We start from the raw sequence: 230,686 nt of genomic DNA on the forward strand, positions 1-230,686 counted from the left end.
GTAATCACCAGATGTGGGTCGCACACTCGCTATTGCTGGAGCCGGAGCAAAAGATACATCACTCAGGTGGTTTGGGCGCTATGGGCTTCTCATTGCCAACTGCGATAGGAATTCAAGCGACAACGGGTGACTATACGGTCTCTATATCCGGTGATGGCGGTGTTCAACTTAACATCCAAGAGTTGGATATCTTAAATAGGGAGAAGATCCCTGTACTCGTGCTGGTGTTCAACAATAGATCGCTCGGTATGGTTAAAAACTTCCAAGATATGTATTTCGAGGGGCGAAACCAACCAACGTACTGGGATGAGTTCTCGTGTTCATTTTCTAAAATTGGTCAAGCCTATGGCGTTGAATCTGAACTGGTTGAGACAGAAAGTCAGTTTAGAGAAGCGGTTATGAGTTATGTGAGCGACCCTAGACCATTACTGCTAGAAGTGTCTCTCAGTGGCGTAACTGCTTGCAAACCACGTTTAGCCTTCGGTAAACCCATTGATGAGCAGTACCCAAATGACAGCGACTAAAAGAGTTGATCACGTCGATTTAGAGCTGATTGCGAGTAAACTGTCTTCGATACTTCCCCTATTCAAGAAAAAGAAGCTATTCATCACGGGTGGAACTGGCTTCTTTGGTAAATGGCTATTAGAGGCGATCAACCACCTCAACACTAACTATGAGTTAGAACTAGAGGCAAAGGTACTCACTCGTAACCCAGATCGTTTCGCTCGTGAGTATCCTCATCTTGCTCAAGCTAAAGGTGTGAGTTTTGTTTCTGGCGATGTTAGAAACATTCCTGCGCTAACAGCGACTTTTGATTACATTATCCATGCAGCGACGGATGTCCCAAGTAAATCAGTTTCACAAGCTGATATAAAAGATGCACGAAGCATCATACTGGACGGTATGACTGAAGTCGTGAATTTTGCCAAAGCAGTGAATTGTCAGCGTTTACTGTTTACTAGCTCTGGTGCTGCTTATGGGCGTCTTCCTCCGTCGGTATCAGAAGGTATCACAGAGTCCTTCTCTGAAGGTGAGTTTATCGCTGAATCAGACGTTTATGGTCTTTCCAAAAACAAAGCAGAGCAATACCTCAAAGAGCATGCAAGCTGTGATGTCGTCATCGCTAGGTGTTTCGCTTTTTCGGGGCCTTACCTCCCGTTGGATGGCAGTTTTGCTTTTGGCAACTTCATCGCTGACCGTCTTAATCGAAATCCCATTACTATTCAAGGTAATGGGAAAACTGTTCGCTCTTATTTGTATGCAGCAGATTTGGTTATTTGGCTACTAACAATGCTCGTAAAAGGAAAGGATCGGTCCATTTACAATGTGGGTAGTGATGTACCAGTAACCATTCGAGAGCTTGCCGAAAGTATTGCCGAAACGAGAGCAGATGTGTCAGTCCTCGCCCCAGAAAGTTTGGGTTTCAATACTTACTTCCCTTCAATTGAAAAAGCTCAGAAAGAGTTGGGTCTGGGTATATATACAACTTTAAATGAAGCGATAATAAAGACATTAAACTTTGAGAAATAATATGGCCCCGCTAGTTAGTATTTGCATTCCAACTTATAACTCAGCTCAATTCATTGAAGAAACACTCGAGACTCTCCTCAATCAAACGTACGACAATTATGAAATTATCATTGGTGACAATGCTTCTAACGACAACACCGTTGATATTTTAAGTAAGGTTGCAGCACAGGAAAGTCGGGTTCGTTACTATTCCAATGAGAGTAATCTAGGCTATGCTGGCAATTGCAACAAGCTCATCCAGCAGGCTAAGGGTAAGTATATCGGCATCTATCATGCCGATGATCTGTACGATAATGACATTATTCGTCAGCAGGTTACGCTTCTTACAGAAAGAGACGACTTAGTTGGTGTTTTCACACAGAATAGCTTTATTGATGAGAAATCCCAGCCGATAAAGCGTCCACCTCCTTACGGAAAAAAGCCTGATCTAGTCTCCACTTACCAGCAAAATGACTTTGTAACGGCGTTGCTTGAAACAAACATTAATCCCTTCTTTTGCCCAAGTTCAATGATTCGAACCTCTGCTTATCAAAGTGCTAATGGCTACGATGAGAACATGAAGTTTATCGAAGATCAGGACATGTGGATTCGACTGATGAATTTTGGGTCATTAGCAGTGATTAATAGATCGTTAGTTCGTTACAGGATCCATCCAGCTCAAGGGAGCTATGTGTATGTTGACCCCAAGCGTGCAAAACTCAGCCCGATGATAGAGCACCTGCAAGCCTGGCTGAAATCAAACAACACAGCGACTGACTATGATGCTTTTTACCGTCCTAAGATCAATCGATTGATTGCCGTTGACCACATTCGTGTTGCATTCCATATGGCTAAGTCTGGAGCACCATATTTAGACTTTGTAGAGAGGCTTCGAGAGTCTAAAAAGAGCAAGAGCATTGGGTTTGGGAATCCACACCTAAGTAAGTTCGCATTATTACAAACCCTACCGTCAAGGTTAACTTATTGGTTGTTAAGGAAAAAATTTAAGTGAAAATAGTATATGTAGACTATCAATATCATTACGGTAAGCCAGAACTTGGCAATAATGACATTGGACTTAATGGATTTATTCATTCTTTTGAGACGCTTGGCCATCAAGTGGTTCCTTTTTTCTATGATGAGTTAACAGACAACGTAGAACGTCTAAACAGTGATATCATTACTTTTTGTCGAGAGCAGCAACCAGATTTGGTCTTTTTTCTCCTTTCTCATGATCTCTTCAAAGTAGAAACTATTCAGAAGTTAACAAATGAGTTCACTACTATTAACTTCTTTGGTGATGATCACTGGAGATTTGAAGCATTTACCAAAAAGTTGGCTCCATCATTTACTTACTGTGTAACTACCGACCATCTAGCTTTGGATAAGTACCATGCCATAGGTGTCAAGAACGTTATTCTAAGCCAATGGGCCGCTTTGGAGCCTCAGGAGAATAATGAACTTGTAGATGGTAGTGGCTATAAATACGACGTTACTTTTGTTGGTGGAAAGAATCCGTATCGAAACTGGTTTATTAAGTATCTTGAAAAGAAAGGCGTAAAAGTTGATTGTTTCGGTGTTGGGTGGCCAAACGGGCCAGTTAGTCTAGAGGAAATGCAGTCTATATTCTCATCTTCGAAGATTAACTTAAATATATCTAATAGCATCTCATATGATATTAGGTTTCTAATGGCTGATCCTATTGGGTTTGCAAGGCAGTTAAGAAGTACTAAATCTGCTAGTCAAATAAAAGCCAGAAACTATGAGATTCCAGCATTTAATGGATTTCAGCTAACAGACTACGTTCCTTTTATCGAAGAAAGCTACCATATTGGGCACGATTTGATTTGTTACAGCAATATTGAAGAGGCGATCGATATGGTTGTTTACTATCTTAAAAATGATGATTTGAGAGAGCAGATAAAGAGCAGAGCAGTCGAAAATGCACGTAACAATCACTTCTATATCCACCGCATAGAAAAGATACTCTCCTCTTTGAATTTATAATAAATATAGATTCAGTGGTTGAATGATACCAAGATAACCAGCAAGGCTTGTTTGAACCTTGCTGGAATATTAGTTTCTCTAAGATGAAAATATGAATAGCCGTAACGAATTCTATATAGTCGTCGGCGGGCGGATACTGACTACGTTAGTTTCACTGCTCTCTGTAAGACTACTGACGAGTCAACTTGATGCCAGTCAGGTGGGGCTTTACTACATAATTCAAACAGTGATTATGCTGGTGAGTTTTGCTCTGCTTAATGCTATTAGTGAGTATTATAATCGAAACATCCATAACTCGTACGAGAGTGGTGCCTTTTTCTCATCATCAATCAAGTTAATGTTGCTGCGGTTTTCTCTAGTAGGAGTATCGATTTTTCCTATTGTTGCTGTCTATTACTTTTTTGACTACTCAGAGCAAATCCAACTAACTCAGTTTCTTGGCATCGTTGTATTATCGCTGATAGCGGGATCTTCTCTCGTTTTCTTGGAAGCGCTAAACATAGTTGAGGACAGGGTATATTACACGGTTGTAGGGCTTATCCAATTACTAGTAGGTGTGCTATTAGCTTTGACCTTGACCCACTTCATAGAAGGTGTTGCTCTGTGGTGGCTTGTTGGAATTGCCTCATCACAACTACTGTTTTTTCCTTTTGTGATGCATCGAATAGCAAAACATAGCCGACAGAAGCCCTTATCCAGCGAGTACGTGTGCTTTCTTTCATCTTCACAGAGAAAGAAGGTACTCAGTTTTGCGATTCCCGTTTCAATAGTCCTGTTTTTGCAATGGGGACAAATTAGTTCCTATCGCTTAATTCTTGGGGAAAACTACACGTTGGATATACTCGGTTTTGTTGCTGTTGGTGTTGCCGTAGCGAGCGCTGTGTTCACCGCTGTTGAAGCAATATCTCGTCAATACTTGGGACCTAGGTTTTACAGAGAGATCAGCAAGTCTGAGCGAGAAGACAGAGCTCTGATTTGGAATGATTATGCTAAGATTGTGATTCCAATCTATGTCGTGACGCTATTTTTTACGGTGTTTCTATCGAAAGAAATTTTAGTCATTTTAGTAGATTCTAAGTTTCAGTTAGCATGGAGTTTTGTAATGGTCGGTGCTTTCATTGAGTTTTTTAGAGCATCGTCTTATGTAGTCTATACTGTGACAAGTTCTGAACTTCAGTCTAAGAAAGCTGTTTTGCCATATCTCAGCGGTTTTTTGGTGATGGCGGCGCTTTTAAGTATATCCGATTTAAATCAAGAGCCTCTTTTTTCTATGCTTATTATAGCCTTTTCTTATGCTATTACTTTTCTAGTGCTTTATGTTGAAATGAAAAAGATGTTGCCGATAGTATTTCCATGGAAGGAAGTTATATTACCATCGGTGATTAGCTTGTTGTTCTCATTGTCACTATTTTTTGATGTGGAATTTTCTTTGGTTTTCTCCTTGGTAAAAACAGCTGCGTTTGGTCTGCTATATATTTCGATTGTGTTTTTCCTCATAAAGAAAGTATCTAAAGAAAATAGACTTTTGGGGCTTTATCGTGCTTGATGATTCTTCTATATTATTTAGTGTTGTTATACCAGCTTATAACTCAGAAAATACAATAGAGAGAGCGTTGGACAGTGTTCTCTACCAAGTCCCTATTGGAGTTAAGATTGAAATTATAGTCGTCGATGATTGCAGTCACGATAATACACTCACTCTTGTACGCAATGTTCAGTTGAAACTAGAGTCCGCACCTGAACTCACTCTTACGTTACTGAAGAATGAAAAAAATATGGGAGCGTCATATTCTAGGAACAAAGGTTTATCAATCGCTAAAGGTGATTATATTCTATTTCTAGATTCGGATGATTATTTCGCCCATAACAAGATCTCTAGGATTAGCGATATTGTCACATCGCAAGATGTCGACTTTCTTTTTCATTCTTGGGAAGTCGAACACCACAAAGGAACGACAGAGAACTCGGGTGGATTAGTTAGAGTTAGTCAAGCGTTCATCTATTTTAACCTAGTTAAAAATCATATATGCACTCCTTGTGTGGTTGTTTCTCGGCAGAACGTAAAGCTCTTTGATGAAAGGCTGCACAGAATGGAGGACTTAGAGCTGTGGACAAGAATCATGTTAGATTCGAAACGTGTGTATAGACTCTTTGAGCCGCTAACCGTTCTGGGCCATGAACTGAACCAAGGAGAAGGTCTTTCATCAAATAACGCAGCTATGCGCTCTTCCGAGCTTAAAATGTTTACGTTGTTGGCAAGAAAACTGAACAGGTTCGCTCTACTTTGGCCCGTTTATGCGACTATCCATCTGTTAAAACGAGTCAGGGATGCTGCTCGAAGATAGCACTAAATTCTTCATTTGCGAGTGATCCTATAGATGGGCAATAAAAAGCTCAACTCCATTTATTAGACGTACCTAAATTATTTATATGAATAGAATATACATAGCGCTTGTCAGTCATGGTCACAGCCAGTTTGTGATGAATAACAAAGAGTTATTGAGGATTGCTGAGCATGAAAATGTTACCCTTGTTGTTAGAGATAATATCTCAGAACAAGTTTTAAAAGACTTTTGTACTCAAAATCGCATCGACTATGTCTGCTCCGAAACTCCTCTCGGTTTTGGCGAAAATAACAACAAGGTCGCGGAATATTGTAGAACTATTGGTATGGAAAGCAGTGATTGGTTTATCACGATGAACCCAGACGTCATTATGAATACGACCAACTTTAGTCAGCTAGCCAGTTTTCTTGCCAGTGCAAATGGCGACTTCTATACCATTAATTTGTTCAAAGATGCAGAATACACCATCTCTGAGGACTCCGCTCGGTACTATCCAAATTGGGGAAACTTAGTGAATATGCTTCTTCGCAAGCCTGTGACTCAAAGCTACCCAAAGGATGAACTGAAAGACGGAAGTTTAATTGAATGGGCTTCGGGTGCATTCCTAATATTTAGGGCTCGACTGTTTGAACAGTTAGACGGCTTTGATAGAAGCTATTTTATGTATTACGAGGACGTTGATATCTGCTATCGAGCAGAGCATAAAGTCGGAACAAAGCTTGGGTTTATTGCCTCAGTTAAGGCGGTACATGAAGGGGCATATAAAAATCGTAACCCAATGTCCAAGCACTTTTGGTGGTATCTAAGAAGTCTATTTAGATTTTTGTTGAGGAAGTAAGTGTGAAGATTCTATTAACAGGCGCTACTGGCTTTGTCGGCGGCCATCTCTTGCGTTCGATACAAGACGAACATGAAGTGACATGCTTAGTTAGAGGGGCTACTAAGCTTAACCTTGACGGTGTGCACCACATTTACTCAGACTTTGAAACGAGCTCCATTCAGGAGCTCGACCTTTCTTCTTTCGACCAGATCATACACTGTGCAGCCCGCGCTCACGTGATGAACGATGAGGTAGCCAATCCTCTTGAAGAATATCGAAAAACCAATACCGATTTAACCCTGGCACTCGCCCAGAGAGCGGCAGAGCAAGGAGTAAAGCGCTTTGTATTTATTAGCTCGATAAAGGTCAATGGTGAAAGCACTCGTGACGTAGCTTTTGGAGCGGATGATCTTCCTAATCCGAGTGACGATTACGGCGTATCGAAAGCCGAGGCTGAACAGAAGCTAATGTCACTAGCGAACTCATCGAACTTGGAAGTTGTTGTCGTTCGTCCTCCGCTCGTTTACGGACCAGGCGTCAAAGCCAATTTTGTATCGCTCTATAAGTTGGCGGGTAAAGGGTTTCCTCTGCCGCTTGGTTGCATGGATAGCAATCGCCGGAGTTTGGTGTCGATTTATAATCTTGTCGATTTCATCATCACGTGTATCGAGACTCCAAATGCGGCGAATCAGGTATTTCTGGTGTCAGATGGAGAGGATGTGTCGACGCGGCGTTTGGTTGAGATCTTGGCTCGAGCGCAAGGTAAGTCGCCATGGATGGTACCAATACCGCTTATTGCGTTTGAATTGTTGGGTAAGCTCACCGGTAAGGCAGCTGTTATAGAGAGATTGACGGGCTCTTTACAGGTAGATATTCAAAAAAACCAGCACATGTTAAACTGGTTGCCTCCTTATACAATGGAACAAAGCTTGCAGCTTATGCTAGATGAGCTTAAGTCTAACTAGATGAGAATGTTATGTTGCGGTTTTTAGATTTTGTGCTCGCTGCTGTAGGGCTTATTGTTACTTTTCCCATTTTAATTGTCGTCACTATCGTCGGCTATTTTGATACGGGTTCTCCTATATTCGTTCAGGAGCGTGTAGGACGAAACAAAAAACCATTTAAGTTAGTAAAGTTTCGCACTATGTCTGTGGACACTGAGTCTGTTGCGAGTCATTTAGCAAGTAGAGCTTCTATCACTAAAATGGGTGCCTTCCTGCGTAAAACAAAGATTGATGAGTTGCCGCAGCTTATCAATGTTGTGAAAGGTGAAATGAGCTTAGTAGGCCCGCGTCCGAACCTTTTTAATCAGCAAGAGCTTATTGAAGAAAGAGACAAGCTGGGTATTTATGAGGTGTTGCCTGGTATTACCGGTCTCGCTCAAGTCAGCAATATCGATATGTCGACCCCGGAACTGCTCGCGAAGACGGATAGACAAATGCTGGATTCGTTAAATGTCACACTCTATTTTCGTTACATTATTGCGACCGCTACAGGCAAAGGGGCGGGTGATCGAGTATCCAAATCGTAATGTGTTCGTCTTTTGCGTCTAGGAGTTAACTGGTGCTTTCTCTAAACCCTATATGGGCAATGCCAAGACCAGCCAAAAGAGTGGTCAGCATTGTTGTTGATGTCATTTTCATCTTTGTCTCTTTTTGGACGGCTTTTTACTCTCGTATGGGCTCAATCCAAGACTATTGGTTTGATTCTGAATATTGGTATGTTCTAGCGTCGGTCACTGTTGTTACGCTAATTGCGTTTGTTAATACAGGACTATATCGCGCTATCCTGCGCTATTTGAGCCTTCAAGCTGTCGTCACTATTGCCTTTGGTGCTGCTATTTCTGCACTCTCTATCGTGCTGTTCTCCTACTATTTCCAGATCTTTTTGCCTCGCTCTGTTCCTGTCATTTATGCGACTTTCCTGGTCTGTTTGTGTGGTGGTGCTAGGCTACTCGTGCGCTTTTTGCTCTCGGATTTTTTGGTAACAGGACGAGTTCCCGTTCTGATTTACGGAGCAGGTAAAGCGGGTAGGCAGTTGTACAACGTAGTGTCTCAGAGTGATGAGTATCGCGTTGCTGCGTTCATTGATGATAATCGAAAAATGCACAAAACCACCATTCAGGGTGTGACGGTCTTTCGACGCAAGTACCTGCCGCGTTTGATAGATAAGCACAATGTAGAGAAAGTCTTGCTGGCGATGCCATCGGCATCACGTAGCGAGCGTAAATCGGTTATCGAGCTTCTTTCTGACTATCCTGTCGAAGTCATGACGATTCCAAACCTGAGCGATATCGTTAATGGTGAACTTCAGATTGATCAACTGAAAGAGGTGGCGATTGAGGACTTACTTGGTCGTGACCAGGTGGCACCTAATCAGGCTTTGTTAGAGAAAAATATCAAAGGCAAAGCGGTTATGGTCACCGGTGCTGGTGGTTCGATTGGCTCAGAGTTATGTCGTCAGATCATCAAGCATCAACCGACGGTTTTGATACTGTTTGAAGCCTCTGAGTACTCATTGTATCGAATTGACCGCGAACTTCGTCAACTGACACAAACTGTCAACTTAGTGCCTATCATGGGCAACGTGCAAAGCCAACATCGACTTGAACAAACGATGTCGGCGTACAAAGTCGACACTGTGTACCATGCCGCTGCTTATAAACACGTGCCGATGGTTGAGTTTAATGTCGCCGAGGGTGTTCAAAACAATGTTCTGGGAACCTATCGAGCAGCGTGCGCGGCTATTGAGGCTGGGGTTTCTTCGTTCGTTCTTATCTCTACCGATAAAGCGGTTCGTCCTACCAACGTAATGGGGACAACTAAGCGTTTGGCTGAGCTTGGTTTGCAGGCTTTAGCTAAAGGATATCAAACGGAACATAACACGCTTTTCTCGATGGTCCGCTTTGGAAATGTGCTTGGCTCTTCTGGCTCAGTGATTCCTTTGTTCAAGGCTCAGATTGCTAAGGGCGGCCCTGTTACGGTTACCCACAAAGACATTATTCGCTATTTCATGACCATCCCTGAGGCCGCGCAGTTGGTGATTCAAGCCGGAGCTATGGGAAAGGGCGGTGATGTGTTTGTGTTGGATATGGGGGAGCCTGTACGCATTGCAGAGCTGGCTAAAAACCTCATCCATCTATCGGGTCTAGAGGTGAAAGACACCCATAACCCAGATGGTGATATTGAAATTTTATACACTGGCTTAAGACCTGGTGAGAAGTTATTTGAAGAGCTTCTTATTGGAGATTCCGTTTCGAAGACGTCTCACGATCGCATTATGACTGCGAGCGAAGTGTCGATGGAGCAAGATGAATACAATCAGTTACTTGACGATTTGTTGAGTGCGGCACAAGATTATGATCAACCTAAGTTGCGACAGCTGATGCTAGATGCTCCAACGGGATTCGTACCGACAGACGGCATTGGTGATCTGGTATGGGCACAAGCCAACGAAAATAAATCACAAACAAATTAAAAGACAGAACAATGAAAATAGCGGTTGCTGGAACAGGCTATGTAGGCCTATCAAATGCGATGTTACTGGCTCAGAACCATGAGGTAGTGGCGGTTGATATTAACGCTGAGAAAGTTGAGATGCTATGCAATGGGCAATCGCCGATTGTTGATGCTGAGATTGAGGCATTCCTTAAGCGTGACGATCTGAACTTCACTGCGACGTTGGATAAAGAGCTGGCGTACTCTGGTGCAGATTATGTGATTGTGGCGACGCCAACAGACTATGATCCGCAAACCAACTACTTCAATACTGGCTCTGTAGAGGCGGTAATTAAAGATGTCTTGGCAGTTAACAAAGACGCGGTGATCGTCATTAAATCGACGATTCCTGTAGGCTATACGTCTCGCGTTCGTGAAGAGCTAGGTACAGAAAATGTCTTCTTCTCACCAGAGTTTCTGCGTGAAGGCAGTGCGCTTTACGATAACCTAAACCCTTCTCGCATTATTATTGGCGAGCGCAGTGAGCGGGCTAAGGTGTTTGCAGAAATGCTAGTGGAAGGTGCGCAGAAAGAAGAGATTGATGTGCTGTTCACTGACTCGACAGAGGCAGAGGCGGTGAAGCTGTTCTCAAACACTTATCTAGCGATGCGTGTGGCTTACTTTAACGAGTTGGACTCTTATGCTGAAGCCTTGGGTCTGGATACGCGCCAAATCATCGAAGGTGTCGCGCTTGACCCACGAATTGGTGGTCACTACTGTAACCCTTCGTTTGGCTACGGCGGCTACTGCTTACCGAAAGACACCAAGCAGCTTTTGGCGAACTACCAGGAAGTACCAAACAATATTATTGGCGCTATCGTGGATGCGAACCGCACTCGTAAAGACTTTATTGCTGAGTCGATCCTAAAGCGCGAGCCGAAAGTCGTCGGTGTTTATCGTCTTATCATGAAGTCTGGCTCTGATAACTTCCGAGCCTCGAGCATTCAGGGCATCATGAAGCGCCTTAAAGCGAAAGGCATCGAAGTGATTGTGTATGAGCCTGTATTGAAAGAAGAGCACTTCTTCCACTCGCGCGTGATTCGCGATGTGGATGCGTTTAAACAGGAGGCGGATTTGATTATCTCGAACCGCATGTTGCCTGAACTAGAAGACGTAGCTGAGAAGGTCTACACGCGAGACCTGTTTGGTAACGATTAATCTCGGCTGGCTTAATAGCAGAAACAGTTAATAAAAAACGGGAGCCCAATGGCTCCCGTTTTTTTTATGAATTTCAACAAGTTGTTGCTCGATGCGAGACTGAGGTTAGCTACTCTTCGACCTCATCAGACTCTTCATCGAAACTCACATCCAGAGGCTCTTGAGATAAGATGATGCCCGTATTGTCGGCATACACATAGTCTTCTGGCAGGAAGGTCACGCCACCAAAGTTAACCGGCACATCCACTTCACCAACATCAGACTGAGCGGCGCCAACAGGAATAGAGGCGAGCGCTTGGATACCTAAATTCATGTCTTCGAGCTCGTCTACTTCACGTACGCAGCCGTAAACCACAATGCCTTCCCATTCGTTGTCTTCCGCAAGCTGGGCTATCTCAGCGTCAATTAGCGCTTTTCGTAGCGAACCACCACCGTCAATCAACAAAACGCGACCCACGCCATCTTGCTCTAGCATCTCTCGAATGACCCCGTTGTCTTCAAAACATTTTACCGAGGTAATTTGACCTGCAAACGAGGCTCTGCCGCCAAAGTTACTAAACATTGGTTCAACAACGTCTACTTGATCTAAGTAGATATCACATAGGGCTGAAGTACTGTATTCCATGGCGACTCTTCTATGCAGTTTACAAAAAGTATAAATCGAGTATATCGGGTGAATAGGTCAATGCAATGACAAGGCTCAATTAAGTGATCAGAGTTTGAGCTATAACCACTCCAGAAAACAGGATATTAGTGACCAGTGAGCATTTCACTACGATAGGCATCATAGGGGCGATTTGCGCTGGCTGCGTCGTTTGCCATACGGCTTTGCCGTGCTTGAGAACGACCACGAGACTGAGCACAAATGGCAGGCTAATCCAAAGCGGTGATTGCTGAACCGACAGGTAAATAGCAAAAGCCGCAACCGCGGCCATGAGCAGAATAAAGTGATACAGCTTCGCTTTGTGCTCACCTAATCGGACGGCGACGGTGCGTTTGCCACAAGCGCTGTCATTTTCTATATCACGCATGTTGTTGACGTTGAGTACCGCAACCGCAAGCAGTCCGCAGCCAATTGCGGGTAAGAACAATAGGGTATCGAGGTGTCCAGTGTGCAGGAAGTAGGTACCAGAGACGCCTAGTAAGCCAAAGAAGATAAAGACGGAGATATCGCCAAGACCAACGTAGCCATAGGGTTTGTTACCCACTGTGTATGCAATAGCAGCAACGATAGCTAGGACACCCAGCCCAATAAAGGCGAGGATGTTCTGTAGTGATTCAAGGGCATGCAATACCAAAAACAGACCAGAGGCTATTGTCAGTACCACATTTAAAATAATCGCTTTTTTCATGTCTTGCTGCGTGACTTCACCGGACTGAATCGCGCGCATTGGACCGAGACGGTTTTCGTTGTCCGTGCCTTTTACCGCATCCCCATAATCGTTAGCGAGGTTGGACAAGATTTGCAGCAAGGTAGCCGTGAGTAGGGCGAGGACTGCAACACTCCATGACATCTCTCCTTTGGAGAAGGCGAGGGCGCTACCTGTCACAATCGATACCAGCGCAAGTGGAAGCGTTTTAGGTCTGGCGGCGTCTAACCAGATTCGAAAAGATGAGTTCATGTGCGATTTTTAATTTAACAGTTTGTTTTAGTATACGGGAAAAGCAGAACAGGCTAAACACGCATGAATTATAAGGTCGTAGTATGAGATTAGTATGATATTGGGAAAGGCGTGAAGTGCGCTGAAAATCTGATCTTTGAAACTCGTTAGCATGTCGTTGTTGGCAGAGGTAAAAACAGAGATCAGAAAATGACGACGACAAAGAAGCCTTGTATGTACATCACGACCTCAAAAGGGCGTGGTGTGATTTATATTGGGGTCACCGCAAATCTATCGGAGCGCATGTGGAAACATAAACATGGTGTGACTGAGGGTATGGTGAAAAAGTATCAGGTGAATCAACTGGTTCACTATGAGTGGTTCGAAACGATGGAGGAGGCGATGTTTAGAGAACAGCAAATCCGAGATTGGAACCATGCATGGAAGAATGAGCTAGTGACGAGTAATAATCCTTATTGGAAGGATTTGAGTCATGAGTTGTGGTGATGAACCTACAATTCAGGTCATTTCATTAGCCGTGCGCCTGCGCAGACACAAGGCTAGTGGGGCTACGACCATTTTGGGCATGCCGAACCAATAACTTTCGTCATTCCTGCGCTGGCAGGAATCTACTTGAGGCTTGGTGCGAGCTTTGAGAAGACCCCTGCCTGCGCAGGGGTGACGATAGTTTCAGGTTAGGGATAGTTTTGAGAGTGATGTACCCACCACTCTGGTCATTCCACTGGCCGTGAGCCTACGCAGGCAGGAATCTGTTTGAGGTTTGGTGCGCGCTTTGAGTAGTCCCCTGCCTGCACTGGGGTGACAACAGCTATAGGGTTGCGATGTTCTTAAAGTTCGATGATATAAAATCACTCGACTAAAGAATAAAGCGACTCAAATCCTCATCTTCCACAAACTCACCAAGCTTAGACTTCACATAGCCAGAGTCGATTACCAGCTTAGAACCAGGCTTGTCTGTTGCTTCAAATGAAATTTCATCCATTAGGCGTTCCATTACGGTATGTAGACGTCGCGCTCCGATGTTCTCGGTGGTTTCGTTAACTGTCCATGCTGCATCCGCGATCTGTTGGATGCCGTCGGTTGTGAACTCTACGTCCACTTCTTCGGTCTTCATTAGGGCAATGTACTGCTCTGTTAGTGACGCTTTTGGCTCAGTTAGGATGCGTTTGAAGTCATCGCTGCTTAGCGCTTCTAGTTCAACGCGGATCGGTAGACGACCTTGAAGCTCAGGAATCAGATCCGATGGTTTAGCCACTTGGAATGCACCCGAGGTAATGAACAGGATATGGTCCGTTTTCACCATGCCGTGTTTGGTAGAAACTGTGCTGCCCTCGATCAGAGGGAGTAGGTCACGTTGTACACCTTCACGAGACACATCAGGGCCAGACGCTTCGCCGCGCTTACAGATTTTGTCGATCTCATCGATAAACACGATGCCGTTGTTTTCAACGTTGTAGATTGCTTGTTCTTTTAGCTCTTCTTGGTTAACGAGCTTCGCCGCTTCTTCTTCCGTCAGCGCTTTGAATGCTTCTTTAATCTTTAGTTTGCGTTTCTTCTTAGTGTCGCCACCAAGGTTTTGGAACATGCTTTGCAGCTGATTGGTCATCTCTTCCATACCAGGAGGAGACATGATTTCCACACCCATTTGCGGAGCTGCAGTTTCGATGTCGATCTCTTTGTCGTCTAGCTTGCCTTCACGCAGTTTCTTACGGAAGATCTGGCGCGTATTCGATGAACTCTCTTCGGGTTGCTCATTTTGACCCCAAGCGTCACGCGCTGGTGGCAATAGGGCATCAAGGATGCGCTCTTCTGCTTGCTCTTCTGCACGGAATTTTACTTTTTCCATTGCTTGCTGGTGGGTCATCTTGATCGCTACATCGGTGAGATCGCGGATGATAGTCTCGACTTCTTTACCCACGTAACCCACTTCAGTGAATTTAGTCGCTTCTACCTTGATAAACGGTGCATTGGCAAGTTTAGCTAGGCGGCGCGCAATCTCGGTTTTACCCACACCTGTTGGACCGATCATGAGGATGTTTTTTGGTGATACTTCGACACGCAAGCTCTCTTCAAGCTGCATACGACGCCAGCGGTTACGCAGGGCGATAGCAACAGAGCGCTTTGCTTTGTCTTGGCCAATGATGTGGCGGTTTAACTCATGAACAATCTCGCGAGGAGTCATTTCAGACATAATCAATTCCTTACAAAACTTCTGACTTTAAAGCTCGTCAGTTTGAAATTCGACTCATGACCTAGTTAGTTTCAGTGTCATGCTTAAAAGCACGTCATTCCTGTGGAGACAGGAATCTACTCAAAGGCTTGGTGCTTGCTAACAATAGATCCCCGCTTATGCAGGGATGACGTACTTCGTCAGCAGCCTGAGAAATTCTATTTCTAGTCGACGTTACTTGTTGTCTGTTGCGTCGCTATCGAGTTCTTCAATCGTGTGGTGATGGTTAGTGAAGACACAAATATCACCAGCAATCTTTAGGGCTTTTTCTGCGATTTCACGTGCGTCGAGCTCTGTGTTTTCTAGTAGTGCTGTCGCAGCGGCTTGTGCAAAGTTACCACCAGAGCCAATTGCAATTAGGTCATTTTCTGGCTGCACGACATCGCCGTTACCTGTGATGATAAGCGAAGCGGTTTCATCAGCAACTGCCAATAGTGCTTCTAGCTTACGAAGTGCACGGTCGCTGCGCCAGTCTTTAGCAAGCTCAACCGCGGCTTTGGTCAGGTGACCTTGGTGCATTTGCAGTTTGCTTTCAAAGCGCTCAAATAGAGTAAACGCGTCAGCGGTACCGCCAGCGAAGCCTGCTAATACTTGGTTGTTGTAGAGTCTACGAACCTTACGGGCATTCCCTTTCATTACGGTGTTGCCAAGGGATACTTGTCCATCACCAGCGATCACGACTTTGTTATTACGGCGTACAGATACAATAGTAGTCACGACGTTTGCCTCTTATTGGTTTTAATTCGGTTATGGAATGGATATGTGGACGCATGGAATGGAATTCAAGGGGAAGGGCTTATGACCGACTTAAACGAAACCAGCCCCTGCAAAACAGGGGCTGGTTATAGGTAATGACTTGTCTAACGGCAAAAAGGCTTATTGCGCTTCTTTCCAGATAGCACAAGGCTCGATCTTCGCACGTTGCAGCTTGTGCTTATCACGCTCGGCATCACGCTTTAGTTTGTATGGTCCAAGTACCACCCTAAACCAACTGCTGCCTTCTTTTTTGCGGATCTGGCTAGAGATGCCCTGGAAGGCGATATCGAGCTTACGTGCCTCGGCTTGAGCCAAGGTTTTGTAAGCGCCACACTGCATGATGTATGGGATCTTAGAGACCACTTGCTCTTTCGCTTGAACTTCAACCTCGCGCTTTGGCAGCGTTTCTACGTAGTCCCACTTCTCTTCGGGAGGCGGTGGAATTGGCTTAGCGGGTTTTGGTTTCGGCTTAGCTGGCTTTGTGACAGTAGGTTGTGGCTTTGGCGGCTCTGGGTCATTACTGAGCGTGTAAAGCCCGTAGCCAAACGCGCCGGCTAAGATAATTGCCAGCAGACCACTGCGCCACGGTTTTTTACCGGAAGTCTTCTTTTTTGCAGGTCGGCGGCTGGTGCCTTTGCCCCGTCTTACATAGTCTCGGTTTGCCACTTAGATAGGTTCTGATTGAAATAACTTACTGACCTCATGGTAAATTCCACAAGGTCAAGTTGCAAGTCAGTATCGTGCCAACTACAGGATTCTTGGAGGAGCCGCACTGTCGCGGATCACAAGTTCTGTATCGAGAAGACGAGAGCCTGCTCTGACATCGGCACCTTTTAGCACTTCGAGCATCATGTACATGGCTTGTCGTCCAATCTCATAGCGAGGCTGTGAGACAGTCGTCAACGGTGGATCGCAGTACTGTGCAAATTGGATATCATCGAAGCCGACGACAGAGAGATCTTGAGGAACACGCAGCCCTAATTTCTTCGCCTCTTGCATGGCACCAATCGCCATCACATCATTGTGACAGAATATTGCGGTTGGTGGCTCAGGCAGTGCTAAAAGGGTGCGAACAAGTCTAGCGCCAGCTTCAAAGGTGAAATCACCCTTCACGGTGTACGCGGGATTCATTGGCAGACCAGCACGGCGCAGGGCTTGCTGGTAGCCTTGCTGTCTAAACCGGCATAAGAATGCTGAGTCTGGACCAGCAATCTGAGCGATTCGCTTATGCCCAAGGTTTGATAGGTAGTTCACCGCTTCAAACGCTGAGGTCAGGTTATCAATGTGAACGGTTGGCAGCTCAAGCTCAGGCGCAAATTCACACGCCATGACGATTGGTGGCAGGTTCTTTTGCTCTGGTTTACTGATGTCGAAAGGAAGATCCGTTCCTAACAGCAACATACCATCAGCTTGTTTGGTGAATACAAGGTTCACAAACGAGGTTTCACGTTTTTTCGACTGACCGCTATCCCCCAGTAATACGAGGTAGCCATGCTCCATAGCGGCATCTTCAATACCACGAATGATCTCGGAGAAATATGGGTCACAGATGTCAGGTACAATCGTCACAATGGTTTTAGATTCATTTCTGCGAAGATTGCGTGCGAGTGAATTTGGAGAATAGCCAGCTTCTAAAACCGCATCTTCCACTCGCTTACGAGTAGATGATGAGACTTTTTCTGGGTTCATCAGAGCTCTTGATACCGTAGCCGTAGAGACGCCTGCAAGCTGGGCAACATCCTTCATTGTCGCCATAAACGTTTGTCCTCTTTTAAATGTCTAGACCTATCGAATAACTATTATTATTTAGTGCTATGTTTCGCGATGGGTTATTGCTGTGTTAAATGTTTAATTTATCTAATAAATAGATTTTCAAAATCCGTTTTTATAATCATGAACTATTACTAAATATTATTCATTTCTCGAATGAAAGTTACGGTCTGATTAACAGATTTTGCAATACAATTGTGAAGCATATCACAACTCGTAGTGGTTATCGTTTTGTTATTAATCAAATTTTACCGATTAACTTAAATCTTGTGGCTCGATATCTAATGACCAACGTACCTTTTTCGCCAGCGGTAATTGCGCGATAACCGGTTTGGCTGCAGTGATGATTTTTTGCATCTGTGGTCTTGAGGGAACTTGAAGCATGAGTTGCCAGCGCGCTTTTCCTGCGCGTTTTGCTATCGGTGCTGGGGTTGGACCTAGCACCATGCAAGCGCTATCAAACAGTGGATGAGCTTCTAATGAGTAACGAACCTGACGTAAGAAGGTCTCGACGTCATTGCTGTTATTGGCCTCGGCGCGAACTAGGGTTAGGAAGCTAAATGGAGGCAACTGTGCCAGTTTACGCTCTTCAATCACGGTCTCGGCAAAATGGCGATAATCTTTATGAAGTAGGCTTTGCAGCAGTGGGTGCTCTGGGTGGTGAGTTTGCAGCAGCACTTCACCCGGCTTGCTCGCGCGTCCCGCACGCCCAGCAACTTGAATAAACAGCTGCGCTAAACGCTCTGACGCGCGAAAATCGCTGCTATAGAGTGAGCCATCGACATCGAGTAGAGCGACCAATGTGACGTTAGGGAAGTGGTGTCCTTTGGCTAGCATCTGGGTACCAATCAAGATCTGGTACTCATTGTTCTTGATGGCATTGAGCGCCGCTTCTAGGCTGCCTTTGCGTCTGGTGCTGTCTCGGTCAATACGAATGGTATTGTATTCAGGAAACAGGCTTTCAAGCTGAGCTTCAAGCTGCTCTGTCCCGACGCCCACGGTAACCAATTGATGCGAGCCGCAACCCTCACACTGATGAACAATAGGGCGCTGTGAACCACAATGGTGGCAGCGGATCTCGTTACTCGACTGATGATAGGTGTAATAGGCATCACAGCGGTGACACTCTGCTGTCCAGCCACATTCGTGGCACATCAGGGCTGGGCTAAATCCACGGCGGTTGAGGAATAACATCACCTGGTTGCCCGCTTCTAAATGGCGGCGCAGCTCAGCAATCAGTGGCGCTGATAGTCCGGCTTCTAGAAACTGACCTTTGACGTCAATGACTTTATTGGTCGTCGGCACCGCAAGTCCTGCTCGTTGGCTCAGAATTAAATGATGATACTTGCCTGCCAGCGCATTTTGCAGCGTTTCGATAGATGGCGTGGCAGAGCCAAGAATAATCGGGATCTGCTCTTTGTTAGCACGCATTACCGCGACGTCACGGGCATGGTAACGCAGGCTGTCTTGCTGCTTGTATGAGGTGTCGTGCTCCTCGTCGACAATAATAATGCCGAGGTCGGCAAATGGCGTAAGTAGCGCCGAGCGCGTACCGATAACAATACCCGCCACTTTGTCGCGTGCACTTAACCACGCGTTGAGTCGCTCCGTATCATTAAGACCAGAGTGGACAACCTCAATGGGCACATTAAAACGTTTACGAAAGCGATTGATGGTTTGCGGAGTAAGGCCAATCTCCGGCACCAACACCAAAGCTTGCTGTCCGCGCTCCAGTATGGGCTTAATCATCTGCAGGTAGACTTCAGTCTTGCCTGAACCCGTGACGCCTTCAAGCAGGTAGCAGCCAAACTCAGTCTGACTGTTAACCGACGCTATCGCCACGGCTTGTTCGGCATTCAAGCGAAGATCGACAGGATCGTTGCAGATCGCCTCTGGCCAATGAGTGGGTTGCGTCTGTCTCTCTATCGACGTGATCCAGCCTTTTTCCGTCAGTGTCTTAAGGACGCTAGTGCTGACGTCACTGTCGATAAACAGCTGATGCGAACACGGACCAGATTCCAACATATGCATGACTTTGGCTTGCTTCACCGCTCGCCCAAAGCCAGACATTAATTGAGTCTTGCCAGCTTCTGTGATCTGCCACTCCACGGTTGCGGCAAATTCAGCTGGCTTGCCTTTTCTAAGAGCTGCGGGTAGGGCGTTACTCAAGGTGTCGCCGAGTGGATGCTGGTAATAAAGGCTGCACCATGAGATAAGGTCAAAAAGAGGTTTAGACCAAACCGGCGCGGTATCTAATGCTGCTTTTATCGGCTTGAGTTTGTCTATTGGAAACTCAGACTCATGGCTAAACTGCATCACAATACCGACGAGCGTTTTTGGTCCAAATGGAACAGATACGCGCCCGCCAACCACAGGAAAAAGGTGGGCAGGGACGAGGTAGTCAAACTGTTTATCAAGTGGGACTGGAAGAGCCACTCGAGCGACATTTGGGCGCATAGTTAGGTCGATATTGATAAAGAAGACGTCTATTCTAACGGTATGGGTCGCCTTGTATAGACTGGATAATCAATTTATCGGCTAAGGCTCACCGAAGGTGGCGAAAAAAGTCGCAATTTTAGTTGATTCCCTTGGCACTATTCATTACTATACTGCGCCTTGATGGCATGGCTTCTTGCTTTCATATTGAAAAGCAAAGCGATGGTATCATCTATTTATTAACTACGTGTGGTGTCCGGCTTAGAATCGGATGGCGACACGGCCTAAATTATTGAGGTTTCCCATGAAAGCTGGTATCCACCCAGAATACAAAGCTGTAACAGCAACTTGCTCTTGCGGCAACACATTCGAATTCAACTCTACTCTAGGTAAAGATTCTATCCACCTAGACGTATGTGACAAGTGCCACCCATTCTACACTGGTAAGCAACGTATCGTTGATACTGGCGGCCGTGTTGATCGCTTCAACAAGCGTTTCGGTGCTCTATCTAGCAAGAAGTAATTATTACTTTTGCAGATTAAAAAAGGACGCTTCGGCGTCCTTTTTGCTTTTTAGCTGTTTGTTTACCTGTCAACATCCGCTTGCATAACGTGCTACCTATCTCTACTTTTTTCTTCGCTTCGTCCCTTCCATCCATTCAAAAGCCTAATAAACTCGCGTAGTATTAGTCCGTCAGAGTAATGAACATCAGAGATACCTCCTCTCCGTTCAAATGTACCCACTCTGTGTGTGTAACCCTTTAGAAGCAACGCGAATAAAAATAAACGGGCTTATACTCATAACAACATCACTTAAGTAACTAATCAGTCTTATAAAAGCAGGATAGCTAACCATGTCCGATGACCATCAAATTGACGAATTTCGCCAGCAAGCGCTTGATTACCATGCCAACCCTGTACCTGGAAAAATCGAAGTAGCATTAACTAAACCCGCCAACTCAGCAGCTGATCTCGCACTGGCCTACAGCCCTGGTGTTGCAGAACCTGTGCGTGAAATCGCGCAAAATGCCGAGAATGTTTATAAATACACTGCGAAAGGCAATATGGTCGCAGTGATCTCTAACGGTACCGCAATCCTAGGTCTCGGTAACCTAGGTCCAATGGCTTCTAAGCCAGTTATGGAAGGTAAAGCCTTACTGTTTAAACGCTTCGCGGGCCTAGATTCCATTGATATTGAAGTAAAACACCGCACTATCGATGAGTTCGTAGATACGGTTGCGAACATCTCAGACACCTTTGGTGGTATTAACCTAGAAGATATTAAGGCACCAGACTGTTTTGAGATTGAACGACGCCTTATCGAGCGTTGTGATGTGCCGGTATTCCACGATGACCAGCACGGTACGGCGATTGTTACTGCTGCAGGCATGCTCAACGCTATCGAGCTTCAGGGCAAAGATCTGAAAGAAACCACTATTGTCTGTCTAGGTGCAGGCGCGGCGGCGATCGCGTGTATGGAGCTGTTGATCAAATGTGGCGCGATGCGTGAGAAGATCTACATGCTGGATCGCAAAGGTGTGATCCACACTCGTCGTGACGATCTTAACGAATACAAAGAGCTGTTTGCCAACAACACTGATAAGCGCACGCTAGAAGATGTGATCGAAGGCGCGGACCTATTCTTAGGTGTATCGGGTCCTGATTTGTTGCCACCAGAAGCACTTAAGCTGATGGCGGACAAGCCAATCGTATTTGCGTGTTCAAACCCAGATCCAGAAATCAAACCTGAGCTTGCTCATCAGGTTCGTGATGACCTAATTATGGGTACAGGTCGTTCAGACTACCCGAACCAGGTAAACAACGTGCTGTGTTTCCCGTTTATCTTCCGTGGCGCTCTTGATGTGCGTGCAAGTGAGATTAATGATGAGATGAAACTGGCAGCGGTAGAAGCGATTCGTGAGCTAGCGAAAGAACCTGTACCACAAGACGTACTTAATGCCGCGGGTGTTGAGGCGTTGACCTTTGGTAAGGACTACATCATTCCAAAACCAATGGATCCACGTTTGCTTCCTCGTGTGGCTAAAGCGGTAGCGAAAGCCGCGGTTGAATCTGGTGTGGCTCGTATTGAGTTGCCTGATAGCTATATGGCTTAAGGTTGTTAGTTTAGAGGTGTTGGTGCAAGCCAAGTGCTCTAAAACGAAAAAAGAGGGTCGTGATGACCCTCTTTTTTTATGATTTGATTTACTTACTCTTCATCAAACGCTTCAAACTCAATCCCCATCGCCGTCATCAGCTCTTTCGCTTCTGTTGGGATATCATCAGGACGGTCTTTTCTTAAATCTTCGTCGGTTGGAAGCGGCTGGCCAGTGTAGGCGTGCAGGAAAGCTTCGCACAAGAGTTCACTGTTGGTTGCATGGCGTAGGTTATTGATTTGGCGACGAGTACGCTCATCGGTCAATACCTTTAGCACCTTCAGCGGGATAGACACTGTGATTTTTTTTACCTGCTCGCTTTTCTTACCGTGCTCCGCATATGGGCTAATGTATTCACCATTCCAATCTGCCATTACACACCTTCGCTCTGTTAATCATAAATAGTAGTAATAAGAATGCTGCAATTTTAGCGGGATTTACTGCCATAAGCAAAGACATATAGACGTCTAGAAGTGTTGACGTCTCACATTTTGGAAAGTAAAGTGGGGCAACGAATGTGGACATTTATTTTAATGCAATGTTAATTCTTTAACGTTTGTGGCGTTTGCCGGTTCCCATATTACCGGTAAAAGTAGACACTGTGGTTACACCAACTAGCCATGCGATCTGAGAAAGGAAGTTTCTATGAGCAATCGGAAGCCAGCGACAATAGCCGTACGTACTGGTATCGAATCGGATACCCAGCATCACGCTGTGGTGCCACCTATTTATCTCTCTACTAACTATGGTTTCCCTGCGTTTGGGGAAGTGCCGACTTACGATTACACCCGCTCAGGAAACCCAAACCGAGGTTTGTTAGAAACTGCTTTGTATGAGCTGGAGTCTGGTAAAGGCGCGGTAGTGACGAACTGTGGTACTTCTGCACTCAATCTTTGGGTTTCTGCTTTCTTAGGTCCAGAAGACACAATTATTGCTCCCCATGACTGTTATGGTGGCACGTACCGCTTGTTCAACACGCGTGCGCAAAAAGGTGACTTCAAGGTTAATTTTGTCGACCAAAGTGACGAGCAAGCCTTCGATGCTGCGCTTGAGCAAAAACCAAAACTTATCTTGCTTGAAACGCCGTCTAACCCACTTGTGCGTGTTGTCGATATTGCCGCCGTGTGTGAAAAAGCGAAAAAGGTCGGTGCGCTTGTAGCAGTAGACAATACCTTTTTGACACCTGTGTACCAAAAGCCTCTCGAGCTTGGCGCAGACTTTGTGATTCACTCAACGACCAAGTATATCAACGGTCACTCTGACGTGATTGGTGGCGTGGTGATCACCAAAACGGAAGAGCATGCAGAAGAGCTCGCATGGTGGGGCAACTGCATCGGTGCGACGGGTACGCCTTTTGATAGCTACATGACTTTGCGCGGTATTCGTACCCTTGGCGCACGTATGCGCGTCCATGAAGAAAGCTCGCAACAGATCCTAGATTTTCTTAAGCCGCAACCATTGGTAAAAGTGATTTATCACCCAAGCCTGCCTGAGCACCCTGGTCATGAGATTGCTAAGAAGCAGCAGTCTGGCTTTGGCTCTATGTTGAGCTTTGAGTTCGCGGGTAGCTTTGAGCAGCTTAAGTACTTTGTTGGTGAGCTAGAGCTATTCTCGCTCGCAGAGTCTCTTGGCGGCGTCGAAAGTCTGATTTGTCACCCAGCGTCTATGACGCACCGTGCGATGGGCGAAGAAGCACTAGCCGAAGCGGGCGTTTCTCAGCAGCTCCTTCGCCTCTCTGTTGGTCTAGAGGACGCGCAAGATCTGATTGATGACCTTGCCCAAGCGTTTGAGAAAGCATCTGCATTTAAAGGATAAGCCGGCATGAGTCAAAGCAGTACCCTGAATAACAAACAAGGTAAGCAGTTGCACAAATTTGGCGGCAGCAGCTTAGCGGACCCTGAATGTTATCGCCGTGTGGTCTCTATCTTAAAGGACTACTCTAATGAAGAAGACCTTATCGTGGTCTCGGCGGCGGGTAAAACCACTAACCGTCTAATCGAATTTCTAGATGCGCTCAATAAAGATGGGCGCATTGCGCACGAGCACCTACAGGCGCTTCGTCAGTTTCAGACTGAGCTGGTGGAGTCACTACTAACAGGTGAAGAAGCCGAAGGTCTTGTGTCTCAGTTACACGATGAGTTTAGCACGCTTGGTGAGCTTAGCTATCCGCTCACAGACGCTGAGCGCGCATCGGTACTAGGACATGGCGAGGTGTGGTCTTCACGTCTACTGGCAGCACTGCTTAGACAGAGCGATTTGCCTGCAGTGGCACAAGACGCAAGAGCCTTCCTTCGCGCTGAGTTCGGCACTCAGCCAGAGGTAGACCGCGCTAAATCGTACCCGCTGATCAAAGAAGTATTGGCGCAACATGCGCATCACCGTGTCGTGATCACTGGCTTTATGGCGCAAAGTGAATGCGGCGAAACCGTGCTGCTGGGTCGTAATGGCTCTGACTATTCTGCTACTGTCATTGGCGCATTGGCGGAAGTGTCATGCGTGACGATTTGGAGTGACGTGGCAGGTGTGTACAGCGCGGATCCACGCGTGGTGAGCGATGCATGTCTATTGCCTTTGCTGCGTTTAGATGAAGCCAGCGAATTGGCACGTCTTGCAGCACCTGTATTGCACAGTCGTACGCTTCAGCCTGTTGCTCAAAGCGCGATGGACTTGAATCTACGCTGTAGCTATCAGCCTGAGTCCGGGTCAACACGCATTGAGCGTGTGCTTGCATCGGGGCGCGGCGCAAAAATTATCACGTCACTCGATGAAGTACTGCTTATTGAACTGGCATTTGGTGCGGGTCACGATTTTGAACGTGCACAGACTGAAGTGCTTAATAGTCTTAAGCGCGCACAGTTGGCACCGTTAGCGTTTGAAGCGCAGGCGGACCAATCTAGAATTCGCCTTGCTTATACCGCGGAAATTGCCTCTGGCGCGCTTACTGAGCTGCAAGACCTAGCGATTGAAGCGGAAATTAAGCTAAAAGAAGGCTATTCCATGCTGGCTGCGGTAGGGGCGGGCGTGACTAAAAATGCCAATCACTGTTTTGGCTTCTATCAGCAACTTAAACATGCGCCAGTTGAGTTCATCTCCGAAGCTGAGTCGCAATTGAGTCTTGCAGCTGTGCTACGTAAGTCAGACATTCAACCTCTCGTGAAGTCGGTCCATACTCAGCTATTCCAAGCGCAAAAGCGTGTTGCGGTGGCGCTGTGCGGTAAGGGCAATATTGGCTCAAGCTGGTTATCTCTATTTAAAGAGCAGAAAAGCGAGCTCGAGAAACGCCGTGGTATGAGTTTCAACTTAGTCGCAGTTATCGATAGCCAGACTTATTGGTTTGATGAAGATGGCATCGACGAGCAGCAGGTGCTCGCGCGCTATGAAGATGAAGCGATTGAATACCAAGGTGACATCTGGCTACAGCGCCTAGCGGCACTTCAAGGCTACGACGAAGGCGTGGTGTTAGACGTAACAGCGAGTGCGGCACTGGCGGAAAGATACGTCAGCATCGCAGAGCATGGTCTCCACCTTATCTCAGCAAACAAGGTTGCGGGCTCTGCTCCAAGTAATGACTATCACGCCGTGCAAGATGCGTTTTCGAAAACCGGTCGTCACTGGCTCTACAATGCCACTGTGGGCGCGGGGTTACCAATAAACCATACCGTTCGTGACCTTCGTGAAAGTGGTGATGATATCGTTGCGCTTTCAGGGATATTCTCAGGCACCTTGTCGTGGTTGTTCCAGCAGTTTGACGGCTCTGTACCATTTGCTGAGCTTGTCGACCTAGCGTGGCAGCAGGGCTTAACCGAGCCGGACCCTCGCTCAGATCTTGATGGCTCTGATGTGATGCGTAAGCTCGTTATCTTAGCTCGTGAATCGGGGCTCGATATCGAGCCTGACGCCGTCGAAGTGGAATCTTTGGTTCCTGAAGAGCTTGCTGAGCTATCGCTAGAGGGCTTCTTTGAGAAAGCCACACTGCTTAGTGAGATCTTGCAAGAGCGTTTAGAGAAGGCTCAACGTGAAGACAAAGTGCTGCGATACGTTGCTCGTTTAGATCGACAAGGTAAGGCTCGTGTAGGGATTGAAGCGCTATCGAAAGAGCATGCGCTGGCAAACCTTTTACCTTGCGACAATATCTTTGCGATTGAGAGTAAGTGGTACAAAGATAATCCGTTGGTTATTCGTGGTCCTGGTGCTGGGCGTGAAGTGACGGCTGGAGCGATTCAGTCGGATTTGAATTTGATGTCGAGCTTTTTTTGATTGATAGCTTTTAAGAGCAAAAGCAAAAGCAAAAGCAAAAGCAAAAGCAAAAGCAAAAGCAAAAGCAAGATTAAGAGCTATACCCCCTCTAGCTCCCCCTATATTAGGGGGAGAATGACGGGCTCGCTCCTATCGTCGCGTAGCCTATAGCGAGATCATAGGCGATGCGCAGCTAGCCGTTGTTCCTCCCCTTACAAGCGGGCGCGTAGCCGGGAGGCTAGGAGGGGTAAAGCGCCAGCGCTGCGAAACTTCCAGCGCTTATCTATCTAAACTATTCCCTCGACAAACCACTCTCACCTCCATCTTCAATTTCCCTAACTCTCCACATGAAAAAAATTCATAATCCCTCTATTGACTTTAAAACCCATTCATTTCATTCTGTAGACATATAGACGTCTAAACGTCAAAAATTAAAAAATCATCATTTAAAGACAGACAGGTTTTAATCTGAGATTGGATGGGATAACCAATCTTGGTGATTAGGGAGAGGACCATGGGATACACACACGCAGGCCACATTGATGCTTTGAACCAGAATATTGCTGAGCTATCGGACAATATTAATGTTTCATTCGAGTTCTTTCCGCCGAGCACGCCGACAATGGAAGAGACGCTGTGGAAATCGGTTCATCGCCTAAAAACACTTAAGCCTAAGTTTGTCTCAGTGACTTACGGTGCTAACTCTGGTGAGCGCGACCGTACGCACTCTATCATCAAAGAAATTAAATCAGAGACAGGCCTTGTGGCAGCGCCGCACCTAACGTGTATCGATGCGTCACGTGATGAGCTTATCGATATCGCTGAAGACTACTGGGCGAATGGTATTAAGAACATCGTTGCTCTGCGTGGTGATATTCCTGAAGGCGGCGGTCAGCCAGACATGTATGCGTCTGACCTAGTTGAGCTACTAAAATCTCGCCACGACTTTGATATTTCCGTCGCTGCGTTTCCTGAGGTTCACCCAGAAGCGAAGAGTGCTCAGGCGGATCTTCTTAACCTAAAGCGTAAAGTGGATGCGGGTGCGAACCGTGCGATCACTCAGTTCTTCTTTGATGTAGAGAGCTACCTACGCTTTCGTGACCGCTGTGTGGCGGCTGGTATCGATGTAGAGATTGTTCCAGGTATTCTGCCTGTGACCAACTTTAAACAAGCGTCACGCTTTGCAGCGATGAACAAGGTGAAAGTACCAGGTTGGATGCAAAAACAGTTTGAAGGTCTCGATGACGACCTAATGACTCGCCAATTGGTGGGCGCGAGCCAAGCGATCGACATGGTTCGTGTACTGAGCCGTGAAGGTGTGAAGGATTTCCACTTCTACACCCTAAACCGCGCAGAAATGACTTACGCACTGTGCCACACACTCGGCGTTCGCCCTGAAGCATAACCGAGAGTTTTAGTCCCAAACAAAAAACGCCAGTCTTTGTAGACTGGCGTTTTGCTATGCGTTGAATCAGTAGTTGATTACGCGAGTGCTTCTAGCTCAGCAAGTGCTTCTTCTGCCCAGTCTAACCATGCTTGACGTGCAAGTAGGTTGCGACGAAGAGTCAGGCGCTCAAGGCGTGCGTGCTTCTCTAGCGTGCTTGGAGTTGCGTAGTAGGCTGCTTCAATCTCACGGTAGTGTGCAACCAGCTTTTTAGACTCTTCGATAAGCTCTTCGAGTTGGATGCGGAACGCTGCTGAAGGCTGAACTGCACAAGCAGCTAGCTTCGCTGAGAACTCATCACGAACGGTTGGGTGTACGGTTGGTTGCTCAAACCACTCGCCAAGCGCCCCACGGCCAGCGTCAGTGATTGAGTAAACCTTACGGTCTGGTTTGCCTTCTTGAGGCTCAAGTTTACAGGTAACGAGGGCTTTATCAGCCATCTTGTTTAGCTCACGGTAAACCTGCTGGTGGCTTGCCTTCCAGAAGTAACCGATGCTAGCAGAAAATTCCTTAGTAATGTCGTAGCCAGTCGCGTCACGAGTGCTTAGGACAGTAAGGATAACGTGTGGTAGTGACATGTCTTAAATCCAAATGGTCAAAATCTTAGTAATAGTTATATTGTTCTTATAAGTGCGTTTGCGGTTAAACGTGTGAGCACCGAGCAAGCGCCCTGGAATCTGCCGTGATTCCGGGAAACTCGCGCGAAGTGCATTTGTCTTCGCAAAGAGCTATGTGTCTCGCATAAAAAGAACAGCGCACCGCACAAATGTGGGCACTAATAACCGTGTTTAAAGCCTTTGTCACCTAGACAGCCACATGAACATGTGACCCGCGCTGCTGACGTCGTGTTTTTTTATTTATCGAACAGCGGAATGTAATTATATCTGAATTATATAAGCAAAAAGTGGAATAGAATGCGATACCACTTCAAAAAACTAACAAAACTCTCAGTAAGTATGCCAGTAAAAAGAAAAGGCCGCAATGTGCGACCTTTTGTCTCTTTTGTAAAATAATATATCGTTTAGCCAGTATTTCGCATACCAGCCGCGATGCCAGCGATGGTCACCATCAGTGCTTCTTCTAGCTCTGATTCGGTTTCTTCGCTTTGACGAGTACGATATAGCAGCTCTGCTTGCAGCATGTTGAGAGGCTCAACATAGATGTTACGCAGGCGAATAGACTCTTGGCCCCATGGGTCGCTTTGCATCAGGTGGTTGTGGTTTTCTACGTTCAGTACCGCAACGATGTCTTTCTGCAATTGACTACGCAGCTTGTCACCAAGAGGCAACAATTCTGGGTCCGCCAGACGCTTGTCGTAGTAGCGAGAGATTTCCATATTACACTTGGTGTAAACCATCTCTAGCATGCCTAGACGTGTTGAGAAGAACGGCCATTCGCGACACATCTCTTCAAGCAGTGCTTGGTGGCCCTTGTCGATAGAGTATTGAATCGCTTCACCGGCACCAAGCCATGCAGGCAGTACTAGGCGGTTTTGGCTCCATGAGAAGATCCAAGGAATTGCACGAAGACTCTCTACACCGCCATTCGGGTTACGTTTCGCAGGGCGAGAGCCAAGAGGCAGTTTGCCCAGCTCCAACTCAGGCGTTGCTTGGCGGAAGTAAGGAACAAAGTCCGGCTCGCCGCGAACCACTTTACGATACGCATCGCAAGACACTTCAGAAAGCACTTCCATTAGGTCGCGCCAGTCTTGCTTCGGCTCTGGTGGCGGCATTAGGTTCGCCTCCAGAATTGCACTTGCGTATAGGTTGAAGCTGTTGACCGCAATTTCAGGTAGACCCAGTTTAAAGCGGATCATCTCGCCTTGCTCAGTCACACGTAGGCCGCCTTTTAGGCTCTTAGGTGGCTGAGAGAGCAGGGCTGCGTGTGCTGGCGCACCACCACGACCAATCGTACCGCCACGGCCGTGGAATAGGGTGATGTCGATACCCGCTTCTTCACCAACTTCAACCAGTTTTTCCATCGCGCTGTACTGTGCCCAGCCTGCCGCCATTACGCCGGCGTCTTTTGCTGAGTCAGAGTAGCCGATCATGACCATTTGATGGTTTTGGATGTAGCCACGATACCAGTCGATATCGAACAACTGCTTCATGACCGCTTCAGAGTTGTTCAGGTCATCAAGAGTTTCAAACAGTGGGCAAACGTCCATGCGGAACTTACAGCCACACTCTTGAAGAATAAGGTGAACGGCTAGTACGTCAGAAGCCGTGCGTGCCATAGAGATAACATAAGCACCGAACGCTTCACGCGATTGTGATGCAATCACTCGGCACGTATCGAGAACTTCTTGAACTGGCTCTGAAGGTTCCCAGTCTCGTGGTAGCAGTGGGCGCTTCGAGCTCAGTTCATTGATTAGGAATGAAACCTTGTCTTGCTCGCTCCACTGGTCGTAGTCACCCAGACCAAGGTGGCGCGTTAGCTCAGAAATCACATCTGAGTGACGGGTGCTTTCTTGACGGATATCGAGACGTACTAGGTGAACACCGAACGCCTTCACGCGGCGAAGAGTGTCAAGTAGTGAACCGTCGGCGATGATCGCCATACCACTTTCACGAAGTGACTTGTAGCAAGCCATGAGCGGCTCCCAAAGCTGGGAGATGTCTTCAAGGATTGGCTTGTTCGGTACATCTTGTTGATTGATCTGTGCTTCTAGCACTTCCAAGGTATCAATCAATAGCTTACGAACGGGTTTCAAAATGGCGCGGTACGGTTCGTGTTCGTCACCGGCAAGGTCGCGAACTTGATCGTTACACTTAACCATAGAAAGCTCAGTGATAAGCTCTTGGAAATCTTTTAGATAAAGCTCAGCCGCTTTCCAACGTGACAGTAACATCACTTCACGCGTGATTTTATGCGTCACAAACGGGTTACCGTCGCGGTCACCACCCATCCAAGATGAGAAGTGTACTGGGCGCGCATCGATTGGCAGCCCTTCGTCTAGGTAGCCTTTTAGGCGCTCGTCAAACTCACGCAAGAACTCAGGAACCGCATCCCAGAGTGAGTTCTCAACCACGGCAAAGCCCCATTTCGCTTCATCAAGTGGCGTTGGGCGCTGCTGACGGATCACATCTGAGTGCCAGCTTTGTGAGATCAGCTGCTCTAGACGACGTTCGGTTTTCTTGCGTTCTTTATCAGACAGCTCGTTAAGCTCTAGCTTAGAAAGACACTCGTTAATTTTGACCAGCTTGTTGATCATGGTACGGCGAGTGATTTCTGTTGGGTGAGCGGTCAGTACAAGCTCGATGTTGAGGTCGCGCACGGCTTGAACGGTGTCAAACTTGCTCACATCTTGCTGGCTAAGCTTAGAAAATAGGGTGTAGATTGGGTCTGGTTCACACACATCGGCTTCGCAGCTGCGCGAGATCGTATGGTATTGATCGGCGATGTTGGTGAGGTTTAGGAACTGGTTAAATGCACGAGCGACTGGGGTCAGTTGCTCATTTGGCAGGTTTTTAATCTCTTCAATGAGAATGTCACGATCGGCTTCATTGCCTGCGCGAACCACGGATTTAGAAAGTTTACGGATCTTCTCCACTTTCTCTAGGATCTCGTCTCCATGCGCTTCCCTGATGGTGTTACCCAACAGGTGCCCTAGCATCCTAACATTGCTCTTCAATGGGGCATATTTTTCGTTCATAGTCGTCCTGCCTTGTAATTTAACTACATCCGTTATTCCTTATCAGCCTCACAATCTAGCGAAAAATGTTAGTGCGAGTCAAATAAAGTAAACCAAGTTTGCATTTATCGTGCTGGCACGAAAAACGCACACTTGGTCGAGTTAAAAGGTTGAATTGTTGAAAATTTATTACAGAATATCGATCACTCGAAGCAATATTGGCGCATTGCCTTGGCTAAGATATCTATGGTCGGGTCAATAAAATCAAAGCTTAAGAACTCATCTGGCTGGTGAGCTTGGTCTATTGAGCCAGGGCCGAGCACCAAGGTTGGGCACAGCTGCTGCAAAAATGGTGCTTCAGTACAATAGTTAACCGTTTCTGATGGGGTTTCACACAATGTTTCCATTCCGCCAACAAATGGGTGTTTATGATCGCACTCATAGCCAGGAATTGGCTCGTGAAGCGCGGTAATGGTTAAGCGCCCGGGCCATTTCGCTTCCACTTCTTTGAGTGCATCACGCAGTAGGTTATCTAAACCATCTAAGCTTATGCCCGGCAGCGGTCTCACATCGTAATGCAGCTCACAGCAGCCACAAATACGGTTTGCACTGTCGCCGCCATGAATATGACCAAGGTTAAGGGTAGGGCTAGGGATAGCGAAACCAGGGTGGTGATACTCTTTCACAAGCTTGTCGCGCAGTTTCATCATTGCGTACAACACTTCATGCATGATTTCGATGGCGTTAACGCCCAATGCCGGGTCTGAAGAGTGACCAGATTTACCTGTTACTCGTATCGCATTGGCCACATGACCTTTATGGCCACGAATAGGCACTAGGCTGGTGGGTTCGCCGATAATGCAGTAATCCGGCTTGAACGGCGCATTGTCGGTAAAGTGTCTTGCGCCCAGCATAGTGGTTTCTTCGTCACAGGTTGCCAATACATAAAGTGGTTTGGTTTGTTTGCTCCAGTCGATTTTCTTAACGGCTTCGTAGATAAACGCGAAGAAGCCTTTCATATCTGCAGTGCCCAAGCCGTAGAAGCGGTTGTTAGCTTCGGTCAGATCATGCGGGTTGAAACTCCAGCGACCTTCATCAAAGGGCACGGTATCACTGTGACCTGCCAATAGTAGACCGCCTTCGCCTTGTCCCTTCTTGGCAATCATGTTGAATTTGTTGGGTTCAACCTTGATAACCTCAACCTCAAAACCTAGGTCTTTCATCCATGTCGCCAGCTTTTCGATCACTTTCTCGTTGCCATGATCCCAGCTTGGGTCCGTGGAGCTAATCGAAGGTGTGCTGATCAGGCCTTTGTAGACCTCTAAAAAACTAGGTAATTGCATATTATCTTCGCTTCTACTGTTGACAGATTAATCTTAAGACTGTAAAACACATATTAAATCATTATTAATGAATAAAAAATCAATTAATGGCATTTTTTCTATATTTATAATCATTAATTGCAAGTTTCACTAACAACATTAAATCGACTTACTTACGGAATCAGAGTCATGCTAAAAACCACTATTATTGGCGCATCAGGATACACAGGAGCGGAACTGGCTCTCATGGTGACCAAACACCCAGAGCTCACGCTATCAGGTTTGTATGTGTCCGCCAATAGTGTCGATGCAGGCAAACCGATTTCTCAGTTGCACGGTAAGTTGGCAGGCTTAGTTGAAATGCCCGTGCAGCCGCTGGTCGATGTGCAAAAAGCAGCAAGCGAGTGTGACATTGTATTTTTGGCAACCGCCCACGAGGTGAGCCATGATTTGGCGCCGGTGTTTTTAGCACAAGGTTGCCAAGTGTTTGACCTATCAGGCGCTTATCGCGTGAAAGCCGATGACTTTTATACCACCTTCTACGGCTTTGAGCATCAGCACGAAAACTGGTTGGACAAGGCGGTGTATGGTCTTGCCGAGTGGAACGCAAAAGAGATTGAAAGCGCGCAGCTCGTGGCAGTACCAGGTTGTTACCCAACCGCTTCACAGTTGGCAATCAAACCGCTGCTAGAAGCAGGTCTTGTTGATAGCACTATGTGGCCAGTTATCAACGCAACCAGTGGTGTCTCTGGCGCAGGACGTAAAGCGTCGATGACCAACAGCTTTTGCGAGGTCAGCCTTCAGCCTTATGGGATTTTTAATCACAGACACCAACCAGAGATTGCAACGCATTTAGGTTGTGATGTGATTTTTACTCCGCACCTAGGCAATTTTAAGCGCGGTATCTTGGCGACCATCACCATGAAACTTAACGATGGTGTGACTGCTGAGCAGGTTGCATCAGCATTTGCGACCGCCTACGAAGGCAAACCGGGCGTACGCGTCAAAGGGGAAACTATCCCAAGAATTCAAGATGTTGAGAACACCCCGTTCTGCGATATCGGTTATAAGGTTCAAGGCCAACACATCATCGTGGTGTCGGCGATTGATAACCTGCTAAAAGGTGCATCGAGTCAAGCGATGCAGTGTTTGAACATCAAAAATCAGTTTGCACAGCTAACCGCGTTGGTTTAGTCGAGGAGAGCAGCATGAGTCAGCAAAATACACCATTAGTGATCAAGTTAGGCGGCGCGGCACTGTCGTGCTCAGATACGCTTGGACAACTATTTAAGGCTATCTCTGATTACAGCCAGCAAGCGCAGCGAAGCATCGTGATTGTTCACGGTGGCGGCTACCTCGTAGATGACTTAATGAAGAAGCTCGATATTCCTACTGTTAAGAAGCAAGGTTTGCGCGTGACACCTTATGATCAAATCCCTTTGATTGCGGGCGCGCTAGCGGGCACAGCAAACAAACTACTACAAGGCGATGCGATAAAAGCGGGTCTGAATGCGGTTGGTTTGAGCCTTGCTGACGGTGGTCTTTGTGAAGTGACTGAGCTAGACCCTGAACTTGGCGCCGTAGGCGATGCTAAGCCAGGCAGCCCAGCGGTATTACAAGCGATTTTAGCGGCAGGTGCATTGCCAATCATTAGCTCAATCGGACTTGATAGCCAAGGTCAGCTGATGAACGTTAATGCCGACCAAGCGGCCGTAGCAGTGGCTGGTGCATTGGATGCCGAATTAGTATTGCTATCTGATGTGAGCGGCGTGCTGGATGGCAAAGGTCATCTGCTACCAAGCCTGACTAAGCAAGAAGCGGATGCGCTGATTGAAGGCAAAGTGATTACCGATGGCATGATTGTTAAGGTACAAGCCGCACTGGAAGCGGCCAATGACCTAGGTCGCCCAATTGAAGTGGCGACATGGCGATACCCAGAAAAATTAGTCGAATTGTTTGCAGGTAAGAGTATCGGCACACAGTTCGTTCCAAACTGAATTATCAGAAAGTAAACCAAATTTACGATTAACGAATTTAAAGTGAAGTAACCCCGAGAAGCTGACCGCCAAAATCAGGCTCGGACAAGGAGAGAGACATGAGTAAACCATCTGTAAAAAAAGTTGTTGTTGCCTACTCTGGCGGTCTAGATACGTCAGTGATCATCCCATGGCTAAAAGAGAACTACGACTGTGAAGTTGTCGCATTCGTTGCGGATGTAGGCCAGGGTGAAGAAGAGCTTGTAGGTATCGAAGAAAAAGCGAAGGCATCAGGCGCTTCTGAGTGCTACATCGCTGACCTGAAAGAAGAAATGGTCGCTGACTACATCTTCCCAACGCTAAAAACGGGCGCGTACTACGAAGGTAAATATCTTCTAGGTACATCAATGGCGCGTCCGATTATTGCTAAGGCTCAAGTAGAAGTAGCGCGTAAAGTGGGTGCTGATGCACTGTGTCACGGCTGTACAGGTAAAGGTAATGACCAAGTACGTTTTGAGGGTGCATTTGCAGCTCTTGCCCCAGACCTAACAGTAATTGCACCATGGCGTGAGTGGGATCTAGTGAGCCGTGAAGAGTGTCTAGATTACCTAGCTGAGCGCAACATCCCTTGTACCGCTTCACTCACTAAGATCTATTCACGTGATGCAAACGCGTGGCACATCTCAACAGAAGGTGGCGTTCTGGAAGATACATGGAATGCGCCAAACGATGATTGCTGGGCATGGACAGTGGATCCTGAGCAAGCACCAGATCAAGCAGAATACGTGACGCTAGAAGTAGCAAAAGGCGAAGTAGTTGCCGTTGACGGTGAGAAAATGACGCCATACAACGCTCTGGTTTACCTAAACGAGAAAGGCGTGAAGCACGGCGTTGGTCGTATCGACATTGTTGAAAACCGTCTTGTTGGTATGAAGTCTCGTGGCTGCTACGAAACTCCAGGGGGCACGATCATGATGGAAGCACTGCGTGCGGTTGAGCAGCTCGTGCTGGACAAGACATCGTTTGAGTTCCGTGAAGAGCTAGGCGTGAAAGCATCGCATCTTGTTTATGACGGTCGTTGGTTCACACCACTTTGTAAGTCTATCTTGGCAGCGTCGGAAGAGCTGGCACAAGATGTGAACGGCGAAGTTGTGGTTAAGCTATACAAAGGTCAGGCAATTGTGACTCAGAAACGCAGCGTCAACAGCCTGTATTCAGAAGAGTTTGCAACGTTCGGTGAAGATGAGGTGTACGACCAAAGTCACGCTGAAGGCTTCATCCGCCTTTACTCGCTATCAAGCCGTATCAGAGCATTAAACGAAGCAAAGAAAAAATAATTTCGCTCCATTATACTGATTGAAATCTAGAAACCCATTTGATATCAAATGGGTTTCTTTTTATCTGGACGATAAAAATGGACGACAATACCCTGAAATCGCATTAATTTGAATATTTATGTGAAATAAATGAATTTTTACTTTATTTTTAATTCGGTTTGTCGTACCTTGAACCCTATCAACAAAGACACTGAGTTGCATTCAATTCACTCAGCGAGAATAGCGGTTTATTCTTACAATAAGTAACCACAGAAGCAGCGACGCAGACTGAGCAGTTAGGAGAGACACGATGGCATTATGGGGCGGAAGATTTACCCAAGCAGCAGATACGAGATTCAAAGACTTTAATGATTCATTGCGCTTTGACTACCGACTTGCTGAGCAAGACATTGTTGGCTCAATTGCTTGGTCAAAGGCGTTGGTTTCGGTGGGTGTTCTTACTGAAGATGAACAGCAGAAGCTAGAGCTAGCACTGAATGAGCTTAAACTCGAAGTGATGGAGAATCCAAAGCAGATCCTAAGATCGGATGCGGAAGATATCCATAGCTGGGTTGAGCAACAGCTGATTGGCAAAGTGGGCGACCTAGGTAAGAAGCTGCACACCGGCCGTTCTCGTAACGACCAAGTGGCGACCGACCTGAAACTTTGGTGTCGTCAGCAAGGTCAGCAACTTTTGCTTGGTCTCGACAGACTGCAATCGCAGATGGTTGAGGTTGCAAGAGCACACCAAGATACCGTTCTTCCTGGTTATACCCACCTTCAGCGTGCTCAGCCTGTGACGTTTGCTCACTGGTGCTTAGCGTACGTTGAGATGTTTGAGCGTGATTACTCGCGCTTGGATGATGCCATTAAGCGTTTAGATACCTGCCCACTGGGTTCAGGTGCGCTAGCGGGTACGGCTTACCCAATGGATCGTGAGCAGCTTGCTCATAACCTAGGCTTCAGAAGAGCGACTCGCAACAGCTTGGACTCGGTATCTGACCGTGACCATGTGATGGAGCTGATGTCTATCGCCTCTATATCTATGCTGCACCTATCGCGTCTGGCTGAAGATATGATCTTCTACAACTCAGGTGAGTCGAACTTTATTGAGCTTGCGGATACTGTGACGTCTGGCTCTTCTCTGATGCCTCAGAAAAAGAACCCAGATGCCCTAGAGCTTATCCGTGGTAAAACCGGTCGTGTCTACGGCTCGCTAGCTGGCATGATGATGACAGTGAAAGCACTGCCTCTTGCCTACAACAAAGATATGCAAGAAGACAAAGAAGGGCTATTTGATGCACTCGACACTTGGAGTGACTGCATGGAAATGGCCGCACTGTGTTTCGATGGTATCAAGGTAAACGGTGAGCGTACGCTCGAAGCGGCGAAGCAAGGTTATGCAAACTCTACCGAGCTTGCGGATTACCTAGTTGCTAAAGGTATTCCATTCCGTGAAGCGCACCATATCGTAGGTGTTGCAGTAGTCAGTGCGATTGCTAAAGGCTGTGCACTCGAAGAGCTCTCTATTGAAGAACTGAAAGAGTTCTCACCAGTGATTGAGAACGATGTTTACGACATCCTGACCATTGAAAGCTGCCTAGAGAAACGTAATGCCCTTGGTGGTGTAGCGCCGCAGCAAGTTGCTTACGCGGTAGACCAAGCAGAGAAACGTCTCACAGCGCGTGATAACTCAGCGGTGAAAGTTCGCTCTGCTCGCCTGACGGACATTGATGCGCTAGAGAGCATGGTGGCTTACTGGGCGAACCTGGGTGAAAACCTACCTCGTAGCCGCAACGAACTGGTGCGTGACATTGGCTCGTTCGCCGTCGCAGAGCATCATGGTGAGGTTACCGGTTGTGCGTCGCTCTACGTGTATGACTCAGGGCTTGCAGAGATCCGCTCTTTAGGTGTTGAAGCGGGCTGGCAAGGTCAAGGGCAGGGCACAGCGATTGTTCAGCACTTGGTAGAGAAAGCACGTAAGATGGCGATTAAGAAAGTGTTCGTTCTGACCCGTACGCCAGAGTTCTTTATGAAGCACGACTTCATCCCAACATCGAAGACGCTGCTGCCAGAGAAAGTTCTGAAAGACTGTGACCAATGTCCACGACAGCATGCTTGTGACGAGGTAGCGTTGGAAGTGAACTTGGTAGAGCAAATTATTGCCAAGATGAACGTTGCGTAACCTGTTGAAAAATAGGCGAGTAACGAAAAGATCGGAAAAATTTTAAAAAAAGATCATTTTTCTGGGAACAAACAAGAAAAGGCACGGTCTATTAAAGTACCACTGCTTTTTCTTAGAAGAATCTAAGAAGGCCCCGAGTCAAGGTTGACTACGGGGCTTTTTTCTTTTTAGTGCTTTTCAAATCTCTTCCCCTTTCAATCTAAACTTCTCACTGTCGATGAATCTAAACATTTGCTTTTACCAGTAGCGGAGAAAAACTGCGGTTCGCCAAGCATGTCACAATGTTCGCGTGTTGCTTGCGCTTGGTATCCGATAGAATAGGCCTTCCTGTTTCAGCCCTATCGTTCGGATAGCCTAAAAAAGAGCAATAACATTATGATTGAACGCCTTCATACTAAAGAGCGCATGAGCCGCATCGTTAAGCACAATGGCACTATCTACCTTTGTGGTCAGGTGTGTGCAGATGCCACTAAAGACATTACTGAACAGACGCAAACCATGCTCGATAAGGTCGAGGCTCTGCTACTTGAAGCGGGCAGCGACAAAGAGCACATGCTGTCTGCGACCATCTACCTTAAAGACATGCAAGATTTCCAAGCAATGAACGCGGTATGGGACGCATGGGTACCCGCAGGCCATGCGCCAGCACGTGCTTGTGTGACTGGAGATATGGCTCGTGAAGCCTTGCTGGTGGAGATCTCTGTGATTGCTGCTGAGATTGCTAGCTAGCCATTAGCTTTCAGAAAAACAAAAAATGCGAGCCCATTTGGCTCGCATTTTTTTATGGGTAGGAAGATTAACCTAGGTAAGCTTCTAGCTCTTCGCTGCCACCAATGTGCTTACCACCGATAAATACCTGAGGCACGGTCGTACGGCCGCTTACTGCTCGTAGAGTCACAGTAGTCGCGTCTTTACCCAGTACGATTTCTTCATACTGAAGGTTGTGGTCAATCAGGTTTTGCTTCGCTTTCATGCAGAATGGGCAACCTGGCTTAGAGAATACCGTGATGGATTCTTGAGTCTTATAGCTTGGCGCGATGTAGTTCAGCATCGTATCTGCATCTGATACCTTGAACGGGTCGCCTGGCTCGTTTGGCTCGATGAACATCTTCTCTACCACGCCGTTTTTCACCAGCATGCTGTAGCGCCATGAGCGTTTGCCAAAGCCAAGGTCGTTTTTCTCAACCAGCATACCCATGCCATCGGTGAAGTCTCCGTTACCATCAGGAATGAAGGTGATGTTTTCTGCTTCTTGATCTGATTTCCACGCATTCATAACGAAGGTGTCGTTTACTGATACACATAGGATTTCATCCACGCCGTGATCTTTGAACACAGGAAATAGCTCGTTGTAGCGCGGCAAGTGGCTTGATGAACATGTCGGCGTGAAAGCACCTGGTAAGCTGAACACAATTACGGTCTTGTCTTTGAACAGCTCATCTGTTGTTACGTTGACCCACGCATCACCCTGACGAGTTGGGAATGTCACTTGAGGTACTGCTTGGCCTTCTTTAGATGCAAACATACTTATGTCCTTCTGGATAATTAAATTCTTGTGAGTCTAGCGTTGCTAACAGAGAGTAGCGTCTATCGCTTTGTTTCGTTGGGACCATTATCAAAAAAATGGTTTGATAGTTCTAATCGTTTATTGTTATGGTATCGATAGTCAATTTCTATCGGAGTAAGCGATGAACATTCGTGATTTTGAATACCTAGTGGCACTGGCTGAGCACAAGCACTTTCGTAAAGCCGCAGAGGCATGCTTTGTGAGTCAGCCAACACTGAGTGGTCAGATCCGTAAACTGGAAGATGAGATAGGTACCTCTTTGTTGGAGCGTAGCAGTCGTCGCGTGTTGTTTACCGATGCAGGCTTGCAATTGGTTGAGCAAGCAAAGCGTGTGCTTAAAGAAGTCAAAACGTTTCGCGAGATGGCAGCAGGTCAAAGTGGCGAGATGATGGGCCCTATGCATATCGGGTTTATTCCGACGGTAGGACCTTACCTTTTGCCGCGTATCGTGCCTCAGCTGAAAGAGTCGTTTCCTGATCTTGAGCTGTTCCTGCATGAGGCTCAAACGCATCAATTGGTTAGACAGTTGGAAGAAGGAAAACTCGATTGTTTAGTGCTGGCGTCAGTTCCAGAAACTGCACCATTCAAAGAGATTGAAGTCTTTAATGAGCCGATGAGCATTGCGGTGCCATGCGACCATGCTTGGGCAAAACGCGATGAGATAGAGATGGATGAGCTAAAAGGGCAAACCGTGCTATCACTGGGTGATGGACATTGCTTGCGAGACCAAGCGCTAGGTTTTTGTTTTGCGGCAGGTGCGAGAGATGACGAGCGATTTAAGGCAACCAGCTTAGAGACGTTGCGTAATATGGTTGCTGCAGGGGCGGGGATTACCTTACTGCCTGAGCTATCTCTTCCGAAAGAGAAAGAAAAAGATGGTGTGTGCTATGTGACTGCCGTCAATCCTACGCCGTCTCGCAGTATTGTGCTGGCGTACCGACCTGGTTCACCGCTTCGTGCGCGTTTTGAGAAGTTAGCAGAGTCGATTAGTAGTTATCTTGGCGAGTAGCGCTGAAATTTAGATATTAAAAAAGGGGCTTAGCGCCCCTTTTTACTTGTTAAGTCCAATCTAGAACAGACTCTCACCACCAGACTCATCATTCGAGTACAAGGTATCCGTGAGACTCTCCTGCACGTACTCTTTTGGCTCGGTGCCAATCTTGAAGTATTCAAACATGGTCGAACCATCGGTCTTGTTAGTGAGAAGGCCAGAATCACGGTCGATACGCACGCGAGTGATGTCATTCGGCACTTGTCTTGCGACCACTTCATGACCCTCGAGCGCCATACCCATAAAGTCCACCCATGCAGGCTGAGCGGTCTTCGCCCCAGCTTCGGCACCAGTGATCTGATCTTTACCTAAGTTAGGATTCGCAGTTGTACGTCCAAGCTTTCTCTGGTGGTCATCAAAACCAACCCAAGCCGTCGCTACAATACCCGGACCATAGCCGTTGTACCACGCATCTTTAGAATCGTTTGTGGTACCCGTTTTACCGCCCACATCACGACGCTTAAGTTTTTGAGCACGCCAGCCAGTACCATTCCAACCCGTGCCTTCACGCCAGTTACCGCCGCCCCAAACGTTGCTATAGAGCATTTCACGCGTCAGGAACGCCGTTTGCTCTGAGATAACCTTCGGCGCATAGCGCGGTTCGTTGGTTTCAGTCAGGTCTTCTTCGTTAAACTGAGCGATATCCAGTGGTTCGATTTCAGACGCATTAGTGGCTTCTTCAATGCTTGGTGCTGCCTCATCGGTAGCCGCCTTAGCGAACTCAGGAGCTTGCATATCTGGACAGTTTTGATGACAAACGACTTTTGGATTGGCTTCAAATTCAACCTTACCAAATGGGTCTTCTACTTTGCTGATGTAGAATGGCTCTACGTAGTAGCCACCGTTAGCAAACACAGAGAAACCCTGTGCCATTTGAACCGGTGTCAAGCTACCAGCACCCAGTGCAATGGTCTCAGAGCGAGGAAGCTTAGATTTATCGAAACCGAATCGAGTCAGATAATCACGAGTCTCATCAAGGCCGACTTCACGCAGTACACGAACCGCCATGACGTTCTTAGACTGTGCTAGACCGATACGAAGACGCGTTGGGCCTGTGTACGTCGGTGGCGAGTTTTTCGGGCGCCAAGCAGTGCCAGCACTCTTATCCCACTTGTTGATTGGTGCATCGTTAACTAGGCTCGCCAGCGTCATGCCTTTATCTAGTGCAGCTGCATAGATAAACGGCTTGATACTAGAACCGACCTGTCTAACAGATTGCGTTGCACGGTTAAACTTACTGTGTACGAAGTTAAAACCGCCCACGAGCGATAGCACCGCACCATTCTCGGGATTAATGGCAACGAAGGCCGTGTTTGCATTTGGTACCTGGCTTAAACGCCACGTGATGGCGATCGGCTCAGCAACTTGATCGTCTTCAGTCTGCGCCTCTTTTTCTTCTGGAGACACATCTGGCGTGATATCAAGATCAGCGGCACGCACCCAAACCTGTTCACCAACCGCAACCACGTCGCTCGGTGCTTTCGGTGCTGCACCTTGGCGATCATCGGTTCGGAACTTACGCGCCCAGTTCATGTTCTCCCAGCTGATGGTCTGCTCACCATAGCTTTTCACATAAACCGTCGCGGATTGGTCTGCAACGCCAGTCACAACCGCTGGGCGAAGCTCGCCATAGGTAGGCTCACGTCTCAGGTGCTTAGCAATCTCTTCGTTGGTCATGGCTGTTTGACCAGCCTTCCACAGTACTTTTTCAGCGCCGCGGTAACCGTGTCGCTCGTCGTAGTCTAGAAGGTTTTTAATCGCAGCGACATGACCCGCTTTTTGCAGCTTAGAGTCAATGGTGGTGGTGATACGCATGCCAGATTCGTAAGCTTCTTCACCATAGCGACTCACCATCCAAGCGCGCGCAATCTCTGCGACATAAGGAGCACTAAGTTCAATCTCTGCGCCATGGTATTGAGAAATAATTGGCTCAGCACGCGCCTCATCAAACTCAGCCTGCGTGATGTATTTTTCAGACAGCATACGTGATAGCACCACGTTACGGCGCTGAGTAGCACGCTCAATAGAGTAGATAGGGTTCATCGTTGATGGTGCTTTAGGAAGACCGGCAAGTACCGCAATCTCACTGAGTGTGAGCTGATCAAGGTTGCGACCGAAGTAAGCCTGTGCTGCTGCGCCAAAACCGTATGAGCGGTAGCCCAAGAAGATCTTGTTAACGTACAGCTCCATGATCTCTTGCTTTGTTAGCAACTGCTCAATGTGAACGGCGATGAAGATCTCTTTCACTTTACGCATGATCTTCTTCTCATTAGATAAGAAGAAGTTACGAGCTAGCTGCTGCGTGATGGTACTCGCACCCTGTGAGGCACTACCTGACGCGATAACGGCGACCGCAGCACGGGTAATACCGATAGGGTCGAAACCAAAGTGGTCGTAGTAGCGGCTGTCTTCCGTCGCAATGAGGGCGTCGATTAGATCTTGTGGGATCTCGTCGTAAGATATTGGGATTCTGCGCTTTTCGCCAAATTGTGCGATCAGCTTCCCATCTTGGCTAAACACCTGCATTGGTGTCTGGAGTTGGACATCTTTTAAGGTCGCGACGTCAGGCAATTCTGGTTTTACGTAGTAGTAAAACCCAAAAATTGTTCCGACTCCAAAGAGTATGCAAATCAATGCAAAAACCAACAGTCTCTTTATGAACTTCACCGAGATTTCCCTGATTAATTAAGGTTACGAGTAGGTAATTACTTGTAGGCTAGGACAAAAATATACCTATAGGGTTAATTAACGCTTATTTGAGCGTCAATCTCAACCTTTTCGCGTTGTTTATGTATTTGTTGAGGTTATTTTTCATGGCAAGAAAATGGATTACGGGGATTGATATAGGTCACCACAGCGCCAAGGCTGTTGTCTTGGTTCGCGATGGGGTGAGCCTCACCCTAGTAAACCATCTGGAGCTCAACGGATGTGGTGCTATTTTCTCCGATCCTCACACCCTTAAACATCAGGATAGTGTTAAGAAACTTAAAATTCTCCGAAAGATTGCCCCGTTAATGCGCAGTAACGCCGCGATAGTTGTGCCTGAAAGTGCCGTGATCAGTAAGGTGGTGAGCATAGAGGCAAGGCTTGAGGGGCAAGAGCAGGTTTTTGCTATCGAACAGGCGATGAATCATCAAACGCCGTTTCCTGCTGATGATATCGCTCTGGATTTTGTCCAACAAGCACCAGAGCAAGGTGCGAGCAGCGAAGCCTATCGAGTTCATGTGACTAAGCAATCAATGGTATCCAATTGGAGTCAAACCATCGCTAAGCTGGGGTTTAAACCCAAGCTGATGGATACCACTAATGGCGCCATACGTGGTGCTCAGAGTTGGCTGGTCGCTCAAGCGTCATCCCTATCGAATTTTGCCGTCTTAGAGCTTGGTCATCAGCATGTTACTTTGCTTCCTCCCACAGGCGTATCGCCTGACCTTGCTAAGTCTTGGTCGATAGATACACAAGATACCTTGCTATCTAACCCATCCGCGCGTTTTAAATCCAATTCTGAAGTGATGTTTGAATCAGTAGCAAGCCGAGTCGTCTCTCAGCTTCAGCTTTATCGGTCTGTTGCAGGCATAGACTCGATATCAGGCGTTCTGCTCATGGGTGGGCATGCGATGGAAGAGGGGTTAGCTAGTGTTGTCGCTAAACACTTATCGTGCGAGGTAAAGGTTGCTGATTATTCGACCTTGAGTTGCCACAAGAGTAAGCGCAGTGAGCGGTTGCCTGCGAGTTTTTCGGCAGCATTTGGCGTTGCGATTAACGGCCTTGACTGGTTAGCGAGTCATTAACATGGCGCTGATCAACCTACTGCCGTGGCGAGAAGAGCAGCGCAACCAACGTCGCCAGGGACTCATGCTGATGCTCATCACAGCAACATTCGTTGGCTATGTTAGTGCTTACTTCGCCATGGTTAAGACGGAAGGAGAGGTGAGCGCTCAGCGAGATCGAGTCGATTATCTGCAAACGGCAATCCAAGGCTATCGAGATGAGATCAAAGCGCTCTCGACTGCTACCAAGGAGCTCGAGACACTGGAAGCAAGACTGGATTATGTAGAGAAGCTTCAACGTCAGCGGCATCAAACCATTGCCGTCATGAACCTGCTCCCCACCTTGATTCCTGAGCAAGTTTATGTCGATAAGGTTCGCATGGAAGGGGTGAGTTTTAAGCTCAGCGGGATCGGTGAGAGTACGGCTGTACTCGCGCAAATGCTTGACCGGTTTGAGCAATCGAAGGTGATCAATAGTGTTGAGATGCACTCTATTGTTCACAACCGCGAACGATTTGGAAACAAGTTCCAATCCTTTCAGCTCTCTTTTCACCTTGATAGTGAGGCACTTTTGCTATCGGTTTCGAAAGAGCGGGTATCGAAAGAGCAACAACGGCTAGATGGTGAGCATTAATGTCATTGGATTTCGATTTAGACGACATTATCGATTGGTCATTAGGTCCGCAGCTACTCTTGGCCGCGTTCATCTTGCTGGTATCCACAATGTTGAGTACGTGGTTTTTGGTCAAGCCTAGCTATGAAGATTTGAATTATTACAAGCAACAAGAGAGCCAGCTAAAGCAAGAACTAGAGGTGGTCGCACGCAGAGCGGCAATGTTACCGATTGCAGCTAAGCAGATTGAGGATTTAACCATTCACTACGAGCGATTAATGAAGCAGCTACCTGCTCAGCAAGAGCTGGCAAGCGTGCTAGCTGCGATGAATGAGCAAGGCTTGAATAACCATTTGACCTTCACACGCATCAACTGGGGTAAGCGAAAACCTCAGCAATTTTTACTCAAGTTACCTATCGATATCGAACTGACTGGGAGTTATGACGATATCGGTCGATACACACAAGCCATTGCCGAGCTTCCAAGAATAGTATTGATTGAGAACGCCGAGTGGCAGCGAGTGAGCCTTGAGAGCAGTACTTTGCACTTTCGTGTGAATGCGTCGACTTATCAATACGTTCAGGAGCGCTTGGAATGAGAAACCCTAGGTGGACATTATGGTTTATCACGACGCTACTCGGTGGTTGCAATGCCCATCAAGACTCATTGGAGAGTTTTATTGTCATAACGGAAGCGAAAACCGAGCAACAGCACGTCTCAGAGCGCTTACTAAAACCCGCTGAACTCGTTGAATTCAAGAGTTTTCACTCTCGCTCGCCATTTGATTTACCCAAAACGGCGCTTGTTCAAACGCCAGACCGAAATAAAAGTTGCTGGCAACCTAGATCAAGAACTAAGCAAGGTTTGGAGCGGTTTCGACTCGATGAATTGCAAGTAAAAGGTGTGATGAGCAAAGGTGGAAAGATGAGTGGTCTGGTGATGTTGCCTAATCGTCGAGTGGTTCAAGTTGAGGTCGGGCAGTATCTAGGCGAGAACAACGGCAAGATTGCAAAGATCACCGATAGCGGGCTGATCATCGGCGAAACCTTATCCGATGGGTTAGGTTGTTGGTATCAGCGTCAGATTAAGTTGGCGATGAAGTAGTGGAGAAGGCAGTGCAGTATCACGTTAATTTTGGGGCTCGATATCTAGTCATTGCTCTGGCGTTAGTTTTGTTTGGCTTGGTCTCCAGTATGGTAAATGCCAACAATCTAGAGCGTGTATCCTTTGAGGTGGATGACAAGCGTCAGGGCGTCATTGTTATTGAGTTATCTGATAACGCTATTGCGGTGGATGTCGCTGGGGCTGAGTATGGTCTCGATATCATGCTCCAACAAACCTCGGTGGGCGCTGAGCAGCTATCGATCTATGATGTAACCGATTTTGCCACATTGGTGAACACGATAGAGGTATTCGATGAAGCGCCACACGCTCGCCTTCAAGTTTCCTCAACCCAAGCTGTCGACTATCAAACGATGGTAAGAGGGAATCAACTTCGAGTGACCGTTATTCCACTCACTCAAGAAAAAGCCGATGAGAAAGCGCTCGGAACCATCAACAAAGGGCAACTAACCTCGATTAACTTTCAAGATATGCCTGTGCGCAACGTGCTTCAGCTTCTTGCCGATTACAACGATTTCAATCTAGTCGTATCCGATACGGTGCAAGGCAATCTTACATTGCGATTAGATAGCGTGCCGTGGACAGACGTTCTGGACATTATCTTACGAGTGAAGGGGCTTGATAAGCGAGTGAAAGGGGACGTAGTGCTAGTCGCTCCCAAGGCTGAGTTAGACAGGCAGGAGAAGCAAGCGCTTGAAAAGAATCGACTGACCGAGCAAATAGGGCAGCTCGAGTCGCAGATCGTCAAGATTCACTATGCTAATGCGTCGGATGTCGCTGCCATGATCGGTGGCGAAGGGGCGGTGAGTATGCTCTCTGAAAGAGGCTCTGTCGCGATTGATGAACGGACCAACTCCCTGCTGTTACGTGAGTTACCGAGCAACATTAGCGTGATTAAATCGATCATTGCAGAGCTCGATGTACCGGTTAAGCAGGTACAGATTGAAGCGCGTGTTGTGACGATCAAAGAAGGTAATGTTGAAGAGCTTGGTATTCGTTGGGGTGTCAGTTCGACCAATGGCAATACGACAATTGGTGGCTCTATTGAGAGTAACCTGGCCGCTGCGGGTATTGGTGACGGGAGTCTTGAAATCGATGATATTCTGAACGTAAACCTGCCAGCCATTTCCGACAATGCATCGAGTATCGCCTTTCAAGTGGCGAGTTTGGGTTCAAACACCTTGTTAGACTTAGAACTCTCGGCACTGCAAAACGAGTCAAAAGCAGAGATCATTTCCAGTCCGAGGCTTATCACCACCAATAAGAAATCCGCCTACATTGAGCAAGGGACTGAGATCCCATACCTCAAATCCACTTCAAGTGGCGCAACTGCGGTAGAGTTTAAAAAGGCGGTGCTCTCGCTTACCGTCACCCCACAAATTACGCCGGACAATCGACTCATTTTAGATTTGGACGTTACCCAAGACCGTGTTGGTGAAGTGCTGAAAACCCTCGAAGGAGAAACGGTCGCAATCGATACTCAACGGATTGGCACCCAAGTATTAGTCAACAATGGCGAAACGGTGGTTTTGGGAGGAATTTATCAACATTCCTTTTCAAATAAGATAGATAAAGTGCCGCTTCTCGGTGATATTCCGGGTTTAGGTGCATTATTTAGACGAACCTACGAAAATATCGGCAAGAATGAGTTATTAATCTTTGTCACGCCACAGATCATTACCCCTACACCCTTCGTGGCTGAGCTTGGTAACTCATTGTAATTTAGCCAGTAATTGAAAATGACTAAAAATAAAGTTGCATTCAAGTCACCTTACCTTGATAATTTCGGGTCTTATCACGACTTATCTGTGAGGAATCGGTGCCACAAGCCCTTTTTTCCGAGGCTCCTTATCGGTCTTTTCTTGTGGCGATGTCATTGAATTAACGTTGTAAATTAATGCTGAACATGGCTGAGAAACGTAATATTTTTCTTGTTGGCCCTATGGGTGCCGGCAAAAGTACAATCGGTAGACACCTAGCTCAACAACTTCATATGGAGTTTGTTGATTCTGATACCGTAATTGAAGAGCGCACAGGCGCAGACATCGCATGGGTGTTTGACGTTGAAGGCGAGGAAGGTTTCCGTAAGCGCGAAGAAACCGTTATTAATGATCTAACCGAGCAGCAAGGTATTGTACTTGCTACTGGTGGTGGTTCTGTAAAGAGCAAAGACAACCGTAACCGTCTGTCTGCTCGCGGTATCGTTGTTTATCTAGAGACTACTATCGAAAAACAACTAGCTCGCACAAACCGCGACAAAAAACGTCCATTACTTCAAACGGATAACCCACGCGAAGTACTAGAGAACCTAGCGGACGAGCGCAATGATCTATACAAAGAAGTGGCGGACTATGTTGTTCGTACTGACGATCAAAGTGCAAAAGTGGTAGCCAACCAAATCGTAAAAATGCTAGAAGAAGGTTAATCAAACCTTTTTTATTAGGAGAGCAAACCATGGAACGGATTACGGTCGATCTTGGTGAGCGCAGCTACCCAATTTCAATTGGTGCCGGGTTATTCAAAGACTCGGCTCAATTTGCCCAAATTCCAGACGGAAAATCGGTGGTGGTGATTACCAACACCACAGTTTCCCCTCTATATGCTCAAACCATTCTTGAACAGCTTGATAGCAAAGGGTGTAAGACCTCACTGCTAGAATTGCCGGATGGTGAGCAATACAAATCGTTAGACACTTTCAATACCGTGATGACCCATTTGCTTTCCGGCAACTATGGTCGTGACGTGGTGGTCGTTGCTCTTGGTGGCGGCGTGATTGGTGACCTAGTCGGCTTCTCTGCCGCTTGTTATCAGCGCGGTGTTGATTTTGTTCAGATCCCAACGACTCTGTTGTCTCAAGTCGACTCGTCTGTTGGCGGCAAGACTGCAGTTAACCATGAGCTGGGCAAGAACATGATTGGCGCCTTCTATCAGCCTCAATCTGTCATTATCGATATCGAGTGTTTGAAAACCCTTCCAGAGCGAGAGTTCGCTGCTGGCATTGCAGAGGTTATCAAGTACGGCATCATCTACGATCCGTCTTTCTTTGAGTGGCTTGAAGAGAATCTCGACAAGCTGTATGAACTCGATCAGCAAGCACTGACCTACGCGATTGCACGTTGCTGTCAGATCAAAGCTGAGGTGGTCGCGCAAGACGAGAAAGAGTCGGGTATTCGTGCGTTATTGAATCTAGGTCATACATTTGGTCATGCGATTGAAGCAGAACTAGGGTATGGTAAATGGTTACATGGAGAAGCGGTCTCTTCAGGTACGGCAATGGCGGCGCATACTGCACAACTGCTTGGTGACATTACACCAGAGCAGGTGACGCGTATCATTAGTCTGCTTGAGCGTGCTAAGTTGCCGGTGCACACACCAGAATCAATGAGCTTCGATGATTTTATGAAGCACATGATGCGCGATAAGAAGGTGCTTTCGGGCAAGCTTCGTTTGGTGTTGCCAACGTCTATCGGTACCGCTCAGGTCGTCTCTGACGTACCAAGTGACTTGATCAAGCAAGCAATCGATTTGTGTCGACAGTAATGTCGTCTCATTAAGCCTTAGTTAGGCTGATGACGCTTATATGAGAAGAGGCTCCATTGTGGAGCCTTTTTTAGTTTGGATGGTGTAAATAGGAAACGAATGAGTTTGTCCTACGAATTGCGAGTGCTTGAACTCGACTCGCAGACACAATTACTTGAGCGAATGCAGCTGTTAACTCAGTTTGCATCGAACTTTGTTGTCGTCAAAGGAGAAGCCGGAGCCGGTAAAACGTGGTTGGCACATCGCTTTTTAGAAGCGTGGTCGCACGACAAAAACCAATCGCTGGTCACCTGTCTTGCGAATCAAGAAGACGAGGTGAATCGCGGCAACATCTTAAGGCAGTTGTTTCCTCAATCGATGTACAGCACAACAGATTCTCTCAACGACAGTGTCGAGCGTATTTTAGAGGGCGAGTCCTGTAACATCGTGATTGTGGTAGACAATGCCCATCACGCCTCGCAAGCACTGCTAGCTGAACTGTGGTTGTTGTTCACCGCGGCCCAGCACACCCCGAAGCAAAATATTAGTATTGTACTGTTTACCGCTAGTGACTCCGTGTCGAGCAAGCTTTCCCGGCTAAGCCATGGTATGGAAGCGAAGCCCGTTGAGCTGGATGTGGATGAGCTGTCGGACGCGGAAGCAGAGCAGTTTTTTGACAGTTTAGTGCTTCGCTATCTTGATGAAAGCGTTGAAAAAAGAACCAAAAGCGCGTTTACTAATACCAGACCACTTCCCGGAGAGATTTTGGCGCTAGGAGAGCACAAGGTGGAAAAGAAAGTGATTATTCGTTCTTTAGTCGGTTCGCCGGCTAAGATTGCAGCCACAATTGCAGTGATTCTCTTACTGCTGTTTTTGGGCTACCGTTGGCTCCTGCAGTCACCAAAACCAAGTGTTGAGCCGCTAGAGTCAGCATCGAGCGAACAAACGGTCATTCCGACCTTAGATCAGCCACAAGATGCGGCGACGCTCGAGCAAGCAGAAAAGGCCAATCGAGAGATGCCTGATGATCTAACAGCAACGGATGACTCATTGGCACTGCCTCCGACAGTAACGTCAGAAACCGCGAGTGTGGGCGAAGCGGAATCGGGTGAGCGTGTTGTCATTACCTCCGATGTCGTAGATGCTCTGCTTGAGGATAAAACGGATATTGCTGCCGAGAAAGCCACGGAAATACAGCAAGCGGTGGATAGTGCCAGCTCTAGCGCTCAGCAAGCGACTCGCTCACCACAAACGCCACCAGAAGAGACTGTGGTCGAGATAGAAGAGACCGAAGCGCTGCAAACGCCAATTACTTTCTCTTTTGCGAGAGACCAGCTCAATGCACTGCCATCGAATAGTTACACGCTGCAAATTGCGGCAATGACCGAGATGGAAGACGTGCAGCTGTTCCTAAACCAGCACACCTTCGATAAACCAATTCGTGTCTACCCGACGCTGCGCGGTGAGGAAAAGTGGTATATCGTTACCTATGATAACTTCCCAAGCATTCAATCGGCTCGAGATGCGGCAGATAACCTCCCTAGCGAGATTAAGTCGCTGGGTCCTTGGCCAAAAGCGATGAGCCAAGTGAAACGAGAAATCGAACGCTGGGCTGAATAAGCTTTCGACCTGGTCGCCTGTGAGCGAGTTAACGGCGACTCAGTCAACATTTACACCAAGCGCTGTTGACCTTTCTACCAGAAAGGTCAACATAACAATTTGAATTATGATATATTCCCCAGCCTTAATTTTTGGGGTGGCAGTAAATAGAGCAAGTAATGAAGAAGCAACGTGCCTTTCTTAAGTGGGCTGGTGGAAAATATGGCTTGGTTGAAGACATTGAAAAGCATCTGCCAGACGCTAGAAAGTTGGTAGAACCCTTCGTTGGTGCAGGCTCTGTTTTTCTGAATACGGATTATGAGCAATACCTGCTCGCCGATATTAACCCCGATCTTATCAATCTTTACAACCTGCTCAAGACGCAGCCAGAGCAATACATTGCCGAGGCAAAACGTCTGTTCACTCCAGAGCATAATCGTAAAGAAGTCTATCTCGATATTCGCGCTCAGTTCAATCAAACCGACGATGTTATGTTTCGCTCGGTGGCATTCCTGTACATGAATCGCTTTGGGTTTAACGGCTTGTGCCGTTACAACAAAAAGGGTGGCTTTAACGTACCGTTTGGTTCTTACAAAAAGCCATATTTCCCAGAAAATGAGATGGAGTTTTTTGCGGAGAAAGCGAAGAAAGCGACCTTTGTGTGCGAGGGTTACCATGAGACCTTTAAACGCGCTCGTAAAGGCAGCGTGATTTACTGCGATCCACCGTACGCACCGCTCTCTAATACGGCCAATTTTACCTCTTACGCAGGCAATGGTTTTACCTTAGATGACCAAGCTGCGCTGGCAGATGTGGCGGAGCACGCGGCATTTGACCGTGGCATTCCAGTGCTTATTTCCAATCACGACACGACATTAACGCGTCGCTTGTATCATGGTGCTCAACTCAATGTGGTCAAAGTGAAACGTACCATTAGTCGTAATGGTGCAGGGCGCAATAAAGTCGATGAATTATTGGCGTTATTTGAGCCGCGAGATCAATAACTCCTCGTTAGGGGCTAGGATTTAATCAACCGCTTCGGTAGAATTGCGCACGCTTGCAATCCATTTCACTGAGGTTAGGTATGAAAGATTTTCTTATTGCTCCATCCATTCTCTCTGCAGACTTTGCTCGTCTGGGTGAGGATGTCGAAAAAGTACTCGCTGCGGGTGCTGACGTCGTTCACTTCGATGTGATGGATAATCACTATGTGCCTAACCTAACGTTCGGCGCGCCAATCTGTAAAGCGCTGCGCGATTACGGCATCACGGCACCTATTGACGTTCACCTGATGGTGAAACCTGTCGACAACATCGTACCCGATTTCGCGAAAGCGGGTGCAAGCATGATCACTTTCCACGTCGAAGCCTCTGAACACATCGACCGTACTCTTCAGCTCATTAAAGAGCACGGCTGTCAGGCGGGCGTGGTACTCAACCCTGCAACACCGCTTTCTTGCCTAGATTACATCATGGATAAGGTTGACCTGATTCTACTGATGTCGGTAAACCCAGGCTTTGGTGGTCAATCGTTCATCCCATCAACGTTAGATAAGCTGCGCGAAGTTCGTAAGCGTATCGATGCATCAGGTCGTAACATTCGTCTAGAGATTGATGGCGGCGTTAAGGTGGATAACATCCGCGAAATCGCTGAAGCGGGCGCAGACATGTTTGTTGCGGGTAGCGCTATCTTCAATCGTCCTGATTACAAAGAGGTCATTGACGAGATGCGCGCTGAACTTGCTAAAGTAGAAAGCAAGTAACGGGCAGTCATGATGAGCACAATTAAACTCGTTGTATTCGATCTCGATGGTACGCTTCTCGACAGCGTGCCTGACCTTGCCCTAGCGGCTGACCAAGCGGTTCAAGAGCTTGGTTACCCTGCGGTAACAGAAGAGCAAGTTCGTGACTATGTTGGCAATGGCGCTGACATCTTGATTGGTCGTTCGCTGAGCCAAAGCATCGAGGTTGACTCGAGCTTGTCTCCAGAGCTACTCGCGAAAGCACGTGTTTTGTTCGATGACTTTTATAAAGCGAGTGGTCACAAACTTAGCCACCTTTACCCAGCAGTGCATCAAACGCTGGATACCTTGGTTGCCAACGGTATCACTGTCGCTCTACTGACGAATAAGCCATCGAAGTTTGTTCCAGAACTACTAGAGCAGCACAAGCTGGATAAATACTTTAAGCATGTGTTGGGTGGCGACGCGTTTGAGAAGCGTAAACCCGATCCTATTGCTCTGCATTGGTTAATGGAGCAAGAACAAGTCTCTGCCGATCAAGTACTGATGGTTGGCGATTCAAAGAATGACATCCTTGCGGCGCGCAACGCGGGTTGTCACGCGTTTGGTTTGACCTATGGTTACAATCACGGTGAGCCAATTGCCAGTGCTAAGCCTGATTTTGTCGCTGACATTGTGTCGGATGTGCTAAAAGCGGTCGGTATCGACGCTTAACTTCCTCAAAATGCCGCGAAGCCAGTGTCTTTCTATCACCTAGCTATTAAAACACTGGCAAAATACTCGCCAATGAGTACACTGCTAAAACCGCGTTAAAATAACGCGGTTTTTCATTCTCCTAAATTATCTCGTCAAGAAGTCAAAGGAATCATAATCATGAGCAAACCCATTGTATTAAGTGGTGTTCAGCCGTCAGGTGAACTAAGTATTGGTAACTACTTGGGTGCTCTACGTCAATGGCAACAAATGCAAGACGACTATGACTGCCAGTACTGCGTTGTTGACCTTCATGCCATCACGGTTCGCCAAGATCCGAAAGCGCTGCATGAAGCAACTCTAGACGCACTAGCAATCTGTCTTGCGGTTGGTGTTGATCCAAAGAAGAGCACGCTATTTGTTCAGTCACACGTACCAGAGCATGCTCAACTTGGTTGGCTTCTTAACTGCTACACCCAAATGGGTGAACTGAATCGTATGACTCAGTTTAAAGACAAATCTCAGCGTTATGCGAACGATGTGAACGTCGGTCTATACGACTACCCAGTGCTGATGGCTGCGGATATCCTGCTGTACGGTGCGCATCAAGTGCCAGTAGGTAGTGATCAGAAGCAGCACCTAGAGCTAGCGCGTGACATCGCGACTCGTTTTAACAACATCTACAGCCCTGAATCGCCAATCTTTGAAGTGCCAGAGCCTTACATTCCAACTGTGAATGCACGCGTAATGAGCCTGCAAGATGCGACTAAGAAGATGTCTAAGTCGGACGATAACCGTAAAAACGTTATCACGTTGCTAGAAGAGCCAAAGTCGATTGTTAAGAAGATCAACAAGGCGCAAACGGATACAGAGACGCCACCACGCATTGCCCACGATTGGGACAACAAAGCGGGTATCTCTAACCTAATGGGTCTGTACTCTGCAGCAACCGGTAAATCATTTGAAGAGATTGAAGCGCAATACGCTGGCGTTGAAATGTACGGTCCATTTAAGAAAGATGTCGGTGAAGCACTCGTCGCTATGCTTGAGCCAATCCAATCTGAGTACCGTCGTATTCGTGAAGATCGTGCTTACATGGATGAAGTGATGCGCCAAGGCGCAGAGAAGGCATCTGCTCGCGCGGCAGAGATGCTAGCGAAAGCGTACAAAGCGGTGGGTTTTGTCGCTCGTCCATAGGTGTAACGCACTTAACTATTGATAATTAAATCATTGAATTTAAAGCCCCTTGGTTCGCCAAGGGGCTTTTTTTGTGCGTATTCACTTATCCTGTTGATAGTTTGGCACAGGTGGCAAACTTGGTACTTTAAATTTGATCGATATCTCAGTTAACTGAATGTTCATTATTCATTTGCAATAAAAATGACAACACTCGTCTCGAAAATAGCAAGCTTATATACAACAAAGTGCAATCATGGCAACGGACAGATTGCCATTCAATTCGAGGTGAATGATGACGCGCACAAACAAAAAGCAGTGGTTGGCGTTGGCTGTCTCATCCGCATTAGCGGCTGGGGCGCACGCCGAAATTTTTATTTCTCAGTATGTTGAAGGTGGTGGCTATAACAAAGCCGTTGAGATAGCAAACTCAAGTGACAGTGATGTCACTTTGACTGACTATCAACTGGCAAAGTCACCGAATGGTAACGGCTCTTGGGATTCGCTCGACCTGTCGAGTTACACCATTCCAGCGCATTCGGTACTGGTGTTTGCAAACTCCAAGGCTGATGAGGCAGTGCTGGCGCTAACGTCGGTTGCAACAACCCATCAAGCGCTGAACTTTAATGGTGATGACCCTATTGCATTGTTGGATAGCAATGGGCAGGTTCTGGACATGGTTGGTGCGATGGGTGAGACCTTCGGCAAAGATAAAACCCTAGTTCGCTACCAAAATGCCTATCAGCCATCGAGTGTCTACATTGCGCAGCAATGGGCAACGTTAGCAAAAGATGACCTTACCGGACTGGGGGAGCTCGAAGCTCTTGAGCCTCCGCAAGCCTTTCAGTGTCTAGACAATGGTAATGAGCCGGTATTTACCGCGATTCAGGCGATTCAAGGAGAGGGGAGTCGCTCGCCATACATCAATGGCTACCCTTATATCACTGATGAGAAGTTCTTTGTTCAAGGTGTGGTCTCCGCAGTCAGCACGGGCATTAACCAAGGCTTCTATTTGCAGGCTCTAGAAGATGATCATAACCCGCTGACATCAAATGGTTTGTATGTTTACACCCAGTCTAATCCAAGCCTTGCGGCTGGAGATGTGGTATGTGTTCGCGGGCAAATTCAAGAGTTTTACGGTCAAACACAGCTAAAACTTAATGAACAAGATTGGGTAAAACAAGACGAGCAGACAGCGCCTGTAGCGACACAGGTCGAGGTGTTGGCATCCGATGAGAACTTTGAACAGACCCTTGAGCGCTACGAGGGAATGTTGGTGAATCTGCCACAGGCCCTAGATATGCGCGTCAGCCGTACCTTTGGTTATGACTATTCTGCTCGTCGCAATAACATGGTGCTGGCTCACGAGAGGGTGAATCTGCATCCGAACCAAAAATACGCGGCCGGATCGGATGAGGCTAAAGCGCAGAGTGAAGATAACTCACTACGCCGTCTATTCGTAGAGTCACCGACGCCAGCCGCCAATGGCGTGGTGCCTTACTACCCTGAGTTTGGTCGCAGCGATGTCGACCAAGATGGCAGTACCGAAGACTACATTCGTATCAACGATACCCTATTTGGCATCGAGGGTGTGATTGGCTACAGCTATGGCGAATATCGCTTGTACGTGACCAGCACCATCTCTAAGGATAATTTTGTTCGTAATACGCCGCGTACCGAACAGCCTAACCTAGCGGAGCAACCTTGGAATAAAAAAGATCTGCGCGTTGCAACCTTTAATGTACTCAACTATTTCACCTCGCCATTTGGAGGGGATGAGAACCGTTTTGGCAGTAATCGCGGGGCGAGTAACCTAGGCGAGTTTGAGGTGCAACAAGAGAAGATCTTACAAGCTCTGCTGCGTTTAGATGCCGACATCATTGGGTTGATGGAAATCGAGAACAATGGGTTTGGTGACAACGGCGCCATCGCTCAGTTGGTGAATGAGCTGAACGCGCGAGTGGATAATCGCAAACAGCGCTATGAGTTTGTGTCTGTCGACAGTAACCAAGATGGTGTGATTGATGCGTTAGATGCTGTGGGTACTGATGCGATTACGACAGGTGTTATCTATCGCCCAAGCAAGGTAAAACTCAAGCAGGTCAACGTGATAGAGATGCCGCGCCAGATCGCCCCAGAGGTTCTGGATGATGATGGCAAAGTGATCGAAGATGGTAAGAACTATCAGCGTAATACCCTAGCACCAACCTTCAAGGTGAAGGGGGGCAAAGAGAAGCTGACCGTGGCAGTGAATCACTTTAAGTCAAAAGGCTCCAAATGTTGGGAAGATGCAGCTCCCGAGTCTGAGGGTGGGCAAGGTGGTCAAGACATCGATCAGCAAGGCTCATGTGAGGCATTTCGCGTAGCGGCAGCAGTGGCATTGGGTGATGCGCTTGCTCAAATTAAGGGGCATAAGGTGGTGTTAGGTGATTTCAATGCCTACGGCAAAGAAGACCCAATGCTGGTACTGACAGACTATACGGCTGAGCAATATGGCAAAGTCATTCGCGCTGCCCGCAATACCTTCATTGGTGAAGATGAGCAGTTTGGTGACAAGGGCGCTGTTATCGACCACAACTATGGCTTTATCAACGTGCTGGGTGAGATGCACCCTGACGGTTGGAGCTATTCTTACAATGATGAAGTAGGCGCACTAGACCATATCCTCATTAGCCCGAGCTTATCAAAGCGCGTGGTTGATGCGACTGAATGGCACATCAATGCGGCGGAATCGACCTTGTTTGATTATAACGATGAGTACAAAGGCGATCTGCCGAAGTATCAAGATCATTACCGCTCATCAGATCATGATCCTGCCGTCATTGAGCTCAATATAAATGGTGGCTCCGTTGGGGTCTTTGCTCTGTCTGTGCTTGGTCTTATGGGATGGCGTCGTCGACAGCTAAGTCGCTAATACATTCTGATCAAATCTAACGCATACGCGGTGGGACCTTAGGTCTCGCCGCGGTTTTCTACCGATTTTTTCTTGCCTTTCTGCCACCATGTTGCAAAATACCGCCTTATTTTTTGCAAACTCAATGTGACCGCGAGCGCTATGCTACTCATCATCGATAACTACGACTCCTTTACCTTTAACCTGTTTCAGTACTTCTCTGAACTGGGCGCTGAGGTGAAAGTGGTACGCAATGATGAGATTGATATTGCAGGTATTGAGGCATTAAACCCTTCCCACTTGGTGATTTCCCCCGGCCCTTGCACGCCCAATGAAGCAGGGATCTCGCTTGAGGTGATCAAACACTTTGCTGGCAAATTACCACTGCTTGGCGTCTGCTTAGGTCATCAGGCGATTGCACAGGTGTTTGGTGGCGAGGTGGTACGCGCAAGGCAAGTGATGCACGGCAAGACATCACCGATTCGACACACGGATCAGAGTGTGTTCTCAGGACTCAACAATCCCCTCACCGTGACGCGTTACCACTCGCTCATTGTTGATCGTGACAGTCTACCTGATTGCTTTGAAGTGACCGCTTGGACCGAGCTTGAGAATGGTGAGTTCGACGAAATCATGGGGTATCGTCATAAGAGCCTCAACATCCACGCAGTGCAATTCCACCCAGAATCCATCAAGACTGAGCAAGGGCACGAGCTTTTGCGTAACTTCTTGTTGCAGAAATAGTCGATCTAGATCACCTTTTTTTGTTTTCTTATCTCTCATAAGTTTAACTTATGGGATTGCAAAATTATTCGCATTTACTGATGTATGGCGAGTGGAAACCTTGCGTGAGAACTTTCTTTGTCCCCTTGTCAAAAAACACTTCATTCAAATTCATTTATGGTGCATAAATAGTCATAAGGCAATATTGAATTCGGCGCAAAGTGCGCCTAAAAAGTATTTTTCACTATTGCTATGGTTAAATAATTGTAAATACAATGCTGCATCTGTGGAAAGGCGATAGAAAATGTTCTTCCGCTAATGGAAAGAGAAGGTTCCCCTAAAGTAGCCTTGTTGAAGGCAAACCTCTTTTCACCCACGCGCAGTAATAAGAAGGAATGTGTTATGACAACGGAAAAAGCGGTAACTCGTGAGTGGTTCGATGAGGTAATGGTACCTTGTTATAACCCGATGGAGATGATTCCAGTTAAGGGCGAGGGTGCACGTGTTTGGGATCAGCAAGGTAACGAGTATATCGATTTTGCTGGTGGTATTGCGGTGAGCTGTCTGGGTCATTGCCACCCAGCTATGGTCAACGCCTTGACTGAACAAGCTAACAAAATTTGGCACCTAAGTAATGTAATGACCAATGAGCCAGCGCTGCGCCTTGCGAAGAAACTCACCGAAGTTAGCTTTGCTGAGCGTGTGTTCTTTGCCAACTCTGGTGCAGAAGCAAACGAGGCAGCGCTTAAGCTTGCTCGTCGTTGGGCAGCGGATGTACATGGTGCTGAAAAGTCAGAAATTATCGCCTTTAACCAAGGCTTCCACGGTCGTACCTTCTTTACGGTAACGGTGGGCGGTCAAGCAGCCTACTCTGATGGCTTTGGTCCTAAGCCTGGTGACGTGACACACATTCCTTACAACGATATCGCTGCGCTTGAAGCGAAAATGTCGGATAAAACCTGTGCGGTCATGATGGAGCCGCTACAAGGTGAGGGCGGTATTGTTTCTCCGCAACCTGAATTTGTTCAGGCCGTTCGTGAGCTTTGTGATAAGTACAATGTGCTGCTTATTTTTGATGAAGTTCAGACGGGTAACGGTCGTACTGGTCACTTCTACGCTTACCAAGGTCTTGGTATTACGCCTGACATTCTAAGCACGGCTAAATCATTAGGCGGCGGTTTCCCTATCGGTGCCATGTTAACGACAGAGAAGCTGGCAGCACACATGAAGGTAGGAACTCACGGTTCGACCTATGGTGGTAACCCGCTAGCATGTGCGGTAGCAGAAGCGGTCGTTGATGTAGTGTCTCGTAAAGATGTACTTGAAGGTGTTGCAGAGCGTGAAGCTTGGTTCCGTGAAGGTCTTGAGAAGATTAATGCCAAATACGGCATCTTTGGTGAGATCCGTGGTAAAGGCTTGCTACTTGGCGCTGCGCTTAACGAAGAGTGGCAAGGCCGCGCTCGTGATGTTCTGGTGGCTGCAGGTCAACAAGGTTTGATGGTGCTGGTTGCCGGTGCCAACGTGGTGCGTTTCACGCCATCACTGGTTATCACTCAGCAAGAAGTTGAAGAAGGATTAGCTAAGCTAGACAAGGCCATTGGCACACTAGTTTAAGCAGACAGCCGAGAAAACGGCTATTTGATGCTCTCTCGGATTTGGATGTTCCGAGAGAGTCTGCGTCAGGAGGGATTATTGATGCTTGTTGTTCGTCCTATCTCTATATCTGATTACGATGCACTGCATACTTGCGCCGTAGAATCAGGTCACGGTTTTACTTCTCTTCCCGTTAATGAAGAGCTACTGACAAACCGAATTACCCACTCTGAATACAGCTTTGCGAAGCAAGATGTCACATCGCCTACCGACGAAGGCTACCTGATGGTTGGTTTCGATACGGAAACTGGCGAAGTCGCAGGGACAACGGGTATTGAAGGTGCGATTGGTTGGGATGTTCCTTTTTACTCTTATCACATCAGTACTGTGGTGCACTCATCACCGAAGCTGAATGTGAATAACGTGGTGAAGCTACTGACGTTTGGTAATAACTACACGGGGTGTAGCGAGATCTGTACCTTGTTCTTGCGTCCGGAGTTTCGTGGTGGTTTGAATGGTCGCCTGATGTCTAAGTGCCGATTCTTGATGATGGCAGAGCACCCAGAACGTTTCTCAAAGACCATTTTTGCTGAGATGCGTGGTGTGTCGGATGCAGAGGGTAACTCTCCGTTTTGGAAGTGGCTTCAAGAACACTTCTTCTCTATCGACTTTACCTTAGCCGACTATCTAACTGGTATTGGTAAGAAAGGCTTTATTGCCGATTTAATGCCAAAACTGCCGATTTACATCAACCTACTGAGCAAAGAGGCTCAAGAGGTTATCGGTCAGGTGCATGAGAACACGCGCCCGGCGTTGAAACTGCTTGAGAACGAAGGTTTTACCTGTCGTAACTATGTCGACATTTTCGATGCGGGTCCAACCGTGGAATGTGACCTTCGCAATATCCAAGCGGTGCGCGATTCATTCCGTGCCAAGGTATCGGTATCTGAGCATACCAGCTCGCAAGACTACCTGATTGCTAACACCTCATTTGAGCACTTCCGCGCAACGGCAGCTAAAGCCGCGTTTGATGCGGAATCTGGCACCGTATTGCTGTCTCCTGAAGCGGCCGATGCACTCAATGTTGCTGAGGGCGATATGGTTCGCATGTTGGCGCAATAGGCATTTAGCGCGTCGCTACATCAGTAGCAATAAGACAAATCGCAATAAGCATAAGATGGCCGCCAATAGCGGCCACATTTCAAAGACCAAAGGAATTTCACTATGTCTCAACAAACTCAATGGATCTCGGGTAACTGGGTGGCAGGTCTCGGTGATGCGTTTCAGTCACTGTCGCCATACGACAATAACATCATCTGGGAAGGTCAATCGGCGACACCTGAGCAGGTAGAGCAGGCGGTATCTTCTGCTCGTAAAGCGTTTGTTGAGTGGAAAAAAAGACCGTTCGCTGAGCGTGAGGCTATTGTGCTGGCGTTTGCCGACAAGGTTAAAGAGCGTAGTGAAGAGATCGCCATTGCGATTGCCAAAGAAACCGGTAAGCCGCTGTGGGAAACGCGCACTGAAGCGGGTGCAATGGCCGGTAAGATTGCCATTTCGATTCGTGCCTACCACCAACGTACTGGCGAGAGCCAACGCGAAGCTGCTGGAAACCAAATTGTCCTCCGTCACAGGCCCCTTGGTGTTATGGCAGTGTTTGGCCCTTATAACTTCCCTGGTCACTTACCGAATGGTCATATCGTACCGGCCTTATTGGCAGGGAACACGGTAGTCTTTAAGCCTTCAGAGCAAACACCACTGGTGGGTGAAATCGCGATGAAAATTTGGGAAGAGGTGGGATTGCCTGCCGGTGTCATTAACCTGGTTCAAGGTGGTAAAGAAACCGGTATTGCTCTTGCTGATTCAAAGGGCATCGATGGCGTGTTGTTTACGGGTAGTGCCAATACAGGTCATATTCTTCATCGTCAATTTGCGGGCCAACCTGGCAAGATGCTGGCGCTTGAGATGGGTGGTAACAACCCACTTGTTGTCAGTGAAGCGTTTGGTGATGTGGATGCAGCGGTGTACACCATTTTGCAATCGGCCTACATCAGTGCTGGACAGCGTTGTACCTGCGCACGACGCCTTTATGTGCCATTTGGTGAAAAAGGTGATCAATTAGTAGAAAGCTTAGTGTCAGCCATTAAGAAGATTCGCATTGATGAGCCGTTTGCAGAGCCTGCACCATTTATGGGACCACAGATCTCAGAGCAGGCCGCAGACCATATTATTGCAGCGCAGGCTGAACTGGTGAAGCTAGGCGGTAAGAGCTTAGTCGAAGCAAAACGCTTGAATGCGGCGTTCGTGACCCCAGCACTACTAGATGCGACAGATATCGCTGAGCTTCCTGATGAAGAGTACTTTGGGCCGCTGCTACAACTGTTACGCTACGAGACCCTAGAGCAAGCGGTAGAACTGGCTAACGACACTCGATTTGGTCTATCGGCAGGTCTTATCTCAGAGCGCGATGAGGAGTGGCAATACTTCACAGACCACATCCGAGCAGGCATTGTAAACCGTAATCGTCAGCTAACCGGCGCGAGCGGTGATGCGCCGTTTGGTGGTCCGGGCGCTTCTGGCAACCTTCGCCCAAGTGCGTTCTACGCAGCGGATTACTGCGCTTACCCTATGGCATCGATGGAAGGCGATAACACCGTTCTTCCTGCGACGCTGAGCCCTGGCATTGAACTATAAGGATCTGGATATGACTGTTGACGCGTTATTTGGCCATTTGTGGCAAGACTACATTACTCGCTTATGTCCTTCAGCTCACAAGGTTCATGACTTGCTGAGAGAAGATGAGTCGCTCATCAATGACCATATTGCTCTGCGAACCTTTAATGTTGCACCGCTGGGTATCGACACGCTGGCTAAGCCGTTTCTAGACCTTGGTTACGAGGTGAGTGGCCATTACGATTTTGAATCCAAAAAGCTGACCGCGATTCACCTAGAACATAGCAATGCTTTGCTTCCTAAGGTGTTTATCAGTGAATTGCGAGTAGAAGAGTGCTCTAAATCGCTACAAGATATCGTGGCCAAGCTAGTGGCTCAGGTGGACAGCGCTAAGCTATCTTCTGCTGAGTTTTTATATGGTGGCCGCTTGTGGGATCTAAGCTATCAAGACTTCCAAACACTGGCGCAAGAAAGTGAGTACGCTTCATGGCTTGCCGCTCATGGTTATGGCGCGAATCACTTTACGGTGAGCGTGAACCAGCTTGATCGCTTTGCCGAGGTCGTTGGCGTAAACCAGCACCTTCGTGATGCAGGGTTTGCGATAAATGAATCAGGTGGTGAGGTAAAAGGCTCACCAGAGGTTCTTTTGGAGCAATCCTCGACGATGGCAGACAAAGTGTCCGTGGCATTTACTGATGGTGATCAGGTGATTCCTGGTGGATTCTATGAGTTTGCTAAGCGCTATCAGTTAGCCGATGGCAGTTACTATCAAGGCTTTGTTGCTGCTTCGGCGGACAAAATTTTTGAGAGTACGCATCAGTAGTCTCCAAAAATACCAAACCCCAAAAACAAAAAAGCCACCCGAAGGTGGCTTTTTAAATCTTGCGACGCGCTCTTAACGAGTACCGTAAACCACGATAGTCTTACCGTGTGCAGAAATTAGGTTCTGCTCTTCTAGCATCTTAAGAATACGACCTACTGTTTCACGAGAACAACCAACGATTTGGCCAATCTCTTGACGAGTGATCTTGATTTGCATGCCGTCTGGGTGAGTCATTGCATCTGGTTGTTTCGCTAGGTTTAGTAGCGTCTGTGCAATACGACCCGTTACGTCTAGGAACGCTAGGTCACCTACTTTTTGGCTAGTCACTTGTAGACGACTTGCCATCTGAGCAGATAAGCGCATTAGAATGTCTGGGTTAACTTGGATAAGCTGACGGAACTTCTTGAATGAGATTTCCGCAACTTCACAAGGTGATTTTGCTCGTACCCATGCTGTACGTTCTTGGTCTTCTTCGAACAGGCCTAGTTCACCAATGAAGTCACCTTGGTTAAGGTAAGACAAGATCATCTCTTTGCCTTCTTCATCTTTGATAAGTACCGCTACAGAACCTTTTACGATGTAGTAAAGCGTCTCTGCTTTCTCGCCCGCGTGGATAAGCGTGCTCTTCGATGGATACTTGTGAATGTGGCAGTGTGAAAGGAACCACTCTAACGTTGGGTCGGTTTGAGGTTTACCTAGAACCATATATCTTACTTCCTCTGCAGGGTATGCTTGCTGCTTTCCATATTTGTTAGCAAGCCCGTTTGTTAAGACTTACTAGCATAAAAGCACTTTGAAGATGGCGCAAGCGATCTTCTGTTTCAAAGAAATAGTATCCTTTTTTGCGCCACTTTTCTTGATTTTAATCGTGTCATAAGCCCATTTATCTATACAAAACTGTGCACATGATCACGGTATAAAAAATCATCGAGATTCGGCTCACAAAACCTAACCTATTTTGCCAGTTTCTATGAGCTGTTGAAGTATTGGCCTGACGATTAATTCCATCGCAAAACTCATCTTACCCCCAGGGACCACTATGGTGTTGTGGCGAGACATAAATGAGCCATCAATCATAGCGAGCAGGTAAGGGAAGTCGACATTCTTGATACCACGTAGGCGAATCACCACAAAGCTCTCATCCAAGCTCGGAATGCCTTTGGCGTTGAGCGGGTTGGAGGTATCGACGGTGGGTACACGCTGGAAGTTGATGTGAGTACGCGAAAACTGTGGCGTGATATAGCTTAAGTAGTCATCCATTGAACGAACAATCGAATCGGTGACCGCTTCTCTTGAGTGACCGCGATCGCGGGTATCTCGCACGAACTTTTGAATCCACTCAAGGTTAACGATAGGCACCATGCCAATCAGCAAGTCAACGTGCTGAGCGGCATTCACATCACCGTCGACGACGCCGCCATGCAGGCCTTCGTAAAATAGTACATCGCTATTTTCTGGCAGGTCTTGCCACGGGGTAAAGGTGCCTGGCATTTGGTTGTAGGGTACGGCTTCATCAAAGGTATGCAGGTAGCGGCGAAACTGCCCCGTACCATTTTGCCCATAGTTGCGAAAAAACTCTTCTAGGGCTGGGAAATCGTTGGCTTGAGGACCAAAGTAACTGATGTGTTTGCCTTGCTCTTTTGCCTTGCGGATCTCGATATCCATCTCTGGACGCGTAAAACGGTGAAAACTGTCACCTTCAATAAACGCAGGCTTGATGCTCATCATGTTGAACATCTTGCGGAATGCTTCTGACGTTGTTGTCGTTCCAGCTCCAGAGGAGCCCGTTACAGCAATGATCGGGTGTTTTGCTGACATAACACTTCCTGTGTATTTGTAATTGTCGTTATAAATTTGCTAACTCACATAAGGAGTTAGACCTTATGGGCCAATTTCAGTTCAATAGCCTTTCAATATAGCAGCTACTTACGTCGCTACCGAAAAATTACAGCGCGCGACGAGATTTAATGTCGACGGTCTCGTGCAGCTCAGAGAACACGATGACGGCTTCACCGCTCTCGAGTTGGCTGCGAACATGGCGAACCTTGTCGTCTAGCGACACCTCCGACTCACCATAGTCGGTGCCCTCGCGCAGCACGAACTCTTTAATAAGGTTATCCAGCGTATCTGCGTCAATTTGTTGCCATGGGATGATCATAAATACCTCTCAATTCTATGACCGCAGGATTATACCACTGCTGATTCACAAATGGTGTGGTTGCTCTTTTTGGCTAATCAATCAGATGCTGGTAGTAACTTGGCAGGGTCTCTTCTAGCCAAAAACGCGGGCGCCTGAGACTGCCAGTCATAAAACCGACATGACCACCTCGCTCAAGCAATTGGTAGTCGATATGGTTGGGAAGTGTAAAGGTTGGAATGACCTCGTGTGTCATAAAGGGGTCATCCTTGGCATGAATAAACTGGGTCGGTACCGTGATTTCTCGTAGGCGAGGTAGACCAGAGCAGCGCTGATAATAGTCATCGGCACCTTTGAATCCATGCAGAGGTGCAGTGATCAAATCATCGAACTCGTAGAGTTTTTTCATGTTCTTGATGCGCTCTTCGGTCAGCCCGAGAACTTCACTCAGTAGATGAAGTTTGTTAAGCGCATTCTTTTTCATTGAGCTGAGCAGGTAAGAGCGATAGACCTTAGAGAAGCCTTGTTCTATACGTCTCGCGCACGCTGCGAGGTCGAGCGGGGCAGAGATGACGGTCGCACCATTCAGCTTAGTATCATTACCATAGTGAGCAAGATAGTTGGTGAGCATATTGCCGCCAAGGGAAACGCCTATGGCAACCTTTTTACTATTTGGGTAACGATGATCCAAAAGCTCAATGAACTGTCTTGCGTCACCAATCTCACCGGAATGATAAGCCCTGGCAAGTCGATTCGGATTCGGCCCACAGCCGCGAAAGTGCATCATGACGGACAGCCAGCCCTGCTTAGCAAAGGCGTGCATCAGTCCATTGGCATAGGGGCTGTAAAAGCAGCCTTCTAAGCCATGGAATAGAATAAACACAGGCTTGCCTTGGGCACTTTTTCCATGGGGATCTTCACTCCATGCCAACTCGACAAAATCCCCATCTGGGGTGTCGAGCGTTTCCCAAATTGGCTCAAACAAAGCTTTGCGGCGCACAAAGCGTGGGATAAGCGTTTGGATGTGTGGATTGGCTAGCCCTTTGGCGGCGATAAAGTGTTTGCTGCTCATAACGTAAATTCACTTACGGGATTGGATTGTAGTAATGTTTTTAAAGTATCTACGCCTAATTGTAGCTGTTCGATCGTTTGAGGTGAGCTAAGCGACAGACGCACCGCAGGCGCGACGGAACCGCCAGGAGGTGCGAACAGCTCACCTGATTTGACGATAACGCCTTGCTCTGCCGCTCTGCTGACAAACTCACTCAGTCGCCAGTGCTCAGGTAGAGTTAGCCAAACATGAAACCCACCTTGCTGGTAACGAAGGTTAAACTCGCTCAGTGCGTCTACTGCAACAGCGATGCGCTTTTTCATCTCATTGTGAATGATGTTGAGGTTACGCTCGGCATCACCTGAGGTCAGCATCTCACAGGTTAGGGCAGTGAGCAGCGGGCTTATCATCCAGCTATGGTTTTGCAGTGTCATCACGAGGTGCTGATACAGCTTTTCTGGAGCGCTCATATAACCCACTCGCAAACCCGGTGCGAGACACTTTGAGAAAGCACCAATATGGATAACCCGCTCAGGCGCGAAGTTCACCATGGGCGCAGGGGCTTTTTCTAGCAGCAGGCCGTTTATTTCATCTTCAATCACGTAGACATCATAGGACTCACAGATACGCAAGATATCGCGGCGGCGCTCTTCAGGCATAATGGCGGTGGTTGGGTTTTGAAGTGTGGGTGTTAAGTAGATAAAACGCGGAGAGTAGCGTTGGCAGCAAACCTCTAGAGACTCTGGCGTGATGCCGAACTCATCCATATCTACGCCCTTGAGCGTCAACTGATTCTGACGCGCCAAGCTAATCACGCCAGGGTAGGTGTACTTTTCGACTAAGACGGTATCGCCTGCGCGAGTGAAGGTGTCGAGCACCATTTGAATCGCATGCTGAGCGCCTGAACTGAACAACATCCTATGTGCGGCGAGCTTGATGCCTTTTTCATTGAGCCATTTAGCGACAATGCTGCGGTGTGCATCAAGTCCAGCGGGTGGCTGATAAAGCATCAATTGGTTGAGGTGCGAGTTCGAGCTTGAGATGCGCTGCATGGCTTGTTTTAGCATATCGCCTCTGTCGAGCAGAGGCGGAATGTTATAGCCAAAATTCATTTCGCCTTGTGCCACTGTGCTTTGCTCGAACACCCAGCTTGGTTTACTGGTATCGGAGACATAGGTGCCAGCCCCCACTTTTGCCTCTACTAAGCCTCTTCGTTCTACCTCCGCATAGGCTCGAGTAATGGTGCCGACCGTGACACCGAGCTTGTCTGCAAGCCAGCGGTGAGTAGGCAGCTTACTGTTTGCTTTAAGATCGCCCTCTTCGATCATCGTGGCGATCTGATCGGCGATCTGCTTGTAGATCGGCGCTGGATCTTGCTTGAATACGGTAATTGTCTCGATTGTCATGGTGACAATAAATCCTTTGCGTCTGGTTTATCGCTTTGTTAGGGTTATTTTGAGCTCGCATTAACAATAAATCAACGTATTTGTGAAAATTGTACCGATACAATTTTGTGGCAATAGGAGAAAAAGGATGGATTGGTCATTTTTGCTATCAGTGGCATTGTTCGCCGTGGTCATGACGGGGACGCCGGGTCCTAACAATGTCATGTTAACGGCGTCGGGCGCTAACTTTGGCTATGTTAGATCGATCCCGCACTTTCTTGGGATTGGTCTCGGCCTGATCAGCTTGATCCTGTTGAATGGTGCAGGTCTCGGCGTGATCTTCCAAACCTACCCTATGGTCCAAGAAGTTCTCAAATGGCTGGGCAGCGCCTATTTGCTGTATTTGGCTTGGCGAATTCTCACCGCTGGGATCAACAAAGGAGAGTCTGATAGCAAAGCCAAGCCTATGACCTGCTTTGAAGCCATGACATTTCAATATTTGAACCCAAAAGCTTGGGTGATGTCGGTCACCGCCGTGAGTTCGTTTGCATTGAGCGGTGACTACTATTGGTGGTCGCTGGTGGGGATATCGGTGATCTTTTTGCTGGTTCAGATACAAACGTCGTCCGTATGGGTAGGCTTTGGCACCTTTATTCGCCGCTGGCTGGCAACACCCACGGCATGGCGCCGCTTTAACTCCAGTATGGCACTGCTTACTGCGTCATGTGTGGTGTTTATTTGGTAGCGAGTTCGCTGACGGGTTTGGCGAAGACAAGCCCTAGATGCTCAGCGCCAAGTTGGCGACAGTAGCCGAGTACCAGTGCTTCACCTTGTTGCGGACTGAGCGTTAACGCATTAATGCAATCAACAAGGTCGGATTGCTGCTGCTTCTCAAGGCTAAGTTCAAATTCAAGCGCTTCACGATAGAGACTATCAACCACACTGTGCTTGAGTTGGCGGCGAATATCACGAAATTGATGCAGCAGTTTTTCCGTGCGACCGAGACAGGATTGAATATGATGCCAATCCTCGGCATTGAAGCGAAGTGCCTGTTCGTCCAGACACTTCAGTAGCAACAGCAGATTGACGTTGCCGTGGTAGTGATTTTGCAGATTTAAGCACGCCTCTTTTACCTCACGCACCCCATAGTATTGCAGGCTGAACTGCCATAGGTGATCAAAAGTGAGGTTTGAAGATGCGTGCTCGCGGGTCATGACTGATTGAATTCCTGTTCCATCTGCTCAAGAACTTCTTGCTGCGCCATCCAGTCCATTTCGACTTCTTCAAGTTCGGATTTACTGGAGGCTTGCTTGGCAAGTACTTCATTAAGTTTAGCTTTATTTTCCGCATCATACAGAGAAGTATCAGACAATTGCTCCTCTGCCTCAGCGATGAGGGCGGATAACTTATCCATTTTTTCCTCAAGCTTTGTCAGTGTTTTGCGAATTGGCGCGGTTTGCTTACGAAACTCGGCGTCTTTGCGTTTTTGCTCTTTTTTGGCAGCGGCACTGTTATTTGAGGTTTTGTCTGGCTCATTAGCTTGAGCCTCTTTACGCTCAATCTTTTGTTGCTCAGTCAGCCACTTATAGTAGTCAACCAAGTCACCGTTAAATGGTGCTACTTGACGATCGTGCACTAGGTACAAGTCATCCGTTGTCGCGCGCAGTAGGTAGCGATCGTGACTGACGATGACCATTGCGCCTTCAAAGGTTTGCAGAGCAAGCGTTAAGGCTTGGCGCATATCCAGATCAAGGTGGTTGGTTGGTTCATCGAGCAGCAATAGGTTTGGTTTTTGCCACACGACAAGCGCTAACACCAGTCTGGCTTTCTCGCCACCAGAGAATGGCGCGACTTTTTCAAGCGCTTTATCGCCTTGAAAGCCAAAGCTACCCAAGTAATCACGAAGCTGCTGCTCTGTGTGCTGCGGGGCGATTTGCATCATGTGTTGCAGCGGCGTCTCTTCTGGGTGCAGGGTTTCTAATTGGTGCTGGGCAAAGTAACCAATTTTAACGCCTTGAGAGTAATTAAGATCACCCCCTTTGGCGCCAAGCTCGCCTGACAGCAGCTTGATCAGTGTGGATTTACCAGCGCCATTGCGACCCAATAGACCAATTCGGCTGCCTGGAACAAGGTTTAGGCGGATCTTCTCAAGAATGATGTTGTCATCGTAACCCGCGGAAACGTCATCCATCATGATGATTGGATTTGGCAGTGCCGCAGGCTCTCTGAACTCGAAGCTAAACGGGTTATCAAACTGAGCGGGCAGCACTTTTTCCATACGTTCTAGCGCTTTGATACGGCTTTGCGCTTGGCGTGCTTTTGATGCTTTGTAACGGAAGCGGTCGATATACTTCTGCATATGCGACATCTGCTTTTGCTGCTTCTGGTATTGAGCTTGTTGCAAGATGAGCTTTTGCGCGCGCTGCTCTTCAAACGAGGAGTAGTTGCCTGTGTACTCGTTCAGCAACTGATTTTCGATATGGATGATGCGGCCAACAATTGGGTCAAGGAAGTCTCGGTCGTGTGAGATCAAGACCAGTGTGCCTGGGTAGCTTTGCAGCCAGCGCTCAAGCCACATGACGGCGTCTAAGTCCAAGTGGTTGGTCGGCTCATCGAGCAGCAGTAGATCTGAGCGGCACAATAGCGCCTGCGCGAGGTTAAGGCGCATACGCCACCCCCCCGAGAACTGGGTCAAATTCCACGTCATCTGCTCTTGGCTAAAACCAAGACCATCAAGAAGCTCCGCCGCGCGAGCACGGATGCTGTAGCCGCCAATGACTTCGATTTTGCCATGCAGCTCAGCAACTAGAGTGCCGTTGTCTTGCTGCTCAGCATCGACCAGCTTTTGTTCCAGTGCACGATACTCACGATCGCCATCAATCACGTATTCAATCGCGGTGCGCTCTAGTGCTGGGGTTTCCTGTGCAACCCAAGCGAGCTCCCAATGGGCTGGCTGACTAAAAGAGCCTGCATCAATGGAGAGTTCGTCTTTGAGCAGCGCAAAAAGAGTGGATTTACCACAACCGTTTTTGCCGACTAGACCCACTTTGTCACCAGGGTGAATGGTGGCAGAGGCTTGGTCGAGCAGTGGTTTACCGCCGCGAAGCAATTGAATATCAGAGAAGGTGATCATAAGGAAACAACTAGCTAGTGATTGAAATTTCGACCCACGAATACTATGAGGAAAGCAGTGAAATGTCGATCATTATCCCTTGTGAGAAGTCATAAATAGCAAGGCAATCAGGGGCAAACTAACCTGCACGAACGGTGAAGTTTGGTATATGATGGAACAAACTGATAACAAAAACAGAATGATTTCAATAACAATCATCACTGTCTACCCTTAAAGATTAGGGTAAACAATAGTGACTGACTCTCGATGTTACGAGAGAGCAGTTTACGAAGCCGTAAGTATGGAGATGGTTTTCAAGGAATGACGTCAGAATTACAACACTCAAACCAATCCCCAAAAGTTCTGGTGATCTATGCGCACCCAGAGCCGCAAAACTCTATCGCCAATCAGGTGATGCTCAAAAAAATCCAATCCTTGGATAATGTCACCCTGCGCGATTTATATGCCCTGTACCCTGATTTCTTTATTGACGTCAATGCTGAGCATCAATTGCTACTTGAGCACGATGTGATTGTGTTTCAGCATCCACTTTATATGTATTCCTGCCCATCGTTGCTCAAAGAGTGGATTGACCGAGTGCTGGGCAAAGGCTTTGCGTTTGGTGATGATTGTGCCTTAGAAGGTAAGTATTGGCGCAGCGTGATCACGACAGGTGGTAAAGAGTCGGCCTTTAGCCAGTCTGGCTACAACAAGTACCCACTTGAGCAGATATTGCAGCCGTTTGAGCTCAGCGCAGCCTTGTGCAAAATGCACTGGATGGAGCCTTTGGTTCTCTACTGGTCTCGCCGTGTGGATGACATGGATCGCTATCAGCATGCTGAGCTTTACAGGCAGTGGCTGATGCACCCCTTCGATGAGTCTTTAATGATGTCGTCGCTTGCGGCAAAGGAGGCGGCTGATGGCAATGGCGAATGATTTTCTACAGAGCAGCGTGATATTTCTTTCGGCGGCGGTAGTGGCTGTGCCGATTGCTCAGCGCTTTGGGTTAGGAAGTGTGCTGGGTTACCTGCTGGCGGGTGTGGCGATTGGTCCATGGGGGCTCGGTCTCATCAGTGATGTGGATGAGATCCTGCACTTTGCTGAATTTGGCGTGGTGTTGTTGCTGTTTCTAATTGGTCTCGAGCTAAACCCTAAGAAACTGTGGCAGATGCGGGTACCGATACTCGGCCTTGGTGGTGCGCAGGTCTTAGTCACCACCTTAGTCTTGTCCGCCATCGCCTCGCTGTTTGGGCTCACTTGGCAGACAAGTCTAGCCATAGGGATGGCGCTAGCACTTTCTTCCACTGCGATTGCACTGCGGGTGATAGAAGAGCAAGGATTGGCGGGCGGCGAAACGGGTCAGTCTGGTTTTGCAGTACTGCTATTTCAAGATATCGCCGTGATCCCTATGTTAGCGCTGCTTCCGGTACTGGCAGGCAACACCGCAGGTAACTGGGATGACATTCTGTGGATGTTAGCGGGTGTGCTCGGACTGCTCGTTGGTGGTCATTACCTCATTCGACCATTATTTCGCTATGTGGTGATGAGCGGCGTACGTGAACTGTTTACCGTGGCGGCGCTGCTGCTGGTGGTGGGTATTGCCGCCTTCATGCAAAAGCTGGGTCTATCGATGGCACTTGGCACCTTCTTAGCTGGGGTGTTACTTGCAGAGAGTGAGTATCGCCACGAGCTAGAGATAGCCATTGAGCCCTTCAAAGGTCTGTTGCTTGGTCTGTTTTTTATCGCTGTGGGCATGGCAGTCAATTTAGGGCTACTGGTCTCTGAACCGCTTAAGGTTCTACTTGCGGTTGTTTCTCTAGTGGTTATTAAAGGCTTGCTGCTTTATGTGTTGGCGCGTCTATTCGGTATTCGCCCGAAAGCGCGCAGTAAGATGGCGGCTATTTTGAGTCAAGGTGGTGAGTTTGCATTCGTTATTTTCACTGCTGCCAGCGCTCAGGGTCTGTTGCCTGCCGAAGAGTCGGCTTTCCTGTTAGTCGTAGTGAGCTTATCCATGGTGACCACGCCACTGCTTTTGATGGGACAGAAAAAGTGGTTTGAGAGATCACTCAATCATGAGCAAGAAACCACCATTAAAACCGATGTTGAAGATAGGCAGCCACGAGTCATCATTGCGGGCTTCGGTCGCTTCGGACAAATTGTTGGTCGCTTGATGTACGCCAATAAGGTCAAAATCACCGTACTAGAGAGTGACGCGAGCCAAATTCATCTGCTGAGAAAGTACGGCTATAAGGTGTTTTATGGTGATGCTACACAGCTAGACCTATTAAGGGCAGCAGGTGCCCATAAAGCGGAAGCCATTATCGTCTGCACGGATTCTCCAGAAGAGATTATGGAAGTGGTGGATATGTGTCATCAGCACTTCCCGTCGCTTAAGGTGCTGGCGCGAGCTCGCAGCCGCGTAGAGGCGTATCAGTTAATGAACCACGGGGTAGATCGCTATTCTCGTGAGACCTTCTTAGGGGCGCTTGACTTAGGGCGTCAGGCGCTGATTGAGCTAGGATTTCACCCTTATGAGGCCAAACGCGCAGAAGCGCACTTTAAAAAACTGGATAATGCCATGCTCAAGGAGTTGTTGCCGCAACACAGTGAAGACAAAGAACTGGCGCAGCGCTCAAAAGAAGCTCGTAAAGAGCTCGAAGAGATCTTTGGCCGTGAAATGGAAAACGACCGCCAGTCCCGAAACTTTTGGGATTAGGTGACGAGAGTCGTCTGGATAGTAGGAAGTAACATGAGCAGTATTAAGAAACGATTTATCGCAGGGGCGAGTTGCCCGAAATGTTCCACACAAGACAGCCTACGCTGGTGGATCGAGAACAATGTTGAGTGGGTAGAGTGCGTAGATTGCGAGTTCACTGAGCAGCGAACCCCTAAAGCTGTAGAAAAATCTGAACGAAGTGATGAAGAATTAATCGGCATTTTTAAGCCGGAATGATTGAGTTTCTATTTTCTATCCCCATAATATGCTCACACGCCGCCTAACGGCGGCATTGTTTTTATAAGATTGGGCGAAGTTAAATGTCTAGTCTTAGTGCCAATCCTTTGGAGTATCCATGAAAATTGCTAACAACGCAGTAGTAAGCCTAGCGTACCAAGTAAAAACTGAAGACGGTGTGGTTGTTGACCAAGCAACTGTAGAAGCACCTCTAGATTACCTACACGGCCATAACAACCTAATCACTGGCCTAGAGAAGGAACTTGAAGGCAAAGAAGCAGGCGACAAGTTCACTGCAACTGTTTCTCCAGAAGAAGCGTACGGCGAGCACAATGACGCGCTAGTTCAGCGTGTTCCAGCTAACGTATTCCAAGGCGTTGACACAATTGAAGTAGGTATGCGTTTTCTAGCGGATACTGACCAAGGTCCAATCCCTGTAGAAGTTACAGAGGTAGACGGCGATGAAGTTGTGGTTGATGGTAACCACATGCTAGCGGGCCAAACGCTAACGTTTGACGTTGAAGTGGTTGCACTTCGCGAAGCAACAGCAGAAGAAATCGAGCACGGTCACATTCACAAAGCTGAGCACGGCGGCTGCTGTGGTGGTGAAGGTCACGGTGAAGAAGGTGGCTGTTGTGGTGGCGAAGGCCACGGTGAGAAGAAAGAAGACGGTTGCTGCGGTGGCGGCGGTTGTGGTTCTCACTAATCACACGCTTTTCAAAGGCCTCCCATTGGGAGGCCTTTGTCGTTTATAGTACTTGGAAACAGAACGAATAATAAGGAAGTGATGTATGACTCAGCCTTTTGCTATCGCTATTCATGGTGGTGCCGGTACGATTTTAAAAGCGCAGATGAGTGATGAGCTCAAGCAAGAGATACTTGATGCATTGAGCAAATCGGTACAGGCGGGCGCTGCGGTTCTTGAAGCAGGAGGTGATGCTCTCGATGCCACGGTTGCAGCGGTAAAGGTGATGGAAGATTCGCCCCATTTTAACGCGGGTAAAGGCTCTGTATTAACGCACTACGAGATGGTGGAGATGGACGCATCTGTGATGCACGGCGCGCAGCAAGATGCGGGTGCTGTGGCGGGTGTTAGGCATATCAAAAACCCGATTGCGCTTGCTCGTGATGTGATGCGCGATAGTGATCACGTGCTCTTAATTGGCGAAGGCGCGGAAAAGTTTGCTTTTGAACAAGGTCATGACTACACCGAACAAGATTACTTCTTTACTGAGAGGCGCTATGAACAGCTTCAATCGATGAAAGAAAAAGGGCTGTTTGCGCTATCAGAATCCAAATACCCCGATGATAAGAAATACGGCACAGTCGGTGCGGTCGCGCTTGATAAGCAGGGCAACCTCGCCGCAGCGACCAGTACCGGCGGTGTAACCAATAAGAAATATGGTCGTGTGGGTGATACCGCCATCATAGGCGCGGGTACCTACGCTGAGAATAATAATGTTGCGGTTTCAACCACAGGCATGGGCGAGTATTTTATTCGCAAAACGGTGGCGGGAGAGGTGGCAGCACGCATGCGTTATCTCAATGAAGATGTACACACGGCGTCTGAGACCATTATTCAAGGTGAACTGAAAACGATGGGCGGAGAGGGCGGCTTGATCGCCATTGATGCCAACGGCGATGTCCACTTTGCGATGAACAGTTCTGGCATGTATCGAGCCTCTGTTGGCGTGGATGGGGCATTAACGGTGAAGATTTATGCTGATGAATAGCAAGGCTTTTTGCACCTAAGCAGCACTGCATAATTTCTGTAGTTGTTTCACCTCTAAAATTGCTTGCTTATTGTCCGCCCTTTCTGTAACATTCGCGGTCCTTAATTCTCGGTCTTTTTTATTAGTTCCTTGCTTCCTCTGGACGACCGAGCCAAACGTGGAAGCTAATAATCCGTAAGGAGCAACCAATGCGTCATTACGAAATCGTATTCATGGTGCACCCTGATCAAAGCGAGCAAGTTGCTGGCATGATCGAGCGTTACACTGGTTCTATCACTGAAGCTAACGGTACTATCCACCGTCTAGAAGACTGGGGTCGTCGTCAACTGGCTTACCCAATCAACAAGCTTCACAAAGCTCACTACGTTCTAATGAACGTTGAAGCTCCACAAGAAGCTATTGATGAGCTAGAAACTGCTTTCCGTTTCAACGATGCAGTTCTACGTAACATGATCATGCGTACTAAAAAAGCTGTTACTGAGCCTTCTATCATGCTTAAGCAGAAAGAAGAGCGTTCTGAGCGTGCTCCACGTCGTGAAGAGCGTACAGAAGCTAAGCCAGAAGCATCTGCAGAGTAATTCGTTACTCACTTAGTACTTGGTAGTGGTTATCCATTACCGACATCAAGACTTTAATTTAGATCAGGAGATAGCCCATGGCTCGTTTCTTCCGTCGTCGTAAATTCTGCCGTTTCACTGCAGAAGGCGTTCAAGAGATTGATTACAAAGACGTAGCAACTCTTAAAAACTACATCACTGAAGCTGGTAAAATCGTACCTAGCCGTATCACTGGTACAAGCGCTAAATATCAGCGTCAGCTAGCGCGCGCTATCAAGCGTTCACGCTACCTAGCTCTACTTCCGTACACTGATAAGCATCAGTAATCGGCACCGTTTAGAAAAGAGGATTAAACAATGCAAGTTATTCTACTTGATAAAATCGGTAACCTAGGTGGTCTTGGCGATACAGTTAATGTTAAATCTGGTTACGCTCGTAACTTCCTTATCCCACAAGGTAAGGCTGTAATGGCAACTAAATCTAACGTTGAAATGTTCGAAGCTCGTCGTGCTGAACTAGAAGCTAAAGTTGCTGAGCAACTAACTGCTGCTGAAGCTCGTGCTGAAAAAGTTAACGCTCTAGAAGCTGTTGTTATCGCTTCTAAAGCTGGTGACGAAGGCAAACTATTCGGTTCTATCGGTACTCGTGACATCGCTGACGCAATCACTGCTGCAGGCGTTGAAGTTGCTAAGAGCGAAGTTCGCCTTCCTGAAGGTGCTCTACGTACAACTGGTGAGTTCGAGATCAGCGTTCAACTTCACTCTGAAGTTTTCGCGCAAATCGCACTACAAGTTGTTGCTGCTGAGTAATTTCAGTTACAAGAACACGAAAAACACCAGCCTCGGCTGGTGTTTTTTTTTGCTCATTTTCTATTAGTGCAAGACCGATTTTGTCTTTGATAGAAAGCTAAGAAAGCTAGAAAGCGAAAAGTAGATTAACCGTAAAGATTGAATCGCGTTTGCTTAAGGTAGGGCTAGGTACCTTGGTATGGTATTTACTGTCATAAGCCAGCTTAAGGGCGATGGTCTCGGTAATGTCGTTGGTGACGTTTAACTCCGTATCCATACGCGTGTTGCTTTGACCTGCAGTGACGGTAAGTTTGGTGGCGACTGTTAGGTTATCCAGTGGGTTCCAAGAGAAATTAATGTTACCGCGCACAATGGCTTCTTTCACAATATCCTTGAAGATGATCTCATCATCATCGATTTCATCAACGTTAGGCTCTTGATAACGAAAGCCTGGGCCAAATTCGGCTTCAAGCAAAACTGAATCTGTATTAAATAACTGGTAACCAAAACCGCCTGAAACGGTATGGTCTTCAAAGTAAGAGCTGTAGCGAGACGTAAAACCGTTATAGTTTCCGTATAGATAGGTCCTTGGACCCAACTTATAGTCGCTCTGCAGCAAATAGTTTTGTTGGTTCTTGTCCTCTTCCCCATTTTTGTACAATTGATAGTACTTCCACTCACCATTGGTACGGTGTCTACCCTCAGTATATTCAGCGCCAACACGAGCGTTTAGCGATTGAGAGTCGGTATTACCTGAGTGCGCCTGATAGCCAAACTCGACTTCAGTTTTTAGAGGTGAGGGTGGTGTGTCTTCGTTGTCACCAGAAGGCGTGAACTCTTCAGCATAGATCGCCGGCGAAGCAAGCAGCACTAAACTAAATATCAACTTCTTGGACACGAAAACCTCATGGCATGGGGAAATGGGCAGGGGATTATATGTGTCGCATATTCGTTCATCGTCAGCGATAGGTCAAATTTTGATTCATGATTCATCGTTTTAGTCGCGTTTTCTTTGCTTTAGCCCACACTTACTTGAGTATATAATGGTGGGTCTTAGTGTGTTATCGAGTAAGGTCATGGCGGATATCCGAAATCAAAAAAGTAAAGATGCTCAAGTGGACTCAGTGAAGGTTCCTCCTCACTCCTTAGAGGCGGAGCAATCGGTCTTAGGTGGTTTGCTGCTGGACAACCAGCGTTGGGATACCGTGGCAGAAAAAGTCATCAGTAGCGATTTTTATAGCCGACCGCACCGTTTGATATTTGAAGGTATCCAAGCGATCCTCGAAGAAAATCATCCTCTTGACTTGATTACTCTCTCTGAGCATCTAGAGCTTCGAGAGCAGCTTGATGATGTGGGTGGCTTTGCTTACCTAGCAGATTTGGCGAAGAACACGCCAAGTGCAGCCAATATCAATGCCTACGCGGATATTGTGGCTGAGCGTGCTTTGGTGCGCAACTTGATTGGTGTGGCGAATGAGATTGCTGATGCTGGCTATGACCCTCAAGGTCGCTCATCAGAAGATCTTCTCGACATGGCGGAAAGCAAAGTCTTTAAGATTGCTGAAGACCGCACCAATGAAAACGAAGGCCCTCAAAACGTTGATAACATTCTAGAAAAAACCTTAGAGCGTATTGAGATCCTCTACAAAACACCGCAAGACGGTGTGACAGGCGTGACCACGGGCTTTAATGACCTCAACAAGAAGACTGCCGGTCTACAAGGCTCTGACTTGATTATCGTTGCGGCGCGTCCTTCTATGGGTAAAACCACGTTCGCAATGAACCTGTGTGAGAATGCGGCGATGTCGAGCGACAAGCCTGTCCTTATCTTCTCACTCGAGATGCCTTCAGAACAGATCATGATGCGTATGCTTGCCTCGCTTTCTCGTGTTGACCAAACCAAGATCCGTACTGGTCAGCTTGATGATGAGGATTGGGCAAAAATCTCCACCACCATGGGCATGCTCATGGAAAAGAAGAACATGTACATTGATGACAGTTCAGGTTTGACTCCGACAGAGGTGCGCTCGCGTGCTCGTCGAATTGCACGTGATCATGGCGGTCTTAGCCTCATCATGGTCGACTACCTTCAGTTGATGCGTGTACCTTCTTTATCTGACAACCGTACCCTCGAGATCGCTGAGATCTCTCGCTCTCTTAAGGCGTTAGCGAAAGAGTTGAATGTGCCTGTTGTGGCGTTGTCTCAGCTTAACCGTTCCTTGGAGCAGCGTGCTGATAAGCGCCCGGTAAACTCGGACCTTCGTGAATCGGGCTCTATCGAGCAGGATGCCGACCTTATCATGTTCATCTACCGCGATGAGGTATACCACCCAGACAGCGCATTGAAGGGGATTGCGGAAATCATCATAGGTAAGCAGCGTAACGGTCCTATCGGTTCGGTGCGCTTGACGTTCCAAGGTCAATTCTCTCGCTTTGATAACTACTCCGGTCCTGCGTTTGATGAAGAATAGTAAGGGTTCGGCATGAGTTATATGAAAGCAGCGACAGCGCATATCAACCTAGATGCGTTGGCACACAATTTAGCGCGAATTAAGCAAAAAGCGCCAAACAGCAAAGTGATGGCTGTGGTTAAGGCAAATGGCTATGGTCATGGCTTAAGACATATTGCTAAGAATGCTGAGGGTGCTGATGCCTTTGGTGTGGCGCGTATTGAGGAAGCACTGCAGCTAAGAGCGAGCGGTGTTGTAAAGCCTATCTTGTTGTTAGAAGGGTTTTATTCGGCGAACGATTTACCCGTACTGGTCACCAACAATATTCAGACTGTGGTCCATTGTTATGAGCAACTTGACGCATTGGAACAGGCTGAGTTAGAAGGACCGGTTGTCGTCTGGCTTAAAGTCGACAGCGGCATGCATCGCCTCGGCGTTCGTGAAGAGCAATATCAAGAGTTTGTCGAGCGTCTGCATCGCTGTGATAACGTAGCAAAGCCGCTGCGATACATGAGCCATTTTGGCTGTGCTGATGAGCTCGAAAATCCGATGACAAAGCAGCAAATTGAGCTGTTTCTTTCGCTCACTGAAGGTTGCAATGGTGAACGCTCAATGGCGGCGTCTGCTGGCCTTCTAGAGTGGCAGCCAAGTCAGCTCGATTGGGTTCGTCCGGGCATCATCATGTACGGTGTGTCGCCATTTGGAGACAAAACGGCCGCTGAGATGGGCTTTAAGCCTGTGATGACCCTAAAGTCTCATCTGATTGCCGTCCGTGACGTGAAAATAGGTGAGAGTGTTGGTTATGGTGCAACTTGGACTAGTGAGCGAGATACCAAAGTGGGCGTGATTGCGATCGGTTATGGTGATGGCTATCCACGCACGGCTCCTAATGGAACCCCGGTATTGGTGAACGGTAGAAAAGTGCCTATCGCGGGCCGCGTGTCGATGGATATGCTCACCGTGGACCTAGGTCCAGATGCTTTGGACCGAGTAGGTGATGAAGCCATCCTGTGGGGCGAAGAACTACCTTCTGAAGAAGTTGCAGACCACATCGGTACTATCGCTTATGAACTAGTGACCAAATTGACTTCACGTGTCGAAATGAGCTATAGCGATAAAAGCTAGACTCTATATGTCACACCAAAGAATCACAGCTGATTAAATCGTCATCCCCGCGCAGGCGGGGATCTACTTACAGCGATCTGCGAACCAAGCTCTGCCTAGTTATCAAACCTGCCCCTGCAACGTCGCAATAACCCGACGCTCACCACCAAAATCTCGATGCTCCCCCAAGTAAATACCCTGCCATGTTCCCAAAGCTAACCGACCATTGCTAATCGGAATCGACACACTTGCACCAAGCAGTGAGCTCTTAATATGTGCAGGCATATCATCACTCCCTTCATAGGTATGTCGGTAGTAAGGGGCGTTTTCAGGTACGTAGCGGTTAAAGTGGCTCTCCATATCCGTGCGTACCGTGGGGTCAGCGTTTTCATTCAGGGTTAAACTTGCTGAGGTATGTTGAATGAAAAGATGTAGCAAACCTACAGAGTAGTCGCTCAGTTGTGGCAATTGTTGTTCAATTTCATCAGTGATTAAATGAAAACCACGTTTTTTCGCGCTGAGGTAAAGGGTCTTTTGTTGCCACATAATCACTCCCCTGTATTATAGTGCTATGCATATATAAGGTGTTTACTAAATTTGTTTACATTGTGAACCGATACGTGACCTAACTCAAGGAGCGTACAGGCGCTCTGGTTCATAATTACGCCTGAAAATTTATTACTAAACAAAGCCACGGCTTTGTGAACAACATACAAGATTGTAACGACGAGTGATCATCAAAGGCACTCGTCTGTATTTAGAATATACTGTTTATTATTCGCTAAACTGGGGGTTCCTTTTCCTTGGGGGGATTGGGAATAAAACCGACTAAAAATTGGGATAGAGACCATGTTGAAAAACATCAATCCAACGCAAACTGAAGCTTGGAAAGCACTGACAGCGCACTTTGAATCTGCGCAAGATATGGATTTAGCAGAGCTATTTGCACAAGACGCTGACCGCTTTGGCAAATTCTCTACACGCTTCGGCTCTGACATTCTTGTTGATTACTCAAAAAACCTAATCAACGAAGAAACAATGAACAACCTTTTTGCTCTAGCGAACGAGACTGAGCTTAAAGGCGCAATCAAAGCGATGTTTGCAGGCGATACCATCAACCAAACGGAAGGTCGTTCTGTTCTTCACGTTGCACTGCGTAACCGCAGCAACACGCCAATCATGGTGAATGGCGAAGACGTAATGCCAGCGGTAAACGCGGTTCTAGAAAAGATGAAAGGCTTCTCTGAGCGTATCATCTCTGGTGATTGGAAAGGTTACACTGGCAAAGCAATTACTGACGTTGTGAACATCGGTATCGGTGGTTCTGACCTTGGTCCTTACATGGTAACTGAAGCGCTAGCACCATACACAAACCACCTAAACATGCACTTCGTGTCTAACGTTGATGGTACTCACATCGCAGAGACTCTGAAGAAAGTTGATCCTGAAACAACGCTATTCTTGGTCGCTTCTAAGACATTCACGACTCAAGAAACCATGACAAACGCGCACTCTGCACGTGACTGGTTCCTAGCGTCTGCATCAGATGAAGCACACGTTGCTAAGCACTTCGCTGCGCTATCTACCAACGCAACTGCTGTTGCTGAGTTTGGTATCGACACAGACAACATGTTTGAGTTCTGGGACTGGGTCGGCGGTCGTTACTCACTATGGTCTGCAATCGGTCTTTCCATCATCTTAGCGGTTGGCTATGACAACTTCGTTGAGCTACTAGCAGGTGCTCACGAGATGGATAAGCACTTTGCTGAGACTGATCTAGAAAGCAACATCCCAGTACTGCTTGCTCTTATCGGTATTTGGTACAACAACTTCCACGGCGCTGAATCAGAAGCGATTCTACCGTACGACCAATACATGCACCGCTTTGCTGCGTACTTCCAGCAAGGTAACATGGAGTCTAACGGTAAGTTTACTGACCGCAACGGTGACGCAGTAGACTACCAAACGGGTCCAATTATCTGGGGTGAACCAGGTACTAACGGTCAGCACGCGTTCTACCAGCTAATCCACCAAGGCACTAAGCTTATTCCTTGTGACTTCATCGCACCTGCGATCTCTCACAACCAAGTGAGCGACCACCACCAGAAGCTCATGTCTAACTTCTTTGCACAAACTGAAGCACTTGCGTTCGGTAAGTCTAAAGAGACAGTAGAAGCAGAATTTGCAAAAGCGGGTAAGAGTGCGGAAGAAGTGAAAGATCTTGTACCATTCAAGATCTTTGAAGGTAACCGCCCAACTAACTCAATCCTAGTGAAGCAAATTACTCCTCGTACTCTAGGTAACCTAATCGCGATGTACGAGCACAAGATCTTCACTCAAGGTGTTATCTGGAACATCTTCAGCTTTGACCAATGGGGTGTAGAGCTTGGTAAGCAACTGGCTAACCAAATCCTACCTGAGCTAGCAGACGACAGCGAAATCTCGTCTCACGACAGCTCGACTAACGGTCTAATCAATGCATTTAAAGCGTTCAAAGCGTAATCATTGAAAGCCATAACTAAAAAAGGTGCCTATCGGCACCTTTTTTGTTTCTTTCTCTAGAATCTTTTTTCATCGGCATAAGCGTTATTTCGCTTTTGGTAACACCACGACCTTAGTTTTTGCCCAAATATCGTGAAAGCCACGCTTTTGCGGGTCGATAGGAACGGCAAGGTTTGATAGTCCAAAAGCAGACGTCGCGAGTCTAATAAGCGCTTGAGTCACAGTGATTCTACCGCCTTCAAGGTTCTGTACTTCAATCTTCCAGGCTCTCATGCCAAGCGTCTGACCTGCTCGGGTCCAAAAGAATACGATAAAGTAGATCCAAACAAACGCGAGATAAGCGGTATACACAGGGCTCCAAAACGGATGGTTTCCGAGAAGATCACTGGCATCAGCATAAGGAGCGTAGGAGATAAGCCCGGCAGCAACCAGAGCTTCCATTACCGCAACAACAACACCGCCAGCCATCATGACCACAGCAAGAATAATTAGGCTATCGTAGAACAGCGCACCAAGCCTGCGAAAGAATCCTGCAGGTGGGAGAGATTGGGTTTCCATTGAGACAAACTTCCATAACTTAAACTCGCCACAGCATAGCGATTTCAATGCCAGGGGGAAAGCCTTGCTCATCGCATTGCTTCACATTGTGGTGAAAATAGCAGCAAACAATAGAATATTCAGCGTTTTGCTCTTGCGCGATCTAAATGCTTACGTATAATGCCAAACATCAAAGGACGTCAGTCCAAAGATGCCGGTGTGGTGAAATTGGTATACACGACGGATTCAAAATCCGTTGCCTTCGGGCGTGGCGGTTCAAGTCCGCCCACCGGTACCATATTTAAACGATAAAGCCTCGACGAAAGTCGGGGCTTTGTTGTATCTGGACCTATCACAAACCCTTTTCATTGTTATGAGAGTGTTTCTCTCATGTCTTATTCTTAGCGGTCTTCGTTTGTCTCAACCACGGCTAAGCGCTAGAATCTAGCTATCAGAGAGGAGAATTACTGTGAGCGCAAAATTTACCTATCTCGCTTGGCAACAAACCAATCTAGAAGCGAGCCATAAGTTAGTGTTGTTGAAGTTGGCTGACTTGTGTGGACAGGACGGCTCTGTGGCTGTTGCGCTTGCGGATGTCGCAAAAGAGTGTTTGCTCGGAGAGTTTGGCTTTGCCGATGTGCTAACTGCATTGTCGCAAAAAGGATTGCTTGAGAAAGGGCGAGTGGAGTCAATTGGCTCTCGTCAGATTCATCATCTAACGCTCTCTTTATCTGAGCCGAATAGCTTGCCTGTGATTGAAACGTCAATGGCACACGATAGCCAGCCGAAGACGCCTGTGGTAACAACACCACAAGCCTCTAGTGCGCCACCGTGGACATATCATCCTATGAACCTCTATAAGGTACCGGTAGCAAGTCGCGATAACCTCTGGCAGCGTTTTATTCGAGAGCGAGACGTTCGTAATATGAATGATGTACGACGCGATGCGATCTTACGTGATTGGCTAGAAATGATGAAAGGGTCGGGTGGCTTTCAAGAGTACTTTGAAAATACTCATAGCCAAAATGAACGACCTGCACCGAGACAGCGTTCTAGTTCTCCCTCTAATGCTAAATACATTTCGACCCATGATTTGCAAGAGAACGAGATTGCAGAGTGGGCGATGCAATCCATTTTACACTCGGGCATGGCTGCCGATCCGCATTTGTTCTGGGAGAAGTTTGTAGTCTATTACAAAGCGCGAGCGAATGAGTTTCTGTCTGTTACCCAGATGCTCAATAAGTTGAGACTCTGGATAGTGAATGAGAAGCAAGCCGAGGATAGACGGAGGCAAGCGGATGAAAGACGACGACAGTCGTTCCAGCAAAGCCAAAAGTCGGGTGAGGTGAGCCCATCAGAAGAGTTTCGTGAATACCTGCGTGGGCAAGGTAAGAATCCTAATTTTTGATAAGATACCGTGTGTGCGGTTCTTGAGGTAAAAGGTTCGATATGAGTACGGGCAATAAGCCAAAAAATTTAGATTTTGGTGCAATGGAAAAAAAGCTCCGTGAAATGGGAGTAAGCAGTAATCTAGAACACTTGAAGTCTGCAAAATCCCAGTCTTCACGCCCTGAGTCTGCGCCAAAGACAGAAGTTCAAGTCGCTAAGCCTCAAGCATCTCACCCGGTAGAGTCACGTCCTGTTACAACCGGCTCTCGCGCAGTGATGCAAACAGACACTGAAACTGAGCGACAACCAAGCGATTGGTGTAACTACATTTTTGGTACTTTGCTGAGTATTTATGAGTCGACATGGATTAAGTCCTACGGTCGACGCCCAACGGGACGCTTTTTGGATTTTGCAGATAGTCTGACAGAGTCAGAGTTAATGCGTGTAATTCAGCATTGTCGTGAGCGTTTGCAAGCTGGTGAAAAGTGGCCACCTATCATGGGAGAGCTAGCGCTACTCAAGAGTCAGTTGACAGAATCTGAGTCGCTTGAAGCCATGAATCGTGTGGTAAGTAAGACGCCTAAGAATCAGATCGAAAAGTGGATCATGCAAAACAAAGGCTATGAACTACGTCGCTTGCCACAATCGATTATCGTCAAACGCTTTAAAGAGTTCTACCGCGAGGCGATGAGCTTGCAAGAAAAGGGCAAGTTAGTCACCGAGGTGCCGAAAGGGCTGCCAAGTCAGTCGGTCAAAAACTTGGTTGATTTGAAGCGCGAAGAGTATGAAAGTCAGCATGGTAAGAAGCTAGACCCCCGGATTCAAGCGATCCTAGATCGTAAATCACAGTAGTAACAATGCCCACATCGACAGTGGGCATTTTTATTGATAGTGCTATAAGTTATATCACTGAATCACATTTTATTGATAAAGGGATGAACTAAGCTTCGAACTTCTTTAAACTTGCCGCGTGTTTTTCAGCCAAATTGCAGTAAAGTTGTGGCAAGTATCAAAATATCTGTGGATCGAATTCAACCCGGACTCCATATCAAGATACCGCTCAAATGGAATGAGCACCCTTTCCTTTTCAACGTGTTTAAGGTTAAGTCTGATCAGCAAGTTCAAGTTATCAAGCAACTGGGCTGTAAGTATGTTTACGTCACGCCTGAACTGAGTGATACGCTTCCTTTACCGGTCCAAGAAGCGTCGTCAAAACCTATCGACGAATCAGCAAAAACGGAATCGGATATGCTTTGGCAAGAGAAGCAAAAGCGTATTGAAGAATTGTCTGCTTACCGCCGAAAAGTCTCACGTTGTGAGAAGGAGTTTGACCGCTCTCTTGCTCGTATCCGTAACCTCATGACCAAACTTAGAAGTCGCCCCGAACAAGCAGCAAAAGAGGCGCAGCAGCTTGTAGATGATATTGTAGAGTCGCTGCTGTCCCAAGATGATGTGACGCTGCACCTTATGGGCAGCAAAACTGAGTTTGAAGACCTCTACTTCCATTGCTTGAACGTTTCGATTTTGGCCATGATGATAGCCAAAGCTAAAGGAATGGATGCGGCTTCAATCAAGATGGTTGCAATGGGAGCGCTGTTCCATGATATCGGTAAAGCTAAGATCCCATCTGCTATTCTGCGTAAAGCCACGCCACTCACTGAGCCAGAGTTTAATTACCTAAAGCTACATACTAAGTATGGTAAAGACATCGCTATTGCCATTGATACATTACCTGAAGAGGTTATCACCGTTATAGAGCAGCACCACGAACTGCTGGATGGCACTGGCTACCCAAATGGTTTGAAAGGCGAAGAAATTGATGTCATTACACAGATTGTCTCAGTAGCCAATGCTTTCGATAATCTGTGTCATCATCAAAATCCGGCTGAGAAAAAAATCCCCTACACGGCGTTATCCTATCTTTATAAGAAGGGTAAGCAGCATTACAACAATGAAAACCTCAATATCCTTATCAAATATATGGGGGTCTATCCACCGGGTACGGTAGTTAAACTGTCGAATGACATGGTGGGGCTGGTTGTTTCAATCAATAGTGGCAGCCTTCTTAACCCCAACGTTTTAATGTACGACCCGACGGTACCAAAGCTTCTAGCGCCGATCATCGCCCTAGAGAATAAAGATTTGAAGATCGAGTCGGTTATACATCCGGAGAGACTACCTGAAGAGATCCGAGAGTATTTGAATCCGCGCGCTCGAATCTCTTACTACTTCGAAGAGCAAACTAACTAGTTTGTTGTTCAGTTTTATAACTCGTGGCTGATAAGTGAGTAGTAGGAACTATTATTCAGTGACTTGTCTCTTTATACCTTATCCTGTGCTTCGGAAAAGCAAGAGAGAGAATAGGTGGCTGTTCGAAAGTTAACTATATAAATGCCAAATTCACGGCACTTGGTATGTTTTTTCTTCAAACACGTCATTTTTGAATTTTTTATCAAGAAAAGGCTTGCCAAGATGAATCGGTTCTCTATAATGCGCTTCCACTGACACGGCAGAGCCCACAAGGGTTCAAGGCGATAGTCAGTAAGGCATTCAGCTTACAAGATGGTCTTCTAGTTAGATTTGAAAAAATCAAAAATAATTAGAAAAAAGTGTTTGACACTGAGAATTATCTCGCTAGAATAGCCGCCTCTTCAGACGAAACGCAGCAGCGAGCAGTTGAAGAGATGTTCTTTAAAAATATAGACCTATCAATCTGTGTGGGCACTCGTTGATGATAATCAAATTAGATATTTCTCTTAATAAAGAGCGGTATCAAATTAGGTTTCAATGAAACGAAGTGACCATTGAATCGAAAGATTCAGCACAGTCAATTCAAACATTACTTATGTAATGTTCAGTATTCATTGAGCCTCCCCTATTTATTTAGGGAATCAAAACTTTAAATTGAAGAGTTTGATCATGGCTCAGATTGAACGCTGGCGGCAGGCCTAACACATGCAAGTCGAGCGGAAACGAGTTAACTGAACCTTCGGGGAACGTTAACGGCGTCGAGCGGCGGACGGGTGAGTAATGCCTGGGAAATTGCCCTGATGTGGGGGATAACCATTGGAAACGATGGCTAATACCGCATAATAGCTTCGGCTCAAAGAGGGGGACCTTCGGGCCTCTCGCGTCAGGATATGCCCAGGTGGGATTAGCTAGTTGGTGAGGTAATGGCTCACCAAGGCGACGATCCCTAGCTGGTCTGAGAGGATGATCAGCCACACTGGAACTGAGACACGGTCCAGACTCCTACGGGAGGCAGCAGTGGGGAATATTGCACAATGGGCGCAAGCCTGATGCAGCCATGCCGCGTGTGTGAAGAAGGCCTTCGGGTTGTAAAGCACTTTCAGTCGTGAGGAAGGCGGTGTCGTTAATAGCGGCATCGTTTGACGTTAGCGACAGAAGAAGCACCGGCTAACTCCGTGCCAGCAGCCGCGGTAATACGGAGGGTGCGAGCGTTAATCGGAATTACTGGGCGTAAAGCGCATGCAGGTGGTTAGTTAAGTCAGATGTGAAAGCCCGGGGCTCAACCTCGGAACTGCATTTGAAACTGGCTGACTAGAGTACTGTAGAGGGGGGTAGAATTTCAGGTGTAGCGGTGAAATGCGTAGAGATCTGAAGGAATACCGGTGGCGAAGGCGGCCCCCTGGACAGATACTGACACTCAGATGCGAAAGCGTGGGGAGCAAACAGGATTAGATACCCTGGTAGTCCACGCCGTAAACGATGTCTACTTGGAGGTTGTGGCCTTGAGCCGTGGCTTTCGGAGCTAACGCGTTAAGTAGACCGCCTGGGGAGTACGGTCGCAAGATTAAAACTCAAATGAATTGACGGGGGCCCGCACAAGCGGTGGAGCATGTGGTTTAATTCGATGCAACGCGAAGAACCTTACCTACTCTTGACATCCAGAGAACTTAGCAGAGATGCTTTGGTGCCTTCGGGAACTCTGAGACAGGTGCTGCATGGCTGTCGTCAGCTCGTGTTGTGAAATGTTGGGTTAAGTCCCGCAACGAGCGCAACCCTTATCCTTGTTTGCCAGCACTTCGGGTGGGAACTCCAGGGAGACTGCCGGTGATAAACCGGAGGAAGGTGGGGACGACGTCAAGTCATCATGGCCCTTACGAGTAGGGCTACACACGTGCTACAATGGCGCATACAGAGGGCGGCCAACTTGCGAAAGTGAGCGAATCCCAAAAAGTGCGTCGTAGTCCGGATTGGAGTCTGCAACTCGACTCCATGAAGTCGGAATCGCTAGTAATCGTGGATCAGAATGCCACGGTGAATACGTTCCCGGGCCTTGTACACACCGCCCGTCACACCATGGGAGTGGGCTGCAAAAGAAGTGGGTAGTTTAACCTTCGGGAGGACGCTCACCACTTTGTGGTTCATGACTGGGGTGAAGTCGTAACAAGGTAGCCCTAGGGGAACCTGGGGCTGGATCACCTCCTTATACGAAAGATTATTGCGATGAGTGTTCACACAGATTGATTAGGTTTGTAAAGATAAAGAGATTTTGTTTTTGCTGAAAAGCGAAAGCAGAAAATAGTAAGTGCCCAACACTTACTGCTTAGTGTCCCGTTCGTCTAGAGGCCTAGGACACCGCCCTTTCACGGCGGTAACAGGGGTTCGACTCCCCTACGGGATACCATCTTTAAGCGCATTTCTTAAGTGTTCTTAAAAATGGTTACTTCATTACGAAGTGATTAGCTCTTTAAAAATTTGGAAAGCTGACAGATAACAATTTGATTGATTGTTATCTATTAAAAGTTCTCAAATCCTATATCGAAAGATGTAGGTACCAACACACATTCAAGTGTTCTTGGGAATCACGAAAGTGATTCATATTTGAGTCCGGCAAAATCGAGTCTGCATCATGTATAAAAATTGCAGACAACTTTGGTTGTTTACCAGTTTGTCTTCACTTTTCAAAAGTGAAAGCAAATGCACAATCTCAAGATTTCATCTGAAACTCTTTGGGGTTGTATGGTTAAGTGACTAAGCGTACACGGTGGATGCCTTGGCAGTCAGAGGCGATGAAAGGCGTAATAACTTGCGATAAGCCCAGATTAGGTAGTAATAACCTTTGAGTCTGGGATTCCTGAATGGGGAAACCCACCTGCATAAGCAGGTATCGCTGAGTGAATACATAGCTCAGCGAGGCGAACCGGGGGAACTGAAACATCTAAGTACCCCGAGGAAGAGAAATCAACCGAGATTCCGAAAGTAGCGGCGAGCGAAATTGGATTAGCCCTTAAGCTTTTAATGAGACAGGTGAAGGCTCTGGAAAGTGCCGCGATACAGGGTGATAGCCCCGTAACCGACATCTCATCATCAGTGAAATCGAGTAGGGCGGGACACGTGATATCCTGTCTGAATATGGGGGGACCATCCTCCAAGGCTAAATACTACTGACTGACCGATAGTGAACCAGTACCGTGAGGGAAAGGCGAAAAGAACCCCTGTGAGGGGAGTGAAATAGAACCTGAAACCGTGTACGTACAAGCAGTAGGAGCACCTTCGTGGTGTGACTGCGTACCTTTTGTATAATGGGTCAGCGACTTATATTCAGTGGCAAGGTTAACCGTTTAGGGGAGCCGTAGGGAAACCGAGTCTTAACTGGGCGTTCAGTCTCTGGATATAGACCCGAAACCAGGTGATCTAGCCATGGGCAGGTTGAAGGTTGAGTAACATCAACTGGAGGACCGAACCGACTAATGTTGAAAAATTAGCGGATGACTTGTGGCTAGGGGTGAAAGGCCAATCAAACCTGGAGATAGCTGGTTCTCCCCGAAATCTATTTAGGTAGAGCCTCGGACGAATACTACTGGGGGTAGAGCACTGTTAAGGCTAGGGGGTCATCCCGACTTACCAACCCTTTGCAAACTCCGAATACCAGTAAGTACTATCCGGGAGACACACGGCGGGTGCTAACGTCCGTCGTGGAGAGGGAAACAACCCAGACCGCCAGCTAAGGTCCCAAATTATAGCTAAGTGGGAAACGATGTGGGAAGGCTTAGACAGCTAGGATGTTGGCTTAGAAGCAGCCATCATTTAAAGAAAGCGTAATAGCTCACTAGTCGAGTCGGCCTGCGCGGAAGATGTAACGGGGCTAAGCTATAAACCGAAGCTGCGGCAATGCATTTTATGTATTGGGTAGGGGAGCGTTCTGTAAGCCGTTGAAGGTGGATTGTAAGGTCTGCTGGAGGTATCAGAAGTGCGAATGCTGACATGAGTAACGATAAAGGGGGTGAAAAACCTCCTCGCCGGAAGACCAAGGGTTCCTGTCCAACGTTAATCGGGGCAGGGTGAGTCGACCCCTAAGGCGAGGCCGAAAGGCGTAGTCGATGGGAAACGGGTTAATATTCCCGTACTTCTTACAATTGCGATGGGGGGACGGAGAAGGCTAGGTGGGCCTGGCGACGGTTGTCCAGGTTCAAGTGCGTAGGCTTGAGAGTTAGGTAAATCCGGCTCTCTTTAAGGCTGAGACACGATGTCGAGCTACTACGGTAGTGAAGTCATTGATGCCATGCTTCCAGGAAAAGCCTCTAAGCTTCAGATTGTAAGGAATCGTACCCCAAACCGACACAGGTGGTCGGGTAGAGAATACCAAGGCGCTTGAGAGAACTCGGGTGAAGGAACTAGGCAAAATGGTACCGTAACTTCGGGAGAAGGTACGCTCCTCGCGGTGAAGTCCCTTGCGGATGGAGCTATGGGGAGTCGCAGATACCAGGTGGCTGCAACTGTTTATTAAAAACACAGCACTGTGCAAAATCGTAAGATGACGTATACGGTGTGACGCCTGCCCGGTGCCGGAAGGTTAATTGATGGGGTTAGACTTCGGTCGAAGCTCTTGATCGAAGCCCCGGTAAACGGCGGCCGTAACTATAACGGTCCTAAGGTAGCGAAATTCCTTGTCGGGTAAGTTCCGACCTGCACGAATGGCGTAATGATGGCCACGCTGTCTCCACCCGAGACTCAGTGAAATTGAAATCGCTGTGAAGATGCAGTGTACCCGCGGCTAGACGGAAAGACCCCGTGAACCTTTACTACAGCTTGGCACTGAACATTGACCCTACATGTGTAGGATAGGTGGGAGGCTTTGAAACTAGTACGCCAGTATTAGTGGAGCCGTCCTTGAAATACCACCCTTGTAGTGTTGATGTTCTAACGTCGACCCCTTATCGGGGTTGCGGACAGTGCCTGGTGGGTAGTTTGACTGGGGCGGTCTCCTCCCAAAGAGTAACGGAGGAGCACGAAGGTGGGCTAATCACGGTTGGACATCGTGAGGTTAGTGCAATGGCATAAGCCCGCTTGACTGCGAGAATGACAATTCGAGCAGGTGCGAAAGCAGGTCATAGTGATCCGGTGGTTCTGAATGGAAGGGCCATCGCTCAACGGATAAAAGGTACTCCGGGGATAACAGGCTGATACCGCCCAAGAGTTCATATCGACGGCGGTGTTTGGCACCTCGATGTCGGCTCATCACATCCTGGGGCTGAAGTCGGTCCCAAGGGTATGGCTGTTCGCCATTTAAAGTGGTACGCGAGCTGGGTTTAGAACGTCGTGAGACAGTTCGGTCCCTATCTGCCGTGGGCGTTGGAAGATTGAAGGGGGCTGCTCCTAGTACGAGAGGACCGGAGTGGACGAACCTCTGGTGTTCGGGTTGTGTCGCCAGACGCATTGCCCGGTAGCTAAGTTCGGAATCGATAACCGCTGAAAGCATCTAAGCGGGAAGCGAGCCCTGAGATGAGTCTTCCCTGGCACTTTAAGTGTCCTAAAGGGTTGTTCGAGACTAGAACGTTGATAGGCAGGGTGTGTAAGCGTTGTGAGGCGTTGAGCTAACCTGTACTAATTGCCCGTGAGGCTTAACCATACAACACCCAAAGGGTTTTGATGGACTCAAAGTAAGAACATTGAATGTGTATGAGAACGCATTAACAGCTTTCCGAATTAAAGAATTTGCTTGGCGACCATAGCGTTGTGGACCCACCTGACTCCATGCCGAACTCAGAAGTGAAACGCAATAGCGCCGATGGTAGTGTGGGGCTTCCCCATGTGAGAGTAGGACATCGCCAGGCTTTAATTTTGACTTGTCTTTAAGTAGACGGGTCACCATAAAGTTTTAAGAGATTTTCTTAGAGTTTTATGTTGACTTTCAAAGTGGAAAGCGTATTATACGCGTCCTGCTTAAGTGCTAAGGCACTGAAAGCAAAGCTCTTTAACAATATAAACCTATCAATCTGTGTGGGCACTCGTTGATGATAATCAAATTAGATACTTCGGTATCAAATTAGGTTTTCAATGAACTGAGTGACCAATCAAGTCGAAAGACTTGGCACAGTCAATTCATTATCGTTCTGTTGTAACGATAATAGCTTTAGATTACTAAGGTAGTTTAAAGTCAGTATTCATTGAGCCGACAAAATCTTAAATTGAAGAGTTTGATCATGGCTCAGATTGAACGCTGGCGGCAGGCCTAACACATGCAAGTCGAGCGGAAACGAGTTAACTGAACCTTCGGGGAACGTTAACGGCGTCGAGCGGCGGACGGGTGAGTAATGCCTGGGAAATTGCCCTGATGTGGGGGATAACCATTGGAAACGATGGCTAATACCGCATAATAGCTTCGGCTCAAAGAGGGGGACCTTCGGGCCTCTCGCGTCAGGATATGCCCAGGTGGGATTAGCTAGTTGGTGAGGTAATGGCTCACCAAGGCGACGATCCCTAGCTGGTCTGAGAGGATGATCAGCCACACTGGAACTGAGACACGGTCCAGACTCCTACGGGAGGCAGCAGTGGGGAATATTGCACAATGGGCGCAAGCCTGATGCAGCCATGCCGCGTGTGTGAAGAAGGCCTTCGGGTTGTAAAGCACTTTCAGTCGTGAGGAAGGCGGTGTCGTTAATAGCGGCATCGTTTGACGTTAGCGACAGAAGAAGCACCGGCTAACTCCGTGCCAGCAGCCGCGGTAATACGGAGGGTGCGAGCGTTAATCGGAATTACTGGGCGTAAAGCGCATGCAGGTGGTTAGTTAAGTCAGATGTGAAAGCCCGGGGCTCAACCTCGGAACTGCATTTGAAACTGGCTGACTAGAGTACTGTAGAGGGGGGTAGAATTTCAGGTGTAGCGGTGAAATGCGTAGAGATCTGAAGGAATACCGGTGGCGAAGGCGGCCCCCTGGACAGATACTGACACTCAGATGCGAAAGCGTGGGGAGCAAACAGGATTAGATACCCTGGTAGTCCACGCCGTAAACGATGTCTACTTGGAGGTTGTGGCCTTGAGCCGTGGCTTTCGGAGCTAACGCGTTAAGTAGACCGCCTGGGGAGTACGGTCGCAAGATTAAAACTCAAATGAATTGACGGGGGCCCGCACAAGCGGTGGAGCATGTGGTTTAATTCGATGCAACGCGAAGAACCTTACCTACTCTTGACATCCAGAGAACTTAGCAGAGATGCTTTGGTGCCTTCGGGAACTCTGAGACAGGTGCTGCATGGCTGTCGTCAGCTCGTGTTGTGAAATGTTGGGTTAAGTCCCGCAACGAGCGCAACCCTTATCCTTGTTTGCCAGCACTTCGGGTGGGAACTCCAGGGAGACTGCCGGTGATAAACCGGAGGAAGGTGGGGACGACGTCAAGTCATCATGGCCCTTACGAGTAGGGCTACACACGTGCTACAATGGCGCATACAGAGGGCGGCCAACTTGCGAAAGTGAGCGAATCCCAAAAAGTGCGTCGTAGTCCGGATTGGAGTCTGCAACTCGACTCCATGAAGTCGGAATCGCTAGTAATCGTGGATCAGAATGCCACGGTGAATACGTTCCCGGGCCTTGTACACACCGCCCGTCACACCATGGGAGTGGGCTGCAAAAGAAGTGGGTAGTTTAACCTTCGGGAGGACGCTCACCACTTTGTGGTTCATGACTGGGGTGAAGTCGTAACAAGGTAGCCCTAGGGGAACCTGGGGCTGGATCACCTCCTTATACGAAAGATTATTGCGATGAGTGTTCACACAGATTGATTAGGTTTGTAAGTTAAGAGTAAGGAAACCTTTTCCAGATGGGGCTATAGCTCAGCTGGGAGAGCGCTTCGCTGGCAGCGAAGAGGTCTGCGGTTCGATCCCGCATAGCTCCACCATCTTTAAGTGTTTTCTCTCGAGAATATTTAAAAATGGTTACTTATTTAAAGTAATTAGCTCTTTAACAATTTGGAAAGCTGACGAATAAGAATTGATTATTCTTATTCAATTAAAAGTTCTCAAATCCTAATTCTTAGAATTAGGTACCAACACACATTCAAGTGTTCTTGGGAATAGCGAAAGCTATTCATATTTGAGTCCGGCAAAATCGAGTCTGCACATGTATAAAAATGCAGACAACTTTGGTTGTTTGACCGTTTGCTTTCACTTTTCAAAAGTGAAGACAAATAGAAAGACCCTTTGGGGTTGTATGGTTAAGTGACTAAGCGTACACGGTGGATGCCTTGGCAGTCAGAGGCGATGAAAGGCGTAATAACTTGCGATAAGCTCAGATTAGGTAGTAATAACCTGTGAGTCTGAGATTCCTGAATGGGGAAACCCACCTACATAAGTAGGTATCGCTGAGTGAATACATAGCTCAGCGAGGCGAACCGGGGGAACTGAAACATCTAAGTACCCCGAGGAAGAGAAATCAACCGAGATTCCGAAAGTAGCGGCGAGCGAAATTGGATTAGCCCTTAAGCTTTTAATGAGACAGGTGAAGGCTCTGGAAAGTGCCGCGATACAGGGTGATAGCCCCGTAACCGACATCTCATCATCAGTGAAATCGAGTAGGGCGGGACACGTGATATCCTGTCTGAATATGGGGGGACCATCCTCCAAGGCTAAATACTACTGACTGACCGATAGTGAACCAGTACCGTGAGGGAAAGGCGAAAAGAACCCCTGTGAGGGGAGTGAAATAGAACCTGAAACCGTGTACGTACAAGCAGTAGGAGCACCTTCGTGGTGTGACTGCGTACCTTTTGTATAATGGGTCAGCGACTTATATTCAGTGGCAAGGTTAACCGTTTAGGGGAGCCGTAGGGAAACCGAGTCTTAACTGGGCGTTCAGTCTCTGGATATAGACCCGAAACCAGGTGATCTAGCCATGGGCAGGTTGAAGGTTGAGTAACATCAACTGGAGGACCGAACCGACTAATGTTGAAAAATTAGCGGATGACTTGTGGCTAGGGGTGAAAGGCCAATCAAACCTGGAGATAGCTGGTTCTCCCCGAAATCTATTTAGGTAGAGCCTCGGACGAATACTACTGGGGGTAGAGCACTGTTAAGGCTAGGGGGTCATCCCGACTTACCAACCCTTTGCAAACTCCGAATACCAGTAAGTACTATCCGGGAGACACACGGCGGGTGCTAACGTCCGTCGTGGAGAGGGAAACAACCCAGACCGCCAGCTAAGGTCCCAAATTATAGCTAAGTGGGAAACGATGTGGGAAGGCTTAGACAGCTAGGATGTTGGCTTAGAAGCAGCCATCATTTAAAGAAAGCGTAATAGCTCACTAGTCGAGTCGGCCTGCGCGGAAGATGTAACGGGGCTAAGCTATAAACCGAAGCTGCGGCAATGCATTTATGTATTGGGTAGGGGAGCGTTCTGTAAGCCGTTGAAGGTGAACTGTAAGGTTTGCTGGAGGTATCAGAAGTGCGAATGCTGACATGAGTAACGATAAAGGGGGTGAAAAACCTCCTCGCCGGAAGACCAAGGGTTCCTGTCCAACGTTAATCGGGGCAGGGTGAGTCGACCCCTAAGGCGAGGCCGAAAGGCGTAGTCGATGGGAAACGGGTTAATATTCCCGTACTTCTTACAATTGCGATGGGGGGACGGAGAAGGCTAGGTGGGCCTGGCGACGGTTGTCCAGGTTCAAGTGCGTAGGCTTGAGAGTTAGGTAAATCCGGCTCTCTTTAAGGCTGAGACACGACGTCGAGCTACTACGGTAGTGAAGTCATTGATGCCATGCTTCCAGGAAAAGCCTCTAAGCTTCAGATTGTAAGGAATCGTACCCCAAACCGACACAGGTGGTCGGGTAGAGAATACCAAGGCGCTTGAGAGAACTCGGGTGAAGGAACTAGGCAAAATGGTACCGTAACTTCGGGAGAAGGTACGCTCCTCGCGGTGAAGTCCCTTGCGGATGGAGCTATGGGGAGTCGCAGATACCAGGTGGCTGCAACTGTTTATTAAAAACACAGCACTGTGCAAAATCGTAAGATGACGTATACGGTGTGACGCCTGCCCGGTGCCGGAAGGTTAATTGATGGGGTTAGACTTCGGTCGAAGCTCTTGATCGAAGCCCCGGTAAACGGCGGCCGTAACTATAACGGTCCTAAGGTAGCGAAATTCCTTGTCGGGTAAGTTCCGACCTGCACGAATGGCGTAATGATGGCCACGCTGTCTCCACCCGAGACTCAGTGAAATTGAAATCGCTGTGAAGATGCAGTGTACCCGCGGCTAGACGGAAAGACCCCGTGAACCTTTACTACAGCTTGGCACTGAACATTGACCCTACATGTGTAGGATAGGTGGGAGGCTTTGAAACTAGTACGCCAGTATTAGTGGAGCCGTCCTTGAAATACCACCCTTGTAGTGTTGATGTTCTAACGTCGACCCCTTATCGGGGTTGCGGACAGTGCCTGGTGGGTAGTTTGACTGGGGCGGTCTCCTCCCAAAGAGTAACGGAGGAGCACGAAGGTGGGCTAATCACGGTTGGACATCGTGAGGTTAGTGCAATGGCATAAGCCCGCTTGACTGCGAGAATGACAATTCGAGCAGGTGCGAAAGCAGGTCATAGTGATCCGGTGGTTCTGAATGGAAGGGCCATCGCTCAACGGATAAAAGGTACTCCGGGGATAACAGGCTGATACCGCCCAAGAGTTCATATCGACGGCGGTGTTTGGCACCTCGATGTCGGCTCATCACATCCTGGGGCTGAAGTCGGTCCCAAGGGTATGGCTGTTCGCCATTTAAAGTGGTACGCGAGCTGGGTTTAGAACGTCGTGAGACAGTTCGGTCCCTATCTGCCGTGGGCGTTGGAAGATTGAAGGGGGCTGCTCCTAGTACGAGAGGACCGGAGTGGACGAACCTCTGGTGTTCGGGTTGTGATGCCAATCGCATTGCCCGGTAGCTAAGTTCGGAATCGATAACCGCTGAAAGCATCTAAGCGGGAAGCGAGCCCTGAGATGAGTCTTCCCTGGCGCTTTAAGCGTCCTAAAGGGTTGTTCGAGACTAGAACGTTGATAGGCAGGGTGTGTAAGCGTTGTGAGGCGTTGAGCTAACCTGTACTAATTGCCCGTGAGGCTTAACCATACAACACCCAAAGGGTTTTGATGGACTCAAAGCAAGAACGAATTGAATGTGTATGAGAACGCATTAACAGCTTTCCGAATTAAGAATTTGCTTGGCGACCATAGCGTTGTGGACCCACCTGACTCCATGCCGAACTCAGAAGTGAAACGCAATAGCGCCGATGGTAGTGTGGGGCTTCCCCATGTGAGAGTAGGACATCGCCAGGCTTTAAATTTTGGACACTTGCATTAGCGAGTATACCACTGCGGAGTGGTAGTTCAGTTGGTTAGAATACCGGCCTGTCACGCCGGGGGTCGCGGGTTCGAGTCCCGTCCACTCCGCCACTTATACTAAGCCCTAGTCGAAAGACTAGGGCTTTTTACATCTATAGCTTTTTGAAGTTCAATCCTCTGCCATTCAATAGATACAAAAAAGGCGGTATTTCTACCGCCTTTATTTAATGTTTCCCGTCTACTCAAACAAGTCTTCATGCAATGCTTTTACCGCATCTTTAGCTTCGCCTTCGTCTAGAAGGAAGCAAAGGTTATGTGGGCTAGCGCCATAGCAGATCATGCGAATATTGAAGCTGTCTAGAGTATCGAATACTTCCGCAGCAGAGCCCTTAGTCTCACTCATTTGGTTGCCGATAAGCGCGACAAGGCTAAGCCCTTGTTTGACTTCAACAGTACAAAGTTGCTCTAGTTCTTGCTGTGCTTCAAGTGGGAGCTCTGGTGCACCGCCACCCGTGTCAGTTTGATCAAGTGTTAGAGAAACACTGACCTCAGAAGTCGTTACTAGATCAACAGAGATCTTGTGTTTAGCAAGCACTGTAAACACGTTTGCCAAGAAACCATAGGCTTGGAACATACGAGGGTTACGCAGTGTTACCATGGTTTGGTTATTGCGCAGAGCTAGTGCGCGGAATAGAGGTGCGCTCTCTACGGTTTGTCGTACCCAAGTGCCACCTTCTTGTGGTGCTTTCGATGAACCTACAAAAACTGGGATTTGATGACGCAGTGCAGGTAGTAGTGTTGAAGGGTGCAGGATCTTGGCACCGAAGTTAGCCATTTCAGAGGCTTCACTGAAGCTGATCTCTGGGATAGGACGAGCATTGGGTGCAATGCGTGGGTCGGTAGTGTAGATACCAGGTACGTCGGTCCAGATTTCAAGACCTGCAGCTTCTACGGCTTCAGCGATAAGTGCCGCGCTGTAATCACTACCACCACGACCTAATGTCGTTGTCTCGCCATCTTCATCAGAGCCGATAAAGCCCTGCGTAACCACTACGTGCTGCTTACAAAGAGGAACCAGCTTCTCGCTCGCTGCTGCTTTGGTTGCTTCGATGTTTGGTTCTGCTTTACCGTAATCACTGTCTGTCTTAAGCGCTTCACGAATATCAAAACGCACCGCATCGATACCACGTTCTTGCATTAAGCGAGTCAGGATGTGTGTCGACATACGTTCACCACATGCCACTAGGTGGTCGGTAAGCTTTGGAGTCGCGGCAATGCAAGCGGCTTCCGATAGCGTCGCTACCTTATCGATCAGAGCGTCTACACGTGCTTCAATAGAGCTGACATCATTAAGCTTTGACATGATGTCGGTATGGATATTGCGAAGCTTGCTAATGAGCTCAGCGCGACGAGTCTCGTCTTTAACGCCATTTGCAAGTTCAACCAAGATGTTGGTCACGCCTGAACAAGCGCTGCTAACAACCAATTTGGTTTGCGGGTTATTTTCGATGATTTCGGCACAACGGCTCATGGCTTCGAAGTTGGCGACGCTAGTTCCGCCAAATTTAGCTACATTGAATGCGCTCACAGTGTTTCTCCAGGACTTCCAGTTAAAGTTTAAGGTTGGTAACCCAACATCCGATGTTTGAAGAGAGAAATAGAGCAGAGGAATATGAATATTAGAATAGACCTCAGAAGCTCTTCACCAATTCTTGGTGACAGTTAAAGGGATTCAGCCCATTTAACCGACAAACTAAATCCGACAAGTTTAGTTCATCTCGGCACTGCTCCCCATGAGTGAATTGTATTGAAGTTGCGGCTTCACAAATCACTTGCCTGGGCAGTGCTCCTCTTCCGCTGCAGCATCGATAACGTCAATGAAAACGATTGGCTGCAGATAGTGTGTTTATTCAACGTTTTTGCGTGTCAAAAGTCAATGGATGTTTATGCATTTCACATGAAAAACTTGAGTGGTTGGATGTTGCAAAAATGTTGTTTTTTCGCCATTGTAGATGGCATTGACGTCCAAAGTGATGTTTTTCCCAACAACTACAATAACCTAATAGGATAACTGCCCATGACCATTTCAAGCTTTGTGCCCCCTCACCGAACCCTAATGGGACCTGGCCCATCCGATATCTATCCGCAAGTGTTGCAGGCCTTAAGCCGCCCAACGATAGGTCACCTTGATCCGCTTTTTATCGGGATGATGGATGAGCTTAAGGCGCTACTGAAATACGCATTCCAAACCGAGAATGAATTTACAATCGCGGTCTCGGCTCCGGGTAGTGCGGGTATGGAAACTTGCTTTGTAAACCTAGTCGAGCCGGGCGATAAGGTTATCGTGTGCCGTAACGGCGTGTTTGGTGAGCGCATGCGTGAGAACGTGGTTCGCTGTGGCGGTGAAGCGATTGTAGTGGATGATGAGTGGGGAGCGCCTGTTTCGGTACCGAAAGTCGAACAGGCGATAGCTGAGCATCCTGATGCGAAGATCCTTGCGTTTGTGCACGCTGAGACCTCTACTGGTGCAGTGACTGATGCTAAAGCGTTAGGTGCGCTTGCTAAGCAGCACAACATGCTATCTATTGTGGATGCAGTAACCTCGCTTGGTGGTGTTCCACTATTGGTAGACGAGTGGCAGTTGGATGCCGTTTACTCAGGTAGCCAGAAGTGTTTGTCTTGTGTTCCTGGTTTATCGCCAGTCACCCTGTCCCCTGCAGCCATTGAAGTTATTAAGTCCCGACAAGCGCCTGTTCAGAGCTGGTTCTTGGATCAGAGCTTGGTGTTAGGTTATTGGAGTGGGGAAGGTAAGCGTAGTTATCACCACACAGCACCAGTAAACAGCCTTTACGCGCTTCATGAGTCCTTGGTGCTTTTGAAGAATGAAGGCCTTGAGAATGCGTGGCAGCGCCATAAAGATATGCATATGTTGCTACGTGAAGGGCTCGAAAACCTGGGGCTGAGTTTTGTGGTTGAAGAACAAAGTCGTCTGCCGCAACTTAATGCTGTCTATCTTCCAGAAGGCGTGGATGATGCCGCGGTAAGGTCGCAGCTGTTAGAAGAGTACAACCTTGAGATTGGAGCCGGTCTGGGAGCGCTCGCAGGAAAAGCATGGCGTATTGGTTTGATGGGTTATGGAGCCCGAAGAGAGAACGTCGCGCTTTGCTTGAAGGCTCTAGAGACCGTGTTGAAGTAAGCTCAGTCCTTCAAACATAAAAAAAGCCGAGAGTGTTACCACTCTCGGCTTCTGTTTTTTAGACTTGCTAATTAAAGTGCAGCAATAGTTTGCTTTTGCTCTTCAAGCTTAACTAGCGTTTCTTTGTAGCCTTCTAGCTTCTCACGCTCTTTAGCAACGACTGCTTCAGGTGCTTTTGCTACGAAGCCTTCGTTGCCTAGCTTACCTTCGATACGCTTGATCTCGCCTTGAGTCTTAGCGATCTCTTTCGCTAGACGATCCAACTCAGCGTCTTTGTCGATAAGACCTGCCATTGGGATCATCAGCTCAGACTTACCAACCAGTGCGGTTGCACATGCTGGAGTCTCTTCGCCTTCAGCCAGTACCTTGATGTCTTCTAGTTTAGCTAGCGAAGCGAGTACCGCTTTGTTTGCTTCAAGGCGTGCTGCGTCTTTCTCGTCAGCAACTTTCAGCATTACATCCAGACCTTTGCTTGGGGCAATGTCGTACTCTGCACGAAGGTTACGGATGCTAGTGATGAATGCTTTCACCCATTCGATATCATCAAGCGCTTCTTGGTTGAAGTTCGCTTCCTCAAACTGAGGCAGAGCTTGAAGCATAATTGTGTCGCCTTCAACACCGTCTACTAGCGGTTTCACGCTTTGCCAGATAGTTTCAGTGATGTATGGCAGTACTGGGTGAGCAAGACGAAGTGTCTTCTCAAGTACAGTGATCAGCGTGCGACGTGTACCGCGTTGCTGTGCTTCGTTACCTTTCCATAGAACTGGCTTAGTAAGCTCTAGGTACCAGTCACAGAATTGGTTCCAGATGAACTCGTAGATAGTGTTCGCAGCCATGTCTAGACGGTAGTTGTCTAGGTGAGCGTTAAACTCTTTTGCTGCTAGTTCAAACTGAGACTCGATCCACTTGTCTGCTAGTGAGTACTCGATGTTACCTTCGCCGAAGCCACAATCTTGGTCTTCAGTGTTCATCAGTACGTAACGGCTTGCGTTCCACAGCTTGTTACAGAAGTTACGGTAACCCTCAAGACGCTTCATATCCCAGTTGATATCGCGACCGGTAGACGCCATTGCTGCAAGAGTGAAGCGAAGTGCGTCAGTACCGTATGGTTCAATGCCATCTTCGAACGTCTTGCGTGTGTTTTTCTCGATCTTCTTCGCTAGTTGAGGCTGCATCATGTTGCCAGTACGCTTCTCAACCAGAGACTCTAGGTCGATACCATCAATCATATCGATTGGGTCAAGCACGTTACCTTTTGACTTCGACATCTTGTCGCCGTTCTCGTCACGGATTAGGCCCGTAACGTAAACTGTCTTAAATGGTACTTGTGGCTTACCGTTTTCATCTTTACAGAAGTGCATGGTCATCATGATCATGCGCGCAACCCAGAAGAAGATGATGTCGAAACCTGTTACCAGTACGTCTGACGGGTGGAAGGTTTTTAGATCTTCAGTGTTTTCTGGCCAGCCTTGCGTGCCGAATGTCCATAGTGCAGAAGAGAACCAAGTATCCAGTACGTCATCGTCTTGACGCAGTACAACAACTGGAGCCAAACCGTTCTTCTCACGAACTTCTTCTTCAGTGCGACCTACGTATACATTGCCGTCGTTGTCGTACCATGCAGGGATACGGTGACCCCACCAAAGCTGACGAGAGATACACCAGTCTTGAATGTCGCGCATCCAAGAGAAGTACATGTTTTCGTATTGCTTAGGTACGAACTGGATTTCGCCGTCTTCAACGGCTTTGGTAGCTGTTTCAGCAAGAGGGGCAGTACGAACGTACCATTGGTCCGTTAGCATTGGCTCAATAACCACGCCGCCACGGTCGCCGTAAGGAACCGTTAGGTCGTGATCTTTGATCTCATCAAGAAGACCCAGCTCTTCGAATTCTGCCACGATAGCTTTACGAGCAGCAAAGCGCTCCATGCCGTGGTATTTCGCTGGAAGCTCGGTTGCGTATGCATCGCTTGCTTCACCGTTGGTGTTAAATACTTCAGCGGCGTCACGGATGTTGGCATCGAAGGTTAGGATGTTGATCATCGGTAGTTGATGACGTTTACCTACCTCGTAGTCATTGAAATCGTGTGCAGGTGTGATCTTCACACAGCCCGTGCCTTTTTCCATATCGGCATGCTCGTCACCCACGATAGGGATGCGGCGATCAACGATAGGAAGCAGGATTTCTTTACCAATAAGATCTTTGTAGCGCGGATCTTCTGGGTTTACGGCAACGCCAGTATCACCAAGCATGGTTTCAGGACGTGTCGTTGCAACAACGATGTAGTCTTTGCCTTCAGCGGTCTTAACGCCATCCGCTAGTGGGTAGCGGAAGTGCCACATGTGGCCTTTTTTGTCTTTGTTTTCTACTTCTAGATCTGAGATTGCTGTGTGTAGCTTTGGATCCCAGTTAACCAGACGCTTACCGCGGTAGATGAGGTCGTCTTCGTATAGGCGAACAAAGACTTCTTGAACGGCGTTAGACAGGCCTTCATCCATAGTAAAGCGCTCACGATCCCAATCGACAGAAGCACCTAGGCGACGAAGCTGTTTAGTGATCGTGCCACCAGACTCGCCTTTCCATTCCCAGATTTTGTCGATGAACGCATCACGACCGTAATCGTGCTTGGTTTTGCCTTCTTCTGCAGCGATCTTGCGCTCAACAACCATTTGCGTTGCGATACCCGCGTGGTCGGTACCTACCTGCCAAAGGGTGTTCTTGCCTTTCATGCGCTCAGCACGGATTAGTGTATCCATGATGGTATCTTGGAAAGCGTGACCCATGTGTAAGCTACCAGTGACGTTCGGTGGCGGGATCATGATGCTGTATGATTCTTTAGATGTGTCACCGTGTGGCTTAAAGTAGCCTTTCTCTTCCCAAGTCTGGTACAGAGCTTGTTCGATAGATTGTGGGTTATATGTCTTTTCCATAGCTTTCTTGGATACTTACTTTAATCTGTGAAAGAAATTTGCCAAACCTTATAAATAAACGAGAGTGTGTCGCGCTTACTTATAAGGATTGACCTTGATTAGGATTCTGAATGCTGAATCTCAATGGTTTGTAGCTGATAGCCCGCTTGACGGTAAATTTTATACCTTTCTCGCGCAACTTGCTTAGCTTTTTCTTCGCAAGGGACGAAGTCTACCACTTGACCAAAGGAGTTCGCAAAGGTTGCGTGACTATTGGCCATATTTATTACCAATTGACGGTTCCAACTGGGTTTAAGCCCCTCAAAACCAATTTCAACAGGTGTGCCATTCTTTGGTCCTTCCCCCACTAAATTGTGGGCAATAAATTGCTCTGGGGAAGCTTGCCAAAAGAACTCCGCTACCGCTTCCGCATGCTGCCTGTCGGTGCAATTGATATAGAGTTTGGCACCTTGCCCTACGAAGTGACGAGTGAGAAAGTGCGCATAGGCAAACCAGCCTCGCTCTGTCGCTTGCTCAGAGTTTTCACCAATAATGTAGAACGTTGCCGTATTCATATCGTTGCTTCTGTATACCGAGGGTTTGCTGGTGCTCAAAACTAAAAAAGGGCCTTGCGGCCCTTTTTATGATTACTCTTCAGTCTCTTGGCCACTGCGGTTAAGCAAGAATTGGACAAGTAGTGAGACTGGACGACCGGTAGAGCCTTTCGCTTTACCCGACTTCCATGCGGTACCAGCGATGTCTAGGTGAGCCCAGTGATACTTTTTCGCAAAGCGCGATAGGAAGCAGCCAGCAGTGATAGTACCGCCAGGGCGGCCGCCGATGTTTGCCATGTCTGCAAACGGGCTAGCGAGCTGTTCTTGGTACTCGTCAGCCATAGGTAGACGCCAAGCACGGTCACCTGCTTGCTCAGAAGCGTTAACGAGCTCGTGAGAAAGTGGGTTGTGGTTGGAAATAACACCGCTGATGTGGTGACCCAGTGCGATAACACAAGCACCAGTTAGCGTAGCCACGTCAACAACACACTCTGGTTCGTAGCGCTCAACGTACGTTAGTGCATCACACAATACTAAGCGACCTTCCGCATCCGTGTTCAACACTTCAACCGTTTGGCCGGACATGGTTGTTAAGATGTCACCAGGGCGGTAAGCGTTACTACCAGGCATGTTTTCACAACCAGCGAGTACCGCTACAACGTTAATTGGTAGGTTCAGCTTCGCTAGTGCTTTCATGGTACCGAATACAGAAGCTGCACCACACATGTCGTACTTCATCTCATCCATACCTTCACCCGGTTTTAGTGAGATACCGCCTGAGTCGAACGTTAGACCTTTACCAACAAGCACGATAGGTTTCGCGTCTGGATCTGGGTTGCCCTTATATTCCATTATGGACATCATAGATTCGTTCTTAGAGCCACGACCGACCGCTAGGTAAGAGGTCATACCCAGTTTTTCCATCTCTTGCTCACCGATGATCTTAGTTGTCACGGTGTCATAGTCATCTGCAAGACGACGTGCTTGAGAGGCTAGATAAGCAGGGTTGGCAATGTTTGGTGGCATGTTGCCAAGGTCTTTTGACGCTTTCACACCAGATGAGATAGCAAGGCCGTGGGCGATCGCTTTTTCGCCTAGGTTTAGTTCACGGCGAGTTGGTACGTTGAATACTAACTTGCGCAGTGGACGACGAGTTTCTGGCTTGCTGCTCTTGAACTGGTCAAATGTGTAAAGACCATCTTTGGTTGCTTCAACGGCTTGACGCACTTTCCAGTACGTATCGCGACCTTTAACGTGAAGTTCTGTCAGGAAGCACACCGCTTCCATTGAACCTGTTTCGTTCAGCGTGCTGATGGTTTTTTGGATAATTTCTTTGTATTGGCGCTCGCCAAGCTCACGCTCTTTACCACAGCCTACGAGAAGAACACGCTCTGATAGTACTCCTGGTACTTGGTGAAGAAGAAGCATTTGGCCCGGTTTACCTTCAAGGTCACCACGGCGAAGCAGCGAGCTGATATAGCCATCACTGATTTTGTCCAGCTGCTCTGCAACTGGAGAGAGACGACGTGGCTCGAAAACACCAACGACAATGCACGCACTGCGTTGTTTCTCTGGACTGCCACTTTTTACACTAAACTCCATGCGTACTCCTACATCCTAAAGACAAATAGAACTAAATGTTAGATAATCGATTATTAGTGTTTGAAATTTATGTGCCAATTCGGCCTATAATCTAAAGATAAGAATCGATCAAAAAAGTAAAAAATAAAAGGTTTACCCGAAAACTATAGCGATTCAATCAAAAAAACAAGTTTTGTATAGGTGTTTTCACTGTGATTATTGTTAGATATTTGATCAGAGAAACAGTTAAGAGCCAGTTAGCCATCTTTTTCGTGCTCTTTCTCGTGTTTTTCAGTCGTCAATTTATCCAAGTGCTTGCTGACGCGTCAGATGGAAGTATTCCTGCTGGGCTCATCATGACGTTAGCGGGCATCAGTATGCCAACCATGGGGCTTTTGATGTTCCCGTTGAGTATATACATAGGCATATTGGTAACTTTTGGGCGTCTATACGCTGAAAGTGAAATTACCGTTATGAATGCCACGGGCATTGGCAACAAATTCCTTATTCGTGCCGCCATGTATCTAGCGGTTATTACCACGACGTTGGCCGCTGTGAACGCATTTTGGCTCGCGCCATGGACTCAAGAACAAGAAGTACAGATTCGTGAGAAGCTGGCGTCTGAAAACTCAGTTGAACTGCTGCAAACAGGCAGTTTTCAACGCACGCCAGACGGCTCTTCGGTCGTGTTCATTGATGATATTCGCAATCGCAAACTAGAAAATGTGTTTGTGGCACAGCTTAGCCCTCGTGATTCTGTATTACCGAGTGTGATTTCGGCGAAGTCGGGGGATGTGAAGGAGCTTAGTGATGGGCGACAGATCATCGCGCTATACGATGGCGTTCGCTACGAAGGCGTTCCCACTCGTTTGGAATACATGATTACCGACTTCTCGGAATACGAAGGGGTGATAGGCCAACGAGAAGTTCAGCAAAGAGGGCGTTCTTGGATGGCGATACCAACGCTCGACCTTATCAGTGATCCGACACCGAAAGCACAAGCTGAGCTGCACTGGAGGATTTCACTTGTGGTTTGTATCCCTCTGCTCACCATGCTGGTGGTGCCTTTATCTGCTGTGAATCCACGACAAAGCAAGTTTGCTAAAATGGGACCTGCGATCTTTGTTTATTTTGCGTATTTTATGGCAATCAGTGCGATGAAGTCCGCGTTAGAAGATGGCGCATTTCCAACGTATATTGGTCTGTGGCCCGTCAACTTTGCCCTGTTGGTGGCAGCGATAGGCGTTAACACATGGGATACCGTACCTGTCCGACGATTCAGAGAAAACTGGCGTCGTAAGCGGTTTAAGAAGCAAGAGGTAGCCTAAGCGTGTTTAGAATCTTAGACGTCTATGTTGGTCGCACTATTATCACCACCATTTTATTGGTGCTGTCGGTCTTTGTTGGTTTGTCAGCGGTGATTAAGTTTGTAGAGCAGTTGCGTGCGGTGGGTGAGGGCAGCTATGACATGTTGTCTGCTGTCTATTTTGTGTTGCTGAGTATGCCGCGTGATATTGAGCTGTTTTTCTCAATGGCCGCATTATTAGGCTCGCTGGTGGGCCTAGGTATGCTTGCGAGTAGCTCAGAGCTTGTGGTCATGCAGGCCGCTGGTATTTCAAAAGTCCGCATCGGATTCTCCGTACTGAAAACCGCTCTTCCCCTTATGCTTGTGGTGATGGCTCTCGGTGAATGGGGGGCGCCAACGACGCAGCAAATGGCTCGTGACTTAAGGCTTGAGGCGATATCGGGCGGCAGTATTGTTTCAGTCCGCAACGGGGTTTGGGCTCGTGATGCCAATGACTTTATTTTTATTTCTAAGGTCGATGGGCAATCGATCGAAGGACTGAATTTATGGCGCTTCGATACCGATAAACATTTGACCACGACCATCTATGCCGACAGTGCCGATTACTTGGGTGACAACCTTTGGGAAATGCATGGCGTTCATGTGACTGACATGGCGAATGATGTTGTGTTGAGTAAAGAGACCATGGAGACACAAGAGTGGCGCACGTCACTGGTACCCGACAAGTTGGCGATCGTTACAGTTGACCTTAATGAGCTGCCTTTAAGTGGGTTGTGGGACTACACGCAATATTTGAAAGCGTCCGAGCAAGACGCTTCTCGTTATGAGCTCGCTTTCTGGCGTAAAGCGACGCAGCCAATTTCCGTTGCGGTTATGATGTTGATGGCACTGTCTTTTGTGTTTGGACCGCTTCGTAGCGTTACCATGGGGGCACGTATACTTTCGGGTGTTGTTGCTGGCTTTACCTTCTATATTTCTAGCGAGTTCTTTGGTCCCGTTAGCTTGGTTTATGGCATCTCACCACTGTTTGGTGCGTTAGGGCCAAGCTTAGTGTTCTTGACGATTGCATTGCTGTTATTGAGAAGAAAACTCTAGCTACTCATCACTGTTTTAAATTCATTAAAAAAGGCTCCTTACGGAGCCTTTGTTCTAACTGATCATTATGGTCGCGAGACCAAGGAATACCGATAAACCGACAACATCTGTGATGGTCGTTAACGCCATCCCTCCGGCCAATGCAGGGTCAATGTTCATTTTTTTCAGAAGAATTGGGATAGTTACACCTGCAACCCCTGCGACCAATAGGTTGGTCATCATTGCTGCAGAAATGATACCACCTAACATCCAATCGCCTTTCCAAGCAACAACGATACCACCAATAATCAGTGCCCACAGTATGCCGTTGAGAAAGCCGATAGCGGCTTCTTTTAGTAATAACTCTCTGCGGTTACTGTCACCAATGTGCCCGAGCGCCAATCCACGGATTACAAGTGCCACGGTTTGGTTACCGGCAACTCCACCCATTGAAGGCACGATCGTCATCAAGACGGCAATGGCTGCCATTTGCTCTAGCGTTGCTTCAAACATATTTGAAACCGAGGCAGCAGCAAGTGCAGCGAGTACGTTAGCACCTAACCATACGCTGCGACGCCTTGCCGATTTGACCACTGGAGCAAAAGTGTCTTCATCATCATCCATACCCGCCATACTCATCATCGAGTGTTCTGCGTCTTCACGAATGATATCAACCACGTCATCGATGGTGATACGACCGACGAGGTGATGTTCACTATCGACAACCGGTGCCGAGACCCAGTCACGACGTTCGAACAGCGATGCCACATCCGAGTCACTGGTTTCGACGTGAATCGCTTCATCGGCATCGTCCATGACGTCACTAACTTTGATATCGGGCTGAGTGGTTAACAAAGTGGTCAAAGAAAGGTGACCAATCAGCATATCGTCTTCGTCAATAACATAAAGCGCATCAGTGGCTTCTGGAAGCTCCCCTTTCATACGCAAGTAACGTAATACCACATCGACATCAACATCACTACGAATGGTAATGAAGTCGGTATTCATGATACCGCCAGCGGTATCCTCGGGGTACGACAGTGCGGTTTCGACACGCAGTCGATCGACGGCATCCATCTGTGAAAGAACTTCGCGAGAGACATCGTCAGGAAGGCTACGTAGGACGTATGCAACGTCATCGGTATCCATGCCCTCAGTCGCTTCTGCAAGCTTCTCTGGTGCCATTTTAGAGACAAGGGCGTCTTTTACATCCTCGTTGAGTTCATCGAGGATTTCACCATAGTCTTCAGGATCGGTAAGTTGCCACAAAACCTCACGGCTTTTTCGTGGAGAGGCCTCTAAAAGGTGGGCAATATCTTCAGGCTCCATGTCCTGAAGTTGTCTACGAACGAATACGAAGCGACCATTTTCGAGCGCTTCAGTGACTTCTTGGAGGGTTTGGTGAGCTTGATCGAATTCTATTTGCTCTGCCATGGATGCCCCCTACACTCAACTGCTTTTTAATGTACTGAATATTAGCCTAATTCTGCTTGTTAATTAATAAGAAGTTATGAATGAGGAGAAAGTTTTTGTCAGGAGGGGGGGGAGTGTTTAGATACTATTCATCTTCATCGAAGCGATGCTCAACTAGGTCGCATACCGCATTGAGCGCTTGCTCTGCTTGAGTGCCTGTCGCTTTAATGGTGATATTTTCACCTTGAGCCGACTCGAGCATCAGAAGACCCATGACGCTATCGGCCGTGGCTTCTTTCTGTTCGTGGTTACATATCGTCACTGTGGCATCAAAACTCTGCGCAAGTTCAACCAGTTTAACCGCTGCGCGGGCGTGTAGACCAAGACGGTTAAGAATAAGAACAGTGCGTGAGTGAGACATGTAACTTCCTATTTGTTTTTTTCTAGCGAGGCGTGACGGATTTTGACTTTGTGCCCAAGCTGTTCGAAGTACTCACCAATTTGTTGAGTAATGTAGACTGAGCGATGCTTACCACCGGTGCAACCAATCGCAACCGTAAGGTAACTGCGGTTGTTTTTTTCTAACAGAGGAAGCCAGCGCTCAACGAACCCTTGGATCTGTTGCTTTAGTTCGATGACGTCTGGATAAGATTCAAGGAAAGACTTAATCGGAGCGTCGAGCCCTGTCATTGGACGCAATTCTGGCTGCCAGTGTGGGTTAGGCAGAAAGCGCACATCAAACACATAATCAGCGTCGTTTGGCATACCGAACTTAAAGCCAAAAGACTGGAAGACCATGACCAGCTCTTTCTTCTCTCGACCTTCTAATTGAAAGCGTATGGTTTCACTTAAATCATGAATCGACTGCTCACTTGAGTCGATAATGAAATCTGCTTGCTCTTTGATTGGGGCAAGGAGAGAGTGTTCTAGGTCGATAGCTTGTTCTAGAGACAGCTTGTCTTCTCTTTGTGAAAGCGGGTGAATTCGACGAGTTTCACTGTATCGAGTGAGTAGCACTGATTTGCTGGCATCCAAAAACAGCAGCTTTACATCATGCTTGAGACTAAGTTGGTCGAGTGTCAGTGATAGCTGAGCTAGATTCTTGGGTAAGTTTCGAATATCAATACTTACCGCGACACTTTGCTGAGTATCTTGCGTTGAATCGACAAAAGGACCGAGAAGATCGACGGGAAGGTTGTCGACGCAGTAGTAGCCAGAGTCTTCTAACACACGAAGAGCGACACTTTTGCCAGCCCCTGAGTGTCCACTTACCACAACCAAACGCATGTCAGCTTTCTTCCTTGATTAGTGACTAACGATAATGTCGTAAAGCTCTTGGTCACTTTGAGCATTACGAAGTTGTTTTAACACGGCTTTGTCGTTAAGACGTTCAGCCATGCAAGAAAGTGTCTTTAGATGCTCTTTGCATTGAGCGTCTGGCACAAGCAGGGCGAACATAAGATCGACCGGACGATTGTCAATGGCATCAAAGTCAACGGCATCTTGGCATTGCAACAATACGGCGACAGCTTTATCGCTGTCTTGCATACGAGCGTGAGGAATGGCGATTCCATTGCCGATACCGGTACTGCCCACTTTTTCGCGGCTGAGCATACACTCGAACAGTTCCGTTGAGTTTTGTCCGGTGTGCTCTGCGGCGATCTCACTAATGATTTCTAGGGCGCGCTTTTTGCTCGTACAAGGGACTGCACTTTTGGTGCAGTCCAATGTTAATACTTCACTTATTTGCATTTTAGTGATTACTTAATTTTTCTTTATGCTTATTCAGTTGTCTAGTTAGCTTATCTACTAACGAGTCAATCGCAGCATACATACTCTCGTCATTGGAGGCTGCGTGAATTTCAGCTTGATTTACGTGGAGCGTAGCTTCGGCGATCTGGTTTAGTTTTTCAACTTTTAAAACCACATGAATGTTATTTATATGCTCAAAAAAGCGCTCGAGCTTCTGAAATTTACTGTGAACGTAGTCTTGCATTGAATCAGTGAGATCAACATGGTGGCCTGTAATTTGAATTTGCATAGACTTTCCTTCTTAGTTAATGACCTTAAAGTAGGCGTTTTCGCTGACTGGAAGGGGCGATGCCCAGAGATTCACGGTATTTCGCTATGGTTCGCCTAGCGACCTGAATTCCTTGGTCAGCGAGTTGAGCTGCGATTTTACTATCGCTCAATGGCTTGGCTGGGTTTTCCGCAGCAACAAGCTTCTTGATTAGGGCGCGGATGGCAGTTGATGAGCATTCGCCACCGTTGTCGGTTGAGACATGGCTGGAGAAGAAATATTTGAGCTCAAAAATGCCTCGCGGAGTATGCATATATTTTTGTGTGGTGACACGAGATATGGTGGACTCGTGCATGTCGACGGCAAGCGCGACGTCATTGAGCACCATAGGTTTCATGGCCTCTTCACCGTATTCAAAGAAGTCGTGTTGATGCTCTACAATGCACTTCGCTACTTTGAGCAGCGTTTCATTGCGGCTCTCTAGGCTTTTGATTAGCCATTTGGCTTCTTGAAGATTTGAGCGAATATACTGGCTGTCCGCACTGTTACCAGTACCTAGCTGAGCATATTGTTGGTTCACTTTGAGCTTAGGTACGCTGTCAGGGTTAATCTGTACCACCCACTTTCCGCGGTCTTTAAACACGGATACGTCAGGAACGACATATTCCGTTTCATCTGGGGTAATTTTGCTACCGGGTCTTGGGTCGAGCTGTTGAATCAGTTTTAGAACTTCGCGAAGCTCTGCTTCTTTAAGCTTGGTTTCTTTGATAACGAGTTTGTAATCTCGGTTACCCAACTGGTCAATGTGATGAGTGAGCACTAACTTGGCTTCAGCTAACCACGGTGTATCCTCAGGGAAGGTGGCAAGTTGTAGCAGTAGGCAGTCTTGAAGATTGAGCGACGCGATACCGAGTGGATCAAACTGCTGTATGCGTTTGCGAACCGCTTCGACTTCATCAAGCTCGACATCTTCAATATCGACACTCTCAAGAATGTCTTCACAGGATAGGGTGAGATATCCGTAGTCATCTACTGCGTCGATAATAGCGAGTGCAATGGCACGATCGGTCTCAGAGAAAGGTGTTAAATCAAGCTGCCAGACGAGGTAGTCCTGCAGTGACTGTGTCGTCTCACCCTGATAGATCGGCATATCATCATCAACGGCGATACCTGTGTTACCTGTGTTGGCACTGTAGACGTCGTCCCAAGTGGTATCCATCTCGAGTTCATTGGAAATCTCTGATTTTTCAATCTGTTCAGAGCTGTCCTTGAGATCGGGCTCGCTAGCGACCTCTGCAGTAGTGCCCTCATCTTTGCTGTCTGAGCTCGCTTTCTCTTCGCTGTTCGATTCTTCGGAAGATTCTTCGACATCGAGAAGAGGATTTGAGTCCAGTGCCTCTTGGATCTCTTGCTGCAAATCGAGCGTGGACAACTGCAGCAAGCGAATTGCTTGTTGCAACTGAGGCGTCATCGCTAACTGTTGACCTAGCTTGAGTTGTAATGAGGGTTTCATGCAGTGTTATGGGCCTATTATAAATATTGTATCCGTGCCTATTAAATCATAGTCTGAATTGTTCACCGAGATAAACCTGTTTTACGTGTTCATTATTGAGAACATCTTCAGGACTTCCTTCAGCGATCAAGTGACCTTGACTTACGATGTAGGCTTTTTCGCAGACATCTAGCGTTTCACGCACATTGTGGTCGGTGATAAGGACACCCAACCCTCTGTCGCGCAAGTGTTCAATGATTTTCTTTATATCAATTACAGAGATTGGGTCAACCCCAGCAAATGGCTCATCGAGCAGAATAAACTGCGGGTTTGCAGCCAGAGCTCTAGCGATTTCTACACGCCTTCTCTCGCCACCGGAGAGGGCCATGCCTGCGCTTTTGCGGATATGCTGAATATTAAACTCATCAAGCAAATCTTCCAGTCGGTCCTGTCTTTGCTCTTGAGTGAGCTCATTACGCGTTTCAAGAACCGCCATAATGTTGTTTTCAACACTCAACTTGCGGAAGATGGATGCTTCTTGAGGTAAGTAGCCAATGCCCATTTTGGCGCGGCTATGCATAGGCAAAATGCTGATGTCATTGTCATCGATAGTGATCGTACCTTCATCACGAGCAACCAGGCCAACGATCATGTAAAACGAGGTTGTTTTACCTGCGCCATTCGGGCCAAGCAAACCGACAATTTGACCTGACTCTACCGACAGGCTCACGTCGGATACGACCTTGCGGTTTTTATAGCTTTTCGCCAAATGCGCAGCTTTAAGTAATGCCATACTGGACTCTACTTCTCTTGAACTTGTTGTGGTTGAAGAACCGTGGATACACGCTCATTGGCGTTGCCATCAGCAACCAGCTTTTGTGATGAAATTCGGTACTTAATTGTAGTACCTCGGATGACACTGTCGTCTTGAGACAGCATGGCTTGTTGCTTCATCGTGAGCTGATCGTCTTTTAGCGAGTAGTGAAGCTCTTTCGCTTCGCCGTATAGGGTTTTACCATCGTCAGTCAACTGAGAAAAGGTGGCGAGATCGCCAAAACCTTGGATTACTTGAATCGCCCCAGTTTGTGCCTCTCGAGTAACGACAATTTTGTCGGCGTTGATGTTAATACTGCCTTGTTTTAACTTCACATCACCTGCAAAGGTCACTTGATTACTTTTCATATCAAGCTGCTGCGTGTCTGAGTCAATGTATACCGGTTGTTCAGTATCCGTTGATAGCGCCAGCGCCGCTGTCGGAAGCAACAAACACAGGCTGAGACTAAGGTGCGAGAGTTTCATATTTGCTATTCACTTTTTTATACAGTTCCGCGAGGTGGTTAGCGAAGTTTCCTTTCATCGCTTCTCCCTGCGTTTCAAATTTAGGGCCCAGCATAATGACTTTGCTGTCAACCCAAAAATCACGATTTTCGAGTTTGATACTCATTTGCTGGGTAGACAAGGTGTCAAAGCCAGAGTCTGCCAGCAAGTTTTGTGCGACGACATTCGTATACAGCGTCAGGACTTCTTGTTTGTCCAGCACGGCTTTCTCGGCGGATATTTCCCACTCTTGCGTTTCTCCGTTAGCGAAAATACGCAGAACGGGTTGCTGAAATACCGTTTCTCCTTTCTTGGAGAAATGCTCAAGGTGTGCAGAGCTTATGCTGTAGCTGCGCACTCCAGTGTCGCTGTACGAAATGTTGTGTAAGTTTGTGCCGCTAAAAGCGGGCAGTTCGATATCTGGCTCTATTTGGATGACATTCGAGTCATCCTTGCTGTACAGGTAGTAAGTACTGCCTGCTGCAATAATTGCAAGTAAACTGTAAAGAATACGAGATAAACTCATATACTTAGACCCTTGTGAAGCTCAAGTTCTCCCTTTGATTCTAGGATCAGATCACAGATTTCCCTAACAGCGCCGTGTCCGCCACGAATAGAGGTGACATAATCAGCCTTTTTCGCGAGCAAAGGATGCCCATCAGCAACACAGATACCTAACCCAACTTGCTCCATGACAGGCCAGTCGATTAGGTCATCACCAATGTATGCCGTGTTCTGAGCATCGATGTTCAATTTTTGACAGATGTCTTGATACGCCACTACTTTGTCATCTTGTCCTTGGTAAATCAATGAGATACCCAAGGCTTTCATTCGGTTCTCGACAATCTTAGAGTTTCGGCCGGTGATTATGGCAACCTGGATACCCGCGCTCATTAGTGCTTTGACACCATAGCCATCACGGGTATGAAAGGTTTTAAGTTCTTCGCCATCATTACCCATGTAGATAAGGCCGTCAGAAAATACACCGTCAACGTCGCAAATCAAAAGCTGGATGCCTGCTGCCTTGTCAACGATGCTTTTGTTGATTGAACCGTATAAGGTTTCGACTTGTTCCGACACTACATCACTCCTGCTTTGAGTAGATCGTGCATGTTCAAGGCACCCACTACTTTATTATCGTCCAGTAGTACCAGACCGTTTATGTTCTTTGATTGCATCAAGTTCAGACCTTCTGCAGCAAGCATGTTTGGCGTTGCTGTCGTTGGATTGGCAATCATCACTTCACCAATCGTGGTTTCATGAATATCCACTCGGCGGTCTAAAATTCGGCGTAAGTCACCGTCGGTGAAGATACCAAGTAATGCACTGTTCTCGTCAACGATGGTCGTCATACCCAGACCTTTGTTGGAAATCTCGAGTAGGGCGTCTCTCACTAGCATAGTCGGGTTGACCATAGGTAGTGCGTCTCCAGAGTGCATAATGTCGCTGAGTTTGAGAAGTAGTTTGCGACCAAGCGCGCCACCTGGATGAGAGAGTGCAAAGTCTTCTTCGCTGAATCCACGAGCCTCAAGCAGTGCGATAGCTAAAGCATCGCCCATAACAAGCGTCGCTGTGGAGCTAGAGGTTGGCGCTAAACCTAGTGGGCAGGCTTCTTTAGGCACGGTAATCTGTAAGTGGAAATCAGACAATTTACCCATGGTTGACGCTGGCTTGCCAGTCATGCTTACCGTAGTGATCCCTAAGCGTTTGAACACTGGGAACAGGCTGATAATCTCATGCGCCTCACCAGAATTGGAGATAGCAATCACCAGATCATGAGCTTCGATCATACCCAGATCGCCATGGGCAGCTTCACCCGGGTGAACAAAAAATGCGGATGTACCAGTACTGGCGAGTGTCGCAGCGATCTTTTTACCGATATGTCCTGACTTGCCAATTCCCATCACAATGACTTTGCCTTTGTGCTCTATGATGGCGCGACATACCGCTTCAAACTGCTCATCGAAATAGCGCTCTAGGTGCACTAGTGCTTGAACTTCGGTGTCTAAAACTCGCTTTGCACTGCGAATAAAATCAAAATCAGACATGCTGCTGCTCCTACGCCGCCATGTTTGCGAACAGGTAGATTTGGTAGCCTAAGAAGAGGATAAACAAGATTCCCCCTTCAATACGGTTGATGCTTTTCGACTTACCTAGCGCCATAACGACCAGTAATAAAGACAAGCCTAGCATGACCCAAAAATCACGCCCCATCGCGTGATCACTGAGCACTGACGGGTTAAGAATGCCCGGGATACCCATTACCGCTAGGATATTAAATACGTTTGAGCCGATGATATTACCGACCGCCATATCATCTTCGCCTTTGAGTACGCCTGCTAGCGACGCGGCAAGCTCTGGTAAACTAGTACCAATCGCAATAATCGTCAGACCGATGACAAGGTCGCTCATACCAAAATATTGTGCAATGGTGACGGCGCTGTCCACCAAACGATCGGCCGCTAATGGCAGCACGATGAGACCGATAACCACCCACATAGCGGCTTTGCCGTTACTGACCCCCTCTGGGACCTCAGATTCTTGGTCGTCTAGTAGAGCATCATTATTACCTGTCTCTCGCTCAGCCTTACTGATTCGTAGCATGGCCAAGATAAAGGCAGCGAATAGGGCAAACAGAATGACGCCCTCGAGGAAACCGAGGTGGCTATCCCACAAAATAAGGCCCGCAACTAGTGTGACCGCAATCATCAGTGGGAGTTCGCGTCTCAGAACCGCTGAAGAGATAGAAAGCGGTTTGATCATGGCGGTAATGCCGAGGATAAGTGCGATGTTGGCAATGTTCGAACCGAGGACGTTACCCACGGCGGTGTCCGTCTTTCCGTCTAATGCTGCTGTTGCTGAAACCATCATTTCTGGCGCGGAAGAGCCCATTGCCAGAATCGTCATACCAATCACTAAAGGCGAGATACCAACATTGCGTGCCAACGCTGCAGCACCAAACACCAGTTTATCCGCGCTCCATACGAGAAAAACTAGTCCAATAATCAGAAACACCACGGCTTCAAGCATGTTTAAATCCACTTATTTTTTTCTGAGACATTTGGCGGCTAATTTTGACGCTTTGTCATCCAAAATGGAAGCTAATCAATAAATAAAATACCGATAGCGCTCGGAATTGCGTACCTTTAAAAGTACAGGCAAACCTTTTGCTGTTTTTTTAGAGTGACCTCTCTTATTCCCTAATCACTGTGAATTTGTTGAATTGTTTATACAACTGAATGAAGCTTAGGGTTTTAATTGCACGCTTGTATCATTATTATGGAGAGTCACTGAGTTTGAAATTCGAGATAGGGAAGTCTATGTCAAACAACGACTTGGTTTCGATTAGCGGGTTGTCTTTTTCTCGTGGCTCTCGTGTCATTTTCGATGACATTGAGCTGCATGTTCCAAAAGGAAAAGTCACCGCGATTATGGGACCATCAGGGATCGGCAAAACAACACTACTGCGCTTGATCGGTGGGCAACTGCTGCCTGACCAAGGCGAGGTGTGGTTTGACGGCGATAATATTCCTACTCTGTCTCGCAAACGCCTCTATCAGGTTCGCAAGAAAATGAGCATGTTATTTCAGTCAGGTGCACTGTTTACTGATTTGACTGTGTTTGACAATGTTGCCTTTCCCCTACGAGAGCATACCGCTCTTGATGAATCCATGATTCGCACACTTGTGTTGCTCAAACTCGAGGCGGTGGGTCTGCGAGGCGCGGCGGATTTGATGCCAAGTGAACTCTCTGGCGGTATGGCTCGGCGTGCCGCTCTGGCTAGAGCCATCGCACTCGACCCTGAACTTATCTTGTACGATGAACCTTTTGTTGGCCAAGACCCGATTACTATGGGGGTGTTGGTAGAGCTTATTCGTAAACTCAATAACGCGCTCAATGTCACCTCTGTGGTGGTCTCACACGATGTGCCTGAAGTCATGTCGATAGCAGACTGGGTATACCTATTAGCGAATGGCAAGATTGTGGCGAAAGGGACACCAGATGAGCTTCGTAACAACCCCGATCCTCAGATTCAACAATTTCTCAATGGTGACGCGGATGGGCCAGTGCCGTTTCGCTTCCCCGCCATGCCCCTAGAACAGGAGCTCTTCTAATATGACGACACCTACTCTGTGGATTCAGAAAGTTGGTCAACGAGCGCTCTCTATCGGTTATGCCTGGGGGCGCGCTACGTTTATGCTGCTCGGTGTGCTGCTATCCAGACCACAACCTAAAAAACACTTTCCCTTGTTAGTGAAACAGCTTCACAACGTGGGCGTGCAGTCCTTGGCGATCATTATGGTTTCAGGACTATTTATAGGCATGGTACTGAGCTTACAAGGTTATGTCGTGCTGGTGGACTATGGCGCCGAAGGCAGTTTAGGCCAGATGGTGGCACTCTCATTGCTTCGTGAGCTTGGTCCTGTGGTCACTGCGTTGCTGTTTGCTGGGCGAGCTGGCTCGGCGCTTACAGCTGAAATTGGCTTGATGAAGGCAACAGAGCAGCTATCGAGTTTAGAAATGATGGCGGTTGATCCTCTCAAGAGGGTGATAGCACCTCGTTTTTGGGCGGGCGTGATCTCTATGCCACTGCTCGCGATGATCTTTATGTCCATCGGCATATGGGGTGGACAGCTAGTGGGTGTTGACTGGAAGGGCATTGATCATGGCAGCTTTTGGTCTGCGATGCAGTCTTCTGTGGAACTTGGACGAGATATTGGTAACAGCGCAATTAAATGTGTGGTCTTTGCCATCACAGTAACTTGGATTGCGCTGTTTAATGGTTATGACGCGACGCCGACCTCTGAGGGTATCAGTCAAGCAACGACTCGCACTGTGGTGCATTCTTCCCTCGCGGTGCTCGGATTGGATTTTGTTCTTACTGCCTTAATGTTTGGCAACTAAGCTTAAAGCAATAATTAAAGGAACTCTTGATGCAACAGACAAGAAAGTTGGAATTGTGGGTAGGCAGTTTTGTGTTGTTGGGCCTTGGCGCAATCTTGTTTATGATTTTTCAGGTTGCTGACGTGAAGAGTCTCGGCTCGGGTGACACTTACACCTTGGAAGCAAGATTCGACAACATAGGCAGCCTTAAAGTGCGCTCACCAGTAAAAGTAGGCGGAGTGGTTATTGGGCGTGTGAGCGATATCCACCTCGACAAAGAGTCATTTTTACCTGTGGTCAGCCTGTCGATCAGCAGTGATTACCAGTTTCCAGAAACATCAAGCGCGCAGGTACTGACCTCAGGTCTGATAGGCGAACAGTACATCGGCTTGGTCCCTGGTTTTGTATTTGACGATGAAGGCTACCTAGCGGATGGCGACCGTATTGAAGATACAAAGTCGGCATTAGTGCTTGAAGATATGATAGGCCAGGTGCTCTACAGCATTGGTGGTTCTGATGAGACAAGTAAGGAGTAACACCATGTTTAAACGGTTTATTTTGATGGTCTCTGCGCTGTTTATGTCATTGAATGTGATGGCAACAGAGATTGATGCGACACAGCCTTACGATATGATTATGAAGGTGTCCGACAAGGCATTTTCACGTTTGGGAGCAGAGCAAGATAAAATTCAGGCTGATCCTGACTACCTCAAGGTGGTGGTTGAGGAAGAGCTGATGCCCTATGTGAATTATCGCTATGCGGCGCTTAAATTGCTGGGTCCAAACCTCAAGGGAGCCAAGCGTGAAGAGGTGCTCGAGTTTATCGAGGCATTTCGTGCCTATCTGGTGACCTCTTATGCTCAGGTTTTGACGCAGTATACTGGGCAAGACGTGAAGTTTGGTCCCGAGCCTAAGATCGACGACAAAACCACAATTATCGGCGTCAAGGTTACCATTATGGACTCCCCAAGACCGAACATAAATCTTGAGTTTAAGCTTCGCAAAGATAAGAAAACCGGTGAGTGGAAAGCCTTTGATATGATTGCTGAGGGCATAAGCTTACTGTCCAGCAAGCAGTCAGAGTGGAATACTAAAATTCGCCAAGAAGGCGTGCTCTCCGTGGCGCAAGAGCTCGAACAGTTAGCGAAGGCACCTATTCGTTTTGAAGGTAGTAAGTAATCGTGGTGGCGAAATTAGAACAGCGTACTGACACAACGCTTGCTCTGGTGGGTAATATTGACCGCGACACTGTGCCCGAGCTTTGGCGCACGATTCAAACGGTTTCTTTCACCCAGCCAGAGGTTAAGTTGGAGCTCGAGCAGGTTGAACGCTTCGATTCTGCAGGATTGGTGATGTTAATCCACTTATTAGAGCATGCAAAAAATCGAAAGTGTCATATAATGCTCAGCTTCGTGCCCGATGAGCTGAACATACTGTTTCAGCTATATAACGTTGAATCAGTCATAGAGAAACACATTTAGGAGTATCTTGTGGATAGCACAAAAGTACAGGAACTATTACAAAACGCGTTGAACCTAGAAGAGCTGCACGTCAAAGGCGAAGGCAGTCACTATGAAGTTATCGCGGTAGATGCTCAATTTGAAGGCATGAGCCGAGTTAAAAAGCAGCAGATGATCTATGGTCCTCTGATGGAATACATTCAGCGTAATGACATCCACGCAGTTTCAATTAAAGCCTATACTCCAGAAGAGTGGGCTCGTGATAAAAAGCTGATGTCTCTGTAAGGTTTATTAATGGATAAGTTTCGAGTTATTGGATCGGATGCGCCGCTGACAGGTGAAGTGTCGATCTCTGGTGCTAAGAACGCAGCACTACCAATTTTGTTTGCATCTATCCTGGCTGAAGAGCCAGTTGAGGTAGCGAACGTTCCCCATCTTCGCGATATCGATACGACGATGAAACTGCTTAGCCGCCTTGGCGCAAAAGTACGTCGTAATGGTTCGGTTCATGTTGATGGCAGTGAAATCAATGAGCTATGCGCTCCTTACGATCTGGTTAAAACCATGCGCGCATCGATTTGGGCATTAGGCCCACTTGTGGCGCGTTTTGGTAAAGGCCAAGTATCGCTGCCAGGTGGCTGTGCTATCGGTGCCCGCCCAGTGGACCTTCATATTCACGGTCTAGAGCAGCTTGGTGCAACCATCACGCTAGAAGACGGCTACGTAAAAGCCGAAGTCGATGGTCGTCTGAAAGGCGCTCATATCGTGATGGATAAAGTCAGTGTTGGTGCGACCATCACTATCATGTGTGCAGCGACGCTTGCTGAAGGCACCACTGTGCTAGATAACGCAGCGCGTGAGCCTGAGATTGTAGACACGGCCGATTTCCTCAATAAGCTTGGTGCTAAAGTGACAGGTGCAGGTACCGACACCATTACTATTGAGGGTGTTGAGCGTCTATCGGGTGGCAAGCACACGGTAGTGGCTGATCGTATCGAAACAGGAACCTTCTTGGTTGCTGCTGCGGTATCGGGCGGCAAAGTAGTATGTCGTAATACCAGCGCACACCTTCTTGAGGCAGTGCTAGCGAAGCTAGAAGAAGCGGGCGCTGATATTGAGACCGGTGAAGACTGGATCTCGCTTGATATGACAGGCCGTGAGCTCAAGGCCGTCTCGATTCGTACCGCGCCACACCCAGGCTTCCCAACCGACATGCAAGCACAGTTCACGCTGTTGAACATGATGGCGAAAGGCGGTGGTGTGATCACGGAAACTATCTTCGAAAACCGCTTTATGCATGTGCCAGAGCTAATGCGTATGGGTGCAAAAGCAGAGATCGAAGGCAACACCGTGATTTGTGGTGACGTCGATTCTTTGAGCGGCGCTCAAGTGATGGCGACAGACCTTCGTGCATCTGCAAGCCTAGTTATCGCAGGCTGTATTGCTCATGGTGAGACGCTGGTGGATCGCATCTATCACATCGATCGCGGTTATGAGCGCATCGAAGACAAATTGTCAGCGCTCGGTGCCAACATTACCCGTGTCGCGGGCGATGAATAATAACATTTAAGATTCAATTAGCCGAAATCCAAGGGTTTCGGCTTTTTTATGAAGCCATTGTCGGAGAACAAAATGGTTGCTTTACTTCGCTGCATCGCAGTGGCTATTTTCGCTGTAGTGATGTTTGTATTTGGTTGTGGCTACTGTCTACTTAGCCCGAGAAACCCAAAACACGTATTTACTTTTGGTCGTTACTTTGGTGCCATGTCTAAAATCCTTGGCGTTAAGCTCGACCTTCGTCTTCCAGAAGATGCATACAAGCGTGGTCAGCACATCTATATCGCCAACCACCAAAATAACTGGGATCTTTTCACGGTATCTTCAGCGGTGACACCAAACGTTGTGACCGTTGGTAAGAAGAGCTTACTTTGGATGCCGCTTTTCGGTCAGCTTTACTATCTAACGGGTAACATCCTGATTGATCGTGCTAACCGCAGTAAGGCAAAAGGTACGATTGACCAAGTGGTTGATAGTATGAAGAAGAGTAACTTGTCGGTATGGATGTTCCCGGAAGGGACGCGCTCGCGCGGTCGCGGTTTGCTACCATTTAAAACAGGTGCTTTCCACGCAGCAATTGGCGCCGACGTGCCAATCATCCCTATCGTGTGCAGCAGCACAAGCCACCTTAAGCTTAATAAGTGGGATAACGGACATATCATCGTAGAGATGCTGCCGCCAGTCTCAGTAGAAGGCTACGGAAAAGAGGACGTACGCAAGCTTGCCAATGTCTGCCGTGAGCAAATGGTCGAGAAACTTGCCGAGTTAGATGCCGAAGTCGCTGAACTGAACGCCAAGAAATAACGAAAAAGGGTTGCCAATGGCAACCCTTTTTTCTATTCAAGCAGAGCGATTATTTGCGAACCGCGATCGCCTCAATTTCAATTTTCACATCTTTAGGAAGACGAGCAACCTCTACACAAGAACGTGCTGGGTAGTTTGCTACTTCGTGCTCATCAAAGAACTTGCCGTATACTTCGTTGACCGTACCGAAATCGTTTAGGTCTTTCACGAATACTGTCATTTTAACGATGTCAGAAACAGTTAGGCCAGAGGCTTCAACCACAGCTTTTACGTTGTCTAGAGACTGACGTGCTTGCTCTGAAATGTCGTCAGACACTTCACCCGTTTGCGGGTTTACTGGGATTTGACCTGAAGTCAGTACCATGTTGCCTAGGTCAACACCTTGAACGTAAGGACCGATTGCTGCTGGTGCAGATTCTGTATGAAGTACTTTTGTCATCGTTTTATCCATTATGATGGGATTAGTAAGAGGTCTAGACTGCCTCTAGGACAAATAAAAATCAAGCCTACGATGTTTAGAAATATCGTAGGCTTGAATATCTATTAACAAGGATTTAGTGAGCGGGTTCTATCGCTCAGTCACAATCTCGCGCGAGTAGACTTTTTCGCAGTATTTACACTTCAAGCGAATGTCATCGTGCTTCTCGAATACCTTAAAGCTGCTATCGACGGGTTCGTTGTGAGTAATACAGTTACTGTTTGGACACTCGAATACGCCAGTAATTGTCTCTGGTAGTTCTAGAGCCAGCTTTTTGCACACTTCGTAGTTTTCAATCTGATTGACCGTTGCGTGTGGCGCATAGAGGGCAAGCTTGTTCGCTTGCTCTTCGGTAACAAATACATTTTCAATCTTCAGCAGGTCTTTACTGCCCAGTGCCGAAGAAGGCAGGTTCAAGCCAATGGTGACGCGCTGCTTCGATTGGTCCATTGCAAATAGTTTAAGCACTTTAATGCCGATGTTTGCAGGGATGTGGTCGATGACAGTGCCGTTCTTGATTGCTTCAACTTGCAATTGTGTTTCTTTAGCCATGACTGAATATCTCCTTAAAGTGCTTCGTTAAGAACAAGGGCAAGCAGTGCTTCACGTGCGTATACGCCATTCTCTGCCTGTTGGAAGTAATAAGCGTAAGGCGTTTTATCTACGTCTACCGTGATTTCATCCACGCGAGGCAGTGGGTGTAGCACCTTAAGGTTGTTACGTGCGTCTTTTAGCGTTTCTGCTGACAGAATGTACGCCGATTTAATATGAGCGTACTCTGACTCATCAAAGCGCTCTTTTTGTACTCGAGTCATGTATAGGATATCAAGTTCAGGAACAACGCTGTCGATGTCCGTGTGCAGGCTGTATTGGATACCTGCCTCTTCTAGCTCTTCGCAGATGTAATCTGGCATCGCTAACGCTTCTGGTGCAATGAAGTAGAAGCGAACATTGTTGAACTTCGCCAGAGCTTGCGTGAGTGAGTGAACCGTACGGCCGTATTTTAGGTCACCAACAAACGCCACGTTGATGTCATCAAGGCGACCTTGAGTTTCATAGATAGAATACAGGTCGAGTAGCGTTTGCGTTGGGTGTTGGTTCGCACCATCACCGGCGTTGATAACAGGCACACCGTTTGAGAACTCTGAGGCTAGACGCGCTGCGCCTTCTTGTGGGTGGCGCATAACAAACGCGTCAACATAGGAAGCAATGACCTGCACAGAGTCTGCAAGTGTCTCACCCTTTTTCGCTAGAGAGGTGTTACCGCCACTGTCGAAACCAATCACATCACCACCGATGCGCTGGATAGCCGTTTCGAATGAAAGTCGGGTACGTGTCGATGGCTCGAAGAAGCAGCTTGCCACGACTTTATTCTTGATTAACTCAGGTTGAGGGTTGGATTTCAGTTGACCCGCTGTCTTTACGATGAGCTCTAGCTCTTCACGTGACAGTTCCGGAATCGAGATAATGTGCTTTTGATAGAGCGTATTCGCCATGTTTATCTTCCCTATAGTTACAACCAGACCAGATACTTTCTCTAAGTGATTTAGAGATTAACGACCATAAAAAAGCCCCCCATGATGGGAGGCTTAGAATTCGATAGGAAATAATAACGGTGCATGATAAGCAAATTGCTTATCGAGAGTGTGTAGTGATGTCAAACTCGCTTGCGCCATTAATCGTTCCCCAGACAAATTGCGAGGAATTATACGCCCAAATTTTGGGAGCGCAAGCGATTACATCAAACATTTAGCGTCAATTAGTGTGATATTTGTTAACTGCCTAATGTAGCAACCATGACCGCTTTAATAGTATGCATACGGTTCTCTGCTTCATCAAAAACGATTGAATATTCAGACTCGAACACATCATTGGTCACTTCAAGGCCATTGAGTCCATATTTATCCGCAATTTCCTTACCTATAGTCGTCTGATCATCGTGGAATGCTGGCAAACAGTGCATAAATTTCACGTTTTTATTGCCGGTTGCTTTAATCATATCCATGTTGACTTGGTACGGTTTCATCAAGGCAATTCGCTCATCCCAAGCCTCGGCAGATTCACCCATCGAGACCCAAACGTCGGTATAAAGGAAGTCACAATCCGCGACACCCGCTTGAACGTCTTCGGTCAACGTGATGGATGCGCCAGTTGATAGGGCAATAGTTTGGCATTCATCAACAAGGCTTTGCTCTGGCCAAAATGCTTTTGGCGCGACAAGGCGAATATCCATACCCATCTTTGCTGCGCCAACCATGAGTGAATTACCCATGTTGTTGCGTGCATCGCCAAGGTAAGCAAATTTCATCTGATGCAGTTGTTTGCCTTTGCCGTGCTCGAGCATAGTGAGAAAATCGGCAAGTATCTGCGTTGGGTGGAACTCATTCGTCAAACCATTCCAAACAGGGACACCTGCGTGCGCGCCTAACTCTTCGACAATCTCCTGACCAAATCCACGGTACTCGATACCGTCGTACATACGACCCAATACACGCGCGGTATCTTTCATTGACTCTTTGTGGCCAATTTGCGAGCCAGACGGGCCAATGTAAGAGACCTGAGCGCCTTGATCAAAGGCAGCGACTTCAAAAGCACATCGGGTACGGGTCGATGCTTTTTCGAAGATCAGTGCAATGTTTTTGCCGATGAGTTTTTTCTGTTCTGTGCCAGCGTATTTGGCGGCTTTGAGTTCTTTCGACATATCGAGCAAGAATTGAATCTCTTTAGGAGAAAAGTCGAGAAGTTTTAGAAAGTTCCTATTTCTTAAGTTGTAAGCCATGGTCCGTACCTCTGAATTAGTTTTCGATTTTAGTTATACATATAAATTCTTATTTTGTGAATATTTATTTTGATTAAATGCAAAAAAAGCCCCTTTATAGGGGCTTTTGTAAATAGTTATGTTTAAATGCCATCGCGTTCAATAGGGCAGCTCATACAGCGAGCACCACCACGCCCTCGTCCAAGTTCGTTCCCCGGAATGGTAAGAACTTGAATCCCAGCTTTGTCGTATTTCTCGTTAGTGTAGACGTTTCGCTCATAGCCAATCACCACACCTGGCTTCACAGTAAGAACGTTGTTGGCATCGTTCCACTGCTCGCGCTCTGCTTCGTAGTTGTCACCGCCGGTTGTGATGATCTTGAGCTGATCCACATCCAAGGCACTTTCGAGCGCTTTGAGATAATTCGGTAGCTTCTCGACCTGCATTTGACCATCGTTTGATGCTGTAAGTCGCCACGTATCCAATTTGTCATTGATGATCTCTGGGTAGACAGAGAAGGTATCGACATCCATATGGGTCATGACAGTATCGAGGTGCATACAAGAGCGATGCTTCGGTAGGTCGATAGCGATTACCTGGCTAGCTTGGCCGGATTTAAATAGGTTCGCAGCCAAGTTTTCGACACCTTGTGGCGTCGTGCGCTCAGAGATACCAATCAGTACTGCCCCTTTACCTATAACGAGAACATCACCGCCTTCAATATTAGCGTTGTCGTAGTGCAGATCTTCATCGCCAAAGTACTTAATGAAGTCTTGCCCCGCAAAGGTCGGGTGCCAACGATAGATAGCACGCAGATGATTAGTCTCGCGTTGACGTGCTGGCTTCATCATTGGATTCAGCGACACGCCACCATAAACCCAGCATGATGTGTCACGGGTAAATAGGTGGTTAGGTAGCGGCTCGATCACGAAATCGAGCGGCTTGCTCATTTTCTGAAGAATAGAAGGGGTCTTCAAAGGCAATTCTGAGTAAGCCAGTCCGCCTAGTAACACTGTCGCTAGGTGCTCGTTGTCCATCTCTGATAGATATTGACGGATTTCATTGGCAAAGATTGGTCCGTAACGAAAATCTGAAATCTGTGTCTCTAAAAGCCAGGTTTTGGCTTGCTCGACCGCAAGCGTTTCAACTAACAAGTCATGAAGTAACAACACCTCGACATCTTGACTGCGTAGCGTATTGGCAAATGCATCATGCTCTTCGCCAGCGGCTTCTACCGCGAGTACGTCATCAAACAGTAACTCATGGCAATTAGATGGGGTGAGGTGGGTTAGGGCTCTTTCTGGACGGTTTAACAAAACACGTCGTAATTGACCGACTTCCGAGCCGACGTACAACTTACTCATTACGATTCCTTTCAGCTTTAAACTGCCGCTATTTATGACAAGCTTGTGATCAAGATGCAAGTTAGCGTGGCAGTTAAAATTACTGTAAATACATACTTAAACCATAATATTTATTGGTGTCAGCTTTGTTAACAGATAATGATAGAACTGTTTTGAGAGTAAAAAAGCCGCCCTTGATGCGTGAATATGCAGAGTGTTTTGAGAGTCTTTATTGATTTTTAATTAGTGTTTTGTGCATAAAAATATGGGCTAAAGGTGAAATACAGCAGCTAAACGAATAAACCTTGTTATCTGACGCTTTAGTAAGGACATACAGATATGCATTTCAATCTCATAATGTTTCGTTGATGAATCGTAACAATCGTCACCACAAATGGCTGAATCACCACGGGCAGCTTCCAAAGATAGAGAAATGTTAAAATTATGTTTATGTGATCTGGATCGAATTTCGTCGTTTGGAGCAAAGACAAAAATAGTCAGGAAAGATCTCGTTTTGATCTTTCGATCTCCGCTGACTTCTCGTATCATTCATGCCGTTAACCTATTTATAGCTGGAGCACTTTATGTCTCAACAAGATGAGTATATGTCCGTTGAAGAACTGATCGAATTTCAGAAGGAAGAAACTCGCGATATCATTCAAGCACTAATTGAAGATGGAAGTGATCCAGAAGCACTTTACGAGATCGAGCACCACCTATTTGCAGAAGACTTTGATCGTCTAGAGAAAGCGGTAGTTGAAGCGTTCAAGATGGGTTTCGAAGTTCTAGAAGCAGAAGAAACCGAAGATGAAGACGGCAACAAGCTGCTTTGCTGTGATGCGACCATGGAGTCGGCGCTTAATGCAGAACAAATTGATGCGCAGGTAGAGAAGTTGGTTCACTTAGCAGAGAAGTACGACATCATTTACGATGGCTGGGGTACTTACTACGAAGGTGAAGATGCACTTTACCCTGAAGAAGATGAAGACGAGTAACTCCTCTTTTAGAGAAAAGGTCAGCTAAGCTGACCTTTTTTGATCACGCTATCTTTCCAAAAACGATTTGATTATACTGCGCTAAATATGATCTGGGTCAAACTTAGCGAATGAAGATAAATCTCGACGGCCTCTGGCAACTCTCTCCCCTTACGGATCTTTCTATTCCTCAAGATGATCTGACGTTTCCTGGCCCATTAAGCCAAGTATTACCTGATCACCTATCAGAGCCATCCATTATCGAGCAAGAGTGGCACTTGATGCACGACTTTGTACTGACCGAGCAGCAACTCGCCAATCCGGCGGTGGATTTGGTGATTGGTGGCGTGGATTACTATGCGGAAGTTCGAATCAATGGGCGAGCAGTGATAGATTGTGATGGCAGTGAGACGACCTATCGTAAAGAGGTCAGAGCCCATCTTCAGGAAGGACCGAATCGAATTGAAATCCTGTTTCTTGAGTTCGATGAGGATGACTTGCTCGTTGATATAGATAAGGCCCCAACCTGCTCACTTGTCCAAGAAAAAACGCGTACCGATGAGCGTATGGGGGTTTGGCAAATGCCTTATCTTCAGTTTATCCCTCACGTGCGCCTTGAGCATGTGGCGATGGAGCAGATATGGCACCATGGTGGCGGCTGCGAGTTTAAAGTCGACCTACATTACCAAACATTTCGTGCTGGGCTTGTTTCTGCCTCTGTTAAGTTCAATGGCATGACGTATTTTCTGCCCATAGATGTTCGTGCTAATCAGGCATCGGCGCTGTTTCAGATAGAAGCACCTAAGTATGCGAACCTTGAAGCCCCTAATAAAGACGACCTATATAACCTAGTCGTTGAACTTGATGGTCAACAGCAAGAGTTTGACGTTGCACTTAGTGAGCAATTGTGTGTCACCCACATTGCGCTGTAAATTGAATGTAAGGCGATGCGGCGATAGGAGCTAGCCTTGGTTCTCCCCCTTGATAAGGGGGAGTTAGAGGGGGTAGCAGCGCGTACCTAAAGCAGCTGCTTCAACCGATACAATTCTTCCAACGCTTGACGCGGCGTCAAATCATCCGGATTAATCTGCGCCAGTGCTTCTTCCACTTCACTTGGTTCAGGGATCAAGCTTAGCTGATTAGCAATATCGACTTGTGGCGACTCTGCTCGCGCGGGATTCTGACCAATCTGTTCTAGCTGCGTCAGTTTTTGGCGCGCGTTCTTAATCACCGCTTTTGGCACGCCAGCAAGGCCAGCAACGGCTAAACCGTAAGACTTACTTGCTGCACCCTCTTGAACCGCGTGCATAAACGCAATCGAATCACCATGCTCAACCGCATCCAAATGAACATTGGCAAGGTTAGGAAGTTGATTCGGCATCTCTGTTAGCTCGAAGTAGTGCGTTGCGAAGAGCGTCATCGCGCCAACCTTGGTTGCTAACCATTCAGCACTTGCCCAAGCGAGCGAAAGGCCATCGTAGGTACTTGTGCCTCGACCAATCTCATCCATCAACACTAGGCTGTTTTGCGTGGCGTTATGGAGAATGTTCGCCGTTTCTGTCATCTCCACCATAAAGGTTGAGCGACCCGATGCGAGATCATCAGAGGCTCCGATGCGGGTAAAGATGCGATCTAATGAGCCAATTTCTGCTGATTCAGCGGGCACATAGCAGCCAATGTGAGCCATCAGAGCAATAAGCGCGGTCTGTCGCATATAGGTCGATTTACCACCCATGTTTGGACCTGTAATGATCAGCATTTTACGCTCAGGGTTAAGCGCGATTGGGTTGGCAATAAAAGGCTCATCCATGACTTGCTCTACCACAGGGTGACGACCAGATTGGATCTGAATACCCGCGTTTTCGCTCAGCGTCGGGCGGCAGTAATCTAAGCTCTCTGCGCGCTCTGCAAGGTTTTGCAGTACATCCAATTGAGATAGGGCAGAGGCAAGGTTTTGTAACTGCTCTAAGCTTGGTAGCAACAAATCGAACAGCTCTTCCCATAGCTTTTTCTCAACGGCGAGTGCCTTAGATTTTGAGTTCAGTACCTTATCTTCATGCTCTTTGAGCTCAGGAATAATGTAGCGCTCAGCATTTTTCAGAGTTTGCCTACGAACGTAGTGTGGTGGCACTAAATGGCTTTGACCACGGCTCACCTGAATGTAGAAACCATGCACATTGTTGTAGCCAACTTTTAACGTGTCGATACCGTGGCGGTCACGCTCATCATGCTCAAGCTTTTCGAGGTACGCAGTAGCACCGTTGGCAAGGTCGCGCCATTCATCGAGCTCAGCATTGTAGCCATCGGCAATCACACCGCCGTCACGAATAACGACCGGAGGATTCTCTTTTATCGCTCGCTCAAGTAGATCAGCCATCGAATCCATAGGTGCAGAATAGTCAGCCAGCTGTTTGAGATAAGGATGCGCCACGGTCTCAAGACTGACCGCCAGTTCCGGTAGCTGTTGCAGCGCGCTTCTTAAACGAGCCATATCACGAGGTCTTGCCGAGCGCAGTGCTAGCCTTGCCAAGATACGTTCGATGTCGCCGATCTGCTTGAGCGTTGGAGCAAGCTCGGTATAGAGCGCGTCTTGCTTGATCTCAGAGATGGCATCCAAACGATAGTTCAGTGTCTTTTGGCAGCGCATAGGTTGATGGATCCAGCGCTTGAGCATTCGGCTACCCATGGCTGTTGCGGTGTGGTCTAGCACCTCCGCTAGCGTGTTTTCATGGCCGCCAGACAGGTTCTGGGTCAACTCAAGGTTGCGCCTCGTGGCCGCATCGAGAATGACCGATTGATCTTGACTGTCTAGTGTCAATGAGCGGATATGAGGAAGCGCGGTACGTTGGGTGTCTTTTACGTATTGGATCAAACAGCCTGCCGCACATAGACCTAGTACACAATTCTCAACACCAAAGCCGACAAGATCCTTGGTACCAAATTGTTGGTTGAGCTGCTGGCGCGCAGTATCAATCTCAAACTCCCACACAGGGCGACGACGATTGCCATTGCGACTTGCCATGATATCAACAGGTTCAAAGTCTTCAGGAAACAAGAGTTCTTTAGGCGCAGTGCGCTGCAGTTCAGCCAGCATGGCTTCTTCTGTACTGGGTTCACAAAGTTGAAAACGACCAGAGGTAATATCCAGAGTAGCGTAGCCAAATTTGCCATTTTGGTGATAGATTGCGGCAATAAGATTATCAAGCCTTTCCGAGAGCAGAGCTTCATCAGAGACAGTGCCGGGCGTAACGATGCGCACGACTTTTCTCTCAACTGGGCCTTTGCTGGTGGCAGGATCACCGACTTGCTCACAAATCGCTACCGATTCGCCAAGCTGGACCAGTTTCGCTAAGTAGCCTTCAACAGCATGAAAAGGAACACCTGCCATAGGAATAGGCTCACCCGCGGAGGCGCCGCGCTTGGTCAGTGAGATATCGAGCAATTGAGATGCGCGTTTCGCGTCATCGTAAAACAGCTCGTAAAAATCGCCCATTCGATAGAACAGCAAGATATCTGGATTCTCTGCTTTTAGCTTCAGATATTGCTGCATCATTGGTGTGTGTTTTTGTTCCGCTTTCACTGTCACTTCTTTGCTACTGGTTTTTCATTGCCGCCTAGGATACGTGAAAGCGGCGAGAGCGAAAAGGGCAGAGTCGTCACTGATATCACGCAAGCGCAGGTATTAAACCCAATTAAGTCCCACACGAAGGACTAGGAGTTGTGTCAAATGCAAAACATATCTGAGTTAAGTGCCAACCTAGGTCAATTACTGCAACAGAGAGATCAGGTTTTAGTGACCGCTGAATCCTGCACTGGTGGGGGCGTGGCAACCGCGATTACCGATATCGCAGGCAGCTCTGCGTGGTTTGACCGAGCGTTCGTCACCTACAGCAACGATGCCAAGATGGAAATGATTGGTGTGAAGTCAGAAACGCTTGGGAAGCATGGCGCTGTGAGCGAACCTGTGGTGATTGAAATGGCGCAAGGAGCACTAGCTCATTCAAACGGAACCCTAAGTGTCGCAATCAGTGGTATCGCTGGACCCGGTGGAGGCAGTGAAGAGAAGCCAGTCGGAACCGTATGTTTTGCATGGGCATCTTCTCAGGGCTGGCAGAAGGTAGAAACCTGTTTGCTAACGGGAGACCGAGCGAGTGTTCGTTTACAGGCAGTAGAGCATGCACTAAGAACGTTACACACCCATGTTCTTGAAGATGAGCCGTTTAGCTAAGCCTATTGAAATATAAAGAGTCTTGGTGAAGTCACACTGAGGTCACAAAAAAATCTTCATACAGGTATAGACACTGTATGAATCAACAGTATAATAAAATACATCTTGCGATGAATTGAACGCATCGCTTACCTGATTAAAACAGCTCAAGCACGTAAGTTGCCTAAAGCGTATATCCGTAAAGGATAGTTGTGGAGAAAGTAATGGACGAGAATAAACAGAAGGCGTTAGCCGCTGCATTAGGTCAGATTGAAAAACAATTTGGTAAAGGCTCAATCATGCGCCTTGGTGACAACCGTACCATGGACGTAGAAACCATTTCAACGGGTTCACTTTCTCTAGATATCGCACTAGGTGCAGGTGGTCTGCCTATGGGTCGTATCGTAGAGATCTACGGTCCAGAATCATCAGGTAAAACAACACTTACCCTTGAGTGTATTGCTGCTGCTCAAAAAGCAGGCAAAACCTGTGCGTTCATTGATGCTGAGCACGCCCTAGACCCTGTCTACGCGAAGAAGCTAGGTGTTGATATTGATGCGCTATTGGTGTCTCAGCCAGATACTGGTGAGCAAGCGCTTGAAATCTGTGACGCTCTTGCGCGCTCTGGTGCGATTGACGTGATGGTTGTCGACTCGGTTGCTGCACTAACACCAAAAGCGGAAATCGAAGGCGAAATGGGTGACAGCCACATGGGTCTGCAGGCTCGTATGCTTTCTCAAGCTATGCGTAAGCTAACTGGTAACCTAAAGCAGTCTAACTGTATGTGTATCTTCATCAACCAAATCCGTATGAAGATTGGTGTGATGTTCGGCAACCCAGAAACGACCACCGGTGGTAACGCACTTAAGTTCTACGCATCAGTTCGTCTTGATATCCGCCGTACTGGCTCTATCAAAGAGGGCGACGAGGTGGTGGGTAACGAGACTCGCATTAAAGTCGTTAAGAACAAGATTGCTGCACCATTCAAACAAGCAGAAACTCAGATCCTATACGGTCAGGGCTTCAACCGTTACGGTGAGCTAGTTGACCTAGGTGTTAAGCACAAACTGGTTGAGAAAGCAGGTGCTTGGTACAGCTACAATGGCGATAAGATTGGTCAAGGTAAAGCAAACGCATGTAAGTTCCTGCGTGAAAACCCAGAAGCGGCACAAGCGATTGATAGCAAACTACGTGAGCTACTGCTAACACCTGCGATTGTTGAAGAAGCAGAAACTGGCGAAGCGCCGGCAGAAGAGCTATAAATCTTCAATTGAATTAAACAAAGCCCTGCACTGCGGGGCTTTGTTGTATCTGTTTTGCTATCAAATTATTAGTCTCTATGTATCAACGAAAGCCACCGACCCTGTCCGCTAATGAAGCTGCGATCCAACTGTTAAGTCGCCGAGATCATGGCGAGTATGAGTTGTACCAAAAGCTTGCCTTCAAAGGCTATGAGGAATCCGAGGTTGAAGCCGCGATAGAGCTGTGTAAGTCATATCGATATCTTGATGATCTGCGCTTTGCCAAAAGCCAGGTAAGACAGCATGTCTACAAGGGGCATGGGGAACGTCGAATTCGTCAAGAGCTGAATCAAAAGCGCGTCTCAGAGTCGGTAGTGAATGAAGCCTTGATGGAAGAAGAAGTCGATTGGTTTGAGCTGGCGAAAACCACGGCTGAGAAAAAGTTTCGCCACGGAAAAGCCAGCGATCCTAAAGAATATGCCAAGCAAGTGCGATTTCTACAGTATCGAGGCTACTCTTTTGACCAAATAAACTACGCACTAGATTCACTAGAAAGTGAATAACACCTGCCCGCCACTGCCCGCAAATACTTGTCCTGACTTGAATAAAGTTTAAATTCCTTCCGTTTGTTGCCTTTTTTACCAGAATACTAGGCGAATCCTTACTCATGGGGTTACAATATGCCCCCAAAATCTAACTCGAATTATTTCAGGAAGAGCTGCATGTACATGAGCACAGACGAGGTTCGCAACGCGTTCCTTAAGTTCTTTGAGAGCAAAGGGCACCAAATCGTAGACAGTTCATCGTTGGTTCCACACGATGACCCAACTCTGCTTTTCACAAACGCCGGTATGAACCAGTTTAAAGACTGTTTCCTTGGCCTAGAAAAGCGTAACTACACTCGTGCCACTACGGCCCAGCGTTGTGTTCGCGCTGGTGGTAAGCACAACGACCTTGAGAACGTTGGCTTCACTGCTCGTCACCACACTTTCTTTGAGATGCTGGGTAACTTCAGCTTCGGTGATTACTTCAAAGAAGATGCCATCAGCTTTGCTTGGGAATTCCTAACAGAGACGCTAAAGTTGCCAAAAGATCGCCTGCTGGTGACAGTTTATGAAACTGACGACGAAGCATTCGAGATTTGGAACAAGCAAGTGGGCGTTCCTGCAGACCGCATCGTTCGTATCGGTGATAAAGAAGGCGGTAAAGCTTACGAGTCAGACAACTTCTGGCAAATGGGTGACACTGGTCCTTGTGGTCCATGTACAGAAATTTTCTATGATCACGGTGAGCATATCTGGGGTGGTCGTCCTGGTACTCCAGAAGAAGACGGTGACCGTTTCATCGAGATCTGGAACAACGTATTCATGCAGTTCAACCGTCACGCCGACGGTACTATGGAGCCGCTACCAAAACCATCGGTAGATACAGGTATGGGCATCGAGCGTATCTCTGCAATCATGCAAGGCGTTCACTCAAACTACGAGATCGATGTATTCCAAACGCTAATCAAAGCAGCAGCAGAAGTGATCGGCTACGAAGACCTTTCGAACCAATCACTGCGCGTTATTGCAGACCACATTCGTTCTTGTTCATTCCTAATCGTTGACGGCGTAATGCCATCAAACGAAGGTCGTGGCTACGTGCTTCGTCGTATTATCCGTCGTGCAGTACGTCACGGTAACAAGCTAGGTGCACAAGGTGCCTTCTTCTACAAGCTAGTTGGTACCCTAGCATCAGTAATGGGTACGGCAGGTGAAGAGCTTAAGAAGCAACAAGCCGTTGTAGAAAAAGTACTGCGTATCGAAGAAGAGAACTTCGGTCGTACTCTTGAACGTGGTATGACAATCCTGACTGAAGCGCTTGATAATCTTGGCGACGAGAAAGTGCTAGACGGCGAAACCGTATTCAAACTTTACGATACCTACGGCTTCCCAGCAGACCTGACTAACGATGTGGCTCGTGAGCGCGAGTTTGCTATCGATGAAGAAGGTTTTGAGAAGGCGATGGAAGCTCAGCGTCAACGTGCGCGTGAAGCTGGCCAGTTCGGTACTGACTACAATGCCGCGATCAAAGTTGATACCGATACTGAGTTCTGTGGTTACACAGGCACAGAAGGCAGCAGCACAGTAGCAGCCATGTTTGTTGAAGGCAATGAAGTGGAAGCACTGTCTGCTGGCGACAAAGCGATTGTGGTTCTTGAAGAGACACCGTTCTACGCAGAGTCTGGTGGTCAATGTGGTGATGCTGGCGTGCTGAAAACATCGGCGGGTCTTTTCAAAGTAGAAGACACTCAAAAGCTAGGTAACGCGATCGCACACCATGGTGAGCTGGTTGAAGGCGTACTTGCTAAGGGCGATGAAGTGGCAGCGACTGTCGATGCAGAGCGCCGCGCGGCTATCTCGCTAAACCACTCAGCTACGCACTTGCTACACGCTGCATTGCGTCAAGTTCTAGGTGAGCACGTAACGCAGAAAGGCTCCCTAGTGAAGCCTGACAACCTACGTTTTGACTTCTCTCATCTTGAAGCGATGACTAAAGCGGAAATCAAACAAGTTGAGCGTCTTGTGAACGCACAGATTCGTACTAACCACGTGATCGAAACCAATGTCATGGACATTGAGTCAGCGAAAGCAAAAGGCGCGATGGCTCTGTTTGGTGAGAAGTACGACGATGAAGTTCGCGTGCTTTCAATGGGTGAGTTCTCAACTGAGCTTTGTGGTGGTATCCACGCAAGCAACACGGGTGACATTGGTCTATTCAAGATCACTTCTGAAGGTGGTATCGCTGCGGGTATCCGTCGTATTGAAGCGGTAACTGGTGAAGCAGCTCTGGATGCGATTGAAGCGACAGCGGCGCAGTACGAAGCGAAACTTGGCGATGCGGCAAGCAAAGCGAAATCTCTTGAAAAAGAGATTGCTCAGCTTAAAGACAAGCTAGCAGCGGTAGAAAGCGCCAACATCATGGGTAAAGTAGAAGAGATCAATGGTACTAAGGTACTGGTTGCCGCGCTTGAAGGTGCGGATAGCAAGAACCTACGTACTATGATGGATAACGCTAAGAACCAAATGGGCAGCGGTATCGCGTTCATTGCCAATGTTGCAGATGGCAAGATTGGTTTGATCGCAGGTGTGACTAAAGACCTAACTGGTAAAGTCAAAGCAGGCGACCTTGTTAAGATGGTGGCTGAGCAAGTTGGTGGTAAAGGTGGTGGTCGCCCAGATATGGCGCAAGCAGGCGGCAGCGATGTCGATGCACTGCCAGAAGCACTGCAGTCTATCCGTGGTTGGCTTGAAGAGCGTCTATAACTCTTAAGTAAGAACCTCTAAATGCCCAATCAATGTTTGTTGATTGGGCATTGTTGCTTTTGGTCACTACCTATTCAGTGAATCAATTGCACAGTGCAGAACTGCACATCTATTTAATAGGCGAGGCACATGGCGTCGCCTAATACAGGGAGCGGTCACTCAAGATCGTAATTTCAAAATTCGACAACACTATGTTGTCTTGGGAAGGTGAAGACTGGTGAAAAGACCACTAATCGTGCAAAAGTTCGGTGGAACTTCTGTTGGCTCTGTTGAGCGTATCCATAGCGTTGCAGAGCATGTAATTCGAGCTAAACAAACTGGCAATCAAGTGGTTGTCGTTGTCTCAGCGATGTCAGGTGAGACCAACCGTTTGGTTGAACTTGCCAAACAAGTAGACAAAGTGCCAAACGTCAGAGAGTTGGATGTATTGCTCTCTGCAGGTGAACAGATTTCTATGGCACTGCTGTCGATGACGTTGAGCAAACTTGGACATGCGGCGATATCTCTGACCGGTGGCCAGGCACGAATTATGACCAACAATAGTCACAACAATGCCACGATTAGCCATATTGATACCAGTGTCATCGATGAACATTTAGCGCAGGACAAAATTGTGATTGTCGCTGGATTCCAGGGCATAAATGAAGTCGGCGACATAACGACATTGGGACGAGGTGGCTCTGATACGACAGCAGTCACCCTAGCGGGTGCCTTAAACGCACAAGAGTGCCAAATATTTACCGATGTCGATGGCGTTTACAGCTGCGACCCTAGAGTCGTCAAAAACGCGCAGAAACTCGATACCATCGATTTCCCAACTATGCACGAAATGGCCCACAAAGGCGCCAAAGTGCTCCATCTCCCTTGTGTGGCTTATGCATGGCAAAATCATGTACCGCTGCGTGTACTTTCTAGCTTTGATGCAGGAGAGGGGACACTAGTGGCGGGTAAAGAGGCGAAGCCTGGGATCTGTGGTCTAGCAATGCAGAAACAGGTGGTGTCACTACTTATCCGTGAAGAACATGTCGATGTTGTTGATAAGCAAAAGCAGATGTTGGGAGTGGAAGAAAGTCACTGGGTGACAGATTCGACCTACAGTCACTTATTGGTGAAAACAGATTGTCGTGACAAGCTAAAATTAGTCATAGAAGACAAGATAGTTGCCGAGCAGGACGTCTCACTTCTGACACTTGTGGGGTCAAATGCCGCAGAGCAAGCGTCACAATATCAACAACTTCTCAACTTATCAGACATATCTGTTCTACACTTTTGTGAAGATACGCACTCAATTACACTCGTTCTCGAGCCAGGGGCTATCGACAAAGCGGCTAACGTACTGCATGATAACTACATTATCGCCAGTGGATCCGTTGAGAGAGAAGAAAAACAGGTACATTTGGGGTAAATACTTTTCAGAAGATAGTTTACGAAAATATAACTTTTGTTGGATAATAAGTTTCGTAGCAAGATAATTAGAGAATACTCAAGGAGCTAAGAATGCTGATTTTGACTCGCCGTGTTGGTGAAACGTTGATGATTGGTGATGAAGTCACTGTTACTGTATTGGGTGTTAAAGGCAACCAAGTTCGCATTGGTGTTAATGCTCCAAAAGAAGTGTCAGTGCATCGTGAAGAGATCTACATGCGCATTCAAGCGGAGAAAGGAAACGGTAACGTTGCATCAGGCAACTACTAATCCTAACTAGAGAGGGCTGGCAATTTGCCGGCCTTTTTGTTGCGTAAAATTTGCCATAAAACAGAGGCACCACGGTGAATTTTGCTTAGGAAAGCTACGATTAAATGGTGGTTTGGTTAATTTGCCAACGCTTAGTCTGTTTTTTCCTATTTTTACCAAGAAAATGTTTGACTTATTTTTGGTAAATCGTAATATGTGCCTCCGCAAGACGGTGAGGTGGCCGAGAGGCTGAAGGCGCTCCCCTGCTAAGGGAGTATACGGTTTGTAGCCGTATCGAGGGTTCGAATCCCTCCCTCACCGCCATTCTTGCATTGTGTTGTATGACACTGTTCTTATTGAACATATTGCGCGCTCGTAGCTCAGCTGGATAGAGTACCTGGCTACGAACCAGGCGGTCGAAGGTTCGAATCCTTCCGAGCGCGCCATTTCTCTCTTCGGAGCGAAATACATGTGGTGAGGTGGCCGAGAGGCTGAAGGCGCTCCCCTGCTAAGGGAGTATACGGTTTGTAGCCGTATCGAGGGTTCGAATCCCTCCCTCACCGCCATTTATTGACTGTTTCAGTCAATTTTTTTGTTCAAAAAGAAATTAAATGTGATATGCTTCACAACCTTGCGCGCTCGTAGCTCAGCTGGATAGAGTACCTGGCTACGAACCAGGCGGTCGAAGGTTCGAATCCTTCCGAGCGCGCCATTCTCTCTTTTTGTAGAGGATGCCCTTTGGGAAAGGACTTTCTCTTATAGAGAAAAAAGGGTAATGCCCTGTAACGTCAAATGACAATGCGAAAACTTATTGCGCGCTCGTAGCTCAGCTGGATAGAGTACCTGGCTACGAACCAGGCGGTCGAAGGTTCGAATCCTTCCGAGCGCGCCATTCTCTTTGAAAGAGCGTTCTTTTTGAAAGAGACAGGGGAAGCCCTGCATCGTTAACTGACAACACGAAAATTTGTTGCGCGCTCGTAGCTCAGCTGGATAGAGTACCTGGCTACGAACCAGGCGGTCGAAGGTTCGAATCCTTCCGAGCGCGCCATTCATTCTACTTTGTAGAGAAAAGGGTAATGCCCTGCAGCGTCGAATGACAATGCGAAAACTGTTGCGCGCTCGTAGCTCAGCTGGATAGAGTACCTGGCTACGAACCAGGCGGTCGAAGGTTCGAATCCTTCCGAGCGCGCCATTTTCTTTCTTTACAGAGACCTAGGGTATTGCCCTGCAGCGTCGAATGACAATGCAAAAATTTGTTGCGCGCTCGTAGCTCAGCTGGATAGAGTACCTGGCTACGAACCAGGCGGTCGAAGGTTCGAATCCTTCCGAGCGCGCCATTCTTTTGGAACCTCGCTTCGGCGGGGTTTTTTATTAACAAAAATTTATCATATCAATAACCTTATTATTACAACGCAATGTTTTTAAACGAAAAATTGCGGTAATTTTAAGCGTGTCCCAGTTTTTCAACTTTAGTTTGTTTATGTTGAGATCTCATGTGAGGTCATAGTATGAAGTTCTGTGTAAGCCTAAATACACCATAAATTGTCGTGTGCATCATAGTTTTTCATTCGAATGACGTTTTAATGACGGCGTAAGATTAAACAAAATTGACAAACTTTCACCAATCGAGATAATCCTAGACCTCTTGCAATGGATCGATGCAAGGCCATTGTGAGTCAATCAGTGAGCAGTGACGCCACAAAAACGATTGAGTAACTTGTCAGGATGACAAAGAAAGGAAGCAACATGACTAATATTGGAAGCCTGCTAGGAGATGCAGCCACCCTCATGCTAACGGGTATGGCCGTGGTATTTGTATTCCTAACAATCCTCGTTTATCTCGTTCGGTTAATGTCAAAATTGGTACCAGAAGAAGTACCAGAACCGATCGCAGTTCCTACTCAGAATAAAACCCAACCATCCCCCTCAAATGGTGTTAGCCCGAATGTGGTGGCAGCAATTTCTGCCGCTGTCCATCAATACCGCACTTCGGCCGCTAAATAGATTGAGTTAAAAAAGCTTAAAAAGGAGTTTATGAGCATGTCTAAACCACTTGCTATCACGGACGTGGTACTTCGTGACGCCCACCAATCTTTGTTTGCTACGCGCATGCGTATTGAAGATATGTTACCGATCGCAGCCGAGCTTGATAAGGTTGGCTACTGGTCCCTAGAAACGTGGGGGGGAGCGACCTTTGATGCCTGTATTCGATTCTTGGGTGAAGATCCATGGGAGCGTTTGCGCGAGCTAAAAAAGGCCATGCCGAACACACCTATGCAAATGCTACTTCGTGGTCAAAACCTACTGGGTTATCGCCACTATGCAGATGACGTTGTTGAAAAGTTTGTTGAGCGTGCACACGCCAATGGTATGGATGTGTTCCGTATCTTTGATGCGATGAACGATGTTCGTAACTTTGAAAAAGCAGTGAAAGCAGCTGTTGATGTCGGCGCACATGCTCAGGGCACGCTGTCTTATACGACAAGCCCAGTTCACAACACCGATACTTGGGTCGATCTTGCTAAGCGTCTTGAAGACTTAGGCTGTCACTCTCTATGTATTAAAGATATGTCGGGTCTGCTAAAGCCTTACGAGGCAGAAGAGCTGATTTCTCGCATCAAAGCATCTTGTGAAGTGCCGCTTGCGCTGCACTGCCACGCGACAACGGGTCTGTCTACTGCGACAGCAGTGAAAGCGGTAGAAGCTGGGGTCGATATTCTAGATACTGCAATCTCGTCGATGAGCCAAACCTATGGTCACACGCCAACAGAAACTGTTGTCGCGATGCTACAAGGTACTGAGCGCGACACCAACCTAAAACTCGAGCAGATCGAACCTATCGCTGCTTATTTCCGCGAAGTTCGCAAGAAGTATGCGAAGTGGGAAGGTCAGTTGAAAGGTGTGGATTCTCGCATCCTAATTGCTCAGGTACCTGGTGGCATGCTGACCAATATGGAAGGTCAGCTAAAAGAGCAAGGTGCCGCGGATCGCATCGATGAGGTTCTAGAAGAGATCCCACGCGTTCGTGAAGATCTTGGCTTTATTCCTCTGGTAACGCCAACCTCACAGATCGTCGGTACTCAGGCGGTTATCAACGTACTGACTGGTGAGCGCTATAAGAGCATCACTAAAGAGACTGCCGGTGTTCTTAAAGGCGAATACGGTAAAGCGCCAGCGGAAGTCAACGCTGAGCTTCAAGCAAAAGTGCTTGAAGGTGGTGAAGCGATTACCTGTCGCCCAGCCGATCTACTCGAAGCTGAGCTACATACGCTGACTGATGACTTGTTACAGAAAGCGAAAGCAGAGGGCATTTCTCTAGCAGAAGACACTGTGGATGATGTTCTTACTTACGCACTTTTCCCACAAGTTGGTCTTAAGTTCCTAAAAAATCGTCACAACCCAGATGCATTTGAACCAGCGCCAGGTAAAGAAGATGCGAAGCCTGCTGCGCCTGTAGCAGCGCCAGTAACGTCTGCTCAAGGTATCGAAGCATATAGCGTGAAGGTTGATGGTCAGGTTTATGATGTTGAAGTAGGACCAAAAGGTGAACTGACGTCAGTAACGCCAGCAATTGCTCCTGCAGCCGCTGCACCAGCGCCATCTCCAGCAGCAACCAATGTTGAGGCGGTATCTGCGCCGCTAGCGGGCAACATCTTTAAGGTTAATGTCGCTTCTGGTGCGCAAGTTCAAGAAGGCGATGTCCTATTGATCCTCGAAGCGATGAAGATGGAAACGGAAGTTCGCGCAGCGCAAAGCGGCGTGGTTCAAGATGTACACGTTAAAGAAGGCGATGCCGTTGTTGTTGGCGCGCCTCTTGTTAGCTTAGCGTAAGGGAGCACCATGGAAGGATTGATGACCTTATGGTCAGAAACAGGGATCGCTAACTTTGAATTCGGCCAGATCTGCATGATCTTGGTCGGATGCATCTTGTTGTACTTGGCGATTCGCAAAGGGTTTGAGCCGCTGCTTCTATTGCCAATCGGTTTTGGTGCAGTGTTGGCCAATATCCCTAATGCGGGCTTTACTGAGCCGGGTGGTCTGCTGTACTACGTCTACTATATCGGTATTGAATCAGGTGTATTCCCGCTGCTCATCTTTATGGGCGTGGGTGCGATGACGGACTTTGGTGCCCTTATTGCTAACCCGAAAACGCTATGGTTAGGCGCAGCGGCACAGTTTGGTATCTTTGCGACCTTATTTGGCGCGATCTTGCTGAACTACGTACCTGGTATGGAGTTTTCCATGCAGGATGCGGCATCAATCGCTATTATCGGTGGTGCCGACGGTCCAACCGCGATTTTCTTAGCGAGCCGACTGTCTCCTGATTTACTTGGGGCAATCGCGGTAGCAGCCTACAGCTACATGGCATTGGTACCTATTATTCAGCCGCCAATCATGAAGGCACTTACCACGCCTGAAGAGCGTACCATCAAGATGGCTCAGCTGCGCCACGTTAGCAAAGGCGAGAAGGTTCTGTTCCCTCTTGCCGTGCTATTGATGACGATTTTGTTCTTGCCATCAGCAACGCCTCTGGTTGGTATGTTCTGTCTTGGTAACTTGATGCGTGAAGCGGGTGTTGTCGATCGACTATCGAAGACGGCGCAAAATGAGCTGATCAACATCGTCACCATCTTCTTGGGTCTAGGAGTGGGTTCTAAGCTTCAAGCTGAGCAGTTCCTGAACTTCGAGACCTTGGGCATCCTAGCTCTTGGTGCTGTGGCGTTCAGTATCGGTACTGGCGCGGGTGTATTGATGGCGAAGCTCCTCAATAAGTACTCAAAAGAAGACATCAACCCTCTTATTGGTGCTGCAGGGGTTTCTGCTGTACCAATGGCGGCGCGTGTAGTAAACAAAGTAGGTTTGCAGGCTAATCCGCAAAACTTCCTGCTGATGCATGCAATGGGACCAAACGTCGCAGGCGTATTGGGCTCCGCCGTAGCTGCGGGTATCTTGTTAGCTCTGGTTGGCTAGCACCAACAACTGCATTTGATAAACAAAAGGGAAGCGCGAGCTTCCCTTTTTGCGTTACTAGCTCAGTGTCTCAGGCGACTTACCGGAATCAAACGCACAGCTAAAGTGATTGAATTTGTTACATACTTGCTATTGAGTGATGAAAAGTTAATCTAGACTCAACTATGGAAATCGTTACTATGAAGTCTTGATTAGGAAGAGGAAGCTGCAATGAAGTGTAAACAGATCGTGATTCCAGAATTTGGTTCAGCAGAGGTATTGGCGTTTCAAGAGATTGAGGTTCCACAGCCTCAGGCAGGAGAAGTTCTGGTAAAGGTTGCCTACTCTGGAATCAATCCGATTGATGTGAAAACTCGTGCAGGTCTTGGTTGGGCGGCTGCAGAGAACAAAGACAATCTTCCTTGGGTTCCCGGCTATGACATCGCCGGTTCGATTGAAGGATTGGGCGAGGGTGCTAATGAGTTCGAAATAGGGCAAGAAGTCGTTGGCTTTATCGGTTTCCCTGTTCGAGGTGGTGGCTACAGCCAGTACGTATGTGTTCCTGAGTCAGAGTTAACTCCGATTCCTAATTCCGTCACACTTGAAGCGGCCGCAGCGTTGCCGCTGGCAGGTCAAACCGCGGCACAAGCAATCAATAAAGCACAAGTTCAAGAAGGGGAACGAGTGTTGATTTTAGCGGGTGCAGGTGGTGTCGGTCATATCGCCGTTCAAATCGCTGTCGCAGCAAAAGCAGAAGTGTATACCACGTGCAGTGAGCGTAATCTTGATTATTTGGCCACCTTGGGCGCGCATGCCATTAACTATGAGTTTGCACCGGCATCCGAGCGTGTAAGTGACGTCGATGTGCTTATCGATCTTGTTGGTGGTGATACGGCTTTAGATGCGCTGAAATGTTTGAAAGATAATGCGCGAGTCGTGACGATCCCTACGATAACCGCAGAGCTAGTGTGTGAAAAAGCCAAGCTTCTTGGCTTTGAAGCAAGTGGTATGTTGGTATCGCCAGATACTAAACAGATGGAAACCTTACTTTATATGGTGGGCGTTGGGTTGCTGAAAACGGAGATCCAACAAGTCTACCCTTATCAACAAGTGGTGGCTGCTCATCAGCAGGTAGAAACCAGCCGCACGCGCGGTAAAGTACTTCTTAATATGCAATGCTAGAAACGTTTTCTCAATTCCTTGCGGAGTCTTGGTTCGCCGACTCCGCTCTCGCTGTTCTTTTTATCTCTGGATTTTTAAGTGCAACACTTCTCCCGGGCGGCTCTGAAGCAGGTCTTATTGCTACATTGAGCCTGCAACAGTATTCGCCCGTATGGGTTATTATCGTCGCCACGATAGGTAACACCTTAGGTGGTCTCACTAATTATTGGATAGGGATTTGGTTACCAAATCGAACTCAAAACGAGAAGCATGGTCATAAAGCCATGGCTTGGCTACAAAAATATGGGTATTGGAGCTTGTTATTTAGCTGGCTACCCGTCATTGGCGACCCTCTCTGTTTAGCGGCAGGGTGGCTAAGAATGAAATTTCTGCCTTGTGTTGTTTTGATCGCTATAGGTAAGGCTCTGCGCTATATGGTGCTTACGGCCTTGTTCTACGGTCTATTCTAGTTTTCTCGATCTTTTAAGGAGCTCTTATGAGAAAGATCTGGCTCGGCTTACTGTCGGTGGTCTTTGTTTACGGTTGTAGCAATAGTGACTTTTCGACCCAAAGCGATAGCGCACTCCCTCCGGGTATCACCCTTGTTGAGGAGATGAAAGCCGATCCCGACCGGGTGATGATCCCATACTCCAAGTACAAGCTGGATAATGGTTTGACCGTCATTTTAGCGCCTGACGATTCAGATCCTCTTGTGCACGTCGATGTGACCTACCATGTCGGCTCTGCACGTGAGGAAATCGGCAAGTCTGGGTTTGCTCACTTTTTCGAACACATGATGTTCCAGGGCTCAGAGCATGTTGGCGATCAACAGCATTTTAAGATCATCACGGAGGCTGGCGGTACCTTAAACGGTACGACGACTCGAGATCGAACCAATTATTTCGAGACGGTTCCGTCCAATCAGCTTGAGAAAATGTTGTGGCTGGAAGCGGACCGTATGGGCTTTTTGCTTGGCGCTGTCTCGCAGCGTAAGTTTGAGATTCAGCGTGATACCGTCAAAAATGAACGCGCCCAAAACTTTGATAACCGCCCTTACGGTCTGATCTGGGAGCGTATGGGGGAGGCGATGTTCCCTGAAGGCCACCCATACTCTTGGCAGCCAATTGGCTATGTAGAAGATCTCGACCGTGTCGATGTCAACGATCTAAAAGCCTTCTTCTTACGCTGGTATGGTCCAAACAATGCCGTGCTCACTATCGGTGGTGATATCGATAAAGCGCAAACACTCGAGTGGATTCACAAGTACTTTGGCTCGATACCTAAAGGTCCGAGTGTAGAAAAAGCACCAAAACAGCCGGCAGTACTGCCGGAAGATCGCTACATCACGCTCGAGGATCGCATCCGCCAACCTATGGTGGTGATTGGCTGGCCAACGACGAGTTACCGCGGGGCAGAAGATCAAGTGGTTCTCGATGCGATGGCGGATGCTATCGGTGGTGGTACCAACGGTTTGCTGTATCAGAAGCTAATCAAAACGCAGAAAGCCCTCGATGCTGGTGCGTTTAGTGACTGTAATGAACTCGCGTGTAATTTCTATGTGTATGCCATGGGCGCCTCTACAGACAAAGATGGCTTGAAGTCTCTTTACAATGACTTGTTAGCGACGCTGGATGAGTTTGATAAACAAGGCATCAGTGACGAGCGACTCAAGCAAATCACAGGGCTTTCAGAAGCCGGTGCCGTATTCGCACTGCAAAGCGTGAAAGGCAAGGTGACGCAACTTGCTGCGAATGAAACCTTCTATGGTCAGCCAGATCGCATCGAGCAAAAACTGGAGCAGATTCGCTCGGTGACATCGGAAGAGGTAAGTGCTGCTTACAAGACCTTCATTGAAGACAAACATAAAGTCACCTTGAGTGTTGTACCAAGAGGGCGAACCGACATTGCGGTGAAACCAGCAACGTTCGTGACGCCAGCACGCACTCTGCCTGAATATAAAAAGGTAACCGAGGCTGATCTTGAGCTGCGCCGTCCGGTTGATGACTTTGATCGTAGTGTTATGCCTCAGGTGGCGGAAGGGGTTGCGGCGAAAATGCCTGAGCTGTACCAAGTTCACTTCGACAATGGCAGTGAGTTATTGGGCACTGAGACCAGTGAAACGCCAACGGTTGAGATCCACTTCCAGATGCCAGCGGGCAGTCGCTATGTTCCTAAGGGCAAAGAAGGGCTTGCTGGCCTTACTGCTGCCATGATGGAAGAGGGCACAACAACACGTACGGTTGAGCAGCTTCAAGCAGAACTCGATAGCTTGGGGAGTCGAATTGGATTCAGTGAAGGCGCGTACACGACACGAGTTTCTGTATCCGCATTAGAGCGTAACCTACCACAAACCTTAACCTTGCTTGAGGACATCTTGTTCAATCCTGCGATGAAACAGGAAGACTTCGACCGTCTCAAAGCACAAACGTTAGAAGGCTTGGTGTATCAGCATCAAAAACCAAGCTGGATGGCATCGCAAGCTACCCGTGATGTGCTCTATGGTGACTCAGTCTTTGGTCGCTCATCAGACGGCAGTGCCGAGTCCATATCGTCTATCACTCTAGAGGATGTGAAAGCCTTCTATCGCGATCACTACACGCCGCAAGGAACCCAAATCGTCGTGGTTGGCGATATCTCAGAGAAGAAGATCACCGATCAATTAGCGTTCTGGTCGCTATGGCAAGGGCAAGCTGCACCGCTTATCGCACCAGAGATCATTCCATCTCAAGGTGAGCAGCGAATTTATCTTGTCGATAAACCATCTGCACCACAAAGTATTGTACGTATGGTGCGTCAAGGCCTACCGTTTGATGCAACGGGCGAGCTTTACCTAAGTCGTCTAGCAAACTTTAACCTGGCAGGTAACTTCAACAGTCGCATCAATCAGAACCTCAGAGAGGACAAAGGCTATACCTACGGTGCCAGCGGTTATTTTGCTAGCAACCGTGAAGTTGGCGCGATTGTGTTTAGTGCTCAGGTTAGAGCCGATGCAACCCTTGCTTCTCTCGAAGAGATGATTGCTGAGCTGAAAAACTACAGTGAAAATGGCATGACGGACGAGGAGCTCTCTTTCATGCGCCTCGCAGTGGGGCAACAAGACGCCTTGACTTATGAAACACCGAGTCAAAAAGCCAGCCTGCTTTCGTCGATTTTAACCTATAGTTTGGATAAGGATTACCTTAAGCAGCGTAATGAGATTGTCGCCACAGTCGAAAAAGAGACCCTCAATACGTTGGCAGCGAAGTGGTTTGACCCGAGCCAATATCAGCTGATAGTGGTCGGTGATGCCAAGCGTTTAAAACCACAACTAGAGAAATTGAATATTCCAATTACAGAGCTTGAAATCTCTCAATAGCATGACCATATAGGGAGGATGGGTGATCTGACGGAGAACAAGGTTTGCTGTCTGTCGGTGCATCCACCCTTCAATTGGAATAACAAACTATAAGCGAATCGCATTGTGACTAATTTTGCTAAGCGACTGGATCAAGTTGCTAAAGATGAGACCGTTTTCCGTCAGTTTGGACGCGGTGTAGAACGGGAATCGCTACGTTACACCGACGATGGTCGATTAGCGACAACACCTCACCCTAAGGCGTTAGGCTCAGCCTTCACTAATGAATACATCACGACGGACTTTTCAGAGTCGTTATTGGAGTTTATTACCCCGGTGTCACGTGATGTTGATACGCTGATCAATCAGTTGTCCGATATTCATCATTTCACGCAAACCAAGCTCGGTGACGAGAAGCTTTGGCCTTTGTCTATGCCTTGCTATGTTGGCTCAGAAGATGACATTGCCTTAGCGCAGTACGGCAGCTCAAATTCAGGTCGCATGAAGACGCTATACCGCCAGGGACTTAAGCACCGCTATGGTAGCTTGATGCAGATTATCTCTGGCGTGCACTTTAACTTCTCTTTTCCTGAATCATTTTGGGATGCATTATTTGGCGATCAAGACGAGAAAACTCGTCAAGATGCCAAGTCAGAAGCTTACTTTGGGTTGATCCGCAACTACTACCGCTTTGGTTGGTTGATTCCTTACTTCTTTGGTGCATCACCAGCTATCTGCTCCTCTTTCTTACAAGGCAAAGAGACGAAGCTTCCGTTTGAAAAAGTGGGTGGGACTTTATATCTACCAAAGGCGACGTCGTTAAGGCTAAGTGACCTTGGTTATACCAACAGCGCTCAGAGTGCATTGAAGATTGGTTTTAATGGATTAGAGCAATACCTAGAAGGTCTTAACCAAGCGATTCATACCCCATCACAAGACTTCGCCAAAATTGGCGTTAAAGTAGATGGTGAGTACCGTCAGTTGAATGACTATGTGCTGCAGATAGAGAATGAGCTTTACGCGCCAATCAGACCAAAGCGTGTCGCAAGAAGCGGTGAAAAACCGTCAGAAGCACTATCTCGCGGCGGTGTTGAATACATCGAGGTCCGCTCTTTAGACGTGAACCCGTTTAGCCCAATTGGGATTACCGCGGAGCAGATTCGCTTCCTCGACTTGTTCCTAACTTGGTGCGCGCTCAAAGACTCTGAGCCGATGGACAATTGTGAGCTAGAGTGCTGGCGTGAGAACTGGAACAAGGTCATTGTTGATGGTCGCCAAGTGGGTCTTCAGCTACAAATCGGCTGTCACGGTGAAGTTCTCGATAGTCAGTCTTGGGTAAAACGCGTCTTTGCTGATCTTCGTGAGATTGCCAAGCATATGGATTCAGCACACGGTGGTAACGAGTACGCTGCAGTATGTGACAAGCTAGAAGCGTGGAACGAAAATCCTGAACTTTCTATCTCAGGCCAGCTATTGGCGAAAACCAAAGAGCTAGGTGGACTTGGGAAAGTGGGCTGTGAACTGGGTAAAGAGTACCGTCAGAAGAACCTTTCTCACGAATATAAAGCATATTCGACTCAAGTAATGGAAGATGAGGTCACTCGTTCGGTTTCAGCTCAAATGAGCATTGAATCGGCGGATACCGTTAACTTCGACGATTTCTTGTCTGATTACTTTGCTTACCTATCACCAGAGCAAGCTCAGGTCGCTAACTAAGCTTGCGCAGCAATACTGTGCCACTTACAATCACGCTAAAGAGATTGTTCTTGAAGACACTGTTCTTAAAGATATAGCTCTTACAGACAGTGTTTTAAAAGACATAGTTCTCACGGTTTTAACCCAAGGTTGAAACCGTGAGTAAACCAAGGAGAAAATATCATGCCACTACTGGATAGCTTTACGGTAGACCACACTAAGATGCACGCTCCAGCGGTACGCGTTGCGAAAACAATGCAAACCCCTAAAGGCGACACGATTACTGTTTTCGACCTACGTTTTACGATCCCAAACAAAGACATCTTGTCTGAGCGCGGCATTCACACACTAGAGCACCTATATGCGGGCTTCATGCGTGCACATCTAAATGGTGATCAGGTTGAGATCATCGATATCTCTCCAATGGGTTGTCGTACTGGTTTTTACATGAGCTTGATTGGTACCCCATCTGAGCAGCAAGTTGCTGACGCTTGGCTAAATGCAATGCAAGATGTACTGAAAGTCGAGAGCCAGAACAAGATCCCTGAGCTTAACGAGTATCAATGTGGTACTGCAGCGATGCACTCACTGGATGAAGCGAAAGCGATCGCAGAGAAGATCATTGAAGCGGGTATTCAAGTGAATAAGAACGATGAGCTTGCATTGCCTGAGTCTATGTTGCAAGAGCTGAAAGTAGACTAATTGAATTAGGTCGCACGCTTTGAGTCTATCCCTACCTGTGCAGGAGCGCGGCTAGCGGACATTAAAAAGGATGGCATTTTGCCATCCTTTTTTGTTTTTAAAGCCGCTTTAAGCCCACTGCGCCTCAAACCAGCTCTCTAAGATCACCACCGCTGACTGGCAGTCGACATTGCCTTTTGATAAGGCTTTGTAACCACCCATCTCAAACAGCTCCGAGCGAGCTTCGGCGGTAGACAGTCTTTCATCGTGCATTTCCACTTGAAAGCCGAACCGACCATGTACACGGTTGGCAAACTTCTTGGCGCGAGCGGTGATTTCATCAAGTGCTTTGCCTCGCACGTCGGTGGGTAGACCCACGACGATGAGGTCAGGTTGCCACTCTTTTAGCATGGCTTCGATATCATCCCAGTTTGGAATGCCGTCTTTGGCTTTGAAAGCTTTTAGTGGGCTTGCTGTGCCAGTGACCTCTTGGCCTATAGCACTACCAATACTCTTGGTTCCGAAATCGAAAGCAACGATGGTTCTGGATGTCATAATTTCTCTGTTTGTGAAGACAATGCGTTTTGTGAAGATGCTAACCGGGCAGCTTAGGACGCAGTCTATGCGTGACCAACATCAGTTGAAAGCTGAGCGATATCGAACCCTAACATACCGACAGCGCTACTCCAACGCTCTTCAACCGGGGTATCAAAGATCACGCTTGGGTCGGCCTCTATGGTGAGCCAAGAGTTCTCAGCTAACTCGGTTTCCAGTTGCCCTGCACTCCAGCCAGAATAACCTAATGCGACGATATAGTTATCCGGCTGAGCGTCAGTGCCGAGTACGGCCAGAATATCCTTAGACGTGGTAACAGATACCGTGTCGGTGATCTGGATACTGGATTGGTACTGATCTTTAGGGTTATGGAGGATAAAGCCGCGATCTTCGGAAACGGGCCCGCCGTTCAAAACGGGCTCATCAAGGCTTTTGCTGTGTGTTGTTTGCGAGGCGATAGGAAGCTCAGTTTGCACTTGCTTAAGCATGTTTGCGACAGTGACATCGATTGGAGTGCTGATCATGATCCCCATCGCACCATCTTCATTGTGCTCACACACATAAATGACGCTGCGTTGGAAATACGGATCCTTCATCCCCGGCATTGCCACGAGAAAGTGGTTGGCTAAGTTCATGATCGCCTCTCCCAATAGACTTCTACAGTTGGCTACTTGCCTAAACGGCGCTCGATAGCGTCCATTAGTTTGCCAGTAATAGAGATGTCAAAGGCGGCTTCAATTTCACGAATGCACGTTGGGCTGGTCACGTTGATCTCAGTAAGTTTGTCACCGATGACATCCAGACCTACAAATATTAAACCCTTCTCTTTCAAAGTGGGAGCTACCGCCTCGGCAATTTGCTTGTCTGTCTCACTTAAGGGACGAGCTTCACCACGGCCACCGGCCGCAAGGTTGCCACGAGTTTCCCCTTTAGCTGGGATACGCGCTAGGCAGTAAGGCATTGGTTCTCCATCCACCACGAGAATACGTTTGTCACCGTTGCTGATATCAGGAACAAACGTCTGCGCCATGGCGTAGTTTTGACCATGGTTAGTCAGGGTTTCGATGATCACCGATACGTTCGGATCGTCTTGCTTAACACGGAAGATAGAAGCGCCGCCCATACCATCAAGTGGTTTAAGGATGACATCACCATGCTGATCGCGGAACTCTTTAATCTTCTCTGCTTTGCGCGTTACGATAGTCGTTGGCGTTAGCTCAGGGAACCATGCTGTGAAGAGTTTCTCGTTGCAGTCACGAAGGCTTTGCGGCTTGTTAACGATTAGCGTGCCTTTCTCTTCTGCGCGCTCCAAAATGTAGGTCGCGTAGATGTATTCTGTATCGAATGGAGGGTCTTTACGCATCAATACGGCATCTAGCTCAGACAGCTCAATGGTTTGCTCAGAAGTAAATTCGTACCAGCCGTTAGGGTCTTCTTTAAGCGTCACGACTTTTGTATCGGCAACCGCTGTACCTTGATCTAGGTGTAGGTCATTCATCTCCATATAGTGGATTTCATAACCACGACGCTGTGCTTCCAGCATCATTGCAAAGCTTGAATCTTTTTTGATGTTGATGGACGAGATAGGGTCCATCACGATACCGAGTTTGAGCATTATTTTTCTCCCGTTAACCTAAATCGCCAAAGCGTACTTGAAGTGCCGTAATAGCGGTCAGTGCCGCCGTCTCAGTTCTAAGTACACGAGGACCAAGCAGGGTTTCTTCGAATTGATATTGTTCTGTCATTTCAATTTCTTGCGCAGACAAGCCACCTTCTGGACCGATAAGAAGACGAACCTTATTCACGGGCTCTGGCAAGGTATTAATTGAGTATTTTGCTCTTGGATGAAGGTTGAGTTTGAGCGCCTCAGATGGCTCTGCACACCACTCCTCTAGCGACATGATTGGGCGGATCACAGGGATGGTATTGCGTCCACACTGCTCACAAGCGCTAATCGCTATCTTTTGCCACTGTTGCAGCTTTTTCTCAAAACGCTTGGCATCGAGTTTCACACCGCATCGTTCTGAGATGAGAGGCGTAATCGTGTTCACACCTAACTCAACGGACTTTTGGATGGTGAACTCCATCTTATCGCCTCGAGAAATAACTTGTCCGAGATGCAAATCGAGTGGTGATTCGATGCTCGACTCGACTTTCTCTTGAATATCCACGTCGACGTTTTTCTTCCCTACGCTGGTAATCGTCGCAGGAAATTCGTGGCCACTACCGTCGAATAGCAGAACCTCTTGACCCTCTTTCATACGCAATACTCGGCCAATGTGCCCTGCGGCATCATCACTTAGGGCGAGAGTGCCTAAAGATTGAATCGTTTCAGGGTGATAGATACGAGGTATACGCATAACAATTTCCAAAGAACAAACAGTATTGAGGTATAAGATGGATGCCAGCCCTCGAAATTACAAGGGCTTGGCTAAGGAATTAACCCTGATTTTTACACGCTTCGGCGACAAAAGGATTATCGTTGCCCTGAATGCGGCGGATACGCTCGTTTCGAGTGCACTCCCAATTATCAACTGGGTAGCTTTTGTTCCAAGCTTTCATTAGCTTAGCTTGCTGTTTAGATAGCCTAAACCCGTACTCTTGACTCATGTAAAGGTAAGTGCGAGCAATAGACCCTCGCGCGCGTTCAGGCGGCATCACTTTGCGCTGCTTGAAGTTTACTTGCATTTCGCATTGACCATAGCTGACACCATCGACCCCATTCCACTGTGAAAAGTTGTAGTTGGAGCGATCACCATTGACCTCGCCGATGGCTGGAGTGAGGTTGTGTAGATCGGCTTCCATCAGTTTGAACTGTTTGTCGTTGCGTGTGCAGTTCTTGCGCCCACCATCTTGCCAACATTGACGCTGGTGGCCAAACTGCCAGGCAGGCACCACGTGTTCCCATTCAATACGACTTGCGCGCTTTTCTTGTTTACGAACCTGGTAACCGCACGCAGAAAGGTCTGGTACGCCTTTCTTACCGTTCCATTGAATATCACAGCCGCAATAGAAGCTCACAGGATGGTCGGCATAGATCTTTACCGCTTCTTTCTTCGCTTTACTAAAGCTACTAGGTGGTGCACCAACTGCTGTGATTGGAACGGTGATAGCCAATAGGGCGATAGAAATGAGAAAGCGGCGCATCATAGTAAGGTCTAAAAAAGGTTGAGATAACCTAGTGTAACTCGCAAAAAAGACCTTAGCTATCGATAGTTAGCTCAGTTGTTTACCTGTGTACTCTATGGTTTGGCCGCACTTTCGACAACGGTAGTTGGCTTGCTGGCGCAGGACCTTATTGTGGCGTCGTATGGTCACAGAAAATGTGTCGCATTGGCAGCGGTATTCAAACGTGCGCCCCTGTACCGACTGGATATTGAGTGAGTGTGTGGTGTTTGGCGCAATATGAAATACTTGGCTCATGACCATCTGCCACTCTTTGCCGTGCGGGCGCACGCGACCGAACAGCGCGAAGGTAATTAAATGGGCGACTTCATGGGGAATGACTTCGTCGATAAACGCTTGTTGGTTCTCGACAAAAAGCACTGGGTTTAAACGGACCTCCCAGGTCTGTAGATACGCTTTACCTGCGGCTTTTCCGCGCAGCTTGTAGTTGAGCGCTGGGACGGGGAAGTCTCTTTCAAAGTAGTGACGTGCACGCTCAATACAACGAGACAGTGTTTTTAAAGCAAGATAGTGAAGCTGCTCTGATAATTCTGCATCCACGAAGTTCAATCCAAACAAAAAGCGCCCAAACAGGGCGCTATTCTACTCAGGATGTGATGTTATGCCAACGCATCAGACATGATGCTTCTTCTTGATAGTCTCATGATATGCGTGCCAGGTTCCGTAGCCAAGAATCGGCATGGTCACAATCATTCCAATCCCATAGGTGGCAAAGCCAATTAAAATACCGCCGCAGATGATAAGAGCCCACACTATCATGGCTGGAACGTTGGATTTCACCGCATTAAAGCTGGTGAAGACCGCGGTCATGATGTCGACTCGACGCTCCATCATAAGAGGGATCGAGAAGGCTGAGATGCTGAAAATTACCGCTGCGATAACCGCGCCAACAACACTGCCGGTAATCAAAAACGGCGCGAACTCGGTTAGGGGAGCGCCTTGCACTGATGGGTAGAGCGCATGTAACAGCGCAGCGATACGCATCCAAAATATCATCGCTACCGCAAGTAACACGGCAAACGCCCATTGTGATGATGAGTTGCGACCAATCGCTTTCATGGAATGGAACAGGCTCGGTTTGTGCCCTTTTTCTCTCTCCCAAGCGGCATCATAAAGACCCAGCGCCAAGAAAGGCCCGATAAGCATATAAACCACGAGACTTGGCATAATGACGAGGTGTGTACCTTGCCATTGCACCAATAGAACGATCGCGACCGCAGCTGCGGTAAAGCAGAGCCCGTAGAAAGCACTAATGATTGGCATACGTATGAGGTCATGCAAGCCGAGCGCAAGCCAGTGGAATGGGGCTGATACACTCAGTTGGTTGCACGGAATGGTTTTAGCGTAATCTTGATCCCTGACTTCATGTTTCTTCTGGAAGTCATCAGAATTTACAGTTCGAGGCATATGTCCTCCCTGATTGACAAACTGGCCTTCGTTTTATCAGGGCATGGCGCTAATAGTCGCGGTGTTAACACGAGCAGTGACTCTCGCCGCAGTTGACGTGTCCTTACCAGCTTACCGTTATTAGCGTCTTCCCCTCTTAAGTGCTCTATTTTGCATACGAACAAACCGAGCAAATTGGTCTATTCGCAAGGGCACTTTTGATTAACTATTGACCGTGTTACAGGAAAACACAATTTTCAAAAGGGTATTAAATCAAAGCCATCTGAGTTGAAGTTAACAACTTTGTAATAAAGTGTTTGAAAAGACAGGATTAAAAAAATAAAAAAGCCCTCAAAAAAATTTGAGGGCTTTTTTGGAGTAAATACTCAGACTAAGAGTAATTACAGACCAGCGAAATCACGTAGGATGGCTGCTTTGTCTGTCGCTTCCCAAGGGAACTCTTCACGACCGAAGTGACCGTATGCTGCAGTCTTCTTATAGATAGGTTGCAGTAGGTTTAGCATCTCTTGCAGGCCATATGGACGCAGGTCGAAGTTTTGACGAACCGCCTCTACGATGATGTCGTGAGAAACTTTTTCAGTACCAAATGTCTCAACCATGATAGATGTTGGATCAGCAACACCGATTGCGTAAGACAGTTGGATCTCACAACGGTCAGCCATACCAGCCGCTACGATGTTCTTCGCTACATAACGTGCTGCGTATGCTGCGGAGCGGTCAACTTTTGATGGATCTTTACCAGAGAATGCACCGCCACCGTGACGAGCTGCGCCGCCGTAGGTATCAACGATGATCTTACGACCCGTTAGACCACAGTCACCCATAGGACCACCGATTACGAAACGACCGGTTGGGTTGATGAAGAAGTTGGTTTCTTTGTTGATCCACTCAGATGGTAGTACTGGCTTGATGATCTCTTCCATTACTGCTTCACGCAGGTCAGGTGTTGAGATTGAATCACAGTGCTGAGTTGAAAGAACAACCGCATCGATACCAACGATCTTACCTTGGTCGTATTGGAACGTTACCTGAGACTTAGCGTCAGGACGTAGCCAAGGCAGAGTGCCGTTCTTACGTACTTCCGCTTGCTTTTGAACAAGACGGTGAGAGTAAGTGATAGGTGCTGGCATTAGGATGTCAGTTTCGTTGGTTGCGTAACCGAACATGATGCCTTGGTCGCCCGCGCCTTGCTCTTTTGGATCTTCTTTATCAACACCTTGGTTGATGTCTGGAGACTGCTTACCGATGGTGTTTAGAACGGCACAAGAGTCTGCGTCAAAACCCATGTCAGAGTGAACGTAGCCGATTTCGCGAACAGTTTCACGAGTTAGCTCTTCGATGTCTACCCATGCTGAAGTAGTGATCTCACCACCCACCATCACCATGCCAGTCTTAACGTAAGTTTCACAAGCAACACGTGCTTTTGGATCTTGTTCTAGGATTGCATCAAGAACCGCGTCAGAGATTTGGTCTGCGATTTTATCTGGATGGCCTTCTGATACTGACTCAGAAGTAAACAGGTGCTTAGCCATGAGAGCTCCAATTACTGTTTTTAAGCGAGTGTCGAATCACTCACTTGTAATAAATTCAATGATATATAGTAGGTGTATCTACATCTAGACGTCTATTCTAGTCATCAATGTTCGATTAGCAAGCGATTTTTGCTTTTAACATATAGCCAAACGTTTGCCTATTTTACGCGTGGATCGCCACATTCCGGCGACATTATTCGGCGATAATGCCAAAAAATGACGGTAAATCGTTTGCAGAGACTATATGGCTTTGCGACAATAGCCGCCGCTGATTATTCAATCAGTCTATGAAAAACTTGGAATTCGCTTAATGCACTCAGGAGCAGACATGTCTTCTCGTAAACAACTCGCTAATGCAATCCGCGCGCTAAGCATGGATGGTGTTCAACAAGCTAACTCAGGTCACCCAGGTGCACCAATGGGTATGGCAGATATCGCTGAAGTTCTTTGGCGTTCTCACCTAAATCACAACCCGTCAAACCCAGAGTGGGCTGACCGCGACCGTTTCGTACTGTCAAACGGCCACGGCTCAATGCTGATTTACTCTCTGCTTCACCTAAGCGGTTACGAGCTATCAATTGACGATCTTAAAAACTTCCGTCAACTGCACTCAAAAACACCAGGTCACCCAGAGTACGGTTATGCACCAGGTATCGAGACGACGACGGGTCCACTAGGTCAAGGCATCACTAACGCGGTTGGTATGGCGATTGCTGAGAAATCTCTTGCAGCGCAGTTCAACAAAGAAGGTCACGATATCGTTGACCACTTCACTTATGTCTTCATGGGTGATGGCTGTCTGATGGAAGGTATCTCTCACGAAGCGTGTTCACTAGCGGGTACCCTAGGTCTAGGCAAGCTGATCGCGTTCTGGGATGACAACGGTATCTCTATCGATGGTGAAGTGGAAGGTTGGTTCTCTGATGACACACCTAAGCGCTTCGAAGCTTACGGCTGGCACGTAATCCCTGCAGTAGACGGTCACGATGCTGACGCGATCAATGCAGCGATTGAAGCGGCAAAAGCGGATCCACGTCCAACACTTATCTGTACTAAAACCATCATCGGTTTTGGTTCACCAAACAAAGCGGGCTCTCACGACTGTCACGGTGCACCACTAGGTCACGACGAAATTGCAGCAGCGCGTGAATTCCTAGGTTGGGAACACGGTCCATTCGAAATCCCTGCTGACATCAAAGCAGAGTGGGATGCAAACGAAGCGGGTAACGCAAAAGAAGCAGCTTGGAACGAGAAGCTAGCAGCTTATGAAGCGGCTTACCCAGAGCTTGCGGCTGAGTTTAAGCGTCGTGTGAACGGTGAGCTTCCTGCTCAGTGGGAACAAGAAGCAAGCAAGATCATTGCTGACCTTCAAGCAAACCCTGCAAACATTGCATCACGTAAAGCGTCGCAAAACGCACTAGAAGCGTTCGGTAAGATGCTTCCTGAATTCATGGGCGGCTCTGCTGACCTAGCGCCATCAAACCTAACCATGTGGTCTGGTTCTCAGTCGCTAACGGCTGACGATGCGTCTGGTAACTACATCCACTACGGTGTACGTGAATTCGGTATGACAGCGATCATCAACGGTATCGCTCTGCACGGTGGTTTCGTACCATACGGTGCAACTTTCCTAATGTTCATGGAATACGCACGCAACGCAATGCGTATGGCTGCACTGATGAAAGTGCAAAACATTCAGGTTTACACTCACGACTCTATCGGTCTGGGTGAAGATGGCCCGACGCACCAACCGGTTGAGCAAATCGCATCACTACGTGTGACGCCAAACATGAGCACATGGCGTCCATGTGACCAGGTTGAGTCTGCAGTGGCTTGGAAATACGCAATTGAACGTAAAGACGGCCCAACATCGCTGATCTTCTCTCGTCAAAACCTAACACAGCAAGATCGTGACGCTGAGCAGCTAGCAAACGTTGCTAAAGGTGGTTACATCCTGAAGGATTGCGAAGGCACGCCAGAGCTAATCCTTATTGCGACAGGTTCTGAAGTTGAGCTAGCAACAAATGCTTACGCTGAGCTAACGGCTGAAGGTAAGAAAGTACGCGTAGTGTCTCTTCCTTCAACTGACGTATTTGACGCGCAAGATGAAGCATACCGTGAAGCCGTTCTTCCAGCGGCAGTGACTAAGCGTATCGCGGTTGAAGCGGGTATTGCGGACTACTGGTACAAGTATGTTGGCTTCGGCGGCAAGATCATCGGTATGACGACATTCGGTGAGTCTGCACCAGCAGGCGAGCTATTCAAGATGTTCGGCTTCACAACGGAAAACGTTGTGAACACGGCAAAAGAGCTGCTTGCATAAGCACCTTTCTTCTTGAAATGAAAAACCGAGCCTAGTGCTCGGTTTTTTTCTGGGTCGAGAAACTCATTGTCACCAGCTTACAACTCTTGATGCGAAAGCAACCGTTATCGGTTACCATGCAAGCCTTTATCACGTGAACAAAAAGGCGTAATGCGATGCTAAGAGTGGCAATTAATGGCTTTGGACGCATTGGACGGAATGTACTCAGAGCGCTATACGAAAGCGAGAAGAACGACCAAATTAAAGTCGTCGCCGTTAACGAGTTGGCGCAACCTGAAGCGATGGCTCACCTGCTTCAATACGATACCAGTCATGGTCGTTTTGATAAGAAGGTGTCTCATGACCAAGAGCATTTGTACCTTACGCATAAAGATGGTCAGTTCGACACCATTCGTATTTTGCACCTTGAAGACATCAGCCTGTTGCCATGGAAAAACCTAGAGGTTGATATCGTATTAGATTGCACTGGTGTATTCGGTAGCCGCGCTGATGGCGAGAAACATATCGAAGCTGGCGCAAAGAAGGTGCTGTTTTCTCACCCAGGCAGCAATGATCTTGATAACACCGTTATCTACGGTGTTAACCACCATACCCTGACCAAAGATCACACCATAGTCTCGAATGGTTCTTGTACCACGAACTGTATCGTGCCGGTTATTCAAGCGTTAGATGAAGCCTTTGGTATCGATTCTGGGACTATCACCAGCATTCACTCTTCAATGAATGATCAACAAGTTATCGACGCTTACCATGGTGATCTACGCCGTACACGCTCAGCCAGTTTATCCATCATTCCGGTGGATACGAAACTCCATAAGGGCATCGAACGCATCTTTCCGAAATTTTCTAACAAATTTGAAGCAATTTCTGTAAGAGTGCCAACAATTAACGTCACCGCTATGGATCTTAGTGTAACTATAAATACGAATGTGAAAGTTAATGACGTAAATCAAGTCATTATTAACGCTTCTCGGTGTACATTAGACGGCATTGTTGACTATACTGAAGCACCGCTGGTTTCCGTGGACTTTAACCACGACCCGCACAGCGCCATTGTTGATGGGACACAGACTCGAGTGAGTGACGGTCGTCTAGTCAAAATGCTGGTGTGGTGCGACAACGAGTGGGGCTTTGCTAACCGCATGTTAGACACCGCGTTAGCAATGCAAGCGTCTCAGTAGTATCAAGGGCGCTCTTGGGGAAAAATATTAATTTCGAAGGTTGAAATTAATATTCATGAGCCCAATATAAGTAAGCAGTTGATGAATTCTAAAACTTGGCAAGAAGCCGGGTTTCAAAAACTTTATTTATTTTTTAGTTGAGAGGACTAAACATGTCTGTAATCAAGATGACTGACCTGGATCTAGCAGGTAAACGCGTATTTATCCGTGCTGATCTGAACGTACCTGTAAAAGACGGTAAAGTAACATCTGACGCTCGTATCATTGCGTCTCTACCAACCATCAAGCACTGCCTAGAAGCTGGCGCTAAAGTTATGGTTACGTCTCACCTTGGTCGTCCTACTGAAGGCGAGTACGCAGAAGAATTCTCTCTACAACCTGTAGTTAACTACCTAAACGACGCACTAGATTGCGACGTTAAACTAGCAAAAGATTACCTAGACGGCCTAGAGCTTAACGCTGGTGAGCTAGTTGTTCTTGAAAACGTTCGCTTTAACAAAGGCGAAAAGAAGAACGAAGAAGAGCTATCTAAGAAATACGCTGCACTGTGTGACATCTTCGTAATGGATGCATTCGGTACTGCTCACCGTGCACAAGCTTCAACTCACGGTGTTGGCATGAACGCGCCTGTAGCGTGTGCTGGTCCTCTACTAGCTAACGAACTAGAGGCACTAGGCAAAGCAATGGACAAGCCTGCTCGTCCAATGGTTGCTATCGTTGGTGGTTCTAAAGTATCGACTAAGCTAACGGTTCTTGAGTCTCTATCTAAAATCGCTGACCAACTTGTTGTTGGTGGTGGTATCGCGAACACGTTCATCGCTGCAGCTGGCCACAACGTTGGCAAGTCTCTATACGAAGCAGACCTAGTAGACACAGCTAAGAAGCTAATGGACGAGTGTGCAATTCCAGTTGCGACTGACGTTGCATGTGCAAAAGCATTCGACGAGAACGCAGAAGCTGAAATCAAGCACGTATCTGAAGTTCAAGATGACGACATGATTTTCGACCTAGGTCCAGACTCAACTGCTGAACTAGCGAAAATCCTGAAAGATGCTAAAACTATCCTATGGAACGGCCCTGTTGGCGTATTCGAATTCAAGAACTTCGAAGCGGGTACAGAAGGCATTTCTAAAGCGATCGCTGAATCTGAAGGTTTCTCTGTAGCAGGTGGTGGTGACACGCTAGCAGCTATCGACAAGTTCGGTATCAAAGCTGACGTTTCTTACATCTCTACAGGTGGCGGTGCTTTCCTTGAGTTTGTTGAAGGTAAAGTACTACCAGCAGTAGCAATGCTTGAAGAGCGTGCTAAAGCATAATTATCTTTTTATAAAGCGGACTGATTGGTCCGCTTTTATCTATGCTGCAATGGCTGGTTAACTTTGATACAATGCCGCCCATTGTGAGCAAACGATTGCCAATTTTTATTTAAAACGACAGAAAATAGGACTTATTCCATGTCTAAGATCTTCGACTTCGTAAAACCAGGTGTTATCTCTGGCGATGACGTTCAGAAAGTATTTGAAGTTGCTAAAGAGAACAACTTCGCTCTTCCTGCAGTTAACGTAGTTAACACTGACTCTATCAACGGTGTTCTTGAAGCTGCAGCTAAAGTTAAAGCTCCAGTTGTAGTTCAGTTCTCTAACGGCGGTGCTGGCTTCTTCGCTGGTAAAGGCGTTAAGCTTGAAGGTCAAGGCGCACAAATCCTAGGTGCAGTTGCTGGTGCGAAATACGTACACGCAGTAGCTGAGTCTTACGGTGTTCCAGTTATCCTTCACACTGACCACGCTGCTAAGAAACTTCTACCTTGGATCGACGGTCTTCTAGATGCAGGTGAAGAGTTCTTCGCTCAAACTGGTAAGCCTCTATTCTCTTCTCACATGATTGACCTTTCTGAAGAGTCTCTAGAAGAGAACATCGAAATCTCTGCTAAGTACCTAGCTCGCATGGCGAAAATGGGTATGACTCTTGAGATCGAACTAGGTTGTACTGGTGGTGAAGAAGATGGCGTAGATAACTCTCACATGGACGCATCTGAGCTTTACACTTCTCCAGAAGACGTAGCATACGCATACGAGAAACTAGTTGCTGTTAGCCCACGTTTCACTATCGCTGCTTCTTTCGGTAACGTACACGGTGTTTACAAGCCAGGTAACGTTGTTCTAACTCCAACTATCCTACGTGACTCTCAAGCATACTGTGCAGAGAAGTTCGGTATCGCACCTAACGCTCTAAACTTCGTATTCCACGGTGGTTCTGGTTCTACTGAAGCAGAAATCCAAGAGTCTATCAGCTACGGTGTTATCAAAATGAACATCGATACTGATACACAGTGGGCAACTTGGGACGGTATCCGTACTTACGAAGCTGAAAACCACGATTACCTACAAGGTCAAATCGGTAACCCAACGGGTGAAGACGCGCCAAACAAGAAGTACTACGATCCACGCGTATGGCTACGTGCTGGTCAATCTTCAATGGTTGCTCGTCTAGAGAAAGCTTTCGCTGACCTAAACGCTATCGACGTACTATAAGATTAAATCGCATAAGATTTAACTGATAGTAAGATGAAAAAAGTCGCTCTTTGGAGCGGCTTTTTTTGTGTCTGATGAAAATTGTGTGATTGATCTTAAAAAAACTGGCATTAACGCATATGTTTGCGTAACCTTTTGTTAAGTAATGTGTATTGATATTGATTTGCTGTATGCATTGCTGATTACGGCGCGCCTTTGCTAATAGAACAGTGGTATTAGCTAAGACTCGCTTTGCCCAATTTGTTTTATTTAAGAGGTACGCAATATGGCTGGTGAGTCAGTTGATATCGAAACTCCGCTCGTGGATAGCCTGTCGCATGCAGAAAAATGGCTAACCAATAACTCTGATCTTCTGATCCAGTACGGTGTAAACATCATCTCTGCACTGCTTATCCTATTTATCGGTAACATTATCGTTAAAGCGATAGCGGGCAGCGTCGCTAAGCTGCTGCACAAGAAGAAGATGGATAAAGCCGTCGTTGAGTTTATCCATGGGATTGTACGCTACACCTTGTTTGTTATCGTACTCATTGCTGCACTAAGTCGCATCGGCGTACAAACCGCCTCAGTGGTAGCAGTTATCGGTGCTGCCGGTTTAGCTATCGGTCTTGCTCTGCAAGGCTCGCTCTCTAACTTTGCAGCGGGTGTGCTTATTGTTGGTTTCCGTCCGTTTAAGTCAGGTGACTACGTAGAGATTGGTGGTGTAGCGGGTTCGGTGGATTCTATTCAGATTTTCCAAACCGTCCTTACCACGCCAGATAATAAAATGGTTGTAGTCCCAAACGCGTCAGTGATTGGCTCTCCGATCACCAACTATTCGCGTCATGCAACTCGTCGTATCGACCACGTGATAGGTGTCTCTTATGGCTCTGATCTTAAAAAGGCAAAAGAGGTGATTCGTAAGACCCTTGAAGCAGACGAGCGCATCCTTAAAGAGCCTGGTATTACCGTGGGTGTCGTTGCACTTGCTGACTCGTCAGTGAACTTCGTAGCTCGCCCTTGGGTTCGTACTGAGCAATACTGGGACGTTTACTTTGATACCTTACAAGCGATCAAAGAAGCGTTGGATGCCGAAGGTATCGAGATCCCATTCCCTCAGATGGATGTGCACTTGAACAAAGTGGACTGATCGCTCAGGCGTTTAAGTCAGATGTAAAAAGGAGAAGCTAGGCTTCTCCTTTTTCGATTTCAATGACTTGGTTTGGAATGCTATCTAACACTTGTTTAAGAGTATTGCCATCAATACCAAATGTCCACTCGGGCTTACCTGGCGTATAGAGGATCTCTTCGGCATCAAACAAACGGCCATCGACAACGATAGAGATGTCATCGGGCAAGCCGATAGGACAGACAGCGCCAGGAACACAGCCTATTTGTTCAATCATTTCTTCATTGCTACAGATAGAGGTGCGTTTGCCGAGCGCTTGTTTTAGCTGCGCTTTGTCTAGCCTTGAGTCTTTATCGGTTAGGAACAGAGCAAACCCACCGCCTTTCTTTTTCAAAAACAGGCTTTTGCTATGTAGCCCGGTCCAGCCAAGCTCTTTTGCTATACGAACATCAGTTTCAAAATCCAGAATAGGCTCATGTTGCCACTTGGAAAAGGAGACGGATAACTGCTCCAAAAGCGCGACGTTAGCGAGGTAGATGGCTTCTGTTCTGTCCATCAAGACTTACTCCATTAATCCTTTTGTTAGTAACAGAGCAATAGTAAACATCATTGCCGCCACCGCCAAGTCGATACCCTTTTTAACTTTCGGTTTTGATAGCGTTGGACCAAGTTTAGCTGCGCCCATCGACAGGGAATAGAACCAAACGAATGACGCGAGTACTGTACCAATAGCAAAAGCAATTCGGTCATTCCCTTCAAATTGACCACCAATGGAGCCAAGGATAACAACCGTATCTAGATAGAGGTGTGGGTTCAATACCGTTACCGCTAGGGCTCCTAAAACCACTGTACGTCTTCCGCGTGCCAATACCTCACCTGAGGACTCTTTTGCTGCAGGTGCTTTAAACGCGCTGCGCAGTGACAACAAACCATACCCGGTTAGAAAGGCGATGCCACCTAAAGTGACAGCGGTAAGCAGCAGCTCATTTTGCGATAGAATCGCACCGCCACCAAAGATACCCAGTGAGATGAACGTCATGTCTAGCAGGCTGCACACCGTTGCTGTTGTCAGGTGGTGATTGCGTTTAATCCCCTGATTTAATACATAAGCGTTCTGAGCGCCAATTGGGATAATCATTGTTGCGCCCAATCCGAAACCTTGAAGAAGCACCCAAAAATTCACTTTAATTTCCTCACCACTGCATAAAAGAGAGCGAGAGAATAGCGATTCGATTATGATTAGGATAGTTAATAATATTAATGAGAAATAAGCTTAGCTAATGACTGTTTTGAGAGGTTAAAAGATGCGCGGATTAGACTACAAATGGATAGAGGCACTGGATGCCATTGTTGAGCAAAAAAGCTTCGATAAAGCAGCGGAGCACTTGTATATCTCTCAATCTGCCGTATCTCAGCGCGTGAAGCAACTGGAAAAATGGTTAGCGCAACCGGTATTGGTTCGCGAGCAACCACCGCGTCCAACCGCTGTAGGTAAAAAGCTGTTAGGTCTATATCGTCGAGTGCGCCTACTTGAGCAAGAATTGGTGCCTGAGCTTGCCGCGGATCTTGGCGATAAACCTTTATCGGTGTCCTTGGCCACTAACGCAGATAGTCTCGCCACTTGGTTACTTCCAAGTCTGTTTCCTCTGCTCGAATCTAAGCGTGTCGAACTCGACCTTATTGTTGATGATGAAGGTCGAACCATAGAAAAGCTGAAAAATGGTGAAGTGGTGGGCGCAATCAGTCTCGAGCCACAATCAATCCCTGGCTGTGTAGCAGACTATTTGGGGCGCGTGGATTACCTTTGCGTGGCGAGCCCGAGCTTTATTAAGCGTTACTTTAGCCAAGGCGTGAATCGTGAAACCTTGATGAAAGCACCAGCGGTTGCTTATGATCAGCACGACAAAATGCATCAGAAGTTTGTTAACCAGCACTTCAATATCATGCGTGGGAACATACTCAAACATACAGTGCGAAGCTCAGAGGCGTTTGTGAAGCTGGCTGTTGCTGGTGTCGCATACTGTCTGATCCCTAAGCTTCAAATCCAAGAAGAGCTAGAGTCTGGCGCCCTCATCGAATTGACCCCTAATATCTTACTGTCACATCAGATCTACTGGCATCACTGGCAGCTTGAGAGCGGGGTACTCAGTGAAGTCTCAGATGCCATCATAGGACATGCTCGCCAGTTTTTACCGCAGTAACGACAAAAACCTTTGGTCAACTTTCTGTCAGCTTTGCAATGTTTGGGAACCTATAGTCTGAACTTATGCCTAACATTGAGTATGAGAAATAAGACGAGGAGTCTTCATGAAAAAATCGTTTGCTGGTAAATGGGTAGTCGGTGTATTAACTGCGAGTTTAGCTGCGGCACCGGTATTTGCGAGTCAACCAGACTTTGCTCACATCTCCACAACGGGTTACGGCGAGATCCAGGCCAAGCCCGATATGGCTGAGTTTTCAGTTCGCGTGGTGCAATCACAGATGGATGCAGACCAGGCCAAGCAAGGTGTGGACTCCGTTGTCGATAAATTTCTTGATGGCTTAACCAAGAATGGTATCGATAAAGCGGATATCCAAAGCTCAAATTTGTATCTCTCGCCGCAGTATCACTACCCAGAAAAGGGCAAGCCAGAACTCATTGGTTATCGAGCTTCTCGCACGGTGACGGTTCAGGTGATGGATCTAGATAAGCTTAATAACTACTTAGACCTTGCTCTAGAATCTGGAATCAATCAAGTCGACAACATTCAACTGAAAGTGAAAGACGAAGGGCAGTATCAAGAAGCGGCTCGCATGGCGGCGATAAAAGATGCGCAAAGCAAAGCGTCTTCATTGGCGAAAGGCTTTGAACAGCAGCTTGGGAATGTGTGGCGTATTGAGTACCGTCAGCAAATGAACCAACCGGTGGTGATGCGTGCGATGGCGATGGATAGTAAGGCTGAGTCAAATAGTTATCAGGACTCGGTGATTACGATTCGTGATCGGGTGGATGTGACTTATCGGATTGGCAACTAACAAAAACGCCCTGCATTCGCAGGGCGTTTTACTGTTTATGGGCGTGTCGATTAGTGAAGAATACGCGCTCGCAACGTCCCTTCAATCTGCTTCAACTTCGCCAACGCTTCTTCCGAACGCGCCGTCTCAACATCAATCACTACGTAACCGATATCTGCAGAAGTCTGCAGGTACTGACCCGCGATGTTGATCCCTTCATCCGCAAAGATGGTGTTGATTTGCGTCAGGATACCTGGGCGGTTTTGGTGAATGTGTAGCAGACGAGAACAGTCTGTGTGCTCAGGCAGTGATACTTCTGGGAAGTTCACGCTTGATAGCGTTGAGCCGTTATCTGAGTATTTCGCTAGCTTACCAGCCACCTCAACACCAATGTTTTCTTGTGCTTCTTGAGTAGAACCACCAACGTGCGGTGTAAGGATCACGTTGTCGAACTTCATCAGTGGAGACTCAAAAGGGTCTGCATTGGTTTTTGGCTCTTCAGGGAATACGTCAATCGCTGCACCTGCTAGGTGACCGCCTTCAAGTGCATCACAAAGCGCAGGGATATCAACTACAGTACCGCGCGCGGCGTTAATGAAGATTGAGCCAGGCTTCATGCGTTCGAACTCTGCCGCGCCCATCATGTTCTTAGTACCTGCGGTTTCTGGAACGTGCAGTGAGATCACGTCACACTTGTTCAGTAACTCAGTCATGGTGTGGACTTGAGTCGCATTACCAAGAGACAGTTTGTTCTCGATGTCGTAGAAGTAGACGCGCATACCTAGGTTTTCAGCAATGATACCCAACTGAGTACCAATGTGACCGTAACCGATGATACCTAGGCGCTTACCACGAGCTTCATAAGAGTTGTCGGCACTCTTCTTCCAGATGCCACGGTGAGCCAGTGCATTCTTTTCTGGAATACCACGAAGTAGCAATAGAATCTGACCAAGTACTAGCTCAGCTACACTTCGCGTGTTTGAGAATGGAGCGTTGAAGACAGGCACACCGCGCTTGGCAGCGGCTTCAAGGTTAACTTGGTTAGTACCGATACAGAAACAGCCAATCGCCACCAGTTTCTCTGCCGCGTTGATCACCTTGTCAGTTAGGTTAGTACGGGAGCGAATACCGATAAAGTGCACGTCTTTTACCGCTTCCATTAGCTCTTCTTCTGGCAGAGAGCCTTTGTGGTAAGTGATGTTGGTGTAACCGGCAGCTTGTAGAACCTCTACAGAAGATGGATGCAAACCTTCCAGCAGAAGAATCTTAATCTTGTCTTTTTCCAGTGAAACTTTGGCCATTGAACTCATCCTTAACATGGGAAATTTGGGCTAAATTGGCGCACATTTGACAGTGAGAATATCAGGGAGGGAGCTTCCAACTGCTTGAGGCAAACGTTTTCCTTGTGCGTCTTGTGACCAATAAAGTAACAAAAAAGTTTAACGATGGGTAAGAAAATTACGGAATAAGGCATAATTTTCTTATAGGAAAACGAAAAAACGGCACCAAGGGTGCCGTTTGTAGTCAAATGACGTAACCACGTTCAATATATCGGCCAGTTATAAATCTGGCGACAACGTGAATGTGGGGTCATTAATCTTCGATTTTTGCGCCTTCTGGCGTACCTGTGATGATTACGTCGGCACCACGGTGCGCGAACAGACCCACAGTAACAACACCTGCTAGTGCGTTAATGCTGTCTTCCATCGCTTTTGGATCAGTAATTTGCATACCGTGTACATCTAGGATCACGTTGCCGTTATCCGTTACCACGCCTTCACGATATACAGGGTCACCACCAAGTTTTACTAGTTCACGAGCCACGTAAGAGCGCGCCATTGGGATGACTTCAACTGGAAGAGGGAACTTACCCAATACGTCTACAGCCTTAGTACCGTCAACAATACACACGAACTTGTCTGAGATAGCTGCAACAATCTTCTCACGAGTGAGCGCCGCACCGCCGCCTTTGATCATGTCGCGAGTTGCGTTGATTTCATCAGCGCCATCGACATATACATCGAGCGCAGCCACATCGTTACAATCGAAAACTTCGATGCCAAGCGCTTCTAGCTTCTCAGTAGAAGCGATAGAGCTTGAAACAGCACCTTTGATGTCTTCTTTAATTGTGCCTAGTGCATCAATAAAGTGGTTAACAGTAGAGCCAGTGCCGACACCGACAATGCTGCCTTTTTCAACATACTTTAGTGCCGCCCAACCAGCAGCTTTCTTCATCTCGTCTTGAGTCATGGTGAAATCCCAGTTTTTAGATTTAAGGTGAAAATGCGGGCGAATTATATATCAAAATCATTAAAAAATGAGCGTAAAGTTGGCGAAATGAAGAAAATCGCCAAAAAACAGCAATCGTTTGCTCGGTGGAGGGGATTTACCAGCGCCAGATCTTGCTCGGTGTCATGATGGTACTAAGAGGAATGTCCCAGAACTCGGTAGGAAGCGCGCTTACCTGCTGACAGTCGTGCGCAAGTCCAATCGCGATAGGACCAGTTGACTTTGACTCCCAGGGTGCCAACGTTCGATCATAGTAACCCCCACCCATACCCAAGCGTTGACCCTGCTCGTCAAAGGCGACAAGTGGCGTAAAAATGATATCGAGGTCAGCGACAGGGCAAATCATTTGCTTATCAAGGCGCGGCTCGAGGATCTTATATTGGTTGTACACCAGAGGCGTTGTCGGTGCGTAACGCAGAAACAATAATTGGCCCTTGGAAAAAGGGTGAATCACGGGAAGGTAGGTGTCGATGCCTTGCTGCCAGCACCATTCAATCATTGGCTGGGCATCTAGCTCACCATCGGTGGCAAGATACAGGGCTATCTTTTTCGCTCGGCTAAGTTCTGGTAACTGCTTAGCACGCTCGACTAACTCATCAGAGTATCGGATTTGTTGGTCTGAACTGATGGCTTGGCGGCGACCTCGAATCAAGGTTCGAATTTGCTGCCTAGTCGATAATGACATTAGGAATACCCCAGAGTGCCGTTGAGGATTGTGGCCCTTGAACCAGCTGGTTCAAGGCGGATCAGCAATGGTAACCGTAGGCTTCTCGGTACGGGCCGAGCTTGCTCAATAGCTATCAAGTACTAACCCTTTGGTATTGCTTATCGGCTCAGGGACTTAAATCCACTGACGCACACCCCAGGGTAAAATTAGGCTTGCTGTCCTTGCTTTACTTTGCTGATGGCATCATCAAGCGATGCCGCGAGCTGCTCCATGCGCTCGTTCATTTCAGTCACTTCTTGAAGTGACTCATTACTGCGGTTGTTAAGCTCATACGACATATTAAGTGCCGCGATGGTAAGCAGTTTCAACTCGTTGGTTACTTTAGTCCTTTCGGACATTTCTTGCAATCGGTTATCCAAGTCTTTCGCTGCTTGAACAAGGGTATCTTTCTGATCTGCAGGACAATTTACCCGAGTCAGTTTACCCAAAATTTCAACTTCGACAGCTTGATTTTCCATAATGACAAGAACTCTTTTAAGTATCACCAATAGCGGTAATGTTGAGGGAGAAACTATAGGTAAAGCCACATTAAGATTCAAGCTTTTCCGGTGACTCAGTGTCAAATGCGTGGCTAATCACACACGAAATCGACAATTCGCACAAAAGCTATTCAGAAACGAGCGCGACACCATTTCCGCCAAGTGTGTGAAGTGGTAGCATGGCACATCAAATTTGAATCAAGGTAGTCTGTTCTTTTTACCACTGACTACCCTACAGGACAACGAGTATCGTTATGAGTGAATCAACACTACCCGATTACATTGCGGTGGCGACAGAGCTACAGCAGGCAGGACTTGCCGTTTCCCCAGCAGAACTACACGGCCTATTGGTCGGTATGTTGAGTGGTGGTTTAGGGCTAAAGGATGACAGCTGGCAACCGCTATTGTTTGATTACACCAACGATGGCCTCGGTTGGCCGCAATCATTGTTGACTCGCTCTAGAGAGTTTCTTGATCTTTCTATCAAAGAGCTCACGGCTGAGCAGAGCTTTGAGCTCGCACTGTTTATCCCTGGTGAAGGTGTGGAAGCCGATCTGTTCGAACAAGCTGATGGGCTCAGCGAGTGGGTCAATCACTTCATCTCTGGCTTGGGGCTTATTAATGCTCAGCTTGCTAAGGCATCGGCGGACACCAAAGAAGCGCTCGCGGACCTAGAAGAGATCGCAAGATTAGGCATCGATGAAGATGATGATATGGAAGAGCAGGCACAGTTGCTTGAGCAGGTTATTGAGCATGTTAAAGCGTGCGTTCTGACCATCCATGCAGAGTTTGGCGTAAAACCAAGTAAAGAATCAGAGACACCTACTATCCACTAGGGTCTGAGAGGGTTTGGCTACAAGGAGAATATCCGTGCCTAAAGAGTATGATGTTGTTATTGCTGGTGGAGCTATGGCAGGCGCAACGCTTGCCATGGCGCTAGATTCCAGCACTAATCATGCGTTAAAGATCGCGGTCGTCGAGCCATATGCGCAAGGTAATGCCGCTCATCCGGGCTTTGATGCTCGCTCTATTGCTCTGTCTTATGGCAGTGTCGAACTTCTGAAACGTTACGACTTGTGGCGTCTCATCGAGGATCACGCTACGCCGATCACCCATATTCATGTCTCAGACCGAGGTCATGCTGGAATGACTGACTTCCATGCCGACAAAGAAGGTCTGGATGCAATGGGGTATGTTGTTGAGTTGGCTGAAGTTGGCCAGCGTTTTAGCGATGAGCTAGCCACTCGCTCCCACATCGATTTGTTCTGCCCTAGCGCAGTAACGCACCTTGCTCAGCAGCAAGATAAGGTGGTTCTGGACCTCACCTCTGACGAAGGTGACCAGCAGCTTCAAGCTAAGCTAGTGGTTGCCGCCGACGGTGCAGATTCTGCGATTTGCCAAGCGGTTGGACTAGGACAAGAGATTCGAGATTTCAATCAAGTTGCCGTTATTGCGAATGTGCTGACTAGCGAGGCACCAAACGGTCGAGCGTTTGAACGATTTACAGAACATGGTCCATTGGCCTTGCTCCCAATGTCACAATCGCGCAGCTCACTTGTTTGGTGCTTGCCCCCAGAGGAGGCAGCGGATGTGCAATCGCTCTCGGAGTCAGCGTTTCTTGAGAAACTGCAACAGGCATTCGGGTGGCGTTTAGGGAGGTTTACTCGCGTAGGCTCTGTGGTTAGCTATCCACTCTCGCTCAAACACCGTCCACAAATCGTTAGCCATCGAGTGGCTGCGGTAGGCAATGCGGCACAAACTCTTCACCCGATAGCAGGGCAAGGCTTCAACCTCGGAATTCGCGATATTGCGACTCTGGTCGATTCGTTACTGGAAAACCTTAAAGATGTCGGCGATTACGCTAATCTAACAAGGTTCCAGGCACAACGTCAGTCGGATAGAGAGCTGACGATAACCATGACATCAGGTTTGGTGCATGTATTTTCCAACGATTTGCTCACGCTACGCGTAGCTCGAAATCTTGGATTGGCAATGATGGACAATTTCCCACGTCTGAAGACGCCAGTGTTCAACCGAGCGTTGGGTGTGGTGAAAAGGTAAGGCAAAGATGCAAAGTTTTGACATCGCCATTGTAGGTGGCGGAATGGTGGGGCTGGCGCTAGCGCGTGCCCTAAAAAATACCGGAATTCGAATCGCAATTGTGGAAGGCTCTCAACCTTCTAAAGATTTGAGTGGAGACCCAGACATTCGTGTCTCCGCACTTAGCCGAGCGAGCGAAACTATTTTAAAAAATTTGGATGCATGGGAAGCGATTCAAAACCACCGCTGTGCACCCTACCAGGCGATGGAAGTGTGGGAGCAAGATAGCTTTGCGCGTATTGAATTCTCTGCCAGCCAAATGTCTCAACCGAACCTAGGTCATATTGTTGAGAATCGTGTGATTCAGTTGGCGCTGCTAGAACAGGTGGAACAGCAAAGTAACGTGACGCTATTCATGCCGCACCGCTGCCAATCGATGGCAATTGGTGAGAGCGAGGTTTGGACCACACTGGATAACGGTCAGTCCTTTACGAGCAAACTCATCGTTGGTGCAGATGGCGCCAACTCTTGGGTTCGTAAGCAGCAAGATATTCCTCTGACGCATTGGGACTATGGTCATAGCGCTTTGGTTGCGAATATTTCGGTAGAGGATCATCACCAGCGTGTCGCTCGTCAGGTGTTTACTTCTCAAGGGCCATTGGCTTTCTTACCTATGGTGGATGATAACCTTTGCTCCATCGTGTGGTCGACAGAGCCAACGCGAGCAGAAAAACTCGCGAAGATGTCAGATGCTGAGTTCAATAAAGCGTTGACTGCTGAGTTTGATAGCCGTTTAGGTTTATGCCAAGTTCAGTCTGAGCGACGCGTTTTCCCGCTGACCATGCGTTATGCTCGAGATTTTGCAACTGAGCGCGTTGCTTTAGTCGGTGATGCGGCGCATACGATCCATCCATTAGCAGGGCAGGGGGTTAACCTTGGGCTGCTTGATGCGGCGAGCCTAGCACAGGAACTGCTTAAACTATGGAACTCAGGACAAGACTTGGGTCGCAAACGTCATTTAAGAGAATACGAACGCTGGCGTAAAGCCGAGGCGGCGAAAATGATTGCGGCTATGCAAGGCTTTAAGGACCTGTTTGAAGGCGATAACCCAGCCAAGAAGTTATTCCGTGGTATCGGTATGAGCCTAGTAGGGCAATTGCCGGGGGCAAAACAGGAAATTATGAGTCGTGCATTGGGGATGCAAGGTCGCTTACCTGAGCTTGCAAAAGCGGTTGTGAATCAAGATTAATCGTAGTCTCTGATCCAAAAGCAAAAGGACAGCATGAATGCTGTCCTTTCTTAATTCGGTTGTGTTTTTCTAATGCGCTAATTCTAATGAGCCTATGCTTACGAGCCTATGCTTGCGAGCTCAGGTCTAACGCGATGCTGCCTTGATGTTGATGAGAGCGCAGCGAGATTATGACTAAACTTTCATCTATGCGTAGGCGCACCTCAGTTTCATCACTTCTTGATTTACTTCTTTTACGGCCTGAAAGTGGCGTTTCTCTGCACGCTCAGGGATGATCAATTTGCCGTTATCGAACTCAAAGCCACCGAGTCCATAGATGTAGATCTTTCCTTTAAACAATCGACTTATATGTTTAGCAATCATACCTGGCGTATAGCGCTTAAACAGTCTCATTTAGCCTTCCTTATCGTGTTACCTAGCATTGTCCTAGCTCGAGAATTATAGATAAAACCCTAGCTAAATTGTGTGATTGAGAGGGCTTAATTCGTCCTCTATCGGGGTCACTTTTTGGTTTTGTGGTACGTTTTGCAATTCTTCCACTTGCCAGCCTATTCCGCGTGATACCTAGCACAAAAGCGCGTTGAGGGGGCTTCCATTTATTTCGGTATCCTGTTTCAGATAGGCTAGTCACTAGCAAACGAGAATCAACATTATTCTCCAGTACTTAGTGGGGGAAAAAAGCGTACGTTTGCTATTGCTTACGGATTAATAGACCGGAGAAATCAGAAAAAGTTGTCACCAGACATAAACTTTTACAGATTGAGTGAGGGCGATAAAGTTGATACCAATAGGTAAAAAAAAAGCCCGCACAGCGGGCCAAATGTCACAGATGCATTACACAAAAGTGGAGTTACTGCACTAGGCAGAGATTCACTCTAGTGTGATATTCAGTTCGTCGTGACGATGAACTGAACACAAAACCACCATATCGTAATTTTTACTCTGTGACTATTTATGCTGAATAAATGTATAACTTTTCATTGAGGTAAGTGATAAAACTCGACGGTTCTCACAGTTCCTTGCGCAGAGTGAACAAAATATTACATAAGATCCCGTTTAATTGGGCGCTAACGAATGATGTCACCCCATATTGGAGAGCAGTTCTGAACCAGATCGCTAAGAGCGAGCTCAATGCCCGCAATGCGCTCACCGCTGCTAATTGTCACTGTGGGTGTGGTTTGGAGAGAATGATCAAAGAGAACTGGCATTGGGGTCTTGATAAGTAGGGGAGTGACTGTCCCTATTTGATATCCGGTTAGCGACTCAATTTCTTTGCTATCGACACACGTCATACGTCGGGACTGGAGCTGTGCTCGTACTTTCTTTGGGTCAATTTGGCGATCACCCGGGCAACACGCGAGGGCATATTGATTGCCCATGTCTCTGAGTACCATGGCTTTCACCATCATATTGGGCTTGATACCACGTAATAACGCCGCATCTTCAATGGATACGGCCTCTCTAGATTGCATAAGGACACGAAACGCAATGCCGTTCCGTGTCAGATACTCAGTAATCGTGGTGTTGATCATCTATTATTCTTCATCCAGCGGATAAGGAGGAAGTGCGAGCGATAGGCGACTTTCTGGCTGAGACGATAGACGGAACTCTACATCTTGCTCAAGGTTGTTGTTGACGATAATAGAGGCAAGCAGGGTGTTGTCATCGTATTGGAATGTGGCTAGGACATCGCCCGCTTTACGCCAGTTTTCGCCAACCGAACGCTCAATAACGATCTCGTCACCATCTGCGACCGGCGCTGGTAATGTGCCTTTTACCGTTGCCAGCATGCGCTTGTTGATCCCACGGTACTTTGCTCTTGCTACGGTTTCTTGACCTGTATAACAGCCCTTGCTGAAACTTATACCATCCAGTGCTTGCAGGTTAAACGCCTGAGGAATGTGTTGGCTTTGCATAGCATCTGTCAGTGTAGGTAGACCCTGCTCGATATCGAACTTGGTCCATAGTGCTTCTTGAACCCAAGTGAGTGAATCCTGGCTTTGTAGCGCAGAGACAAGCTCAGCATCAGCCAGAACAAACCATCTCTCTTCGGATACTTTTACCGCAGTACTGCCATTGTGTTGTCTTACGTCGCCGCTCACAGGGAAGTGCTGCTCGATCCAAGCGCTCGCCTGCTCGCCCAGCACGCCAAAGCAGGCTTTATCACTTTGGGTAAACTCGACCTTAGAAAATACCGCGTACTTTTTCAGTTCTGCGAGTTCTTGAACAATCGCGCTCTGAGGCTGAAACATTGCGTAGCCATGCTCGGTATGAAATAGGCGGAAGATGCTCCACACTTTGCCTTTGGCATCACAATGCGCGCCCAATGTTGACTGCTGAGGCTCAAGCGAGACCACATCACACGTTACTTGACCTTGAAGATAAGACTTAGCGTCGTCTCCCGATAACTCAATGGCGCCCCATGACGTTAGCGGCGTAAACATTAATGAAGGTAGCGTTGTCTCTGGCGTTAAAGATAGTGCTTGAATGCTTGGTTGCCATTCCATAGATTGTGATCTCATTGTTAAACATAGTGGCTATGTTAATCCTCACCGTGGCATTTGTCAGCTTAAACTGCGTAGGATAAATGAGGTGAGGACGTGGGAAGCAAATAAGACAGAGTGTGTTGCACGAAATCTTGTGAGCAAAGTTGAGTTTGTGTGATACAGAGTGTGGTGGGGCACTCACTTGCTTGTTACACTCGGCTCATATTGAGTAGTAGATGGAGATTAGAATGTACTCTAGTGAAGAAAAAGCGCGCATCAAGTGGGCGTGTCGTAGAGGTATGTTGGAGCTCGACGTGGTAATTATGCCTTTCTTTGAAGAGTGCTTTGATACTCTCAACGATCAAGAGCAACGAGACTTCGTATCCCTGCTAGAATGCGATGATCCTGACCTGTTTACCTGGGTCATGGGGCATGGGCGTAGCGAGAATCTTGGGCATGCGTCAATGGTCGACAAAATCGTGGCACACAACCTAAGCAAAGTGCGTTAATTCTATTGTCTGGGGGGCAGGCATCGACTCATCACCTTGACCTGCTCCTTCATTCTTCTGCTTTCCCCTTCTATATTGATATCATTATCAGGCTATTCCTCTGTAGCCTAATTGTCTTCTCGCCTATTCCTTTGGTCATTGTGCCAGTTGCTTTTACTTTTGTTATCACTTCTTCAATGCTCAGGCCCTGTGTTGTTGGACGGCTGCTGCTTAAAGACGAGGTTTGGTATCTAAACAGTGAGGCGCTGAGAAACGTACAGTTTAGTCTCGCGCTATCGCCTTGGGTGATTGCGATAAAAGATAGTCGATATGGTTGGCGTCTTATCTGGCGCTCTTCGGCTTGTGAGACAAGTTATCGTCACTTAATCGTGAGCATAAAAAAGCAGCCGATGTAGCGGCTGCTTTTAAAGAGAGTTGAGTCGAATCAACGATTCATTGTGTGCTCGTTACTCATTAGGTGTCAGAATAGTTGGCCCGCTGTTCTCTAGCATATCTGGGTAATCTAGCGTGTAGTGAAGACCACGACTTTCTTTACGCTGCATCGCACAACGAACCATCAGCTCTGCAACCTGAAGAAGGTTACGAAGCTCGAGTAGGTTGTTGGATACCTTAAAGTTGCTGTAATACTCATGCGTCTCTTGCTGAAGCATTTGAATACGGCGCAGCGCTCTTTCTAAGCGTTTGTCGGTGCGAACAATCCCCATGTAATCCCACATAAATAGGCGCAACTCGTGCCAGTTATGCTGAATGATAACCTCTTCATCAGAGCAACTGACTTGGCTTTCATCCCAGTCCGGAATAGCATCAACCACGCTCGCGTCGTCAAATTTGGTCAGGATATCTTTTGCCGCTGCCCAGGCATACACCACGCACTCGAGCAGTGAGTTAGATGCCATACGGTTGGCGCCGTGAAGACCCGTGTAGCTCACCTCACCAATCGCGTATAACTGGTCGAGATCGGTTTGACCGGTTTTATCCACCATGACGCCACCACAGGTATAGTGAGCGGCAGGAACGATAGGGATCGGCTCCTTGGTCATGTCGATACCCAGATCTTGCAAGCGCATGTGAATAGTCGGGAAGTGCTTAATAATGAACTCTTCTGACTTGTGGCTGATGTCTAGGTACATGCAATCTGCGCCAAGGCGCTTCATTTCGAAGTCAATAGCGCGAGCGACTACATCACGCGGCGCAAGCTCTTCACGCTCATCAAAATCAGGCATGAAACGAGTGCCATCTGGGCGTTTTAGGTAAGCCCCTTCACCACGCAGTGCTTCTGTAAGCAAGAAGTTACGCGCGTCTGGGTGGAAAAGGCACGTTGGATGGAATTGATTGAACTCTAGGTTCGCAACGCGGCAGCCTGAACGCCATGCCATCGCGATACCATCACCCGATGATACGTCGGGGTTTGAGGTGTATTGGTAGACCTTAGAGGCACCGCCTGTCGCGAGGACCACGAATTTAGCGCGCACGGTTTCTACGTGTTCTTGGTTTCGGTTCCAGATATAAGCCCCGACAACCTTGTCTTTGCGTCCGCCTACTTTATCTTCGGTAATAAGATCGAGTGCATTATAGCGTTCGAAGATCTCAATGTTTGGATGGCTGAGTACATTGTCTTGAAGTGTTGTTTGCATCGCCATGCCTGTGGCGTCAGCCGCGTGCAGAATTCGGCGATGGCTATGACCACCTTCACGAGTTAAGTGGTAACGAGGGGCTTCGTCTTTGGCTGTTTCAACTTGGTCAAATGGAACGCCACCGTCGATGAGCCATTGCACACACTCTTTCGCGTTCTCAGCGATAAACTGCACGGTATCTTGTTCGCACAGTCCAGCACCAGCAATATTGGTGTCATTGACATGAGATTCAATGCTGTCTGCTTCATCAAAAACAGCCGCAATACCGCCTTGGGCGTAGTAGGTTGCCCCTTCACTTAGCGGGCCTTTACTTAAAACAATAACCTTCGCGCGCTCAGCAACTCGAAGCGCAAGAGAAAGACCAGCAGCGCCACTTCCTATGACTAAAACATCACAAAGATGTTCTCGGTTTGTGTTCATAATTCTATTAAAATCCTGACCTATAGTAGAGTTAGCAAACTCTACTCAGCTAAAAGTGCACGATAGGAAGCTGCCTAATGCAGCTGGCGAAGGGCACTTGCTATGAGGATTACCACCTTGAGTAACACATTGAAAAACTCGTTGTGTTGCGGCGTTAAGTAATCCATTCTAGAGAATTGACCCCATTGTAGTTGACGCCAAATCACATTGTGAATGATAAATAACAAAAAAATGCAGAAATTTTGGAACTTTCCAAATTGCATAGAGTCACAATAGTGCTCATGTTAGCGGTGGTGTCAAGACTACATTATGCATAATTAATACTCATATCTGAGAAGGTAAGAGTAATAACGAATAGGAGTGAACGCTCGCATGAACGAGCAGCCGACCGATCAGGTGTTGATTGAGCGCGTTCAAAGTGGAGATAAACAAGCATTTAACCTATTGGTTTTGCGCTATCAAAACAAGGTTTGCAATCTCATATCAAGATACGTGAGCAATTCGGGCGATGTAGCGGACATAGCCCAAGAAGCATTTATCAAAGCGTATCGAGCGATCCCGACGTTTAGAGGCGAGAGTGCCTTCTATACTTGGTTGTATCGCATAGCAGTGAACACCGCAAAAAACCACATAGTGGCACAGAGTCGAAGACCGCCTGCCAGCGATGTGGATGCAGAAGATGCCGAATTTTTTGAAACCGGTAACGCTTTGAAAGAAATTTCGAACCCTGAGAACTTAACGTTGTCGAACGAATTGAAGCGAACAGTTTTCGCTGCAATTGAAGCGTTACCAGAAGACTTAAAGACTGCGATGACCTTACGTGAGCTTGATGGTTTGAGCTACGAAGAAATCGCAGAAGTAATGGATTGCCCAGTAGGAACGGTGCGTTCGCGCATCTTCCGTGCTCGTGAAGCGGTAGAGAAGAAGATTAAGCCTCTTCTTCAACGCTAAAACTAGTTACAACTATGGTGAATATAATGGCTGACAAACAGAAGCTTTCAGCATTCATGGATGGAGACCTGATCGATGACGCGTTAATTGAAGCGTTAGAGAACGATCAGGAGAGCAAAGAAGCCTGGCAAAACTATCATCTGATTGGTGATGTGATGCGAGGTGATGAGCCGCAGAGTCTGGATTGGAACATCGCTGAAAGCGTGGCGCTAGCTCTTGAAGATGAGCCTGCGCATCAAAGCGTGAACACCGAAACGGTTACTCCGATTGAATCACAACCAACGCCTTCACAGGCGAAGCGTCAGTTGCCAGCGTGGCTCACGCAGTTTGGTCAAGTGGGTATTGCGGCGTGCGTATCCATGGCTGTGATTCTGGGTGTTCAACAGTTCTCTGGCCAAGATGCAACGCAGCCAGAGATTGAGCAACTTCCTGTTTTACAAACGATTCCATTTGCCGGTAGTGCAGAGCCAGTGAGCTTGACTCGTGACTCAGTCGCTAAGACGAGTTCAAACGAAAGCGCTAACGTGCAAGAGCAGCGTCGTCGTATTAATGCGTTGCTGCAAGACTACGAGTTGCAATTACGCTTAAACAGCGAAGACCACGCCTCGCTGAATACGGATACAGAATCGGTAATTGAATGAAAAAACTTCTGACCAGTTCGTTATTGCTGTTCAGTTTGTTTGCTAACTCGGCCTTTGCAGAAGAGGAATCTTCTGTAGAGGCTTTGTTGCATCAGATGAATGAAGCCAGTCAGCAATTGAACTACGAGCTGTCTTATATCCTTATCAAAAAGAGCAGTATTGAACCTCTGCTCTATCGTCATGCGACTCATGAAGAGCAGCAGCTCGCACACTTAGTTTATTTGAGCGGTCCTGTCCGAGAAGTTATCCGACGCGGCAACGAAGTCAGCTATATCGAACCTGGTGTCGATCCGTTTACGATTGAGTCGGGTAAGATGGTGGCACCATTGATGCCACTACTAAACAGTGACATCAAGAAGCTGAGTCAGTACTACGACTACGTTAGAGTTGGACGTGCTCGAGAGGCTGGCGCTGCGGCGCAGGTGTTCCGAGTAGTACCAAAAGATGGCCTGCGTTATTCCTACGTATTGTGGGTGGACGAAAAGAGCAAACTGCCACTGCGCGCTGACCTGTTGGATCGTGATGGCGAGATCTTAGAGCAGTATCGCGTGATCTCATACAGCATCAACGATCACATTGCGACTATGCTGAGCTCATTAGATGAGGTTCAGCTTCCAGCTGTGTTGTCTCTTCCAAAAGGCAACATCGAGAATACGTTCTGGCAGGTGGGTTGGGTGCCAAGTGGTTTCAATCCGAAAGACTTGAATCGCTACCGAATGATAGCTTCAGAGGATGTGGTGGAAAGCCAAATGTACACCGATGGGTTATTTAGCTTCTCGGTCTATGTGTCTGAGCGTGACAGTAACTCTATGAAAGGGCAACTGATTCGCCAAGGGCGCCGCACCGTACACAGCATAGTGACCGGCGATAAACAGATCTCTGTTGTTGGCGACATTCCTCCAGCCACTGCGCAGCGTATCGCACAATCTGTTAAACTGAATAAAGTACAGCAAGCAGATGAAGGCGTAACCCCATGATGACCGCTCTTGCAACGGTGACCTCGGTGAAAAGCCGTGGTCATCGTTATCAAGTCGAATTGAGCTGCGACCAACAAACCAGTTGCAGCTCTTGCCAATCAAAAAACAGTTGTGGAACCGGCATTGTCACCAAAGCGGTCGGTAACAAACAGCTGAACTGGCACCTACTGACCTCCAAAACCGTCAACCCAGGCGATGTTGTTGAAATCGCGTTTCCAGAGAAAAGTCTTCTGCAATCAGCAGCATTGATCTATTTATTGCCGCTACTGTTTCTGTTTTTGGGAGCGATGGCTGGCCAGTTGTGGTTGGCGCCCTTACTTGGCGGCAGTGAGCTGGTGGTGATTGGTTTTTCAGCAATTTCTGCCTACCTTGGCTTCAGACTCGCGAAAAAATGGGTGTCACCGATGGAAGCGGCATCGCATCAACAGGTTGAATTGGTGCGGGTGCTCGGGCAGTCCATTGCCTAAATAAGGTGCGAACCGCAACGAAATTGGGTAGAATCTGCCAACTTAATTGAAATGCGTGTTTTTTCCGCTATTTCATTCCCTAATTGTTTAAGAGTTTAGCTACACCAAATCTATGAAGCACATTCGTAACTTTTCTATTATCGCCCACATTGACCACGGTAAATCGACGCTGTCGGACCGTTTGATCCAAGTTTGCGGCGGCTTAAGCGACCGTGAAATGGCGGCACAGGTTCTTGATTCTATGGATCTAGAGCGCGAGCGCGGTATCACTATTAAAGCTCAGAGTGTTACTCTGGATTACACGGCGAAAGATGGGGAAACCTATCAGCTAAACTTTATCGATACTCCAGGACACGTTGACTTCTCGTACGAAGTATCACGCTCACTGGCGGCTTGTGAAGGTGCACTACTGGTGGTTGATGCGGGTCAGGGCGTTGAAGCTCAGACACTGGCGAACTGCTACACCGCAATTGAAATGGAACTTGAAGTAGTTCCAGTTCTTAACAAGATCGACCTTCCTGCAGCAGAGCCAGAGCGCGTAGCTGAAGAGATCGAAGAGATCGTCGGTATCGATGCGATGGAAGCGGTTCGCTGTTCAGCGAAGACCGGTCTGGGTGTGGACGACGTTCTTGAAGAGATCGTAAAAGCGATCCCTGCACCAGAAGGTAACCCAGACGATCCGCTACAAGCACTGATCATTGACTCTTGGTTCGATAACTACCTTGGTGTTGTCTCTCTAGTACGTATTAAAAACGGCGTGCTGAAGAAGAATGACAAGATCAAAGTAATGAGCACCGGTCAGGTTTGGGGTGTTGACCGTATCGGTATCTTCACACCTAAACAAGTTGATACGACTGAGCTAAATACTGGCGAAGTAGGCTGGGTTGTGTGTGGTATCAAAGACATCCTTGGTGCGCCAGTGGGTGATACACTGACCACAGCTAAGAATGGCTGTGAAGTGGCACTACCAGGCTTCCAAAAAGTTAAACCACAGGTATATGCGGGTCTATTCCCAGTATCGTCTGATGATTACGAAAACTTCCGTGATGCGCTAGGCAAATTGAGCCTAAACGATGCGTCACTGTTCTATGAGCCAGAGAGCTCAGCTGCACTTGGTTTCGGTTTCCGTTGTGGCTTCTTGGGTATGCTTCACATGGAGATCATCCAAGAGCGTCTAGAGCGTGAATACGACCTAGACCTGATTACGACAGCGCCGACGGTAGTCTACGAAGTAGAGAAAACGGACGGTTCACTTCACTATGTTGATAGCCCAGCGAAACTGCCGGCAACCAACGACATTGAAGAGATCCGTGAGCCAATCGCGCGTTGTAATATCCTAGTACCATCAGATTACCTAGGTAACGTGATTACGCTTTGTGTTGAGAAGCGTGGTACTCAGGTAGACATGGTTTATCACGGCAACCAAGTGGCTGTCACTTACGATATCCCGATGGCAGAAGTGGTACTCGACTTCTTCGACCGTCTGAAGTCGACCTCTCGTGGTTACGCATCACTGGACTATAACTTCCAACGCTTTGAAGCGTCGAACATGGTTCGTGTGGACGTACTGCTTAACGGCGACACGGTTGACGCATTGGCCATCATTACTCACAAAGACCAGTCTCAGAGCCGTGGTCGTCAGTTGGTTGAGAAGATGAAAGAGTTCATCCCTCGCCAGATGTTCGATATCGCGATTCAGGCTGCGATCGGTAACCACATCATTGCGCGCTCGACTGTGAAACAGTTACGTAAAAACGTAATCGCGAAATGTTACGGTGGTGACGTGAGCCGTAAGAAGAAACTGTTGAAGAAACAGAAAGAAGGTAAGAAGCGTATGAAGCAGATCGGTAACGTCGAGCTGCCTCAAGAAGCGTTCCTTGCGATTCTACACGTAGGCAAAGACTAATTTTTTTGCCTAACGTGGCGACATAATACAGCAGAAGTGAAAGTGCTCAGTGAGTGCTTTCACTTTCGTTATTTTTAAAGATACGAAAATTAAGGGAATTGAATGGCTAATACCTTCTCATTGATCCTCGTCATCGTGACGTTAGTGACTGGTGTCGTTTGGGTTTTGGATAAGCTCGTATTAAAAAAGCAGCGTCAGCAGAAGCTGGCGGATATCCAAGCGCAAGCAAATCAAATTGATGAAGAGACAGCAAACAAAGCGGTCGCACCATCTTGGTTTGTTGAGAATAGTGTTTCAATCTTCCCTGTGATTGCCTTTGTTTTGGTGTTGCGTTCGTTTATCTACGAACCATTCCAAATCCCATCAGGGTCAATGATGCCGACACTATTGGTTGGTGATTTCATCTTGGTTGAGAAGTATGCCTACGGACTAAAAGATCCAGTGTGGCGCACTCAGCTCGTTGAAACTGGCAAACCTGAGAGAGGCGATGTTGTCGTATTTAAGTACCCACCGCAGCCAAACATTGACTACATTAAGCGTGTCGTTGGCCTGCCGGGTGATACGGTTCGTTACAGCGCTCGTAAGGACATCTGTATTCAGCGTCCTGGCGAGTCAAGCTGTAAGCCGGTTAAGCTGTCTAATGTCCAAGACAGTCCGTTTATCCAAAATGGTATCCCGCTTATCCAAATGGATGAAAAGTTGGGTGAAGTAGGTCACCAGGTATTGGTGAATCCACTGCGTCGCGACCGTGTTGATCAATATCAGCCACGCAACGGCGTGAACGAATGGGTTGTACCTGAAGGTCAGTACTTTGTGATGGGTGATAACCGTGACAACAGTGCCGATAGCCGCTACTGGGGTTTTGTGCCAGAAGGCAACTTAGTGGGTAAAGCGGTTGGCATTTGGATTAGCTTTGAATTTGAACGTGGTGCAGACAGCATTCTGCCTACATGGATCCCAACCGGTGTCAGATTTAATCGCATCGGTGGAATAGACTGAACGAGAGAGCATGAATTCTCCTATTAAACTTTTAGAAAAAAAGCTCGGCTATCAGTTCAATGATAGCGAGCTGCTGATGCTGGCGCTGACTCACCGCAGCGCCCACGGCAACCATAACGAACGACTAGAATTTCTGGGCGATTCAATTTTAAGTTTTGTCATTGCTGACGATCTTTACCATCGTTTTCCTAAGGTAAACGAAGGGGACATGAGTCGAATGCGTGCCACCTTGGTTAGAGGTAACACTCTGGCTGAGCTAGGGCGTGAATTCGTCTTGGGAGATTACTTAAAATTAGGTCCAGGTGAGCTGAAGAGTGGCGGATTCCGTCGTGACTCAATCTTGGCTGATGCGGTTGAAGCGATCATTGGCGCGATTTATCTTGATAGCGATGTCGAGACGGTTCGCGGCATCGTGCTGAGCTGGTATCAATCGCGTCTTGATGCGATCAAGCCGGGTGTGTCACAGAAAGATCCAAAAACTCGCCTGCAAGAGTTTCTACAAGGTCGAAGAAAACCACTCCCTGTCTACACAGTGACTAATATTAAAGGGGAAGCGCATAACCAAGAGTTTACCGTTTCCTGTGAAGTGGCAGGTGTGGATAAGCCTGTTATCGGCAAAGGCACCAGCCGCCGCAAGGCAGAACAAGCGGCTGCGGAACTGGCTCTAGAGAAACTGACCAATGTCTGATAAACCAAATTCTGATCAAGAGTTCGATCTCGATGCGTATTTCGCTTCAACGAGCGACTCGACAAGCGCGGCAACTCAAGAAAGCACCGGTGAGCAGCACTGTGGCTTTGTGGCTATCGTAGGTCGCCCTAACGTCGGTAAATCGACGCTGCTTAACCGCATTTTAGGACAGAAGATCTCAATCACCTCACGCAAGCCTCAAACAACGCGCCACCGTATCATGGGTGTGGACACTGAAGGTGACTATCAAGCGATCTATGTCGACACTCCGGGTCTGCATATCGAAGAGAAGCGTGCGATCAACCGCCTAATGAACCGCGCAGCAAACAGTTCTCTAAGTGATGTGAACTTGGTGCTATTCCTTGTGGATGGTACGCAGTGGACCGACGACGATGAGATGGTATTGACCAAGCTGCGTAAGTCGAACTTCCCTGTTATCTTGTGTATCAACAAGGTAGACAACGTGAAGGATCGCAATGACGTGATGCTGCACATGCAAGAGATGACCAAGAAGATGGAATTTGTTGATGTAGTGCCAATTTCGGCCAAGCACGGCAAAAACATCGACGTGATTCGTCAGCACGTTCGTGAGCACCTGCCTGAGGCGATTCACCACTTCCCTGAAGAGTATGTGACCGACCGCTCTCAGCGTTTTATGGCGTCTGAAATCCTGCGTGAAAAGCTAATGCGGTTCACCGGTGACGAGCTACCTTACTCGGTAACGGTTGAGATTGAGCGCTTCGATTACAACCCGGATACGGATGGCTTCCACATTAATGCGCTGATCCTTGTAGAGCGCAGTGGCCAGAAGAAGATGGTGATTGGTAAAGGTGGTGAGAAGATCAAAACCATCGGCCGTGAAGCGCGTCTTGATATGGAAGAGCTGTTCGACCGTAAAGTGTATCTAGAGACCTGGGTGAAAGTGAAATCAGGTTGGGCTGATGATGAGCGTGCACTGCGCTCTCTTGGCTACATCGACGATATCGAAAACAAATAATACCGTAGATCAGAGTAGCACTCGCTGCTCTGATCCCTTTTAGACAGAATATGACCTATGGATGGATTGCAACGCTGCTTTGTTTTGCATCGAAGACCTTACAGTGAATCGAGCTTAATACTCGATGTATTCAGTGAGGAATATGGTCGTGTCACGCTGCTTTCCAAAGGCGCTCGAAGTAAGCGCTCGAATCTCAAAGGCGCTCTACAGCCTTTCACCCCATTATTGTTGAAGTGGTCCGGCAATGGCTCAATGAAAACATTGAGACAAGCGGAAGCCATCAGTCTTGGTCTGCCGTTAACCGGTGTGAACCTCTATTCTGCCATGTACGTGAATGAGCTAATTGCTCGCGTATTGGCAAGTGAGATCCCGTTTCCTGAATTATTTCACGACTATCTTCAAGCTTTAACAGAGCTCGCCCACAATACCAATCCTGAACCTGCGTTGCGGCGTTTTGAACTCGCTCTACTTTCTGCAATGGGATACGGTGTAGACTTCTTGCACTGTGCTGGTACTGGCGAACCTATAGATCCGACAATGACTTATCGTTATCGGGAGCAGAAGGGATTCATCGCGAGTGTGCGTAGAGACAATCTGACCTTTTTAGGTGAAGAGCTCATCGCCATCAGTGAGCGACGTTTCCTGAGTAAAACACAGTTACAAGCGGCAAAACGCTTTACACGCATAGCATTAAAGCCGTATCTTGGCGGAAAACCATTAAAAAGCAGGGAGCTGTTTCGAATGAAGCAGTCCTGATCATGGAGTAATCATCGATGAGTTCTATCCTTTTAGGTATCAATATTGACCATATCGCGACCCTACGTAATGCTCGTGGTACTAAGTATCCAGACCCAGTGCACGCAGCAGAGATTGCTGAGCGTGCAGGCGCAGATGGCATCACGATTCACCTTCGTGAAGACCGCCGCCACATCCTAGACCGCGACGTGCGTATCCTGCGTGAAACGCTGCAAACGCGTATGAACCTAGAAATGGCAGTGACCGATGAGATGATCGACATCGCGCTGAAAACTAAGCCTGAATTCGTGTGTCTGGTACCAGAGAAGCGTGAAGAGTTGACGACGGAAGGTGGTCTAGACGTTAAAGGTCAGTTTGAAAAGATCAAGGCAGCAACAGAGAAGCTAACGGCAGCAGGCATTAAAGTGTCTCTGTTTATCGACGCTGATCGCGAGCAGATCGATGCGTCTAAAGCGGCAGGTGCGCCATTCATCGAACTTCACACCGGTCACTACGCGGATGCTGAAACGGAAGAAGATCAGCAAGACGAACTGAAGAAGATTGCTGCAGGTGCAAGCTACGCGGCTGACATCGGTATCACGGTTAACGCAGGTCACGGTCTGACTTACCACAACGTTGGCCCTATCGCAGCCTTGCCAGAGATCTATGAGCTGAACATTGGTCACTCTATTATTGGTCGTGCTGTGTTTGATGGCCTACATAAAGCCGTTGCCGACATGAAAGCGGTTATGGAAGCGGCGCGCCGCGGTTAATCCGAGCACGGTAAATAACAAGTAGAGGCAAAGCGTAGTGGCAATCTTAGGACTTGGGACAGACATAGCGGAAATCGAGCGTGTAGAGAAGGCGCTATCGCGAACAGGCGAGGCGTTTGCTCAGCGTATCTTGACCGACAGTGAGTTTGCGCAGTTCCAGAGCCTGAAGCAGCAGGGGCGCTTTTTAGCAAAGCGCTTTGCTGTCAAGGAAGCTGCCTCTAAAGCTTTAGGTACGGGTATTGCTCATGGTGTCACGTTCCATGATTTTGAAGTCACAAACGATGATCATGGCAAGCCTTTACTGACGCTCAATAAAAAAGCCGCACAAATTGCGGCTTCTATGGGGGTGGTGTCTAACCACCTCTCTATCTCTGACGAGCGACACTATGCCGTCGCGACAGTCATTTTTGAAAGCTAGCCCTTGTCTTGGCTGTTATCCCCTTTTAGATACAGCTTGGAGCTTTCCAGAACCTTATCCATCTCATCCTGCAGCTCAAACAGTTCAGGCTCAATGTCTTCCAAAGTGTCTCCGGCACGCAATGCTTTTTCAATCGTAGCGCAGATAGATTTTAGCCTTGGAACTCCGCAATACGAGCAACTGCCGTGCAGTTTGTGGATCAAATGAATCACCTGCTCGACATCATCAAAGCCATTATCAAGGATATTCTCACTTAACTCGGCGACTTCAGGAATAAAGTCGACCAGCATCTGGAGCATATCGATAGCCAGATCTTCTTTGTTTGCAGCTTGCTTGAGCGCAGCATTCCAATCAATCACTTGTGAGGTTGGCGCCTCGATGACAATCGGTTGAGGTGTTTCTGACTGCTGTGCTACGTCGCTCGGTGCGACAAAATCGAGACATGACTCTGGCTCCGATGGACGCACTGGTACCCATTTGTTGATCACTTGCAGTAGCATGGTCTCGTCAATTGGCTTGGTGAGGTAATCATCCATCCCCTCAGACAGCAATCTATCGCGCTCCCCAGTCATCGCATGGGCAGTCACTGCAACCACAGGTGTCGCGCCATTTTGCTGAGTCTCTTTCACCAGTTTACACGCCGTCACACCATCCATTTGCGGCATTTGAATATCCATAAATACCATATCGAAATGCTGCTCTTGCGCCTTCTCGACAGCCGCTTGACCGCTGGTACAAGAGACGACCGTTTCGACACGTTCAGAAAGAAGCGCCGTAATCAGCTTAAGGTTCGCTGGGTTGTCGTCTACCGCCATCACATTCAGTGCGCGTTTCTCAGTAGAGGCCACCTCAACCACAGGGGCGATGAGTGCCGGCTGCTTCTCAACCAGCGATTGCAGCAGTTTCTTACGTGACAATGGCTTGGTGAGGCACTGTACGTCATGGGTTTGCATTAGGTAATCAGAGAGCGCCAGCTGAGTACTTGCGGTACCAATGATGATGTTCGACGTCGATTGCTTACAGCGAGCGATCCAATCCTCAATCAATGTCAGTGGTACTTCTTCATTGGTAGGCAAGCAGACAATGATGTAGTCAAACGACTCAATACGCTCAGGTAAGGTTGAGCGATAGGTCACCATGACACCTTCATTGGTCAGTGTTTGTTGCAACACCGAGGCGGCTTGCATATTTGGCTCAACCAAGAGTAGGCGCTTGTTATTGATCACTGCTGGGTCAATAGGGTCTAGCATAGGAATATCGGTTGAGCTGAGTTTCACCGTAAACCAGAAGGTCGAGCCTTGGTGCAGGCGACTGGTTAGACTGATGTCACCACCCATTTGTCCCACCAGTTTCTGAGTGATAACCAGACCCAGACCCGTACCACCGTAGCGTCTCGAGATACTGGCATCTGCTTGACTAAATGCTTGGAATAACTGCGCCTGTTGACGCTCTGAGATACCGATACCGGTATCACGCACCATAAATTGCAGTTCCACTCGGTCTTCTTTGGTGCTCTTGAGTTCTACGGAAATATCAATATTACCGCGCTCGGTAAACTTGATTGAGTTACCCACAAGGTTCGTCAGGATCTGCTGGATACGCAGCGGGTCTCCCACCAAGCCGCTTGGGATCTTAGGATCAATTTTTAAGGTTAGCTCTAAGCCCTTTTCATGAGCGCTGGTGGCCTGCAGGGCGACGACTTCATCGAGGCTATCTTGGAACTCGAAAGGTATATTCTCCAGAGCCAGCTTACCAGCTTCTAGCTTCGAGAAATCAAGAATGTCATTGATGATGTTCAGCAGGTTGTTCGCTGATTTTTCAATGGTTTGTAGATAGTCTGTCTGGCTATTGGTGAGTTGAGTCTTCAGCATCTGACGCGTAAAGCCAATCACACCATTAAGCGGGGTTCGTAGCTCGTGTGACATGTTCGCCAAGAATTCAGATTTCACTCGGGCAGCTTCTTGTGCGCGTTTTTTCGCGATATCCAGCTCGACGTTTTGGATCTCAAGCTGTTCAAGTGTTTCTCGCAGATCCGAGGTGGCCTGGTCGATGCTGTGTTGCATCTCGACATGATACTCAGACAGCGATACCGCCATGGCGTTGATACCGTTTTTCAGTGAGTCGAGCTCACCATGCATCTTACCCTCAATTCGCACGTCGAGGTGACCACGACGGATACGGTCGACCATATTCTTCATGTGTGAGATAGGGCGCGTAACATCGTACATGAGTCGATAAGCGAAGATGCCTGACAAGATAAGCCCTAAGACCATGACCAGGATGGCGGAGAAGACTTCTTGGTATTGCTGCAGGCGTAGCGAAGAGAGGTCGAGTTCAATCGCGATATAGCCAAGCATCTGGCTGGTAGAGGTCAATTCTCGGGTGTCCGATACCAATTGGCTCTCGGCCAAAATAGGCGCACGCAGTATCAGAGTATTATCATGAAACTCTGATGAGCTGAGAAACGGTATTGGTCTATCTTTGGGAAACGTCAGCGTATCAAAGTTGGGATGAAAGTTTGAGGTGACAAACAGTTCATGAGAGGCGTCGAACACCGCTATACTGCGGACAAATTTTGAGTTTTTGCGGTGGGCGTAACTTATAAGGCGTCGGACGGATTCGCGGCTCTGATTAACAAGTCCTTGCTCACTGGCGATAGCGAGTGGCTCTATGATGCTCGCCCCCGCATTCAGTACCTGTGATTCAAGGTCGTGATAACGGTTATACGAGAAAAAGGCACTCAGAAGAAGACCGATGATTAAGGTCGGTGCCAAGGTCAATGTGATTACGCGAGCGCGAAGGCCGTATCTTGTCATTTTAATTCGAAGTCATTATTTGCCAACAGAGTATTATCTGATGGGGGGATATGGGACAATACCCAGTATTGCATCCTCAAGATGACGTAAGCTTAATCAAAGCAGCGCTGTTCGACAATCATTCAGACTCAGAATAGTGAAACTCTAACAATATTTTAAAGGCGCAGAGCACTAACGCTTTGCCTTGGAACTGGTCATGGCACGTTTTTTTAAACCAACAAAGAAAACCTCTTTCTCCAAAAAGCACCAAGAGGTGCAGATTGAACGCATGGATCACCACGGCGCAGGTATTGGTTACATCAACAAGAAGCCTGTATTTGTCGAGGGAGCCCTAGCGAATGAAAAGGTGTTGGTGCAGTTGACGGAAAGTAAAGCTAAGTTTGCCAAAGCCAATCTCATCAAGGTCTTAACGCCATCTGAACAGCGCGTCGAACCGTTTTGCCCTCATTATTATGAGTGCGGCGGTTGCAATCAGCAGCACTTAGAGCGTGAAGAACAAATCACCCACAAAGAGCGTGTGCTATCGCAGTTGATGACTAAGTTTGCGGGGCAGACTCTAGCGTTATCACCGTCGATCACGGGAGAAGGGCGTGGCTACCGTCGCCGCGCGAGATTGAGTATTCATGTCGATAAGCAGCGTGGTCTGATGATGGGCTTTCGACGCAAACAGAGCAATCAGATCGTCGATGTCGACCATTGCCCTGTGCTCGATAACAAGCTCAATGCATTGATTCCTGAGTTACGTAAGATTTTTGATGGCTTTAAACAGCCAAATATTTTAGGGCACCTTGAACTTGTGCTTGGCGAGGCAGGACCTGTCGTGGTTATTCGTCACACCAAAGCACTGAGCGAGAAAGACCAAACCCGTTTAATCGAGTTTGCTGAGCAAATGGGTATCACGCTTTATTTGATGCCAGAGGCCAATCAATTAGATCGAGTGGTCGGAGAGCAGCCTTATTACGCCGAGGTTGGCTTTAAGCTACCGTTTTTGCCTTCCCACTTTATTCAGGTTAATCAAGCGATCAATGAGCGTATGGTGACGCAAGCGCTAGAGTGGCTCGCGCCAGTAGAAACGGATCGCGTATTGGACCTATTCTGTGGGTTGGGTAACTTTACCCTGCCGCTAGCCAGTCGCAGTGCTCACGTGGTTGGTGTTGAAGGTGTCCAAGATATGGTCGACTGGGCCGCGGATAACGCGAAACTAAATGGCCTTTCGAATGTCGAATTTTATCAAGCGAATTTGGAACAAGAGCTGTCTCAGCAGCCTTGGGCATCGCAGCAGTTTGATAAGATTTTGTTAGATCCTGCAAGAGCGGGTGCGAGCGGCGTGATCGACCAAGTTTCCGCATTAGGTGCGACACGTGTACTTTATGTTTCTTGCAATCCTGCTACCCTTGCGAGAGACAGTCAAAGCCTACTTGAACAAGGCTACACATTGACTCGATTAGGTATGATGGATATGTTCCCTCATACCAGTCACCTTGAGTCGATGGCGTTGTTTGAAAAATAGCGCAGATGTCATAGTAATAACGCTAACTTGGATAGGTTAGTGAACCAATAAACTAGGAAGAAAAAGAAATGGTTGCGGTAAGAAGCGCGCATTTGAACCCAGAAGAGCAATTCAATTTGGATAATTGGATTGCATCACTTAAGCAAGATAAGAACACCTCAAAACGGTTGAAAGACGTGTATCGTCAGTGCGAGGAAATTGTTGCCGATAGTGAGCAAGGGGCATTGCTGTTGTGGCGCGGGAGAGAGATGAATGAAATCCTCATTACCCTGTCTATGGATAAAGCGACGCTGGTGGCGGCGCAATTGTATCCCGTGGTCTCTAGTGGTCTTTATGATCGTGAACTGCTAGAAGAAAACTACGGCAAAGAAATCATCAAGCTGATCGATGGCGTAGAAGAAATGGCCGCTATCGGTCAGCTCAACGTTACCCTTGAAGGCTCTGAAGCCTCGGGTCAGGTCGATAATGTCCGTCGTATGCTGCTTGCCATGGTGGATGACTTCCGCTGCGTGGTGATTAAGCTTGCAGAGCGTATCTGTAACCTGCGTGAAGTGAAAGATGAGCCAGATGAAGTGCGCCGCGCAGCCGCGAAAGAGTGTGCCAACATTTACGCACCACTCGCCAACCGCCTCGGTATCGGTCAGCTCAAATGGGAAATCGAAGACTACGCCTTCCGTTACCAGCAGCCAGACACCTACAAACAAATTGCCAAGCAGCTTTCTGAGCGTCGCATCGTCCGTGAGCAATACATCAAAGACTTTGTTGACGATCTAACCAGTGAGATGCAAGCCTCGAGCATCCTTGCAGAAGTCAGTGGTCGTCCAAAGCATATCTACAGCATCTGGCGCAAAATGCAGAAGAAGAGTCTGGATTTTGACGAGCTGTTTGACGTGCGCGCGGTGCGAATCATCGCTGAGCGTTTGCAAGACTGTTACGCCGCTCTAGGTGTGGTACACACCAAATACAAGCACTTACCTAGCGAGTTTGACGATTACGTTGCTAACCCTAAACCAAATGGCTACCAATCGATTCATACCGTGATTCTGGGGCCTGAAGGCAAAACCATTGAAATCCAAATCCGTACCAAACAGATGCACGAAGACTCAGAGTTGGGTGTTGCCGCGCACTGGAAGTACAAGGAAGGCGGCAGTGGTGGTCGCAGTGGTTACGATGAGAAGATTACTTGGCTGCGTAAGCTACTCGATTGGCAAGAAGAGATGTCTGACTCTGGCGAGATGCTCGATGAGCTTCGCAGTCAGGTGTTTGATGATCGCGTTTATGCCTTTACACCGCGTGGTGATGTGGTCGACCTACCAATGGGCGCGACTCCGCTTGATTTTGCTTACCACATTCACTCTGAAGTGGGACACCGCTGTATTGGCGCTAAGGTAGCAGGACGTATCGTTCCGTTTACTCACAAGCTGACAATGGGTGATCAGGTTGAGATCATCACGGCCAAAGAGCCAAACCCATCTCGTGACTGGTTGAACCCATCACTTGGCTTTGTCCACTCTGGCCGAGCTCGCGCCAAGATCAACGCCTGGTTTAGAAAGCAAAGCCGTGAGAAAAACTTAGAAGCGGGTCGAGAGATCCTTGAGGCCGAGCTGGCTAAGATCGGCGCGACACTCAAAGATGCTGAGCAATATGCCTTGAAGCGCTTTAACGTAAACTCGGCGGACGAGCTGTATGTCGGTATCGGCAGTGGCGATCTGCGTATCAATCAGATCATCAACCACATCAACGCTTTGGTGAACAAGCCAACGGCGGAAGAAGAAGATCAGCAAGCGCTAGAAAGGCTGCAAGAGTCTGAGAATAAAGCACCCGCCCAAAGCCGCCCGCATAAAGATGCGGTGGTGGTGGAAGGTGTCGATAACCTAATGACTCACTTAGCGCGCTGCTGTCAGCCAATTCCAGGCGATCAGATCAAAGGCTATATCACCCAAGGGCGCGGTATCTCAGTGCACCGCGCTGACTGTGAGCAGCTTGAAGAGCTTAGTCATCACGCACCAGAGCGTATTATCGATACGGTATGGGGCAGCGGATTTGTTGGTTCATACATCTTAACGATTCGTGTTGAGGCGATGGAGCGTGGCGGTCTACTGAAAGACATCACGACCTTGCTAACCAACGAAAAGATTAAGGTGACTAGCATGAAGAGTCGCAGTGATTACAAGCGTCAATTGTCTATCATGGACTTTGATCTGGAAGTGAACAATATTGAGGTGTTGTCGCGCGTGACTAAGCGTATTGAGCAGATTAAAGATGTGATGAATGTGAAGCGGTTGGGGTAGTTGGGCGTACTATTTTAGGTTCGGTGGATTTTACCCCTCCCAGCCTCCCCTTAGTAAGGGGAGGAGTCTCAGGCTCGCTCTCGCGTAGCCTATTCTACAAGGCGATGCGACGATAGGAGCTAGCCCGTAGTTCTCCCCCTATATAGGGGGAGCTAGAGGGGGTAAAACCACGCGCTCCCAACCCCTAACAAACCAAAAAACACAACCAAGGGCGAGTGCTACCACACTCGCCCTTGTCGTAACCAGGAACCCAACATGACCCAACCCATAGACCAACTCCTCACCATCATGGCGCAGCTCCGCGACGAAGAAAAAGGCTGCCCATGGGATAGAAAGCAAACCTTCGAAACCATCGTTCCTCACACCATCGAAGAGACCTTTGAGGTGGTGGATGCGATTCACAACAAAGATTGGCCGAATCTAAAAGAAGAGCTGGGCGACTTGCTGTTCCAAGTCATCTTTTATAGCCAGATGGCGAAAGAGCAGGGGCTGTTTGATTTTAATGAGGTAGTTGAAGGGCTTAACGAGAAGCTTACCCGCCGTCATCCGCACGTTTTTTCTGACGTCGAGTTTGAAGATGAAGCGGCGATCAACGCCAACTGGGAAGCAGAGAAAGAGAAGGAAAAAGCGCAACTAGGCAAAACCGCGCAAAGTATTCTAGACTCAATACCACAGTCGCTTCCTGCACTTTCTAAAGCCAACAAAATACAGAAACGTTGCGCAAAATTTGGCTTCGATTGGGATGCACTTGGGCCTGTGGTTGAGAAGGTTCAAGAAGAGATCGAAGAGGTCGTTGAAGAAGCGATACAAGTCGATGTAAACGAAGACAAACTGGAAGAAGAAGTGGGCGATTTGTTGTTTGCCGCGGTGAACCTTTCTCGTCACTTGAAGAAAGATCCTGAAGTGGCGCTGCGAAAAGCCAATGACAAATTTACACGCCGATTTAAGGGTGTAGAAGCCCGTGTTGCGGGCGAAGGTAAGTTATTGACAGACTTTAGCCTTAACGAGCTAGATGCGTTTTGGAATGATGTAAAAAAACAAGAAAACAGCTCGGATTTGTGAACCACTTCTCGCTGGTGTAAGTTTCTACTATTGATTTGAAGCAAAAAATAAAAATTTTGAATGTGATAAGTTTCACGTTGTGGCGGTAAAGGGCTTCTGGTATATTTGCATCCCGTCCAGAAGAAATCCATTTTCCCTCATTCAACCAACTTCAGGTTAAACATGACGACAAATTATATTTTTGTTACTGGCGGGGTAGTATCCTCTCTAGGTAAAGGTATTGCAGCAGCATCTCTTGCAGCAATTTTAGAAGCACGTGGTCTTAAAGTGACCATGATGAAGCTTGACCCTTACATCAACGTTGATCCAGGCACAATGAGCCCAACTCAGCACGGTGAAGTGTTCGTCACGGAAGATGGCGCTGAAACTGACCTTGACCTTGGTCACTACGAGCGTTTCATCCGTACCAAGATGACAAAACGCAACAACTTTACTGCTGGTCGTGTTTACGCTGACGTTCTACGTAAAGAGCGTCGTGGTGACTACCTAGGTGCGACTATTCAGGTTATCCCACACATCACAAACGCTATTAAAGATCGTGTAATCGCTGGTTCTGAAGGCCATGACGTTGCGATCGTTGAAGTTGGTGGCACCGTTGGTGATATCGAATCTCTACCATTTATGGAAGCAATCCGTCAGCTAGCGGTTGAGCTTGGTCGTGAGCGTGCAATGTTCATGCACCTGACTCTCGTTCCTTACCTAGCAGCAGCGGGCGAAGTGAAAACTAAGCCAACGCAGCACTCTGTAAAAGAGCTTCTATCTATCGGTATCCAACCAGATATTCTTGTTTGCCGTAGCGATCGCATGATCCCTGCAAACGAGCGTAAGAAGATCGCTTTGTTCTGTAACGTATCAGAGAAAGCGGTTATCTCAATGAAGGATGTAGACTCTATCTACAAGATCCCTCAGCTTATCAAATCGCAAGGTCTTGACGATCTTGTTTGTACTCGCTTTGGCATCAACGCTCCAGAAGCTGACCTATCTGAATGGGAACAGGTTATCTACGAAGAAGCGAACCCAACGGGTGAAGTTGTTATCGGTATGGTTGGTAAGTACATTGAGCTTCCAGATGCGTACAAGTCGGTGAACGAAGCGCTTAAGCACGCAGGTCTTAAGAACCGTCTGAACGTGAAGATCAAGTACGTTGACTCACAAGATGTTGAGAGCAAAGGTGAAGAAGCACTAGCAGGTCTAGACGCTATCCTTGTACCAGGTGGCTTTGGCGATCGTGGTGTAGAAGGTAAGATCCGCGCAGCTCAATACGCACGTGAGAACAAAGTACCTTACCTAGGTATCTGTCTAGGGATGCAAGTGGCGCTTATCGAATACGCTCGTAACGTAGCGGGCATGGAAGGCGCACATTCAACAGAATTTAACAAAGAGACGAAATACCCTGTGGTAGGCTTGATCACAGAGTGGGTTGATGGTGAAGGTAAAGTTGAAGAACGTACTGAAACCTCAGACCTTGGCGGTACAATGCGTCTAGGTTCTCAGCTATGTCACCTTGAGAAAGGCACAAAAGCTTTCGAACTTTACGGCAACGCGAAGATCCACGAGCGTCACCGTCACCGCTATGAAGTGAACAACGTACTTCGTCCTCAGATTGAAAAAGCAGGTCTTAAAGTTTCTGGTCTGTCAGCAGACAAGAAACTGGTTGAAGTGATCGAGAACCCAGCACACCCATGGTTTGTCGCTGCGCAGTTCCACCCAGAATTCACTTCAACACCACGCGATGGTCACCCACTGTTCTCTGGCTTTGTTAAGGCAGCAGGTGAGTACCAGCGCGGTACTGAAGAAGAGTAAAAAGGATACGGGCGGCAGCGAAGGTTGTGCGGCTGCCCTAAATTTGACATTTATATTTAATGAGAGGAAACATTAATGTCTAAGATCGTTAAAGTTCTAGGTCGTGAAATCATCGACTCACGTGGTAACCCAACTGTTGAAGCTGAAGTTCACCTAGAAGGCGGTTTCGTAGGTATGGCTGCGGCTCCATCTGGCGCATCTACTGGTTCTCGCGAAGCTCTTGAGCTACGTGACGGTGACAAAGCACGTTTCCTAGGTAAAGGTGTTCTTAAAGCTGTTGAAGCTGTGAACGGTGCAATCGCTGAAGCTCTAGTTGGTAAAGACGCTAAAGCTCAAGCTGACGTTGACCAAGTAATGATCGACCTAGACGGTACTGACAACAAGTCTAAGTTCGGCGCGAACGCTATCCTAGCTGTTTCTCTAGCAAACGCTAAAGCTGCTGCAGCGGCTAAAGGCATGCCTTTGTTCGAGCACATCGCTGAGCTAAACGGTACTGCTGGTCAGTTCTCTATGCCTCTACCAATGATGAACATCATCAACGGTGGTGAGCACGCAGACAACAACGTTGACATCCAAGAGTTCATGATCCAACCAGTTGGTGCTAAGACTCTTAAAGAAGGTCTACGTATCGGTGCAGAAGTATTCCACAACCTAGCTAAAGTTCTTAAGTCTAAAGGCTACAGCACTGCAGTTGGTGACGAAGGTGGTTTCGCTCCTAACCTTAAGTCTAACGCTGAAGCTCTAGAAGTTATCGCAGAAGCTGTTGCTGCTGCTGGTTACGAACTAGGTAAAGACGTAACTCTAGCTATGGACTGTGCAGCATCTGAGTTCTTCGACAAAGAAGCTGGCATCTACAACATGAAAGGCGAAGGTAAGACTTTCACTTCTGAAGAGTTCAACCACTACCTAGCTGAGCTTGCTAACCAATTCCCAATCGTTTCTATCGAAGACGGTCTAGACGAGTCTGACTGGGATGGCTTCAAGCACCAAACTGAACTACTAGGTGACAAGCTTCAACTAGTAGGTGACGATCTATTCGTTACAAACACTAAGATCCTTGCTGAAGGTATCGAGAAAGGCGTAGCTAACTCTATCCTTATCAAGTTCAACCAAATCGGTTCTCTAACTGAGACTCTAGCTGCTATCAAGATGGCTAAAGACGCAGGTTACACAGCTGTAATCTCTCACCGTTCTGGCGAAACTGAAGATGCAACTATCGCTGACCTAGCGGTAGGTACTGCTGCAGGTCAAATCAAGACTGGTTCTATGAGCCGTTCTGACCGTGTTGCTAAGTACAACCAGCTAATTCGTATCGAAGAAGCTCTAGGTGAAAAAGCACCTTACAACGGTCTTAAAGAAGTTAAAGGTCAAGCTTAATTCTTGATGTTTACTGACTGATAGAAAGCCGCTCATTTGAGCGGCTTTTTTTGGTTTTAGGCCAGCGAAAACGGGAGATGTGTCGTCAAAACGAGTAACAGTTTAAGTAACAGCATCCAGTATGTTACTTCTGGATTTCGTCTCATGGTTTAAAGTAGCTATAGTTTTCATAAAAACGTATTCCTACTTATACAGAGGACATTACCATGGCTAAAGTTAGCAGCCCTACTACGACGTTTAACAACGAGTATTTCTCATTTATCGTTTCTGAATCTTGGAAGCACATCGGTGCCTCTCAAGCTCACGCTGATATCCTAGCGCACAACCTACTTGTAGGTGGCCTACAGGGTAAACTACACCAAGGTCTGGGTGTAATCGAAGCGGTAACTATTCCTTACGAAGCGGGCATCCTAGATACGACTACGACTCCAGAAATCGAGTCTGAAGGTGATACTTGGGCTGTTTACAACGGTAAGAAGTCTTCTGGTCACTACGTATGTACGCTGATGGCTCAAACGGCTATCGAGAAAGCACGCAAGCACGGTATCTCAATTGTATTCGGTTACGATCACTGTGACGGCGGCAACTTCTCTAACTACACACAGATGGCAATGAAAGAAGGCATGTTTGCGATGTCTTCAAACAACTCTGTACCTCTAAACGCTCCATTCGGCGGCATGGATCCAGCAATGTCTTGCCCTCCGTTCGATGCGGCTCTAGTTGGCGGTGAAGAACTACCACTAGTTACGTCTATCATGATCGGCGAAGGCTACGACTCTCACATCTGCGACGCTATCGTTAACGACCGCGACCTACACGTTGCTGCACTTGTTGACCAAGACACGGGTGAGCTAACGGCTGACGCTCGTAAGTGGGGCTCGCTAATCGAAGGTTACGGCCGCGTTGCTGACTGTAAAGCACCATGGACGTTCCTAACGCCACGTCTGTACTCGCTAAACATCTGGAACGAAGTAATGACAGCAATCATCAACCCGAAAGGTAAGATTGCTCCTGAGCTTCCAGCGGTACCAAGTGACTTCTTCACTATGGAAGATGCACCATGTCCAGTAGGCGGTTCTTACATCCTAGTGATCGACCCAAGCCACTTCGGTCCAATCGAAGAAGTGAAGCGTAAGTCAGACATGTTCGTTAAAGCGATCAAAGAAAACCGTCCACGCGCTGGCTTCAACGAAGTATTCATCCCAGATGAGTGGGGTCTAAAAGCGCTTGCAACTGCAACTGATGAGCACCAAGTAATGGACGCTCACTGGGACGGTTTCAAAGACTTCCTAAAACGCTCTGGCACTTCAATCGAAGAGCTAAACGCGAAGTGGGAAGCGAAAGTTGGCGCTGAGCGCGCAGCGGAAACTATCCGTAAGTAATTTGAAAATCATACGCACATGATTTTTATGCCCAGTCCTTTGGACTGGGCTTTTTTGTTTGTCACCCATAGAGTAAATAACTTTGGAAGAGAGCGACGGGGCTTATTGTGGTTTGTTCTGCACACGAAACTGCTTAGGACTGCAGCCAACGTAGCCTTGAAACGCTCGAAAAAAAGGCGGGGCAGAGTGGTAGTTCAACATGTCGGCAATTTCGGTGGTCGATAGATCAGAGCTAACCAAAAACTCCTTGGCGACACGCATTCGTGTATCCAAAACCAGATGCTTGAACGTGGTGTTTTCTTTTTCTAGTTTGCGACGCAGCGTGCGTGGCGTCATGTTCATTTCCTCGGCGACCGCCTCCATACTGGGCAGGCCGTATTTCAACTGAGATAACAGCTTGACGCGGATCTGGTAACTGAGCGGCGCGTCCAATTCATCATCAAGTTGCTGACTTTGAAGTGAGGCTATGTGAGTGACCAAAGAGGGCTGCAAGCTAATCGCATGGTGGATCCAATCTACGGGGAAGCGCACTTGATGCTGATTGGCATCAAAACTTAGGTTGTGTGAGAACACCTCTTTGTAAAGCGCTGCGTAGCTCGGGGCTGGATAGGCAAAATCGACATGAATCAAGGAGGCATCAAATCGCTCTCCCAGAAACTGTTGTAAACCCAGGTAATAGTGGCAAAGCGATTCTTCGACATTGTAATGCTGCGGCGAGAGGCCATCAGAGCGATCAACAATGGTGATGTAAGCCCATTCGCTATCGTAGCCGATATGAATATCGACATAGTCTTTGGTCACAAATGAAAACTGCAAACCCGTGTCGAGCAGCTGTTTGATATTTTGGCAGTTGATCATAGCGTAGCCCCACGCCCCCATATCTTGCAGCTTCAATCGCTTAGCAATACGAAGCCCTAGACCGTCAATATGGAGTTGATTCACCGTACTGCTCATCAGTTGGTGCACCTGTGAGACCTCAATCGGGTGATAGTGGCCGAGATTGATGCGCACAATATTAGCCTTACGTAAAAATTGCTGGGCATCGAAGTCACTGCCGACAGATTGGCGCACGACTGCTTCCCAGTGACCGATAATGGCTTGCAAAAAGTGCTGACGGTTTAAAGAGTACACAAATAATGTCCTGAAATATCATGTTGCTGTCCTGAAGTGTAATTAATAACTCAGGGCTTAGCCACTATAATGAGCGTATCTTGAGAAGCAAAGCAGATTTGCTTGTCCAATAACGAGAGGAATTATCCATGTTTAAGCCAAAACGTGTTGAAATTGCGAAAGAAAAGCTAGACCTATACCAAGACATCTACTGGAACAAGTCAGATGCTGATTTCTACATCAACGAAGACATTGCTCCTATGCAAGCACGCATGGCTGAGCAGGGCGTTGAAGCATTTAGCTTGCTAGGTAAGCAGCACGTTGGTGCATTTGGTGCGCCATATGTGAACAGCTTTGAAGGCGTTGATATCGCAATGTACGGCCTAACTATGGATAAGTGCTCACCAAACGCTGGTGGCCACAAGTTCGGTCCTGCTGCTATCCGTGAAGCATCAAAAACGGGTATGGGCATGATTCACCAAGACGGTACTATGCCGTTCGAACTGTGTAACATCATCGACTACGGAAACTGGGATGGCCTAGGTCAGTTCAACCTAGACGAAGAAATGCGTGCAGCGCAAGAAGTGGTAGATGACATGGTTGTTAACCACGGTATCACGCCATTCTTCTTCGGTGGTGACCACACAGTAGCCTACCCAGGTCCAGCGGCACTGGCGAAGGTTCACGGCCCGGTATCGCTCATCCACATCGATGGTCACTTTGACCTACTGACTCGCAAAGACTTTGACTACGAGTCATACTCAGGCAACTGGTACTGCCGTCTAGCATCAGAAGGTGCAATGGATCCATCAACCAGCTTCAGCCTTGGTATGCGTGGCCGCTGGTGTGCATCACAGCAAGGCAAAGCGAAAGCGATTGGTGGTAACTTCTTCCTAGCAGATGAAATCTACGACCTAGGCATCGACTACATCGTTGAGCAAATCCTAGAGAAGCAAGGCGACGGCCGTCCGGTTTACCTAACGTTTGACCTAGATGGCCTAGATCTTCTAGACCACAGTGCAAACTCAAGCCCAGATCCATTTGGTGTCTCTGCGCGCATGTACTACGACATCTTCCGTAAGCTTCGTGCGACTAAGCGTATCAACCTAGTGGGCGCAGATATCGCGGAATTTGCTCCTCAGAAGAACTCTGATGAGAAAGATGCGCTACTAACAGCAGCATTCGGTTGGGAACTACTGACATGGCTAGCTGAATGTCGCCACATCCGTGAAGGCAAGAAGAACCCAACTAACTGGCCAATGAACTTCGGTCGTAACATCGAATTCTAATCTGGTTTTAGATAGAAAAATGCCCGCTCAATTGAGCGGGCATTTTTTTGGCAAAAGAAAACTATTTACTGAAGTTCATCGCCATCGCAGCAGCGATGTTGCGAGAGGTCATCTCGACATTAAACGCCGCTTCTTTCAAAGCCGTTGGCAGATCGGTCGCGCCAAGCACCACGCTGTATGCTGCATCAATACCGTGCTCATGGACCACTGCGCAATCTTTCGCAGTGCTACCAGCAATTGCAATCACAGGAATATCGTATTGCTTAGCGGTGCGCGCCACACCAATTGGCGTTTTGCCATGGATAGTTTGGCTATCAATGCGGCCTTCACCAGTAATCACAAGGTCGGCATCTTTGACCACTTCGCTAAGGTTTACAGCGTCCATTACGATCTGAATGCCCGGACGAAGCTCGGCATCGAAGAGACCTAAAAGTGCAGCGCCTAGACCACCTGCAGCGCCAGCACCAGCGGTATCCACTACATCACGACCATTGGTCGATTTAATCACTCCTGCGTAGTGCGCCAAGTTAGTGTCTAGCGTTTCAACCATCTCAGGCGTTGCCCCTTTTTGCGGGCCGAACACATGAGAGGCACCCTTAGAGCCACATAGTGGGTTATCGACATCGCAAGCCACTTCAAGTCTGACTTCGGCCAAGCGAGGATCTAGCTCAGAAAGGTCGATACTCGCAAGCTTACTTAGCTCACCGCCACCAAAACCCAGTGGATTGCCATCCGAGTCGAGCAGTTTAACGCCTAATGCCTGCGCCATACCGATACCGCCATCATTCGTTGCGCTACCACCGATGCCGACGATGATGTGTTTAACGCCGCGATCCAGCGCCGCTTTTACAAGCTCGCCCGTACCAAAGGTGGTGGTCACCAGCGGGTTGCGCAGCTCTGGTTCCACCAAGTGAAGACCAGAAGCGGCCGCCATCTCGATTATAGCTGTGGAACCATCACCCATCAGACCGAAGAAGCCTTCGACGGCTTGACCTAATGGGCCAGTAACATTGCAAGTAACAATTGAGCCGCCAGTGGCATCAACGAGCGATTGCACTGTGCCTTCGCCGCCGTCTGCCATCGGAAGTTTGATGTATTCGGCGTCGGTGAAGATTTTCTTAAATCCTGCCTCAATAGCTTCGGCAACTTCCATGGCCGTAAGACTTTCTTTGTATGAATCTGGAGCGATAATAATTTTCATAATTAAACCTTAAACAAATAGACCGAACACACCGAAGATCATTACCGAAACGAACGCGATCATCAGACCAACCGCAGACTCGTAAGGAATGAGTTTGAGACGCTCGCGAATATCCATATGCACAGCGCCGCCAGTGGCGTGGAAGAAGCTACCGTGTGGCATGTGATCCAAAACAGTAGCACCAGAGTGAATCATGGCTGCGCCCGCTAGAGCAGGAACGCCGAGCTCAAGAATGGTTGAGCTAAATACGCTAGATGCGACCGCAGTCCCAGCTGTGGTCGATGCGGTTGCGAGTGCCATCATGGCACCGGAAATTGGAGCAAGTAGATATGATGGAAGACCAGAGGCGGTCAGCACATCAATAAGGCCATCTTTTAGGCCAGAATTAGCAATGATGCCAGCAAGTGTGCCCGTACCAAGAAGCATCACAGCTACTGGTGCCATGCGCGATAGGCCAGACACTGCAAAGTGGTTGGTATCGGCAAAGCGTCCCATGACGACGGCACCAATCAAGCCACCCAGCGGAAGTGCGATGAGCGGGTCAACGTTGATGCCTGCAATAGGACGAAGCGCAAGTAGAGCGATAGCAACAAGAGGTGCCACAATTGCAGCGCCAAATTTAGGTAGCCTAGAGTGGTCAACTGCAACGACTTCGCTTTCTGCGACTTTAGAGCCTTTGTTGACCAGCTTTTTCGCAATGAAGTAAGCGAAGATCATGCCGCAGAGGCCCGGGATGACACCGGCTGCCATCACTGAGGTTAGTGGAACGTTGAACGCATCGGCCGCCGCAATGGCGTTCGGGTTTGGCGACATTACGTTACCCGCTTTACCACCGCCGACCATCGCCAGCAAGATAGCGGTCTTAGAGATGTCCGCACGGCGTGCAATCGCAAGTGCGATAGGCGAAACTGTGATAACTGCCACATCAACGAATACGCCAACGGCAGTTAGGATCATGGTGGCAATCGCCAAAGCGAGAAGCGCACGGGTTTCGCCCACTTTCTTTACGATGGTCTCTGCAATGGATGTTGCAGCACCTGACTCGATCAATACGCCCGCCAGCACACCAGCGGCAAGGATGCGCAATACTGCTGTGACAATGCCTTGTGCACCGCCAATCATTAGCGCAACGGTATCGGTGAGAGAAACGCCGCCAACGACACCACCGACAAGCGCGCCGATGATCATGCCGTAAGCAGGTGGAACTTTTTTAAGGATAAGGGCAATAGCAACAACCAGAGCTGCTAATGCGCCTAAGGTAGAGACTTCAATCATGGTTTGGTTTCCGCAATACTAATTTTATTAATTTTTTAGTTGGGTCTTGTGACCCTTATTGAGCGGAAGAGTAGCCATTTAGGGGGAGATTTTCTTTATGCGAACTGACGAATTTATCACTGCTGGTTATCGTTAATTTGTGCAAACGCACAAATTAACGGATTTTTTACATACATTTTAACGCAAGGTAGAGCTGAACTTTCTCATCTAAGTTGTTGATATTTAACTTGGTTGTCTGTTCTATTTTCTCAAGTCGATACCGCAAAGTGTTACGGTGGATATGGAGGGTTTCACAAGTTTGAGCCAGATCGCAGTTTTGCTCAAAAAAGGTGCGCAGTGTCTTTAGCATTACGCCTTTACTGTCTGCTGCAACCAGTTTTTCGATCGGAGCCTTCAGTTGAGTCGCACGCCATGGGTCATGTTTAATGCTGCTCACCAGCACTGAGAGTTTCCGGTCTTGGTAGAACAGTATGGGACCATCACTGATATGACTGCTCTCAATGGTGGCTTTGGCGGTTTCGTAAGACTTTGCTATGCCGACGAGCTCAGGGAAATAGTCTCCGATGGCCATCTGAATAGAGAAGTCACACTCTTGGTCGATACGCTTAAGTAGTTTAGCGACTCGCTTTTCTTCCTCTTTGCGATTCCATGCGTTATTGACGACCGTCACCGGTTTCAATACCACGATCTCATTCATCGATACTGAGGCTATTCCGACGATGTTATCGCGCTCAGGGTATTCCAGAAGGTGTACCAGTTTTTGCAGGTGCTCCAGTGTGACTGGCTCACCGGGCAGTGGGATCACTTTGATCACCGTGGCCACACGAGGTTGTGCGAGATCGAGATCGAGCCGCTGAGCAATAGAGAGCAGTTGCCCCTCATTTAAACTTGATCCCTCAATGAGTTGAAGTAGTAACTCCTCGCGGTGGCGCTTATTCCATTGCACCTGCGACATTAGCGCAGCCTGTTCGACAATAAGCTCAGCCGTCATCTTTACCAGCTCACCGTAGCTTCTCACCTCTTCAGGCGTACCCGAGATCCCGACAACACCAATGACGTTGTTATCGTAGATGATGGGTAGGTTGATGCCTTTTTTAACGCCGGACAATGTGGAGGCAACGGAATCATTGATCTCTAAGGTTCTATTATCTCGGATTGCTAGCAGTGCCCCTTCATGTGTTTGGTGTAAGCGTGAAGGGTCACTAGAGCCAATGATCACGCCATTCTCGTCCATCACGTTGATGGAGTGCTCGATGATCTTCTTGGCACGATCGACAATTTGTTTAGCAATGAGAGAGTTAAGCTGCATAAGGTCTGAGTCATAGAGAGCGATGTCATGAGTATACCCGATTGTCTCGTAAACTAAGGTATAATCGCCGCGAGATTACTAAGAGAAACAGTGATGGAATTCGAGTTTATTAAAAACAGTTTCACAGGTGAGTACCTAGTGAGATGCGAAATGGGCCAAGAAGTGATTGCTCGTTTGTTGCAAGAAGAGATCAGTACCAGTGACCGCACCATCATGGAAATTACCGAGTTGCTCACCCAAGCTGCCCAGTTTTCGGGCAATGAGTTTAAGTGGCAAGGCAAGGAGATTTCACTCAGCGTGGTGGACTCCGAGGTTCATGTTTACGAAAACTCCTTAGCTTTTGATAGTTTAATGGAGATGGACGAAGAGTTTTCTGTCTACGAAAGTGAGAGTCATAGCGAGTGTGGACTTGAGGATTTTCGCTCAGTTTTAGAGCAATGGGAGCGTTTTATTCATAACAGGTAATGACCCTTTGCCCCAAATTTGCACACTCCTAGTGCTAATAACATAAAACGCATTATTTTTGTGAATACCTTGCACCATTAAAGTGCAAGGTATTTTCATTTATGTAACATGAAATAGTCAAATCCTTATATATCAATAGGTTAAAAAGTTGGCACGCACCTTGATTACTAGAATACGTAACAGGGATAAAAGGCGAAGGGGATGCCATGAAACTTATTAACGCAATCATTAAACCATTCAAACTCGATGATGTAAGAGAAGCACTTGCAGATGTTGGTATTGAAGGTATGACAGTTTCTGAGGTCAAAGGATTTGGCCGTCAGAAAGGACACACAGAATTATATCGTGGTGCTGAGTACCAAGTGGACTTTCTACCAAAAGTTAAACTTGAAATCGCGACGCACGCAGACAACGTAGACCGAGTTATTGAAGCGATCACTAACGCTGCTCAAACCGGCAAGATTGGCGACGGAAAAATATTTGTGTACGACCTAGCCCAAGCAGTACGTATTCGTACGGGCGAAATGGACGCTGAAGCACTTTAAGGGATTGGAGAATTTATTATGGAATTAGCAACAACTGTCAGCGAACTGCGTTATGCGCTGGACACTTTTTACTTTCTTATTTCAGGCGCACTCGTAATGTGGATGGCGGCAGGCTTCGCAATGCTAGAAGCTGGCCTAGTTCGCTCGAAAAACACCACGGAAATCTTAACTAAGAACTTCTGTCTTTACGCGATTGCGTGTACTTGTTACCTCATCGTCGGCTACAACATCATGTATGTTGATAACGGCGAAGGCGGTTGGCTACCATCATTTGGTGCGCTAATTGGCACTCAAGGTGAAGGCGCAGACCACTCCCTAGAGTCGGACTTCTTCTTCCAAGTAGTATTCGTTGCAACAGCAATGTCAGTAGTCTCTGGTGCGGTTGCTGAGCGTATGAAGCTTTGGTCTTTCCTAATCTTCTCAGTAGTGCTAACAGCATTCATCTACCCAATGGAAGGTTACTGGACATGGGGCGGCGGTTTCCTATCTGAAGCAGGTTTCAGTGACTTCGCAGGTTCAGGTATCGTTCACATGGCAGGTGCGGCAGCAGCACTAGCAGGTGTTCTACTACTAGGCGCTCGTAAAGGTAAATACGGTAAGAACGGTGAAATTCACCCAATCCCAGGTTCGAACATGCCGCTAGCTACGCTAGGTACGTTCATCCTATGGCTAGGTTGGTTCGGTTTCAACGGCGGTTCTCAGCTAATGGTTTCTGACTTCGAGAACGCAACAGCGGTTGGTCAAATCTTCCTTAACACCAACGCAGCAGCAGCAGCAGGTGCAATCGCAGCAATGCTAGTGTGTAAGACAACGTGGGGCAAAGCTGACCTAACTATGATTCTTAACGGTGCACTAGCAGGTCTGGTAGCAATCACAGCAGACCCACTGTCTCCATCTCCAGTTTACTCTGTAGCAATTGGTGCAGTAGGTGGCGCGCTAGTGGTATTCAGCATCATCGGTCTAGACAAGCTTAAGATTGACGATCCAGTAGGTGCTATCTCAGTTCACGGTGTGTGTGGTTTCTTCGGTCTAATGGTTGTTCCACTGAGCAACGGTGACGCAACGTTCGGTGCACAGCTTCTAGGTGCGGCAGTTATCTTCGGTTGGGTATTCGCAGCAAGCCTAGCGGTATGGGCGGTACTGAAAGCAACAATTGGTATCCGTGTATCGGAAGAAGAAGAGCTAGAGGGTATGGACATGCACGATTGTGGTGTTGGTGCTTACCCAGAGTTCGTCAGCATGAAGTAACATTTAATCACATTTTTATTAAAAACCTGCCTTATTAGGCAGGTTTTTTTATGTCAGATCATTGTTTTTCAAATCTGTATGAATATAATAACGCAACTGATAAACGTTCTCATTATGAATTAAAGGAACTAAACAATGAAAAAACTGCTAACTCTTTCTGCAATCGCAGCAAGCTTTGCCGCTCCAGCGATGGCTGCGGAAGAAGTCAACGTTTACTCTTACCGTCAACCTTTCCTTGTTGAGCCAATGTTCAACGAGTTCACGAAAGAGACGGGTATCAAGGTAAATGTGAAGTTTGCTAAGAAAGGTTTGGCAGAGAAGCTTCAGCAAGAAGGCGAGTACAGCCCAGCTGACGTAGTGCTAACAACGGACATCAGCCGCCTTGCAGAGCTGACTGACAAGGACGTAGTTCAAGCGGTAGACAGCGACGTGATTAACGCGAATGTTCCTGCTCAATACCGTGATAAAGAGAATGAGTGGTTTGCACTGACGCTACGTACTCGTAACGTTTACTCATCTCGTGACCGTGTAGGTAAGCTAGGTGCAGAGTTCAACTATGCAGACCTTGCTAACCCAGAGTACAAAGGCAAAATCTGTACTCGTAGCGGCAAGCACCCATACAACGTATCTTTGGTTTCATCTATGATTGCTCACCACGGTGAAGCAGAAACCAAAGAGTGGCTAGAAGGCGTTAAAGCCAACCTAGCTCGTAAGCCTCAAGGCAACGACCGCGCACAAGTTAAAGCGATCAAAGAAGGTCTTTGTGACGTTTCTCTAGGTAACAGCTACTACCTAGGCAAAATGGTGAATGACAAAGAGCAAAAAGCGTGGGCTGATGCGGTTTACATCAACTTCCCGAATCAAGAAACCACTGGCACACACGTAAACGTGAGTGGCATGGCAATGGCGAAACACTCGCCTAACAAAGAAAATGCACTGAAGCTAATGGAGTTCCTAACAGGCGAAAAAGCTCAGCAAATGTACGCAGAAGTGAACTATGAGTACCCAGTAAAAGAAGGCGTTAAGCGTTCTGAACTTGTGGAATCTTGGGGTGACTTCAAAGCAGATACTATCTCGCTAGACGACATTGCTGGTTACCACAGCACTGCGATCAAATTGTTAGATGAAGTTAAGTTCGACCTATAATCGAAAAAAGGGGGTATAATGCCCCCTTATTCAATCTGGTTTATGACTTCTCGACTTCGCGTCGCCTGATGTATGTTTAGGCAATGAAAGAAAAAAATGTTGTTTGGAAAACCAGTAGTGGAGTGCTAACTCTGCTACTGGTTTTGCCTATTTTAGCGATCTTCTATACTGCACTTGGTGAGTCAAGTGATCTTTTTGCACACCTGATGTCAACGGTGATGCCCACCTATGTTCTCAATACCATCAAATTGGTCGTTGGTGTTTTGCTGCTCTCTCTTGTGTTCGGGGTACCCAGTGCTTGGCTAATGGCCATGTGCAAGCTGCCTAGCGAACGCGTATTACAGTGGGCCTTAGTACTGCCACTAGCGATGCCAAGTTACATCATTGGCTACATCTTCACTGACTGGTTTGACTTTGCAGGTCCTGTCCAAGTGTGGCTACGTGATGTTTTTGCTTGGCAGGTTGGCGACTACTGGTTCCCAGATATCCGCACTGTAGGCGGTGCTACGGTTGTGCTCTCTTTGGTGCTTTACCCATACGTCTATCTGTTGTGCCGCGCGGCATTTATGGAGCAAAATGTCTCTTTGCTGCAATCTGCAAGACTTCTCAAATGCTCCCCTTTAGAGAGTTTTTGGCGTATCTCGTTGCCGCTTGCTCGTCCATCCATTGCGGTAGGTCTATCGCTGGTGGCGATGGAGACCATTGGCGACTTCGGTGCGGTTAGCTACTTTGCAGTCAGCACCTTAACCACAGCAGTGTACGATACGTGGCTTGGCTATTCCAATTTGAGTGCGGCTGCCAAAATTTCCGCCATGATGATGGTCGTGATCGTACTCTTGCTAGGTGCTGAGCGTTATAGTCGTCGTAAACAGAAACTGTTTCAAAGCCAGTACAACAGCCATGAAGATTTTCGTTATGAATTACGTGGCTGGAAAAAGTGGGCAGCATTAACTTGGTGTTGGGGCTTGGTATCGGCAGCGTTTATCTTCCCGCTTGGCCAGTTAATTATTTACGCCTATAAGTACTTTGAGCAAAGCTGGACTGAAGAGTTTCAAACCTATGCCATCAACAGTTTACAGGTCTCTATCATTGCCGCCATCATCGGCGTGATCGTCGCTTTGGTAGTTAACTTCTATCGCCGCTTAGATCCAAGTCGTAAGGGCGTCGTCTTCATGCGTGCCTCGTCGCTGGGCTATGCCGTGCCGGGAACGGTTTTAGCAATTGGCGTGATGGTGACTGTTCTGTTTATGGATCATTCAGTGAATGACTTTGCCAAAGCAATGGAGTGGCAGCGCCCAGGTCTGATCTTCTCTGGCTCGATGTTTGCGCTGATTTTTGCCATGGTGGTGCGTTTTTCCGCGGTAGCGATTGGCAGTATCGAAACCAGTCTGAGTAAAGTGTCGCCTTCGCTTGATATGGCCTCGCGCACTATGGGCTGTAAGAAGAACCAGATGTTGGTTCGCGTGCATCTGCCACTCATTAAACGTGGTGTATTGATTGCTGGCTTGTTGGTGTTTATTGAGTCGATGAAAGAGCTCAATGCTGCGCTGCTATTGCGTCCATTCAACTTTGAAACCTTAGCCACCTACGTATTTAACTTTGCCTCAGATGAGCATCTGGAGCTTGCTGCGATGCCAGCCGTCTTGTTGGTACTCGTTGGGTTACTACCGCTTATTATTGTTAACCGTTCATTGGAGCAAAATCACTGATGACCACAGCACTGTCGATTGAAAATTTATCTTGTCAGTATGACGAGCAAACGATTCTTGAGAACTTGTCTCTAGAGGTTAATCAAGGTGAAATTGTTTGTTTGCTGGGCGCCAGTGGCTGCGGAAAAACGACCTTGCTGAAAGCCATCGCGGGTCTATTGCCCCTGTCAGCGGGCAAGATGACGCTGGGTGAGCGAGAGATTGATAACGGTGAAAGCTGGATGCCGCCAGAGCAACGCAACATCGGTATGATCTTCCAAGACTATGCGCTGTTTCCTCACCTAACGGTGGCACAAAACGTCGCATTCGGGCTTAAGGGCATTCCGAAGTCAGAGCAAGATGCAATCGTGATGGAGATGCTGTCACTGGTACATCTAGAGCAGTTCATTGACCGTTACCCGCATCAGCTATCGGGTGGTCAACAGCAGCGTGTGGCGATTGCGCGCAGTTTGGCGTACAAACCCGATCTACTGCTACTTGATGAACCATTTTCCAACATCGATACCCAAGTACGTCACGAGCTCATCCGCGAGATCCGCAAAATCTTCAAAAAGCAGGGTGTGACTGCGATATTCGTGACTCATAGCCGTGAAGAAGCGTTCGCGTTTGCTGACAAAATGGCGGTGATGAACCAAGGTGTGATTGAGCAATATGGCTCGGCATCAGAGCTCTATTTCTGCCCATCGAGCAAGTTCGTTGCGGATTTCTTAGGTGGCGGCAGTTACTTGCAAGCTAAGCATATCAATGACACGACCTTTGAGACGGCTATCGGCCAGGTTGAAGCACAGTCGTGTGCCTTGATTGAGCCGGGGGCTGATTGCCAACTTTTGGTGCGCCCACAGCACATTCAATTGACTCAGTCAGAAAAGAGCACTATCACGGTTATCGAGCAGCAGTTCATGGGTGACCATTGTCGCTATGTAGTTGATATTGAAGGCACGCGTGTCTTGGCCACCTCATTAGAGGCGCTTGATGTTGGCCAGAGTGTCGCGGTGAGTGTCGATGCGCAGGGCATTGTCGCGTTTGCATAAGTACTAAAAAAGCCCGGAGACAGTCGTTCCGGGCAAAAATGTTCTCCACCTATAGGGAGCTTTTTGCTAATAGGTGACCAAGAAGGTGAGTCGAGGTCACTTAGGGCAAAAAGAGAAGGAAACAGTGACTACAAAGACAAAAAGTCTTTCATCTGCTGAAGAACATATTCCGCTTGTTCCTTATCTTCCATTTCACAGAAAATTCGTAATAGGGGCTCCGTACCCGAGAAGCGAGCAATCACCCAACCACCGTTCTTAAAGTACACTTTCGCGCCATCGGCGTAACTTACCTTTTCTACGTCATAATCAAACTCAGGAAGCAGTTTTTCGACATAAAGTTTGTGGTAAAGGCTGTCTTTTTGCGACGGTTTGAAGTTGCAGTCGCCCTCTGCGGTATAGGCGTAACCATACTTGCCGTAGATCTCTGATAGCAACTCGGAAAGTGTCTTCTGAGTGACACTGAGCATTTCGACTAAAAGGCTAGAGGCAAATACGCCATCCTTGCCTTTGATGTGACCGCGAATGGTTAAACCACCTGAGCTCTCACCGCCAATCAGTGAATCGTCGGCCTCCATTTGACTACTGATGTGCTTAAAGCCTACGGGAACCTCAAAGCTTTTTTCACCGTAGTCAGCAGCGACTTTGTCTAGGAGGTGAGTGGTCGCGATGTTACGAACCACTGAGCCTTTCCAGCCTTTGTATTCAAGTAGATAGTAATAGAGCAACAGCAGTACTTCGTTAGGGTGGATAAAATTACCTTGCTCATCAATGATGCCAAGACGGTCAGCATCGCCATCGGTACCAATACCGATATCGTAGCCTTCTGCCGCCACAAGGTGCTTAAGACGATATAGTGTCGCTGCACTTGGCGAAGGCATTAAGCCGCCAAAGTCTGGGTTTTTACCATCGTTGATGACGTCAACGTCACAGCGACCGTTGATGAGCACCGTCTGCAATGCGTTTTTCGCGACTCCAAACATTGGGTCGATAAGCACTTTAAGATTGGCGTTTTTGATGGCTTCAATGTCGATAAGATCGATGATGGAATCAACAAACTCGTTCATCGGATTGATGACATTAATCGCGCCGCGCTCAACACATACATCGAAGTCGCCGGAAATCACTTCCTGAAGGCTGAGAGTGGCGATCTGAGCTTCAATCTTCTCAGTAATGATTTCGTCGGCATCACGGCCACCTTCGATAAAGACCTTAATCCCGTTGTAATCGGCTGGATTGTGCGACGCGGTAATACAAGCCGAGTAGGCACATCCCATACTCTTCGCTTTGTACATGACTATAGGGGTCGGCACAAACTTGTCGATAAAGCTCACTGGGATGTTGTTCGCGGCCAAGACTTCCGCAAACCAGCGCCCCGCTTTATCGGATAGAAAACGCCTGTCATAGCCAATCACGAATCCGCGTTCTGCCACGTTTTCGCTATTGATGATGTTTGCCACCGCTTGAGCAACGAGTTTTACGTTATCTTTAGTGAACTCCTCGCCGATGAACGCGCGCCAACCACCTGTTCCAAATTTGATCATCTCTCTCTCCTAAGAGGTTACCTACTCTTGTAGTGATACGCTTAAGTTCGATGGGTCCAAACTAAGGACCCATCGAGGCACTCGTTAACCCAGAACAACATGTACTTGGTTTACGCTGCCTTCGGCTTGAGGCGCGATCGCGCCTTGAATGGCTTGGCCATTCAAGGTAATGGACTGAACACCCTTGCTGACATTGTTTGGGTTCTCAACCGTAATTTGATACGTTGCACCGCGCCATTGACGCGTCACCTCAAATCCTGGCCACTCTGTTGGAATACATGGGTCAACCACTAGGCCATCGAAGCTCAGTCTCACGCCGAGAATATAGTTGGTTGCGGCGAAGTAAGCCCAGCCAGAAGTACCCGTTAACCAAGGGTGGTTGGCGCGACCATGATCTTGGTGGTCACGGCCCATGATGAACTGCACGTATGAGTACGGCTCTGTGATGCGTGTTTCGATCATGTCGTTTTGGTTATACGGGTTTAGTGCGTCGTAGTACTTCATGGCTTGATCGCCACGGCCTAGTTTCGCTTCGGCTACCCACGCCCATGGATTTGGATGTGAGAAGATCGCGCCGTTTTCTTTTACGCCCGGATAAACGCGAGTGACAAAGCCGATGTCGTCATTAGGTGTTGCGAACGATGGCGCGTTTAGATGTAAGCCGAAGTCTGAGTAGAGGTACTCATCGACCGCATCCATGGCTTTCTTACCGCGCTCTTCGCTAACTGCGCCAGAAACCACTGCCCAGGTGTTGGACTCAAGGTGAACCTTACCTTCGGTTTGTTTACTGGTACCGACCTTGTCGCCGTTTTTGGTGATCCCACGGATGTACCAGCCACCGTCTTCATCCCAGAGGTGCGTTTCACAGGCGTCTTGAACTTTTTGCGCCATTTGTTGGTAGTAAGCGACATCATCAAGCTCGCCTCGGTTGCGTGCGAGGTCAACGAAGTCTTGAAGTGCCCAGTAATGCAGGAACGCCACCATGGATGATTCACCACCACCGAGGTTTAGACAGTCATTCCAGTCTGCGCGCAGACCTTTGGCGATGCCTGTAGCCCCAACGTGTTCATCGGTAAAGTTAAGTGCCGCTTTCATGTGCTCGTAAACGGTCGCATTGCCGCCGTCTGCGTATGGGATCACCTCATCAAAGAAATCCGTCTCACCGGTTTCCATCACGTAGCGACAGATCGTTGGGACCAGCCACAAGTGATCGTCAGAGCAGGTGTCGGCAATGCCGTGGATCTTATCTTCATCGCTTGGTGTCGGAACCACGGTAGGTGATTTTGATGGCTCAACATCGGCTTTTTCTGGATCAAACCAGTCTGGATCGAACAGATGCAAACCGTAACCGGCTTTCACTTGGCCACGCAGTAGATCAACGATCCGTTTTCGAGTCATAGCCGGTGCAGAATGAGGAACGGCCATGGCGTCCTGAGCGGTATCTCGATAGCCCAGTCCAGTACGTCCTCCAACCTCGATAAATGAAGCGAAGCGTGACCATACGACACAGGTCTCGGCTTGATACAGAGTCCAAGTGTTTAGCATGGTATCTAGCCCCTCGTTGGGAGATTTCACTTGGAACTTCGCGCAGCGCTCATCCCAGTGAGCCTTGATGGCATCAAATGCTGCATCGACCTCAGTTAGGTCTTGGTATTTTTGACGAAGACGCTCACCGTTGCCTTTGCCAATACCAAGGACGTAGGCAAAGCGCACCTCTTCTCCCGGTGCGATGACAAATTGCTTGTGCAGTGAACCACAATGGTTGTAGCAGGTTTGTGTGTGATTAGAGCATTGCCCTTTTTCAACCGCGATTGGGTTGGATTCGTCGCGATATAGACCTAAGAAGCTATCGCGCTGACCATCATAGCTATCTGGGCTAAAAGTAGAAGCAAGGTAGTAGTAGCCTTCGAAGTCGTTGGTGTTGTAGAAGAGATCATACTCAATGACACCATCTTGATAGCTAGTCCCTGCTGAATATAGCGACATTTGATGGTTTTGATTGTCAGAGGCGATGTGGCTGAAGGAAAACTCCACAAACGAGAAGGCACTGATGGTGCGTGGCTTATCACCGGTATTGCGGATCACCACATCCCACACTTCAGCATCTTCGCCTTTTGGTACGAACAGAGTTTTTGTCGCCTCAATATCTGAGTATTGACACTTAAACTTTGAATAAGAAAGCCCGTGCCTTACTTCATAATTCGCTTCATCAAGGCTTTTAGCGACTGGCTGCCATGAGATTGACCAGTAATCACCTGTCTCATCATCACGCAGATATACATAATGCCCTGGGCGATCGAACGTCGCATTTGGGCGGAATTTGGTTACACGGTTGTACTCAGGTGAGTTGTAAAAGGAGTAGCCGCCAGCATTATGGGAGATAACGGTACAGAACTTCTCTGTGCCTAGGTAGTTAGTCCAAGGAGCGGGGGCATCGGGACGAGTGATGACATATTCTCGGTTCTCGTTATCGAAGTAGCCGTATTGCATGATGATATCCTTATTGGGGAAAATTTAAATTCGTTAAGTAATGTTGGCTTTGAGTGTTGAACGTCAGCCATTCTCTTTTTGGCTCTCTGGCCATGGGTGTCTGTATCGCACATCTTGTCTATCTAACAATTGGAGGTGTGGCTTAAGCCGAGACAAGAAGGCGTGGAAGTCTTTTGAGTGATCTTGTGTCCATGCGGTTTCTGCAAGCGCAACCAAGCGCGGAAACATCATGTAGTCGAGCCGCTCCGGAGAGGTAACTCTCTCCGTCCAAAGTGCGGCCTGCATGCCCAAAATGCGTTTCTTGATTGGGTCTTGCTCATGAAGTTGAACAAGTGGTTCGTATTGATAGGCGTTTTCTAGGGTAATAATGTGCGAGCGGTACACGCCCAACTCGCAAACGCTGTAGTCTTGCGCCATATCTAAGTAGGTGCTTTGCCCTGGTTGAAGGATGACGTCGTAGCCCAGCTTGGCACTATTAATAGCGGCTTCTTCGCTCAGCCATGAATAGACGACCGTGTCTTTGCTTACCTTGCTACCAAAGTGCGCCTCTTCCCATCCAAGCATGCGCTTGCCCATGGATTTGAGCTTATCTTCGACGTAGCGAAGCAGATGACCTTGCAGGTCTTTCGGATTGCGATAGCCTTGCTCAGCCATGAGTTCACGACAAGACGGGCTGTTGGTCCAAACCCCGACAGGCACTTGGTCTGCGCCGATATGAACGTAAGGGGCTGGGAACAGCTGAGCAATCTCTTCAAGCACGGCATCAAGAAATTGGTAGGTGCCAGAGATGCCCGGTGATAACACGTTGTCGGTGTAATTTTGTTCACTGCGGTAATGAGACTGATCTTCCGGATCAACTAACAGATCCGGTAGCGCGGTAATCGCGGCGCGACTGTGACCAGGAATGTCGATCTCTGGGATCACTTGGATGCTGCGATCCTGAGCGTACTGAACAATCTCGCTGATCTCTTGCTGTGAGTAGAACCCACCATAGTAATCTCCGATGCTGTGAAGCTGCGGTTTTAGCGGGTGAGTCGGGCCACGCCAAGCACCAACGTCAGTCAGCTCTGGATATGCTTTGATTTCAACACGCCAGCCTTCGTCATCAGTAAGGTGCCAATGGAAGGTATTGATCTTGTAGTGTGCAAGAAGGTTGATAACGCGCTTTATCTCGGTCACAGGCTGAAAGCTGCGTGCACTGTCTAGCATTACACCACGGTAGCGAAAACGAGGTGCGTCTTGGATGCGGATATGAGGTACGTAGATGGTATGGCGATCATGGTCAAAGTCCATCAACTGAATCAGCGTTGCGCAGCCGTAGGTAAAGCCTGCGTTGCTGTTGGACTCAATCTCAATCCCTGAACCATCAACAGTCAATTTGTAGGCTTCAGAATCTAATACAGGAGAGTGCCTAAAACGAATGTCTTGCTGCCCAATCGATTTATGGCTTAGTCCGAATAGACGCTCCACCTCTTCACTTAGCCAGTTGGCGACACATTGCATGGATTGATCTTCGACGCAAATCTGACTGTAACGCGTCAGTTCAAACACGCCTTCCCCAAACTCCATGTATTGAGGATGTGGGATAAGAGCGTGGCGTCCTGCGCCTACCTCTGGCAGCGATACTCGGCGGTCGTCAACCGCCCCGAGTACAATCGGTGAAACTGCAACAGGAAGCTGGGTTTGCGCATCGGTGTCGAGATAGGCGTCGTTAATGCCATCACTCAGTAAGTTGAATGCGGACGTCGCGGTGCAAAATTCGACATAGATATGGTTATTGGCATACAGCGGCGTCTCGTTGACGTTTAGGGTGCAGAAGGTGCCGACTTGCGTGAGTTCGCCTTGTGATAAGCTGCCTGGAATCACAAAGCATTCAAAAGCAAAATTAAGCTTCCAATTGGCGTGACTCTTCTCAGACAGGTTATGCAAGGTTAACCCGAAGCGACAGCCTTTCGCTAGATGTTCAACAATGGCTAAGTCGACACGAAAATCCATACTCATCCCTTACTCGTAAAGGTTGTGTTGCTTGTTACCTGCCATCATCAGTGCGCCATCCATCGCATCCCCTTTAGGGGTGACAATCCAGCGCTGAGCAGCAGGAGATAACCAGTCAAAGATACGTTCGGCGATACTGCCCATCAGGCATATTTTGTCCGCCCCTTTGTTGTTGAGCGCGCACAAAAACATCTCAATGTCGTTGGCGGTTTCCAGCAGAAGCGATTTTGCCAGTCCATCGTTGAGGTAGGCATACTCAAAAATCACCGGAGAGAACTGACCGTAATCACGTGGTAACGCTGTTTTTGACCACTCTACGATGGCGTCGATATCCTGATTGAAATGGTCCATAACGACATCGGCGAGGGGAGAGTGGGGCTTGATGCCATCTTGGATAAGCAGGACTTGCTGGATCAACCTAAGTCCCATCACAGCGCCGCCTCCCTGATCTGAAATCGGGAACTCTCGACCGCCTACCACATACTGATTTGTCCCTTTGATCAGAAGACCAACGGAGCCCGTACCGGCAATCATGATGGCACCATCTTCACCTTGATGGGCGCCAAGACAGGCACCGTAGCCATCGGTGTTAAGTGTTAGGCTCGCAAATGGGTGTGGTGTTGCCACAAACGCTTGATAGCTGCTTTTGTGCTCGGCACCCGCGAGCGCGCAGCCAACATCCATCTGGGCAAAATCGGTTGAGTCAAGACCTGCTGATTGGGCAGCGGACTCAATCGCCTCAATAATCGACGTTAAAGCAAGTTCGGCGCCCAACATAATGTTTGCGCTGCCGCTTTTCGCCTCACCAATGACTTGCTGCTGTTCATTGATGATTCTGGCGCGACACGATGTACCACCGCCATCAATTCCTACTCTGTACCTAGCCATATTTAACCCTTAGTTTTTATAGTGTTGCTGCCACAGTGCCAAAGCGAGAAGTAGCCAACCTGCATGGGGGATCCACTGCTCACCCCAGCGCCAATTTTGTAGCATGTCGTCTTTATGAACTGGTGGGTTAAAGGCAATATCAGCCTCATCTTCAAAGCCTGCGGTGATACCGTTGCACACCCCTCCGAGAGCATTGAAGAAACCAAGCTTCGGTAGGTAGTCGGGGTTGTTGTGGCCATGACCATCGAGCATGCACATATCATAGGGATTGGCACCGAGCACCCAGCTAATACAGTCATCGGCGTAGTGCGATAACTGAGCTTTCAAAGCGGAGTCTTCTAGGTGCGGTTGAGCCAAAAAAGCCATTGAGGCAAGTGAAGCCAAGCGAGCATTTTCGCCTTGCCACCAGTAACCAGACTCGTTTTGATGAGGGATAAAGAACGCGTCATGTTTGACCCCATCGACGGCTTTTACGTACTGCCTTGGGTAGCCAAAAGGGTTGTAAACCTGACGAGTAATGTTGATTTCAAATTGGCAGGCTTTATTGAGCGTTTCTCGCGCTGCTTTGACTCGCTCTGCTTCGGTTTCTATTGCTAGATACTCAGTCAGTGCGATGTTAGGCAGCCCAGCCTCTGCAGCATGGAAGTAAGGTCGACTGCCATCGTCATTTGCAGACCAGTAAAAAGCATGATGCTGGTCGCTCTGTGCTCTTTTGGCTAATGCATCAAACCAGCTTCTTGCTTCCGTTAGGAACTGTGGTTCCGAGGTGGCTTGATACAGAGCCACTGACGCTACAAGTGCGCAATATTCGTCAATGATGTTCGGTGTACGATCATCAAGGTATTGTTCGTTGTGCTCTTTGAGGTGCCAATAGCCTGCTTTTGCTGCTTCTAAATAAGTGGCAGCGTTATCCTTTGAAAGTGAGCTCACCTGGCTGCTTTTCGCAAGTGCTGCGATGGTCATGCCGCCGCCTTGACGAAACCCAGCCTCATGGTTGGTTTTCTTATGACCGAGTTGAGTCTCGTAAGCGCAGATCTCTCGCTGCGTGGGATCTTTACTCCATTTGTCAAAAACCGTCATATAGAAATAGCCACTGTGATGCTGCATGCGCGAAAGGAACTCGGCACCGTAAAGCGCTTCTTCTAGAAGCCGGGTAGCAACAAAGTTTGGGCTCTCGATGCGCTCACACACTATGTCGTGTGCCTTGAGCATATTCCAAACCACCATAGGGGTTTGTTGAGGATTCAAATAGTTGGCATAGGACAGGTGGCTAAGGTACTTGCTGACATCACCAGATGCGTCATACCAGCCACCATGGACATCCACCGAATCTTGGCTGCCTACAATCGAAGCTTGCTTGTCGGCGGCATCAAACTCCCCACCGCATCGCTGAGATTTGAAGTAGTGGATAATGTCTGAGAAGCAGCGGTTATAGAGCTGATTTTCGGCGATTTCAAAAGATTGAGAGCGTACTGTCTGATAGCGCAGGTAGTAGTGACCTTGCTCTGTCCATTGACTGAAATCGAGAGTGAAGAAAACACCTTGATGCCAATTATCCACGTTAGCGCCACCAATAGGGCTCAGTTCGAGCACGATTTCGTCATTGTGGGCATCCACTAAAAAAGCACTAGCGAGTTCATGCTGTGACTGTTGAGCCATTAACACGGCGCGCTTCTCACTGTTTATGTGGTAGCCAATGTGGTTAGTGAGTAATTGCATGTTTTCTTCCATAACTTATCCCTACAGCTAGGCTCCCGAGAAGGGAGCCGGGTATTAGTTCTCGTATAAGTAGCAACGTACGAAGTGGTTGTCTGATAGCTTGGTAACGCTAGGTAAGGCTTCACGGCACTTAGTGGTGGCGTGCTTGCAGCGTCCTGCAAATGGGCAGCCTACTGATGCTGGTGTCCACAATGGGATTTCACCTTTGTTTCCTTCCAGTTTCTCGTGGATGGACTTGGATGGATCGGGGACGGCAGATACCAGCAGCTGGGTATAGGGATGCTGAGGGTTAGCAATGACCTCGTCAGTGTCGCCCCATTCGACCATGTGACCGACATACATCACGGAGATGTCTTCGGCGATGTAGCGTGCCGTTGCAATGTCGTGAGTGATGTAAAGTAGCGACATCTGCCTCTCGAACTTCATCTCTTCCATCAGGTTGAGAACGCCTGCTCGAATCGATACATCCAGCATGGATGTCGGTTCGTCTGCGAGCACGACCTCTGCACCTACGGCAATGTTTCGAGCAAGGTTGACACGCTGTCTCTGACCACCAGAAAGTTGATGCGGATATTTCGCCGCTGTCTCTTTTGGTGGGATCAACCCAACTTGTTCTAGTAGGTCGTAAACACGCTCTTCCAACTCTTTCTTGTTGCCCTTGCTGACCTTGTTATGTATCAGCAGAGGACGGGCAATGTGGTGGAAAATAGTGTGCGTTGGGTTAAGTGAACCAAACGGGTCTTGCCATACCATTTGTACGCCTTCGCGATACTGCATCAGGTCACGACGCGAGGTGATATCTTGAATGTCACGACCACGGTATTTGATCTCACCGCCACTTGGCGCATACATCTTGGCTATCATCTTAGCCGTGGTGGATTTGCCCGAGCCGGACTCACCTACGACTGATAATCCACGGCTCTTGTACATCTTGAATGAGACATCGTTAATCGCACGCATCATTGGCTGAGATAGCGCATTACTATTGATGGGAAAGTCTTTAACGACGTTGTTGCCTTCTATAAGTAGTTCACCATAGTTGCTCATAATTGTTCTCCAGAAATCCTTGTTAATACTTACTTCTTCGCTGGTGGTCGTTATGACAACTCTGGCGCGACGGCAATAGGTTCACCGTACAAATGGCAGTTTGAAAAACGGCTGTGCTCGATTTGACGCAGCTTAGTGGGTACGCGAGTACAAGCTTCATGTACTCGGTCACAACGAGCTTGGAATCGGCAGCCTTGAGGCACCTCTAAAAGGTTTAAAGGATTTCCAGGAATACCAGTCAGCTTGGTCTTAGGGCCCGTCAACGGCGGGAACGAACTACCCAGCCCTTTGGTGTAAGGGTGGTAAGGCGATTCAAGGATCTGTTTCGACGGTGCAACCTCAATAAGCTCTCCTGAATACATGATCCCAATTCGATCAGAAAACTCGACCATAAGTGAGATATCATGGGTGATGAACAAAATAGAAAAGCCAAACTCTTCTTTTAGCGCATAGATCTTTTGTAAGATCTCGCGTTGCACAACTACATCCAATGCTGTAGTCGGCTCATCCATAATGATCATCTTAGGGTTCAGTGCTAGCGCGATAGCGATGACCAGTCTCTGACGCATACCGCCAGAGAATTGGTGTGGATAATCATTTAAGCGGCTAGGGTGGATATCTACGATTTCCAAAAGCCCTTGAGCACGTTTTACTGCCTGATCACGAGTCATGTTGGTGTGGCGCATAATGACGTCACAGAACTGCTCTTCCATCGTCAGTACAGGGTTTAGCGCGTTCATCGCACTTTGGAATACCATCGACATTTCGCTCCAGCGGAATGTCTGCATGCGGTCGTCACTGTACTGAAGAATGTCTTCACCATTGAACAGTACCTGACCGCCACTGATATAAGCAGGTGGTTTATGAAGACGCATAAGAGAGAAGGCGACTGTTGACTTGCCACAGCCAGACTCGCCAGCTAGACCGAAGACTTCGCCTTTGCCGATATCGAAGCTGACGTTGTTACAAGCACGTACGTCACCAGCATCGGTAATGTAGTCAACGCAAAGGTTGCGGATTGAAATTAGTGGTTCTGACATGATTAACGATCTCCGCTCCATAGTGCATTTTGAGGCGCGACTTCAACTTCACGCTGCTTTTTGTCTTGTGCTGCGATTTTCTTCCAGCGTTTCATACCTTTGTGTGAACGAAGCTGCGGGTTAGCAATTTCATCTACCGCGAAGTTCAACAAGGCTAAACCAGTCACTAGGAATGTCAGTGCTAAACATGGTGCAATCACTTCCCACCACGCGCCGATAAGCATGGCAGATGAGGTTTGAACGTTGTAAAGCATGATGCCCCAGCTGATCGTGTTTGGATCGCCCATACCTAGGAATGAGATCGTTGCTTCCATCAAGATGGCGTACATAACAGAGCCGATGAAGCTTGCCCCAACAATGGAGATGAGGTTTGGCAGCAGCTCAACGAAGATAATACGAAGGCGCGATTCGCCCAGAACTTCGGCTGCTTTTACGAACTCTTTCTCACGTAGTGATAGGGTTTGTGCTCGAATGACCCTGGCGCCCCACGCCCAGGACATACAGCCGATGACCAAGGCTATGGTTAGCGGACCTGCCTCGCCGATAAATGCGGCCACCACAAACAGTAATGGGAACGGAGGGATAACCAGCATGATGTTCATGGCTGAGGTCAGTACTTCGTCAACTCGACCACCAAAGTAGCCTGCAGAGATACCGATAACGGTAGCAAGGAAGCAAACGGTGATACCGGCGCCAAAGCCAACCATTAGTGAAACACGTGCGCCGTAAACAACCTGTGACCAGATATCACGACCCATACGAGTTGTGCCCATTGGATGATCGGCTTTTTTCGACATCAGGAGCGTTCGGCGATCATCTGCAAGATTTTGTGCCACCCAGCCATCAGGATTCGCTTGAGCAAGCTTTACCACGGCACTTGGGTATTCATGAGAGTTACCCGTGCGTTTGTCTGGTGCGTGTTTAGTGATAAGTGGGGCTGCGACCGCCATAAACACGAACAAACCTATGATTGAAAGTCCAATCCTGGCAGTGGTATTACGCCACACGAGTTGTAAGAAACCTTTCATGGTTATTTGCCTCCCTTGCGTAGACGAGGATCAAGCACGACATAAAGCATGTCAGCCGCTAAGTTAAAGAAGAGCATAAACAGAGTCATAATAAGCAGCTGTCCTTGCAGAACCTGGTAGTCACGAGCGTGGATGGCGTTGAGCATCACAGAGCCAAGACCTGGGTAGTTAAAGATGATTTCGACAATCAGCTGACCACCAATCGCAACACCAAGAGACATTGAAAGTGCGGTAACACTTGGTAGTAGTGCGTTACGAGCGGCGTAGTTGAACACTACGCGGTTTTCACTCAGCCCCTTACCTTTTGCCATCGTGATGTAGTCTTCATTGAGAAGGTTGATCATGTTGTTACGCATATTGACTAGGAAGCCACCGATCTGAATAACCGTCGCACAGAATAGAGGCAAGACCGCGTGGTAGAGCACATCTTTGATGAATGCCCAGCTGGTCCAGTCTGGCAGGGTACCAGCAGTGTAGGCGTAACCTGTAGGGAACCATTTCAGACCGATAGCGAAGATGAACATGGCCATCATAGCGATAACCACCTGAGGCATTGCCTGAATGATAAGCATGCCCGGAGTGACAAAGGTGTCGAACTTAGAACCTCGTTTCCATGCGGCGAAAATGCCCAGTACCGAGCCGATTGAGAACGAAAGAATAACCGCGCTGCCTGCCAGAAACAGTGACCAACCGAAAGCACTACCTAATAGTGTATTGACCGATAGCGGGAAGAATTGAATCGAGGTACCTAGCTCCCAGCTCAGAATGTTTTTCATGTAATGTAGGTATTGAACGAAGTAGTTACCGTCCACAAAACCCAGTAGCTCTTTCATCGCAGCAATACGCTCTGGAGTTACCTGAACCGTCGCGTTGGCGAACATCATGGTGACTGGATCGCCTGGCATTGCTCGAGGAATAATAAAGTTGATGGTGGCTGCAACCAGAAGTGCCACCATATAAAAGGACAAACGTCTTAAAAAATAACCCATAACTCACACCTTAATTACCCAGCTTTTCCTTGCTGCTGGTAGCCTCATCTCAAATTTTGAAACGAGTAAGCCCCTGACGACGAGCGCCACACATCAACACTGATATTGAGGGGAAGAAAGCGGTACGGACGTACCGCTTTAGTTTGTGTTTACTTACTTAACTGGTTTCAGGTCCAGTACGTGAAGTAGACGCTCTGGGATACCGGCCCAGATGTTTGGACGACCTTTAGGATTTTGCTCGTTCCACCAACCCGCGAAGCGAGTCGTGTTGTATTGGAACATGTAAGCACCAGACATAACCGGGATAGTAACCTGATCTTGAGCAATGATTTTCTGGATGCCGTGAGCGATTTCTAGCTGCTCAGCTTTATCTGCAGTTTTGTAGAAGCTGTTTAGCAAGTTATCTAGCTCAGCATTCTTGTAGAAATGCATGGCAAAACGAGGCATACCGTCACCACTTTGCAGGGTCGAGTTATAGCCAGAGTTCCAGTATGTGTACGGGTCTGCACCGTGGAAGTAGTTTGTGTAAGCAACGTCATAGTTTGCTTCAAGCATTGCTTGGTTGTACACAGAGAAGTCTGGTGTACGAGCTTTTGCTTTAATGCCTGCTTCTGCAAGTTGCTCAACCGCTAGCTGAACTGTGTTGTTGAAGTCGGTCCAACCATTAGGAGATTGAATCAACAGCTCAAATGACTTGCCTGATGGAGTATCTACAAAACCATCACCATTGACATCTTTAAAGCCCGCTTTTTCAAGCAGTGCTTTTGCACCGTCGACGTCGTAAGAGTTGTAGCCCTTGTACTTGTTGTGCGTCGATTCATCTGACCAAGTAGCAAATGCGTAACCTAGACCTGAAGCGAAGTCATTTACTGTACCGCCGCCATAAAATGCGATATCAATAATTGTTTGACGGTCAAGAGCCATAGAGAATGCGCGGCGGAAGTCAACGTTAGTCAACGCTTCCTTTTTAGCAGGATCTTTATGTTTAAAGTTCACAAGAAATGCTTGTGTACCTGCTGGTGGATACCAGTATTGATGATTTGGCGACGCTGCTGCATAAGTACGGTCAATATCTGGGATGAACGATGATGTCCAGTCCATCTCTGAGTTTACAACTTTACCTAGGAACTGATCATTGTTGGCGATCTGAGGAACACGCAGACAGTCGACTTCTAGATTGTCGTTATCCCAGTAGTTAGGGTTGCGACACTGAACGTAAAGCTGTGGAGTGAAGGTGTCAATTTCAGTGAAAGGTCCTGAGCCTACAGGGTTCTCATTAGTGAACGTTGTTGGATCTTTCACATCTTTCCAAACGTGCTCAGGCACGATTGGCACCTTAACGATTTCATAAGGAACGTTTGAGTTAGCCTCAGTTGTGTAGAACTTAAGCTGGTAGTCGTTGAGTTTCTCTACCTTAGTTACCCAAGAGTTGATACCACTTTGGTCCAGGGCTGGGTTGTTCTTCACTAGGTTGAACGAGAACAATACGTCGTTAGCATCAAATGTTTCGCCGTCAGACCACTTCACGCCTTTACGAATATCAAAGGTTACAGACATAAGATCGTCTGCCATTTTGAAGCCTTCAGCTAAACGGAACACAGGCTCGTTGCCGTGCATTTCGTTAAATACAACAAGCGGCTCGTATAGGAAGTCGGTTGTTGTGTGTAAGTAGGTTGCACCCAAATATGGGTTGAAGTTGCGAACAAAGGTGTTGAACTCTTTCGGGTGGATAGTGAGTTCGCTGCGTTCTGCTGCTGTTGCTACAGAGCTGAAACCTGTTACTGCGGTCGCAATAATTGCTGTCGCTAGTGCTGTTTTTTTAATATGCGCAAGCATAGCTATTCCTTACTATTTGCTTTTGTTTCACAGAGAGACCAAGTGCTTCCCTCTCACATGTTGCTAAAGCCTACCTCTCTAAATAGGGTCCTAAAGAGTGGCCTGTAGGCCTTAGGCGTTACTAAGAAAACACCTTAAAGCACAATTTATCAATTACGCTTCCCGTCAAAAACGTCAAAACTGAGATTGAGTCCGTCAAAAACGTTAAATTTACGGCGAATTGTATGTTTTTTCATCGAGCTTCTAAGTTGGTTCCCTTCACGTAATGGTGATTTTTTGGTTATTTTGTAAGTGCTTACTATCTTATATGTGTAGTTATATGCTTACCTTCTAAGTGGTAGTACTAAAGAGTGAGATAGGTCACTACTCAAAAGTGCACGTTAATTCTATCCGAAAAATAGCACAGTGAATTTGTTGTGATAACTATCGCAAAGTGGTCATTATTTTGCTTTTCTATAGGCGGAGACTGAGAAATATGTCGGCTAATGATGGTGCTCTTGGTGTTTGTTTTGAGCCGTTAATAAAGTCTGTTTATTGAAAAACTTGCCAAAGAATCAATTGAAGAAATGGTGAAAACAAGTATTAAGAGGTTGAATGAAGAAACCGATGACACGTCGAGAGGTGTGAAGGTTGGGATGGGTAAAGCGCTAGAGGTACAAAAAAGCCCGAACAACGAATGCGTAATCGGGCTGTTTCATAAAATGCTTTCGGGATTACTTAGTGTGGAATATCTGCTCTGTTTCAAGAGAGGTC

197 protein-coding genes, 12 tRNA genes, 6 rRNA genes, 1 other RNA gene and 1 riboswitch (2 of these 217 only partly in view) are annotated in these 230,686 nt (G+C 47.7%); of the genes, 136 read left to right on the forward strand and 80 right to left on the reverse strand.

Translation table 11 applies throughout. From position 1 onward, the window contains the following. From LY387_RS01065 to LY387_RS01115, 11 genes are all read left to right on the forward strand, one after another. Window positions 1–524, forward strand: partial view of a thiamine pyrophosphate-binding protein gene (locus tag LY387_RS01065; RefSeq protein ID WP_234495041.1) — the final stretch only. 1,183 nt of this gene lie to the left of the window's left edge; only the last 524 of its 1,707 coding nucleotides appear in the window; its start codon lies off the left edge, out of view; the stop codon is at window positions 522–524. Next, window positions 511–1,530 carry an NAD-dependent epimerase/dehydratase family protein gene (locus LY387_RS01070; protein WP_234495042.1) on the forward strand — a complete coding sequence of 340 codons (1,020 nt, stop codon included), beginning with the start codon at window positions 511–513 and terminating at the stop codon, window positions 1,528–1,530. The genes LY387_RS01065 and LY387_RS01070 overlap by 14 nt, the downstream gene beginning before the upstream one ends. Beyond that, a complete protein-coding gene (locus LY387_RS01075; RefSeq protein WP_234495043.1) occupies window positions 1,520–2,521 on the forward strand; it encodes a glycosyltransferase family 2 protein in 1,002 nt (333 codons plus the stop codon). The genes LY387_RS01070 and LY387_RS01075 overlap by 11 nt, the downstream gene beginning before the upstream one ends. Next, entirely contained in the window at window positions 2,518–3,516 is a 999-nt protein-coding gene (locus tag LY387_RS01080) for a CgeB family protein (RefSeq protein ID WP_234495044.1), read from the forward strand. Before LY387_RS01075 ends, LY387_RS01080 begins: the two co-directional genes overlap by 4 nt. A gap of 91 nt (window positions 3,517–3,607) precedes the next feature. Then, window positions 3,608–5,062, forward strand: coding sequence for a hypothetical protein (locus tag LY387_RS01085; RefSeq protein WP_234495045.1), 1,455 nt, complete (start codon window positions 3,608–3,610; stop codon window positions 5,060–5,062). After that, window positions 5,055–5,861 (forward strand): glycosyltransferase family 2 protein, encoded by an 807-nt coding sequence (locus LY387_RS01090; RefSeq protein ID WP_234495046.1) that lies wholly within the window; start codon window positions 5,055–5,057, stop codon window positions 5,859–5,861. Before LY387_RS01085 ends, LY387_RS01090 begins: the two co-directional genes overlap by 8 nt. Before the next feature lie 85 nt (window positions 5,862–5,946). After that, entirely contained in the window at window positions 5,947–6,699 is a 753-nt protein-coding gene (locus tag LY387_RS01095; RefSeq protein ID WP_234495047.1) for a hypothetical protein, read from the forward strand. A 2-nt stretch (window positions 6,700–6,701) separates the two neighbouring features. Further along, window positions 6,702–7,646, forward strand: coding sequence for a UDP-glucose 4-epimerase family protein (locus LY387_RS01100; RefSeq protein ID WP_234495048.1), 945 nt, complete (start codon window positions 6,702–6,704; stop codon window positions 7,644–7,646). Between the two features lie 11 nt (window positions 7,647–7,657). Continuing rightward, window positions 7,658–8,212 carry a sugar transferase gene (locus LY387_RS01105; RefSeq protein ID WP_234495049.1) on the forward strand — a complete coding sequence of 185 codons (555 nt, stop codon included), beginning with the start codon at window positions 7,658–7,660 and terminating at the stop codon, window positions 8,210–8,212. 32 nt (window positions 8,213–8,244) lie between these two features. Continuing rightward, on the forward strand, window positions 8,245–10,158 hold the full coding sequence (locus tag LY387_RS01110; RefSeq protein WP_326491998.1) for a nucleoside-diphosphate sugar epimerase/dehydratase: 1,914 nt from the start codon (window positions 8,245–8,247) through the stop codon (window positions 10,156–10,158). Window positions 10,159–10,169: 11 nt separating this feature from the next. Next, window positions 10,170–11,336: a nucleotide sugar dehydrogenase gene (locus tag LY387_RS01115; RefSeq protein ID WP_234495050.1), complete on the forward strand. Its 1,167-nt coding sequence runs from the start codon at window positions 10,170–10,172 to the stop codon at window positions 11,334–11,336. Between the two features lie 109 nt (window positions 11,337–11,445). On the opposite strand, the gene rraA is transcribed toward LY387_RS01115, so the two are convergent. Together rraA and LY387_RS01125 are read right to left on the reverse strand one after the other, a co-directional pair. Next, on the reverse strand, window positions 11,446–11,961 hold the full coding sequence (gene rraA, locus LY387_RS01120) for a ribonuclease E activity regulator RraA (protein WP_234495051.1): 516 nt from the start codon (window positions 11,959–11,961) through the stop codon (window positions 11,446–11,448). A gap of 79 nt (window positions 11,962–12,040) precedes the next feature. Continuing rightward, complete coding sequence (locus LY387_RS01125; protein WP_234495052.1) at window positions 12,041–12,958, reverse strand: 1,4-dihydroxy-2-naphthoate polyprenyltransferase; 918 nt, start codon at window positions 12,956–12,958, stop codon at window positions 12,041–12,043. Between the two features lie 189 nt (window positions 12,959–13,147). Here LY387_RS01125 and LY387_RS01130 point away from each other — a divergent pair, with 189 nt between their 5' ends. Beyond that, entirely contained in the window at window positions 13,148–13,444 is a 297-nt protein-coding gene (locus LY387_RS01130) for a GIY-YIG nuclease family protein (RefSeq protein ID WP_234495053.1), read from the forward strand. A 370-nt stretch (window positions 13,445–13,814) separates the two neighbouring features. Here the strand turns inward: LY387_RS01130 and hslU are convergent, their stop codons facing one another. The 5 genes from hslU to priA form a co-directional block, all read right to left on the reverse strand. Next, a complete protein-coding gene (gene hslU / locus LY387_RS01135; protein WP_234495054.1) occupies window positions 13,815–15,149 on the reverse strand; it encodes an HslU--HslV peptidase ATPase subunit in 1,335 nt (444 codons plus the stop codon). A gap of 213 nt (window positions 15,150–15,362) precedes the next feature. Continuing rightward, entirely contained in the window at window positions 15,363–15,905 is a 543-nt protein-coding gene (gene hslV, locus LY387_RS01140) for an ATP-dependent protease subunit HslV (protein ID WP_234495055.1), read from the reverse strand. A 159-nt stretch (window positions 15,906–16,064) separates the two neighbouring features. Next, a complete protein-coding gene (locus tag LY387_RS01145; protein WP_234495056.1) occupies window positions 16,065–16,610 on the reverse strand; it encodes an SPOR domain-containing protein in 546 nt (181 codons plus the stop codon). 81 nt (window positions 16,611–16,691) lie between these two features. Further along, a complete protein-coding gene (gene cytR / locus LY387_RS01150) occupies window positions 16,692–17,699 on the reverse strand; it encodes a DNA-binding transcriptional regulator CytR (RefSeq protein WP_234495057.1) in 1,008 nt (335 codons plus the stop codon). A gap of 270 nt (window positions 17,700–17,969) precedes the next feature. Then, entirely contained in the window at window positions 17,970–20,171 is a 2,202-nt protein-coding gene (gene priA, locus LY387_RS01155; RefSeq protein WP_234495058.1) for a primosomal protein N', read from the reverse strand. Window positions 20,172–20,454: 283 nt separating this feature from the next. Here priA and rpmE point away from each other — a divergent pair, with 283 nt between their 5' ends. After that, complete coding sequence (gene rpmE, locus LY387_RS01160) at window positions 20,455–20,673, forward strand: 50S ribosomal protein L31 (RefSeq protein WP_006071169.1); 219 nt, start codon at window positions 20,455–20,457, stop codon at window positions 20,671–20,673. Window positions 20,674–21,004: 331 nt separating this feature from the next. Continuing rightward, the gene (locus LY387_RS01165) at window positions 21,005–22,264 is read left to right on the forward strand and encodes a malic enzyme-like NAD(P)-binding protein (RefSeq protein ID WP_042477146.1); all 1,260 of its coding nucleotides are present in this window, start codon (window positions 21,005–21,007) and stop codon (window positions 22,262–22,264) included. A 92-nt stretch (window positions 22,265–22,356) separates the two neighbouring features. Here LY387_RS01165 and metJ read toward each other — a convergent pair whose 3' ends face one another. Continuing rightward, the gene (gene metJ, locus LY387_RS01170) at window positions 22,357–22,677 is read right to left on the reverse strand and encodes a met regulon transcriptional regulator MetJ (RefSeq protein ID WP_006071165.1); all 321 of its coding nucleotides are present in this window, start codon (window positions 22,675–22,677) and stop codon (window positions 22,357–22,359) included. 271 nt (window positions 22,678–22,948) lie between these two features. On the opposite strand from metJ, the gene LY387_RS01175 reads away from it, so the two are divergent. The 3 genes from LY387_RS01175 to metF all read left to right on the forward strand — a co-directional run bounded on the left by LY387_RS01175 (window position 22,949) and on the right by metF (window position 27,944). After that, window positions 22,949–24,118 (forward strand): O-succinylhomoserine (thiol)-lyase, encoded by a 1,170-nt coding sequence (locus LY387_RS01175; RefSeq protein ID WP_042477149.1) that lies wholly within the window; start codon window positions 22,949–22,951, stop codon window positions 24,116–24,118. A 6-nt stretch (window positions 24,119–24,124) separates the two neighbouring features. Continuing rightward, complete coding sequence (locus LY387_RS01180) at window positions 24,125–26,560, forward strand: bifunctional aspartate kinase/homoserine dehydrogenase II (RefSeq protein ID WP_234495059.1); 2,436 nt, start codon at window positions 24,125–24,127, stop codon at window positions 26,558–26,560. Between the two features lie 493 nt (window positions 26,561–27,053). Further along, window positions 27,054–27,944: a methylenetetrahydrofolate reductase gene (metF, locus tag LY387_RS01185; protein ID WP_042477154.1), complete on the forward strand. Its 891-nt coding sequence runs from the start codon at window positions 27,054–27,056 to the stop codon at window positions 27,942–27,944. Between the two features lie 77 nt (window positions 27,945–28,021). On the opposite strand, the gene LY387_RS01190 is transcribed toward metF, so the two are convergent. The 3 genes from LY387_RS01190 to argE form a co-directional block, all read right to left on the reverse strand. After that, window positions 28,022–28,561, reverse strand: coding sequence for a PadR family transcriptional regulator (locus LY387_RS01190; RefSeq protein WP_042477158.1), 540 nt, complete (start codon window positions 28,559–28,561; stop codon window positions 28,022–28,024). A 443-nt stretch (window positions 28,562–29,004) separates the two neighbouring features. Then, window positions 29,005–31,638, reverse strand: coding sequence for a phosphoenolpyruvate carboxylase (gene ppc / locus LY387_RS01195; protein ID WP_234495060.1), 2,634 nt, complete (start codon window positions 31,636–31,638; stop codon window positions 29,005–29,007). 182 nt (window positions 31,639–31,820) lie between these two features. After that, window positions 31,821–32,960 (reverse strand): acetylornithine deacetylase, encoded by a 1,140-nt coding sequence (gene argE, locus LY387_RS01200; RefSeq protein WP_234495061.1) that lies wholly within the window; start codon window positions 32,958–32,960, stop codon window positions 31,821–31,823. Window positions 32,961–33,128: 168 nt separating this feature from the next. On the opposite strand from argE, the gene argC reads away from it, so the two are divergent. From argC to LY387_RS01225, 5 genes are all read left to right on the forward strand, one after another. Further along, window positions 33,129–34,133: an N-acetyl-gamma-glutamyl-phosphate reductase gene (gene argC, locus LY387_RS01205; protein ID WP_042477161.1), complete on the forward strand. Its 1,005-nt coding sequence runs from the start codon at window positions 33,129–33,131 to the stop codon at window positions 34,131–34,133. A 14-nt stretch (window positions 34,134–34,147) separates the two neighbouring features. Continuing rightward, window positions 34,148–34,936 carry an acetylglutamate kinase gene (gene argB, locus LY387_RS01210; RefSeq protein WP_234495062.1) on the forward strand — a complete coding sequence of 263 codons (789 nt, stop codon included), beginning with the start codon at window positions 34,148–34,150 and terminating at the stop codon, window positions 34,934–34,936. A gap of 98 nt (window positions 34,937–35,034) precedes the next feature. Next, window positions 35,035–36,252, forward strand: a complete 1,218-nt coding sequence (locus LY387_RS01215) for an argininosuccinate synthase (RefSeq protein ID WP_042477170.1) — start codon at window positions 35,035–35,037, stop codon at window positions 36,250–36,252. A gap of 289 nt (window positions 36,253–36,541) precedes the next feature. Then, window positions 36,542–38,416 carry an argininosuccinate lyase gene (gene argH / locus LY387_RS01220; RefSeq protein ID WP_042502697.1) on the forward strand — a complete coding sequence of 625 codons (1,875 nt, stop codon included), beginning with the start codon at window positions 36,542–36,544 and terminating at the stop codon, window positions 38,414–38,416. 375 nt (window positions 38,417–38,791) lie between these two features. Then, window positions 38,792–39,145: a RidA family protein gene (locus tag LY387_RS01225; protein ID WP_042477174.1), complete on the forward strand. Its 354-nt coding sequence runs from the start codon at window positions 38,792–38,794 to the stop codon at window positions 39,143–39,145. A 67-nt stretch (window positions 39,146–39,212) separates the two neighbouring features. On the opposite strand, the gene LY387_RS01230 is transcribed toward LY387_RS01225, so the two are convergent. Next, entirely contained in the window at window positions 39,213–39,941 is a 729-nt protein-coding gene (locus LY387_RS01230) for a redoxin family protein (RefSeq protein ID WP_042477176.1), read from the reverse strand. A gap of 163 nt (window positions 39,942–40,104) precedes the next feature. Here LY387_RS01230 and oxyR point away from each other — a divergent pair, with 163 nt between their 5' ends. Further along, window positions 40,105–40,992, forward strand: coding sequence for a DNA-binding transcriptional regulator OxyR (gene oxyR, locus LY387_RS01235; protein ID WP_234495063.1), 888 nt, complete (start codon window positions 40,105–40,107; stop codon window positions 40,990–40,992). Between the two features lie 60 nt (window positions 40,993–41,052). On the opposite strand, the gene LY387_RS01240 is transcribed toward oxyR, so the two are convergent. After that, the gene (locus LY387_RS01240; RefSeq protein ID WP_234495064.1) at window positions 41,053–43,701 is read right to left on the reverse strand and encodes a penicillin-binding protein 1A; all 2,649 of its coding nucleotides are present in this window, start codon (window positions 43,699–43,701) and stop codon (window positions 41,053–41,055) included. A gap of 146 nt (window positions 43,702–43,847) precedes the next feature. Here LY387_RS01240 and pilM point away from each other — a divergent pair, with 146 nt between their 5' ends. The 18 genes from pilM to LY387_RS01330 all read left to right on the forward strand — a co-directional run bounded on the left by pilM (window position 43,848) and on the right by LY387_RS01330 (window position 63,970). Then, window positions 43,848–44,825: a pilus assembly protein PilM gene (gene pilM / locus LY387_RS01245; RefSeq protein ID WP_234495065.1), complete on the forward strand. Its 978-nt coding sequence runs from the start codon at window positions 43,848–43,850 to the stop codon at window positions 44,823–44,825. A gap of 1 nt (window position 44,826) precedes the next feature. Then, a complete protein-coding gene (locus tag LY387_RS01250) occupies window positions 44,827–45,438 on the forward strand; it encodes a PilN domain-containing protein (RefSeq protein ID WP_234495066.1) in 612 nt (203 codons plus the stop codon). After that, window positions 45,438–46,016 carry a type 4a pilus biogenesis protein PilO gene (locus tag LY387_RS01255; RefSeq protein WP_234495067.1) on the forward strand — a complete coding sequence of 193 codons (579 nt, stop codon included), beginning with the start codon at window positions 45,438–45,440 and terminating at the stop codon, window positions 46,014–46,016. Before LY387_RS01250 ends, LY387_RS01255 begins: the two co-directional genes overlap by 1 nt. Next, the gene (locus tag LY387_RS01260; protein ID WP_234495068.1) at window positions 46,013–46,522 is read left to right on the forward strand and encodes a pilus assembly protein PilP; all 510 of its coding nucleotides are present in this window, start codon (window positions 46,013–46,015) and stop codon (window positions 46,520–46,522) included. The genes LY387_RS01255 and LY387_RS01260 overlap by 4 nt, the downstream gene beginning before the upstream one ends. Before the next feature lie 89 nt (window positions 46,523–46,611). Further along, window positions 46,612–48,261: a type IV pilus secretin PilQ gene (locus LY387_RS01265; protein ID WP_234496033.1), complete on the forward strand. Its 1,650-nt coding sequence runs from the start codon at window positions 46,612–46,614 to the stop codon at window positions 48,259–48,261. A 185-nt stretch (window positions 48,262–48,446) separates the two neighbouring features. Beyond that, the gene (aroK, locus tag LY387_RS01270) at window positions 48,447–48,965 is read left to right on the forward strand and encodes a shikimate kinase AroK (protein WP_042477283.1); all 519 of its coding nucleotides are present in this window, start codon (window positions 48,447–48,449) and stop codon (window positions 48,963–48,965) included. 29 nt (window positions 48,966–48,994) lie between these two features. Continuing rightward, window positions 48,995–50,080, forward strand: coding sequence for a 3-dehydroquinate synthase (gene aroB / locus LY387_RS01275; protein ID WP_234495069.1), 1,086 nt, complete (start codon window positions 48,995–48,997; stop codon window positions 50,078–50,080). Between the two features lie 99 nt (window positions 50,081–50,179). Beyond that, entirely contained in the window at window positions 50,180–51,679 is a 1,500-nt protein-coding gene (locus tag LY387_RS01280; RefSeq protein ID WP_234495070.1) for an SPOR domain-containing protein, read from the forward strand. A 158-nt stretch (window positions 51,680–51,837) separates the two neighbouring features. Further along, window positions 51,838–52,662, forward strand: coding sequence for a Dam family site-specific DNA-(adenine-N6)-methyltransferase (locus tag LY387_RS01285; protein ID WP_234495071.1), 825 nt, complete (start codon window positions 51,838–51,840; stop codon window positions 52,660–52,662). An 80-nt stretch (window positions 52,663–52,742) separates the two neighbouring features. Continuing rightward, a complete protein-coding gene (rpe, locus tag LY387_RS01290) occupies window positions 52,743–53,420 on the forward strand; it encodes a ribulose-phosphate 3-epimerase (protein WP_234495072.1) in 678 nt (225 codons plus the stop codon). Window positions 53,421–53,432: 12 nt separating this feature from the next. Then, window positions 53,433–54,113, forward strand: a complete 681-nt coding sequence (locus LY387_RS01295) for a phosphoglycolate phosphatase (RefSeq protein WP_234496034.1) — start codon at window positions 53,433–53,435, stop codon at window positions 54,111–54,113. 159 nt (window positions 54,114–54,272) lie between these two features. After that, window positions 54,273–55,289 carry a tryptophan--tRNA ligase gene (gene trpS, locus LY387_RS01300; RefSeq protein WP_234495073.1) on the forward strand — a complete coding sequence of 339 codons (1,017 nt, stop codon included), beginning with the start codon at window positions 54,273–54,275 and terminating at the stop codon, window positions 55,287–55,289. Window positions 55,290–55,563: 274 nt separating this feature from the next. Next, entirely contained in the window at window positions 55,564–58,182 is a 2,619-nt protein-coding gene (locus tag LY387_RS01305) for an ExeM/NucH family extracellular endonuclease (RefSeq protein WP_419153431.1), read from the forward strand. Window positions 58,183–58,323: 141 nt separating this feature from the next. Beyond that, complete coding sequence (locus LY387_RS01310) at window positions 58,324–58,905, forward strand: aminodeoxychorismate/anthranilate synthase component II (RefSeq protein ID WP_128648106.1); 582 nt, start codon at window positions 58,324–58,326, stop codon at window positions 58,903–58,905. Between the two features lie 381 nt (window positions 58,906–59,286). Then, window positions 59,287–60,498, forward strand: a complete 1,212-nt coding sequence (locus tag LY387_RS01315) for an aspartate aminotransferase family protein (RefSeq protein WP_234495075.1) — start codon at window positions 59,287–59,289, stop codon at window positions 60,496–60,498. A gap of 81 nt (window positions 60,499–60,579) precedes the next feature. Beyond that, the gene (gene astA, locus LY387_RS01320) at window positions 60,580–61,599 is read left to right on the forward strand and encodes an arginine N-succinyltransferase (protein WP_042477216.1); all 1,020 of its coding nucleotides are present in this window, start codon (window positions 60,580–60,582) and stop codon (window positions 61,597–61,599) included. A gap of 102 nt (window positions 61,600–61,701) precedes the next feature. Further along, a complete protein-coding gene (astD, locus tag LY387_RS01325; RefSeq protein WP_234495076.1) occupies window positions 61,702–63,168 on the forward strand; it encodes a succinylglutamate-semialdehyde dehydrogenase in 1,467 nt (488 codons plus the stop codon). A gap of 10 nt (window positions 63,169–63,178) precedes the next feature. Further along, the gene (locus LY387_RS01330; protein ID WP_234495077.1) at window positions 63,179–63,970 is read left to right on the forward strand and encodes a DUF1338 domain-containing protein; all 792 of its coding nucleotides are present in this window, start codon (window positions 63,179–63,181) and stop codon (window positions 63,968–63,970) included. 72 nt (window positions 63,971–64,042) lie between these two features. Here the strand turns inward: LY387_RS01330 and crp are convergent, their stop codons facing one another. The 5 genes from crp to LY387_RS01355 all read right to left on the reverse strand — a co-directional run bounded on the left by crp (window position 64,043) and on the right by LY387_RS01355 (window position 68,564). Further along, window positions 64,043–64,675 carry a cAMP-activated global transcriptional regulator CRP gene (gene crp / locus LY387_RS01335; RefSeq protein WP_004410522.1) on the reverse strand — a complete coding sequence of 211 codons (633 nt, stop codon included), beginning with the start codon at window positions 64,673–64,675 and terminating at the stop codon, window positions 64,043–64,045. 243 nt (window positions 64,676–64,918) lie between these two features. After that, window positions 64,919–65,788 carry a phosphoribulokinase gene (locus LY387_RS01340; protein WP_042477219.1) on the reverse strand — a complete coding sequence of 290 codons (870 nt, stop codon included), beginning with the start codon at window positions 65,786–65,788 and terminating at the stop codon, window positions 64,919–64,921. A 127-nt stretch (window positions 65,789–65,915) separates the two neighbouring features. Then, window positions 65,916–66,128, reverse strand: a complete 213-nt coding sequence (locus LY387_RS01345) for a YheU family protein (protein ID WP_234495078.1) — start codon at window positions 66,126–66,128, stop codon at window positions 65,916–65,918. Between the two features lie 73 nt (window positions 66,129–66,201). Continuing rightward, entirely contained in the window at window positions 66,202–67,179 is a 978-nt protein-coding gene (locus LY387_RS01350) for a hydrolase (RefSeq protein WP_234495079.1), read from the reverse strand. Then, complete coding sequence (locus LY387_RS01355) at window positions 67,176–68,564, reverse strand: PLP-dependent aminotransferase family protein (RefSeq protein WP_234495080.1); 1,389 nt, start codon at window positions 68,562–68,564, stop codon at window positions 67,176–67,178. Before LY387_RS01355 ends, LY387_RS01350 begins: the two co-directional genes overlap by 4 nt. Before the next feature lie 127 nt (window positions 68,565–68,691). Here LY387_RS01355 and LY387_RS01360 point away from each other — a divergent pair, with 127 nt between their 5' ends. Further along, window positions 68,692–69,288, forward strand: coding sequence for a LysE family translocator (locus LY387_RS01360; protein ID WP_112461379.1), 597 nt, complete (start codon window positions 68,692–68,694; stop codon window positions 69,286–69,288). Here the strand turns inward: LY387_RS01360 and LY387_RS01365 are convergent. Together LY387_RS01365 and LY387_RS01370 are read right to left on the reverse strand one after the other, a co-directional pair. Next, the gene (locus tag LY387_RS01365; RefSeq protein WP_234495081.1) at window positions 69,278–69,757 is read right to left on the reverse strand and encodes a TIGR02444 family protein; all 480 of its coding nucleotides are present in this window, start codon (window positions 69,755–69,757) and stop codon (window positions 69,278–69,280) included. The genes LY387_RS01360 and LY387_RS01365 overlap by 11 nt on opposite strands. After that, window positions 69,754–71,676 (reverse strand): ABC transporter ATP-binding protein, encoded by a 1,923-nt coding sequence (locus tag LY387_RS01370; protein ID WP_234495082.1) that lies wholly within the window; start codon window positions 71,674–71,676, stop codon window positions 69,754–69,756. The genes LY387_RS01365 and LY387_RS01370 overlap by 4 nt, the downstream gene beginning before the upstream one ends. Before the next feature lie 300 nt (window positions 71,677–71,976). Between LY387_RS01370 and kefG the strand changes: the two genes are divergently transcribed. The 8 genes from kefG (at window position 71,977) to rplI (ending at window position 77,707) form a co-directional block, all read left to right on the forward strand. Next, window positions 71,977–72,591: a glutathione-regulated potassium-efflux system ancillary protein KefG gene (gene kefG, locus LY387_RS01375; RefSeq protein ID WP_234495083.1), complete on the forward strand. Its 615-nt coding sequence runs from the start codon at window positions 71,977–71,979 to the stop codon at window positions 72,589–72,591. Further along, window positions 72,575–74,371 (forward strand): glutathione-regulated potassium-efflux system protein KefB, encoded by a 1,797-nt coding sequence (gene kefB, locus LY387_RS01380; protein ID WP_234495084.1) that lies wholly within the window; start codon window positions 72,575–72,577, stop codon window positions 74,369–74,371. Before kefG ends, kefB begins: the two co-directional genes overlap by 17 nt. A gap of 33 nt (window positions 74,372–74,404) precedes the next feature. Beyond that, entirely contained in the window at window positions 74,405–74,608 is a 204-nt protein-coding gene (locus LY387_RS01385) for a YheV family putative zinc ribbon protein (RefSeq protein WP_042477233.1), read from the forward strand. Window positions 74,609–74,726: 118 nt separating this feature from the next. Continuing rightward, a complete protein-coding gene (gene slyD, locus LY387_RS01390; RefSeq protein ID WP_042477236.1) occupies window positions 74,727–75,314 on the forward strand; it encodes a peptidylprolyl isomerase in 588 nt (195 codons plus the stop codon). A gap of 85 nt (window positions 75,315–75,399) precedes the next feature. Then, entirely contained in the window at window positions 75,400–76,341 is a 942-nt protein-coding gene (locus LY387_RS01395) for an isoaspartyl peptidase/L-asparaginase family protein (RefSeq protein WP_234495085.1), read from the forward strand. Window positions 76,342–76,529: 188 nt separating this feature from the next. Continuing rightward, window positions 76,530–76,919 (forward strand): 30S ribosomal protein S6, encoded by a 390-nt coding sequence (gene rpsF / locus LY387_RS01400; protein ID WP_042477242.1) that lies wholly within the window; start codon window positions 76,530–76,532, stop codon window positions 76,917–76,919. A 77-nt stretch (window positions 76,920–76,996) separates the two neighbouring features. After that, a complete protein-coding gene (rpsR, locus tag LY387_RS01405) occupies window positions 76,997–77,224 on the forward strand; it encodes a 30S ribosomal protein S18 (protein ID WP_000090472.1) in 228 nt (75 codons plus the stop codon). Window positions 77,225–77,254: 30 nt separating this feature from the next. Then, complete coding sequence (rplI, locus tag LY387_RS01410) at window positions 77,255–77,707, forward strand: 50S ribosomal protein L9 (protein WP_042477246.1); 453 nt, start codon at window positions 77,255–77,257, stop codon at window positions 77,705–77,707. 106 nt (window positions 77,708–77,813) lie between these two features. Here rplI and LY387_RS01415 read toward each other — a convergent pair whose 3' ends face one another. Then, the gene (locus tag LY387_RS01415; RefSeq protein ID WP_234495086.1) at window positions 77,814–78,584 is read right to left on the reverse strand and encodes a DUF481 domain-containing protein; all 771 of its coding nucleotides are present in this window, start codon (window positions 78,582–78,584) and stop codon (window positions 77,814–77,816) included. Between the two features lie 178 nt (window positions 78,585–78,762). Between LY387_RS01415 and LY387_RS01420 the strand changes: the two genes are divergently transcribed. Together LY387_RS01420 and alr are read left to right on the forward strand one after the other, a co-directional pair. Continuing rightward, window positions 78,763–80,157 (forward strand): replicative DNA helicase, encoded by a 1,395-nt coding sequence (locus LY387_RS01420; protein ID WP_156111084.1) that lies wholly within the window; start codon window positions 78,763–78,765, stop codon window positions 80,155–80,157. Between the two features lie 12 nt (window positions 80,158–80,169). Then, the gene (gene alr, locus LY387_RS01425; protein WP_234495087.1) at window positions 80,170–81,261 is read left to right on the forward strand and encodes an alanine racemase; all 1,092 of its coding nucleotides are present in this window, start codon (window positions 80,170–80,172) and stop codon (window positions 81,259–81,261) included. A gap of 102 nt (window positions 81,262–81,363) precedes the next feature. Here alr and LY387_RS01430 read toward each other — a convergent pair whose 3' ends face one another. Next, on the reverse strand, window positions 81,364–81,786 hold the full coding sequence (locus LY387_RS01430; protein WP_128648097.1) for a secondary thiamine-phosphate synthase enzyme YjbQ: 423 nt from the start codon (window positions 81,784–81,786) through the stop codon (window positions 81,364–81,366). A 303-nt stretch (window positions 81,787–82,089) separates the two neighbouring features. On the opposite strand from LY387_RS01430, the gene pgi reads away from it, so the two are divergent. After that, window positions 82,090–83,742 (forward strand): glucose-6-phosphate isomerase, encoded by a 1,653-nt coding sequence (gene pgi / locus LY387_RS01435; protein WP_234495088.1) that lies wholly within the window; start codon window positions 82,090–82,092, stop codon window positions 83,740–83,742. An 84-nt stretch (window positions 83,743–83,826) separates the two neighbouring features. On the opposite strand, the gene LY387_RS01440 is transcribed toward pgi, so the two are convergent. Continuing rightward, window positions 83,827–84,300, reverse strand: a complete 474-nt coding sequence (locus tag LY387_RS01440; RefSeq protein ID WP_128648098.1) for an RDD family protein — start codon at window positions 84,298–84,300, stop codon at window positions 83,827–83,829. Window positions 84,301–84,492: 192 nt separating this feature from the next. Here LY387_RS01440 and LY387_RS01445 point away from each other — a divergent pair. The 13 genes from LY387_RS01445 (at window position 84,493) to LY387_RS01505 (ending at window position 99,329) form a co-directional block, all read left to right on the forward strand. Further along, window positions 84,493–84,577 (forward strand) — tRNA-Leu (locus LY387_RS01445). Between the two features lie 171 nt (window positions 84,578–84,748). Further along, window positions 84,749–85,687: a hypothetical protein gene (locus LY387_RS01450; RefSeq protein ID WP_234495089.1), complete on the forward strand. Its 939-nt coding sequence runs from the start codon at window positions 84,749–84,751 to the stop codon at window positions 85,685–85,687. 104 nt (window positions 85,688–85,791) lie between these two features. After that, entirely contained in the window at window positions 85,792–86,520 is a 729-nt protein-coding gene (locus tag LY387_RS01455; RefSeq protein WP_419153432.1) for a hypothetical protein, read from the forward strand. Window positions 86,521–86,667: 147 nt separating this feature from the next. Beyond that, complete coding sequence (locus LY387_RS01460; protein ID WP_234495091.1) at window positions 86,668–87,918, forward strand: HD-GYP domain-containing protein; 1,251 nt, start codon at window positions 86,668–86,670, stop codon at window positions 87,916–87,918. A 651-nt stretch (window positions 87,919–88,569) separates the two neighbouring features. Beyond that, a 16S ribosomal RNA gene (locus LY387_RS01465) occupies window positions 88,570–90,121 on the forward strand. 122 nt (window positions 90,122–90,243) lie between these two features. Then, a tRNA-Glu gene (locus LY387_RS01470) sits at window positions 90,244–90,319 on the forward strand. A 337-nt stretch (window positions 90,320–90,656) separates the two neighbouring features. Beyond that, window positions 90,657–93,544, forward strand: a 23S ribosomal RNA gene (locus LY387_RS01475). Window positions 93,545–93,633: 89 nt separating this feature from the next. After that, window positions 93,634–93,749, forward strand: a 5S ribosomal RNA gene (gene rrf / locus LY387_RS01480). A gap of 351 nt (window positions 93,750–94,100) precedes the next feature. Further along, a 16S ribosomal RNA gene (locus tag LY387_RS01485) occupies window positions 94,101–95,652 on the forward strand. Window positions 95,653–95,730: 78 nt separating this feature from the next. Beyond that, window positions 95,731–95,806, forward strand: a tRNA-Ala gene (locus tag LY387_RS01490). A 313-nt stretch (window positions 95,807–96,119) separates the two neighbouring features. After that, a 23S ribosomal RNA gene (locus tag LY387_RS01495) occupies window positions 96,120–99,006 on the forward strand. Between the two features lie 90 nt (window positions 99,007–99,096). Continuing rightward, window positions 99,097–99,212, forward strand: a 5S ribosomal RNA gene (rrf, locus tag LY387_RS01500). Together the 16S, 23S and 5S rRNA genes with 3 tRNA genes alongside form the textbook arrangement of a ribosomal RNA operon. A gap of 40 nt (window positions 99,213–99,252) precedes the next feature. Next, window positions 99,253–99,329, forward strand: a tRNA-Asp gene (locus tag LY387_RS01505). A gap of 127 nt (window positions 99,330–99,456) precedes the next feature. Here the strand turns inward: LY387_RS01505 and lysC are convergent. Further along, complete coding sequence (gene lysC / locus LY387_RS01510; RefSeq protein WP_234495092.1) at window positions 99,457–100,806, reverse strand: lysine-sensitive aspartokinase 3; 1,350 nt, start codon at window positions 100,804–100,806, stop codon at window positions 99,457–99,459. Window positions 100,807–100,905: 99 nt separating this feature from the next. Continuing rightward, window positions 100,906–101,080: riboswitch (Lysine riboswitch) on the reverse strand. A gap of 215 nt (window positions 101,081–101,295) precedes the next feature. Between lysC and LY387_RS01515 the strand changes: the two genes are divergently transcribed. Then, window positions 101,296–102,414, forward strand: coding sequence for a pyridoxal-phosphate-dependent aminotransferase family protein (locus LY387_RS01515; protein WP_234495093.1), 1,119 nt, complete (start codon window positions 101,296–101,298; stop codon window positions 102,412–102,414). Between the two features lie 71 nt (window positions 102,415–102,485). Here the strand turns inward: LY387_RS01515 and LY387_RS01520 are convergent, their stop codons facing one another. From LY387_RS01520 to pepA, 3 genes are all read right to left on the reverse strand, one after another. Then, a complete protein-coding gene (locus LY387_RS01520; RefSeq protein WP_234495094.1) occupies window positions 102,486–105,344 on the reverse strand; it encodes a valine--tRNA ligase in 2,859 nt (952 codons plus the stop codon). Window positions 105,345–105,442: 98 nt separating this feature from the next. Next, complete coding sequence (locus tag LY387_RS01525) at window positions 105,443–105,898, reverse strand: DNA polymerase III subunit chi (protein WP_234495095.1); 456 nt, start codon at window positions 105,896–105,898, stop codon at window positions 105,443–105,445. 72 nt (window positions 105,899–105,970) lie between these two features. After that, complete coding sequence (gene pepA / locus LY387_RS01530; RefSeq protein WP_234495096.1) at window positions 105,971–107,479, reverse strand: leucyl aminopeptidase; 1,509 nt, start codon at window positions 107,477–107,479, stop codon at window positions 105,971–105,973. A gap of 191 nt (window positions 107,480–107,670) precedes the next feature. Here pepA and lptF point away from each other — a divergent pair, with 191 nt between their 5' ends. Together lptF and lptG are read left to right on the forward strand one after the other, a co-directional pair. Next, window positions 107,671–108,786, forward strand: a complete 1,116-nt coding sequence (lptF, locus tag LY387_RS01535; RefSeq protein ID WP_042473175.1) for an LPS export ABC transporter permease LptF — start codon at window positions 107,671–107,673, stop codon at window positions 108,784–108,786. A 2-nt stretch (window positions 108,787–108,788) separates the two neighbouring features. After that, window positions 108,789–109,859, forward strand: a complete 1,071-nt coding sequence (lptG, locus tag LY387_RS01540; protein WP_042473178.1) for an LPS export ABC transporter permease LptG — start codon at window positions 108,789–108,791, stop codon at window positions 109,857–109,859. A gap of 54 nt (window positions 109,860–109,913) precedes the next feature. Here lptG and mgtE read toward each other — a convergent pair whose 3' ends face one another. The 12 genes from mgtE to LY387_RS01600 form a co-directional block, all read right to left on the reverse strand. Next, window positions 109,914–111,272: a magnesium transporter gene (gene mgtE, locus LY387_RS01545; protein ID WP_234495097.1), complete on the reverse strand. Its 1,359-nt coding sequence runs from the start codon at window positions 111,270–111,272 to the stop codon at window positions 109,914–109,916. A gap of 124 nt (window positions 111,273–111,396) precedes the next feature. Next, entirely contained in the window at window positions 111,397–111,672 is a 276-nt protein-coding gene (locus LY387_RS01550) for an HPr family phosphocarrier protein (RefSeq protein WP_042473181.1), read from the reverse strand. A gap of 8 nt (window positions 111,673–111,680) precedes the next feature. Beyond that, a complete protein-coding gene (gene rapZ / locus LY387_RS01555; RefSeq protein WP_234495098.1) occupies window positions 111,681–112,538 on the reverse strand; it encodes an RNase adapter RapZ in 858 nt (285 codons plus the stop codon). Window positions 112,539–112,556: 18 nt separating this feature from the next. Then, a complete protein-coding gene (gene ptsN / locus LY387_RS01560) occupies window positions 112,557–113,003 on the reverse strand; it encodes a PTS IIA-like nitrogen regulatory protein PtsN (RefSeq protein ID WP_042473185.1) in 447 nt (148 codons plus the stop codon). Between the two features lies 1 nt (window position 113,004). Continuing rightward, complete coding sequence (gene hpf, locus LY387_RS01565) at window positions 113,005–113,292, reverse strand: ribosome hibernation promoting factor (protein WP_042473188.1); 288 nt, start codon at window positions 113,290–113,292, stop codon at window positions 113,005–113,007. 25 nt (window positions 113,293–113,317) lie between these two features. Next, on the reverse strand, window positions 113,318–114,784 hold the full coding sequence (locus LY387_RS01570; RefSeq protein WP_234495099.1) for an RNA polymerase factor sigma-54: 1,467 nt from the start codon (window positions 114,782–114,784) through the stop codon (window positions 113,318–113,320). A 46-nt stretch (window positions 114,785–114,830) separates the two neighbouring features. After that, on the reverse strand, window positions 114,831–115,556 hold the full coding sequence (gene lptB / locus LY387_RS01575) for an LPS export ABC transporter ATP-binding protein (protein ID WP_128650057.1): 726 nt from the start codon (window positions 115,554–115,556) through the stop codon (window positions 114,831–114,833). Between the two features lie 8 nt (window positions 115,557–115,564). Then, on the reverse strand, window positions 115,565–116,062 hold the full coding sequence (gene lptA / locus LY387_RS01580) for a lipopolysaccharide transport periplasmic protein LptA (protein WP_042473195.1): 498 nt from the start codon (window positions 116,060–116,062) through the stop codon (window positions 115,565–115,567). Then, complete coding sequence (gene lptC / locus LY387_RS01585; protein WP_234495100.1) at window positions 116,043–116,606, reverse strand: LPS export ABC transporter periplasmic protein LptC; 564 nt, start codon at window positions 116,604–116,606, stop codon at window positions 116,043–116,045. The genes lptA and lptC overlap by 20 nt, the downstream gene beginning before the upstream one ends. Beyond that, the gene (gene kdsC, locus LY387_RS01590) at window positions 116,603–117,160 is read right to left on the reverse strand and encodes a 3-deoxy-manno-octulosonate-8-phosphatase KdsC (protein WP_234495101.1); all 558 of its coding nucleotides are present in this window, start codon (window positions 117,158–117,160) and stop codon (window positions 116,603–116,605) included. Before kdsC ends, lptC begins: the two co-directional genes overlap by 4 nt. After that, a complete protein-coding gene (locus LY387_RS01595; protein WP_234495102.1) occupies window positions 117,160–118,128 on the reverse strand; it encodes a KpsF/GutQ family sugar-phosphate isomerase in 969 nt (322 codons plus the stop codon). The genes kdsC and LY387_RS01595 overlap by 1 nt, the downstream gene beginning before the upstream one ends. 10 nt (window positions 118,129–118,138) lie before the next feature. Further along, entirely contained in the window at window positions 118,139–119,110 is a 972-nt protein-coding gene (locus tag LY387_RS01600; protein ID WP_234495103.1) for a calcium/sodium antiporter, read from the reverse strand. Between the two features lie 290 nt (window positions 119,111–119,400). Here LY387_RS01600 and mlaF point away from each other — a divergent pair, with 290 nt between their 5' ends. From mlaF to LY387_RS01640, 8 genes are all read left to right on the forward strand, one after another. Then, complete coding sequence (gene mlaF / locus LY387_RS01605) at window positions 119,401–120,195, forward strand: phospholipid ABC transporter ATP-binding protein MlaF (RefSeq protein WP_042473202.1); 795 nt, start codon at window positions 119,401–119,403, stop codon at window positions 120,193–120,195. Between the two features lies 1 nt (window position 120,196). Continuing rightward, a complete protein-coding gene (mlaE, locus tag LY387_RS01610; protein WP_128650062.1) occupies window positions 120,197–120,985 on the forward strand; it encodes a lipid asymmetry maintenance ABC transporter permease subunit MlaE in 789 nt (262 codons plus the stop codon). A gap of 29 nt (window positions 120,986–121,014) precedes the next feature. Beyond that, window positions 121,015–121,500 carry an outer membrane lipid asymmetry maintenance protein MlaD gene (gene mlaD / locus LY387_RS01615; protein WP_128650063.1) on the forward strand — a complete coding sequence of 162 codons (486 nt, stop codon included), beginning with the start codon at window positions 121,015–121,017 and terminating at the stop codon, window positions 121,498–121,500. Window positions 121,501–121,504: 4 nt separating this feature from the next. Beyond that, window positions 121,505–122,143, forward strand: a complete 639-nt coding sequence (gene mlaC, locus LY387_RS01620) for a phospholipid-binding protein MlaC (protein WP_234495104.1) — start codon at window positions 121,505–121,507, stop codon at window positions 122,141–122,143. Next, window positions 122,143–122,445: an STAS domain-containing protein gene (locus LY387_RS01625; protein WP_234496035.1), complete on the forward strand. Its 303-nt coding sequence runs from the start codon at window positions 122,143–122,145 to the stop codon at window positions 122,443–122,445. Before mlaC ends, LY387_RS01625 begins: the two co-directional genes overlap by 1 nt. A 9-nt stretch (window positions 122,446–122,454) precedes the next feature. Next, window positions 122,455–122,709, forward strand: a complete 255-nt coding sequence (gene ibaG / locus LY387_RS01630) for a BolA family iron metabolism protein IbaG (RefSeq protein ID WP_042473211.1) — start codon at window positions 122,455–122,457, stop codon at window positions 122,707–122,709. 9 nt (window positions 122,710–122,718) lie between these two features. Continuing rightward, window positions 122,719–123,984, forward strand: coding sequence for a UDP-N-acetylglucosamine 1-carboxyvinyltransferase (gene murA, locus LY387_RS01635; RefSeq protein WP_042473215.1), 1,266 nt, complete (start codon window positions 122,719–122,721; stop codon window positions 123,982–123,984). Window positions 123,985–124,056: 72 nt separating this feature from the next. After that, a complete protein-coding gene (locus LY387_RS01640; protein ID WP_042473217.1) occupies window positions 124,057–124,785 on the forward strand; it encodes a 1-acylglycerol-3-phosphate O-acyltransferase in 729 nt (242 codons plus the stop codon). 49 nt (window positions 124,786–124,834) lie between these two features. Here the strand turns inward: LY387_RS01640 and LY387_RS01645 are convergent, their stop codons facing one another. The 5 genes from LY387_RS01645 to arcA all read right to left on the reverse strand — a co-directional run bounded on the left by LY387_RS01645 (window position 124,835) and on the right by arcA (window position 129,385). Beyond that, window positions 124,835–125,224, reverse strand: coding sequence for a RidA family protein (locus tag LY387_RS01645; protein WP_042473220.1), 390 nt, complete (start codon window positions 125,222–125,224; stop codon window positions 124,835–124,837). A 129-nt stretch (window positions 125,225–125,353) separates the two neighbouring features. Next, the gene (pyrI, locus tag LY387_RS01650; protein ID WP_042473223.1) at window positions 125,354–125,815 is read right to left on the reverse strand and encodes an aspartate carbamoyltransferase regulatory subunit; all 462 of its coding nucleotides are present in this window, start codon (window positions 125,813–125,815) and stop codon (window positions 125,354–125,356) included. 14 nt (window positions 125,816–125,829) lie between these two features. Next, a complete protein-coding gene (gene pyrB, locus LY387_RS01655) occupies window positions 125,830–126,759 on the reverse strand; it encodes an aspartate carbamoyltransferase (RefSeq protein ID WP_128650199.1) in 930 nt (309 codons plus the stop codon). A 278-nt stretch (window positions 126,760–127,037) separates the two neighbouring features. Next, complete coding sequence (gene argF, locus LY387_RS01660) at window positions 127,038–128,042, reverse strand: ornithine carbamoyltransferase (RefSeq protein WP_128650196.1); 1,005 nt, start codon at window positions 128,040–128,042, stop codon at window positions 127,038–127,040. A 122-nt stretch (window positions 128,043–128,164) separates the two neighbouring features. Beyond that, window positions 128,165–129,385 carry an arginine deiminase gene (gene arcA / locus LY387_RS01665; protein ID WP_234495105.1) on the reverse strand — a complete coding sequence of 407 codons (1,221 nt, stop codon included), beginning with the start codon at window positions 129,383–129,385 and terminating at the stop codon, window positions 128,165–128,167. A 563-nt stretch (window positions 129,386–129,948) separates the two neighbouring features. On the opposite strand from arcA, the gene rraB reads away from it, so the two are divergent. Next, a complete protein-coding gene (rraB, locus tag LY387_RS01670) occupies window positions 129,949–130,359 on the forward strand; it encodes a ribonuclease E inhibitor RraB (RefSeq protein WP_234495106.1) in 411 nt (136 codons plus the stop codon). A 110-nt stretch (window positions 130,360–130,469) separates the two neighbouring features. Beyond that, complete coding sequence (locus tag LY387_RS01675) at window positions 130,470–131,270, forward strand: glycosyl hydrolase 2 galactose-binding domain-containing protein (protein WP_234495107.1); 801 nt, start codon at window positions 130,470–130,472, stop codon at window positions 131,268–131,270. A gap of 86 nt (window positions 131,271–131,356) precedes the next feature. Here the strand turns inward: LY387_RS01675 and mutS are convergent, their stop codons facing one another. Next, on the reverse strand, window positions 131,357–133,918 hold the full coding sequence (mutS, locus tag LY387_RS01680; protein WP_234495108.1) for a DNA mismatch repair protein MutS: 2,562 nt from the start codon (window positions 133,916–133,918) through the stop codon (window positions 131,357–131,359). 147 nt (window positions 133,919–134,065) lie between these two features. Between mutS and pncC the strand changes: the two genes are divergently transcribed. The 22 genes from pncC to luxS all read left to right on the forward strand — a co-directional run bounded on the left by pncC (window position 134,066) and on the right by luxS (window position 152,610). Continuing rightward, window positions 134,066–134,566, forward strand: coding sequence for a nicotinamide-nucleotide amidase (gene pncC / locus LY387_RS01685; RefSeq protein WP_234495109.1), 501 nt, complete (start codon window positions 134,066–134,068; stop codon window positions 134,564–134,566). Window positions 134,567–134,769: 203 nt separating this feature from the next. After that, window positions 134,770–135,807 carry a recombinase RecA gene (gene recA / locus LY387_RS01690; protein ID WP_042473235.1) on the forward strand — a complete coding sequence of 346 codons (1,038 nt, stop codon included), beginning with the start codon at window positions 134,770–134,772 and terminating at the stop codon, window positions 135,805–135,807. Window positions 135,808–135,884: 77 nt separating this feature from the next. Continuing rightward, window positions 135,885–136,349, forward strand: coding sequence for a recombination regulator RecX (gene recX, locus LY387_RS01695; RefSeq protein WP_234495110.1), 465 nt, complete (start codon window positions 135,885–135,887; stop codon window positions 136,347–136,349). A 159-nt stretch (window positions 136,350–136,508) separates the two neighbouring features. After that, complete coding sequence (gene alaS / locus LY387_RS01700) at window positions 136,509–139,094, forward strand: alanine--tRNA ligase (RefSeq protein WP_234495111.1); 2,586 nt, start codon at window positions 136,509–136,511, stop codon at window positions 139,092–139,094. A 217-nt stretch (window positions 139,095–139,311) separates the two neighbouring features. Continuing rightward, window positions 139,312–140,499 (forward strand): aspartate kinase, encoded by a 1,188-nt coding sequence (locus tag LY387_RS01705; RefSeq protein ID WP_234495112.1) that lies wholly within the window; start codon window positions 139,312–139,314, stop codon window positions 140,497–140,499. A 92-nt stretch (window positions 140,500–140,591) separates the two neighbouring features. Continuing rightward, a complete protein-coding gene (gene csrA, locus LY387_RS01710) occupies window positions 140,592–140,789 on the forward strand; it encodes a carbon storage regulator CsrA (RefSeq protein ID WP_004415691.1) in 198 nt (65 codons plus the stop codon). Between the two features lie 210 nt (window positions 140,790–140,999). After that, window positions 141,000–141,092, forward strand: a tRNA-Ser gene (locus LY387_RS01715). Window positions 141,093–141,137: 45 nt separating this feature from the next. Next, window positions 141,138–141,214, forward strand: a tRNA-Arg gene (locus LY387_RS01720). A 27-nt stretch (window positions 141,215–141,241) separates the two neighbouring features. After that, a tRNA-Ser gene (locus LY387_RS01725) sits at window positions 141,242–141,334 on the forward strand. Window positions 141,335–141,403: 69 nt separating this feature from the next. Continuing rightward, window positions 141,404–141,480, forward strand: a tRNA-Arg gene (locus LY387_RS01730). Window positions 141,481–141,583: 103 nt separating this feature from the next. Further along, window positions 141,584–141,660, forward strand: a tRNA-Arg gene (locus LY387_RS01735). A 79-nt stretch (window positions 141,661–141,739) separates the two neighbouring features. Beyond that, window positions 141,740–141,816 (forward strand) — tRNA-Arg (locus tag LY387_RS01740). 67 nt (window positions 141,817–141,883) lie between these two features. Further along, a tRNA-Arg gene (locus LY387_RS01745) sits at window positions 141,884–141,960 on the forward strand. 68 nt (window positions 141,961–142,028) lie between these two features. Next, a tRNA-Arg gene (locus tag LY387_RS01750) sits at window positions 142,029–142,105 on the forward strand. Window positions 142,106–142,514: 409 nt separating this feature from the next. Continuing rightward, window positions 142,515–142,772: an oxaloacetate decarboxylase subunit gamma gene (locus LY387_RS01755; protein ID WP_042473248.1), complete on the forward strand. Its 258-nt coding sequence runs from the start codon at window positions 142,515–142,517 to the stop codon at window positions 142,770–142,772. 36 nt (window positions 142,773–142,808) lie between these two features. Next, window positions 142,809–144,599: a sodium-extruding oxaloacetate decarboxylase subunit alpha gene (gene oadA, locus LY387_RS01760; protein WP_234495113.1), complete on the forward strand. Its 1,791-nt coding sequence runs from the start codon at window positions 142,809–142,811 to the stop codon at window positions 144,597–144,599. Window positions 144,600–144,608: 9 nt separating this feature from the next. Next, window positions 144,609–145,739 (forward strand): sodium ion-translocating decarboxylase subunit beta, encoded by a 1,131-nt coding sequence (locus tag LY387_RS01765; protein ID WP_234495114.1) that lies wholly within the window; start codon window positions 144,609–144,611, stop codon window positions 145,737–145,739. 210 nt (window positions 145,740–145,949) lie between these two features. After that, window positions 145,950–146,900 carry an NADP-dependent oxidoreductase gene (locus LY387_RS01770; protein WP_128649348.1) on the forward strand — a complete coding sequence of 317 codons (951 nt, stop codon included), beginning with the start codon at window positions 145,950–145,952 and terminating at the stop codon, window positions 146,898–146,900. Then, window positions 146,894–147,349 (forward strand): YqaA family protein, encoded by a 456-nt coding sequence (locus tag LY387_RS01775; RefSeq protein ID WP_128649347.1) that lies wholly within the window; start codon window positions 146,894–146,896, stop codon window positions 147,347–147,349. Before LY387_RS01770 ends, LY387_RS01775 begins: the two co-directional genes overlap by 7 nt. 26 nt (window positions 147,350–147,375) lie before the next feature. Continuing rightward, entirely contained in the window at window positions 147,376–150,234 is a 2,859-nt protein-coding gene (locus LY387_RS01780) for a M16 family metallopeptidase (RefSeq protein ID WP_234495115.1), read from the forward strand. A 105-nt stretch (window positions 150,235–150,339) separates the two neighbouring features. Then, window positions 150,340–151,929 carry a glutamate--cysteine ligase gene (gshA, locus tag LY387_RS01785; RefSeq protein ID WP_234495116.1) on the forward strand — a complete coding sequence of 530 codons (1,590 nt, stop codon included), beginning with the start codon at window positions 150,340–150,342 and terminating at the stop codon, window positions 151,927–151,929. Window positions 151,930–152,091: 162 nt separating this feature from the next. Beyond that, window positions 152,092–152,610, forward strand: coding sequence for an S-ribosylhomocysteine lyase (gene luxS, locus LY387_RS01790; protein WP_042473253.1), 519 nt, complete (start codon window positions 152,092–152,094; stop codon window positions 152,608–152,610). Window positions 152,611–152,718: 108 nt separating this feature from the next. Here luxS and ruvX read toward each other — a convergent pair whose 3' ends face one another. From ruvX to metK, 8 genes are all read right to left on the reverse strand, one after another. Continuing rightward, on the reverse strand, window positions 152,719–153,144 hold the full coding sequence (gene ruvX / locus LY387_RS01795) for a Holliday junction resolvase RuvX (RefSeq protein ID WP_234495117.1): 426 nt from the start codon (window positions 153,142–153,144) through the stop codon (window positions 152,719–152,721). Between the two features lie 65 nt (window positions 153,145–153,209). Next, complete coding sequence (locus tag LY387_RS01800) at window positions 153,210–153,779, reverse strand: YqgE/AlgH family protein (protein WP_128649352.1); 570 nt, start codon at window positions 153,777–153,779, stop codon at window positions 153,210–153,212. 32 nt (window positions 153,780–153,811) lie between these two features. Beyond that, on the reverse strand, window positions 153,812–154,759 hold the full coding sequence (gshB, locus tag LY387_RS01805; RefSeq protein WP_234495118.1) for a glutathione synthase: 948 nt from the start codon (window positions 154,757–154,759) through the stop codon (window positions 153,812–153,814). Between the two features lie 13 nt (window positions 154,760–154,772). After that, window positions 154,773–155,504: a 16S rRNA (uracil(1498)-N(3))-methyltransferase gene (rsmE, locus tag LY387_RS01810; protein ID WP_128649346.1), complete on the reverse strand. Its 732-nt coding sequence runs from the start codon at window positions 155,502–155,504 to the stop codon at window positions 154,773–154,775. 79 nt (window positions 155,505–155,583) lie between these two features. After that, the gene (locus LY387_RS01815; protein WP_234496036.1) at window positions 155,584–156,291 is read right to left on the reverse strand and encodes an endonuclease; all 708 of its coding nucleotides are present in this window, start codon (window positions 156,289–156,291) and stop codon (window positions 155,584–155,586) included. Window positions 156,292–156,360: 69 nt separating this feature from the next. Further along, window positions 156,361–156,870, reverse strand: coding sequence for a SprT family zinc-dependent metalloprotease (locus LY387_RS01820; RefSeq protein WP_234495119.1), 510 nt, complete (start codon window positions 156,868–156,870; stop codon window positions 156,361–156,363). Between the two features lie 72 nt (window positions 156,871–156,942). Further along, window positions 156,943–157,737: a DUF2189 domain-containing protein gene (locus LY387_RS01825; RefSeq protein WP_234495120.1), complete on the reverse strand. Its 795-nt coding sequence runs from the start codon at window positions 157,735–157,737 to the stop codon at window positions 156,943–156,945. A 380-nt stretch (window positions 157,738–158,117) separates the two neighbouring features. Beyond that, window positions 158,118–159,269 (reverse strand): methionine adenosyltransferase, encoded by a 1,152-nt coding sequence (metK, locus tag LY387_RS01830; protein WP_234495121.1) that lies wholly within the window; start codon window positions 159,267–159,269, stop codon window positions 158,118–158,120. 310 nt (window positions 159,270–159,579) lie between these two features. Here metK and tkt point away from each other — a divergent pair, with 310 nt between their 5' ends. The 5 genes from tkt (at window position 159,580) to mscS (ending at window position 166,433) form a co-directional block, all read left to right on the forward strand. Then, window positions 159,580–161,592, forward strand: a complete 2,013-nt coding sequence (gene tkt, locus LY387_RS01835) for a transketolase (protein ID WP_042473261.1) — start codon at window positions 159,580–159,582, stop codon at window positions 161,590–161,592. A gap of 155 nt (window positions 161,593–161,747) precedes the next feature. Continuing rightward, window positions 161,748–162,773: an erythrose-4-phosphate dehydrogenase gene (gene epd / locus LY387_RS01840; protein ID WP_234495122.1), complete on the forward strand. Its 1,026-nt coding sequence runs from the start codon at window positions 161,748–161,750 to the stop codon at window positions 162,771–162,773. A gap of 152 nt (window positions 162,774–162,925) precedes the next feature. Beyond that, window positions 162,926–164,089, forward strand: a complete 1,164-nt coding sequence (locus LY387_RS01845; RefSeq protein WP_128649345.1) for a phosphoglycerate kinase — start codon at window positions 162,926–162,928, stop codon at window positions 164,087–164,089. Between the two features lie 138 nt (window positions 164,090–164,227). Next, a complete protein-coding gene (gene fbaA, locus LY387_RS01850; protein ID WP_128649344.1) occupies window positions 164,228–165,304 on the forward strand; it encodes a class II fructose-bisphosphate aldolase in 1,077 nt (358 codons plus the stop codon). Between the two features lie 265 nt (window positions 165,305–165,569). Then, window positions 165,570–166,433: a small-conductance mechanosensitive channel MscS gene (mscS, locus tag LY387_RS01855; protein ID WP_128649343.1), complete on the forward strand. Its 864-nt coding sequence runs from the start codon at window positions 165,570–165,572 to the stop codon at window positions 166,431–166,433. A 37-nt stretch (window positions 166,434–166,470) separates the two neighbouring features. Here mscS and LY387_RS01860 read toward each other — a convergent pair whose 3' ends face one another. Together LY387_RS01860 and LY387_RS01865 are read right to left on the reverse strand one after the other, a co-directional pair. Then, on the reverse strand, window positions 166,471–166,968 hold the full coding sequence (locus LY387_RS01860) for a YbaK/EbsC family protein (protein ID WP_234495123.1): 498 nt from the start codon (window positions 166,966–166,968) through the stop codon (window positions 166,471–166,473). 6 nt (window positions 166,969–166,974) lie between these two features. After that, a complete protein-coding gene (locus LY387_RS01865) occupies window positions 166,975–167,595 on the reverse strand; it encodes a LysE/ArgO family amino acid transporter (RefSeq protein ID WP_042496218.1) in 621 nt (206 codons plus the stop codon). Between the two features lie 121 nt (window positions 167,596–167,716). Between LY387_RS01865 and LY387_RS01870 the strand changes: the two genes are divergently transcribed. Beyond that, a complete protein-coding gene (locus tag LY387_RS01870; RefSeq protein WP_234495124.1) occupies window positions 167,717–168,613 on the forward strand; it encodes a LysR family transcriptional regulator ArgP in 897 nt (298 codons plus the stop codon). 106 nt (window positions 168,614–168,719) lie between these two features. After that, window positions 168,720–169,427 carry an oxidative stress defense protein gene (locus LY387_RS01875; protein ID WP_234495125.1) on the forward strand — a complete coding sequence of 236 codons (708 nt, stop codon included), beginning with the start codon at window positions 168,720–168,722 and terminating at the stop codon, window positions 169,425–169,427. A gap of 50 nt (window positions 169,428–169,477) precedes the next feature. On the opposite strand, the gene serA is transcribed toward LY387_RS01875, so the two are convergent. The 5 genes from serA to zapA form a co-directional block, all read right to left on the reverse strand. Beyond that, complete coding sequence (serA, locus tag LY387_RS01880) at window positions 169,478–170,707, reverse strand: phosphoglycerate dehydrogenase (protein ID WP_042473278.1); 1,230 nt, start codon at window positions 170,705–170,707, stop codon at window positions 169,478–169,480. A 292-nt stretch (window positions 170,708–170,999) separates the two neighbouring features. Further along, complete coding sequence (rpiA, locus tag LY387_RS01885) at window positions 171,000–171,656, reverse strand: ribose-5-phosphate isomerase RpiA (RefSeq protein WP_234495126.1); 657 nt, start codon at window positions 171,654–171,656, stop codon at window positions 171,000–171,002. Window positions 171,657–171,792: 136 nt separating this feature from the next. Further along, window positions 171,793–172,380, reverse strand: coding sequence for a 5-formyltetrahydrofolate cyclo-ligase (locus tag LY387_RS01890; RefSeq protein ID WP_234495127.1), 588 nt, complete (start codon window positions 172,378–172,380; stop codon window positions 171,793–171,795). A gap of 3 nt (window positions 172,381–172,383) precedes the next feature. Next, window positions 172,384–172,567, reverse strand: a non-coding RNA gene (gene ssrS / locus LY387_RS01895) — 6S RNA. 1 nt (window position 172,568) lies between these two features. Then, window positions 172,569–172,880, reverse strand: coding sequence for a cell division protein ZapA (gene zapA / locus LY387_RS01900; protein ID WP_042473283.1), 312 nt, complete (start codon window positions 172,878–172,880; stop codon window positions 172,569–172,571). A 275-nt stretch (window positions 172,881–173,155) separates the two neighbouring features. On the opposite strand from zapA, the gene LY387_RS01905 reads away from it, so the two are divergent. From LY387_RS01905 to LY387_RS01915, 3 genes are all read left to right on the forward strand, one after another. After that, on the forward strand, window positions 173,156–173,737 hold the full coding sequence (locus LY387_RS01905) for a YecA family protein (RefSeq protein WP_234495128.1): 582 nt from the start codon (window positions 173,156–173,158) through the stop codon (window positions 173,735–173,737). Between the two features lie 73 nt (window positions 173,738–173,810). Next, window positions 173,811–174,962, forward strand: coding sequence for a 2-octaprenyl-6-methoxyphenyl hydroxylase (gene ubiH / locus LY387_RS01910; protein ID WP_234496037.1), 1,152 nt, complete (start codon window positions 173,811–173,813; stop codon window positions 174,960–174,962). Between the two features lie 7 nt (window positions 174,963–174,969). Continuing rightward, the gene (locus tag LY387_RS01915) at window positions 174,970–176,190 is read left to right on the forward strand and encodes an FAD-dependent 2-octaprenylphenol hydroxylase (protein WP_234495129.1); all 1,221 of its coding nucleotides are present in this window, start codon (window positions 174,970–174,972) and stop codon (window positions 176,188–176,190) included. Window positions 176,191–176,376: 186 nt separating this feature from the next. Here the strand turns inward: LY387_RS01915 and LY387_RS01920 are convergent, their stop codons facing one another. From LY387_RS01920 to ygfZ, 3 genes are all read right to left on the reverse strand, one after another. Continuing rightward, a complete protein-coding gene (locus LY387_RS01920) occupies window positions 176,377–176,583 on the reverse strand; it encodes a DUF1107 domain-containing protein (RefSeq protein WP_042473288.1) in 207 nt (68 codons plus the stop codon). A gap of 674 nt (window positions 176,584–177,257) precedes the next feature. Beyond that, window positions 177,258–177,722 (reverse strand): aminoacyl-tRNA deacylase, encoded by a 465-nt coding sequence (locus tag LY387_RS01925; protein WP_234495130.1) that lies wholly within the window; start codon window positions 177,720–177,722, stop codon window positions 177,258–177,260. Between the two features lie 3 nt (window positions 177,723–177,725). Continuing rightward, window positions 177,726–178,697: a tRNA-modifying protein YgfZ gene (ygfZ, locus tag LY387_RS01930; protein ID WP_234495131.1), complete on the reverse strand. Its 972-nt coding sequence runs from the start codon at window positions 178,695–178,697 to the stop codon at window positions 177,726–177,728. 227 nt (window positions 178,698–178,924) lie between these two features. On the opposite strand from ygfZ, the gene LY387_RS01935 reads away from it, so the two are divergent. Continuing rightward, window positions 178,925–179,185: a succinate dehydrogenase assembly factor 2 gene (locus LY387_RS01935; RefSeq protein ID WP_042473291.1), complete on the forward strand. Its 261-nt coding sequence runs from the start codon at window positions 178,925–178,927 to the stop codon at window positions 179,183–179,185. 446 nt (window positions 179,186–179,631) lie between these two features. Here LY387_RS01935 and nadB read toward each other — a convergent pair whose 3' ends face one another. Next, the gene (gene nadB / locus LY387_RS01940; RefSeq protein ID WP_042473293.1) at window positions 179,632–181,239 is read right to left on the reverse strand and encodes an L-aspartate oxidase; all 1,608 of its coding nucleotides are present in this window, start codon (window positions 181,237–181,239) and stop codon (window positions 179,632–179,634) included. 372 nt (window positions 181,240–181,611) lie between these two features. Between nadB and rpoE the strand changes: the two genes are divergently transcribed. The 11 genes from rpoE to acpS all read left to right on the forward strand — a co-directional run bounded on the left by rpoE (window position 181,612) and on the right by acpS (window position 190,791). Further along, a complete protein-coding gene (gene rpoE / locus LY387_RS01945) occupies window positions 181,612–182,190 on the forward strand; it encodes an RNA polymerase sigma factor RpoE (RefSeq protein WP_103882021.1) in 579 nt (192 codons plus the stop codon). Between the two features lie 14 nt (window positions 182,191–182,204). Beyond that, window positions 182,205–182,831: an RseA family anti-sigma factor gene (locus LY387_RS01950; RefSeq protein ID WP_128649335.1), complete on the forward strand. Its 627-nt coding sequence runs from the start codon at window positions 182,205–182,207 to the stop codon at window positions 182,829–182,831. After that, window positions 182,828–183,808, forward strand: a complete 981-nt coding sequence (gene rseB / locus LY387_RS01955; RefSeq protein WP_234495132.1) for a sigma-E factor regulatory protein RseB — start codon at window positions 182,828–182,830, stop codon at window positions 183,806–183,808. Before LY387_RS01950 ends, rseB begins: the two co-directional genes overlap by 4 nt. Continuing rightward, on the forward strand, window positions 183,805–184,275 hold the full coding sequence (locus LY387_RS01960) for a SoxR reducing system RseC family protein (RefSeq protein WP_234495133.1): 471 nt from the start codon (window positions 183,805–183,807) through the stop codon (window positions 184,273–184,275). The genes rseB and LY387_RS01960 overlap by 4 nt, the downstream gene beginning before the upstream one ends. A 112-nt stretch (window positions 184,276–184,387) precedes the next feature. Then, on the forward strand, window positions 184,388–186,181 hold the full coding sequence (gene lepA / locus LY387_RS01965; RefSeq protein WP_042473300.1) for a translation elongation factor 4: 1,794 nt from the start codon (window positions 184,388–184,390) through the stop codon (window positions 186,179–186,181). Between the two features lie 102 nt (window positions 186,182–186,283). Next, window positions 186,284–187,180 (forward strand): signal peptidase I, encoded by an 897-nt coding sequence (lepB, locus tag LY387_RS01970; RefSeq protein WP_234495134.1) that lies wholly within the window; start codon window positions 186,284–186,286, stop codon window positions 187,178–187,180. Between the two features lie 10 nt (window positions 187,181–187,190). Further along, on the forward strand, window positions 187,191–187,868 hold the full coding sequence (gene rnc, locus LY387_RS01975) for a ribonuclease III (RefSeq protein WP_042473301.1): 678 nt from the start codon (window positions 187,191–187,193) through the stop codon (window positions 187,866–187,868). Next, a complete protein-coding gene (era, locus tag LY387_RS01980; RefSeq protein ID WP_234495135.1) occupies window positions 187,861–188,865 on the forward strand; it encodes a GTPase Era in 1,005 nt (334 codons plus the stop codon). Before rnc ends, era begins: the two co-directional genes overlap by 8 nt. A 57-nt stretch (window positions 188,866–188,922) precedes the next feature. Then, a complete protein-coding gene (gene recO, locus LY387_RS01985) occupies window positions 188,923–189,621 on the forward strand; it encodes a DNA repair protein RecO (RefSeq protein WP_042496265.1) in 699 nt (232 codons plus the stop codon). A gap of 17 nt (window positions 189,622–189,638) precedes the next feature. After that, a complete protein-coding gene (gene pdxJ, locus LY387_RS01990; RefSeq protein ID WP_042473306.1) occupies window positions 189,639–190,373 on the forward strand; it encodes a pyridoxine 5'-phosphate synthase in 735 nt (244 codons plus the stop codon). 37 nt (window positions 190,374–190,410) lie between these two features. Beyond that, window positions 190,411–190,791, forward strand: a complete 381-nt coding sequence (acpS, locus tag LY387_RS01995) for a holo-ACP synthase (RefSeq protein ID WP_234495136.1) — start codon at window positions 190,411–190,413, stop codon at window positions 190,789–190,791. Here acpS and barA read toward each other — a convergent pair. Beyond that, entirely contained in the window at window positions 190,788–193,607 is a 2,820-nt protein-coding gene (gene barA, locus LY387_RS02000; RefSeq protein ID WP_234495137.1) for a two-component sensor histidine kinase BarA, read from the reverse strand. The genes acpS and barA overlap by 4 nt on opposite strands. A gap of 196 nt (window positions 193,608–193,803) precedes the next feature. Here barA and rlmD point away from each other — a divergent pair, with 196 nt between their 5' ends. From rlmD to LY387_RS02030, 6 genes are all read left to right on the forward strand, one after another. Then, on the forward strand, window positions 193,804–195,117 hold the full coding sequence (rlmD, locus tag LY387_RS02005) for a 23S rRNA (uracil(1939)-C(5))-methyltransferase RlmD (protein ID WP_234495138.1): 1,314 nt from the start codon (window positions 193,804–193,806) through the stop codon (window positions 195,115–195,117). Window positions 195,118–195,185: 68 nt separating this feature from the next. Then, window positions 195,186–197,408 (forward strand): GTP diphosphokinase, encoded by a 2,223-nt coding sequence (relA, locus tag LY387_RS02010; RefSeq protein WP_234495139.1) that lies wholly within the window; start codon window positions 195,186–195,188, stop codon window positions 197,406–197,408. A gap of 255 nt (window positions 197,409–197,663) precedes the next feature. Then, window positions 197,664–198,470, forward strand: a complete 807-nt coding sequence (mazG, locus tag LY387_RS02015; protein WP_234495140.1) for a nucleoside triphosphate pyrophosphohydrolase — start codon at window positions 197,664–197,666, stop codon at window positions 198,468–198,470. A 162-nt stretch (window positions 198,471–198,632) separates the two neighbouring features. Then, a complete protein-coding gene (locus LY387_RS02020) occupies window positions 198,633–200,273 on the forward strand; it encodes a CTP synthase (RefSeq protein ID WP_128648964.1) in 1,641 nt (546 codons plus the stop codon). Window positions 200,274–200,348: 75 nt separating this feature from the next. After that, entirely contained in the window at window positions 200,349–201,650 is a 1,302-nt protein-coding gene (gene eno / locus LY387_RS02025) for a phosphopyruvate hydratase (protein WP_112478546.1), read from the forward strand. Between the two features lie 206 nt (window positions 201,651–201,856). After that, window positions 201,857–203,032, forward strand: a complete 1,176-nt coding sequence (locus tag LY387_RS02030; protein ID WP_234495141.1) for an Ldh family oxidoreductase — start codon at window positions 201,857–201,859, stop codon at window positions 203,030–203,032. Window positions 203,033–203,134: 102 nt separating this feature from the next. Here LY387_RS02030 and LY387_RS02035 read toward each other — a convergent pair whose 3' ends face one another. Next, the gene (locus LY387_RS02035; protein ID WP_234495142.1) at window positions 203,135–204,163 is read right to left on the reverse strand and encodes a helix-turn-helix domain-containing protein; all 1,029 of its coding nucleotides are present in this window, start codon (window positions 204,161–204,163) and stop codon (window positions 203,135–203,137) included. A 128-nt stretch (window positions 204,164–204,291) separates the two neighbouring features. On the opposite strand from LY387_RS02035, the gene LY387_RS02040 reads away from it, so the two are divergent. After that, window positions 204,292–205,431: an arginase family protein gene (locus tag LY387_RS02040; RefSeq protein WP_234495143.1), complete on the forward strand. Its 1,140-nt coding sequence runs from the start codon at window positions 204,292–204,294 to the stop codon at window positions 205,429–205,431. Window positions 205,432–205,492: 61 nt separating this feature from the next. Here the strand turns inward: LY387_RS02040 and LY387_RS02045 are convergent, their stop codons facing one another. The 3 genes from LY387_RS02045 to LY387_RS02055 all read right to left on the reverse strand — a co-directional run bounded on the left by LY387_RS02045 (window position 205,493) and on the right by LY387_RS02055 (window position 209,216). After that, on the reverse strand, window positions 205,493–206,632 hold the full coding sequence (locus tag LY387_RS02045; RefSeq protein WP_234495144.1) for a glycerate kinase: 1,140 nt from the start codon (window positions 206,630–206,632) through the stop codon (window positions 205,493–205,495). Window positions 206,633–206,641: 9 nt separating this feature from the next. Next, window positions 206,642–207,907, reverse strand: coding sequence for a GntP family permease (locus LY387_RS02050; RefSeq protein WP_234495145.1), 1,266 nt, complete (start codon window positions 207,905–207,907; stop codon window positions 206,642–206,644). A gap of 166 nt (window positions 207,908–208,073) precedes the next feature. Beyond that, window positions 208,074–209,216 (reverse strand): sugar diacid recognition domain-containing protein, encoded by a 1,143-nt coding sequence (locus LY387_RS02055; protein WP_234495146.1) that lies wholly within the window; start codon window positions 209,214–209,216, stop codon window positions 208,074–208,076. 93 nt (window positions 209,217–209,309) lie between these two features. Here LY387_RS02055 and LY387_RS02060 point away from each other — a divergent pair, with 93 nt between their 5' ends. From LY387_RS02060 to LY387_RS02085, 6 genes are all read left to right on the forward strand, one after another. Continuing rightward, window positions 209,310–209,681 (forward strand): YacL family protein, encoded by a 372-nt coding sequence (locus LY387_RS02060; protein ID WP_042473337.1) that lies wholly within the window; start codon window positions 209,310–209,312, stop codon window positions 209,679–209,681. Between the two features lie 206 nt (window positions 209,682–209,887). After that, complete coding sequence (locus LY387_RS02065; RefSeq protein ID WP_038229080.1) at window positions 209,888–210,226, forward strand: P-II family nitrogen regulator; 339 nt, start codon at window positions 209,888–209,890, stop codon at window positions 210,224–210,226. A gap of 18 nt (window positions 210,227–210,244) precedes the next feature. Continuing rightward, window positions 210,245–211,474 (forward strand): ammonium transporter, encoded by a 1,230-nt coding sequence (locus LY387_RS02070; protein ID WP_042473340.1) that lies wholly within the window; start codon window positions 210,245–210,247, stop codon window positions 211,472–211,474. A 135-nt stretch (window positions 211,475–211,609) separates the two neighbouring features. Next, window positions 211,610–212,620 (forward strand): Fe(3+) ABC transporter substrate-binding protein, encoded by a 1,011-nt coding sequence (locus LY387_RS02075; protein WP_234495147.1) that lies wholly within the window; start codon window positions 211,610–211,612, stop codon window positions 212,618–212,620. A gap of 83 nt (window positions 212,621–212,703) precedes the next feature. Next, the gene (locus LY387_RS02080) at window positions 212,704–214,329 is read left to right on the forward strand and encodes an ABC transporter permease (protein WP_234495148.1); all 1,626 of its coding nucleotides are present in this window, start codon (window positions 212,704–212,706) and stop codon (window positions 214,327–214,329) included. Beyond that, window positions 214,329–215,360 carry an ABC transporter ATP-binding protein gene (locus LY387_RS02085; RefSeq protein ID WP_234495149.1) on the forward strand — a complete coding sequence of 344 codons (1,032 nt, stop codon included), beginning with the start codon at window positions 214,329–214,331 and terminating at the stop codon, window positions 215,358–215,360. Before LY387_RS02080 ends, LY387_RS02085 begins: the two co-directional genes overlap by 1 nt. A 128-nt stretch (window positions 215,361–215,488) precedes the next feature. On the opposite strand, the gene LY387_RS02090 is transcribed toward LY387_RS02085, so the two are convergent. The 11 genes from LY387_RS02090 to LY387_RS02140 all read right to left on the reverse strand — a co-directional run. After that, the gene (locus LY387_RS02090) at window positions 215,489–216,901 is read right to left on the reverse strand and encodes a phosphoglucomutase/phosphomannomutase family protein (RefSeq protein ID WP_234495150.1); all 1,413 of its coding nucleotides are present in this window, start codon (window positions 216,899–216,901) and stop codon (window positions 215,489–215,491) included. 84 nt (window positions 216,902–216,985) lie between these two features. Continuing rightward, window positions 216,986–219,391, reverse strand: a complete 2,406-nt coding sequence (locus tag LY387_RS02095; RefSeq protein WP_234495151.1) for a GH36-type glycosyl hydrolase domain-containing protein — start codon at window positions 219,389–219,391, stop codon at window positions 216,986–216,988. Between the two features lie 63 nt (window positions 219,392–219,454). After that, window positions 219,455–221,386, reverse strand: a complete 1,932-nt coding sequence (locus tag LY387_RS02100) for a beta-N-acetylhexosaminidase (RefSeq protein WP_234495152.1) — start codon at window positions 221,384–221,386, stop codon at window positions 219,455–219,457. A gap of 9 nt (window positions 221,387–221,395) precedes the next feature. Beyond that, the gene (locus tag LY387_RS02105; RefSeq protein ID WP_234495153.1) at window positions 221,396–222,274 is read right to left on the reverse strand and encodes an N-acetylglucosamine kinase; all 879 of its coding nucleotides are present in this window, start codon (window positions 222,272–222,274) and stop codon (window positions 221,396–221,398) included. Between the two features lie 9 nt (window positions 222,275–222,283). Beyond that, complete coding sequence (locus LY387_RS02110; protein ID WP_234496038.1) at window positions 222,284–223,993, reverse strand: glycoside hydrolase family 9 protein; 1,710 nt, start codon at window positions 223,991–223,993, stop codon at window positions 222,284–222,286. 54 nt (window positions 223,994–224,047) lie between these two features. Continuing rightward, on the reverse strand, window positions 224,048–225,040 hold the full coding sequence (locus LY387_RS02115) for an ABC transporter ATP-binding protein (RefSeq protein ID WP_234495154.1): 993 nt from the start codon (window positions 225,038–225,040) through the stop codon (window positions 224,048–224,050). 50 nt (window positions 225,041–225,090) lie between these two features. Continuing rightward, a complete protein-coding gene (locus tag LY387_RS02120; RefSeq protein ID WP_234495155.1) occupies window positions 225,091–226,080 on the reverse strand; it encodes an ABC transporter ATP-binding protein in 990 nt (329 codons plus the stop codon). 2 nt (window positions 226,081–226,082) lie between these two features. Continuing rightward, the gene (locus LY387_RS02125; RefSeq protein ID WP_042473346.1) at window positions 226,083–227,108 is read right to left on the reverse strand and encodes an ABC transporter permease; all 1,026 of its coding nucleotides are present in this window, start codon (window positions 227,106–227,108) and stop codon (window positions 226,083–226,085) included. A 2-nt stretch (window positions 227,109–227,110) separates the two neighbouring features. After that, window positions 227,111–228,097, reverse strand: a complete 987-nt coding sequence (locus LY387_RS02130; RefSeq protein WP_234495156.1) for an ABC transporter permease — start codon at window positions 228,095–228,097, stop codon at window positions 227,111–227,113. A gap of 153 nt (window positions 228,098–228,250) precedes the next feature. Continuing rightward, a complete protein-coding gene (locus LY387_RS02135; RefSeq protein ID WP_234495157.1) occupies window positions 228,251–229,933 on the reverse strand; it encodes an ABC transporter substrate-binding protein in 1,683 nt (560 codons plus the stop codon). Window positions 229,934–230,646: 713 nt separating this feature from the next. Next, a protein-coding gene (locus LY387_RS02140; RefSeq protein ID WP_128648954.1) for a VC0807 family protein crosses the window boundary here: on the reverse strand, window positions 230,647–230,686 show its end. 656 nt of this gene lie beyond the right edge of the window; 40 of the gene's 696 nt are visible here — the last part of the coding sequence; its start codon lies beyond the right edge, outside the window — the gene reads right to left on this strand; the stop codon is at window positions 230,647–230,649.

The organism is Vibrio maritimus (assembly GCF_021441885.1).
In the GTDB taxonomy this organism is placed as follows: Bacteria; Pseudomonadota; Gammaproteobacteria; order Enterobacterales; family Vibrionaceae; genus Vibrio; species Vibrio maritimus_B.

Bases quoted from the DNA above. Each gene is read 5' to 3' on its own strand.
- LY387_RS01070 (WP_234495042.1), top strand. From the start codon at position 511: ATGACAGCGACTAAAAGAGTTGATCACGTCGATTTAGAGCTGATTGCG.
- LY387_RS01085 (WP_234495045.1), top strand. From the start codon at position 3,608: ATGAATAGCCGTAACGAATTCTATATAGTCGTCGGCGGGCGGATACTG.
- LY387_RS01095 (WP_234495047.1), top strand. From the start codon at position 5,947: ATGAATAGAATATACATAGCGCTTGTCAGTCATGGTCACAGCCAGTTT.
- LY387_RS01105 (WP_234495049.1), top strand. From the start codon at position 7,658: ATGTTGCGGTTTTTAGATTTTGTGCTCGCTGCTGTAGGGCTTATTGTT.
- LY387_RS01115 (WP_234495050.1), top strand. From the start codon at position 10,170: ATGAAAATAGCGGTTGCTGGAACAGGCTATGTAGGCCTATCAAATGCG.
- rraA (WP_234495051.1), bottom strand. From the start codon at position 11,961: ATGGAATACAGTACTTCAGCCCTATGTGATATCTACTTAGATCAAGTA.
- LY387_RS01125 (WP_234495052.1), bottom strand. From the start codon at position 12,958: ATGAACTCATCTTTTCGAATCTGGTTAGACGCCGCCAGACCTAAAACG.
- LY387_RS01130 (WP_234495053.1), top strand. From the start codon at position 13,148: ATGACGACGACAAAGAAGCCTTGTATGTACATCACGACCTCAAAAGGG.
- hslU (WP_234495054.1), bottom strand. From the start codon at position 15,149: ATGTCTGAAATGACTCCTCGCGAGATTGTTCATGAGTTAAACCGCCAC.
- cytR (WP_234495057.1), bottom strand. From the start codon at position 17,699: ATGGCGACAATGAAGGATGTTGCCCAGCTTGCAGGCGTCTCTACGGCT.
- priA (WP_234495058.1), bottom strand. From the start codon at position 20,171: ATGCGCCCAAATGTCGCTCGAGTGGCTCTTCCAGTCCCACTTGATAAA.
- rpmE (WP_006071169.1), top strand. From the start codon at position 20,455: ATGAAAGCTGGTATCCACCCAGAATACAAAGCTGTAACAGCAACTTGC.
- LY387_RS01165 (WP_042477146.1), top strand. From the start codon at position 21,005: ATGTCCGATGACCATCAAATTGACGAATTTCGCCAGCAAGCGCTTGAT.
- metJ (WP_006071165.1), bottom strand. From the start codon at position 22,677: ATGGCAGATTGGAATGGTGAATACATTAGCCCATATGCGGAGCACGGT.
- LY387_RS01175 (WP_042477149.1), top strand. From the start codon at position 22,949: ATGAGCAATCGGAAGCCAGCGACAATAGCCGTACGTACTGGTATCGAA.
- LY387_RS01180 (WP_234495059.1), top strand. From the start codon at position 24,125: ATGAGTCAAAGCAGTACCCTGAATAACAAACAAGGTAAGCAGTTGCAC.
- metF (WP_042477154.1), top strand. From the start codon at position 27,054: ATGGGATACACACACGCAGGCCACATTGATGCTTTGAACCAGAATATT.
- LY387_RS01190 (WP_042477158.1), bottom strand. From the start codon at position 28,561: ATGTCACTACCACACGTTATCCTTACTGTCCTAAGCACTCGTGACGCG.
- ppc (WP_234495060.1), bottom strand. From the start codon at position 31,638: ATGAACGAAAAATATGCCCCATTGAAGAGCAATGTTAGGATGCTAGGG.
- argE (WP_234495061.1), bottom strand. From the start codon at position 32,960: ATGCAATTACCTAGTTTTTTAGAGGTCTACAAAGGCCTGATCAGCACA.
- argC (WP_042477161.1), top strand. From the start codon at position 33,129: ATGCTAAAAACCACTATTATTGGCGCATCAGGATACACAGGAGCGGAA.
- argB (WP_234495062.1), top strand. From the start codon at position 34,148: ATGAGTCAGCAAAATACACCATTAGTGATCAAGTTAGGCGGCGCGGCA.
- LY387_RS01215 (WP_042477170.1), top strand. From the start codon at position 35,035: ATGAGTAAACCATCTGTAAAAAAAGTTGTTGTTGCCTACTCTGGCGGT.
- argH (WP_042502697.1), top strand. From the start codon at position 36,542: ATGGCATTATGGGGCGGAAGATTTACCCAAGCAGCAGATACGAGATTC.
- LY387_RS01225 (WP_042477174.1), top strand. From the start codon at position 38,792: ATGATTGAACGCCTTCATACTAAAGAGCGCATGAGCCGCATCGTTAAG.
- LY387_RS01230 (WP_042477176.1), bottom strand. From the start codon at position 39,941: ATGTTTGCATCTAAAGAAGGCCAAGCAGTACCTCAAGTGACATTCCCA.
- oxyR (WP_234495063.1), top strand. From the start codon at position 40,105: ATGAACATTCGTGATTTTGAATACCTAGTGGCACTGGCTGAGCACAAG.
- pilM (WP_234495065.1), top strand. From the start codon at position 43,848: ATGGCAAGAAAATGGATTACGGGGATTGATATAGGTCACCACAGCGCC.
- LY387_RS01250 (WP_234495066.1), top strand. From the start codon at position 44,827: ATGGCGCTGATCAACCTACTGCCGTGGCGAGAAGAGCAGCGCAACCAA.
- LY387_RS01255 (WP_234495067.1), top strand. From the start codon at position 45,438: ATGTCATTGGATTTCGATTTAGACGACATTATCGATTGGTCATTAGGT.
- LY387_RS01260 (WP_234495068.1), top strand. From the start codon at position 46,013: ATGAGAAACCCTAGGTGGACATTATGGTTTATCACGACGCTACTCGGT.
- LY387_RS01265 (WP_234496033.1), top strand. From the start codon at position 46,612: ATGGTAAATGCCAACAATCTAGAGCGTGTATCCTTTGAGGTGGATGAC.
- aroK (WP_042477283.1), top strand. From the start codon at position 48,447: ATGGCTGAGAAACGTAATATTTTTCTTGTTGGCCCTATGGGTGCCGGC.
- aroB (WP_234495069.1), top strand. From the start codon at position 48,995: ATGGAACGGATTACGGTCGATCTTGGTGAGCGCAGCTACCCAATTTCA.
- LY387_RS01280 (WP_234495070.1), top strand. From the start codon at position 50,180: ATGAGTTTGTCCTACGAATTGCGAGTGCTTGAACTCGACTCGCAGACA.
- LY387_RS01285 (WP_234495071.1), top strand. From the start codon at position 51,838: ATGAAGAAGCAACGTGCCTTTCTTAAGTGGGCTGGTGGAAAATATGGC.
- rpe (WP_234495072.1), top strand. From the start codon at position 52,743: ATGAAAGATTTTCTTATTGCTCCATCCATTCTCTCTGCAGACTTTGCT.
- LY387_RS01295 (WP_234496034.1), top strand. From the start codon at position 53,433: ATGAGCACAATTAAACTCGTTGTATTCGATCTCGATGGTACGCTTCTC.
- trpS (WP_234495073.1), top strand. From the start codon at position 54,273: ATGAGCAAACCCATTGTATTAAGTGGTGTTCAGCCGTCAGGTGAACTA.
- LY387_RS01305 (WP_419153431.1), top strand. From the start codon at position 55,564: ATGACGCGCACAAACAAAAAGCAGTGGTTGGCGTTGGCTGTCTCATCC.
- LY387_RS01310 (WP_128648106.1), top strand. From the start codon at position 58,324: ATGCTACTCATCATCGATAACTACGACTCCTTTACCTTTAACCTGTTT.
- LY387_RS01315 (WP_234495075.1), top strand. From the start codon at position 59,287: ATGACAACGGAAAAAGCGGTAACTCGTGAGTGGTTCGATGAGGTAATG.
- astA (WP_042477216.1), top strand. From the start codon at position 60,580: ATGCTTGTTGTTCGTCCTATCTCTATATCTGATTACGATGCACTGCAT.
- astD (WP_234495076.1), top strand. From the start codon at position 61,702: ATGTCTCAACAAACTCAATGGATCTCGGGTAACTGGGTGGCAGGTCTC.
- LY387_RS01330 (WP_234495077.1), top strand. From the start codon at position 63,179: ATGACTGTTGACGCGTTATTTGGCCATTTGTGGCAAGACTACATTACT.
- crp (WP_004410522.1), bottom strand. From the start codon at position 64,675: ATGGTTCTAGGTAAACCTCAAACCGACCCAACGTTAGAGTGGTTCCTT.
- LY387_RS01340 (WP_042477219.1), bottom strand. From the start codon at position 65,788: ATGTCAGCAAAACACCCGATCATTGCTGTAACGGGCTCCTCTGGAGCT.
- LY387_RS01345 (WP_234495078.1), bottom strand. From the start codon at position 66,128: ATGATCATCCCATGGCAACAAATTGACGCAGATACGCTGGATAACCTT.
- LY387_RS01350 (WP_234495079.1), bottom strand. From the start codon at position 67,179: ATGAGCAGCAAACACTTTATCGCCGCCAAAGGGCTAGCCAATCCACAC.
- LY387_RS01355 (WP_234495080.1), bottom strand. From the start codon at position 68,564: ATGACAATCGAGACAATTACCGTATTCAAGCAAGATCCAGCGCCGATC.
- LY387_RS01360 (WP_112461379.1), top strand. From the start codon at position 68,692: ATGGATTGGTCATTTTTGCTATCAGTGGCATTGTTCGCCGTGGTCATG.
- LY387_RS01365 (WP_234495081.1), bottom strand. From the start codon at position 69,757: ATGACCCGCGAGCACGCATCTTCAAACCTCACTTTTGATCACCTATGG.
- LY387_RS01370 (WP_234495082.1), bottom strand. From the start codon at position 71,676: ATGATCACCTTCTCTGATATTCAATTGCTTCGCGGCGGTAAACCACTG.
- kefG (WP_234495083.1), top strand. From the start codon at position 71,977: ATGACGTCAGAATTACAACACTCAAACCAATCCCCAAAAGTTCTGGTG.
- kefB (WP_234495084.1), top strand. From the start codon at position 72,575: ATGGCAATGGCGAATGATTTTCTACAGAGCAGCGTGATATTTCTTTCG.
- LY387_RS01385 (WP_042477233.1), top strand. From the start codon at position 74,405: ATGAGCAGTATTAAGAAACGATTTATCGCAGGGGCGAGTTGCCCGAAA.
- slyD (WP_042477236.1), top strand. From the start codon at position 74,727: ATGAAAATTGCTAACAACGCAGTAGTAAGCCTAGCGTACCAAGTAAAA.
- LY387_RS01395 (WP_234495085.1), top strand. From the start codon at position 75,400: ATGACTCAGCCTTTTGCTATCGCTATTCATGGTGGTGCCGGTACGATT.
- rpsF (WP_042477242.1), top strand. From the start codon at position 76,530: ATGCGTCATTACGAAATCGTATTCATGGTGCACCCTGATCAAAGCGAG.
- rpsR (WP_000090472.1), top strand. From the start codon at position 76,997: ATGGCTCGTTTCTTCCGTCGTCGTAAATTCTGCCGTTTCACTGCAGAA.
- rplI (WP_042477246.1), top strand. From the start codon at position 77,255: ATGCAAGTTATTCTACTTGATAAAATCGGTAACCTAGGTGGTCTTGGC.
- LY387_RS01420 (WP_156111084.1), top strand. From the start codon at position 78,763: ATGGCGGATATCCGAAATCAAAAAAGTAAAGATGCTCAAGTGGACTCA.
- alr (WP_234495087.1), top strand. From the start codon at position 80,170: ATGAGTTATATGAAAGCAGCGACAGCGCATATCAACCTAGATGCGTTG.
- LY387_RS01430 (WP_128648097.1), bottom strand. From the start codon at position 81,786: ATGTGGCAACAAAAGACCCTTTACCTCAGCGCGAAAAAACGTGGTTTT.
- pgi (WP_234495088.1), top strand. From the start codon at position 82,090: ATGTTGAAAAACATCAATCCAACGCAAACTGAAGCTTGGAAAGCACTG.
- LY387_RS01440 (WP_128648098.1), bottom strand. From the start codon at position 84,300: ATGGAAACCCAATCTCTCCCACCTGCAGGATTCTTTCGCAGGCTTGGT.
- LY387_RS01455 (WP_419153432.1), top strand. From the start codon at position 85,792: ATGGGAGTAAGCAGTAATCTAGAACACTTGAAGTCTGCAAAATCCCAG.
- LY387_RS01515 (WP_234495093.1), top strand. From the start codon at position 101,296: ATGACCATTTCAAGCTTTGTGCCCCCTCACCGAACCCTAATGGGACCT.
- LY387_RS01520 (WP_234495094.1), bottom strand. From the start codon at position 105,344: ATGGAAAAGACATATAACCCACAATCTATCGAACAAGCTCTGTACCAG.
- LY387_RS01525 (WP_234495095.1), bottom strand. From the start codon at position 105,898: ATGAATACGGCAACGTTCTACATTATTGGTGAAAACTCTGAGCAAGCG.
- pepA (WP_234495096.1), bottom strand. From the start codon at position 107,479: ATGGAGTTTAGTGTAAAAAGTGGCAGTCCAGAGAAACAACGCAGTGCG.
- mgtE (WP_234495097.1), bottom strand. From the start codon at position 111,272: ATGGCAGAGCAAATAGAATTCGATCAAGCTCACCAAACCCTCCAAGAA.
- LY387_RS01550 (WP_042473181.1), bottom strand. From the start codon at position 111,672: ATGTCTCACTCACGCACTGTTCTTATTCTTAACCGTCTTGGTCTACAC.
- rapZ (WP_234495098.1), bottom strand. From the start codon at position 112,538: ATGCGTTTGGTTGTGGTAAGTGGACACTCAGGGGCTGGCAAAAGTGTC.
- ptsN (WP_042473185.1), bottom strand. From the start codon at position 113,003: ATGCAAATAAGTGAAGTATTAACATTGGACTGCACCAAAAGTGCAGTC.
- hpf (WP_042473188.1), bottom strand. From the start codon at position 113,292: ATGCAAATTCAAATTACAGGCCACCATGTTGATCTCACTGATTCAATG.
- LY387_RS01570 (WP_234495099.1), bottom strand. From the start codon at position 114,784: ATGAAACCCTCATTACAACTCAAGCTAGGTCAACAGTTAGCGATGACG.
- lptB (WP_128650057.1), bottom strand. From the start codon at position 115,556: ATGGCATTACTTAAAGCTGCGCATTTGGCGAAAAGCTATAAAAACCGC.
- lptA (WP_042473195.1), bottom strand. From the start codon at position 116,062: ATGAAACTCTCGCACCTTAGTCTCAGCCTGTGTTTGTTGCTTCCGACA.
- lptC (WP_234495100.1), bottom strand. From the start codon at position 116,606: ATGAGTTTATCTCGTATTCTTTACAGTTTACTTGCAATTATTGCAGCA.
- LY387_RS01595 (WP_234495102.1), bottom strand. From the start codon at position 118,128: ATGTCTGATTTTGATTTTATTCGCAGTGCAAAGCGAGTTTTAGACACC.
- LY387_RS01600 (WP_234495103.1), bottom strand. From the start codon at position 119,110: ATGCTTGAAGCCGTGGTGTTTCTGATTATTGGACTAGTTTTTCTCGTA.
- mlaF (WP_042473202.1), top strand. From the start codon at position 119,401: ATGTCAAACAACGACTTGGTTTCGATTAGCGGGTTGTCTTTTTCTCGT.
- mlaE (WP_128650062.1), top strand. From the start codon at position 120,197: ATGACGACACCTACTCTGTGGATTCAGAAAGTTGGTCAACGAGCGCTC.
- mlaD (WP_128650063.1), top strand. From the start codon at position 121,015: ATGCAACAGACAAGAAAGTTGGAATTGTGGGTAGGCAGTTTTGTGTTG.
- mlaC (WP_234495104.1), top strand. From the start codon at position 121,505: ATGTTTAAACGGTTTATTTTGATGGTCTCTGCGCTGTTTATGTCATTG.
- murA (WP_042473215.1), top strand. From the start codon at position 122,719: ATGGATAAGTTTCGAGTTATTGGATCGGATGCGCCGCTGACAGGTGAA.
- LY387_RS01640 (WP_042473217.1), top strand. From the start codon at position 124,057: ATGGTTGCTTTACTTCGCTGCATCGCAGTGGCTATTTTCGCTGTAGTG.
- LY387_RS01645 (WP_042473220.1), bottom strand. From the start codon at position 125,224: ATGACAAAAGTACTTCATACAGAATCTGCACCAGCAGCAATCGGTCCT.
- pyrI (WP_042473223.1), bottom strand. From the start codon at position 125,815: ATGGCTAAAGAAACACAATTGCAAGTTGAAGCAATCAAGAACGGCACT.
- pyrB (WP_128650199.1), bottom strand. From the start codon at position 126,759: ATGGCGAATACGCTCTATCAAAAGCACATTATCTCGATTCCGGAACTG.
- argF (WP_128650196.1), bottom strand. From the start codon at position 128,042: ATGGCTTACAACTTAAGAAATAGGAACTTTCTAAAACTTCTCGACTTT.
- arcA (WP_234495105.1), bottom strand. From the start codon at position 129,385: ATGAGTAAGTTGTACGTCGGCTCGGAAGTCGGTCAATTACGACGTGTT.
- rraB (WP_234495106.1), top strand. From the start codon at position 129,949: ATGTCTCAACAAGATGAGTATATGTCCGTTGAAGAACTGATCGAATTT.
- LY387_RS01675 (WP_234495107.1), top strand. From the start codon at position 130,470: ATGAAGATAAATCTCGACGGCCTCTGGCAACTCTCTCCCCTTACGGAT.
- pncC (WP_234495109.1), top strand. From the start codon at position 134,066: ATGCAAAACATATCTGAGTTAAGTGCCAACCTAGGTCAATTACTGCAA.
- recA (WP_042473235.1), top strand. From the start codon at position 134,770: ATGGACGAGAATAAACAGAAGGCGTTAGCCGCTGCATTAGGTCAGATT.
- recX (WP_234495110.1), top strand. From the start codon at position 135,885: ATGTATCAACGAAAGCCACCGACCCTGTCCGCTAATGAAGCTGCGATC.
- alaS (WP_234495111.1), top strand. From the start codon at position 136,509: ATGTACATGAGCACAGACGAGGTTCGCAACGCGTTCCTTAAGTTCTTT.
- csrA (WP_004415691.1), top strand. From the start codon at position 140,592: ATGCTGATTTTGACTCGCCGTGTTGGTGAAACGTTGATGATTGGTGAT.
- LY387_RS01755 (WP_042473248.1), top strand. From the start codon at position 142,515: ATGACTAATATTGGAAGCCTGCTAGGAGATGCAGCCACCCTCATGCTA.
- oadA (WP_234495113.1), top strand. From the start codon at position 142,809: ATGTCTAAACCACTTGCTATCACGGACGTGGTACTTCGTGACGCCCAC.
- LY387_RS01765 (WP_234495114.1), top strand. From the start codon at position 144,609: ATGGAAGGATTGATGACCTTATGGTCAGAAACAGGGATCGCTAACTTT.
- LY387_RS01770 (WP_128649348.1), top strand. From the start codon at position 145,950: ATGAAGTGTAAACAGATCGTGATTCCAGAATTTGGTTCAGCAGAGGTA.
- LY387_RS01775 (WP_128649347.1), top strand. From the start codon at position 146,894: ATGCTAGAAACGTTTTCTCAATTCCTTGCGGAGTCTTGGTTCGCCGAC.
- LY387_RS01780 (WP_234495115.1), top strand. From the start codon at position 147,376: ATGAGAAAGATCTGGCTCGGCTTACTGTCGGTGGTCTTTGTTTACGGT.
- luxS (WP_042473253.1), top strand. From the start codon at position 152,092: ATGCCACTACTGGATAGCTTTACGGTAGACCACACTAAGATGCACGCT.
- ruvX (WP_234495117.1), bottom strand. From the start codon at position 153,144: ATGACATCCAGAACCATCGTTGCTTTCGATTTCGGAACCAAGAGTATT.
- LY387_RS01800 (WP_128649352.1), bottom strand. From the start codon at position 153,779: ATGAACTTAGCCAACCACTTTCTCGTGGCAATGCCGGGGATGAAGGAT.
- gshB (WP_234495118.1), bottom strand. From the start codon at position 154,759: ATGCTCAAACTCGGTATCGTGATGGACCCTATCTCGTCCATCAACATC.
- rsmE (WP_128649346.1), bottom strand. From the start codon at position 155,504: ATGCGTATACCTCGTATCTATCACCCTGAAACGATTCAATCTTTAGGC.
- LY387_RS01815 (WP_234496036.1), bottom strand. From the start codon at position 156,291: ATGCGCCGCTTTCTCATTTCTATCGCCCTATTGGCTATCACCGTTCCA.
- LY387_RS01825 (WP_234495120.1), bottom strand. From the start codon at position 157,737: ATGCCTCGAACTGTAAATTCTGATGACTTCCAGAAGAAACATGAAGTC.
- metK (WP_234495121.1), bottom strand. From the start codon at position 159,269: ATGGCTAAGCACCTGTTTACTTCTGAGTCAGTATCAGAAGGCCATCCA.
- tkt (WP_042473261.1), top strand. From the start codon at position 159,580: ATGCACTCAGGAGCAGACATGTCTTCTCGTAAACAACTCGCTAATGCA.
- epd (WP_234495122.1), top strand. From the start codon at position 161,748: ATGCTAAGAGTGGCAATTAATGGCTTTGGACGCATTGGACGGAATGTA.
- LY387_RS01845 (WP_128649345.1), top strand. From the start codon at position 162,926: ATGTCTGTAATCAAGATGACTGACCTGGATCTAGCAGGTAAACGCGTA.
- fbaA (WP_128649344.1), top strand. From the start codon at position 164,228: ATGTCTAAGATCTTCGACTTCGTAAAACCAGGTGTTATCTCTGGCGAT.
- mscS (WP_128649343.1), top strand. From the start codon at position 165,570: ATGGCTGGTGAGTCAGTTGATATCGAAACTCCGCTCGTGGATAGCCTG.
- LY387_RS01860 (WP_234495123.1), bottom strand. From the start codon at position 166,968: ATGGACAGAACAGAAGCCATCTACCTCGCTAACGTCGCGCTTTTGGAG.
- LY387_RS01870 (WP_234495124.1), top strand. From the start codon at position 167,717: ATGCGCGGATTAGACTACAAATGGATAGAGGCACTGGATGCCATTGTT.
- LY387_RS01875 (WP_234495125.1), top strand. From the start codon at position 168,720: ATGAAAAAATCGTTTGCTGGTAAATGGGTAGTCGGTGTATTAACTGCG.
- serA (WP_042473278.1), bottom strand. From the start codon at position 170,707: ATGGCCAAAGTTTCACTGGAAAAAGACAAGATTAAGATTCTTCTGCTG.
- rpiA (WP_234495126.1), bottom strand. From the start codon at position 171,656: ATGACTCAAGACGAGATGAAGAAAGCTGCTGGTTGGGCGGCACTAAAG.
- LY387_RS01890 (WP_234495127.1), bottom strand. From the start codon at position 172,380: ATGTCATTATCGACTAGGCAGCAAATTCGAACCTTGATTCGAGGTCGC.
- zapA (WP_042473283.1), bottom strand. From the start codon at position 172,880: ATGGAAAATCAAGCTGTCGAAGTTGAAATTTTGGGTAAACTGACTCGG.
- LY387_RS01905 (WP_234495128.1), top strand. From the start codon at position 173,156: ATGAGTGAATCAACACTACCCGATTACATTGCGGTGGCGACAGAGCTA.
- ubiH (WP_234496037.1), top strand. From the start codon at position 173,811: ATGGCAGGCGCAACGCTTGCCATGGCGCTAGATTCCAGCACTAATCAT.
- LY387_RS01915 (WP_234495129.1), top strand. From the start codon at position 174,970: ATGCAAAGTTTTGACATCGCCATTGTAGGTGGCGGAATGGTGGGGCTG.
- LY387_RS01920 (WP_042473288.1), bottom strand. From the start codon at position 176,583: ATGAGACTGTTTAAGCGCTATACGCCAGGTATGATTGCTAAACATATA.
- LY387_RS01925 (WP_234495130.1), bottom strand. From the start codon at position 177,722: ATGATCAACACCACGATTACTGAGTATCTGACACGGAACGGCATTGCG.
- ygfZ (WP_234495131.1), bottom strand. From the start codon at position 178,697: ATGGAATGGCAACCAAGCATTCAAGCACTATCTTTAACGCCAGAGACA.
- LY387_RS01935 (WP_042473291.1), top strand. From the start codon at position 178,925: ATGTACTCTAGTGAAGAAAAAGCGCGCATCAAGTGGGCGTGTCGTAGA.
- nadB (WP_042473293.1), bottom strand. From the start codon at position 181,239: ATGAACACAAACCGAGAACATCTTTGTGATGTTTTAGTCATAGGAAGT.
- rpoE (WP_103882021.1), top strand. From the start codon at position 181,612: ATGAACGAGCAGCCGACCGATCAGGTGTTGATTGAGCGCGTTCAAAGT.
- LY387_RS01950 (WP_128649335.1), top strand. From the start codon at position 182,205: ATGGTGAATATAATGGCTGACAAACAGAAGCTTTCAGCATTCATGGAT.
- rseB (WP_234495132.1), top strand. From the start codon at position 182,828: ATGAAAAAACTTCTGACCAGTTCGTTATTGCTGTTCAGTTTGTTTGCT.
- LY387_RS01960 (WP_234495133.1), top strand. From the start codon at position 183,805: ATGATGACCGCTCTTGCAACGGTGACCTCGGTGAAAAGCCGTGGTCAT.
- lepA (WP_042473300.1), top strand. From the start codon at position 184,388: ATGAAGCACATTCGTAACTTTTCTATTATCGCCCACATTGACCACGGT.
- lepB (WP_234495134.1), top strand. From the start codon at position 186,284: ATGGCTAATACCTTCTCATTGATCCTCGTCATCGTGACGTTAGTGACT.
- rnc (WP_042473301.1), top strand. From the start codon at position 187,191: ATGAATTCTCCTATTAAACTTTTAGAAAAAAAGCTCGGCTATCAGTTC.
- era (WP_234495135.1), top strand. From the start codon at position 187,861: ATGTCTGATAAACCAAATTCTGATCAAGAGTTCGATCTCGATGCGTAT.
- recO (WP_042496265.1), top strand. From the start codon at position 188,923: ATGGATGGATTGCAACGCTGCTTTGTTTTGCATCGAAGACCTTACAGT.
- pdxJ (WP_042473306.1), top strand. From the start codon at position 189,639: ATGAGTTCTATCCTTTTAGGTATCAATATTGACCATATCGCGACCCTA.
- barA (WP_234495137.1), bottom strand. From the start codon at position 193,607: ATGACAAGATACGGCCTTCGCGCTCGCGTAATCACATTGACCTTGGCA.
- rlmD (WP_234495138.1), top strand. From the start codon at position 193,804: ATGGCACGTTTTTTTAAACCAACAAAGAAAACCTCTTTCTCCAAAAAG.
- relA (WP_234495139.1), top strand. From the start codon at position 195,186: ATGGTTGCGGTAAGAAGCGCGCATTTGAACCCAGAAGAGCAATTCAAT.
- mazG (WP_234495140.1), top strand. From the start codon at position 197,664: ATGACCCAACCCATAGACCAACTCCTCACCATCATGGCGCAGCTCCGC.
- LY387_RS02020 (WP_128648964.1), top strand. From the start codon at position 198,633: ATGACGACAAATTATATTTTTGTTACTGGCGGGGTAGTATCCTCTCTA.
- eno (WP_112478546.1), top strand. From the start codon at position 200,349: ATGTCTAAGATCGTTAAAGTTCTAGGTCGTGAAATCATCGACTCACGT.
- LY387_RS02030 (WP_234495141.1), top strand. From the start codon at position 201,857: ATGGCTAAAGTTAGCAGCCCTACTACGACGTTTAACAACGAGTATTTC.
- LY387_RS02040 (WP_234495143.1), top strand. From the start codon at position 204,292: ATGTTTAAGCCAAAACGTGTTGAAATTGCGAAAGAAAAGCTAGACCTA.
- LY387_RS02045 (WP_234495144.1), bottom strand. From the start codon at position 206,632: ATGAAAATTATTATCGCTCCAGATTCATACAAAGAAAGTCTTACGGCC.
- LY387_RS02050 (WP_234495145.1), bottom strand. From the start codon at position 207,907: ATGATTGAAGTCTCTACCTTAGGCGCATTAGCAGCTCTGGTTGTTGCT.
- LY387_RS02055 (WP_234495146.1), bottom strand. From the start codon at position 209,216: ATGCAGCTTAACTCTCTCATTGCTAAACAAATTGTCGATCGTGCCAAG.
- LY387_RS02060 (WP_042473337.1), top strand. From the start codon at position 209,310: ATGGAATTCGAGTTTATTAAAAACAGTTTCACAGGTGAGTACCTAGTG.
- LY387_RS02065 (WP_038229080.1), top strand. From the start codon at position 209,888: ATGAAACTTATTAACGCAATCATTAAACCATTCAAACTCGATGATGTA.
- LY387_RS02070 (WP_042473340.1), top strand. From the start codon at position 210,245: ATGGAATTAGCAACAACTGTCAGCGAACTGCGTTATGCGCTGGACACT.
- LY387_RS02075 (WP_234495147.1), top strand. From the start codon at position 211,610: ATGAAAAAACTGCTAACTCTTTCTGCAATCGCAGCAAGCTTTGCCGCT.
- LY387_RS02080 (WP_234495148.1), top strand. From the start codon at position 212,704: ATGAAAGAAAAAAATGTTGTTTGGAAAACCAGTAGTGGAGTGCTAACT.
- LY387_RS02085 (WP_234495149.1), top strand. From the start codon at position 214,329: ATGACCACAGCACTGTCGATTGAAAATTTATCTTGTCAGTATGACGAG.
- LY387_RS02090 (WP_234495150.1), bottom strand. From the start codon at position 216,901: ATGATCAAATTTGGAACAGGTGGTTGGCGCGCGTTCATCGGCGAGGAG.
- LY387_RS02095 (WP_234495151.1), bottom strand. From the start codon at position 219,391: ATGCAATACGGCTACTTCGATAACGAGAACCGAGAATATGTCATCACT.
- LY387_RS02100 (WP_234495152.1), bottom strand. From the start codon at position 221,386: ATGGATTTTCGTGTCGACTTAGCCATTGTTGAACATCTAGCGAAAGGC.
- LY387_RS02105 (WP_234495153.1), bottom strand. From the start codon at position 222,274: ATGGCTAGGTACAGAGTAGGAATTGATGGCGGTGGTACATCGTGTCGC.
- LY387_RS02110 (WP_234496038.1), bottom strand. From the start codon at position 223,993: ATGCAATTACTCACTAACCACATTGGCTACCACATAAACAGTGAGAAG.
- LY387_RS02115 (WP_234495154.1), bottom strand. From the start codon at position 225,040: ATGAGCAACTATGGTGAACTACTTATAGAAGGCAACAACGTCGTTAAA.
- LY387_RS02120 (WP_234495155.1), bottom strand. From the start codon at position 226,080: ATGTCAGAACCACTAATTTCAATCCGCAACCTTTGCGTTGACTACATT.
- LY387_RS02125 (WP_042473346.1), bottom strand. From the start codon at position 227,108: ATGAAAGGTTTCTTACAACTCGTGTGGCGTAATACCACTGCCAGGATT.
- LY387_RS02130 (WP_234495156.1), bottom strand. From the start codon at position 228,097: ATGGGTTATTTTTTAAGACGTTTGTCCTTTTATATGGTGGCACTTCTG.
- LY387_RS02135 (WP_234495157.1), bottom strand. From the start codon at position 229,933: ATGCTTGCGCATATTAAAAAAACAGCACTAGCGACAGCAATTATTGCG.